The sequence below is a fragment of the Flagellimonas sp. ABD4_174 genome (assembly GCF_056160185.1).
The window spans coordinates 57,672-288,357 of record NZ_JBSWWP010000001.1 but is presented as its reverse complement, the minus strand read 5'-3'; the positions used below and the strand labels follow the sequence as shown (position 1 = coordinate 288,357).

Genomic DNA, 230,686 nt, shown 5'->3' with positions numbered 1-230,686 from the left:
GGGTCCTCGGCGGTGATCACTCCGATAACTTCGGTATCGGCAATGGTCTCCGCCACGGAGAACTCGTACTCCACCGCTCCGGTAGGGGCCATATCCTCGGTAACGTTGATGGAGACCTTGGCGGTGGCCGTGCCCCCCTTGCCGTCGCTCACCTGCACGGTGATAACATGCTGTGCCTGTTCCGCAAAGTCCAGGGTGGTGCCGGCCGTAAGGCTCAAAACACCTTCGGGGGTGATCTCAAAGCGGTCGTTGTCGTTCTCGGTGATGGAGAAGGTCAGCTCGTCCTGATCCTGGTCCGTGGCCGTTACGGTCCCTATTCCTTCCGTGTCGGCGATGCTCTCGACCACCTCAAAGGCCTGGTCAGCGATTACTGGGGGGGTGTTGGTAGGATCGGGCTCGGTCACGGTGAAGGTCTTGGTGCTGGTGTCGGTCTTCCCGCCCACGGTAACGCTGATCTTTCCTGATGTGGCGCCCTGTGGCACGGTGATGGTCAGTTTGGTTGCCGTGGGGGTTCCGCTTATGGTCGCCGTGGCGCTTCCCAGCTTCACGGTGTTGGCAGCGGCGGTGGTGGCGAAGTTGGTCCCGTTGACGGTGACCAGGGTGCCCACCGGGCCCTGTTCGGGGGTAAAGCTTGTTACGGTGGGGCCGGTCGGCGTGCTGGGCCCATCGTCCTTGGAGCAGGACCATAGGGCGGCCACTGCAAGGAGCGAAAGAGCTAATTTTTTAAGGTTCATAGTCTTTGTTTTTTAAGATGAAAGGTACAAGGTGCCGATTTTCGGGAAGAGTTCGGTGCACGATCTGACGGATGCCCCGTTTGATCTGACGGATGTTCTTTTTTGAAGAGGTCAGAGATCTGTTCTTGTCATTTCGAACCAAATGAAATGAACGTGATAAATCCAAATGACCCCCGAACATGTCATTTCGGGCTATCACACTAAGTATCGCGCAGTCGTAAAAGCAGTAAGATTTTTGTAAATAAAATAGGATGAAGTTGTTTTCTACAACGCAGTATTCATTGCTCATTGATTTGACAAGAATTATACCTATTATCATTATTGTCTTTAACAACTTTACGTACTCATTTCTAGAGTTTTATATCAAAAAACTAACATCTGATGACTGATTTCTGTATTGATAATACGTTAGAAAGTGACTTTTCTTATTTTTGCGGGTCTTAACACTAAACTCCATACTATGAAAAAACTGTTTTTTACAGCTATGTCCCTTTTTGTATTTGTGTCTGCTTCGGCACAGACAGCTGAGGAACTAAAATCAGAAATTGCCCCGAAAAAAGATTCCATTGCGGCTATTCAGGCAAGAGTGGATGCCCTACAAGCAAAACTGGATGCCCTTCCAGGATGGAAAATCGGTGCTTTTGGAACCATTGGCGGAAGCATTTCCGAATTTAATAATTGGTTTGCCCAGGGCATTCCAAATAACTCTGCCGGAAACATAGGTTTTACCGTTAATGCATTTGCCAACCTTCAAGAAGAAAAATTCTTTTGGCGTAATGCGGCCAACATAAATCTTGCTTGGGTAAAGTTGGATGATAAGGACGATCCTACGGACGACGATAGCTTCCGACAGGCTACAGATGTTTTTAATATATCATCGCTGTACGGTAGAAAACTGAGCGAAAAATTTGCGATTTCAGGCTTAATGGAATATCGTACTACAATATTAAGCAACTTTAACGATCCAGGTTACTTGGATTTAGGGGTTGGTGCTACTTGGACGCCCATACCCGATTTAATAGTTGTAATGCACCCTCTCAACTATAACTTTGTGTTCAGTGATGAGGACACCATTTTTGAATCTTCTATGGGTGCCAAGATTGTTGCCGATTACACCAAACAGATTGGAGCAGTTAGTTTTAAGAGCAACCTTTCCATGTTCCAAAGTTACAAGAGCGGTGATTACAGTAACTGGACCTGGACCAACTCTTTTAGCTATACATTATGGAAAATGATCGGGGTTGGTTTTGATTTTGGTTTGAGAAACAACAAGCAAGAAACCTTGAACTATGTCCTGAACAATGCCCCAACTCCGGATCCCACAGCAACTTTTGAAAGCATAGACAACGAACTGCAATCGTATTGGACTTTAGGATTGAGCTATAAATTTTAATGGCATTGGAATATACAAACAAAAAAAGCCCTCTTTATCGAGGGCTTTTTTGTGGGGTGAAAAAATATTTTTCCATGTTCTTAAGACCAAGGTCTAAGTAGGTTAAGATCCATAAGATCTGTGCATGACACTAAAATGACTTAAAAACATGGTGAAAGTATACCGCCGGTGGTCAGTTTCTAAATTTTTGTTGTGTAGGGCACTGAAATTGTGGTGAACCTGCCTCACTTATGTAGTTTATCGAAAAAACGGGCCGAACGTCCGTTTGCCTTAAAACTCATCCAAATGCTCCGGGTACAAAAAGTTGTTGTACGGAAAGCGGGTCACATGAATATCCCTTACGGCATGGTACACTCGTTTTCTGAATTCGTCCATGTTCTCCTTGTTAAGCGCAGAAATAAACAGAACTTTGTCGCCCAATTTGTTAAAATAAGTATTTTTCCATTCCTCAAGGGTGAAATGTGCAGTGGTGCGTTCGGTTACAAGGTCATCTTCTTCTATTGTTTCCGGGCTATATTGGTCTATTTTGTTAAAGACCATAATGGTAGGCTTGTCGGAACTTTCTATCTCGTCCAAAATCTGGGTTACCGAGCTGATATGATCTTCAAAATTAGGATGCGATATATCTACCACATGAAGCAAGAGATCGGCTTCGCGAACCTCGTCCAACGTACTCTTGAAACTCTCTACCAATTGGGTGGGTAATTTTCGTATAAACCCAACTGTATCACTCAGCAAAAAAGGAAGGTTGCCCAAGACCACTTTTCGAACGGTAGTATCCAAAGTGGCAAAAAGCTTGTTCTCCGCGAACACATCGCTCTTGCTGATCACGTTCATTAAAGTGGATTTCCCTACATTGGTGTACCCGACCAAAGCTACACGGACCAGAGAGCCTCGGTTACCGCGTTGGGTTTCCATTTGGCGGTCTATTTTGGCAAGTTTCTTTTTGAGCAAAGCAATTCGGTCGCGAACAATACGCCTATCCGTTTCAATTTCGGTTTCACCGGGGCCACGCATTCCTATACCCCCTCGCTGCCTTTCCAAGTGGGTCCAAAGACCTGTAAGCCTTGGCAACAAATATTCATATTGAGCCAATTCCACTTGGGTTCTGGCGTAGCTTGTTTTTGCCCTTTGGGCAAATATGTCCAGAATAAGGCTGGTTCTGTCCAGCACTTTGCAGCGCAACAGCTTTTCAATATTGTTCTGTTGTGCGGGCGAGAGTTCATCATCAAAAATAACAGAGCCGATTTCGTTCTCCTTGACAAAACGTTGAACCTCTTCCATTTTTCCACTTCCAATATATGTTTTGGGATTGGGCACATCGACTTTTTGTACGAATCGTTTTACGACCTCACCTCCTGCAGTGTAGGTCAAAAATTCGAGTTCGTCCAAATACTCTTTTACCTTTTCCTCGTTCTGGTGCTGGTTCATTACACCGATCAGCACCGCCTTTTCATATTCTATAGTCTTCTTTTCTAGCATTAAATGGGTTTAGATTGCAAATCTACATAATGTTTTGGAAGCTGTTTTTGTACATTCGCTTTTGAACAGTAACAAACAATAAAAATTGCTAAAAAAGAAGAATAGGTACACCATCGCTTTTTATAACCTTGAGAATTTTTTTGACACCAAGGACGATCCCTATTTGTTGGATGATGATTTTACACCAAAAGGTTTTCGAAAGTGGGATGAGCATAAATTTGGCAAAAAGGTAAAACGGATTGCGAAAGCCATTTCAAAAATTGGAAGAAAGGAGAGTGTCCACCCCCCGGTTTTAATCGGTATGGCCGAAGTAGAGAACAAGTTTGTGGTCGAAAAAATATTACATGCCCATAAATTAAAGAATACTGCCTATGATGTTATCCATTTTGATTCACCGGACGAACGGGGAATCGATACGGCTTTGGTTTACCACAAACAACATTTTAAGGTATTGGATGCTCAAACCATTCCTTTGATCGTAGATAACACTAACGGGGAAAGGGATTTTACGCGAGATATTTTATATGTTAAAGGGGTACTTCACCAGGAGGAAATCCATGTTTTCGTAAATCATTGGCCGTCCCGAAGGGAGGGCGCAGATGAAACCAACTTCAAAAGAGTCAAAGCCGCAAAAACAATTCTGGATAAATTGGAAATAACGCAAGGGGATTCCGATAACATTATCATAATGGGGGATTTTAACGATGATCCACGTTCGGAAAGTATACAAACCTTGATGGAAACGGGTCGATTTATAAACCCTATGAATAAATTACTGTCCCCCAAAACAGGCAGTGCTAACTATAGGGGAAATTGGAATCTTTTTGATCAAATATTGATTTCCCATAGTTTTTTGAATTTCCAAGCTGGCACACATAGTTTTGTTGAAGCTAAAATTTTCGCGCCGCGCTTTTTAAAGGAATGGCATGGGAAGTATAAGGGGAACCCGTTCAGGACATATGCAGGAGGTAGTTATTTGGGAGGGTATAGCGATCACTTTCCTGTTTATATTGTTTTAGAAGAAAATTAAAAAGTAAGAAATAAATTACACAACGTAAAAGTTAATTTTCACAACAAAAGGCGTAAAAAGCCGTGTATTTCGTCGAATAAAGTAGGAATTTTATCGAAGTACATCATCTTTCCTAATATATTCGTAGTCCAAATCTTACCTAAACTTAATTATGGACTACAGATTTCCTTTAGGGACCAAGAGAGCTATCTTCTCTTTATGTATCTCACTACTCAGCGTGAGTTCCCTAATTGCACAATCTAAAAACGGGAAGGACAAGATTCGTTTTTCCTACGATCAAGGAAAAATATCTTCCTTGATTTCCGATTTTGAATCGGAGCACCAAAATAAGCGTCAAAAAATAGAAGAATTAATAAAGACCAAAGGTCTTTTTGCGTCAAAAAATAAAGGTGATAGCACTCAAATAGCACTTGAGGATATCGGCTCCGACGGCACTCCTTTGTTTTATACAACATTGAACGACCCAGCATCCCAAACATCGAGAGCCCATACCTTGTACGATAATGGCCTGTTGAACCTTGGGCTTACAGGAAGCAATATGGAAGTGGGCGTATGGGATTCCGGCATTGCTCTAAGCTCGCATCAAGAGTTTGATACAAGGGCATACAAAAATGATAATTCCACCGAAGTAAGTCTGCATGCCACCTTGGTAACGGGCAACCTTATATCTGCAGGAGTAGAGCCCAATGCCAAAGGTGTGGCCTATAACGCCAAGGCTTTGAGCCACGATTGGAGCCGAGATAAGATCGAAGTGGCACAGGCTGCCGCAAATGGCCTGTTGTTGAGCAACCATTCCTATGGAATTTTGTCCGACAGAGTGCCAGATTGGTACTTTGGGGCTTACATAAAAGCTACCCAAGATTGGGACAGGGTCATGTACAATGCTCCTTATTATTTGATGGTGACCGCAGCAGGGAATGCCAGACAATCCAACGATAATGCTAGCCCAAACTTTGGTAAGACCAGCGATGGCTTTGATCTTTTATTGGGATTTACAACATCAAAAAACGGATTGACCATTGCCGGTGCAAATACAGAAATAGACAACAAAGGAAATTTAAAGAACGTATCGGTGGCCGGGTATAGCAGTTTTGGCCCTGTTGACGATGGCCGTGTTAAGCCGGACCTTGCAGGAGATGGAGGAAATATTCTATCTACCAGCTCATCAACCAACAGTAGTTATCAAGTGTCCGCCGGAACTTCCATGGCAGCACCCGGAGTAACAGGTTCTTTACTTTTGCTGCAACAATACCACGAAGAGCTTTTTGGCAAGTATATGAAAGCGGCAACCTTAAAAGGATTGGCTCTTCATACAGCAGATGATGTGGATGCCAAAGGACCCGATTACAAAATGGGTTGGGGGGTGATGAATGCCAAATCGGCGGCAGAGGTGCTTCAGAACAAAGACTACACCTCGTTGGTGAATGAAGAAAGTTTGATCAATGGTGAAACCTACTCCATAACGGTAACTGCACTTGAAAACCATCCTTTGATCGCTTCCATATCCTGGACCGACCCAGAATCGGAAAACATTAACCGTGGAGACTTGAACAGCACAACAGCCGCTTTGGTCAACGATTTGGATATTCGTATCACAAAAGATGGAAAGAACTATTTTCCTTGGAAACTTAATCCAGCCAGAGCCAACGACCCGGCAACACTAGGAGATAACAAGGTAGACCCGTTCGAACGAATTGAAATCGAAAATGCCAAGGGTACGTATACCATCACTGTAAGCCATAAAGGGCGATTAAAAAACGAAATCCAGGATTTTTCCTTGATCGTGTCCGGGGCTCAAATATCCAATTGCTCTATTGAGGTTCCTACGGGTTTTGAAATTAAAAACTCTACGGAAGCAGGCACTACACTTTCTTGGAGCAATGCCGATGAAACATTGTTCGAATTTCAATATAAAAGTATTGATTCCGATAACTGGAGCAATGAACTGATTTGGGAAAACAGCTTTAATCTTGATTTACTGGAAACCGGAAAGGTATACGAAGCACGGGTACGTTCCATTTGTACCGAGAATGCAGTATCCGAATTTTCGGAAACGATTGAATTTGAGTTTAATGGTATAGAAACAGTATTGATTCAGAATACACCTATGTACGTACCACAGCAGTTGAGCATTTCCGTTTATCCCAATCCTACCGTGGACTACCTAAATGTAAACGGTGAGTTGTCCAAAGATGCAGAATTCTCTATTGTGACGACTTCCGGAAATGTTATAAATAAAGGAAAGACCCAAGGCTCAATAAATGTATCTTCAATTTCTTCCGGCCTATATGTTTTGGTCATTCAGGATTATTCTGGGATAAAAAGTACCAAGTTTTATAAGAATTAGAGGTAAGGCCGGAGTGCCAATAACCTTTTGCCGCTCTGAAAAGGCCACCATCCATCGATATCGGGATTTACAGAACGGTCACTCTATTTTTGTAGGCTATTGAACGAAAGTTTGCCACAGGTAATCGTGGAAATGAAGTTTGTTGAACCCAAATCGAGATTTTACTAGACTTTTTGTAGTAAGAAGGTCTAAGGCTATCCAAAGAAATTATCGATTATATGTCATGCTGTTTATACTCTGGACAGCGATACCTTTTGAAGTGTACACACCAAAAGCCCATTAATGGGACACCATGTATGCAAAAGTAATATCGGAGGTAATTTCAACATGAGATGCAAAGCATCGATTGAGAAATCTCAAAATAAAAAGGTTTCTCCCTGCCCCCTCAACCCATTTCGACTTAGCTCAATGACCAGCGCTCGGGGTGGCAGTTCGAAATGACAAGAACAGATCTCTGACCTCTTCAAAAAAGAACATCCGTCAACCCAAACGGGGCATCCGTCAGATCGTGCACCGAACTCTTCCCGAAAATCGGCACCTTGTACCTTTCATCTTAAAAAACAAAGACTATGAACCTTAAAAAATTAGCCCTTTCGCTCCTTGCAGTGGCCGCCCTATGGTCCTGCTCCAAGGACGATGGGCCCAGCACGCCGACCGGCCCCACCGTAACAAGCTTTACCCCCGAACAGGGCCCGGTGGGCACCCTGGTCACCGTCAACGGGACCAACTTCGCCACCACCGCCGCTGCCAACACCGTGAAGCTGGGAAGCGCCACGGCGACCATAAGCGGTACGCCCACGGCAACCAAACTGACCATCACCGTGCCACAGGGTGCCACATCAGGAAAGATCAGCGTTACCGTGGGCGGAAAGACCGACACCAGCACCAAGACCTTCACCGTGACCGAGCCCGATCCTACCAATAATCCCCCGGTAATCGCTGACCAGGCCTTTGAGGTGGTCGAGAGCATCGCCGACACGGAAGGAATAGGGACCGTAACGGCCACGGACCAGGACCAGGACGAACTGACCTTCTCCATCACCGAGAACGACAACGACCGCTTTGAGATCACCCCCGAGGGTGTTTTGAGCCTTACCGCCGGCACCACCCTGGACTTTGCGGAACAGGCACAGCACACTATCACCGTGCAGGTGAGCGATGGCAAGGGCGGCATGGACACCGCCGAGGTCACCATCAACGTTACGGAGGACATGGCCCCTACCGGAGCGGTGGAGTACGAGTTCTCCGTGGCGGAGACCATTGCCGATACCGAAGTTATCGGAGTGATCACCGCCGAGGACCCCGAGGGGCAGGCCATTACCTACCAAGTGGACCAGAGCGACCTTTTCGAGATCAACAACGATGGGGAGCTCAGCCTTATCGAGGGCACCAACCTCGATCATGAGGCCAAGACCGTGCACAACATCACCGTGATCGCCAGCGATGGCCTTAACGAGCTCGAAATCTTTGTGACCGTGATTGTGGAGGACATCACCTCCGCCGAGGACCCCTCCACCTTTGTGACCAAGTGGGTTACCGAGCAGAACGGGGAAGCGGTAATCATCTATTTAAGCAACGATTATGCGTATAACTTTACCATTGATTGGGGTGATGGTACAGTGGAGAAACCCCAGTACAACATCAATGATGCTGTTTTTGTGTCCCATGCTTATGATATGGCCGGTGACCACTTGGTGTCCATACAAGGGGACTTCCCCGCCATTACCATGAAGGACAGCCCTTCTGCCGACAAATTGGTAGGCATACAACAGTGGGGCAATATCGAATGGAGGGATATGGAATCCGCTTTTTATGGGTGTACAAACCTCTCCGAATATACCGCCACCGATGTGCCCGACCTCTCCAATGTAGATTCCATGAAAAATATGTTTCGGGCTTGCACTCAATTTAATGGTGCCATCGGGGATTGGGATACCTCAGCTGTAACAATAATGCAAGAAATGTTCCGTAATGCATATGATTTCAACCAGAACATCGGGGGATGGGATACGTCGAAAGTGATTGACATGCAAGGCATGTTCGCAGCTGCCGATTCCTTTAACCAGGACATCGGGAATTGGGACACCTCAAATGTTACTGATATGACAGGGATGTTTTCCATGGTGGGTGTTTCCGGTTCCTTCAACCAGGACATCGGGAATTGGGACACCTCAAATGTTACTGATATGACAGGCATGTTCTTAAGTAATGACATCTTTAATCAGGACATCGGGAATTGGGACACCTCGAATGTAGAAAGTATGTTAAGCATGTTCGCAGGTGCTGACCTCTTCAACCAGGACATCGGGGGTTGGGACCTTTCCAGTTTGCAGGATGCATCAGGAATGTTGGATAATTCGGGAATGTCCCCTGCAAATTATGGGGCCACGCTGATTGGATGGGCCTCCCAAGGGAATGAGAACATTCCGAACAACATAACATTGGGTGCAATAGGATTGACCTATTGCTCAACGGTGGAAACCGAAACCGCCAGGGCAATTTTAGTGAATTCAAATTCTTGGGTCTTAGACGGTGATGCCCAGGCAGATCCCGGTGACTGTCAATAAACACGATTCACAAGAAATCAAATAAAAACACCGTCGACGGCCCAAGGGCTGTCGGCGGTTTTTGTTTTTGAGATGATGAGATTTGAGATGTCAGAGGACAGAAATCAAAGCTCAGACTTCTGATGTCCGATTACTGGATAAAAAGATTTCTCCCTGCCCCCTCGACTCATTTCGACTTTGCTCAATGACCAGCGCTCAGGCTGACAGTTCGAAATGACGATGACAGACTTTTTAGTAGATAAAAAAAGATACCTTACTGCGTTTGGAAAGACATATAATTAGCATGGTAAAGGGAACATTTGCCTATACCTTCTTAATTTCATCATCCGTTAAAAGTTCCTCGTTTCGCATGCGTAAAAACACCTGTGCAGTGGTCACAACATCCAATTCACAATAGGCAATGATTCTGTCAATATCATTCTCCTTGTAAAATACATCCTTTACCATACTACCATCCATATCTTCTTTTGGTGAAGGTATCCCAAGAATATGCGACAATAATTTGAGGGAGGTATAATGCTTGTAATCACCGAACTTCCATAGTTCCATGGTATCCAAATGGGGTACTTCCCATGGCTTTTTCCCGAAAAGATCCAGTTTATAGGGTAGATTGATTCCGTTTATTACCATTCTGCGGGCGATATAGGGAAAATCGAACTCCTTTCCGTTGTGGGCACACAAGAGATGTTTGGCATGATTAAAATGGTCTTGGAGCAGTTGTTTGAATTCTATTAAAATTTTGTTTTCACTACCATAAAAGGAAGTCACCCTAAAACTCCTTATGTCTCCTTTATGGGTAAAATAACCAACAGATATACATATGATCTTCCCAAATTCGGCCCAAATTCCGGCCCGGCCGTAAAATTCCTCAGCGGTGAATTCATCCTTACGTTGATATTGTGTTTTTTGTTCCCACAAGTGTTGGCCAGTTTCATCCAGATCGTTGAAATGTTGATGTTGGGGCACAGTCTCAATATCCAAAAAAAGGATATGTTCCAGGTTAAGTTTATAAAGCATGGCAACTAATTAAAAAAGAGTCGTCTGCTTTGCAGGACTCTCGTGTTCCAATAACCATTTTTTTCTATGCAGTCCACCTGCATATCCTGTGAGGTCTCCATTGGTTCCTATTACTCGATGACAAGGAACCACAATCCACAGTGGATTTTTGCCATTGGCCGAGGCTACTGCACGAATGGCCTTTACATCACCGAGTTGTTTGGAAAGTTCCAAATAAGAAATGGTTTTTCCAAAAGGAATTTCTAAAAGAGCATTCCATACTTTTTTCTGAAAATCGGTGCCCGATGGGTTTAGCTTGAGGTTAAATACCGTTCGGTTTCCATTAAAATACTGTTGAAATTGCTCTGCTGCTTCCTTAAGTTCCGTTGGTATTGTACCAATTGGTTTTTTGTTGTTTAAAACCGTAACCGATGCAAGTCCGTTCTTGTCTCCTTTTAACTCGGCTACACCTATAGGTGTTTGTATATAAGCAACTTCCATTATTCAACCTCATCTTCACCTTCAATAATACCCAACCGTTTGGCGCGGGCATGCCAATTCTTTCTGGCCAGCTTTTGTAGGTCCTCTACATTGTCGCTTTCGTCCATAATCTCGAACCCAAGAAGAGTTTCTATTACATCTTCCATGGTTACCAAGCCACTTACCGAACCATACTCATCCACAACCAAAGAAATGTGCTCGCGTTTCTGTACAAATGTTTTAAAAAGATCATTTATGGACTTTCCCCGGTTGGTAACAAGCAAATCCCTACGGATGGTGGCCAAGGTCTGATTTCCTTTTTTGTTGATGATGGCTTCCAATAGTTCGTCCTTTAAAAAGAAACCGGTAATGTTGTCCATACGGTCCTTGTACAACGGAATCCTGGAAAATCGCAGGGGACGGTTCTTTTCAAAAAACTCTTTGATCGGGGTATCTTCGGATGCTACTTTCATTACCGTTCTTGGCGTCATTACATCACGGGCCAGGATTTCATCAAAATAGAGTAAATTTTTGATCATTTTGGATTCTGATTCCTTGAACACACCTTCTTCTTCGGCAATTTCCGTCATTGCACTAAAATCTTCTCGACTCAGTATGCTTCCGTGCTCTCCCTTGGCTCCTACAAGTTTGGTGAAAAGTTGTAATAGCCATAACAAACCTGTCCATTTTAGGATAAACACCATAACGTTCAATGCCTTGCTCGTAAAATTGGCCAATTGCTTCCAAAAAGTGGCCCCAATGGTCTTGGGAATTATTTCCGAAGCTACCAGAATTAAAATCGTCATAATAGTAGAAACGATCCCAACCATAAGATCTTCGGTAAGTGTAAAACCAAGAATGCTACGTTCGGTACTTCCGTACATTTCTGCGTAGGCAACTTTGGCCTGCACGCCCACCAAAATAGCGCCCACGGTATGTGCGATGGTATTAAGGGTAAGAATGGCGATCAGCGGCTTGTCAACGTCCTTTTTAAGGCTTTCCAAAGTGGCTGCATATTCTTTTCCCTCTTGTTTTTTTACATTGATAAACGTAGGGGTGATGCTCAGTAGCACTGCCTCCAATATAGAGCACAAGAATGAAAAGAAAATTGAAATGAGGGCGTAAAAAATGAGTAGTCCCATAGAATGGCTAAATCTTTAGTACCAAGATAGGCAATCGGAATCAATTTAATGGCTTATACCCTGAGCTTTATAAAAAACATCCTGCAATGCTGTCCGGATGTTCAGATTGTACAGTTGACGATGGCTTCTGGAAGGGTATACCCGATTCGACAGAAAAATAAATGTAAGTTGGTTTTCTGGGTCCGCCCATACAAAGGTGCCGGTAAATCCGGAGTGCCCAAAACTTTTAGGCCCTACCCTAGGAGAGGGGTAAGCATCCTCCAGGGCAAGCTCGGCATTGTCCAACAATGGCTTGTCAAAACCTAAACCACGACGGTTCTCGTTTTCCGGGTACTGCACTTGGGTAAATTCTTTTACGGTCTCGGCCGAAATAAGTTGCTCACCGTCCATCATACCATAATTTTGATAAAAAAGCATGATCTTGGCAAGGTCGTCCGCCGTTCCGAACAATCCTGCATTGCCGGATACACCGCCCATAAGAGAGGCATTTTCATCGTGTACCCAACCTTTTACCAAGGATTTTCTAAAAAGAGTATCTATTTCCGTTGGCACTATTGCATTTATGTAATGGTTGTTTTTTGGCAGATATCCTAAGGTATGGCACCCTAATGGGCGGTAGAAATTTACATCCAGATAAGTCTCATAGTCGATTCCCGAGAGCTGCTCGATCAAACTAGGGAAAATAAGAAACGTGAGACCGGAATATCTATACTTCTTTTCATCTGAAACTTTGGAGCGGCCAATGAGTCGGTTCATTTTTCTTCCAAAACGGTCATTGATGTACAGACCATCATACACTTGTCCCTTAAATCTTTTGTTGGATGAATTGCGGACAAACCGTTTTTTGATCTTGCCATTTTTTCGGAGCACTTGTTGCAAAAACACAATATATGGCTCTAGACCAGCCTGATGCGCTAAAATTTCGCGGAGCGTAAGATTTTTTTTGTCTTTTATATTCTGCCAAGGTTTCCAGTAGGTACTGAAAGGTTTGTCCAGGTCAAGTTTGCCTTCGTCCACTAATTTCATAAGGGCTGGCAGTGGCCCAGTAATTTTGGTTACCGATGCCAAATCATAAATATCGTTCAGGGCAACAGGGCGCAGCTTATCATAAGTGTGAAAACCATAGGCTTTGTGAAAAATTACCGTATCGTTTTTGGCCACCAAAACTTGAGCCCCGGGAAATGCCAAACTGTCGATGCCCATCTCCATAATAGAATCCACTTTTTGATTGATGAAATCTTCGTTGAACCCTAATTTGGATGGATATGCGTGTATAAGTTCGCGTTGGGCAAAGGTTAGGTGCATCACTAAAGTGATGAGCAAGAGTGAAATGGATATTTTCTTCATTTGGTAAAGGTTTATCCCAAAGATCGTACAAAATCCTTGGCAAAATAGCTCGCAACAATGTCTGCACCGGCTCTTTTTATGGCGGTCAATTGCTCCAACATCACGGCATCGTGGTCCAACCACCCTTTTTCTGCAGCTGCTTTTACCATAGCATACTCTCCGGATACCTGGTATACGGCAACGGGGGTATCGACTTCATTTTTAATTTCGCGGACAATGTCCAAATAGCACAGACCGGGTTTTACCATTACAATATCGGCTCCTTCGTCAATGTCCATTTGGGTTTCCCTAATGGCTTCATACCGATTGGCATAATCCATTTGATAGGTTTTTTTATCCTTGGGCACGTCCGCAATATCCACAGGTGCGGAATCCAATGCATCGCGGAAAGGACCATAAAATGCACTAGCGTATTTTGCGGAGTAGGCCATTATGCCAGTGTTCAGGTAGCCTTGATCTTCCAAGGCTTCACGAATGGTAAGGATTCGTCCGTCCATCATGTCGCTTGGTGCTACAAAATCTGCGCCCGCTTGGGCATGGGACAAGCTCATTTCGGCCAACACTTCTGCAGTTTCGTCGTTCAAGATCTGTCCTTCTGCTACAATACCGTCGTGCCCGTATGCCGAAAAGGGATCTAAAGCGACATCCGTCATCACCAACATTTGTGGACAGGCATTTTTTACGGTTTTAATGGCACGTTGCATCAACCCGTTCGGATTAATGGCCTCGGTACCTTTGTTGTCTTTTAGTTTATCATCAACTTTTACAAAAAGTAGCACGGAACACAATCCCATCTTCCACAATTCTTTCACTTCTTTTTCAAGATTGTCCAGACTCAATCTAAAATAGTTGGGCATAGATGGAATTTCTTCTTTGATTCCTTTTCCTTCGGTTACAAAGAGCGGTACCAAAAAATCATCTGGTGTAACTTGGGTCTCTCGGACCAATCTTCTAATGGATTCGGATGCGCGCAGTCTTCGGTTTCGTATTAGTGGGTACATGGTTTTAGTTTTAAGATGTAAGCTTTAAGCTATATTATTTAAGTTCTTATTGATTTTTTTATCGTCTTGATCAAGGATGCAAGCATTTTCTTGATTTCGTCTATTTCTGAAATAATGTTTTTAGATGTTTCTGATTCTATATATCCTAAGTCAGAAGCCAGCAGCAAAAGATAATCCAATTCGTGAGCAGAACCTGAAGCGATGTATAAATATCTAATAAATTCTTTTTGAGTTTCCCTACCACAACCCTCTGCTATATTGGTAGGGATGGATACGGAGGCTCTATTCATTTGGGAAATTAAATTGTATTCTTCCGATTTTGGGAAGTTCTTGGTAAGTCCATATACGCTTAAAACGAGTCGATGTGACCTTTCCCATACTTTATAATTTTTATAGTTTACCATAGCTTAAACTTATAGCTTATGACTTAGCCCTAAATATCTATTTCTCCTTCCAGATAAGGTACTGCTTTGCCAGAAATTTTAACCCTATCCTCTAAATATTCGCAAACCAGGTCTCCACCTCTTTTGGATAGCTGCTTTGCCGTCATTTTGGTCCGGTCCAATTCTTTGGACCAATAGGGCGTTAAGGAGGTATGTGCCGAACCGGTAACCGGATCTTCGGGTATACCGCAGGAAGGGGCAAAAAACCGCGATACAAAATCCACTTCGGTGCCCGGTGCGGTAACAATAACTCCTCTGGCATCCACTTGATCTAAAAGGAAAAAGTTGGGCTCAATTTTTTCAATCTCTTTTTGAGAACTGTAGACAAGCATGTAATCGGTTTTACCCTTAAAGGTTTTGATGGGGGACTTACCCAAAGCTTGATCGATCTCGTCAATATTTTTGATCGCAACAAGAATATCTGCCGGAAAATCCATTGTTAACCAGCCATTATCAGCTTTGGCAACAGTAAGTCCTCCGCTACGATGCGAGAAAAACCGAACGGTATCCATATCTAAATTATAAAAATGAAACAATACGAAGGCCGTAGCCAAGGTGGCATGGCCACATAGGTCCACTTCCAGCTCTGGAGTAAACCAGCGTATTTCGTAGGTGTCATCTTTTTTAACGGCAAATGCGGTCTCGGCCAAATTATTTTCCCGAGCTATGTTTTGCATCAGTTCTGGACTCAACCAGGCATCCAATATGCAAACGGCGGCAGGGTTGCCGGCAAAAGTCTGGTTGGCAAATGCATCAATTTGATAAATTTTCTGTCTCATGGCTTGTTTTTACGACTACATATTACACCCATTCTTTTGGGTATTGGAGTACTTCTATCAATTTTGCTTCGGCACTGTTCTTTTCTGGATGGTGATCGTACCTCCATTGTACATGAGGTGGCAGACTCATCAAAATACTTTCTATTCTGCCATTGGTGCGCAACCCAAAGAGCGTGCCCTTATCGTGCACCAAATTGAACTCCACATAGCGTCCTCTCCGAATCTCCTGCCAATCGCGTTGTGCTTGGGAGTACGGCAATTCCTTTCTTTTTTCGACAATAGGAACATAGGCCCCCAAAAAGCTGTCCCCGACCTCGGTTACAAAATTGTACCAATCTTCCATACTGGTTTCTTTGGATGCTTTGCAATAATCGAAGAACAATCCACCAACCCCACGGGCTTCGTTCCGATGGGCATTCCAGAAGTAGTTGTCGCACTTCTTTTTATAGTCGGGATAGAAATCCGGATTATGGGCATCGCAGGCTTTTTTACAGACTGAATGAAAATGAATGGCATCTTCATCGAACAGGTAGTAGGGAGTAAGATCTTGTCCGCCTCCGAACCATTGATCCACAATGTTACCTTCCTTGTCGTACATTTCAAAATAGCGCCAGTTAGCATGCACCGTGGGCACCATTGGATTTTTTGGATGAATCACCAAACTCAGTCCGCAGGCGAAAAAATCCACATCTTCCACTCCAAAGTAGTTTTGCATACTCTTGGGCAACGGGCCATGTACTTTTGAAATATTTACGCCGCCTTTTTCGAACACTGCTCCGTTTTCGATTACCCGTGTTCTGCCGCCACCACCTTCTTCGCGCTCCCAAAAATCCTGTTGAAATGTAGCTGAACCATCCAACTCTTCCAATTTATGGGTGATGGTATCCTGTAGTTTTTGAATGTATTCGTAAAATTTATCCTTCATAATATAATTCGTAAAGTTCCATATCGAGAAAATCTTCGTTGGGCGGTCGATATGCTTTTTGGATTGTTTTTTTCCATTGAAAACCGCATTTTAGAGCAACCCCAATGCTTCCTCGATTAGTTTTATGCGCTATAATTTTAAGGCTTTTTAAATCTATTTTATCAAAAGCAAAATCTATTGCTTGTTTTATGCAAGAACTGGTGATGCCCTTACCATGGTAATCACTGTCCAAACAATAAGCAAGTTCTCCCTCTCCGATGTTGTGATCAATATTTTTTAGTATGACCAAGCCGAGTATGCTTTGGTCGTTATTCTTTCTTATGGCAAAGGTGAATTCCTCTTTCTTAGCAATTTCTTGGTCTTTTTTTTCAATGTAATTTCGAGAATCGAGCACTGAAAGGTTTTGTTGTAGGGTGTTTGGGAAGAAACGTTCAAATATCTCCCGGTTCGATCGCATTAAAAGAGATAAGCTTTCTGCATCGTCCGGTTTAAGATAATCTATTTGAAAAGCTGTATTCATCATAACTTATCAAAGAATATGTACCATTTGGTATTTATAATTGGAAAGTTTTGACGTTTCATTTATTTTGATGGACTCACCGGTCATTTCTTTCAACTTGGCTACAACCTCGGTCTCCACCTTATCGGCATTTTGCCTATAAATAAACCTACCTACCTCATTATTGTGCAAATCCATTTGTTTTGGCAATTTTTTGTTTGGAAACGAATCCTCGTGCCAATCGGTTACCCTTTTTGCCCATTGTGTTGCCGATTCTTCGTTTCTGCTCCAGGCAAAACATCTTTTGGCAATCAAATAATTCCATAGTGCATGCCTAAATGCGTTCGCCGGACCATGTTTATGGTGCAGTTTACCAAAGTACTTGCTCGAAATGGCCAAGCAATCCTTTGTTGCTCTTATAGTCGGGAGTATAAAGAGAGGCTTGCTCAAACCAATACCGATAACCTTTAGGAGATTCTTTACATCTAACCGTTTCAGTATCGCAAAAAGCTTCACCCTTTATACTCCTTAACCGCTTCTATAAAAGCTTGGGCATTCTCGATAGGAATGTTGGGCAAAATACCATGGCCCAGGTTTACAATGTATTTGTCCTTGCCAAAATCACGGATCATCTGTGTCACCATTTCCTTGATTTTTTCTGGGGGTGAAAGTAATCTTGCTGGATCAAAATTACCTTGAAGCGTGATGTTTCCTCCTGTTAAGTATCTGGCATTTTGCGCAGAACAGGTCCAATCGACCCCAACTGCGGACGCACCTGAATTGGCCATCTCTTTTAATGCAAACCAACAGCCTTTACCAAATACAATTACTGGGGCCTCATCTTTTAATGCATCCACTATTTGTTGGATATATTTCCATGAAAACTCTTGATAATCCACGGGCGAAAGCATTCCTCCCCAAGAATCGAAAACCTGTATGGCATTAACACCAGCTTTAACCTTTGCTTTAAGGTAAGCAATGGTGGTATCGGTTATTTTTTGAAGCAGTTCGTGGGCAGCCTTTGGCTGGGTAAAGCAGAAACCACGAGCCTTGTCGAAACTTTTGCTCCCTTGCCCTTCCACACAATAGCAAAGAATGGTCCAAGGAGAGCCTGCAAATCCGATCAAAGGAATTTCATCATTTAATTTCTCCTTTGTCATTTCAATTGCGTCCATTACATACCCAAGCGAGTCATGAACATCGGGAACAACCACATGGTCCAAATCCTTTTGCGAACGGATCGGATTGGGAAGATACGGTCCAAAGTTGGGCTTCATTTGCACCTCGATGTCCATAGCTTGGGGTATTACCAAGATGTCACTGAACAATATGGCGGCATCCATGCCATAGCGCCGAATGGGCTGTACGGTTATTTCAGAAGCCAGTTCCGGTGTTTGGCAACGGGTAAAGAAATCGTATTTTTTCTTAAGTTCCATGAATTCTGGCAAATAGCGTCCCGCTTGTCGCATCATCCATACGGGTGGACGCTCAACGGTTTCTCCTTTTAAAGCCTTTAGGAACAAGTCGTTTTTTATCATAAGTTCTTATAGTAGTTAATCGCCTGTACCAACACATTTTCAACAGTCGGTTTGTTGGCTAAAATTATATTCTCTGAATGTTTTTTAGCTTCGGCAGCGGTGGTGTTTCCAATGCAGAACAACATGCTGTTGCCCAATTTGTTTTCCAACAAGTAACTTTGAATACCACTGGGGCTGTAAAAAAGAATACCATCGAAATTTCTATTGAAGGCCTTAGGGTTCGAGTGAGTCCGGTACACCATCATTTCTTTATACCGAATGTTATTTTTTTTAAAGGCATTGGGCAAATCATCCCTTCTTTTGTTCCCACATAAAAACAAAAAGGATTCACAGCGATATTTTTGTGCAATAACTTTTCCCAATTCTGAAGCATACTGCGTGGATTCCACGACCAATACTCCATTATCTTCCAAAAGCGATCGCGTTTTATCGCCTACGCAGAATGCACGAAACCCGGCCCTGTCCAATCCTTCGGTTTGCTTTATAAAAACCTTGACTGTATTCTGGCTGGTAAAAACGTAATTTTTGTGTTCCAAAGGTATCTTGTCTTCGAGAAACTCGATCGATAGCGCATTGTATTCCACCAATCCCAAGCCGGAATTTAGAAAAAGTTCTTTTTGTGACGGGCTTAATATTTTAGTGGACAGCACTGTTTTCATTTCTGATTTCCTGCATCAATTTATCACCGCCGTTTTTTAGCACTTCTTCCGCACACGCCTTGCCAAGGTTCTTTGCTTCGGACAGTTTCACCTCTTTTTTAATTTCAATCTTTTTTTTGCCGTCCAAAGAGAACACTACGCCTTTAAAATGCACTTTTTTATCCTTTATTTGGGCCAATGCTCCTATTGGGGCAGTGCATCCTCCTTCCAAAGTGCGCAAAAATTCACGCTCTATGGTTGTTGCCACTTCGGTTTCCGAATGGTTAAGATGGGCCAATGCCTGTTGGGTAAAGTCATCTTCCTGTTTGGCGACCACCAACATGGCACCTTGTGCGGGAGCGGGAACCATCCAATCCAATTGAATGGCGTCTTTGGGCAATAGTTTAATACGCTCCAATCCTGCTTGTGCGAAAATGGCACCTTGCCAGTTGTTCTCGATAAGTTTTAACAAGCGAGTGTTTACGTTTCCCCTAAGGTCCACCACTTTGTGGTCGGGGTATTTGTTCAACCATTGGGCTTTTCTGCGCAAACTGCCCGTGGCAATGGTCGCAGGTTGGTCCTGTTCCAAAAAACCAGAACCTTTATGTACCAGAATATCGTGGGTAACGGCGCGCTCAAGTACGGCCACTTGTACTATGCCTTTAGGGAGTTGGGTGGGTACATCCTTCATGGAATGTACAGCAATATCTATATCGCCCTTTAACAAGGCTACATCCAGTGTTTTGGTAAAAATACCGGTAACCCCCAACTCGTACAGAGGTTTGTCCAACACTTGGTCTCCCATGGATTTTGTGGGCACCAAAATGGTATCGTACCCTAGTGTTTCCAATTTATTTTGAACGGTAGTGGCTTGCCACAGCGCCAATTCGCTATCGCGGGTTCCAATGCGGATTATCTTGCTCATTTGGAATGTAGTTCTAGCTGAAATACTTTCTGGATAAGTTCCAGACTGTCCTCCGTATCCACTTCGTTGCTCTTTAAGTGATTGGCAAACTGTTTGGTAATTTTTTGTATGATCCTATCGGAGATGATTTCTGCTTGAATTTGGTCGAAACCTTCTATTTTTTTGGTCTGAAAATCGATTTCTTCGGTTTTCATTGTGTTCAGTTTGTCCTTAAGGGCATTGATTACCGGAGCAAACTTTCGCGTTTCCAACCATTTAAGGAAATCTTTTCTCACTTTCTCAATAATCGCTTCTGCCTTTGGGATAAATTCCTTTCTTTTGGCCAAAGTCTCATCGGTAATTTGCGACAGCTGATCCAAATGCACCAAGGTAACGTTCTCCAGCTCTTTTACATCGTCGGATACGTTTTTGGGTACGGACAGATCCAAAATCAATAAGGGCTTTTTAGTGTATACCAAAGCTTTCGAAACGGTTGGTAATTGGGCCCCTGTGGCCACAACAAGTATGTCGGCCTTTCGTATTTCGGACTGCAGATCTCCATAATCTTTTACCGTTAATTGAAACTTGCCTGCAACATCCTCTGCTTTTTCCCTGGTTCTGTTGATCAAGGTAATGTGGGAATTGTTGGAGTGTTTTACTAAATTTTCGCAGGTGTTCCGTCCAATCTTGCCAGTCCCGAAAAGTAAAATGTTCTTATTGGAAATATCATCCACATTATCCAGAATATATTTTACCGATGCAAATGCAACCGAGGTGGCCCCAGAAGATAGTTCAGTCTCGTTTTTAATGCGTTTGCTGGCCTGGATCACCGAATTGCACAAACGTTCCAAGAATGGATTGGCCATTTCCTGCTTTTTGGCACGGTAAAAACCTTGTTTGATCTGGCTGATGATTTCAAAATCACCCAAAATCTGACTGTCTAGACCTGTTCCTACTTTGAACATATGGGAAATCGCGTCATGGTTTTTATATACATAGGCCACTTCCTGGAATTCCTCCACAGTGCCTTTGGTCTCCTCACATAACAGCTTTATAAGTTGATAGGGGTGCTGTGCAAATCCATACAGTTCGGTCCTGTTGCACGTAGAAATGGCCAAAAGTCCATCGATGCCCATTTCCTTCGCCTTGCCCAATATATGATCAATGGCAGGAACATCCAGACTGAACTTTCCTCTAACCTCTGCATCCGCCTTCTTGTAACTCAACCCAATGGCGTAGAAGGAATTATGTTTTGAAATATGGTAGTTCCTCATAAAGGATATAAATCGCAGAACAAAATTAACAGGCTTATGTATCAAAAAATAACGGTAGCGGAACCAGATAGGCCACTACTATTTATTTTGTATTTTATTTTTGATAAAATTTACGTCAAGTATTGATATTATTGATAAATTTGATATTGCAGAACACAATTTAGAGCCATTCTAAATTAACAAAACATCTAAACCAAATTGAAAAACAACTTAAAAAATATCGCTAGCGGTTCCTATGATGAAATTTTAGTAGAGGACGGAATTTACATCTTAAAGATTCAGAACGACTCCAAGGACCCTAGACTTATTGAGCGCGAAATAGACAGCACGTACATCCAATTCCATTTTTGTTTAAAGGGGAGGTCCAAATTCAATTTTAATGAAGGGAACTACTATTTGGAAGTAAATGAGGAAAACTCGTTGCTCTTGTACAACACCCAAAAAGACCTACCCTTGGATCTGGTGGTCTCGCCTGGCTCTTGGCTGCTTTCCGTAGTTATGACGATAAGGAAGTTCCATTCCCTGTTTTCCGACGAAGCGGATTATATTCCTTTCTTAAGCGACGAAAACAAGGAGAAGAAATACTATTCTCAAGAAATGCTATCTCCGGCCACGGCCGTTGTCCTTAGCCAATTAATGAACTATAATTTGCATCCATCCATAAAAAAACTGTATTTAAAAGGCAAAGTGTACGAGTTGATCTCCCTGTACTTTAATAAAACCGAAGATGCCGATCTTGAACAATGCCCCTACTTGGCAGACGAGGACAATGTTCGCCGAATTCGAATGGCCAAGGAAATTATGATTTCCCGTATGGCTGAACCGCCAACACTTGCAGAACTCTCGCAAGAGGTTGGGTTAAGCCTTAAAAAACTAAAGGAAGGCTTTAAACAAATTTATGGAGACTCTGTTTTTGGCTTTTTGTTCGATTACAAAATGGAATATGCCCGTAAAATGTTGGAAACAGGAAAGCACAATGTAAACGAGGTGGGATTAAAAGTAGGGTACAGTACCGCTAGTCATTTTATTGCTTCTTTTAAAAAGAAGTTCGGCACAACACCTAAAAAATATTTAACTTCAAATGCCTAATTAAACCCTTATGAAAAAATTTGCGCTGTATTTACTCAGCTTCTGTTTCGCCCTTCATGTTTCGGCACAAGATATACCCGCTGAAAAAGAGAATACGCAAAAAATGCCCGATTTGGTTCTTGTTTTTACCAAAACTCAAGGATTTCGGCATAAATCCATAGAAAAAGGGGTGCAGACCTTTAGGGAATTGGGCAGACAAAATGGTTTTATTGCCTTGCAATCCGAATCCGGAGATGATTTTAATACCTTAAATCTTGATAATTACAAGCTAGTGGTTTTTTTGAACACAACCATGGATGTGCTGAACCATACTCAACAGCTTGCATTTGAGCAGTTTATTAAAGGAGGTGGTGCTTTTCTGGGTGTACATGCCGCTGCCGATACCGAGTATGATTGGGGTTGGTACGGTAAATTGGTAGGGGGCTATTTTGATTCCCATCCAAATGACCCTAATGTGAGAAAAGCTAAAATTGATGTGGTAAACAATATACACCCGTCCACTGCCCACTTGAAGGAAACTTGGATCAGAACAGATGAATGGTACAATTATAAAAATCTAAGTCCCGATGTTACCGTATTGCTCAATTTGGACGAGACCAGTTATGAAGGGGGCACCAATGGACCCGATCATCCAATTGCCTGGTTCCAAGAGTTTGATGGTGGCAGGGCCTTTTATACAGGGGGAGGCCATACGGACGATTCGTACAATGAGCCTATGTTCCGCCAGCATCTTTTGGGCGCTATCGAATGGTGTTTAAAAAGAGACTAAAGCAGGTCTGGCAACAATGATTCCTATATTGCTTTTGATGTTTTTGAGGTAATCCGCCAACGGCAACTTGGAAATCTCTACTTCACCATTCTTACTGGAAGCATGTAATAGATGCAACCTACCATCGGGTCTGTGCAATGCAATTCCGGTATGTGTTACATCCAATCCTTTTATAGATGTGGCCAAAGCAATAATGTCCCCGGATTTTATCAGGTGTTCCTTGCTTTCTATTTGGCCCTTTGGCAAATAACAAATTTCTTCTGTGGCCAGTGCCTTTTCCACCTCTAACATTGCTTCAAAATTCTCATCGCTGGCCAAAAAAGGGTACAGGTTACGATGGGTCCCCATAAAATTAATGGACTTTTCCAGTTTCTCGCCCCCTAATTCCTCGGTGATGTCCTTTACCAACCCCTTACGCTCGTTATTCCGAATCCATTCTGTAAAATAGTGTAAACGAGAAGGATACCCGTTTAAACTGCCGTTTCTATACCGAACAGTCTCCAGATTGTCCGTAAAGCTTTCAAAATCCTTTTGCCGGTTTTGCAGCATCAGGCTAAATGCCAATACATTTTCCACAAATGTTGTACAATCCAATCCGCCGAAGTTCACCACCAAAGTTTCCGTATCACCAACTTCGAGGGTTTTTTCCACATACGGAGTTCCAAGGAACGATCGGCCCACCTGTGCTATGGTGTCGCCCAAGTTGGCGCCTTTGGTTTGCATTAGGTCCAAAAGCTTAACTTCAAAAAGCGATTTGTCCTCTGGGGAACAGGTAATCTGTTGTGCATTTAACCCATATCCCAAAGTCAACAAAAGAGCGAGTATAGTTTGTTTCATCAATTTTCTTCATTTTTATGTTCAACCGTCAATCTTGTGGTTCTAGCAATACTTTCCGGGTAATTTTCTTGGAGGTAAACAATCAGTCTTTCCCTTAAATATACCCTGAGATCCCAGGCCGTGGACGAGTCTTTGGCACTGACCAAACATCGAATTTCCAAATAATTTGGTTTGGTATCGGTAACTTGTACTACGTTTACCTTACCGTCCCAAAGATCGGTATTGTTCAGGATTTTTGTTTGTTCTTCTCGAATTTTATCAAACGGAACATTATAATCCACATATAGAAAAACGGTTCCCATTAAATCGGCAGATGTTTTGGTCCAATTTTGGAAGGGCTGATTGATAAAGTAAGGCGTAGGCACGATCAAACGCCTTTTGTCCCAAATACTCACCACAACATACGTTAAAGTAATCTCTTCGATACGGCCCCATTCCCCTTCCACAATAACCACATCATCAAGTTTAATGGGTTGGGCAATGGCAATTTGGATGCCAGCCAAAATAGTACCGATAAACTGTTGTGCCGAAAACCCGATAATGATACCCGCCACTCCTGCAGAAGCAAAAATACTGATGCCCACCTCACGGATTTCTTCAAAACTCATCAATGCAAAACCAGTTGCAAGCAAGACAATGATAAAAATAAAAATACGCTCCAGAATTGTAAACTGTGTATAAACTTTACGTGCCTTTAAGTTATCGGCAACACCAATGTCGTAGTTTTTAATGATTACCGCTTTTATAATCTTTAACATGGCGATCATTGCCCACGCCATGGCAAAAATAAAAAGGATGGTGCTGGCCTTTCTAAACCAATATCCTGCATCCTCGAGGTTAAGGAGGTCACGTAATGCCTTCATCCTAAGGAGTACGGCAATAAAAATCAAAACCAATGGCGTAGCCAATCGTTTAAAAGAACTTTTGGGCAAAAGATATTTCGGATTCTTGCCCAATCGTTTCATCAGCGCTGCTGTACCCCAAAACAGGAGAACGAGCACCAGAAGGGCAGCGCCCAAGTAAATAAGCGACTCTTTGGAAACTGTATCATAAAAGGACTCCATACTTCAAAAATAAGACAGAATAATTCAAGGCAATCCCAAAGTCTAAACAAAATCGATATTCATTATTTCATCATAAGAAAGTTTTGTAAGCTACAAAAGGCGAAGTCCTCTTGGTGTTGTATTTTAGCTGCTCAAAACAAATAAGTGTGAAGAAAGGAGTTTTATTGGTCAATCTTGGGTCGCCGGACAGCCCAACAGCCAAAGATGTTAAGCCGTATTTGGATGAGTTTTTGATGGACGAACGGGTAATCGATGTAAATCCTGTTTTAAGGAATATTATAGTTCGAGGAATCATTCTGAATACTCGCCCAAAAAAATCCGCCGAAGCATATTCTAAAATTTGGTGGGACGAAGGTTCTCCTTTGATCATTATTTCGGAAAGGTTTGCAGAAAAGGTCCGTAATCAAATCGAATTACCGGTGGCATTGGGCATGAGGTACGGTTCCATGTCCATTAAAGAAGGGTTACAAGAATTGAAGGAGAAAGGGGTCGATGAGGTGTTCTTGGTGCCGCTGTACCCACATTATGCCATGTCTTCCTATGAAACGGTTGTTGTAAAAGCGCTGGAGGTGCAACAACAGGATTTCCCTGATATGCAAGTGACCACTCTACCGGCCTTTTACAGTAATCCAGATTACATCAAAATATTATCCAAAAGTATAGCGGAAGGTTTAAAGGGTTTCGATTACGACCATATCCTATTTTCCTATCACGGAATTCCGGAGAGGCATATCAGAAAATCAGACCCGACCAAGTTCCATTGCCAGCTGAACGGGCAGTGTTGCAAGACCAATTCCGTAGCGCACCATACCTGTTACCGCCACCAATGCTACGATACTACCGAACTGGTAAAGAAAGAGCTGAATTTGCCAGATGAAAAGGTGAGCACATCATTCCAATCTAGATTGGGCAGTGACCCTTGGCTGCAACCATTTACCGACAAGGAGTTTGAACGATTAGGGGAAGAAGGTATAAAAAAATTGGCCGTGATCACTCCTGCATTTGTGAGCGATTGCCTAGAAACTCTTGAGGAAATTGCCATGGAAGGCAAGGAACAGTTCCAAGAAGCAGGCGGTGGAGACTACATCCACATTCCATGCTTGAACGACCGCGACGACTGGGCCCAACTTATGGCCAAATGGATCAAAGCATGGGAAGTTAACGGTGCTTTGCCCGAAACCCATATCCGATAAGTTCGAAACCAAAGAGAATATGAAAATTGAAAATCTGGGGAAAGAACTTGAACCCCTTCGCAATACACTCAAAAATCACCTACTTTATACCCAATTGGATTCATTGGATGACATTAAAACCTTTATGGAAAGCCATGTGTATGCCGTTTGGGATTTTATGTCGCTCCTAAAAGCACTTCAGCGCAGCTTAACTTGTGTAGATTTGCCCTGGCAGCCACGCCCCAATACCGAGGTGGCTCGTTTCATCAACGAAATTGTTTTGGAGGAAGAAACGGACCGCAACGAGTTGGGAGAGCCTAAAAGTCATTTTGAAATGTACCTCGACGCCATGAAAGAGGTTGGTGCAGATACGGAGAAAGTGCAAGCAACTATTTCTTCGTTCAATAATTTGGATAAAATCTCCGATCAAATTAAAAAAGCTCAACTCAACCAAGCAGAAAAGGATTTTCTTCAATTTACTTTTGATGTTATCAGCACCCGACAACCGCATATAATTGCAGCAGCATTTACCTTTGGCCGGGAGGATTTAATTCCTGATATGTTCTTGAGCATTATTGAACAATCTGGCTCAAATGGGCCGAGCAGGTACAAAAAATTGGAATATTATCTTAAAAGGCACATAGAGCTGGATGGCGATGAGCACGGCCCTTTGGCCCTACGTATGATCAAATCCCTATGCGGTGCAGATGAGCAAAAATGGGACGATGTTAAGGTTTATAGCACCAAGGCATTAAAGGTGAGAATTGCGCTTTGGAATAACATTGCACAAACATTGGAAAAGAAAAAGAGCAAGTTGGTGGGAACCCTGTAGTTAAGCAACCAACAAAATATGTAAAGCTTTAATCCGGCATGGCCAAAATAACCTCAAGCGAACTCGGCGAAGAACCCATCGGAAAATTACTGATCAAACAGGCCGTACCCGCATCGATTGGTATCTTGGTAATGTCCCTGAACGTATTGGTGGACTCCATTTTTGTAGGCAACTGGATAGGCTCCATTGCCATTGCCGCAATCAATGTAGTGTTACCCGTATCCTTCTTTATCGCTGCCTTGGGCATGGCGATTGGTATAGGGGGTTCCAGCATTATTTCGAGGGCACTTGGAGCAAATAACAAGGAAAAGGCCCTTAAAACGTTCGGAAACCAGATTACGTTGACCTTGTTGGTCACTATTTCCATGGTGGCGCTAGGGCTCTATTTTGTGGATAACCTGATTCCAGCTTTTGGCGGTAAAGGTTCCATTTTTGAACCCGCTAAGATTTATTACACTATCATTTTGTACGGAGTGCCCTTCCTTGCACTTTGCATGATGGGAAACACCGTGATACGTGCAGAAGGAAAACCTCGATTTGCCATGATCGCTATGATCATCCCGTCCGTTGGGAACCTCTTGATGGACTATATTTTTATTTATGTGTTCGATTGGGGTATGCATGGGGCCGCTTGGGCCACCACGGTTGGTTATTTACTATGTTTCTTTTACGTGTTTTATTTTTTCCTGTCCAAAAATTCGGAATTAAAAATAGATATTTCCCATTTAGGACTAGATCGACCCATTCTTCGGGAAATTGGCTCGTTGGGTTTTGTGACCTTGGCCAGACAGGCCGTTACCAGCATTACCTATTTGTTGATGAACAATATATTGTTCAACTTGGGAGGAGAGGCGATGGTAGCGGTGTATGCCATTATCGGCAGGATGTTGATGTTTGCCCTGTTCCCCGTTTTTGGCGTAACCCAAGGATTTCTTCCGATAGCTGGGTACAATTATGGCGCCCAAAAATTTGAAAGAGTAAAACAATCCATCTATACGGCAATTAAATATGCAGCCTTGGTAGCAACCCTTGTTTTTGTAGTTCTTATGGTTTTTCCCTCGGAAATCGCCTCATTGTTCCTAAGTAACCGGCCGGAGCTATCTGCCGAAGAACTGGCAACCAACAATTTTGTTTTGGAGCATACGCCTTTGGCCATGCGCTTGGTGTTTGCCGCGACTCCCATTATCGCCATACAGTTAATAGGTGCCGCATATTTTCAGGCAATTGGCAAAGCCATTCCCGCCTTATTGCTCACTTTGACCCGTCAGGGCTTCTTTTTTATCCCGTTGATTTTGGTGTTGCCCAAGTTTATGGGCGAGTTGGGTGTATGGCTCTCATTTTGTATTGCCGATCTGCTATCGACCATTGTAACCGGTATTTTTCTTCAAAAGGAAATCAAGAACGAACTCTCTTAAACCCCTTTATTTTGATTTAGAATGTTTAATTTGGGTGGCCTAACTAAACATCCATGAAAAAAATTATTCTAGCGGGCATAGTTGCTGTTTTAGCAATCGCTTGTGCGAAAAAACCTCAAGAAAAACCCATGTACACCCTGTTTGTTGGAACGTATACCGATGGCGATAGTAAAGGCATCTACACTTACACTTTTGATGCGGATACAGGAGAGCTGTCCAACCAAAAACTGGCGGCGAAGTTGACGAACCCATCCTATTTGGCCATTTCCGGGGACCGACAAAACCTGTATGCGGTCCAAGAAACTGCCAATTTTGATAGTTTGGGCGGGGGTGTTACCGCTTTTAAGTTGAAAGATGATATTTTGGAACTTCAGAACAGCATGGGAACCCAAGGGGCACATCCTTGTCATGTATCACTTTCGGGAGACGGACATTTGGCCGTTGCCAACTATACCGGTGGCAATGTTTCTATTTTTTCACTTAATGAAGATGGCTCCTTGGCCGAGAATCCACAAATCATCGATCATAAACCATTGGACTCCGTTAAAACATCGCATGCGCACATGGCACAGTTTAATACAGATGGACTAATGGTTACCGATTTGGGACTGGATGCGGTAAAACGATACAATCAAAAGGATGGAGAGTTCGTTCCTGCCGAACAGTATTCCTTGCCATTCGAAGATGGGGCTGGCCCTCGTCACTTTACCTTTGGTAAGAATGGTCAAATGTTATATGTCATCAATGAATTGAATAGCACTATTTCCGTTTTTGAAAAAGATGGCGAAGGAAATTATCAGGAAGTTCAGGTGGTATCGACCTTAGCTGCTGATTTTGATGGGGAAAGCTTTTGTGCCGACTTGCATTTGTCTCCGGACGGGAAATTTTTATATGGTTCCAACCGTGGGGAAAACACTATTGTGATTTTTGCTGTGGATAGCGATTCAGGTCAATTGGAATTGGTTGGAAGAGAACCCGTTCAAGGGGATTGGCCGAGAAACTTTTCCATGGACCCAACGGGAGAATTCTTGTTGGTCGCCAATAAGAAGACCAGCAATATTGCTATTTTCAAAAGAGATATGCAAAAAGGTACATTGACCTTTCTGAATGAGACCAAACACCCGAATCCTGTTTGTTTGGTGTTTTTGGATTAACATCAGTACCAATAATCATTGATATATAGGTAGTTATCCAAAAATCCTCACCATTCGTACAAGATTTAAAAGGATTAACTGTCATGATGTGTATTTTTAAAAAAATCACACTATCATGATAACAATCAACCTCAAAACAATGATCAAACCGATTTTGTTTGCCATTGCTCTATTCACCTTTCTACCTTCATTGGCCCAAGTAGACATTATTAGTATTTGTGTCAATAAGGAATATGCTGACAATCCTAGGACCACTTTACGAATCAAGGTGCCATTGGATACGAATAAACGTTTTTTTAAATTGGATATGGACAATTCTGAGATAACAATGATCAAAGATGATATGGGCCACGACTTGCTGAGTACCGGCCAAGGAGTCCTTAAAGAAAGCGCCTATGGTTATGTAAGTTCCGATGAAACCTTTTATGAGCTTAATTTGGAGATAGATGGTGCGCCCCAAAAGGGTGCCACCAGTTTTCAACTGGAAGGGACTTTTTTGATCACCTATGTAGGGGAACTATCGGACGAAAAAGTCTTGGAACTTCCATTCAAAGGTTATATCCAATCCCCGTTACAAACCGAGATGGGTGAAATTACAATCCTTAATGTAGGTAGTGCTACTTTGAACGATGGAACCGAGTTTCATTTATACACGCTTGACACCCAAATTCCTATCAAAGAACTCGAGGTGATGGGCGGTGACGACAGCGAGGAATACAAAAATATGGGGCTGGGTCTGGAAGCAAACAACATCGTCTTTAAAGAGGAGCCGGCAGATGTTAAGATAAAGGTAGAAACCAATTCCATTGAGCGTGAAAAGGTTCCAGTAAGTATTACCGTGAGTCTTGGGTTTTGAAATTATTTTTGGGCTAGGAAGATAATAATACCCACAATAAGTAGACCTAAGAGCACGGTAAAGAAGATTTTCCAAAAACTATACGGACGACTTCCAGAGATGCGGCCATTGTCCCCGTTAATGAAAAAGTTGTACTCTTTTCCATTATATCGGTAAGCACTCACATAGACTGGCAATAGGATATGTTTAAAGGTCTCCTCGGTCAATTTCATGTCCATGGAGGTTACGCGCTGAGTATCTCCGCCAATATCACGCCTGCACCAGGAATCTGCAATATCCCTTGCCACTTCTTTGGAATGCAGGTGGCCATCTTTTAAGGGTATGGTATATTTTTCTGTCACGAACCCAGACAGGAAACCACTATCAAAAGGTTGAAGTTTAGAAAGGTCCCAAGATGAAATTTTTGAGGGAATACGACCTGTTTTTTGGTGGGATGCCTTGATCAAGGTATCGTCCACAAATCCTGAAACTTGTCCAGAAGCAGGGTACCATCTAGTTTTCCGTACCCTTTGGGTCACCATTTTTCCTTTGGAATTGCGTACTCTCTTAGTCTCGTAATAATATTCGCCCCGTTGGCCGGTGTAGGTGGCGAACAGTTGCGCATCAAAGGTCCAGTAGGGCAAGTAGAGACCTTTGGTAAATTGGGGGTCGAGCGCTGCTTTTTTTAAGTTGTTTGGGGCAAACCATAAGCGCTTAACCCAATTTTTGAATATCCCAAAGGACTTTTTCTTATCTATTTGAAACGGGAGTACGGCACCAGGAAGAATCCATTCTTCTTTGTAGGTATCTTCAATAACCAAGGGTTGACCGCAATACACACAATGCAGGGATTTGTAGTTTTCCTCTACGTGCTGATCCGCGCCACAGTTTTTACAATGGAGCATAGAAATTTCCTCACTGTGCTTTTGTGCACCCATTTCTTCAAGAAAAGGATACAGCTCCAATTCCTCGAACCCGTTTTCATCCAAGGCAATGGTCTCCAAATGTCCGCAATATTCGCAGCTTATCTGGGTAGTACCGGGCTTGTATTTAAGCTCTGCGCCACAATTGACACAGGCTTTTTTGAGTTCGGTCTTTTGAATTGTTGGTTCTTCCATGCTTGCTTTTCCGCAGAGGCGGACATCTATATCAATTGAGATAAAATGTCATTTCGAAAGAAGTTGCAAAGTAACGATTGAGAAATCTCATTTTTAAAGTTGGATTTCTCCGTTGCTAGTCCCTTCGAAATGACATTGGATAATGTTATTCCGTTGGTAATGGTGGTGGTGTGTTGCCTCCTAAAAAGGATTTCAGTTCCTCTACTTCTTTCAATGCTGTCCAAGCGGACATACCCTGTTTCCATACCAAACTATCACGGTTAATGGTTCTTGAGGCAAAAAGGGATTGCATCTGTTCAAATGTAACCGGTCCGTGTTGTACTCCGTTGGTGGCATAATAGTACATGGTCTGCGTTGGCATTGGAGGCGGAACAGCTCCAGGAGTTTGCTGTGCAGCTTGTTGTGGGGCAGCTTGCATATTTCCGCCCATCATACCGCCCATTTGTTGGGCCAATACAAATCCCATGCCCATGCCCATTCCTGCTCCAGCGGTTCCGCCCTCGTTTTGGGCAGCGGCCTCGATAGCCTTGGCTGTCTTGAACTTGGTCAATTTGTCCAGGTCAAGTTTGTCGATACGGCTGTACTCGAAGATTTCCTTTTTAAGATCTTCGGGCATGGATACATTTTCAATGTAGAATTTCTCCAAGGAAATACCCACACTCTCAAACTCGGGAGACATCACCTCGCGGCAAGTATCAGAAAGTTCCGTAGTGTTGGCAGCATATAGTTCAATGGGCAAATTGGCTTGGCCAACGGTATTCGTGAACCGTGTAGCAATCAGACTTTTTAAGTGTTCGTTGATTTCGTAATTGGTAAAATTACTGTCGGTTCCTACAATGTCCTTGATAAATTTGCCTGCATCGGAAATTTTGAAGGCATAGGTCCCAAAAGCACGGATTTCCACCAATCCGAAGCGATCATCACTTAATGTAATTGGGCTTTTTGTACCCCATTTTTCATCGGTAAACAAGTGGGTGTTTACAAAGTAAACCTCTGCTTTAAATGGAGAATTGAACCCATATTTCCAACCTTTTAGGGTAGCTAAAATAGGTAGGTTCTGAGTTGTAAGGTCGTAAGTGCCCGGTTCAAAAACATCCGCCAGTTGGCCCTCGTTGATAAAAACTGCCGTTTGTCCTTCCCGGACAATAAGCTTTGCGCCATTCTTTATCTCGTTTTGATAGCGTTCAAATCGATATGCTATGGTGTCATCGGTATAATCGAGCCATTCAACAATATCAATAAACTCATTACTGAGTTTTTCTTTGATCTTTCCAAAAATATCCATGGTAGTGTTTTATTTAGATGATTAATTTATAAAAAAAGGAGAAAGTCTCCGTTAGATTAGTGTAAAATGATGTAAGAATGTTACAATCGGCAATAAATCACGCTTTTAGCGCACTAATCGTTACCAATAACTGTCCCACATGCCTTTGACTGTGCTCGGCCGAATGAAAGATTAAACCGATAATGGTGGTCGGCAATTTTTTTCGCCCCACAAACCTTTCATCTGTTAGTGTAGACTCGGGAATGGTTTTAAAGTAGTCCAGAGCTTCGTTGACCTTTTGCTCAAATTCGGTGATCAATTGTTGCGACGAAGGTGCTTTTTCCCCATTACCTTCGTTTTTTAAAAATTGGAATTGCTCATCCGTGAGTGTCTCCTGTTTTGCATAAGTGAGCAATCGGTCCAATACCCCGGTAAGATGACGGAGATGAAATCCTACAGAAGCCCTGCCGAAGGGTGTGTCCCAGAGTTTTTCTTCTGGAAAATCCAACAAATAGTTCTTTGTTTCCCTGACTGATTGCAACAAAGCGTGGGCAGCGGGCTGTAAAAGTGATGGTACATTTTCTATTGGGCCGCTGAGCCAATATTCCTGGGTGGATGACATATATATTTTTTATGATTAAAAATTCCGGTAATCCCCGGACAGATATTTGTTTGCTTTTTCTTCCTGAAACTGGGCGGTCTCGGCATTCCAATGCAAAGTTTCGCCAGGGAAACGACCTGCAATGGTTCCCAAAAGAATGGTCTCGGTCAATCGGGCAGCATAGTCAAAAGGAGCGGTTGTCTTGTCTTTGCCCAAACAAGCATCTACAAACTGATGATAATGCTTTGGGCCCTCAGTATTATAATTTCGGATGGGCTCACCTAAGTTGTGTTCTTTCGAAACTTTGGTAATTTCCCTTGAAATATCCACGTATTTCCCTTTTCTGAATTTTTTGGGCAATTGCATAAAATGGGGCAGCAATAACCGTCCTTTTTCACCTACAAACATGGCTCCTTGTTCTGGCAATTCATTTTCACCCGCCACTCCGGCATCCAAAGAAATTTTATCTTTTGCGCTTTTAGCAACGGATGCGGTATTCTTTTTCATTTCCATGCCGGGCAATAAAAGGTCTTCGTGCATTGTGGGAGCACCTGGACCATCGTACCATATCCATTTTAGGGATTTACCCGTGTATCTAGTGCCGGGAAATTCATAGGTAACGGTATTGTTTTCTGGAAACCCAAATCCATTGCTCGGACGGCATTCCGTTTTAATGGTTATGGGAACATCCAATTGGAGCGCGTTGTAAGGCGTATCAAAAATATGTACTCCCATATCTCCTAAGGTTCCACAACCATAATCCATTAATTTTCTCCAATTGCCGGGGTGGTACAGATTTTTTTTATAGGGTCGTTTGGTGGAAGTTCCCAACCATAGATTCCAGTCCAATTGATCCGGAATTGGGTCTTGGCCTTGGGGCAATGGTCCATCATACCCCCAATTTTTTGGCGACCATGCATGTACGGTATGCACTTTACCAATAATACCGGACTGAATCAAAAGTGTGGCGAGTTTGTAATCGTAAAAGGAATGCACCTGAATGCCCATTTGCGTGATCAAGCCTTTTTCTTCCGCTACTTTTTTCATCTCCCTGGATTCGGACACGTAGTGGGTCAATGGTTTTTGGCAATATACCGCCTTATCCATTTCCATGGCCAATAACGAAGCCGGTGCATGAGTATGGTCCGGGGTCGATACGATTACCGCATCGATTTCATCCCCCATTTCTTCCAACATCACACGATAATCAAAAAAGACACGTGCGTCGGGGTGCATTTTGTGCGCAGCCGATAGGTTGATGGCATCCACATCGCAAAGGGCAACTACTTCTACAGCGGCATGCGAAGAAATAGCTTTAAGGTCTTCCATACCCATATTACCCACACCAATATGTGCAGTTCTTAGCTTTTCTTTGGCAAACCCTTTTTCCAAAAAGGAAGGAGCCAGCATTATGCCCAAGGCCCCAACACTGCTCTTTTTAATAAACTCTCTTTTGTTCATGGTTGATTCTGGTTATTTTAACCCTTACGCATCCATTCATTTTTCGGTAAAAACAATTTCCCTTTAAAAAAAGTGAACGGAAACACTAAGAAATAAATATGGTTTTGTTTTTTGTAAGGATGGTTAAAGTACAAAATAAAGTGTAATTTTTTTGCGGGTTTTTCACTACATTTAAAGCAGACTAACTCAACACTTTAAAAATGAAGATTTGCTTTTTCAAAATTGGTTTGCTTTTGCTTACCGTATCATTATTTGTTACACCAGTGCATTCCCAGCGCAGAAATAAAAAACAAAGCGCACCGGAATACCCCGAAGAATTGTACTCAAGTTTAGATTACCGATTGATCGGCCCATTTAGAGGAGGTCGTTCCGCAACGGTAACCGGTGTGCCCGGAGAGCCCAACCTATTTTATTTTGGTGCTACCGGAGGAGGTGTATGGAGAACTACGGATGGGGGTCGCTCATGGGAAAATATTTCCGACGGGTATTTTGGCGGAAGTATCGGTGCCGTTTCCGTAGCACAAAGTGACCGAAACGTGATTTATGTTGGAGGTGGAGAAAAAACTGTACGGGGCAATGTTTCTTCAGGATACGGAATATGGAAAACCGAGGATGCAGGTAAAACATGGAAATCGTTGGGTTTGGATAAAAGTCGGCATGTTTCACGTATCAGGATTCACCCTACAGACCACAATATAGTCTACGCGGCCGTAATGGGCAATTTGTACAAACCAACCACCGAAAGAGGTGTTTACAAAAGTACAGATGGTGGTCAATCTTGGAAAAAAGTGCTCTACGCGAACGATATCGCAGGAGCCGTAGATCTTATAGTCGACCCAAACAATCCAAGAATACTTTATGCTTCTACTTGGCGGGTACAGCGTACCCCATATAGCTTGAGCAGCGGTGGAGAAGGGTCTGCTCTTTGGAAAAGTGCCGATAGTGGAGAAACTTGGACCGAAATTTCCAAAAACGAAGGATTTCCATCAGATACTTTGGGTATTATTGGTGTTACGGTTTCCCCTAAGAACAGTAATAGGGTATGGTCCATTGTTGAGAATAAAGATAAAGGAGGATTGTACCGTTCCGAAGATGGCGGAAAAACATGGGCGTTGGTTAACAGCAATAGAAGTTTAAGACAACGGGCATGGTATTACACTAGGGTATATGCAGATACCAACAACGAGGATGTAGTGTATGTATTGAATGTAAATTATCATAAAAGTACCGATGGTGGTAAAACATTTGAATCTTCGAATGCGCCCCACGGTGACCATCACGATCTTTGGATAGCCCCGGAGGATTCAAATAGAATGATTATTGCCGATGATGGTGGTGCCCAGATAAGTTATGATGGCGGTGAAACTTGGAGTACATACCACAACCAGCCAACAGCTCAATTTTATAGGGTTACCACAGATAACGCTTTCCCTTACCGTATTTATGTAGCACAGCAAGATAATTCCACCTTGAGGGTAAATTATAGAAGTGACGATGGGTCCATCGGCGAAGACGATTGGGAATCTACCGCAGGTGGCGAATCCGCTCATATTGCAGTGGATCCAAACAATAATGATATTGTTTATGGAGGGAGTTACGGAGGTTTTTTAACCCGAGTGAACCACGCCAATAAAACAGCAAGGGCGGTAAATGTGTGGCCAGATAACCCTATGGGCTATGGAGCGGAAGGGATGAAATATCGCTTTCAGTGGAACTTTCCAATAATGTTCAGCAAGCATGATCCAAAAAAACTATACACTTTCTCCAACCATGTGCATATGAGCACCAACGAAGGCCAAAGCTGGGAATTGTTGAGCGATGATCTTACCCGTAATGATCCCGATAAATTGGTTTCCAGTGGTGGGCCCATTACCCAGGACAATACAAGTGTAGAATATTATTGTACAATTTTTGCTGCTAACGAAAGCCCATTGACCGAGGGATTGATTTGGGTTGGTAGTGATGATGGACTGATCCACGTTACCAAAAATGGAGGACAGACTTGGGAAAATGTGACACCGCCCAATATGCCGGAGTGGAACATGATCAATAGCATAGAACCTTCTGCTTTTGATGAAGGTACGTGTTACGTTGCCGCCACTCGATACAAACTGGGCGACTTTACCCCCTATCTGTACAAGACCACCGACTATGGAAAAACCTGGACCAAGATTACCAATGGAATAGAAAATGAACACTTTACCCGTGTGGTAAGGGAAGACCCGAAAAGAAAAGGGTTGTTGTATGCCGGTACCGAAACCGGAATGTATATTTCCTTCAACGATGGTCAGAACTGGGAAAAGTTCCAATTGAACCTGCCCATAGTTCCCGTTACCGACCTTACGATCAAGGACGATAACCTGATCGTGGCCACCCAAGGTAGAAGTATTTGGGTGATAGACGACCTTACCGTTTTGCATCAATTGGACAATACTAAGAAGTCTGCAAGCTCCATTTTGTACAAACCAAGAAATAGTTATAGAATCAAGGGAAGAAAGGCCAGAAGACCATCAAAAACCGAAGGAGAAAACCTTGCCAATGGCGTAATTACCCATTTTTATCTGAAGGATTTCTCCGAAAAGGACAGCGTTTCGTTGACCTATACCAAAATGAACGGAGACACCTTGGCCACATACAGCACATTCTCCAAAGAAAGAGGTAAAAAACTAGAAGCTAAAAAAGGAGGGAATACCTTTGTGTGGAATACCCGGGGGAAAGGAGCCGAAAGATTAAAGGGCATGATTCTTTGGTGGGCCAACTTAAGCGGTCCCAAAGCTGTTCCCGGAACTTATAAAGTAAGTTTAAATGTGAACGGCAACGACCAAACGGAGGAATTTACCATTCTTCCAGACCCTAGGGCAGAAGTTTCGGTGGCCGATATGCAAAAGCAGTACGATTTTATCACAGAAGTAAACCAAACTGTGGATAGAGCACATCAATCCATTAAAAAAATAAGGGCCATCAACGAAAAGTTGGACGAGTTCATCAAAAAATATAAGGATGATGAGGCTACCAAAGCATTGGTGGAAAAAGCCAAAAAGATGAAGGAGGAATTTGGTGCCATTGAAAAAGAACTGTATCAGACCAAAAACAGAAGTAATCAAGATCCATTGAACTTCCCGATAAAGCTTACCAACAAACTGGCACATTTGAACAGTTTGGTTTCAATCGACGATTTCCCTCCAACAGATCAGGATATCGCTGTAAAAAATGAACTGTCTGCACAAATTACAAAGCAGTTGGAGGCTTTTGATAAACTTGTGGACCAAGAAATTGGAGCATTCAATAATGAATTCAATCAACTCAAATTGGATTATTTGAGCATTGAGGAATAATACACCAAAGCCCCTACGTAAAACATAGGGGCTTTTCTTTTTTTAGACTACCATACTTCTTAAACAAACCAGCATTTACCATGAAAAAAGGACTTCTTTTTCTGTTATGCAGCGTTTTTGGGACGCTAGCATTCGCCCAGACCGCCAACGATTATTTTGAACCCATGAAATTTAGGAACATCGGCCCATTTCGTGGTGGTCGGTCTGTTACCGCTAGCGGTGTAGTTGGAGACCCACTTACCTATTATATGGGAACCACTGGTGGAGGATTGTGGAAAACCAGTAATGCCGGCGGCAAATGGGAAAACATTTCCGATGGTTATTTTGAAATGGGCTCCGTGGGAGCAGTTTCGGTTTCCCGATCCAATCCCAATATTGTGTACTGTGGGATGGGAGAACACGCTCCAAGGGGGGTAATGACTTCTTATGGAGACGGTGTATATAGGTCCAACGATGCTGGAAAAACATGGGTAAAGCTCGGCCTGGAAAAAACTCAACATATTTCGCGGATAATAATTCATCCTACAAACCCTGAAATTGTATATGTTGCCGCACAAGGGGCATTATATGCCCCCAACCCGGAAAGAGGGGTTTACCGTTCTATGGATGGCGGAAAAACATGGGAGAAAATCCTTTATGTAAACGAAGGTACGGGAGCTGCCGAACTTTCAATGGACGCAAACAACCCAATGATTCTGTATGCGGCTATGTGGGAACACCAGCGTAAACCCAATATCGTAATCAGCGGTGGACCGGGCAGTGGTCTCTACAAAAGCACCGATGGAGGAAATACTTGGCAAGAGATGACCAAAGGCCTGCCAGAAGAAAAAGGCAAAATGGCCATTAGCGTAAGTCCTGTAAATTCTGAAAAGGTATATGCTTTGATCGAGAGCGATTCCAATCAAGATAAAGGCGGTTTGTTTGTATCGAACAATGCAGGGGAGAGCTGGCATATGGTGAGCGGTGATAACAGATTGGTGCAACGCGCCTGGTACTATATTGAGGTCTTTGCCGATCCCAACAACGAAAATACCGTATATGTGTTAAGTGCACCTATGCTACGTTCCGAAGATGGTGGGAAAACTTGGGAGACTATCTCTGTGCCCCATGGCGACACCCATGATCTGTGGTTCAACCCCGATAATTCCAAAAATATGGTGATGGCCAACGATGGAGGTGCGGCCATAACTTTTAACTACGGAAAGGATTGGTCCACATTGGACAATATGCCCACGGCTCAATTCTATCGAATCAATACGGACAACCTATTCCCCTACAACATTTATGGAGGACAACAGGACAATACCTCGGTAAAAATTGCAAGTCTTTCGTTGGGCAGATGGAGCATCAACCAAGAAGATTGGCATTATTCCGCAGGAGGCGAAAGTGCATTTTTGGCCTTTGATCCCGACGATCCGAGGTATGTGATGGGAGGAAGTTATTTAGGCACAATAGAGTTGTTGGACATGGAAACCAAAATGTCCAGCAAGGTTATGGCGGCCCCAATTCAATACTTGGGTAGGGATGCCCGCGACATGAAATACTTGTACAATTGGAATGCACCGATCATATGGTCCAAACACGAGCCGGGAACATTTTATCATGGAGCACAATTGGTACTGAGAACACGGGATAATGGCGTAACTTGGGAAGAAATTTCACCAGACCTTACCAGAGACCAAGATGCACTCCAAGGAAAAGGAGGAGGTCCATACACCAACGAAGCAGTAGGCGCTGAAAACTATGGAACCTTGGCCTATATTATTGAATCGCCACATGAAAAGGGCGTTTTACTTACAGGAAGTGATGACGGTTTTGTACATATTACCAAAAATGGCGGAGAGACTTGGCAAAATATAACCCCAAAGGGGTTAAAGGAATGTTTGGTCAACGCCATCGAAGTATCCCCACACAATCCTGGTACTATTTATATTGCCACGACCCGCTACAAGTTCAACGATTACACCCCCGCCCTGTACAAAAGCACCGATTACGGAAAAAACTGGACAAACATCAGCAATGGCATACCATATGGAGCATTTACCCGAGTGGTCCGTGAGGATTTGGAACAAAAAGGACTATTATATGCCGGCACCGAAAAAGGATTGTATGTTTCTTGGAACGATGGTAAAAAGTGGGAGCCCTTGCAATTGAATCTGCCCAAGACACCCATCACCGATTTAAAAGTGCACCGAGGGGACTTAATCGTGGCCACATCGGGCAGAAGCTTTTGGATCTTGGATAATATTACTACCCTGTCGCAATACAATGGCAGTCCACAAAGTCTGGGGCTTTACCAACCAGAAGAGGCCATTTTTGGCTCTTGGGGCAGTCCCATGAACAGTAATTCTAAAAGTTTGAGCGGTACCAACCCTTTTGAGGGGGTAAACCCAGCTAATGGAATGGTAATCTATTACCATCTCCCAAAACAAATGGATTCATCCGAAGTAACTATGGAAATTACGAACACACAAGGGAAAGTGGTACGGAGTTTTACATCAAAAAAAGACCCTGGTTATATTCCCCATAATGGTGGGGGTGCCCCGCCTGCTCCGGTTCTGGGGACCGATAAAGGCTTGAACCGTTTTGTGTGGGATTTAAAAACACCAATAGTTCCGAGTGTCCCGGGCGTTTATATCGAAGCCAATTTTACCGGCCATAAAGTGCCTCCGGGGGAGTACACCATCAAACTTAAGGCAGGAGATGAAGTGGTTACCGTGCAAGGAACGGTAATCCTAACACCAGGAACAAACATAAGCAAGGAACGTTTTGCGGAATACGATGCGATCATGAACGATTTTGAGGCCAATGTAACCGAGATGCACAATAGAGTGAACCAGCTAAAAAAAGTACAAGGTCAATTGGGAGCACTGATCAAGGATATGGACAATGAAGGGTTAAAACAAGAAGGGCAAGCCTTGTTGGACAAACTTAGGTCCTGGGACCAGGAAATGGTGCAACGTAAATCCCAAGCGTATGACGATGTGGAGAATTTTCCCAACAAGTTTACTGCAGAGTATCTTTTTGTGATGAACCAAAGCAACAGTGAACTGCCACAGATCAATCAACCATCAAAAGATAGAAAAGCAGAGTTGGATGCCCAATGGATCGGATTAAAACAACGGGCAGAAACTTTAATACAAACAGAAATCCCTAATTTTAACACCAAACTTTGGGAGAATGGCATTGGTGCCATTCAGCTGTAAAATTAAAACGTAGATCTTTTGCTGTATCCTTATATAAAATCGTTGCACCTCATATTTGTGGTAACTTGGTTTGCCGGGCTTTTTTATATTCCAAGGCTTTTTATTTATCATATTGAGGCTTGGCAAAAACCGTCACCGGATAAGGAAATTTTATCCGAACAGTTAAAATTAATGACCAAAAGGTTGTGGTACATCATCACATGGCCCTCTGCAATTATTTGCACGCTTACGGCCATTTGGCTCTTAATTTTAATGCCGGCATGGCTACAACAACCTTGGATGCATGTAAAACTTGCCTTTGTGGCCTTGCTTTTTGGGTATCATTTTAAGTGTCATCAAATATTTAAACAGTTGCAACACGATGAAGTAAAGTACACCTCAAAGTTTATGCGTATCTGGAACGAAGTGGCGACCCTTATTCTCTTTGCGGTCGTTTTTTTGGTAGTCTTAAAAAGCGCCTTCAATTGGATTTACGGTATTGTGGGCATGTTTTTATTGATGATATTGTTGATGTTGGGAATACGATGGTACAAGAAAGTGCGGGAAAGAAACCCCAATGCCTAAACGTAAAACTGCCGTGGATATATCTCGACTTGGCTCGATAATTGCGTAAATTTATCATTAAATCAAGCGAGCTTGTTTAGAAAACTATCCTTACGATCACGTATTTTCTTTGCCATGATCACCTTGGTAGTGGTTGCCTCTGTACTTATAGCCGGGGTTACGGTTTACCAATATAAGGAACAAGGGGACGATTACCATAACGAAAGATTGGAACGTAAGGAGGAGCAATTGATCAAAAGTATCAATTACACATTAAAAGAGACCACCTACCCGGTTACTACCGAAAATCTTCATCTTATTTTTAGTGAGGACATTTACAAGATAGCCAACATTCAAAACGTAAATTTCAATATATACGATCTGGAAGGCAATCTGGTCAAAAACTCAAGGCCCAGTTTTGATTCGAACACATTTGCAACGTGCTTGGATGCCGAGATACTTAATTTTTTAAGAGGAAGTGGAGAAACACGGTTTGTTGAGGAAAAAAGAGCTGCAGGGGATAACTATCAATCCACCTACACCTATATCCACGACCTAAAATTTAAGCCCATTGGTATTTTGCACTTACCTTATTTTGAGGATAACACCTTCAATAATATGGAATTGAAGGAATTTCTTTTCAGGTTGGGAATGGTATATGTGTTAATGTTGATTGCGGCCATAATTCTTGCCTATTTCATATCAAAATACATTACACGGTCCTTGCAGGCGATATCCGATAAAATGAACCGGACCAATCTTACCCAGGAAAATGAAAAAATCTATTTAGATCGTCCGGGCGAAGAAATAGAAAAATTGGTGGATTCGTACAACCGAATGATCGATGAGCTTGAGGAAAGTGCCGTAAAATTGGCTCGGAGCGAGCGGGAACAGGCATGGCGGGAAATGGCCAAACAGGTAGCGCACGAGATAAAAAACCCATTAACACCCTTGCGCCTTACCGTACAGAGTTTTGAACGCAAATTTGACCCCAACGACCCAGACATCCACGAAAAACTGAAAGAGTTTTCCAAAACGTTGATCCAGCAGATAGATACCATGAGCAATATCGCCACGGCATTCTCCAGTTTTGCAGATATGCCGGCCCAACAGAACGAAACCTTGAACGTGGTAAAAGTTGTGAAGCTGGCCTTGGAGATCTTTAACGAGGATTATATTCATTTTATAGCGGACGAAGAGGAAATCGTTGCCAAACTGGATAGAACACAGCTGATCAGGGTAATTACCAATTTGGTGAAAAATGCCATACAGGCAGTACCCGGGGTAGACTCCCCACGAATATTGGTGACCGTTGCAACTGATGGTCCCGAAGTAAAAATTTCGGTGGCGGACAACGGCATAGGCATATCGGAAGAATTTAAGCACAAGATCTATGAGCCAAAGTTCACTACAAAGTCAAGCGGAACAGGTTTGGGCCTGGGAATGGTAAAGAACATTGTGGAAAACTATGGCGGAACCATTACCTTTACTTCTCAAGTAGGCAAGGGGACAGTTTTTTGTGTAAGGTTCCCAAAAGAGCAAAGTACAGAACGGAAAAATTAATAGACCATTTCAAATTTATAGCAAACATGGACTTCGAGAACATTTACATTGAAGAAGAAAACAATTTGGCCACAATTACCATAAACAGGCCAAAAAAATTGAACGCGCTCAACAAAAGGACCATAGAGGAGTTACATGTAGCGTTCAAAGAATTGGAAGAAGACAAGGATATTAAGGCGATCATAATAACCGGAAGTGGGGAAAAGGCCTTTGTGGCCGGTGCCGATATTTCGGAGTTTGCCGAGTTTTCGGTGAAGGAAGGGCGTCAACTTGCCGCTACAGGCCAGCGTACGCTGTTCGATTTTGTGGAAAATCTATCCACTCCCGTAATAGCGGCCATAAACGGTTTTGCCCTTGGCGGTGGATTGGAATTGGCCATGGCATGTCATTTTAGAGTGGCCAGTAGCAATGCACGAATGGGTTTGCCCGAGGTTTCCTTAGGTTTGATCCCAGGCTACGGCGGAACGCAACGATTGCCGCAATTGATAGGAAAAGGGAGGGCCATGGAAATGATTATGACGGCCGGAATGATAGATTCGGACAAGGCCTTTGGTTACGGATTGGTGAACCATGTGGTTTCTTCGGAAGAACTGTTGCCCTTTTGTACAAAAATTGCAAGCAGGATATCGAATAATTCCTCAGTTGCCATAAAACACGCAATAAAAGCGGTAAATGCTGGTTTTAAGTATGACGCCGATGGCTATTCTGTGGAGATCGATGCTTTTGGCCATTGCTTTGGAACCGACGATTTTAAAGAAGGTACATCAGCATTTTTGGAAAAACGTAAAGCCGATTTCCCCGGATCATGACCATTGGCCTAACCAAGCCAGATCATGAGAAAAACTTTCTTACTACTTTTTTGTACAATTTTGGGCATGTTTGTAAATGCCCAAAAAATGCCCGTATCCTACGATTTTGGAGAAAAATATAAGGATCGCTACCGCTACTCCAATCTAGTCGCCATAGAAGAGGACGACTCGGGAGGATACATTTTGGTCCGATCCTATTACCAAGGGCTCATTCTTAAACCAAAGGGCTATTTGATCGAAAAGTATAATAGCGATCTACAATTGGTTTCCGAATATAACTACAAGCTCAAGGGGCTGGATTTTGTAAACGGCTTCCTTAAAAATGGGCAGTTGCATCTTCTATTTTTAAATTACAACCCGCTAAAGGGAGAGTATGAATATTGGGCGCATAGCAGTCCAACCATTGCTTTTAATTTTAAGGAAAAAAAGTTGCTGTCGATCGCATCGGCAGAAGTAAGCGACCCCGTGGGAAAAAATTATTACAATCGTGATTTTTCGCGCGGATTTACCACGGCCATTCTTTTTAACGAGGATAAAACCGGTTTTGTGATCAGTACACATCATAAAAAAGGAAAGAGCAATAAACATATGATCCATATGTTCGATACCGCGCTCAACAAAAAATTCGAATATGATTTTTCCGATGAGATAGAAGAAAAAAACTATGCCTTCGAGAACGTGGCTTTCTCTCCCGATCTACAAACAGCTTATATAGTGGGCAAGGCCTACTTTAAAAAGCGACGTTTTAGGGTTGACGAAAGAAAGTTTCAATACGAGTTGATCAAAGTATCTCAATATGGCAGCCAAACACAATCCTTTGTGGATCCGGGCAAGTATCCAGAAGCATTGTATCCCGTTCTTAATAAAGGAAAATTGATTTGCGTAGGCTTTTATTCGGATAGAAAGGATAATAGGTACAACGGTATAGCGTATTTCGATGTTGCCCCGAACAGTTTAACGATCCAATCGCAGATATACAACCCATTCTCCCAACAGTTTATGGACGATAAGTTTGGCCGTGAAGAAGATAAGGACATCAAGAACCTTGTTTTCAAGGGGGTTGAAGTAACGGACGAACAAGAGATCTTCTTTAATGCCGAAGAGTATTTTGTTACTTCCGGATTGGAAACCACCGGAGCCGGTCAGCGGATCAAGATAGAACGCTATCACCACAACGATATTGTGAGCGTAAAACTAGATGCGAACGGCAATATGGAGTGGGCACGGAACATCAACAAGACCGAAGTTACCCAAGGCGATGGAGCCTATGCCTCCTACAGTTCGTACTGCAAAAACGGGAATACCTACTTCTTTATCTGCACTGCTGCAGAAAACCCACAATTGATCAATAACGAACGCTTGATCTTTAAACAAGGGTTTAGTAGAAACCGGAATGTGTTCATGATCTCTTTGGATCAAAACGGGGTAATGGATTATGAAAAAATAATAGATCAACAAGAAGCAAGATTGCCCCTCATGGTCTCCAAACCACTAAAGGACGAGATGGATGATAAAATGCTTTTCTATGCCAAACGAGGAGGCAGGAAACAATTGGTAAAGGTAGATTTTAAATAAACACACCCTTTAATATAGATAAAACAATGGCCCCGTTTCGGGGCTTTTTTATTTTGCTGAAACAAAATAGAAAGAAAATACTTACAATACAAATATTACATCAATTGATAAGCATCATTCATCAAATGGTGGCCTGCCTAGGTAAATTAGGGTAAAATTCGATCGTTCGTGCATCATACTTTTGATGCATTGATAACCCTAATTTAAAAACAAAAAAATTATGAAATCTTTAAAATTAGTTGCAATGGCCATGCTTTGCGTGGCAGTAAGTTTAGTTTCCTGTTCGGGAGAGGATGGGGAACAAGGAATTCCTGGTGCTGATGGTGCGAACGGAATAAATGGAGTTGACGGTGCTGACGGTACAGATGGAATAAGCTGTTGGGATCTTAACGGCAACGGGACTGGGGATGCTGAGGAGGATATTAATAATGATGGCAACTTTGATGCCTTAGATTGCCAAGGGGCGGATGGACAAGACGGGCAAGATGGTCAAAATGGAGCCGATGGTAATGCGAATGTGGAGAAATTTGATTTCCTGATAACCGAATTTTCGGGAACTCAACTTACAGTTAACTTAGGGCTTTCTCCAGAGGAAATGAATTCATATGCGTTTTTATATTATATAGAGTATAACAATGGTTTTGATGATTTATGGTACCCTGTCCCTGGTCCACTTGGTACCAATGCCACTTATTCTAGGATATATACTAATGAAAATAATGCGGAAGTTAATGTGTTTTTCTATAACACTTCTGATGACACATCATGGGATGTCCCACAAGGAACATATACTTTATTTAGAGTAGTTGCCATAGATTTTGCCATTTTGGGAAACAAAGGCTCACAAGAAAATATTTTAAGTGAACTAAAAGCTGCAGGTGTCGATACATCCGATTACCATGCTGTGGCCGCATATTTTGGTTTGGAGTAGACCATAAAGAATTTTCCCCTTTGGGGCAATCTAACCATTAGCTAAAAAGCCGGGCGAAAGCCCGGTTTTTTTTATTTCCGTGATTGACACGAAATCGTTACAAATAATCATAAAGCTTACATTATTTTCCAAAAATAGGAGGTTCTTCAATATGTTCAGAATCACATTGAACCAGTTATCTTTTTCATAAACCTAGCCAATCAAACAATTTCTATTCATTTTTTAAAAACAATTCAAATATCAATAGAAGGGACAAAAAAAACATCTGGTCAATAATTTTAAGGTATCCGTCAATTCATACTTGGCATAGGTCAATTAGCAGCTAAAAATACGTCATAATCAAAGTATTTTTATCGCTTAATAATTTAACACCCAAATAATATGAAAAAAATTAACCTGCTTAAAATGAGTATAATAATTAGTGTAATTACCATGTTTTCCTGTTCAAAAGAAGAAGAGAACGTAACTGTAGATTTTTTACAAAAAGTTACTACCGATAATGTTATAGAATCCACATGTTGGGATTTGAACCATAATGGTGAAGCTGACAAGGAAGAGGACAAAAACAAGGATGGTAAGGTAGATTCAAACGACTGTAACCAAGAGTAAGTATACTTTTACGTACTACATTTATCAGAAAATTTCGATAGAAACGTTTTATTTACATATAAAAACGTATAAAATCCATAAATTTGGAATAAATCCAAATACTGTAAATGGGAAAGTTTCTGAAAGGGAGAGGGGCACAACAAAATACCGATAACAGGTTTTTACAACAGGTGTACGAAACACGGGAAGATTTTTTGGAATTCTGTAGGTTGGAAGGGGAGGTGGCCGACCATAATAAAACAACTTATGTGCCCATTTTTCCAAAGACCATCGTCAACAAAGTGGACAGCCCGGATGTTGGTATGCAATATTCCATGAATCCTTATCAAGGATGTGAGCATGGTTGTGTGTATTGCTATGCCCGAAATACACATGAATTTTGGGGCTATAGTGCTGGATTGGATTTTGAACGTAACATACTCATAAAAAAAGCAGCTCCGGAACTGTTGGAAGAAAAGATCAAGCGTAGAAAATGGAAGGCAAGCACTATTGTTATGTCAGGGAACACCGATTGCTACCAACCAGCAGAACAAGAATATGAGTTAACTCGGAAATGCCTTGAGGTGTTCTTAAAATATCGCCATCCGGTCGGGATCATTACAAAGAATGCATTGGTTTTGCGGGATTTGGACATTTTAAAGGAGTTGAACAGCTATAATTTGATCGGCGTAAATATCTCCGTAACCTCATTGTCGGAAAAAATAAGACGAACACTGGAACCCAGAACGGCATCTATACAAAAAAGACTCAAAACGATCGAAGCTTTATCGAAAAACAATATCCCGGTTAATGCGATGTTGGCACCAATTATTCCCGGAATAAATTCACATGAACTCTTGCCCTTGGCGAAGACTGTGGCGGAGCATGGTGCACTTTCTTTTGGTTTAACAGTGGTGCGGCTCAATGGAGCCATTGGACAAATATTTGAGGATTGGATCAGAAAGACCATGCCCGATCGAGCGGAAAAAGTGCTGCACCAGATAAAAGATTGCCATAGGGGATCGTTGAATGATAGCCGTTTTGGTTCTAGAATGAAAGGGGAAGGTAAAATTGCTCATCAAATCCACGAAATGGCACATTTGGCCAGACGGCGTTATTTTAATGGAAGAACTTTTCCAAAATTGAATATGGAACTTCATGAGCAGTATAAAGATGGGCAAATGAAATTGTTTTAGCTTCAATTGGAATATCACCGATTAGCAAGACATATTTGCCATTTTGATAAGAGGAACAACGTGAAGATTGAGAAACCCATTCTGCCTAAGATTTATCGCGCATTCTACGTTCGGCTCAAAATGAATAAGAATTTGAAAGATAGTATAGTGCATGAGCATGCAAGAACATGAAAAAAAGAAATGGCCCATTTAGGGCCATTTTCAATATAAATAAAGCTTATTTTAATTCCCAGCCTTCGCGGTACTCTCTGGTGACCCATTCGTTGGCTTTGTCATAGTTGGTGATTCTCATGTTTTCCCCGTCCCACTTTAATTTTCTTCTTCCTGGTGAATTGTAAGGGTTCCAGTCTCTCGGAGTTTTTCCTTCCTGCAGCTCTTTGTATTGATAGGCTTTAACGGCCAAGTTGCCCATTAAAACTGTTTCTGTCAACTTGCCGGCCTTATCAAAGTTGGATGAGGTGGGCGTACCATTTTGGCACCCATCTACAAAATTGGCAATATGTCCATCCATTCCACCTGGAACCCTAGGGTATTTAGGAGATGGGGCTTTGTATAGATCCATCATATCCGAAGGCAATAATCGGGCATTTCGTGAATATGTATCACATACCAAAATACCTTTTTCACCATACATTACGGTACCGCCTCCGCTATCTCCGATGGTTTCGCCATCTTTTAATTCGTCCGGTAGGTTTGGTTTAAGTCCGCCATCGTACCAGTTTAACGCGATATCACCATGCTCTTCGTGCTCAAACTTAAGATGTATTTTGGATGATGGAGGGCAAGAATGACTGTAATCCGCTTCCACAAAATCATCCACCCAAACAGTAGTGCAACTAGCTTCTGCTTCAATCGGGTAACCAAGGTCCAGAACACTGAAAGGGGTTTCCATAATATGGCAGCCCATATCGCCCAAAGCACCAGTTCCAAAATCCCAAAAACCTCTCCATTTAAATGGGAGGTAAGCATTGTTATAATCCCGCATAGCCGCTGGGCCTAACCAGAGGTCCCAATCCAATTCTTTGGGAATGCGGTCTTTCTTTGTGGGCATGGGCACCCCTTGCGGCCAAACAGGACGGTTGGTCCAACAATCAATAGTATGTACCTTTCCAATAATACCGGATTCTACCCATTCCCGGGCAATCCGGCTATCGTCGCTGGAAGCACCTTGGTTTCCCATTTGGGTAACAATGCCATTTTCCTTGGCAACTTGGGTCATTAATCTGGCTTCGTGAATATTGTGCGTTAAAGGTTTTTCTACATAGGCATGCTTTTTTTCGCGCATAAAGGGCAATGCAATGCTGGCATGTGTATGGTCGGGGGTAGCGACCATAATGGCATCGATGTCGTTAAGGTGCTTGTCAAAAACTTTGCGAAAATCTTTAAAGCGCTTTACATCCGGGAACTGTTCGTAGGTTTGCGAGGCACGGCGGTCGTCAACATCACAAAAAGCCACAAATTTTACACGGCCGGTATTGTGTAACCCGTTGATTACGCCATTACCCCTTCCTCCAACACCAAAACCGGCAACATACAGGGTGTCACTGGGAGCAACATGTGTTTTCCCCAATACATGGCTGGGTACTATGGAAAAAGCGGCCGAAGCAGCTGCAGCATTTTTTATGAACTTTCTTCTTTGCATTTTGTTTAGTTTGATTTTATGAAATTCCAAGATACAAAAAACTCGTGGAGCACAATCTCAAATTTCTTTTGGGTCGATGCTCCCTTTTGTTAGGATTAAGACACGATTACGTTAAAGTATTTTTAAATCCGATCTAAAAACACATTTGATTCGTAAATGATTAAAACACTGTATACAATTCAAATTTTATGAAGAACACTACCTCGAATCAACAGAAAAAAAGTTCCTTTTTAAAAACTACCTTGAATATCCTAAAACAGATCAACCTTTTCTCTAGCATACGTAAATTCTTCCATACTGCGGACGCATGGGGTGTTTTTGTAATGGGAAGCACTTTTGTGCTAATGCTCGGGTCGGCCTATCTCGTATATATTTTACAAGGTGACTTTGAACAGTTCAACATGGAGCGGATGGAGAATAGCTTAGGACTGACCTTTATGATCATTGCTGCGGCATTGTTTGTTTTCAAGACAAGTTTCTTTTTGTATACCGTTTATAGATATTTTAAGTATAAACCGATTTCCTCCGTTTCGGATGAGGAGCTGCCTACCTGTACCGTAATTGTGCCCGCTTACAACGAAGGCAAGCAGGTCTATCACACTTTGATAAGTCTTGCAGAAAGTGATTTCCCTATGGAGAAACTCGAGCTTTTGGCCATAGATGATGGTAGTCAGGACGATACATGGGAATGGATACAAGAAGCAAAAAAAGAGCTTGGGAACAGCGTGTCCATTTATAAACAGCCAAAAAACAAAGGAAAAAGGCATGCACTCTATCGTGGGTTTAATGAAGGTAAGGGAGAGATTTTTGTGACCGTGGACAGTGATTCGATTGTAAAATCGGATACGCTTCGAAATTTAGTGAGTCCATTCGTAACCAATCCCGAGTGTGGCGCTGTCGCAGGTAACATCCGAGTGCTGAACAACGAAAAAGCATTGTTGCCAAAAATGTTGGACGTAAGTTTTGTTTTGAGTTTTGAGTTTGTACGCTCAGCGGAGAGCAGCCTAAATTCGGTTTTGTGCACCCCTGGAGCGTTGGCCGCCTACAGAAGTTCAGCAGTATTTGCCTGTTTGCCCGATTGGATCAACCAAACCTTTATGGGGAAACCTTCCGATATTGGGGAAGATCGAGCTATGACAAACATGATCCTGAAACAAGGACACCATGTGTTGTTCCAAAGGAATGCATTCTGTTACACCAATGTTCCAGAACAATACAAAGGACTGTACAAAATGTTCATTAGGTGGGGAAGGAGCAATGTTAGGGAAAATATAGAAATGTCCAAGTACGTGTTCAAAAATTTCCGAAAAGGACCTAAAACAGGTACAAGGTTGTTGTTTACAAGTCAGTTTTTAAGGATCATAATGAGTTATCCGTTCTTGATCTTTATGTTATTCTTTATACTAACCCATCCGCTATTATTTATTAGTTCAACATTGGTAAGTATTATGGTATTGACCTCGTTTCCCGTATTTTTCTATGCCAAACGCTACGAGCTTTCCGAATCGTTCTGGGCTTATTCCTATAGCATACTATACACCTTTGGTCTATTTTGGATTACACCCTATGCCATCGCTACCGCTAACAAAAGGGGTTGGTTAACACGTGGTTTGCCGAAGAAGCAATAAACAGTCATTACTAACTCCGCAATAGGTAATCATAAGTAACGGATTAGATACAGTATTCAGGGCGATTCCCAAGGCCCTTGGGTTTCGTGCACAAAAAATGTGAGAGCGGTAATCTATGGAATCAAGTTTCTCTATTTCAAAAACTGATGAACAAGGTAATTAAAAGTAAAAAAATGAGTCACATAAAAAATAAGAAATTGGCAATCATTGGTCTTGGATATGTGGGTATTCCTTTGGCCGTAGAGTTTGTTAAAAAAGGTTTTATGGTTATAGGGTTCGATATAGACCAAAATAAAATTGCGAATCTAAAAAAAGGAGTCGAAACCACTGGGGAAGTGGCCAGCGAAGATCTCGATTGTATGCAAGGCATCCAATTTACAGATGACTGGCAAAACTTAAAAGATGCTGATATTTATATAATAACGGTACCTACACCTATTGATAGTTCCAAGCAACCCAATTTGGGGCCAATTCTCGAGGCTAGCAAAATGGTTGGTAAAAATTTAAGTAAGGGAAATATTGTTATATACGAATCAACGGTATATCCTGGCTGTACCGAAGAAGACTGTGTGCCGGTTTTGGAGCAATACAGTGGAATGGTCTTTAATGAAGATTTTTATTGTGGATATTCGCCAGAAAGGATTAATCCCGGTGACAAGGTCAAACGTGTCCATAACATCGTAAAAGTTACTTCTGGTAGTACGCCGGAAATTGCGGATATTGTTGATCAACTATACAATGAAATAGTTACTGTGGGGACACATAAAGTGTCCAGCATTAAAGTAGCGGAAGCTTCCAAAATTATTGAAAACACCCAAAGAGACCTTAATATTTCCTTGGTTAATGAGTTTGCGCTTATTTTTGATCGATTGAACATAGACACCCAAGAAACCTTGGAGGCAGCGGGTACAAAATGGAACTTTTTACCCTTTCGGCCAGGATTGGTAGGGGGGCATTGTATTAGTGTTGATCCCTACTACTTAACTCATAAGGCACAAAGTTTGGGGTATTATCCAGAAGTTATACTTTCCGGCAGAAGAATTAACGATAACATGGGGGTTTACATAGCCAATAGGGTAATTAAACTTATGGTGAAAAACAACCTTACTGTGACCAGAGCAAGAATTCTAGTTCTTGGGATCACATTTAAAGAGAACTGTCCGGATATTCGAAACTGCAGGGTAATAGATATGATTCGGGAATTTAAGAATTTTGGAGTGGAACTGGATGTATTCGACCCATGTGCAAACGTGGAAGAAGTATATGATGAATATGGATTAAGCCTGGCACCTAAAGTCGGTAAAAATTATGATGCTATAATTTTGGCCGTAGGACATGATCAATTTAGAACAATCGATCTTGGAGCGATCAAGTCAAGTGCTAAAACCGTAATTTTTGATATTAAAAGTTTTTTTCCAAAACAATTGGTTACAGAGCGCCTATAAGGCTTCCTTTGATTCCCATTCTCTATAAAATTGCTCAAGAAAACATTCCATAAATCGGTGTCTTTCTTGAGCTATTTTTTTGCCTGTTGTAGTATTCATTTTATCCTTTAGCAACAGTAATTTTTCGTAAAAATGGTTAATTGTCGGGGCATTGGATTTTTTGTACTCCTCTTTGCTCATTTGTAAATTGGGAGGAATCTCTGGATTGTAAAGTTCACGGTTTTTAAATCCACCATAATTAAAAGCCCTGGCAATACCTATGGCACCAATAGCGTCCAACCGGTCTGCATCTTGTACAATTTGGAGCTCTTTGGATGTAAACGAAGCCCCATTGTTATCTAAACTGTTCTTAAAGGACATATGCTTTATAATGTTGACCACATGCTCAATAATTTCTTTGTCAACAGATTGGGATTCCAAGAACTCTCTCGCCTTGGAGGGGCCTATATTTTCATTGCCGTTATGGAATTTTGGGTCGGCAATATCATGGAGTAGTGCGGCTAGTTGAACCACAAGCGAATTGGCACTTTCCTGTTTTAAAATCGATTTTGATGTATTGAAAACACGTTCAATATGGAACCAATCGTGACCTCCTTCTGCATTTTGAAGCTCTTTTTTTACAAAATCAATGGTGCTTTGAACTAGTTGGTCATTCTTCATCTAATGTGTATTTACTCCCGAAACAATTTGTTTTTCTATTTGGGCGATCAGTTCATCGGCATTCCCTTTGTTCTCCATTGGCGGGTGTACATCAAACGTAAGATGAGAGCCCAGTCCCATCGGAAATTTGCCGTATTGCAACAGTTTCCAGGAATTGTTTATGCTCACGGGCACGATCAATGCGGAAGGTGCGTTCTTCAACATTACCTTGAGCCCAGTGGTCCTAAAAGGTTTTGGCACCCCGTTTCTACTTCGGGTCCCTTCAGGAAAAATAACAGCACTTCGGTTATTTTCCTCGATATACTTGGCCAACTTTTGAAGTTCGGCAATGGACTGCTTAGGATCTTTTCTATCTATAAGTGCCGAACCACCGTGCCTTAAGTTATAGGATACACTGGGGATTCCTTTTCCCAATTCAATCTTGCTCACAAACTTGGGGTGGAATTTACGCATGTACCAGATAATAGGAGGAATATCGTACATGCTCTGATGATTGGTAACAATGATCAGGGGTCTGCTTTTAGGAAGATCTTGTTTGTTCCTAAAACTATAACGCGTGCCCAGAACATTTGTGCAACGCATTATAAACCAATTTAATATGGAAACGCTGCCCTTATGGGCATTATATCCGAAAATATTTAAACATACCCATTGTATGGGATGAAAAATAACAAGGACCAGACCAAAAAGGACAAAGAAAACAATGGTTAGGGGGTACGATAACAGTTTTAGCACGTTTGCACAGGTATTGGTTGATGTAAAAATAAGAAACCACCCTAAAAGGGTGGTCTTTCGATATCTTATTTACTTGATTTTAGCAAAATTCGTTATAGGCTTCCATCAAATTTTCGGCAATAAGTTCTGCAGGTCTTCCTTCAATATGGTGTCTTTCGATCATGTGTACCAATTCACCATCTTTGAAAAGGGCCATGCTGGGTGAAGAGGGAGGAAACGGGACCATATGGTTTCTTGCCGTAGCAACTGCCTCCATATCGACCCCGGCAAAAACAGTGACCAAATTATTCGGTGTTTTGCTGTTTTGAAGGCTCAACTTGGCCGCAGGTCTTGCGTTGGCCGCGGCACAACCACAAACCGAGTTTACCACCACCAAGGTGGTGCCATCCTTTTTTAGGGCATTCTCAACAGCTTCGCTGGTATGTAGTTCTTCGAACCCGGCTCCTGCCAAGTCTTCGCGCATAGGTTTTACCAATTCTTCTGGATACATAGACTTCTTTTTAATTACGGTACAAAGATACGGTATTGTCAGGTTTTTTTCATCACCCTTAACATTGCTTAAAGCTTTGTTTACTTATCAAACCCCTATCTTTGCGCTTTAATTTTTGAAGTATGATCAAGTGGATAGCCGCTTTTCTTGGTTATTTTTTATTCAGATTTCCCGGTGCGGTATTGGGGTTTATAGTAGGGAGCTTTTTGGACAACTTTGGTAGTTCTGGCAATAGAACACGCACAGTTTTTGAAAATGTGACCAGACAATCGGTTTCTCCTGCCGATTTTGAACTGAACCTATTATCTCTTTGTTCCATAATAATTAAAGCCGATGGACAGGTAAACCAGAGAGAATTGGATTACGTAAGGCAGTATTTTTTGAGCACGTACGGAAAAGAGAAAGCAAATGCTATCTTTAGAACGTTCAACCAAGTAATTAAAAAAAGGGAGATATCCGCTGAGCGCATTTGCAGCTTTATGGTGCAGCGTACCAGATATGAAGTGCGGTTGCAACTGCTGCATTTTTTGTTCGGTATAGCCCAATCCGATGGGCAGGTAAGTAAGGCAGAGGCACAAAAACTTAAAGAGATTGCAAGGTATTTGCGTGTCGGCCAACACGATTTTGAAAGTATAATGGCCATGTTCATTAAATCGGCCGATACCGCATACAAAATTTTGGAAATTGAAAAAACCGCCACCGATGATGAGGTAAAGAAAGCTTACCGGACCATGGCGAAAAAATATCATCCGGACCGGGTGGTCACAGAAAATGAGGCCATACGAAAAGGCGCCGAAGAGAAATTTAAAGAAGTACAAAAAGCCTACGAAACCATCCAAAAGGAAAGAGGACTATCTTAATCAATTATAAACATGGACGAATTTTTATTTTATACCAAATTAGGTCTTGAGCACGTCTTGGATTTTGGGGCATACGACCATATTTTGTTTCTATCGGCCCTAGCAGTGCCGTTCACATTCAAATATTGGAAACGGGTATTGATTTTGGCTACCATTTTTACCATTGCGCACTGTACATCTTTGGCTTTATCGGTGTATGAGGTTATGACCGTGGATGTGGGTCTTATCGAATTTTTGATTCCGGTTACGATTTTGCTAACAGCCCTCTTCAATTTTGCCTATGTGTATCGCGAAGCACTCGATGTAGGTATTTTTCTTCATGTTTTGGCAACGGCATTCTTTGGTTTGATCCATGGGTTCGGGTTTTCCAACTACTTTAAAATGCTAATGGCAGAGGAAGAGGACAAAATTACACCATTGTTGGGGTTTGCCACAGGTATAGAACTTTCGCAGGTAACCATAATTTTAGTGGTACTGGCCATTGCATATGCTGTTTTAAATCTCTTCAAAGTAAAAAGGCGCATATATATTGCCATTGCGTCAATTTTGATCATAGCCATCACAATACCTTTGTTGATTGCTACGTTCCCCATGTAGGGCCAAAGTTAAATTTAATCGAATAAGGTTGTAAAGGTCTTTTAAAGCAGGTATATTTAATTAATTATCAGCGTTTTTTGGATAAATGAAGGCGAGCAAGCAAGAAAAATACGATAAGGCCTATTTACGGATGGCCCAAGAATGGGGCAAATTGTCTTACTGTAAAAGAAGGCAGGTAGGTGCCATAATCGTTAAGGACAGGATGATCATTTCCGACGGTTACAACGGTACACCTACTGGATTTGAAAATTTTTGCGAAGACGATGAAGGGTACACAAAATGGTACGTGCTCCATGCCGAGGCCAACGCCATACTTAAAGTAGCCTCTTCTACACAGTCTTGCGAGGGCGCCACATTGTACATTACACTCTCACCTTGCAGGGAATGTAGTAAGCTTGTGCACCAGGCTGGCATAAAACGTGTGGTATACCAGAATGCCTACAAAGACGATTCTGGATTAAAATTTCTGGAAAGGGCAGGCGTAGAAATTGTTCATTTGCCCATCCTGGAAGAAATGGTTTAATACCATAATTGCTATATGAAAAAGATCAAAGGATATATTTGGCCTACCTTACTTGCCTTGGCAGTTGCCATTGGCATTTTTATAGGCGGCAAACTGCATTTTAACGACTCCCCGGAAAAACTATTTTCCACAAACTCCAAAAAAGACAAGCTCAATCGACTTATCGACTATATCGATTACGAATATGTGGACGATGTGGATACCGATAGTATTGTAGATGTAACCGTAAACAATATTTTGGGGAAATTGGACCCACATTCCGTTTACATTCCAAAGGACGAAATGAAAGACGTTGCCGAAAGCATGAAGGGAGACTTCGCGGGAATAGGAGTAAGCTTTTATATGTTTCGGGATACCATCACTGTGATCAGGACCATAAAAAATGGACCAAGTTATATAAGTGGCATAAAACCAGGTGACCGTATTTTAATGGCGGACATGGATACACTTTACGGTAGAAGAATTGCCAACGATGATGTGGTGTCCACCCTAAAGGGAAAAATAGGCACCAAAGTGAACTTAAAGGTCTTTCGAAAAACAGAAAATAAAATGTTGGAGGTACCGGTAGTTCGGGATCGTGTGCCTATACGAAGTGTAGATGCCTATTATATGCTCACCAAGGACATGGGTTATATTAAGATCAATCGTTTTGCAGAATCCACGTTCGATGAGTTTAAAGATGCCCTTAGAAAATTAAAACTACGAGGAGCCGAAAAGTTGACCTTGGACCTTAGGGACAATCCCGGAGGATATTTGGGGATAGCCGAAAAATTGGCCGATGAATTTCTGGGAGAGGATAAACTGATCCTGTTCACCAAGAACAAAAAAGGAAAGGTCAAGAAAGCGTATGCCACAAAAAAAGGAGAGTTTCAGGATAGACAAGTGTATGTGCTCATCAATGAGCGTTCGGCATCTGCCAGTGAAATTATTGCCGGTGCCCTACAGGATAACGACATAGGCACCATAGTGGGGCGGCGTTCGTTCGGAAAGGGGCTGGTGCAACGGGAAATGGATTTAGGTGATGGTTCGGCCGTTCGGTTAACTGTTTCTCGCTATTATACCCCCACGGGAAGATCTATTCAAAAATCATACAAAAAGGGCAATCACGACTACTATAAAACATTCATGGACCGCTACTCCAGTGGAGAACTCGTATCTGCGGATAGCATAAAAGTGGCCGATTCTTTAAAATTTGTTACCCCAAAGGGGAAAGTGGTCTATGGAGGAGGCGGTATAATCCCAGATGTTTTTGTTCCAATTGGGACCAACCAGGAAGAGGCCATAGAAAGTATGGACGATACCTATCAGTTTTTTGCCCGTTTTGTGTTCGAGCATTTGGAAGAGGATAGAACAATTTATGATGATTATACCCAAAATAGTTTCTTGGATGAATTTAAAGTAGATGATATCTTGTTCGACAAGTTTATCCAATTTGTACTCGATCGCAAGATCAAACTAGATTTTTACGCTTACGAGGATAAGATAAAATCGTATTTAAAGGCCAATATTGCCGAGCAATTGTACTCTCCCAATCTTTCCGCACAGATCAAGGGCGAACACGACGCAATGCTTCTAAAAGTAAGGGCTTTGGACGAAGCTACTTCAATAGGTCCATCGCAAATCGGAGCGGTAGGGGTTAAGCCCTGACTTATTTTTTTAGCTTGTTATCAATCTTTTTGGAGGTCATAAAGATCAACATTAGAATTATTGCGCACAAAGAAGCCACAATACCGATCAGGGCAACAGTGCTGTCACCCTTTAGTGGGTTCTCAAAATCTACCATGGTCACGTTGTAGGCAATAAGCCCCAACGCGATTATTATTATAACAATAGCAAAAGTCCTGTTCATATCAATATTTTACGCACTGTGGGTCATCAACTCGTTAATATTGGCAGCGAATAGCTTTACTGCAATGGCCATTAGAATAACACCGAACACCTTTCGGATAATATTAAGGCCATTTTTGCCCAATATGCGTTCTATTTTTGCACTCGATTTTAAAACGATGTACACAAAGATAACGTTTATAACAATGGCAATTATTATGTTCTCTACATGATATTCCGCCCGTAAGGATAATATGGAGGTCAATGTACCGGCCCCGGCAATTAAGGGGAACGCAATGGGTACAATGGAAGCTGTTTCCGGTTCATCATCTTTGTAAAGGGTAATTCCCAAGATCATTTCTATGGCAAGGAAAAATATAATAAATGCACCTGCCACGGCGAACGAGTTTACATCTATACCGATCAAGGAAAGTATACTCTCGCCAACAAATAAAAACGCGATCATAATACATGTTGCCACAATCGAAGCTTTTTCCGATTGTACATGGCCCACCTTGTTCCGCAAGGATAAAATAATGGGAATACTGCCCAATATATCGATTACGGCGAACAATACCATTCCTGCGGTCGCAATTTCCTTAAGGTCAAAATTCATGGCGTTAATTTTTTCGGACGGCAAATTTACGGTTAAAAATTACTTTTGGACTACATAAAAGTGTTTATAAATCATCAATTTTTTGTTTTGGATTACCTTTGCGATAAAAGTTGATTCTTTATGTTCCAAATTGGTAAAACCATTGTGTCCGAAGAGATTTTGCAGAACGATTTTGTTTGCAATCTCAATGCTTGTAAAGGGGCCTGTTGTGTAGGGGGTGAATATGGCGCTCCCTTGGAAGATTCCGAGACCGATAGGCTTGTGGACATTTATCAAGATGTAAAACCTTTTTTACGTCCGGAAGGAATTAGTGCCATAGAGGAACAAGGTGCCTTTGTGAAAGGGGAAGATGGTGAGTGGGAAACTCCGTTGGTAAACAATAATGAGTGTGCCTATGTTGTTTTTTCGGAAGACGGGGTTGCAAAATGTGGGTTGGAAGCTGCTTACGAAGCTGGGGTTACCAAATGGAAAAAGCCCATATCGTGCTATTTATATCCGGTAAGGACCAGGGAATACACTGAGTTTACCGCGGTAAACTACCATAAATGGGAAATCTGTGATCCCGCTTGCTCTTTGGGAGCAGATTTAAAGGTGCCCATTTATAAATTTGTAAAGGATGCCTTGATCCAAAAGTTTGGAGAGGATTGGTACCGGGAATTGGAGACTGTAGCCAAGGAAAGCGCTAAATAGTAGGGATATCCAACACTACCTTGGTTCCGTTCGGATTGCCATTTTCATCAAAAAGGTCCATAATTGCCACATCAAATTTATTTTGATAATCCTTGGCAAAATTGGCCAACCTTTCTTTGGTAATATGTATGCCCAATGACTTTCTTTTAAGAACCCTGTTTTCTTTGTTGAGCTCCGCCATAGTTCGACCTACTCCGTTGTCCACTATCTCGATGGTTACATGGCCCTTGTCCTTATGCTTCACATTGATCTGTATTTTTTTGTCCCCTTCTTTTGGGGATAGGCCGTGCCAAAGTGAGTTTTCCAAAAATGGCTGTAATGTAAGGGATGGGATTTTGATATTGTCCACATTGATATCTTTCTCCACCTGTATCTTAAAATCTATCTCATTGGAAAACCTGATATTTTCTATATTCATGTAAAGCTCCATGGTGCCCAATTCTTCCGATAAGGAAATTTCTTTTTGGGATGAGGCTTCAAGAATTTTGCGGACGAGTTTGGAAAATTTGTTCAGATAATGAACGGCATTTTTCTGCTCGTTGTTTATAATGTACAGTTTAATGGAATTCAATGAGTTGAACAAAAAGTGCGGGTTCATTTGGCTGCGCAACATTTTTTGTTCCAAGGTGAGAACTCTTTTCTCGTTCTTGCTTTGGTATTGCCTGTACAAAATGTAAAGAATGGAAGAAATAAGCCCCACGATCAAGGCGCTTACCAATAATGTGGTCTGGTTTTTTTTCAATCTTAACCTAACAATCTCATTTTCTTTGGCCAATACTGCAATTTGATTGTTTTTCTTATCGTTTTCGTATTTTACGATAACATCGTTCATGTACCGTAGGTTGGTGGCACTCGAAATCTGTTTATCGTACTCACCGGCTTTTTTGTAATACTCGAAGGCCTGTTTAAAATTTCCTCTGCCATTCTCCAGGTCGGACAATTTTTCGTAGGCATATAGGATGTTACTGGGGATATTCCTGGTTTGGGCCATTTCCAGGCCTTCGAAGATATAATTCTCCGCTTTATCGTAATTGGCCAATTTTGTGTGGGCCCATCCGGTATTGATATAAACCAAGGAGGTAATGGAAAAGTCCCCGATATTTTTGGATTCGTTCTGTAAAGGTTCCAATAGAACCAATGCCAGATAGGGCATGTTCTGTTTTAAATAGATCTGTGCCAAACTGTTCTTGCAGATCACACGGCCTATGTCGGAGTCTATTTCTTCGTTATAGGCCAAAGACTTTCTGTAGTTCTCGAGAGCTCCCTCCAAATCTCCTTTTTCCTCCAAACAGTGACCTATGTTTTGATGGTTGATCGCCAATCCGAGTTGATTGCCCATCTCTTCTTCTAGTTTTAGGGCTCGTTCAAACTGCAGAATGGCCAAATCGTACTGTTCCAACGTTTGGTAGAGGTTGCCAATACCATTTAAGGCTACATTGATACTTCTTTTAATGTGGTTGGATGGATTCTCTACCTGTTCTGCCAGTTCCAATGCCCTCTGGTTGTAGTCCAATGCTGTTTTTATGGCGTCTGTTCGGCGGTATACGACCCCTAACATATTTAAGCTGAGTACTCTAAAATCTATACTATTGGCCTCCTCCGAAATTTCAAGGGCCTGCTCGTGCAGTTTTACAGCTTTTTCATACTGGGAAATGTTCCTGTATTTCATTCCCAATAGGTTCAGGGCATATGCCCTGCCCTCAGAATATTCATTTTCCCTGCTCAAATTGTCAAAAAACCGAAGTAAGGTAGTGTCTCTTTTGTCCGGGTACAACTCTTTGTCCAATTCCTCGTAAGTCTTGGGCCGAAGCTGCACCAAGGTTTCCACTTTTTCTTTAAACTCTTCGGTAATTTCCTGTGCACTTGATAGGTTAAAAACAAAAAAGAGCGAAAGAAAAAGCACTGTGTTTCTTTTCACTCGATTCAGGTATTCGACTTGTGTAAAGTTTTCTATAGGCACGGGAACATTGCGGGATTAAAGCATATCCAAAAAGTCGGATTTTTTTTGTCGGGAAACAGGGATTTTATGGTTGGATTCCAAAACAACATAACCGTCCGTTTTAAGGAATTCCTTTATTTTGTTCAGGTTTATGATGTAGGAATTATGGATTCTAAAGAAGCTGTTTTGGGGCAACAGGGCATTGACTTCCTTGAGTTTTTTGGTAAGCAGGATTTTTTGCCCATCAGCTAAAAAAATGGTACTGTAATTTCCGTCCGATTCTGCATAAAGTATATCGTCACTGTTGAGGAAGACCAACTTGCCATCCGTATTGATGGTTATTTTTTTATTATGGGAGTCCGCATTGAAGTTGAGCAATATTTTCTCCAACTTTTCTACGGTCAGGTTTTTGGCGTTGAACTTTTTTATTTTGGTAATGGTTTCCTCAAGATCATCCGAATCGATGGGTTTTAGCAAATAATCGATGGCCTCGTTTTTTAAGGCTTGTAGTGCGTATTGATTGTATGCAGTGGTGATTACAACCGGGAAATCCTTGTTCTTTAGGTTTTTTATGAATTGAAAACCGTCCATTGCGGGCATTTCAATATCCAAGAACAAACAATCTGGAGTGTTTTGCTCCAGATAGGTCAAGGCTTCGCGGGCATCGGTAAAGGACGCAATAATATCCACTTCATCGCTCAAATTGGTAAGTTCCCAACTCAAACTTTGTAGGGCCTTAATCTCATCATCAACAATTACTGCTTCTAGCATAATATAATATAGGTATAATCAAATTTAGAATTATTCCTCAAATACTGCTAAAATTATGTGTTAATGGATATTTAGTGCGTATAACTGGTAAAAAAAACAAAACCAAAGGAAATCTGGTGATTTATAAGGACTTCCTTGTTCAATACTACGGATTTCGCCTACACACCTAAAATATACAACAGCCGATTATACACAAAAAGTTGCAATTTATACATAGAGCTCCTGAGCAAGGGGTTTTGTTATCTATATTCGGCATGTCAAAAAACAAAGGACAGACCAAATAGCCAGCAGATGAGAAAATGTGCAATATTGTTCCTGATTTTGATAATGGCTCTTATTTTTGCCGCAGTATCAGAAAAGAATAGTGCCGAATTAAATTCGGATTGGAATAGTGTGGTTGCCAAGAAATGATTTTGGCATCCCATTACAAGCTCTTTAAAATTTTGTATTACCAATAGAATGTACGGCCACAGCAACCAATCACATGATTGTAAAAACCGCTTGCAAGATTAAATCTTCAATTAGGCTGCGATCAAGATTTGATTTTAGGTTTCGGGGGAACTACCTAGAACAAATAAAGATTATACCGGCCATGATTGAAGAGGCCGTACTCTTGGTAATATTAAGCTATTAGTTCATCATAAAAGATAGGCCGGGCAAGTTTCTTGCTCGGCTTTTTGTTTATTAAGAGTTACTATTCTGTGCAAAATGTTGGAAGTGCCAGATGTCAACATTTTGTGTTAAAAACTTTACTTCATTTACAGCCGCTATTGCTTCTTTAATCCGCAGTATTTTTAAATATTTGCAACCATCCCAAATGTATTTTTACAAGTTTCCGCTATAGCTCTCCATAGGGCAATGGTGTATTTAATTGGGAAAAAGAAATACTGTAGTCTGGTTGATGTGTTTTACAAAATGTTGGATTACAGTTTTATTGTACTGTATTAAAGCGGTACGTGTGATAGTGTTTATTGATTTTAATACCTCGGATGAGTTCACCCCACATTAGAACGTTCCGAGGTATTTTTGTTTGTGCAGGAAACTAAAAAAGCCTCCTATTTAGGAGGCTTCTATTTTTATTGGAGGCTTCTAAAACTTAGAGTGACCATGCTTTACCATTGGTCAAAGTTGTAACATCCTCACAGGCAATATACTCTCCTGGTATTGGAAGATAAGCCAAAACTTCCTCTCCCACATATTCGGAATTTTTGTAGGCCCATGTCGCCAAATCCCTTAGTTCGTGGGCAAAGGATACTCTGGAAATCTCATCGTCCAAAGTTGCCTCGCCGCCTTCCATTATGGCTTGCATATAGCTCATAATGGCCTCGTTCTGCAAATCCTCTTCCTCGTCAGTTCGTTTTTTCAAATATGTTGCAAGGGCTGGTTCTATGTCCGCAGGTTCTATGTCCATTAAGGATTCCTTACCGGAATCTGCCAAAACCTTTTCGTAAAATTTGTTCATCTTCATCACAACAAAGTCTCTTTGTTCCAACGGCATTACCTCATCCAAGTAAGCATCGATAAACGCATGTACGTTCATCTCTGTTGCAGAAGGGGTATCTGTTTTTGGAAGAATCACATCCAGGGTCTGTGCCATGGCATAACCTTTGTCCTTATCAAGGAAATTTGGAGTCCATTCCGCATATGCCGGTTTGTTCTTGCAACTTTGCAGTAACGACAATAATGTTGGAGTGGCAACGGCATAACCAAAAGCCAACCCCATATTTTTGAGTGCTGATCTTCTTTCCATTATATATTTCCTTTTTTAAGTTCTTGAGCTGCATGGTTGGCCGCTCTTGCAGTAAATGCCATATACGTTAACGATGGATTCACACAGCTTGCCGAGGTCATAAACGCACCATCGGTTACATAAACATTCTTACATCCGTGTACCTGGTTGTTTCCGTTTACAACAGAAGTTTTTGGGTCACGGCCCATACGGGCGGTACCCATTTCATGGATTCCAAGTCCAAGGGCATAGGGCCGATCATATGGAGTAATGTCCTTGGCGCCGGCCTTTTCCAACATTTGAACCGCTTGGTCCTGCATGTCTTTACGCATGTTGATCTCGTTCTCGCGGATTTCGGCATCAAAAGTTACGGTTGGTAGTCCCCATTTATCCTTTTTGTCGTAATCCAAAGTCATTTTGTTATCGTGGTAAGGTAGTATCTCACCAAAGGCAAGCATATTCATGGTCCAACCACCTGGGGTCAACATGGCATCCTTGTAATCTTTTCCAAAAGAAGCTTCGGCAATCAATTCTTCATAGTTGCCTCTACCGGCACCACCTTGGTATCCGTAACCTCTGGTGAAATTTTTCATGTCGGAGTCGCCTCCTAGGTTTCTAAACCTTGGGATATAAATTCCATTTGGCTTTCTTCCTTTATAGTATTTGTCTTCGTATCCTTCAAACTTTCCGGATGCTCCTACCAAGAAGTGGTGGTCCATAATGTTGTGTCCCAATTCTCCAGAATCGTTTCCTAATCCATTGGGGAATCTATCGGATTTGGATTGCATCAAAATAGAAGTGGATGCAACAGCCGAAGCACAAAGGAATATAACCTTGGCCTTGAACTCGAACTCTTCTTTGGTCTCTCTGTCTATAACCTTAACGCCTGTTGCTTTTTGGGTATTTGGATCATATATGACCTCGTGGACTATGGAGTCGGGTCTTAAGGTCATGTTGCCTGTGCGTTCCGCTGCGGGCAAAGTAGAGGAAACACTACTAAAGTATGCTCCGAAAGGACATCCTCTGATACATCTGTTTCTAAACTGGCAACGTACACGTCCATCGCCATCAAATTTTTTATCACTGTTAATGTGAGCCACCCTACCGGCGGTAATAACCCGTCCGTTAAAATGCTCGGCAACCTTACCCCTAACATGGTCTTCCACACAGTTAAGTTCCATCATGGGTTCAAATTGGCCGTCCGGCAATTGTGGTAGACCCAGGTTTTCTCCGGAAACTCCTATATAACTTTCAACTTTATCGTACCAAGGGGCTATATCCTTGTATCTTACCGGCCAATCAACGGCGATACCTTCGTTCTTATTGGCGGCGAAATCAATATCGCTCCAACGATAGCTGTGTCTCCCCCACATAATGGAACGTCCGCCCACATGGTAGCCACGCATCCAATCAAAACGTTTGGTTTCGTTGTAAGGGTGATCTAAATCGTTTACAAACCAGTGCTTGGAGGCCGCCCCAGTGGTATAGCCTGTTCTGGATTGCTTTTCTTGTTGTTTGATATCTTCTCGGGTTGCGTTCCCGGCATGGGGGAAATCCCAAGGATCCATATTGGCTGTTGGGTAATCTTCACGGTGCTTTACCATGGGACCTCGTTCCAAGACCAAGGTCTTGAGGCCATTTTCGCACAATTCTTTGGCAGCCCAACCACCACTGATACCCGTTCCTACCACGATGGCATCATAGGATTCCTGCTCCTGATTGTAATAAAATTTACTCATTTATTCGGATTGTTTATTTGCTAAATGTATTAATTATTAAATTAATTTTCTACATTTAATCCCTATGTTTATTGAGAATTCAGCACTATAACGTTGTAGTTTTTGGATTCTGAAAGAAATTAACCAACATAAAAATATGAACAGACGTAGATTAACCCAAAAAAGTATCGTAACCCTAATTTTTGTTGTTTTTTTAGGATTTTCTTCCTGTAAGGAAAATCAAAAAAAAGAATTCGAAGCAGAAAAAGTAACAGAGCAAGAAGTTGCAGAGGAGTCCAAACCGGAAATTAAACTCTCATTGGCCCAATGGTCCATGCACAAAATGATTCTTGAAGAAGGAGTGGACCCATACTCTTTTGCAGAAAAGGCGAGCAACTGGGGCTTTGAAGGACTGGAGTATGTAAGCGGCCTATATTACAAAGAATTGGAGGCAGCCAATTTTTCGGAAGAAGCGATGAACAATTGGGTGGAAAAAAGCAAGGCAGAAAGTGAAAAATATGGGCTTCGGAACCTTTTGATCATGGTGGACGGCCAAGGGGATATTGCAGTGGAAGACGAAACCAAAAGAACAGAAGCTGTGGAAAACCATTACAAATGGGTAGATGCGGCCGCAGCATTGGGCTGTCATTCCATTCGTGTTAACCTAAATGGGAGCATGGAGCCCGAAGTTTGGATTCCGGCCTCTGTTGCAGGACTTAAGCAATTGGCAGGCTATGCCAAGGAAAAGAACATCAATATTATTGTGGAAAACCATGGCGGGCCATCTTCGAACGGTGCATTGTTGGCCGAGGTAATGGAGAAGGTGGGTATGGAAAACTGCGGCACACTGCCAGATTTTGGTAATTTTTGTATCAGAAGAGAGGCCGGCGACTACTATTCGTCCAAATGCTTGGAAGAATACGATCGTTATAAGGGAACCAAAGAACTCATGCCTTATGCAAAAGGTGTAAGCGCCAAATCCTATAGTTTTGATGAAGAAGGCAACGAGACCAGAGTGGATTATCCACGAATCATGGAGATTGTCCTGGAATCCGGATACGAAGGTTTTGTTGGAGTAGAATATGAAGGCTCAGAACTGAGCGAAGAAGAAGGGATTTTGGCAACCAAAAGGCTCTTGGAGAGAATAGTGCAGTAAAACGAACACAATAGCATCAAATGAAGGGGTTTTTACAGCAGCTCTTCGATTACAATTTTTATTGTAACAAAAAAATTATCGAGCAATGCAGTGGTCGGGAAAAAGTTTCTGGCGACTGCATTAGACTTTTTAGTCACATACTCAATGCGCACCATATTTGGAACCAGAGATTACTTGGTTCGGAAGTAAAGTTCGATGTTTGGGATCAACATGATATGGTACTATGGGAAGAAATCCATTACGAAAATCAAAAGACCTCTTTTGAAATTATTTCCAATACGGATACCTTTGAAAAACGTGTTGAATATGTGAACAGCCAACAAGTTCACTTTTCTAACGAGGTAAAGGATATTCTTTTTCATATTATCAATCATTCCACCCACCATCGCGGCCAAATTATGATGGAATGGAGAAAGGCTGGTATAGCTCCGGAACCTTTGGATTATATACACTACAAACGATAACAACTAACTAATTACACAACATGAATTTTAAGACCAAATTTCAACTGTCCTTTATGATGTTCCTCGAATTTTTTATTTGGGGCGGATGGTTTGTAACACTGGGAACTTTTTTGGGAACCAATTTAAAAGCTAGCGGCGGGGAGATCGCCCAGGCGTTTTCCACTCAATCTTGGGGCGCCATAATTGCTCCTTTTATTATTGGGTTGATCGCAGACCGATATTTTAATGCTGAACGGATTTTGGGCATTTTGCACCTAATAGGGGCATTTTTAATGTACCAAATGTATCAGACCACGGAATTCTCCGTGTTCTATCCATATGTTTTGGGCTATATGATCTTGTACATGCCGACTTTGGCATTGGTCAATTCCATTTCATTTAATCAAATGAAAGATCCTGCCAAGGAATTCTCGCCGATTAGGGTGTTTGGAACCATTGGCTGGATAGTTGCGGGATTGGTGATCAGTTATGTTTTTCTGTGGGATTCACCCGAGAGTTTGTCCGCAGGAATGCTGAAAAACACTTTTTTAATGGTAGCCATAGCATCGGCAATATTGGGGTTGTTCAGCTTTACCTTGCCCAAAACACCGCCAAGAGTGGACAAGACCGAAAAAGTCACCATAACCGATGTGTTGGGGCTCGATGCCTTGAAATTGTTGAAGGATAAAAACTTTTTGGTTTTCTTTATTGCCTCGGTATTGATTTGTATCCCATTGGCCTTTTACTATCAAAACGCCAATCCATTCCTCACCGAGATCGGATTGGACAATCCGACCGGAAAAATGACCATTGGGCAAGCTTCCGAAGTGCTTTTCATGCTATTATTGCCACTGTTCTTTACAAGATTTGGCTTTAAAAAGACCATATTGGTCGGAATGTTGGCCTGGACTGTACGTTATTTGCTCTTTGCATATGGCAATGCAGGCGATTTGGCATTTATGTTGATTTTGGGGATAGCACTACACGGAATTTGTTACGATTTTTTCTTCGTGTCCGGACAGATTTATACCGATACCAAAGCGGGGGAGAAATATAAAAGTGCAGCTCAAGGACTGATCACCTTGGCCACTTATGGAGTGGGGATGTTGATAGGGTTTTGGATAGCAGGAAAAATTACGGACTCCTATTTATTGGAAGACGGAAGCCATGTTTGGCAAAACATCTGGATTTACCCAGCAATATTTGCAGCCGTGGTATTTGTGCTGTTTGCGTTGGTATTTAAAAATGAAAAAGTAGAATATAAATCATAATAAAAAACATGCCTAAAAAAATAAGACTTGGAATTCTTGGTGGGGGCGGCGACTCCCTTATCGGAGTTTTGCACCGCGTAGCCTCTTTTATAAATGATAATTATGAAATTGTTGGGGCCGTATTTACCCCCGAACTGGAAGATAGTTTAGCGTTCGCAAAAGAGATAGATATTCCAACGAATCGAATTTATAAGGATTTCGACACCTTGGTGGAAGAGGAAATGAAACTGCCGGAAGACGAACGTATTCAGGTCTGTTCTATCCTCACTCCAAACTTTCTTCATTTTCCGATGGCAAAAAAACTGTTGGAAAATGGATTCAATGTCATTTGTGAAAAACCAATGACCACCAGCTATGAGGAGGCCAAAATATTGCAGGAAACCCTAAAAAAGGCAGGCACCGTATTTGCAGTCACCCATACCTATACAGGTTACCCAATGGTGCGTCAAATGCGGGAGATGATCAAGGGAGGGGTCATTGGAAAGATACATAAGGTCGATGCCCAATATTACCAAGGTTGGATGAACCCTATCATACATGACAAGGAAAAACGGGGCACTGTTTGGAGGCTCGACCCCAAAAAAGCAGGGATTAGTTCCTGTATGGGAGACATTGGAGTACATGCCTTTAATATGGTCGAGTACACCACCGGATTAAGGGTTAGATCTCTATTGTGCGATTTCAATTATTTGTACGACGATAACCAAATGGACATGGATGGAACCGCTTTGATACGAATGGATAAGAATGTAAAAGGCGTCATTAGGGCAAGTCAGGTGGCCACTGGGGAAGAAAATAACCTAACCATTGCCGTTTATGGTGAAAAAGGAGGTTTAAAATGGGGGCAGGAGAACCCTAACTACCTATATAAATTAAATGATCCAGAACCTTTGCAAGTATACAAGCCAGGACATGGGTATAATTCAGAACTCTCTTTGGGCGGCACAAAATTGCCACCAGGCCACCCAGAAGGAATTTTTGATGCCATGGCGAACATATATTTGGGCGTGGCCAAGGCAATTCGTGGAGAAGCCTATAACAACGGAGAATTTCCGACCATAATAGATGGTGTGCGTGGCCTAAATTTTATAGAAAACACCGTTGCTTCACACAAGAATGGAAATGTTTGGGTAGATATGGATTGATCCAGGACCCAAAATAATAGATATAATGGCTGTCCAATGGACGGCCATTATTTTTTATATAACATTTCAAATTGCTCGAACACAATGATCATGCTTTCCTTTGGAGTTGTGCCAAATTTGGCCAATTCGCGGGTGTAGTAGTCCCAATGGGTCTTTTTCCAATGTTCCAGACTTTTATCCCCTTCACCTTCCAAACGGGCGTGTTCTTCTCTAATACTAAAATAAGGGAGCAGTTTTACCCCAGTGGTGCGAATAATACATTTGGCATTCCCGTCCCAATCCGTAACCACATAAAAATCTCCGATTTTAGGTAAATTTTCGTTGCGGAGCTGTAAACCTTTTAAGGCATGTGAGGTGGCTCTTTTGGTTTCTTTGCAAACAAGATCTGCACAAGTATTGGCATCTTGTTCATTATCACAAAAATGTATCACTTTTGGAGCATCTTGGGAGGCAAACTCCAAATGGGCATCTAAAAAATCGCCCCATAAATTGCGGGCAGAAGCATTTTCCATATGTGGTTTTTATAAGCGGTAAGCTATTTTAATTGTATATGAATTCCTATATTTATGTTTTGCTACATGAGGTGTAAAAATAGCATAGTTTTTTTCTTAAATATAGAAGATAAATCCCAATTTGATTGGGATTTCCTAATTCCTTAAAATTAAATTCAATGAAGACAATCAAAGGACCAGCTGTGTTCTTGGCTCAATTTGTGGACAGTCAACCTCCTTTCAATACCTTGGATGGAATGTGCAAGTGGGCCTCCGACCTTGGTTACAAGGGCATTCAAATACCAACTTGGGAATCATTTCTTATAGATTTGGACCAAGCAGCAGAAAGTCAGGATTATTGCGATGAGCTCAAGGGAAAAATTAATTCCTACGGATTGGAGATCACCGAACTTTCCACCCACTTGCAGGGACAATTGGTGGCTGTTCATCCTGCATACGATATTATGTTCGATAATTTTGCTCCCAAGGAACTGCACGGAAAACCGAAAGAACGAACCAAATGGGCAGTTGAAACGGTTAAAAAAGCGGCAACAGCAAGCCGTAGGCTCGGACTTAACGTCCATGCCACTTTTTCGGGCTCATTGCTTTGGCATACCGCCCACCCGTGGCCACAGCGTCCTGCCGGATTGGTGGAAATGGGTTTTGAAGAGCTCGCCAATCGATGGAAGCCCATCCTCGATCATTTTGATGAAGAGGGCGTGGATGTCTGTTACGAGATTCATCCCGGAGAAGACCTTCACGATGGGGATACTTTTGAAAGATTTTTGGAAGCTACGGGAAACCATAAGCGCGTAAACATACTTTATGATCCAAGTCACTTTGTTTTGCAACAACTGGATTATATTGCGTATATCGATCATTATCATGAGTTCATCAAATCCTTTCACGTAAAGGATTCGGAATTTAACCCAACAGGTAAAAAGGGAGCATTTGGCGGTTTCAACGATTGGGGAGACAGAGCAGGGAGATACAGGTCCCTAGGGGATGGACAGATCGATTTTAAGACCATTTTCTCCAAACTTACCCAATATGGCTGCGATGTTTGGGCCGTTATGGAATGGGAATGCTGTATTAAAAGCCCGGAACAAGGAGCGCGCGAAGGCGCTAAATTTATTCAAGATCATATAATAGAGGCAACAACCAAAACCTTTGACGATTTTGCGGGAGCAGATGTGGATAAGGTAAAATTGAAAAAAATACTTGGACTATGAAAAGAGCATTGATGTTGGCATTACTGGCCATTGGCGTTGCCTGTAAAGAAAACCCAAAGGAAAATAAGGAAGAAAAAGAAGAAGTGATCGAGATTGTGAAAGAAGCCGAAGATGAGTGGGTTACGCTATTCGACGGAAGTTCATTCGAAGGCTGGCATTACTATAATGGCGGACCAGTTACCGAGCCATGGAAATTGGAAGATGGGGCCATGGTGTTCTACCCATCGGAAAACAGGGAAGAAGGAGCGTCTTTTAATCTGGTTAGTGATGCTGAGTTTACGGATTTTATTTTAACTATGGAATGGAAAATTGCCGAAGGAGGCAATAGTGGAATTTTTTGGGGTGTTTCAGAAGATGAAAAATACGCCCAGCCCTATTTAACAGGACCAGAAATACAAGTGTTGGACAATGAAAGACATCCTGATGCCCAAAATGGGGAAAATCGTATGGCAGGAGCTTTGTACGATATGGTTTCGCCTACCCAACATGTAACCAAGCCAGCCGGTGAATGGAATACGTTTGAATTAATGGTGAACCATAAGACCAATAAAGGACATGTAGTATTGAATGGAACAAAAATAGTGGAGTTTCCAGTGCATGGGCCGGATTGGGACAAAATGGTCGCATCCTCAAAATTTGCAGATTGGGAAGGTTTTGGCGCTTACAGGACTGGAAAAATCGGTTTACAAGATCATGGGGACAGGGTGTCCTATAAAAACATAAAGATCAAAGCATTATAATATGTATAAATTAAAAATTGTTCCATTGCTTTTGGCCATCTTGTTTAGTGGATGGACCTGGTCCCAGGACATAGAGCCAACCACTCCCGAGGAAACGGAGATATATGAACCAGTGCCGGCAAAGGTAATTCCGGGCAAAGCAGGAGCTCCTCCAAGTGATGCCATCGTACTTTTTGATGGGACATCTTTTAAAAATTGGATAAGTTCCAGGGATAGCACGGATGCCAAATGGCTCTTGAACGAAGATGGCAGCATGACCGTAAAGGACAAGACGGGAGATATTCAGACCAAACAAAATTTTGGGAGCATTCAGCTTCATATTGAGTGGAAATCCCCAGCAGAAGTGCAAATGGATGGACAAAACCGAGGTAATAGCGGTGTTTTCTTAAATGGAATCTATGAAGTTCAAGTATTGGACAACAATAACAACGACACCTATGTAAATGGTCAAGTGGGCTCCATTTATAAACAGCATGTACCCTTGGCCATGGCATCGGTCCCTTCTGGCGAATGGAACACCTACGATATAATTTATCATGCACCAGTGTTCGAAAAAGGACAAAAAATAAAATCAGGTACCATTACCGTTATCCACAATGGTGTGTTGATCCAGGACCATGTGGAGATCAAGGGCACAACGCCATATATTGGTTGGCCCAAGAATCCGCCACATGGCAAGGGACCTCTTAGGCTTCAGGACCATGGGGACAATAGCAGGGTGAGCTACCGTAATATTTGGGTCAGGGAACTGGAGTAGTTTCCAAGGGGCCAAAATTTAGAATCTTCAAAGGTCAAAATCTATTTTGGTTACCTTTGGCAAAATTTAATCATACGTATATGATTCAATCCATGACAGGCTTTGGGAAGCACGTAGTTCAGCTTCCTTCAAAAAAAATTACAATAGAGCTTAAATCGCTTAACAGCAAAAATCTGGATATTAATGCCAGGCTTCCACAATTTTATAGGGAAAAGGAGCTGGAATTACGTAAAATGATTGCCAGTGCCCTAAACAGGGGTAAAGTGGATTTTAACCTTTATGTGGAAATAACCGGTGAGGAGACTACGGCAGAAGTTAACAAGGGTGTGGTTAAAAAGTATATGGAGCAATTGGCCGCAATTGCCCAAGGAGATGACATTAAACTGTTGGAAATGGCGTTACGTATGCCCGATACCCTTAAAACCGATAAAGACGACATCGATGCCGAAGAGTACGAGGCCATTAAAAAAGCAATGGACGAGGCCCTATCCAAAATAGTGGAGTTCCGCAATGAGGAAGGCAAGGTTTTGGAGCAGGATTTTGTAGAGCGATTAAAAAAACTCAACGAACTTTTGGATGCTGTAAAAAGCATGGATCCAGATAGGTTGGCTACGATACGGGAACGTTTGGAGAAAGCTGTGGCCGACCTTAAGGTGGAATTGGATGCGAATAGATTTGAACAAGAACTCATCTATTATTTGGAAAAGTACGACATTACCGAAGAAAAGGTACGTTTGGCGAACCATTTAAAATATTTTGAAACCACCCTGAATTCCAAAGAATCCAATGGTAAAAAACTAGGGTTCATCTCACAAGAAATAGGAAGGGAAATCAATACCATAGGATCCAAGGCCAATTTTGCACCCATGCAACAATTGGTGGTCCAAATGAAGGACGAATTGGAAAAGATAAAAGAACAAATGCTCAATGTGCTATGACAGAAGGTGGTAAACTCATCATATTTTCGGCCCCATCGGGAAGTGGTAAAACTACCATTGTAAAACATTTGTTGAATCAGCCGGAACTCAACTTGGCCTTTTCCATTTCCGCAACCTCGCGCCCGCGCAGGGGCAAGGAAAAAAATGGGGTCAACTACTATTTTATGTCCGTTTCCCAATTTAAGCGACACATTAAGGATGGCGATTTTTTGGAATGGGAAGAAGTGTACCGCGACAATTTTTATGGGACTTTAAAAAGTGAAGTGGAACGTTTGTGGGCAGAAGGCAAAAATGTAATATTTGATATCGATGTTTCTGGCGGGCTAAGGATCAAAAAGAAATTTCCGGACAAGACCCTGGCTGTTTTTGTGAAGCCTCCCAGTGTAGATGAGCTAAAGATCAGACTTAAAAAGCGCAGCACGGAGAGTGACGATAAGATCAATATGAGAATTGCCAAAGCGTCGGTAGAATTGGCAACCGCCCCTCAGTTTGATAAGATTATTAAAAACTATGATCTGGATGTAGCTCTCGACGAAGCCCACAAATTGGTCGCCGATTTTGTTGGGGCCAAGAATCCCGATTCAAAATAAGATTGACGTATGAAACAGGTAGGGCTCTTTTTTGGAACCTTTAACCCGATACATATTGGTCATTTGATCATTGCCAACCATTTGGTGGAGTTTTCCGATTTGGATGAGGTTTGGTTTGTTATAACCCCGCAAAGTCCATTTAAGGTAAAGCAATCGCTTTTGGACAACAATCACCGGTTCCAAATGGTGTACGAAGCTGTACAGGATTATCCCAGGCTCAAACCCAGTACAATTGAGTTTGATTTGCCCCAGCCCAACTATACTTCCAATACCTTGGCCCATCTGGAAGACAAATATGGCCCGGATTATGCGTTTTCATTGATCATGGGCGAAGACAATCTAAAAAGTTTCCACAAATGGAAAAATTATGAAGCCATATTGGAGCAATACTCGATCCATGTTTACCCGCGCATTTCTACGGGCGAGATGGCCCATCAATTTGAGGATCACCCCAAAATCACCAAGGTCAGTGCGCCGATAATGGAAATATCGTCCACTTTTATTCGAAAGGCCCATAATCAAGGAAAAAATATTCGTCCAATGCTGCCCGAACCGGTGTGGAAATATATGGACGAGATGAACTTTTACAGATAAAAAAACACGAACTGTTTATTGTATTTTTTCCAGAGTGTCGGTTCCTAAATACTTATCGTCCTTGTTCATGTACCATGCCCTCGTTTTTGGCATTTTGATACTATTTACTTCCGCCAGGCCTTCTAAAAGAATGTACTCTCCGTCGTTTTTGGTTTCATCGTGAAAAAATTGATATACCTCCATGGCGTAAGTGGAAGGGTCAAAATAAAAGTACCAAGTGTCTTTGCCAACTTCGGCATCGTAAGTGGCCTTTAAAACAACATATTGTTTATTCTTGAAGGTTTTTTGTTGTACCACGGGATCTAGGTGGGTGCCTGGGTCGTTCAACTTCATGGGAAGGCCGTATAGGTAAGTGTAGTAATCCTTCATCATGGTTCCCCGTTCGCAGGTCAGGCGATACTTTTCGGCTTCTTCCTTGGTAAACTCTTTGCTCTCGTTAAATATGATTTCGCAGGACCCGTTTTTTAAAATATATGAGTAACGATCACCATCTTGGGTAACATCCAATACAAACTCCTGTTTGGGGAAATCCACGGAAATCACACTTGTGCGTTTAGGTCGCTCCGGAGTTTCCATAACTACTTTGAACGATGTTTTTAGGTTGGCCCAGTTACCATCTGGATCATGAAATGAAATGGCCTTTTCCAAAACTTCTTTTGCAGAAAGGGATTGTGAGTGCAATGGCGCAAGGCCCAATAGGCCAACTGCCATAAGAGAAAAGAAATATTTGATCATATCTTTACAATTTATAGATGTTGTAAGATACCGAATTTATTTCTTTGGTATAGTTGCTGGTTTTACGGAACTATCGTGCTCTGCATAATAGAGTTCCAGTAATTCCATCATAGAAGTGATCAGGTCCCTGCTTTCCAGCAACAAAGAAAAATATAGTGTGGTGTTCTTTGGGCTCGATTCTTCCGTCCTTGTTCGGGAAACCTGCCTATTTATCTTTTGCGAAACCATTTCATTGATCTCGTTTTTGGATTGAAGCACATCTCCAATTTGCTCAAAGGAGCGATCTACAAATGCTTTTTCCGTGCTGTTGAATATTTTTTCCAGATAATTATCTATCTCTTTGAGTTCCTTTATCTGGTTGTATTTTAATTTTTTGTGGTTGTTGTTAACGTGGTTGTAACTCACCTTGCCGATGTATTCGAGGGACTGTGACATATCCGTTAGAAGATCCATCACATTAATGTAAAAGTTACTCGCGCCCACATGCGCTTCATCCAGGTTTTTGATAAAGTAGAATGTATCGTTTCTAAGACCGTCTATTTCTGAAGAGAGTTTGTTACTTTGTTTTTTGTTCTTTTTCAAAAAGTCCAAATCATGTTTGGACAACCCTCGAATACAGTTCGAGTAAATACGGTTGCTGCGCTTTACAACGTTGGCAATATTGGTTGCACTTTCCTCTATAACTCCTTGGATGGAACTGCTTTCGGCACGTCTTAAACTATCTTCGGCCTTTATTTCTTTGGTCTTTTTGTTGTGCGAGATATAGTTGCGCAGTAAAATGACCGCTGCCAACATCAACATAATAACGAGCGAAACAAATTTTCCTATAAACAACAGGTAAGCGATTATCGCTGCGGCCGTAAATGCACTAAGGGCGGTAAAAAACCAACCACCGATAACGTTCAATACTCCGGCAACGCGATATACGGCACTTTCTGCACCCCATGCCCTATCAGCCAAGGATGTACCCATGGCCACCATAAAGGTAACATAGGTGGTGGACAAGGGCAATTTCATGGACGTGGCGATGGAAATAAGTACACTGGCCACCATTAGGTTGACCGAAGCCCTTACCAAATCGAATGCTGGCAGCTCCTGGGTTTTACTTTTTGGAACATAGGTTTGTGGCAATACAAACTGTTTGTCCAATTTAGATTGAAGAGATGGAGGAACAATTTTTGATACGTTTTCAAAAGCCACGATACTGAATTTCACTATTTGTCTAGACAGATAATTGGGCTGAAAACGTTCGTCGCCCTCATCTTGCCTGGCCAAGTCGACACTGGTTTTTACAACTCCTTTTGCTTTGGAGGAAAACCAGAGCGTAATTACCATTACAGCTCCGGATAACAACAATAGCATTGTTGGAGTCTGCACGGCAGAGGCTAGTCCGCGCATATTAAATTCCGTTGCAGTTATACCAGAAGCCTGCCAATCTTGGTACGATTGAAGTGCAGCAATAGGTACACCGATAAAATTTACCAAATCGTTGCCAGCAAAGGCCATTGCCAGGGCAAATGTTCCAAAACCTATTACGATGCGGTATATGTTCCATCTTAAAAAACTTGCCACGATGAACGATAAAATCGTCCAGAATGCAAAATTTCCGGCCAAGAAAGCAAGGGGCTGGGTTGCCACAAACTCAGAAATTGCTCCGTCAAAAAGGGCAGCGCTCTTCAGTCCTTTTACCAAAATAAAATATACAATGGCCGTAATCGCAAGGCCACCAAATATAGACTCTACCCACTTGGATTTGTTCTGAAATTTAAAAGAAATCAAGGCTCTCGATACAAACTGAACCAGGGCACCTATGGTAAATGCAATAAAAACGGAAAGGAGAATCCCAAAAATAATTTCCGCCGCCTTATCTGTGTTTATATATGTGGCCAGATCCGAAAACCCTCCTTGGGTATCGGCGATTTTTATCAAAGAGATGGCTACAGAGGCCCCCAAAAGCTCAAATACAATGGAAACGGTCGTAGATGTGGGCATTCCCAAGGTGTTGAAAAAATCCAATAGTAGAATGTCCGTAATCATTACGGCCATAAAAATGAACATGATTTCTTCGAAAACGAACTCACCGGGGTTAAATATCCCCTTTCGGGCCACTTCCATCATTCCACTGGAAGACATTGCGCCAAACGCTATACCAACACTGGCAACGATCATAATGGTCCTAAAAGATATCGCTTTGGACCCGATTGCCGAGTTCAAAAAGTTAACCGCATCGTTGCTTACGCCCACTACCAAATCGGTTATGGCCAATATGCCAAGGGCCACAACCATGAAAATGTAAATATTCTCTCCCATTCTTTAAGAAATATGGCAAAAATGCCATTATAATTCGGCAATGAGGTTAACAAAATGTTACCAAATACGCTCTTAAAAATATCAATATTTTTCCAGTGTAGGGCCTAGGTTCATCTTTTGATTTATCTTCGCTAACAAATAATGGACCAATGGATTGGGAGCAATTACTCTCTTTAAAACGATTCGGAGACAAAGGTAAAAGGCTTAGAAAGGAACAGAATGAGACCCGATTGGGGTTCGAGGTGGATTACGATCGGATTATTTTTTCGTCGGCTTTTAGAAGTTTACAGGATAAGACACAAGTGTTTCCGATGCCGATCGCCGTTGGTTCGCAAAAAAACTTTGTACATACCCGGCTTACACACAGTATGGAAGTTTCTGTTGTGGGAAGAAGTCTTGGCCGAAGTGCTGGACAGCAAATTTTGGCAAAGTATCCTTTTTTGACCGAAATCCACGGTTATCAATTTAATGATTTTGGTGCAATTGTTGCCGCAGCTGCCTTGGCCCACGATATAGGGAATCCGCCATTTGGGCATAGTGGGGAAAAAGCTATCGGCAATTATTTTAAACAGGGCAAAGGGAAGCAATTTCGAGATGTTCTTTCTGCAGAGGAGTACCAAGATCTTATCGATTTTGAGGGAAATGCCAATGGTTTTAAATTATTGACAGAGTCCAGGGACGGTGTGCCCGGGGGGCTTCGTTTGAGTTATGCGACTTTGGGTGCCTTTATTAAATACCCAAAAGGATCATTGCCCAAAAGACCGTCCAAGAACATCGTGGACAAAAAATTTGGATTTTTTCAATCGGAGAAAGCCTTTTTCCATGAACTTGTGCAAGAAATTGGCCTTTTGCCCAACCCTGACCACCCGGAGACAGGTTTTTTAAGGCACCCTTTGACTTATTTGGTAGAAGCGGCTGATGATATCTGCTATACCATAATCGATTTTGAAGATGGCATCAACTTAGGATTGATTCCGGAAGAGTATGCCCTGGAGTATCTTATCAATTTGGTGAAGGACAACATCAACACGAAGAAATATAATACAATGACCACCTCGAGCGACCGTTTGAGTTATTTAAGGGCTCTTGCGATAAGTACACTGATCGGGGACGCCGTGGATGTTTTTGTAAAAAATGAGGATAAAATATTGAACGGGGAGTTCAATGTATCATTGCTCGATAAAGGAAAATATACCGCTCAAGTTGCCGATATTATTAAATTGAGCGTCGAAAAAATCTATCAGTCCACAGAAGTGGTGGATAAAGAGTTGGCCGGGTATCGCATTATTTCCGATTTACTGGATACGTACACAACGGCTTTGATAAATGTTAAAGAGGGCCAGGATACGAATTATGACCGACTGCTCTTAACAAGTTTGCCCGAGAAATACCGCAATACGGATGCATCACTTTATAAAATCCTATTGGATACCAGCTGTTTTGTTGCAAGTTTGTCCGACAGTGCAGCGGTGCACATTCACGATAAGTTGACAGGCCGACATATTTAAAACGAATAGAGTAGGCCAACCCCAAGTAGTTGTTTAAACTGGATTCGGGGTATGCCCGGGTCTATTGTTGTGCCATCTTCGGCGATTTGTTCGTCGAATTTGATATCATCATCAAAAATAAGGTGGGTTCCAATGTTGGCATTGAGGTATTGGTTGACCTTAAGGTTAAAATTAAGTTCCCAGTCCACATCGATATTGCCAAAACTTCTTACATAATCCGTGTACAGGTTTAGGCGATGGTTCATTAAAACATTTTCCGCTATTTGTGTCTCCCATGTATTGGTGATCAAAAAACCAAGTTCCAAAAAAATGTGTTCTCCCTCTTCCACACCAAACGCCCCTTGGTTGGAAAGAGCTTCGTCCAGAACAAAAGTGGATTTCATGGTGGCGGGCGAAATATAAAGGTTGAATTTGTCCTGAGGCGGTATGTAGGATGTACCGACACCCACAAACAAGTAACCGGGGGACATAAATCTTGAAATAGGATTCTCTCGGTTCGGGTACTTATATCCGTTGGAGAATTGTGTTCTCATGTTTGCTTTTACCGAGTAGTACCAATTGGTTATGGTGTCCTTTCTAAAACTCAGGGTGGTGGACAAGCGGATTTGATCGTCTGTTTTTCGGAGTTTCCTGCCCTCTTGCGCATTGATGCCATAGCGCAGCTGGACCTCATTGTTCCAATCCAGATAACGGAACTTATAGTTCCGGGCAAAATCTGCACTTGCCAAGGCCGACACCGAGTTGTCCCCTCCGGCGTTCCAGTTCACAAAAGCAACTTCACTAATGTTAAGTCCAAATTTGTTCACTTTTTTCCAAAAAGAAGTTGGCTTGAACCGCTTGTACCAAATACTCAGAGGTTTTACCCGGTTCAGCACGGTTCTGGGGTCTGTTAGCTTAGCGTTTCTGGTCAGATATTTGAGCTTTACATCCTTTATGCGAACAACTTTAAAATTGGAGTCGGTACTGTCTGGCTCAAAGGCCTTTAAACGTGTGATCTGAGCATTGCAAGTAACAAAAACGGCAAGGAACAGGATTAAAAAACAATTTATTCGCATGGGTTTAAGGTTGATTGTATATAAGAATGTATGGCATCAAAATCTATACCAGCCAATTTATGGGTTTCGGGAATGGTTCCATGATCGATAAAAGAATCCGGAATGCCGAAAATCTTAATTGATCCTGTATACTTTTCTTCATTGGCAATTTCCAGCACAGCAGAACCAAAGCCGCCAATTTTGACACCATTTTCTAGGGTAATTATGTGTTCATGGTTTTCAAAAATATGTTGTAGCAATGGTTTGTCCAATGGTTTGATAAAGCGCATATCGTAATGTCCGATCTCTTCCGGTTTCCCTGATTTTTTGATTAGTTCGGAAACTTGGTTCCCAATATGGCCCACGCTAAGTATTGCCATTTTGGTGCCCTTCTTTAGTTGTTTGCCAGTACCGATTTTTATGGATTTCATTGGGTTTTTCCAATCGATGATGGCTCCTCGCCCCCTGGGGTACCTTATTGCAATGGGAAGCTCCAGCCCTTGTTGTGCAGTGTACATAATATCCCGTAGCTCGTGCTCGTTGAGCGGTGCAAAAATAACAAGGTTCGGGATGCAGCGTAAATATGCAATATCAAAAACACCATGATGGGTAGGTCCATCCTGGCCTACCAAGCCTGCTCGGTCCAGGCAAAAAACCACCGGAAGTTTTTGAAGGGCTACATCGTGGATCACTTGATCATAGGCCCGTTGTAAAAAAGTAGAGTAAATATTGCAGAACGGGATCAACCCTTGGGTTGCCATACCGGCCGCCAAGGTAACAGCATGTTGTTCGGCAATACCCACATCAAAAGCTCGGTCGGGTATTTGGTCCATCATAAACTTTAGGGAACTCCCACTGGGCATAGCAGGGGTAATTCCAACTATTTTGCTGTTCTTTTGGGCCAATTCCACAATAGTGTGACCAAACACATCTTGATATTTTGGAGGTTGAATTACCTCAGGTTTTTTGATGCGTTCCCCTGTTATTTTATTAAACTTGCCAGGGGCATGGTAGACCACCTGATCTTCTTCTGCCTTTTTTAGGCCTTTTCCTTTGGTTGTGATGATGTGGAGCAACTTTGGGCCATCTACATGCTTTAGTCTTTCCAGTTCTTCAACAAGTTTTTGCAAATCGTGTCCATCCACAGGGCCGGAATAGTTGAGGTTGAGGCACTCAAAAATGTTCTCGTCCTTTGCCTTTCCTGCCTTAACATTGGTAAGGTATTTTTTTAGGGCCCCAACACTGGGGTCTATGCCGATAGCATTGTCATTGAGAACGATCAATGCATTTACATCGGTCACCCCGAGATGGTTTAAACCTTCAAAAGCCATTCCGCTGGCTATGGATGCATCGCCGACCACCGCAATGTGCTGTTTCTTTGTATGTCCTTGTATTTTTGATGCCATGGCCATGCCTAAAATGGCAGATATGGCCGTGGAACTATGGCCTGTTCCAAAATCATCAAATTCACTTTCGCTCCGTTTTGGAAAACCGCTAATACCACCAAGTTGGCGGTTGGTATCGAATAACTTTTTTCTGCCCGTTAGGATTTTATGTCCGTATGCTTGGTGTCCAACGTCCCAGATCAGTTTATCCTGAGGGGTGTTGAACACATAGTGCAGTGCAATGGTAAGTTCCACTACACCCAAACTTGCCCCCAAATGCCCTTCCTTTGTAGATACAATGTCAATAATAAACTCCCTCAATTCCTGCGCGAGTTTAGGCAGCTCTTCCAAAGCTAACTTTTTGAGATCTGCAGAGGAATCGATATGTGATAGTAATGTTTCCAAAGAATAAAAAACAAAAGTATCGATTATCCCTAAAATTATTTTATGTGTAGCTTAGCAATCTATTGAAAATGACTTAAAATTTCGTGGAAAATCCGTTTGACGATACTTATTTTATGAAGAAAGCCATGCAAGAGGCCGAGATTGCCTTTGAAAATGGCGAAGTACCGGTAGGAGCAGTAGTGGTAATCGAGAATAGAATTATTGGAAGGGCGCACAACCTTACGGAACGCTTAAAGGATGTTACAGCGCATGCCGAGATGCAGGCCATAACCGCAGCTTCCAATTTTTTGGGCGGCAAGTATTTACATGGCTGCACGCTTTATGTTACTTTGGAACCATGCCAAATGTGCGCGGGAGCACTGTATTGGAGCCAAATATCCAAGGTTGTTTACGGAGCTCCGGATCTAGAGCGCGGATATAGTGTAATGGGCGGCAACCTGCATCCCAAAACTGCTGTGTCAGGGGGTGTGTTGGAGAAAGAGTCGGCAGAACTTCTAAAGCGTTTTTTTATACAGCGGAGAAATTTGAACTGATGAAAAAACCCGGCATCGCCGGGTTTTACATTCTAATCAAAATAAAATATTGTTATCCGATTACCTGCACTTGTGCTGCAACCACTCCTTTTCTTCCTTCTTCTTCGATGTATTCTACTTTGTCGCCTTCGTTCAGTTCCACTCCGTTCAATGCTGTAACATGAACAAAGATGTCTTTTCCTGTGTCGTCGTTTGTAATGAACCCATAACCTTTGGATTCATTGAAAAATTTTACTGTACCAGTCATTAAATAAAAATAAAATGTTAAAACACGAAAGTAACTTTTTTTATGAGTGAATGGGTAAAAAGAACTTTAAATGTTTAGAAAATTATTGATTTTCAGATGATTTGCGCTCTTTTTCTTGCATTTTCTTAATATTTTCTTTGGTGAGCATGTAATCTTGCATGTTTTTCCCCTTACTCTCTTTAAAAAGGAATAGGGGCATGGCCACCAAAAAGAGCCCAACGGTACCTCCACCTATATACTTTGCCGCTTGTGGATGTCCTTCTTCGAGGGAAAGACCGAAGGCAATTGAACCCAAAGAGGCCAACATGATCAAAAAAATAATGTGTTTTAACTTGATTTTCATTGTGAATAATTGATCAATTTTCTGCGATACGCCGTCAATAGTTTGGATTTTGAGATAAAACCTTCGTATCTACCATTTTTAATGACAGGAAGGTTCCATGCGCCACTTAGCTGAAATTTTTGCATAACCTGTTTCATACTGTCCGTTTCGTAAAAGATAACCTCTGGCGGGGCATGCATCAAATTTTTAACAAAAACGGTGTCGTACATCTCGGTGTCGAACATCATTGGACGGATATCGTCCAAGACTATGATTCCGATCAATTTTCTATCATCGTTCAATACTGGAAACAAGTTTCTTTTGGATTTGGACACCGATTGATACAACATTTCTCCCAACGACATTTCTGCATGTACGGGCCTAAAGTTTTTTTCGATCACATTGTCCATTTCCATAAGTCCGAGAACCATCTGATCTTTATTGTGTGACAACAGCGCTCCTATCTTGGCCAATTCTTTGGTGTAAATGGTGTAATCCAGTGCGTTTTTTGTGATCAAGTAAGATATGGCCGCCGTAATCATCAGGGGAACAAAGAGCTGGTATCCCCCGGTTATTTCGGCGATAAGGAAAATGGCGGTCAATGGAGCATGGATTACACCGGAAATAAGACCTGCCATTCCAATTAGGGTAAAATTGCTTTCCGATACAGAAAAGCCCAAACCTAAATTATTGATTACTTTGGCTACGGCATTGCCCAAAGCACTTCCCATTACCATTGTAGGAATAAAAACTCCTCCCGCACCCCCTGCTGCTATGGTAGTGGTCATGGCTATGGCCTTAAAAATGGTTATCCCAAAAAGCAGGGCTATTACGACCCAAATATTTTGGGTAAATCCATCAAAAGGAGTAGTGCCCAGGGCTTTTTGGTGATTGCCGTCCAACAGGTTGTTAATAAATCCAAAACCCTCGCCATAGAGCGGGGGGATGGCGTAAAGCATGACCCCAATAGCCACTCCACCGACCAAGAGCTTGTATTTTGGACTTTTCAATTTTTTAAAAAGGGATAGAATGGCAAAGTACATTTTGGTGAAATATATGGAGGCCACACCCGTGCCAACCCCTAAAAGAACATAAAATGCCGTATCGTTTAGTTCAAAACCTTCGGAAAGGGAGAAATTGAACAAGACTTCGTTACCTAAAAAGAAATAGGAGGTCAATACCCCAGAAATCGATGCTAATAGCAAAGGCAACATGGACATCATGGTCAAATCCAAAGTGAAGATTTCCACGGCAAAAATGATGGCGGCAATAGGTGATTGAAAAATTGAGGCAATGGCCCCTGCCGAAGCGCATGCTACCAAAAGTGTTCGGGTCTTGGCATCTATGTGAAACAATCGGCTCAAATTGGAACTTACCGCAGACCCAGATTTTACGGCCGGTCCCAACAAACCCACGGACCCACCAAAACCAACGGTAAGCGGTGCGGTGATCAAAGGAGTGTAAATGTCCTTGATCCCAAGTAGTCCCTTTTTCTTGGAAAGTGAAAAAATAATGGAGGAAACAGCATGCTGTAACGGCTCTTTATGTACAAACTTTACATAGAGGTAGACCAAGGTCAAGCCAATTATAGGAAGGATAAAATACAACTGATTTTCTGATGAGACAATCCCTTTTTCTAAGAGCGATTCTATAAAGTAGGTGGAGTTTTTTACGGTTACCGCTACCAGTCCGGCCAAAAAACCTACGATCAGGCTCATTATTTGAATGAAGGTCCTGTTGGAGATATTTCTATATCGCCATTTAAGAAATTTGGTATACAGTTTTTTGTTGCTGTAGGGCATTGAGGTATATAATACTATTAAAAGTATTAAAAAATCCCGCTCATGGAACGGGATTTTGATTTATCATAGGTCCAATTTTAAATGGAGTTCTTTTAATTGCTCGTCATCTATGTTTGCTGGCGCATCGATCATTACATCCCGTCCACTGTTGTTTTTGGGGAAAGCAATAAAATCGCGAATGGTTTCTTGGCCACCCAGAATAGCTACCAATCTGTCAAGGCCAAATGCGATACCTCCATGGGGTGGAGCTCCATATTGAAAGGCATCCATTAAGAACCCAAATTGTGCTTTGGCTTCTTCTTGGGTAAAGCCCAAGTGTTTGAACATGGTTGCCTGTATTTCTTTGTCATAGATCCGAATGGAACCACCACCTATTTCGTTTCCGTTCAGCACCAAATCATAAGCATTGGCTTTTACTTCGCCCGGATTTGTTTCCAATAGTTCCAATTGTCCGGGTTTTGGAGAGGTAAATGGGTGGTGCATGGCGTGGTAGTCCCCAGTTTCTTTATCCAATTCCAATAACGGAAAATCTATTACCCACAATGGAGCGAACTCATCTGGTTTTCTTAGTCCCAATCGTTCGGCGAGCTCCATTCGCAATGCGCTCAATTGAGCTCGGGTTTCGTTGGTGTTGCCAGATAGCACACAGATAAGGTCTCCTGGTTTTGCTCCGGTCGTTTGGGCCCAATTGGCAAGATCGTCTTGGTCATAGAACTTGTCCACGGATGATTTGTAGGTGCCATCATCATTACATTTAACGTAGACCATTCCTTTAGCGCCTACCTGTGGGCGCTTGACCCAATCAATTAGCCCGTCTATTTCTTTTCGGGTATAGGAAGCAGCTCCCGGAACGGCGATACCAACCACCAGTTCTGCGGAATTGAATACATTAAAATCCTTATGTTGTGCCACTTTGTTCAGTTCTCCGAACTGCATGCCAAATCGAATGTCGGGTTTGTCGTTACCATATAATCGCATGGCATCGTCATAGGAAATGCGAGGAAACTCATCTACTTCTACACCCTTGATCTCTTTTAAAAGATGTTTCGTTAGTCCTTCAAAAGTATTCAGGATATCTTCTTGTTCCACAAATGCCATTTCACAGTCTATTTGTGTGAACTCAGGCTGACGGTCGGCACGGAGATCTTCGTCCCTAAAACATTTTACAATCTGAAAATACTTGTCCATTCCCCCGACCATGAGCAACTGCTTAAATGTTTGTGGGGATTGAGGCAGGGCGTAGAATTGTCCTTCATTCATACGGCTGGGCACCAAAAAATCCCTGGCGCCTTCTGGGGTGGACTTGATCAAATATGGGGTTTCAATGTCGATAAAACCTTGGTCGGAAAGGTATTTTCGAACTTCCATGGAAACCTTATGCCTAAAAATAAGTTTGTTCTTTACCGGGTTTCTACGAATATCCAAGTATCGGTATTTCATTCGGATGTCCTCTCCGCCATCGGTCTCATCTTCAATGGTAAATGGAGGGAGTAGGGAATGGTTCAGCACGGTAAGTTCGGTGACAAGCACTTCAATTTCACCTGTGGGAATATTGGGGTTTTTTGAGGCACGTTCGATTACCTCGCCCTTTGCTTGGATTACGGTTTCACGACCCAGCTCGCGGGCTTGTTCCAAAAGTGTATTGGACGAACGTTCTTCATCAAAAACCAATTGGGTGATACCATATCTATCACGAAGATCTACCCAAGCAACAAAGCCTTTGTCGCGTACTTTGTGGACCCAACCGCTTAAAATTACTTCTGAACCTATATCCGATGCCCTTAATGCACCACAAGTATTACTTCTGTACATGTTACCTAGTATAAGAGCGCAAATTTAATAGTAATGTGCGTATTTTAAAGGGGATATGTGGATTTTCTGATGGAAGTATTTTTTTGGACCCAAATAGAGCTGACCAGATCAATTTTACGTAACATTAAATTAACATTAGAATAGATTCTTGAGTAATATTAAGGGGATTAAAGGTTAAAATGTTCGATAATCAGGGGTGTTACCCGTAATTGACGATATCGTAAAACACTGAAATACAGATAATAAAGACTTTAAAGTTAATTTAATGTAAACAAAAAGTTATGTAAAAGTGTATTTAAAGTAAAATTTAAGTAACTTTGTATCGTTATCATTAAGTACTAACAATATTAAAATCCCATAAAATATGAAAAAAGCAGTATTATTTTTGGCGGTGATGTTTGCGGTTAGCGTATCGGCTCAAGATACAAAGCCGACCTTTGAAAAAATGGGAAAAATGGTGAAAGCCACTTATTTTCATGACAATGGCGAAATTGCCCAGACCGGTTATATGTTGAACGGAAAGTTACATGGTGATTGGGTAATGTTCAATGTTCAAGGTAAAAAAATTGCCACCGGCCAATACGAAAACGGACAAAAGACCGGAAAATGGTTTTTTTGGCAGAACGATGTGTTAAGTGAGGTCGATTTTACGGACAATCGTATTGCCCAAGTAAAGAATTGGAGCCAAGGCGATGCCGTTACGGTCAACCAATAATTTAAAATCAGTGTTTAAAAAAAGCGGCGGCCAAATTTGGCCGCCGCTTTTTTATTGTATCTCTTTAAGTTTGCTCGGGAATTGGTGTTTGTTTACGATCTTGTTTTTTTAATCTGCCGTTTCGAATTTTGATCTTAAGTTTGTAGACCAAACTGAACAGGATAGGCACCACTACCAATGTTAAGAAGGTAGCTACCAACAGACCGTAAATTACCGTCCATGCCAAAGGTCCCCAGAATATTACATTGTCCCCACCAAAATATATGTTGGGATTGAACTCGCTCATTAAGGTAAAAAAGTTAATGTTGAATCCTGTGGCCAATGGTATTAGACCTAAAATTGTGGTGATGGCCGTAAGTAATACAGGTCTAAGCCTTGCTTTTCCGCCTTTGATCACCGCTTCCATTAAATCTTCGGACTCCAATAAATCTTCTTCTTCAAGTCCCAGCTTTACTTTTCTTCTGTCGATCAACAGTTGGGTGTAGTCCAACAGCACCACACCGTTATTCACTACAATACCCGCAAGGGAGATAATCCCCATCATGGTCATCATAATAACAAATGCGCTGCCTGTGGCAACAATTCCACCAAAAACCCCGATCAAGCTTAGGAATATCGCCAACATAATAATACCTGGCTTGCTTATGGAGTTGAACTGGAAAATCAGAATAAAAAAGATAAGTCCAAGACCGGTGAAAAATGCACCCATTAAAAAAGCCATCTGCTTGTTTTGTTCCTCGATCTGTCCGGTATAATCTATTTTGATATCACTTGGAAGATTCTCAAAATCGTTCATTTCCTCTTGTATTTTTCCAACAATCGCCCCCGCATCCGTATACCCCGATGCCAAAGCCGAGTACACGGTAACCACGCGTTTTACATCGCGGTGCTTAATGGCACTGAACCCGGTGCTATTGGTTTGTTTGGTGACCGCTGAAATAGGAACCTCCTTGATCTGCCCGCTGGAAGGGTCTCTAAAAGTTATTCGTTGGTTGAACAGGGCACTGGTGTTGTACCTGTCATCTTTGTTGAACCGCACATAAATATCATAATCCTCGCCCCCTTCTTTATAGATTCCTGCCTTGGAACCAAAAATGGAGCTTCGCAGTTGTTGGCCCACCTGCCCGGTGGCAACCCCTAACTCACCTGCTTTTTTGCGGTCCACTTGAACCAAAAGGGAAGGTTTGGATTTGTTAACGTCGATTTTTAATTCATCTATACCCGGAATATTTCGAGAGTTGATAAAGTTTCGCATGCGTTCCGCTGTGGTGATCAGCTCCGTATAATCCTCACCTTCCAATTCTATGTTGATGGGATAACCTACTGGAGGTCCTACCGCATCCTTTTCTACAGAAATGGCAACACCAGGATAAACATCTTTTAGCGCTGTCTGCACTTTTTTGAGCAACTCCTCACTATCTGCTCCTTCACGGTACTTAAATTCTCGGAATGTAGCGGTAATTTTACCCCTGTTAGGCATTTCGGCACTGGAACCACCATCGGTTTGTGGGTTACCGGCGCCTTCCCCTACTTGAGATACCGCACTTTCGGTCATAAAATTATAATCACCGTTCATGTAGGCTTCCGACTGGATTATATCGTACACCTTGCCCTCAATGTCTTTGGTGATCTTATTGGTTTTTTCGATATCTGTACCTTCCGGGTATTCGATATACACAATAATTTGATTGGGCTTGTTGTCGGGAAAGAATTCTACTTTGGTCCGTTGGCTTCCTACCGATGCGCCAAATCCTGCAAACGCTATCAAAAGCAATACAAAAGTGATGATCGAAATAAAGATAGGTTTTCTCCCAGATAAGGCATACCGTAAGGTTTTTTCGTACATTCTTTCCCAATTGGGCAGGATCTTATTCTGAAAAGTATTGGCCCAATTTCTAAGAAACAGGCGATAGATCCAGAGCATAATGGCGGTTACCACCATTAAAGTCCCCAATGATCGATATGCTCCTCCAAAAATAATGATGAGTATTCCGATCACCGAGATGATAGAAGTGATCCGAATGATCTGCTTTAATGGCATTTCCTTGTCTTCGGTGGTCATGTATCGGGATACCAATACCGAGTTGAAGAAGATGGCCACAAAAAGGGATGAACCTAAAACCACGGAAAGCGTTATGGGGAAATATTTCATAAACTGCCCCATGATCCCTGGCCATAGACCGAGCGGAACAAATGCCGCTACTGTGGTCAATGTGGATATAATAATGGGAAAAGCGATCTCGCCTATTCCTTTTTTCGCCGCTTCTATCCGAGGCATTTTTTCCTCATCCATGAGTCGGTAAATGTTCTCTACGACCACAATACCGTTGTCCACCAACATACCTAGTCCCATGATCAAACCAAAAAGGATCATGGTGTTCATGGTATACCCCATTACATCCAGGATCATTAGCGACATAAACATGGACATTGGGATGGCAAAACCTACGAACAGGGCATTTTTAAATCCTAAGAAGAACATCAATACCGTTACCACCAATATGATCCCGAAGATGATGTTGTTCACCAAATCATCCACCTGACCAATGGTCTTGGAGGACTGGTCGTTGGCGATGGTAACTTTAAGGTCTTGTGGAAATTCGTTTTCTATGGCATCCTCTACAATTACTTTGATCTGGTCAACCGCGGCCACCATGTTTTTTCCGGAACGTTTTTTTACATCTAGCATTACCACGGGTTCGCCAAATTCACGTGCGTAGGTTGTTTTATCCTCTTCTTTAAACGAAATTTTGGCAATGTCCTTTAGGTAAATGGGGTTTCCATTTTCCGATTTTACCACAAAGTCCCGTAGGTCCTGGGGTTTGTCTATTTCTCCTACAATTCTGATGGTTCGGCGTTGTCCACTGGCAATTAGGTTACCTGCGGATGTGGTTAGGTTTTCGTTGTTGATGCTATTGATCACATCGTTAAAGCTCACTTTTGCCGCCATCATTTTATAGATGTCCACGGCAACCTCCACCTCTTTTTCTTGGGCACCTCGAATATCTACTTGTTTGATTTCTTGGAGACCTTCTATCTCATCTTCCAGATATTCCCCATACTCCTTTAGTTTTTCAATGGGGTAATCTCCGGAGATGTTGATGTTAAGGATGGGCATTTCTTCGGAAAGACTAAGATCGAATACGTTTGGCTCGACCTTGGCACCGTTAAATGTGGGCCAATCTTCGCCAGCGGTCTTGGAATCTACTTCGTCTTTTACCTTTTGCAGGGCAGCTTCTACGGAGATGTTCTCATCAAACTCAACAATGATCATGGAATAATCCTCCTGCGATGTAGAGGTGATTTCCACTAGATTGCTTACGGTCTTGAGCTCGTCCTCCAAAGGATCCGTAATCAGTTTTTCGATATCCTCTGCGGTGTTGCCCGGGTAAATGGAACTAATGTAAATCTTGGTTTCCTTTACTTCGGGGAAACTTTCCCTGGGCATACTAAAGTATGCCATACCGCCCAGAATAAGGATAACCAAAATTAGCACATACATTGTGGTCTGGTTATCTATGGCCCATGACGACAGCCCAAATTCCTTGTCTACGCTTTTCTTTTGTTTGCTCATAGTCTGTACTTTGGCTGTCTAGCTATTTTTTATATTCACTTGTTGCCCTTCTTTTACGCTTCTGGCACCTTCGTCTATTATCGAATCACCTTCGTTGATGCCGGAGAGTACTTCTACGTAATCGCCTTGTGTTTTTCCTGTTTTTATGACCACTTTTTTGGCCACTGGATTATTCTCAACGGAATCCGCGGCTACCAACAACACATATTGTTCTCCATCCGCATTTTCGGATAATATACTTTGTGGGATCAAAATGGCATTTTCGCTGGTATAATCGTTGATCATTACACGTGCGGTAAGGTTCGGTTTTATTTTGCCATCGTGACTTGGCACGGGGATTTCTGCGGTAAACGAACGGTTGCTGGGGTTTATAAAATTACCGGTCTGTCTAATTTTTGTGTTAACGCTATCGCCCAGTACCGGGAAATATACTTTTACATCTTTTCCTGGGGTTACGTTTTGCAAATGGCTTTCCGGTACTTCAACTTCGATGTACATATTGGATAGATTTACTATGCGGAATACCTCGGAACCTGGACCTGGGCTTACCACTGTGCCCTGATCTTTGATCACGTCGTCTATAATTCCTGTAAAAGGGGCCCGTATACTGGATTTGCCGACCTGACTTTCCATTTGTTTTACGGCACTTTGTTGCGCTTCGTAATTGGTTTTTGCCTGTAGGTATTGTATTTCGGAACCAATGTTCTGTTCCCACAGTCTTTTTTGGCGTTCAAAAGTGGTTTTGCTCAATTCGGCCTGTGTTCTAAGTTGTGCCAATTGGCTGGATAAGCCTCCATCATCAATAGTGGCCAATAGCTGTCCCTTGGTTACTTTTTGTCCTTCCTTTACATACACTTTGTTCAGTGTTCCGGACATTTCTGGATAAATAAGTACATTTTGCTTGGTCATTACATCTCCTTGTAATTCCAGGTAATGATCAAACCTTTGAGGATGTACTTCTATGGTGGTCACCAATGGTAACTTGGCAGAACCATCCAACAGTGCAATGGCGGAATCCAAGGATTTTAATTGGCTCTCCAACGCTTTCTTTTCTATTGAAATTTCGGCATGCTTGGCACGGATTACCTCAACATCTTGGCTGCTAAGTGCTTTCTCCAAAGATTTGTTGCCATTGCCCCCGCATGAAGCCAAAACCGCTGCGGTTAGTGTTATATATATTGCTTTTTTCATGATGGAATGGTTTTCTTTATTATTTGTTTATGATGTTTTCCAATTCGGTCTTTTTGTTGATTACATCGACCATGGATTGCAAATACTCCTGTTGGCTGGAATATAATTGTGTCTGCGCCTGTCTCAGTTCAAAACTGGTGGCCAATCCTTCGGAATATTTTATTTGATTTTTTTTCTCGATACGCTCGGCCAGTTCCAGGTTGTCCTTGGAGGTGCCATATTGCTCTATGGCAAGGATATAATCACTTTTGGCACTTTCCAATTGTAGACGTATCTGTGCTTGAGCTTCTGTAAATTGTGTTTTGGCCTTGTCCAAGGCAATTTTGGCACGCTGTGTGCCCGCACTTCTTTTAAAAGAACTAAAAATGGGAATATTGAGGTCTATCCCTAAAATGGATGATCCGAACCATTGCTGCCCGCTATTTAAAAAATTAAAACTATCGCTAAAAGAGTTTCCGCCATAGTTTACAAAGGCGTTCAATGTGGGCAAGGCATAACTTTTAGCCAATTTTAGCTCCAACTCTCTTTGTTCGTTAAGGTTCTGTGCCATTTTGTAATCTACATTGTTTTCTATATCGAATGGGGTATCGATCAGGGCAAGGTCAATTTGTTTTTGGGTAAGGTCGTCCAAATTCTCGCTCAGTATGGTTGGGGTATCTATCGGGAGTCCCAATACAAGGTTGAGCATTTGGAGTGTTATCTTCTCCATTCGACGGGCATTTTTGAGTTGATTGTCCACGGTGGATAGTGTAATCTGCAATTGATCCACACTTTCTTCGTCACCAAGACCATTTTCATAAATACGTTTGGTTTCGTAGAGGTTTTCCTCCAATGTGGCTTTGTTCCTTTCGGAGATCAATACACTTTCTTGTGCCAATAGAACGTTGCCATAGGCCTCTACTACCGACTTCCTTACTTCCAGTTCGGTTTTCTCCTTGTTGTTCTGGCTATACTCCAAAAATGTTTTGGTGGCTTGTACTCCTACGATGTATGATCCGTCAAAAATTTGCTGTGTCAAGGTAGCTGTTGCCGACATGGATTGTGCCTGACCAAACACCACTTCTTGAAATGTGCCGGGTTCTCCACCAAAAAACTCGGCGGGAATCTGTGATACGGGTTGTTTTAACTGGTTCTGATAGCTAACGGCACCATTGATCTGGGGAAGTCCTGTAGCAATGGTTTCCCATTTTTGTTTTTGCGCATCCAGGACATCTCTTTCGGCATTCTGGGCACTGTAGTTATGCTCCAATGCATGTGCAATGGCCTGATCCAGGCTAAAGCTTGGCGGTGCATCTTGAGCAGATGCCAGCCAAGACATTATAAATAACAGGCTGAATAACGTTTTTCGCATTTATTCTTTGTTTGAATTGATGATTGAATTGAGTATTTTTCTTCCCTCGGGGGTTACAATGCCCCTTAAGTGATATTCTAAATAGAGATCTAGTATTTCGGCTTTACTAAATATTTCTGTGGGAAACATGCTGTTGTCCTTGATACTGGTAATGCCCATAAAGTAAATTCTGGAAACAAATTCCACGTTAAGGTTGTCTCTATAAATGCCCAGTTCCATGCCACGTTTCACATTGTCGGCTACACAGCGATGGGTGCTTTCGAATTGGATTTCTTTAAGGGCCGAGTGTATTTTTGGGTAATATTTTTGGAGCTGGTACAATGGTGATGATTTTTCATCTTTTAAATGGGTCATTACAAACCTCTTGATCTCATACAGCTCCTCAATAGGGTTCTTTTGTAAGCTCACGATATCGTCTATGCCACAGACAATAAAATCGGACATGGCCATTGCGGTTTGTTGTACCAGATCGGTTTTGTTTTTGTAATGGGAATAGATCGTTTTTTTGGAAATGCCCATTTCGTGCGCCAAATCGTCCATGGTAACGCTCTTAAACCCTAGGTTTAAGAACATTTCGGTCGCTTTCTGAATTATTTTTTCCCTCATAATCAGGGGCAAAGTTAAACACGGAAACTTTAAAAACAAAAAAAGTTTCCTTGGTTTTACAATTATTTAACGATGGATTGTCTATTTGTTATAATCGGGGTCCTTGCTGGCAATAACCAATGGGCTCAGTTGCGTATTCTTTTTGGAGCTGTCGCTAGAAACATGTCCCAGTCTCCAAAAAAAAGGGCTAAAACGTAACACGTATTTTTTCTTTTCCTTACTCTTCTTTTGTTGTACCATGATTTTCGTTTTTGATTTTTTCTACATAGGCTTTAAAAGCTTCTTCGCCTTCTTCTCTCCAGTATTGATCGTAATGCTTCCATTCATCAAAATCCCTTCTCCATGTTGCACATTTATGCGAAGACCTTAATTTCTTTTTATGGGAGGATTTGCCTTTGCCTTTGCTGCCTCCACCTCCAAAGCCGAACAGAAGTTTAGCCAACACAAAAATGCCCAACGCTTGCCAGTAGGTTACTGTTCCCGTGCCGAACAGGTCGGGCATAAGCCAGTTCCATAAAAGCATTAATACATAATTGGCCAAAAGGAAGAGGATTCCTCCAAGAACGATTATTGCCAAAATCTTCACTCCTTTTTTGACATATTTTTCCACCTTTTTTTCTACTTGTTTTTCAAACACTTGATTAGTTTCCATATTCAGGTTCTTTTATTTTTTCTAATTTTTTTGATAGCTCCGACATGGCCCTGTGCCTTCTGGACATTAAAGTGCCTGCCGGTATTCCGGTTCTTTCTGCAATCTGTTTATAATTGTATCCTTCAAAATCTATGGCGATCACAATGTCGCGGTACACGGGTTTAAGGTCTTCCACGGCCTTTTTTAGGGCCTGCTCCATTTCTGTGGAATAACTATTGTCCGCATCTCCGTAGAAAAACTCCGCAAATTCCCTCCATTGCCTGTCGATTTCTTCGCTGGGGAGTTTTTTCTCTTTTTTACCTCGCATAATATCAATGATCCTGTTCCGTATAGCATTGTAAACAAACCCGCCCACATTGGTTATGGGAATGGCATCCTCGGGCCGGGAAAATATCCGTAGGGCAACATCTTGTACAATATCTTCTGCGTCCTGTTCCGATGTATCCCTGATCTTGGATTTTACATAAGACCGCAACGAACCATACTCCTCGTTAAAAAAGGTGGTCAAATTGTTATGGTTGTCGTTTTTGGCTGCCATTCGGTCAAATCAGGTTGCGCTACATCTATAGAGACGATGAAAAAATTTTCTATTGCAGTATTTCTATATTTTTTTAAATCCTGTTTATGTCAAATGCGTTTACCCTAAACCGGATTTTGGGTTGGGCCTTTGGCCAAAATCAATTTTTTGAGCGTATTTTTGGCCCCATGTCAGATATCAATATCATTAGTAAGTATAGAGAGCAGTTTGTTACGCATCTCCAAGCCAGAACACAAATTACGGACCCACGGAATTTGTACGAACCGATCCAGTATATTCTGGGATTGGGCGGTAAACGATTACGCCCAATACTTGCCCTGATGACGGCCGAAGCATTTGGGGGCAAGGCCGAAAAAGCAATGGATGTTGCTTTGGCCATTGAGATGTTCCACAACTTCTCCTTGGTTCACGATGATATTATGGATGATGCCCCGTTACGACGGGGAAAGATTACGGTTCACGAAAAATGGGATATAAATACTGGAATTCTCTCTGGAGATGCTATGTTGATACTGTCCTATCAGTTTTTTGAGGGCTACCCGGTAAAAACCTATTTCGAGCTCACTAAATTATTCAGCAAAACCGCTTTGGAAGTATGCGAAGGCCAACAATACGATGTTGATTTTGAGACACGGGACGATGTGACCATCCCCGAATACTTAAAAATGATCGAGTATAAAACCTCCGTTTTGGTCGCTGCGGCCATGAAGATGGGGGCAATCGTTGCAGATGCGGACCCAAAAGACGCCGATGCCATTTACGAGTTCGGAAGAAACTTGGGGATCGCTTTTCAGTTACAGGACGATTTTTTGGATGCCTTTGGCAACCCGGAGACCTTTGGAAAACAGATAGGCGGGGATATTATAGAAAACAAGAAGACCTATTTATACCTAAAGGCACTCCAAGGCGCCACCAAAGATGATAAAGAAGGCTTGTTGCACCTATATTCCATTAAACCTGAGGATTCCTCGACAAAAGTAGAGGCAGTGAAAACCATATTTGAGGAAAGTGGAGCGGTCGAAGAAACCAGGAAGGCCATAAAAAAGTATACACAAATGGCATTCCGTGCATTGGACGAAACCAAACTGCCGGAACAAAGTAAGGTGCTGCTACAACAATTTGGGGAAAGTTTAATGGAAAGGACTGTTTAAAACAATCGTTTAAACAAAGCTCTTATAAAAGGTAATGGTCGAGGAGCCGTTACAATCTGCAGTTCTTCCCAAATATTGGTCTCATTTTCCAGAAATTTTAGTATTAAGGATGCCTTTCTTCTTTTGAACATGGATTCAAAAATCTCGTGTCCATAATGGTTGTGTTCAAATAAAATATCCAACAGAAGCATGTCGTAAAACAAAAACCTGTTTTTTTGATAGAAACCGGACAATGGCTCTCCCGATTTCAAATATTCGACCAACTTGGGCACCTGCTTTGCAGTGTTGTAAAAAGTATAGCCCGTACTGGGTTTTGCCCATCCACCAGCAATGCCGATATTAAAAACACGATCGGTGTTGTTTTTATGGAACGGGTAGCAGGTCATGGGAATGCTTCCATATTCCGTTTCTGTTACACGGTAGTCAATATCACCAAAATTATCTTTAATATATGCTTTTATGGCATCCTCATACTCATATTTTTCCAATAGATTGGCGGAGAAAAGTGTGTATTCCAATAAAGCCTCGTTTTTTGAAAAGGGAAGCACGTACATAAATCGGGTATTCCCTTTTTGGGGCACGGAAAAATCCATAAAAGTCGCCTCTTTACTATTAAATACCGACTGTTTGGTTTTAATTTGCCACCCTACAAAATGTTGCTGTAAAACTGGGTATTTCTGTTGTTGTAGTGGAATGGACGGATTATAAAGACTGGAAAATACCGTTTGTCCGCCAAATTTTTGAGAAGAAGTGGTCACTAAGACCTCATGCTCTTGCTCTTCAATCTGTTGCACTTCTTCCTGAATCCAAGTAATGTTGGGGTAGGCTTTTACCTTTGGTAAAAAGTAATTGTAGAAGTCAATACCGCGGAGCATTTTGTATGTGTACGGGGCAATTGAAGTTGATTTTTGAAGCTGCTGCCCGCCCACATGGATTGAATTCCATGTTTTATGGATGAGATGGTCGAATTCACCTTTGCCACGTTCCCAAAAGCACCAAGTACGATCGTTTGTTGTTTTGTCCTCCTTATCCAGCACCAAAATGGATTTGGAAGCAAAGAACGCATCTTTGCCCAGGGCATTTGCAAGCAAAAGGCCGGAGGCTCCTGCACCTATAATAATGTAGTCGAAGTGGGGCATGGGTTTAAAGATAACCAAACTTTCTTCACCCTAAAAAACAGTATACCTTAAACCAAAGAACCCACGGATGCCCTGGTTGGGACCGTAAACATAACTGGGATCAAAAGTAAGGGCATAAGGGTTGTTGGGAGTGGCCACAGCATTACCATTGCCATCAAAGGTGACTTCTTTATCGAATGGGTCGTTGGCCCGTGCAATAATAAACGGATTACCTCGGTTCGGGGTCCAATCCAAAAGATTTTTTATGCCTCCATAAAACTCGAAATTGGAAAGACCCTTGTAGGTAAATTGGATATTCTGAATGCTCCAAGTCGGGGAATATTCATTCCTGGGATCCAACTCCCCCAGTAACGGTAATCGCATAGGGCCATATAAATTCCCTGTATAGTCAACAGTTAAATTGAGCTGGCGAAAACTATAGGTAATGCCCCAAGTAGCGGTAATACTTTCGGTAAGGATCTGTTGTTGGCTAATGCCGTTTTCTGTGCTGCTGACATCTTGCCACGTTGCACCGGCCATAAGTTTAAGGCCACTTGGTAAAGCGATGTCCAAATTGGCACTGATTCCCTGCGAAACGGATTTGCCATCAAGGTTATCGTATATAATCTGGTTGGGATTGGTTTCATAGTCGGGTAGGATTACATTGGAAAACCTGGTGTAGAATGCAGAGGCATCGATCCCCACAAAAGTTCCGTTATTGCTATAAATTTTCTTTAAATAGTTGAGGTTCAGGTTAACCGATCTTTCGGGCTTTAGTTCTTCGGTTATTATAACCTCCCTTGATCCGGTAAGAGCAGCATGATCTTCGGTAAATAGGTTCACAACCCGAAAACCAGTGCCTGCGTTTACACGAAATATATCGTTATCGGAAATCTTCCATTTGTAAGCGGCCCTCGGCGTAAAAATATTTCCATGTCGCCTATCGTAATCATATCGTAATCCAGCCAAAAATGAATGTTTGGGAGCAAACGAGTATTCATCCTGGGCAAAAAGACTGGGAATCCAAATATTATCAGCTTTTATGGTAGCCGGAGTATTGTCATCGTAATAATTGTATCTAACGGCACTGCCGAACAATAGGTCGTGATTTCCGGCGGTTTTGTCCCAAGTCAACTGGGCAAAACCTATGCGTTGATCCGCTAAATACTCAGTGTCGCCATATACCGAGTTCTGGTTGTGGTCGTTGTAGGAAAACGATAAAAGAAATTTTTCCTCAACAGGCAATTGATATTTTCCCAAAACTTCCCACCTACGCGTGTAAATACTTTCCCCATAAATTTCGTCGCCGCCTCGGAACTCTGGTGTCCATTGCATTTCGCCGCCCCAGCGATCCTCATAGAAAAAACGTCCGGCTAAAGAAAACAATCGGTTGTTTGCGCGCTTAAAGTTCCATTTTTGAAAGATTGAAATACGATCTTGAAGGGTAACATCTGTAAAATTATCATTGTTGTTATCGATCGGGTTATCATAATTAAAGTAATTAACGCCCAAAAGCAGGTCTGTTTTTTTACCGATACCGATTCTGCTTCCAATGTCCAAGTTGTACTCGCCCCAGCCTGTGGCAAAGGCATCGGCAAAAAATTCGGGAGCGCTCAAGGCATTTTTTGTGATGATGTTGATCAATCCACCGACCGCTTCACTACCATAAAGTGAGGAAGCCGGACCTTTTACGATTTCAATTTGCTCAATAAGGGTGTTGGGAATACCTGTTAAACCGTACACAGTACCCAAGCCGCTCACAATGGGCATGCCATCGATAAGCACAAGGGTGTACGGCCCTTCCAATCCGTTTATGTGGATGTCGCCCGTGTTGCATACGTTACAATTGATCTGTGGGCGAACCCCGTTCACATTTTGAAGCGCATCGAACACACTGGCTGTTGGGTTCTTTTTTAAAAAAGTAGGGGAGTAAACCTCTACTGGAACAGGGCTTTCCAATCGACTAACGGGTTTTAGGGTGCCTGTTACCACAGTTTCTTCAAGATTCTGTGCCGATGCTTCGAGCCGTATGTTGATGGTTTTAGATTCGTTTTGACCCAAACTGATCGTGGTTTCGTAGGGCAAATACCCTAAAGAAGTAACCAGCAATATATAGTCTCCTGGCGGAATAGCTGTAATCTCATATAGGCCGTCAATATCGGTGGCCGTGCCCATTTTGGTCCCCTTGAGTATAATATTCGCCAAAGGTAAAGGTTCGCCGTTATCCGAAACAGTGCCACTTATGGATGCTGTTTGAGAGAATCCTAGCATTCCAAGTAATCCAATTATAAATAAAGTAACGTGTTTGCACATGTTTTTATGGTTGTATAAATATAAATTTAGACAAAACTAAAAATAGATTTTGTCAAATAAAAATGTATTTTTGAAAAAATATTTTTTTGATGACCCGATCGGAAGAGAATTATATAAAGACCATTTACCATTTGGGAGGGGGAGGATCAAAATCCATCAGCACCAATGCCATTGCCGAACAGATGGATACAAAACCCTCTTCGGTTACCGATATGGCAAAGAAATTGGCGGAAAAAGGTTTGGTGGATTATGTGAAGTATCAAGGAGTGTCCCTCTCCGATTTTGGCGTAAAAACGGCCTTGTCCATTATTCGAAAACATCGGTTATGGGAGGTTTTTTTAGTGGAGAAATTGGATTTTACATGGGACGAGGTACACGAAGTGGCCGAACAATTGGAGCATATTAAAAGCGAAAAGCTCATCGATAAAATAGATGAGCTCTTGGATTTTCCAAAGTATGACCCGCACGGAGACCCAATACCTACCAAAAATGGCGAATTTCAGGAAAGAGACAAGCAATTGTTGAGTGAGTTGCCTGTAGGGGGCCAAGGAGTTTGTGTAGGGGTGAAGGATTCATCCGTACCGTTTCTCAAGTTTTTGGACAAGAACAAAATAGCTTTGGGAAATACAATTCAAGTAGTGGACAAAGAAGATTTTGATAATTCCCTACGTATTCTAATGGATGGGAACGAAATGCGTATATCGCACCAAATAGCATCAAATTTATTTGTAAAAAAGAATAGTTAATGGAAGTTGTAATCGAATACTTTAAAAGCATTGACCCAATTTTGGCGGCCCTTTACGCCACATTGTTCACTTGGGGACTAACAGCTGCCGGAGCGGGTCTTGTTTTTTTGTTTAAAAGCCCAAACAGGGCTTTGATGGATGGAATGTTGGGTTTTACCGGTGGCGTAATGGTCGCAGCCAGTTTTTGGAGCCTTTTGGCACCGGGAATCGAAATGAGCCCTGGCGATGGTTTTATTAAAGTGATTCCCGCAGCTGTAGGCTTTTTAATGGGTGCGCTCTTTATTTTTGGATTGGACAAGGTATTGCCGCATATCCATATTAATTTTAAAATGGATGAAGCCGAAGGTGTGAAGACCCCTTGGCACCGCACCACGCTGTTGGTTTTGGCCATTACATTGCACAATATTCCCGAAGGATTGGCGGTCGGGGTTTTGTTCGGTGGTGTAGCTTCTGGTTTTGAGGGTGCTACCATTGGCGGGGCCGTCGCATTGGCACTGGGTATTGGATTGCAAAATTTCCCGGAAGGATTCGCCGTAGCCGTACCCATGCGCAGGCATGGACTTAGCCGAAGAAAAAGTTGGATGTACGGTCAGGCTTCTGCCATAGTGGAACCCATTGCTGGTGTATTGGGGGCATGGGCGGTATTGACCTTTGAGCCTATTTTGCCATATGCCCTTGCTTTTGCCGCTGGAGCAATGATCTTTGTGGTCGTGGAAGAAGTTATTCCCGAAACACAGCAGGACAAATACACCGATATTGCCACCATGGGCTTTATCGGTGGATTTATAATTATGATGACCTTGGATGTTGGGTTGAGCTGATCGTTACCCACCGATCAAATCAAAAACACCTTTGGTCAAAAACCGATCGGTTTCCGTTAGTCCGGAAGAGTTCAGTTCGGTGTAGCCATCGAATGTGTTGCCTTTTTCTATCGGGAGACGTTCAAAAACATAGTTCCCATCTTTTTGTTCGATTAAACGGAGTACATAAAAGGTGCCTTCCGACTCGATTACGGCTTCTTCGGGCAGCGATGTATTTTGTGTGGTATCTGTCAAAATCATGGCCTCTACGAACATCCCAGGTAGAAAGTTGGCATCTTCCTCGTGTTCTAAATGACCGTGCACTTGGATGGTCCGTGTATCATTATCTATGGATTTCCCGACCAGATATACCTTGGCATCGAATACATTTTCCGAAGCTTCTGGAATTCGGAAACGTATTTTTTGGTCCTTTTTTACTCTTAAAATGTCCTTTTCAAAAACGGTAAGTTCCAAGTGGATATGATCATTGTCCATAATCTCCAAGATTTCCGTAGCAGGGGAGACATAGCTTCCTTTGGCCACGTTCATTTGGGTAACACTGCCCGAAATTGGGGCGTAAATAGGAGTTACGGAGGTGATGTTGCCCTGTTCCACCTTACTGGGCGAAATGTTCAGCATTTGTAATTGCTCTTTTAGCCCTTGGTAACGGGCCTTCGCCGTTTCGTAATTGCTCTTGGCCAGAAGATAATTTTTTTGTGAAGCGATTTTCTCTTCAAAAAGGGTCTGGTTCCTTTCAAATTCTGATCTTAAAAAATCCAATTGATTAAAAACCTCCAGATACTCCTGTTGCATCTTCACAAATTCCTGATTTTCCAAGGTGACCACCAATTGCCCTTTTTTTACTTGGTCTCCGATCAGTAAAGAGGTGGTTTTTACAAAACCGCCCATAAATGCAGTGATACTGGCACGATTCTCCGGGGGAACATCTATTGTTCCGGAAGTCTCCACAATTTTTGGGAACGCTCTTTTTTCCAGTTTTCCCAATGTAAAACCATTGGATTGGAACTGCGCCTGTGTTACCACAATTCCGGATGTCCCCTCTTGTGTTTCGGATTCTGTTTCAGGTTTGTTATTGTTACCGCATCCCATCAAAAGGAGGAAAAGTACGGCGAGTGAAAATATATGTTTCATGGTTATAGTGTTATGGTCAAATAATTAATGGCTATTACAGTTTTATTGTACTCGTTGAGGACATCCAAATAGTTGAGTTGGATGTCGTATGCGTTTTCCAAGCTTTGGATGTATTGGAAAAAATCGATTTCCCCATTCTGAAAATTTCCAATGGCCGCTTTCAGAATTTGGTCGGAGAGCAGCCTGCCCTCTTCTTCGTAGTAGGAGAGTTCCTTGGTCTGCTGTTCCAATTGGGTCAATAAGGTTTTGTAACGTTGGTTCACGACAACGGTAATTTCCGTATTTTCCATCTCCGTTATTTTGGTGCGAATTTTAGAAGACTTTACCCTGCTGCTGTGTCCAAAAAAGAAAATAGGAATACGAACCCCAAATTGGATGCCGTAGAGCGATGTTCCCAGATTGTTGTTGGTGCCCTGAAAATATTCAAGGCTTAGATCAGGAAGCAACCTATTTTCCTCCAAGCTTTTTTCTGCATGGCTCATGGCCTGGCGGTTGTCCAAAAATGAAGCCTCGGTGGGCATCATTCCTTGTTGGTTGAGCACTTTGAGCTTTTCCGGTTTTTCGGTTAAGATCGATAGCGTATCCCCGGACTGCACCAAGCTCATAATTTGGACATGAGTGGTTAAAATTTCCTGTTTTAACTTGGCGTATGCATTGGCAATCTGTCGTTGTTTTGCTGTGGCAGTGACCTTTTCGAGATAATTGGTCTCGCCTAGTTCAAATCGTCGGTTGGCCGCATGGGCAAATTTTTTGTAGATACTGTCCAAAGTACCATACATTTTAGCTTTTTGCTGCAAGGTTTGATATTCGTAATACGTAGTACTCAGCGACTGGAAGAGCTGTTTTTTCTTGATTTCGAAAGAAGACTTTTGAAACTCATGGTTGGTTCTCTGCAATCTATTTTTTGCACCGTACACCGTGGGGAACTCGAACTGTTGCTGTGCCCCAAAAACCCGTAAAGGATTCCCGTTTATGGCAAGGTTGTTTTCGTCGTATTGATAATAAATATCCATTTTGTCGAATTCAAATGCAGTGCCCTTGAGTGCCTCCGCCTGCTCAACCATTAAAGCGCCCGCTTGGATTCCTTTGTTGTTTTCTAAGGAGAGAACCATTAAGTCTTCCAGATTTAACTTGGTTTGCGAAAAACCACTAAAGGAAGAAACAAGTAGGAGAATTGTTAATGCTTTTTTATTAGTGCTAAGGTTGTTTTTCATCACACCTAGTTTAGCGTTGTTCACGTAGGCATATAAAACGGGCAGCACTACCAAGGTAAGTAGTGTGGCCGATACCAATCCACCGATAACAACAGTGGCCAGGGGCCTTTGTACCTCGGCACCTGCATTGGTGGAAACTGCCATGGGCAAAAAGCCCAACGCTGCGGCAGATGCCGTAAGTAGAACGGCGCGGAGCCTATCCCTGGTGCCCTGTTTGATCAGCTCTTCCATGGTGTTGAATTTTTTGGATTTCAATTCTTTAAAATGTTCAATCAGTACAATTCCGTTCAGGACGGCAATCCCAAAAAGAGCAATAAACCCAACACCGGCAGAAATGCTAAAGGGCATGTCCCTAAGCCACAACAATAGTACGCCTCCAACGGCAGCAAGTGGAATGGCCGAGAAAATAAGCAAAGCCTCCTTTACCGATCCAAAAGCAAAATAGAGCATAATAAAAATGAGCAACAATGCAATGGGGACCGCAACCATTAAACGGTCTTTGGCATTTTGCAGGTTTTCGAACTGACCACCATAGGTGATGGTGTACCCAGGAGGTAGGGTGATATATTCATCCACTAACAATTGTATATCGTCCACAACGGATTGTAGGTCACGGTTCCGAACATTTATTCCTACAACGATCCTACGTTTGGTATCGTCCCTTGATATTTTGGCCGCTCCTTTTTGATAAGTGATTTCTGCCAGTTCGTTCAATGGAATTTTTCCGCCCTTGGGAATATCCACATATAGATTTTTTAGGTTGGAAATATCTTGTCGGTCAGCGGCATCCAAACGAACCGCCAGGTCGAATTGTCGTTCCCCTTCGAAAACACTGCCCACAATTTTACCTGCAAAGCCCATGGAAATCATTTCGTTGAGATCGGCAATGTTGAGCCCATGCCTTGCAATTTTGGCGCGATCAAAGGCAACGTTCATCTGTGGCAAGCCCTCTACTTTTTCCACTACAATATCCGATGCGCCTTCTACCTCTTTGATGAGGTCCTTTATCTCATTGGCCTTTCGGTTCAAGGTTTCAAGATTTTGCCCGAAAATTTTAATTGCAATGTCGGCACGTACCCCTGTGATCAGTTCATTGAAACGCATTTCAATAGGTTGGGTAAATTCAACCTCCATGCCGGGAACCACGGACAATGCCTCCTTGAATTTATCTGCCAGTTCGTCTTTGGATGTAGCCGACACCCACTCTTTTTTAGGCTTTAATGTGATAATTACATCACTTTCTTCCATGGACATGGGGTCCGTTGGCACTTCTGCGGCACCAATGCGGCTTACCACCTGCTTTACTTCTGGAAACCGATCTAATAATATTTGTTCAATTTTGGTGGTGGTTTCCACGGTTTTGGCCAAGGAGGTACCTGTTTTTAAAACAGGCTGAATTACAAAATCCCCCTCATCCAAGGTCGGTACAAATTCGCCGCCCATTGAGGAGAACAGTAAAATGGCCCCTATCAATAATGCGGCAGCAACGCCCAATACCAATTTTTTGCTTTTCATGGCCCAATCGATCAAAGGATCGTATATTTTATTAATGAACCGCATAAGTCGCTCGGAAATATTCTTGGGGCTTGCTTTTGAAGGTTTTAAAAACAAGGCGGATGCTACGGGGACATAGGTGAAACAGAGCAAAATGGCTCCCAAAAGGGCAAAGCTAAAAGTCATAGCCATGGGTTTGAACATTTTGCCTTCCACACCACTTAACGAAAGTATGGGGATAAAAACCAAAAGAATGATAAGTTGGCCAAATACAGCTGAGTTCATCATTTTAGAAGCCCCTTCCACTGTAATTTTATCTTTCATGGTCTGACTTTGATCTTTGTCCAATGAGGAAATTTCAGTTTGCTTTTGGGTAATCTGGAATGCAATAAACTCTACGATGATCACTGCGCCGTCTATTATGATTCCAAAATCGATGGCTCCCAGGCTCAATAAGTTGGCATCAACGCCAAAAAGGTTCATTAAGGTAAGAGCGAACAGTAAACAGAGTGGGATTACAGAGGCTACTACCAGACCGGAACGCCAATTGCCCAACAATAAAACCACGACGAAAATCACGATCAAACAGCCTAAAACTAAATTTTCGGTAACGGTGAAGGTTGTTCTTCCAATTAGTTCGCTGCGATCTACTACTGGATTAATGTAAACCCCTTCTGGCAAAGATTTGGAAATGGCCGCTACTCTTTCTTTTACGGCCTCGATAACGCGTTTCGAGTCTGCATCCTTGAGCATCATAATTTGACCAAGCACTTTTTCCCCCTCCCCATTTCCGGTAATCGCGCCAAATCGGGGTGCACTGCCAAATCCTACTTTGGCAATATCCTTAATGTAAATTGGGATACTGTTTCGAGTGGTTACCACTATATTTTCAATATCCGAAAGCGTATTTACCAGTCCTTCTCCGCGAACAAAATAGGCTTGGTTCACTTTTTCGATATAGCCACCGCCAGTAACGCTATTGTTCCTTTCCAAAGCGGCGAACACTTCTTTGGCACCAATATTATAAGCGTTGAGTTTTTGTGTTTGTATGGCCACTTCGTATTGTTTAAGGTGGCCTCCCCAAGTATTTACTTCCACTACACCCGGAATACCGGACAGTTGCCTTTTAACGATCCAATCCTGTATGGTTCTTAATTCGGTGGATGAGTATAGGTCCTTGAACTCGGGCTCCACATCCAAAATGTACTGGTAGATTTCTCCCAATCCCGTAGTGATCGGCCCCATTTCCGGGTTTCCGAAACCTTCGGGAATTCGATTTGATGCCGATTTTATTTTTTCAGCAATAAGCTGTCTGGGCAAAAAGGTTCCCATGTCGTCATCAAAAACGATGGTCACTACGGATAATCCGAATTTGGATACTGATCGGATTTCTTTTACACCAGGTAAATTGGCCATTTCCAGTTCCACCGGATAGGTTACAAACTGTTCCATATCCTGGGTGGACAAACTTCTGGAAGTTGTAATTACCTGAACTTGGTTATTAGTTACATCGGGAACCGCTCCAATAGGAATTTGTGATAGCGAATATAGACCTACTAGGGCCATGGTCGCCGTAAATAGAAGAACAATAAACTTGTTCCGAATACTAAAGTAAATGATTTTTGAAAACATGATTCATAGAAAAAAAAGCATTATTAAAATGGAATAAGGCTGGATAAAAAAGTGTTCAGCTATGCTGAAATACTATGAACTATGTGTGCCTTGGTGGCTGGAACGGTCCGTCTTCCCATACTAGGAAGTAGGATATTTGATAATGGAAATTGCCTTTTGTAACCAAAGGGATTTCCGAATCGGATGTTATGTAATTATCGGAGTCAACAACAAAAACGTGTTGGATCGAGCAATGGGACTGATGTTGAAAAGGCAGTTTTTCATGATCCTTTTGTTCTTCTTTGTGCTTTTCGTTGTGAGATGCCTTTAGTTCTCCGTAGTGTTTGGAAACAAAGACCATAAAACTGTCACCATATTCCTTGTTGTGGAATTGGTAGTGCTCTACCAAATCTCCAAGTTCAACCAAATCCTTTAGATGAATATTGGCTCCTTGGAGCAAGATAAGCAGGGAAACCCCTATGGAAATTAGTTTGTTCATCCGTACTACGTAAAATTACAAAGAATACGTAGTAGGATGAACATAACTTCTTAATTTAGAATAAGTCTCATTTTTAAAAACCATAAAGGACCCTACTTGTTCTCAATGGTTGATAGTTGGTTGTCTTTTAAAAATTGATTGATCTTTGGAAGCTCTTTTTGTAATAGACTGTTCAGCTTGGCCATATGCCCGTCCAATTCTTCAGAAAGTTCATTATACACCACGTAAGCGGCATCGGTAGGTTTGGCATCCCCATTTTCGATACTTCTTTGCAAGGCGTTGAACCGGTTGTTCAGTTTAATCGGGAAATTCAGAGGATCTTGCCCCGATTGGTTTTTGGTTTGGTACAGGTCTTCTTCGATTTTGGTCAAGGAAGCCATAAAATCTTCAGACAGTTTTTTAAATTTTTTACTGGGCACTCCTTTGCCCAAACTGTCCATTTGTTTGCGAATGCTTCTTATTTTGATAACTGCTTCGTTGGCAATGGTGGCTTTTGCAGTGATTTTGGATGCCAATTCAAATTGCTTTTCAAGGTCATCAGCTGTAACACCTTTTAAATTTGGGTCTATTTCAATTTTAAACGGATAGCTTTTGATAACTTCCTCACCTACTTTCATTTGCACGGTATAGTTGCCGAGAGGTGCCTTGGGGCCCACTTCTGCCGAAGCTCCCCAGATAATTATTCCATCAAAAGTGGTTGGTCCGGGATATCGCAAGTTCCAAGTAAAAGTATTAATACCTTTGGCCGTAGTAGGTTTGGTACTGCTAAAACGGCTCCACCAGGATGATCTCCCACTCTTTTCGTATTTAGGTTGGTTTCCGCCAAAGGTGTCGATTAGTTTGTTATCGGCATCAAAAATGGAGAAAGTCACCGTATCCACTTGTTCTTCCAAGTAATATTGAAAGTTGGCATTATAGATACCGCGTATGGCATTGGTGGGTTTGAACAATACATTTTTTTGATTCTTTAGATCTTCGGAATACTCTCGCAGGGGTTGAATGTCGTCCAAAATCCAGAAACCTCTTCCATGGGAGCCTAAAACAACATCGTTGTCCTTGATTACCAGATCGCGGATGGGGGTGTCCGGCAAGTTTAACTGGAGCGATTGCCATTCTGAGCCATCGTTTATGGAAAAATAAACGCCGTGTTCGGTAGCCAAGAACAAAAGTCCTTCTTTTTGATGGTCTTCTCGAATGGCCCTGGCAAAATGTCCGTCTTTAATGCCTGAAATTATTTTGGTCCAAGTTTTTCCATAATCATGTGTTTTAAAAACGTAAGGGGCACGGTCATCCACTTGGTAACGGTTGGCTGCTACATATAAAGTGCCCGGATTATGGATGGATTCCTCGATAATGCTCACTCTTGAGAATTTGGGCAATTCGGTAGGGGTTATATCTTCCCAGTTTTTGCCGCCGTCTCTCGTAATATGTATTTTACCATCATCGGAACCCGCCCAAATGGTATTTATGTCGTGATTGGATGGGGCCAACGCAAAAACTGTGGCATAAATCTCAGGGCCGTTCATGTCCATAGTGATCACACCGCCGGTTTTGCCCAAAGTTTCAGGGTCCGCATAAGTAAGATCTGGACTTATCTTTTCCCAGGTCTGTCCATCGTTGGTGGTTTTCCAAACGTGTTGAGAGCAGGTGTACATTACATTGGGGTCTTTGGGAGCGAACATAATAGGGAAGGTCCATTGCCAACGTTCGGGAAGTGCACTGGCAGGTTCTCCGGAGAAAAATCTTGGATAGACCTGAATATCTCTTATTTGACCATTGCTTCGATCATAGCGGGTCAAAAGAGCACCTTGGCTACCTGCATAAAAAACATCGGGATTTGTTGGGCTTTGTGTAATCCAACCACTTTCTCCGCCACCTACGGCATAATACCAATCTGGACTTGGGCCTCTGGCCTGCATAAAATCCCAACCATCGCTGGGTATGGCCAAGGTAGAGTTGTCCTGTTGTGCACCAACAACATGGTAGGGAACATCGCTTGTTGCCATAACGTGATAAAACTGCGAGGTAGGATAATCTTGGGCCGTCCATGTTTTTCCGCCGTTTATGCTCACAACACCACCGCCATCGTTAGCATTGATCATTCGGTTGGGATTATTGGGGTCTATCCATAGATCGTGATTGTCTCCATGGGGTGTGGTTATACGATCATCAAAGGTTACTCCTCCGTCGGTGGATTTAAAGAATCCAACATTCAATCCATATACAATATCCTTGTCCTTTGGATCGGCGACCAATCTGGAATAGTAAAAGGCGCGTTGCCTAAGTTTACGTTCGTTATTGGTCAATTTCCATGTTTTTCCTGCATCATCGGAACGGAAAACACCACCTTCATTGGCTTCTACAATGGCCCAAACCCTGTTGGAATCCACAGGAGAAACCGTAACGCCAATTTTGCCTATAGGCCCGGTCGGCATACCCGGATTTTTGGTAAGGTCCGTCCAAGTTTCGCCACCATCAATGGATTTCCATAATTTACAATCGGGACCACCGCCCCACATTTTCCATGCTTTTCGGTATACTTGCCATGTGCTTGCATACAATACATTGGGGGTATTGGGGTCAATAATTAAATCGGCGGCACCTGCCTTATCGCTTACATAAAGAACTTTTTTCCATGTTTTTCCGCCGTTAACAGATTTAAAAACACCACGTTCCTCATTATTTCCATAGGGGTGTCCAAGTGCTGCCACATAAACAATGTCCTCGTTGGTCGGGTCAACTCGTACCCTGGCAATGGCTTGGGTTTCTTCCAGTCCTAAATGTGTCCATGTTTTACCGCCGTCGGTAGTTTTGTAAACGCCATCCCCTTGAGTAATGCTTCCTCTTAGTTGGGTTTCGCCCATTCCTATATATACCACGTCCGGATTGGTTTCGGCCACGGCCACGGCTCCTACCGATGAACTGGTGACATAACCATCGGTAACACATTTCCACGTGTTTCCGCCATCGATGGTTTTCCAAAGTCCGCCTCCAGTGGCTCCAAAATAATATTCGTTGGGCCTGGCCGAGCTTCCAGAGGTGCCCAAGGAGCGTCCACCTCGGTCGGGACCTATATTTCTCCATTTAAAACCGCTATAAAAGCTAGTGTCAACGGCAGTGGGAGCTGGATTTTGTGAATAGGTGAAAATTGTTGAAAGAAAAAGACAGAGTAGCACCCAACTCTGTATTGGATTTTTTGGCATTCTCATGTTGTAGAGGTTGGTTTTGATTAGTTAGAATTAGGAACAATTTAATCAATAACAATGAGAAAATAAATCCAAAACAAGCGAATTTTCGAAATAAACAACTCTGGTGTAGCGCGTTATGATGCTTTTCGCCTTATTTAGACTTGCAACTCTTTTAGAATTGTCCCGAAATCGTATTGTAGGTCTTCATGGAGCCCTGGGATTTTTTTGTTTACGTATTCGAGTTGACGGTTATATAAATTTTTTAAAGTGGTGTTCCGTTGGATGGAGGGACGAAAAGACTTCAGTTTTTCACAGAAGTATAGCAAAAGTTCAACCTCGGTAACTTTGTCTCCGGAATATCGAATGTACTTTTTGATGGTCCGTAGGATCTTGCGAACACTTTTCTTAATGTAGAAATAACTATTGGTGTTGATTTCGGTAAACATTTGGTCCACCTCTTCTTTTACCGTTTCAATGTACCCTTCTTCACTATCCGATTCAAATAGTAGGTACGTCAGTAATTCCTTGTTCTCTTTTTTGAACCTGGCCAGACGCAAGCAAAGCTGTGTTATGTCCTCTTGTGATTTAAATTGGAGTTCTTTTTTTAGTTGGGCAATGGTAGCAGCTTTCATAATAAACTATCTTAGATATGATGCTCCGTTTACATCGATTATGGTTCCAGAGGAATAAGCCGCCTCGGCCGATGCCAAGAACAAGATCGCATGGGCTACTTCCTCCGGTTGCGCCATTCGTTTAAAGGGTGATTCTCGGAGCAAGTTTTCGCGTTCGGCAGCCGTTAAGGTTTCTTTGGCCATTTCGGTTTCGGTAAATCCTGGAGCTACAACCCCAACATAAATGTTGTGCGGCGCCAATTTTTTGGCCAAGGATTGGCTCATTGAATTCAATGCAGCTTTGCTGGCACCATAGGCCGGTTTTGTAGGCTCGCCACGAAAAGCACCTCTAGAGGATACGCTAACAATATGTCCGCCGCCTGACTTTATCATGGCCTTGGCTCCCCAGTAGCACAAGTTGGCCACGGCAAAAAGATTGGTCTCGAAGGTTTTTTCCCAGGCATGCGACCAGTGTTCAAAATCTACTTGGTCAATCTCGTGGAAGATGGAAATTCCGGCATTGTTGACCAATATGTCAAGTTGACCGTATTCATCTACAAAATCTTGTATCAGATTTTCGGTTTCGGATTTTCGTGAAATATCCCTCTTAAATAGTGAATGGCCGTCTCCTGCCAATTCTTGAAGTGTTTGTTGGGCGACAGCATCATTATTCCTATAATTGATGCCTACTTTGGCTCCTTTTTTGGCAAATGCCATAGCTGTGGCTTTTCCGATGCCTCGGGAGGACCCTGTGATCAATACGTGCTTACCTTTAAAATCCATATCGCTATATTGCTTTTTCAAAGATAACAGGAAAGTACGGTCTTGAATGCTAAACGGAATTACATTACTTTTAGAAAATCACAAAACCAGTACCATGCATAAATCACTTTTCTTGCTTTTTTTAGCGCTGTCATTTCAATTTTCATCCGCACAAAAAAAAGAATTTTCCTATCTCGATATTTTTGATCTTCAATATGCGAGCGACCCTCAAATATCTCCGAATGGTGAATGGGTGGTATACCGAAGAATGGGTTTTGATATTATGAAAGATGGCTCTCGCGGCAATCTTTGGTTGATCCGTTCGGATGGGAGTCAGAACCAAAAACTTACGGCATCGGAAAGTAATGAGAGCAGTCCTAGATGGTCGCCCAGTGGAGATCGGATCGCATTTACCAGCAGTACTGGAGAAGGTTCTGAAATATATATGTACTGGGTAGGTGCGGGCAAAGTAGCCAAGTTGACCCAATTGCCTTTTGGTCCAAGTTCGTTGACCTGGTCCCCGGATGGAAAACAATTGGCTTTTTCCATGAACGTTCCGCAAGCACCCCCGGTAATTGCTAAAATACCATCCAAGCCAAAAGGCGCAAAATGGCAAAAAGCTCCGAGAATTACCGATCGCTTGTACCACGAAGCGGATGGGCGAGGATATATCGCCCCTGGGTTCAACCATATTTTTACAATTCCTGCCAATGGCGGGGCGGCACGCCAAATAACTTCTGGTGATTGGCACCATAGAGGTACTTTGTCCTGGGCCAAAGATGGCTCCAAAATCTACTTTTCCGCCAATAGGGTAGAGGATTGGGAGTATCGATTCCGTAACAGCGAGATATATTCTGTTGATGTGGAAACAGGCAATATTGTTGCCCTTACCGATCGTAACGGACCGGATTCCAACCCGCAGGTTTCTCCCGATGGAAAACTTATCGCTTATGTGGGTTATGAGGATAAGGTGCAGGCCCATCAAACATACAAATTACATGTAATGAATATTGATGGGAGTGCACAACGTGTTATTTCGGAGGACTTGGACCGATCCGCGTCGAACATCCAATGGAACGAAAAAGGAGATGGAATATATGTATCCTATGATGACAAAGGAAATGGTAAAGTGGGATTGATATCCCTCAAAGGAAAAATTACAAAATTAGCCGACAATCTGGGCGGCACAAGTTTGGGAAGGCCATATTCCGGTGGTTCGTACAGTGTTTCCAACAAGGGCACCATAGTTTTTACACAGACCACACCAAATTACCCGGCAGATTTGGCCATTCTGGGACCAAAAGCAAAAAACGCTGAAAGAATAACCAACCTGAACAAAGCACTGCTCAGCTATAGAAATTTGGGCAAGGTGGAGGAGGTTTGGTACAAATCGTCCGTGGATGGGCGGGATATTCAAGGGTGGATTGTTTACCCACCCAATTACGACGCCAATAAAAAGTATCCTTTTATGGTGGAAAACCATGGAGGTCCCATTGCCAATTATGGTGATAGATTTTCCATTGAAATGCAATTGTATGCCGCTGCCGGATATGTGGTTTTCTATCCAAACCCGAGAGGTAGCACAAGTTATGGAGAGGAGTTTGCCAATTTGCTCTACAACAATTACCCCGGCGAGGATTATAATGATGTAATGGACGGAGTGGACCATTGCATTGAAAAAGGTGTGGCCCACGAAGATCAGTTGTTTGTGACCGGAGGTAGTGCGGGAGGAATAATGTCAGCTTGGATGATCGGCAAAAACAATCGTTTTGAGGCAGCCGTGGTGGCCAAACCGGTTATGAACTGGATCAGTAAAACTTTGACGGCCGACAATTATTTTTATTATGCCGAAAATAGATATCCAGGGCAACCTTGGGAAAATTTTGAAGGGTATTGGAAATTTTCACCTATTTCGCTCGTTGGTAATGTACAGACACCCACTATGGTGATGGTCGGGATGAACGATTTACGAACACCTCCGAGCGAGGCCAAGCAGTTGTACCATGCCCTTAAACTAAGAAAAATAGAGACTGTTTTGGTGGAGATTCCCGGAGCCAGCCATGGTATTGCCAACAAACCGAGCAATTTAATGACCAAAGTGGCCCATACCATTGCATGGTTTGATAAGTACAGAACAGAAATTAAAAATGAATAAGAAAAGAAGACATTGGCTTTGGAACCTGCTTATTGTTTTTACAGTGATTATCTGTTCAATCGCTTTTGTGGCCCATTACAAGAACTGGCACAAGGTCGAAGATGGAAACCTAAAGGTATTGTCAGGAATTTACTATCAAAAAATTGCCCTGTCCGAAATGGATAGTGTTTTGTTGGTAGATAAACTGCCCGAAATGGAACGTTCCAGCGGATTTTCTTGGAAAGAAAAGGAAAAAGGGGTTTTTACGGATACCTTAACCAGTTCCAAAGCCTATGTTTTTGTGGATGACCTCTATCAACAAAAAATAAAAGTGGTACATCACGATACTTTGAAATTATACATGAACTTGAGGGATAGCCTAAAAACCCAAGAATTATTTGCACTTTTGCGCACTGAACTAATCAATCAAAAGGAAACTGCGAAAGGACTTCAATGAGTATGAAAAGGTTTTTGTTTTTATTCTTATTGCCTGTTGTGGGCTTTTCCCAAAACACCTTGTCCGTTCAGGTGAACAATGTAAAATCCCATAAGGGAAAGGTCAATGTTGCGGTTTACGATTCCGACGAAGGTTTTTTGTCTTTTGATCAAGTACTAAAAACGAAAAGTGTGGTGGCCGACCAAGGTAGTGTTGTGCTTCATATTTCCGATCTGCCTTCTGGAGAGTATGCTTTGGCCGTTTTCCACGATGAGAACGATAACGGGAAGTTGGACACCAATTGGCTGGGCATCCCAAAAGAGAAAGTAGCCTTTTCCAATGCCAAGATGAAGACTTTTGGACCTCCAAAATATAAGGAGTGCGCTTTTAGAATGGATTCCGATCACCAAATCCACATTGATTTATAAGTAAATTTGAAACCACTATGGAAACAATTTTTATGGCTCAATTGATGGGTGCGCTATACGGGCTTTTAGCGGTAGTTTTTGGCGCCTTTGGAGCCCATGCGTTAAAAAAGAAATTGACCCCTGAACTGTTACATAGTTTTGAAACAGGGGTCAAATATCAGATGTACCATGCCATTATATTGTTGATCCTAGGCTTTAATCTAAATTTTGATAAGCCAATGGACTCTTGGATTATTAACTGCTTTATTTTTGGAACACTGTTGTTCTCGTTCAGCATTTATGCACTCTGCTTGGGAGCTGCAAAAGGCAATAAACCGCGTTTTTTGGGGCCTGTGACTCCAATTGGAGGTTTATTGTTGGTCGTGGGTTGGGCTTTGTTGCTCTACTCTTTTGTTTCCAATTTGGTTTAACCGCAACCACAGTTGTCACTTCCGCAGGAATTGGAATTGCTTTTTCTTTTACTAAAAAGGGATTTTGGCAGGAAGAATTTCCAAATAAGATAGCCTGCTGCTATTGCCAAGGTTCCGTATGCCAATATTTGTTGAATCATTCTACAGTTATATTAGGATTTGGTAGGCTATTAAAGCTACAATGTAGGCAAAAATGCTCATAAAGCCCAGCTGGATCATAGGCCACTTCCAAGAATTTGTTTCTCTTTTTACAATGGCGAGTGTGCTCATACATTGCATGGCAAAGGCATAAAATAACATCAACGAAATTCCCGATGCCAAGTTGAACAATGGTTTTCCGGAATCATCCAGTTCGGCGGCCATTCTGTTTTTAATGGTTTCCTCCTCATCGCTACCAACACTATATATTGTGGCCAATGTTCCAACGAATACTTCGCGGGCAGCAAACGATGTCAGTACCGCAATTCCAATTTTCCAATCGTAGCCCAGAGGTTTTACAATGGGCTCAAAGGCCTTGCCGATTTGACCAATGTACGAATGTTCCAATTTATGACTGGCGATTTCTTGAGCTATGGCCCTTTCGGAAAGTTCCGATGTTAACACCTGTACCGAATCCTGGATGGTCTTTGGCGCCATTCCTTCGTCCAAAGCCTTTTCGCGATAAGAAGCAATGTTGTTCTGGATATAATTTTTGCTGTAGGTGCTCAATCCTTCATTTTGGATTCTTTCGGTAACAATGTTTTCGGCGTTTTTAAAATCATCCGAATAGCCATTGGAGCCCAAAAACCATAAGACAATGGAAATGGCCAGAATGATTTTACCGGCACCCAGAACAAAGCTTTTGGTTTTTTCGATTACGGTGTAGCCCACATTTTTTATTAAAGGCAAGCGATATGTAGGCATTTCTATCATAAAAATAGATCTGCTTTTTATTTTAAGGATCTTGTTCAATACCATTGCAGATAAAAGCGCCATGCCAAATCCGATCAGGTACAACAACATCAAGGTCAATGCTTGATAACTAAGTCCTATAAAACTGCCTTCAGGAATTACCAAGGCAATTAGAATTAAGTACACGGGCAACCTAGCGGAGCAGGTGGTGAAAGGTGTGACCAAAATGGTGATAAGTCTTTCCTTCCAATTTTCTATGGTACGAGTGGCCATAATCGCCGGAATTGCACATGCATTTCCCGAAATTAATGGCACCACACTTTTTCCGCTCAGTCCAAAAGGTCTCATTAACCTGTCCATTAAAAAGACTACACGGCTCATGTATCCGGATTCTTCCAGAATGGAAATAAAAAGGAACAAGAACGCGATCTGGGGTATAAAAATTACGATTCCCCCGATTCCGGCCACTACTCCCTCTGCCAATAAATCCGTAAACAATCCGGCCGGCAAGGTGTTTTTGATCCATTCAGCTGCCGAGGCAAAGCTCTCATCTATAAAGTCCATCGGATACGAGCTCCATTCGAAAATAGCCTGGAAAATCAACAGTAGAATGGCGAAAAAGATAAGGTATCCGAATATTTTGTGGGTAAGGATCTTATCCAAGGTCGCACGAAGACCTTTTGCCGCCAAAAAATCGACTTTATAGGTCTTCTTTAAAATAGTGTTGATTAGCTGATATCGAAGAACGGTTTCCTTATGTTGTAGTTTTTTGAGCTCATCCTTTGATTTTGTGGAGAAATCCGTGGCATCTTGAATCCGTTTTTTTTCAATCGGCATAAAATTTACATCCTGGGTGATTACCAGCCAGAGCTTGTACAGATCTTCCTGCGGGAAGGCTTTTTGTAGTCGATCAAAATATTCTGGAGAAATCCGATTGGGATCGAGGAGGGGTTTGGACGAGATGTTTTTGTAATCGGCAATGAGTTCTTTTACTCGGTCGATGCCCGTATTTTTACGGGTGCTTACCAGCGCAATCTTGGTATCAAGTTTTTTCTCCATGGCCTCAATGTCCAACGAGATGCCCTTGCGGTCCATCCTGTCGGCCATGTTGATCACCAAAATGGTAGGGATCTTAAGGTCCTTGATTTGTGTAAAAAGGAGCAGGTTCCTCTTGAGGTTTTCCACATCACTGATCACCACGGCAACGTCTGGATAATCCTTATCGTTTTTGTTGAGCAGGAGTTCTACCACCAAGCTTTCGTCCAACGAAGTTGTATTGAGACTGTATGTGCCCGGTAAATCCAGAATGTGCGCCTTGACCCCTCTTGGAAGTTTGCAGACACCTTCTTTTTTTTCTACGGTGATTCCTGGATAGTTCCCTACTTTTTGCTTGAGTCCTGTAAGTTGATTAAAAACCGAGGTTTTCCCTGTGTTCGGGTTGCCGATCAAGGCTACATTAATGTTTTTGCTCATTTGGCCTGCGTTTCTTCAATAATATCCAGCTCGATGAGTTCTGCCAAAGACCTTCGTATTGCGAGATGACTTCCACTGAGGTTGATGTATATGGGGTCGTTCAAGGGAGCTATTTGCAACAGTTCCACACTGTTGCCGGGCAAGCAGCCCAATTCCATTAATTTAACAGGGAGCGAATGTTCGGTAAAATCCTTGATTATACCTTTTTGTCCATATTGTAAATCTGCAACGGTAGCCACTGTATTTATTTAGAATAAATTTAATTAAGAGCAAAAATAAGTAAAAAAGAGGAACTGGAAGTGCCGATCATGGATAATCGTTTGTCAATTATTCGGTATAACTGGCCTCAAGTATTTTAAGATCTTCCAAAAGGCGATCAATATCGTCTCGGTTGGTTCCATCGTAAAAGCCGCGGATTCGTTTTTCTTTGTCCACAAGGATAAAATTTTCGGTATGAATCATATCAAAAGGACCGCCGTCTCCGTCGTTTTTTACCGCGAGATACGACTTTCTGGCCAACTCATAGATCTGTTTTTTATTCCCTGTCACCAAATTCCATTTGTGGTCCAAGACCCCTTTTTCCATGGCATACCTTTTTAATTGCGCTACGGTATCGATTTGAGGTGTAACGGAGTGGGAGAGTAGCATAACGTTTGGTTTGTCCTTGATCACTTCTTGGATCTCGGCCATATTCTTGGTCATTATCGGGCAAATCGTAGGGCAAGTGGTAAAGAAAAAATCGGCTACATAGATCTTGTCCTTGTAATTGTTCTGTGTTATGGTGTCACCATTTTGGTTCACCAAGGAAAAATCCCCGATTTTGTGATACTTTTTGGTATAGTGCAATGTGCTGTCCACAAGCGATTTGTCTACCATTGATGGTTGGTAGACCGGCAACATTTTTTTTGGTTGCAGCGCATTGTAAAATAGATATATGATTACACCGGAAAGAGCCAACATTACGATGCCAAAGAACTTGTATTTTGCAAAGAAAGATCCCATAGGTGCAAAATTACGGCCCAATTGGTTATTCTTCAAGGAGAAAGACGGCTTTTGTTGCTAAATCTTTCTTAAATGGCAAGGGGATTAATTTAGATGTTTTTTTATAAATACCTAAAAGGTTACTTTTGTTCGTTTTAAGAAAATAATACGGATGACCCCTATACTAATAAAGACCATACAATTCTTTTTGAGTTTGTCGCTTCTGATCGTGCTTCACGAGTTGGGACACTTTATCCCTGCGAAACTTTTTAAGACCAGAGTGGAGAAGTTTTATCTGTTTTTTGATGTCAAATTTTCATTGTTCAAAAAGAAAATAGGAGAAACTGTTTACGGAATCGGTTGGTTGCCCTTGGGCGGATATGTAAAGATATCCGGTATGATCGATGAGAGCATGGACAAAGAGCAGATGAAGCAAGAACCAAAGCCATGGGAGTTTCGTAGCAAGCCGGCATGGCAACGTTTGATCATTATGCTGGGCGGTGTTACCGTAAATTTTGTTTTGGCGGTGGTGATTTTTATAGGGTTGGTATTTACTTATGGGGAAGAATATATTGCCAACGATAGCCTTAAAGATGGAATTTGGGTAACAGAGAAAAGTTTGGGCGATGAATTGGGAGTTAGAACTGGGGATAAAATTTTATCTGTGGATGGGAAAAAGATAGAAGCTTTACAGCAGATTCTTCCTGAAATGATTTATGGTGAAAAATATACCATTGAGAGGGATGGCCAGATTATAGAAAAAACAATTCCAGTTGATTTTATAGAAACCTTGTCCGAAGATAAGGAAAAGGTTCGTTTTATTTCTTACCGCTTGCCATTTGTGATTAACGAAGTCCCTAAAAAATCACCAAATGCCGATAGTGGTCTACAAAAAGGCGATGCTGTTGTTGAAATGGCGGGTATACCTGTGGAGTACAAAGACCAAGTTACTCCTATTTTGGAAGCAAATAAGGGCAAAGAAGTACCGATTAAAGTCATGAGAGAGGGGTCGCTTCAAGACCTTACGGTATCCATATCTGATGATGCTGCACTTGGTGTAGTTTTGGGAATGACACCCGAAGAGTTTAAAGAAGCGGGCTATTTGGAATTAAAAACTTTGAAGTATTCTTTTTGGGAATCCATTCCCGCTGGCTGGAACAAAGGCGTAAAAACGCTAACGGATTACATTAAGGGGATGAAAAAAATATTCAATCCCGATACTGGTGCATATAAAGAGGTGGGCGGTTTTGCCGCTATTGGAGGAATGTTCCCCGATACATGGAACTGGCCTGCATTTTGGGCCACTACGGCATTTATATCCATTATTTTGGCCTTTATGAACATTTTGCCCATTCCGGCATTGGATGGAGGTCACGTAGCCTTTTTGTTGTACGAAATGGTAACTGGGCGTAAACCGAGCGATAAGTTTTTGGAGTATGCCCAGATGATTGGTTTCTTTATATTGATCGCATTATTGTTGTTTGCCAATGGTAATGATTTATATAAATGGCTTTTTAAATAGAAAAGCAATTTTTTTGTTTGTGGTGTAAAAAAGAATCTATTATATTTGCACCCGCTTAAGGTAAAAATATTCCTCCTTAGCTCAGTTGGTTAGAGCATCTGACTGTTAATCAGAGGGTCCTTGGTTCGAGCCCAAGAGGGGGAGCAGATAAAGCAAAAGCCACCGAAAAACGGTGGCTTTTTTGTTGGGTAAAGTTTGTTGTTGAGTGTCATATAAGTGGCAATATTGATACATGCCATTTTTCTCCAATTTCATCAAAATATTTGAAATCCCAACAAGTTGATTGCCAAATCTGGCTTCACGATAAATCCCTTATTTCTTAATATGCATTTAACCAATTACTTAAGTGCGTTTTGTGGTCAAACTGTCGTTTACAGGGTAAATATGGTTGTTTATAAAGCAACTTTTCTTATACAATGCTTTTATCAATAGTTTTGTTCTAGCTAAAAAGAGCATTTTGATTTCTAGAAAAGAACTTCTTTTTCAAATAATACTGCACGTTTTGGTGCTATTGTTTTTCTCCTTTAGCCGAAACACTGGGGGAATTGTCTGGTATCGGGCCGTATTCCTGTTGTTTTATAGTATTTCGACCGTGTCCATAACGTATTACCTAATGCCACGGTTTCTGTATAAAAAAAAGTATTGGCAGTTCTTCTTTGGGGTGACCTTGGTAGTGGTATCCGTAATTTTGATAGAAGAATTGGTGTTGGAGCCTATAATGTTTCCCGATACCGAACGTGGAAGAAGCTTTCCTGGAATATATATATCATTGTTCAGTGTACTGCCCGTAATCTGTATTCTGTCCGGATTTAAATTCGGATGGGATGCCTTGCAGAAACAAGCGCAGATAGATGAATTGAAAAACGCTATAGAAGAAAGTGAACTTCAATTTCTCAGAAACCAGATAAACCCGCACTTTTTGTTCAACAATTTGAACAATTTATACTCCTATGCCCTGCAAGAATCGCCCAAAACCCCTGAGATTATTTTGGAGATGAGCGGTGTTCTGCGTTATATGCTGTACGAGTCCAAAGAGCAGATGGTCCCGCTCAATAAAGAGCTGGAGCAACTGGGGAACTTTATCAAGTTGTACAAATTACAGATAGAGGACAGGGGCGAGGTTCTTTTTGATGTGGATAAAATAGAGGGCGAGTACAGGATCGCGCCATTAATTTTGATCGTGTTTATCGAAAACGCCTTTAAACATAGCCAGTCGGGTCAATCTTCGGATATCAAGATCAATATTTCCGTTAAGGTAAATAATACCACCTTGGAATTCGTATGCAGCAATAACTACGTCTCTGGCTTTAGTTTGGATAGTGTGGCCAAGGGTATCGGGTTAAAAAATGTGAGGAAAAGATTAGAGCTGCTTTATCCTAAAAAACATATTTTGCAGATAGAGGAAACAGAGAACGATTACAAGGTATATCTAAAATTGGAACTGGAAAAAGTCTAAAAAGATGAGGTGTATTATAGTTGAGGATCAACCACCGGCGCAGCGAATCTTAAAAAAATATATACAAGATGTTCCCAACTTGGAACTTGTTGATATGTTTTCGGACGGTCTGAGCGCCATGGAATTCCTGAACCGGGAGTCGGTGGATATTATGTTCTTGGACATACACTTGCCAAAAATCAATGGTCTGGACTTTTTAAAGAGTATTCCGGACCCTCCTCAAGTTATTTTGACCACTGCTTTCTCCGAATACGCCTTGGAAGGCTATGATCTAAATGTAGTGGACTATTTGTTGAAGCCATTTTCGTTTCAGCGCTTTTTACAGGCCGTGAACAAGGCAAATGCCAAGTTGGATGTTCAAAGATCCGGCAGGGACAATGAACCACTGACCGAGATTTACGTAAAATCCAGCCACGAGCATATTAAAGTGCTGGTGGATGATATTTACACGATTACCTCGGATTCCGATTATACCGAAATCCACTTGGAGGACAAAAAAATCTTGTCCAACGAACCACTTAGACATTGGGTAAGTGTTTTGGGAGGCGATCAATTCTATCAAATCCACAAATCACATATCATAAACACCAAAAAAATCGATAGGATTTCAGGAAATCTGGTGATCCTGACCAATGGGGCCAAAGTACCCTTGGGCAGGGCATATAAGGATACTTTTTTAAAGAGCATATTAAAGTAAAAGCCCGGAATTTGTTTCCGGGCTTTTACTTTAAATCTTTATAAATTTTACTCTATTTCGCAAAGTACACATAAATGGCAATAACGATAAAGCAGATAAATGCACTGGCCGGTTTTACATACTTCCAGGGCTCAATGGAAACCTGTTTGGTGTACTCCAATTCGAAGGGTTCTTTTCTTGGATAAAACTTCCCGATGATCAACATAATTACAATATTGGAAACAAACAATATCGCCATTACGTGAAGATAGTGTGGATAGGCACCAGCTTCTACCAGATTTAGTTCCACAGGGTCGGTAATGCCATTTGCCTTGGCTTCGGCAAGTGCGTTGGCCACCATTCTGGGCCCCACAATAAACTGACTGATGATATAAAGAATGGATCCTGAAAGGATGCCTATTTTGGCTGCAATGGCAGGTACCCTTTTGGTGAGATATCCCACAACGATTATAGTGAAAATAGGGATGCTGTAAATACCGTTGATCTCTTGTAAATAGTTGAACAAGCTACCAGCGTTGGCAATCATTGGGGCAATGAACATGGCTGCTAGTGCCAAGCATACGCCGAACACCTTACCGTATTTTACCACGGTTATTTCCGAGGCATTTTTGTTGATGTGCTGTTTATAAATGTCTATCCCGAACAAGGTCACCGAACTATTGAGCACACTATTGAAAGAACTTAAAATAGCACCAAAAAGTACAGCGGCAAAGAAGCCCATTAATGGTTTAGGGAGCACGGCGCGTACCAGTTCGGGATATGCCAAGTCGCTACTGGCAAGTCCTCCCTCGAAATAATAGTAGGCGATCATCCCGGGCAACACCAAGATTATTGGCCCTAAAATCTTTAAAAATGCGGCCAATAATAGGCCTTTTTGGCCTTCCGCAAGGTTTTTTGCGCCCAATCCCCTTTGGATGATTTGTTGATTGGTGCCCCAATAGAAAAGCTGAACCAGCATCATTCCTGTAAAAATGGTGGAAAAGGGCACCTCTTGTCCAGGATTCCCAGTGGAATCAAAGCGCTCTGGGTTGGCATCCATTAATGTTTGCAAGCCGCCAAGAACACTTCCGTCCCCAATGGCCATCAATCCAAAAACGGGAATCAAAATACCACCTACAATTAGTCCAACCGCATTGATGCTGTCCGAAACGGCAACAGCTTTCAATCCTCCAAAAACCGCATAAATGGAACCAATGATACCGATACCCCAAATACAAACGACCAAAGCGGTGGAATCCGATACCCCTAGTAAGGTCGGAACATCGAACATACCACTTATGGCAACCGAACCAGAATATAAAATTACCGGCAACAGCACAACAACATAGCCCGTTAAGAAAAGTCCCGATGTAATCGTTTTTGTGGTAACATCGAACCGTTTGGCCAAAAACTGAGGGACCGTTGTAAGTCCTCCCTTTAAATAGCGCGGGAGCAAAAACAATGCGGTGACCACTATGGCAAGCGCTGCCAGGGTTTCCCAGGCCATGACCGATAATCCGTCCTTATATGCACTGCCGTTTAGGCCAACAATTTGTTCTGTAGAGAGGTTGGTGAGCAATAGTGACCCAGCTATTACGCCAGCGGTTAGGCTTCTTCCGCCCAAAAAATAACCGTCCGATGAGGTCTCGTCCGTTTTTCTAACGGACCACCAGGATATTATACCTACCATTAGAGTAAATCCCAAAAAGGAAATAAGTGCCATACTTTAAAGTTTGATGTTCCGGCCCGGGCCAAAACGGTTTGTTTAGTTGGTTGCAATTAATCGGGGAATACACGGAATCTGTTAGGGAAACCGGCACAGTCCAATATTAAAAGCGAATATAAAATTCTAATAAATGCTAATATAACTGGATTTTTCGGAAAAGTATATAGAATCTATAAACGCAACATTTTCATTCTAATTTGAAGGAATTTCAAAAGTTTATGGATGGCTGGCCTTCAAAAAGATAATCCACAGCTAACAATTATTTAAACTGTTTTGTGGCTTTTTTATGATAATAAATTGAGTAATTAGCAACTTAATTTTATTATTAGTAAACTTTGATTGATAATAGTTCTGTTGTTAAGCGACCGAGTTTGGTATTCGTGCTGCACGCATCGCTTGCTGCTTTTGGCACTTACTTTTGTATGTACGCTTTTAGGAAACCATTTTCTGTAGCAACTTTTGATGGAGTGGCTTTCTGGGGAGTGGATTACAAGATATTATTGGTGATTGCGCAGGTGTTGGGGTACGCACTATCCAAATTTGTCGGTATAAAAGTGATATCGGAACTAAAACCCGACCAAAGGTTACTTTACTTAATATCGCTTATAGGTATTGCAGAAATATCCCTGTTGCTTTTTGCCTGGGTCCCTGCACCGTACAATATATTGTTTATGTTCTTGAACGGTTTGCCCTTGGGAATGATCTGGGGCATTGTGTTTTCCTATATAGAAGGAAGAAAGTTTACCGATATTCTGGGAGTGGTCCTATCTGCAAGTTTTATTGTCTCCAGTGGCGTTGTAAAATCTGTAGGCCTCTTTGTTATGAATTCATGGGGTGTGAGCGAATTTTGGATGCCCTCCGTGACCGGGGCATTGTTTTTTGTTCCCCTTTTGATTTGCTCCCTTCTTTTACAACGGGTTCCACCACCAACAGCCCAAGATGTTTCCAGCAGGACCGAACGTATCCCAATGACTGCGGCAGACCGGAGAGACTTGGTCAAAAAGTATTTTTTTCCATTGGTGCTCATTGTGCTCTTCTATACATTTTTAACCGCATTTAGGGATTTTAGGGACAATTTTGCTCGAGAACTTTGGGATAGCATCGGGTATCAGGGCGATGTTTCCGTTTTTTCGACATCGGAAATCATAATTGCAATTATAGTCTTATTGATCATAGGTTCCATTTTTTATATAAAGAACAATTTTAAGGCGCTACTTACCTATCATGCCCTACTAATAATGGGCACCTTGGTGTTGGCCGTAGGTACACTTTTGTTTCAAACAGGAGTACTGGACCCATTTATTTGGATGGTTTGCACCGGCTTTGGGCTATATATCTGCTACGTGCCCTTCAATTGTCTTTTTTTCGACCGCTTCATAGCCACCTATCATGTAAAAGGGAATTCGGGTTTTCTTATATACATCGCCGATTCTTTTGGCTACGTGGGCAGTGTACTTGTTTTGCTCTATAAAAACTTTGGACAGGCCAATTTATCTTGGCTCAACTTTTTTATATATGGAACCTATGCCGTAGCATTTATAGGTATTGGCTGTACACTGGTGCTGTATTTTCATTTTACCGCCCTGAGCAAGGCGGAACAACTCAATAAACAACTCGATTATGGACAATAAGTTTGATGCTGTCATTGTAGGTGGCGGTGTTTTGGGAACTTTTCATGCCTATCATGCAATGGAAATGGGCCTAAAAGTTTGCTTGGTGGAAAAAGATGCTTACCCCAAAGGGGCTACCACCCAGAACTTTGGACAGGTTGTGCCTTCTGGCATGAATACCAAATGGCAAAAATTTGGCCGCGAAAGTCTTCGAATATATAAGGATATCCAATCGCAGTTCGATATCAGTATCCGTCAGAACGGTACAGTTTATTTAGCTTCCAACGAAGAAGAAGAGCGTTTGCTGGTGGAGCTTAGGGCAATAAACAGCGGCAACGATTACGAATCCAAAATGCTAACCAAGGAACAGTGCTTGGAAAAATATCCAGGATTAAGGAAAGACTATGTTCTGTCCGGATTGTATTTTCCGCAAGAAGTAACCGTAGAGCCCAGGGTAATGATCCATAAACTTCAAAAATATTTGATGGAGCAAAAAGGGTTGGATATCAAGTTCGATTTTCCGGTGGTTTCCTGCGAATCCGATGGTAGTTGGGTTAGGGTCAAAAACACCAAAAATGAAGAAGTGCAAGCCAAAAAAGTGATAATCTGCAATGGGGCCGATTTTAAAAATCTTTATCCCGAAACGTTTGCATCCAGTGATCTAGAAGTTTCCAAATTGCAGATGATGCAGACCAAACCCCAAGGGAATTACAATCTAAAAGGATCTATACTAACAGGTTGGTCCATTCGAAGGTACGAGGCGTTTCGCGAATGTCCTTCCTTCAAAACGATAAAGGCCAACGAGCCAAAGGACAGCCTTCAAAAGAAATGGGGGGTCCACATTTTGTTTAAACAAGCAACGGATGGTTCGGTAATCCTCGGGGATTCCCACCAATACGCCGATGCCGGTAACATGGAGGATCTGGGATACGATCTTGATATGGATATTGATGATTTTATGGTTCAGGAGGCCAAGAAAATTATTGACCTGCCCACCTATCAAATCCAAAAAAGATGGTACGGCATGTACTCACAATGTAAAAACAGTGATATTTATCAAAAAACAATAGACAACAATATTCATATTGTTACAGGAATCGGAGGTAAGGGAATGACAGGGAGTGCCGGATTTTCCAAAAAAAACATTGCAACAATTTTTAATGCACAGAAAATCAATTTATGAAAAAAATAGAACTGGCCGTTTTTGATATGGCGGGAACCACAGTGAACGAAGATAATGTGGTGTACAAAACCGTAAGGGCCGCTCTGGCGAAGCATGGCGTGGATGTTACTTTGGAAACTGTACTCGAATGCGGCGCCGGAAAGGAAAAGTTTAAGGCCATTTCCGATATTTTAGAGGAAAGCCAGAACAAAAGTGTGGATGCCAAAGCGGTGTTTCAGGATTTTAAGGGAATGTTGGAAGATGCTTATACCAATTTAAACGTTGGCACTTATGATGGCGTTGAAGAACTATTTAAAACCTTAAAGAAACAGGAAGTAAAAATAGTGTTGAATACTGGTTATGATCGTAAAACAGCGGAAACCCTTTTAAATAAATTGGGATGGATTCCCGGTGAACAGGTGGATGCTTTGATCACGGCGGACGATGTAGTCAATGGAAGACCGTCGTCCGAAATGATAGATAAGGCCATGGAATTATTTGGTGTTACCGATCCGCAAAAGGTATTAAAGGCCGGCGACTCCGTTATCGATATTGAAGAGGGTAAAAATGCCAATTGCGGCTGGACGGTAGGTGTCCTTACCGGAGCACAGAACCGTGAGCAATTGGAAACAGCACGGCCAACCCTTATCTTGGAATCCTTGTCCAGCTTGGCGGAGGAATTGTTTTCCTGATCAGATAAAAAAATATACAACCAACATTTTAGAAGGAACATTCCCTTTGTTTACAGGTACATGGGGGACTCTGCCATCAAAAAAAATAGAGTCCCCTTCTTTTAACAGCACTTCTTGGTCGCCTATTTCGTAATAGCACTCACCGGTTAAAATATATTTGAACTCAAAAGCATCGGTCACCACTTTTTCCCTTTTAGAGTTGGGCTGTACCTCCAAGAGCACACTTTCAAAGCCGACCGAGTTCAATTGCTTGCTAAAGATGTAATTGTAAGAAAAGCCGATAGCTTCGTCTTCCTTATCGATCACGGACTGTTCATCTTTGCGGGTCACTAAAAAATTCTGTCCATTTACATTGGGGATACCATCAAAAAAAACGGTCATTTCGGTGCCCAATGCTTCCACAATTTTCAAAAATACGGGCAACGATGGAATGGTACGGCCATTTTCTATCCTAGAAATTAAGCCGGCAGTGACCCCGGCACTTCCAGCAACATCGTTTATGGTTTTTTTATTGTCTTTGCGAATTTGTTTGATCCTCTTTCCAATGCCCACCAAATAATCTTCCATAATATGCGAACTCAAAAATTTTAGTATTTATAATATTCTAAGAAAGATCAAGAATAAGAAAAATATCTGTAACGGTAGGATATTGTTGGAGTTCTTAAAAAAGAACATGTCTCTAACCTTTGTTAAAAGTTAAATATTTGTAAATAATATAAATATAACATTGGGCTGTTTCTTTTAACCTTTCCGTATCATTTTTTTAATCTGGATGGATGCGTGTCTTAATTCTGGTGTTGGATATTTGTTGATAAATAATTAACCAAATTTTACAAATATTCAACAAATGAAAAAATCATTCGTAGCATTTTTACTTGCATTTACGGTAAGTATAATTGGCTATTCGCAAGTCACCTTTTCTGGAAAGGTAGTAGACGAGAACAACGTGCCTTTACCAGGTGCATCGGTTGTTGTAAAGGGCAGTGCCAATGGCGTTGCCACCGACTTTGATGGAAACTTTGAAATAGAGCTTCCTCAAGGTGGAGAAATACTCGAGGTATCCTATATAGGGTATATCTCTCAAGATGTTGAGACTGCTGGAAAAACATCCATTTCCATAATGCTACAGCCAGATTCCCAACAGTTGGATGAGGTAGTGGTTACTGCATTGGGGATTAAAAGGGAAACCAAGAAACTGGCATATGCGGTACAAAAGGTTTCCGGTGAAGAAATCGCAGAGGCTCGCGAAACCAACGTGGTGAACTCTCTCTCCGGTAAAATGGCGGGAGTTCAGGTAACAGGAGGTAATTCTGGGGTTGGTTCTACATCACAGATTATAATTCGTGGAGAAAGTTCATTAAACCCAAGCCCAAATGCCAACTCTCCATTGTTCGTTGTGGATGGGATTCCTATAAACAACAATGTTAGCAACAGAGGTTCCGAAGGTAACATGGAAGTGGATTACGGTAATGGGGCCATGGACATAAACCCGGACGATGTAGAAACAATGACCGTACTTAAAGGTCCGAACGCCACCGCATTGTACGGTTCCAGAGGTGCAAATGGTGTTGTACTTATAACAACAAAATCAGGTCAAGGTACCAAAGGAATCGGTGTTTCCATAACCCATAACACAACTTTCGAGGACTTATTGACCCTTCCAAAATACCAAAACCGATATGGACAGGGTTCTGGCGGTCAGTTTGCCTTTAACGATGGTGGTCAGAACCGTTCCCTTACCGGAGGCATAAACGATCATGTGGACGAAAGTTGGGGACCTGCCATGAACGGGCAATTGATCCCACAGCACGATAGTCCTACCTCTAGCGGTTTCCGCGCGGGCGATGTACATGTTAGACCAAGAAATCCCGACGGTACTTTTGCCGATGAGATCATCGCAACCCCATTTTCTCCCCAACCCGATAATATCGAAGATTTTTTTAGAACGGGTTTTACCATGAGCAATAACGTGGCTTTGACCGGTGCCAATAAAGATGGAAACTTTAGGGTTTCATTTACCGACCTACAGAGTGAGAGTGTAATCCCGCACTCCAATTTTAAAAGAAGGTCATATCAAGTAAACGGATCGTACAACCTTACCGATTGGTTAAAGGTTACTGGGTCTATGAATTACATCAACTCAAATTCACGTAACCGTCCCAACAATTCCTATGGAACGGAGAACATTATGTACCTGTGGATTTGGTTCGGCCGTCATATCAATATGAACGGGTTAAGGGACTACTGGCAGCCAGGATTGGAAGATGTTCAGCAGTACAACTACAATTATAACTATCACGACAACCCGTTCTTTACGGTTTTCGAAAATACAAACGCCTTTAACAAGGATCGTGTAATTACCAATCTTAGGGCAGATATGAATCTTGCCAATGGTTTAAGTTTGATGGTCCGTACAGGTTTCGATTATTCCAATGAGTTGGATAGACGTAAAAGGGCCTACTCTACACAACGTTTTCCAAATGGACAGTATAGAGAGGATTTTGTGTATGCCTACGAACAGAACACCGATTTCTTGCTGTCCTATAACAAAGAATTGAATCAAGACTTTGATTTTGGGATATCCTTGGGAGGTAACCACCGTTCTGCCAAAAACAGATACCAGCGGATCAGTGCTAATTCCTTGTCCATTCCTGGGATCTACAATTTTGGAAATGCCGCAGAACCTTTAACACAAAGCGATTACGATAGCAAGTTTACCGTAAACAGTTTGTATGCATTTTCCAACTTGGCCTATAAAGATTATGCATTTTTGGATGTAACGGCACGTAACGATTGGTCGTCCACACTACCCGATGGCAACAATAGCTATTTCTATCCATCCGTTGGTTTAAGTTTTATTCTTTCGGATATGTTTCAAATGCCGGAAGCGATCAGCTTTGCAAAAATTAGAGGGGGTTGGGCAAGTGTAGGTAATGATACCGACCCTTATAATTTGGCCGCGACCTATGGTTTTGGAAATACGTTTAACGGGTATTCACGAGTTTATTCACCGTCCGAACTAAAATTGGCCGACCTAAAACCGGAGCGTACCAACTCGTTCGAAGTAGGGGCCGATTTAAGATTCTTGGGTAACCGCTTGGGATTGGACGTTGCAGCATACAAATCCATCACCAAAAACCAGATTTTATCCTTGCCGGTATCCAATACTTCCGGGTATAGTTCTAGAATCATAAACGCAGGTGAAGTTGAGAACAAAGGTTTGGAAGTAACGTTATCGGCCACTCCGGTACAAACGGATAATTTTAGCTGGAACACCAACATCAACTTTACCACCAATCGTGGAGAGGTAAAAGAGTTGACGGAAGGCCTAGATCAATATTTGGTTAAATCGAACTATTTGCAAGTAGTGGCCGAAGTAGGCGAGCGTATGGGCGATTTGTACGGAACCGGATTTGAAAAAGTTACCGATAAGAACAGCCAATACTATGGACAATGGATCATAGATGGTGATTCAGGATTGCCCATTAGAAGCAACGAGTTAAGGAACCTAGGAAACTACAACCCTGATTTTATGGTTGGTTTTCAAAATAGTTTCAGGTATAAAAATCTTCGTTTCGGATTCTTGTTCGATTGGAGACAAGGAGGTGTGTATCACTCAAGAACAGTTGCCATTGGCGGAACAACCGGTATGCTGGACTTTACCGTTCCCGGTCGCGAAACAGGAATCGTGGCACAAGGTGTTGTGGACGATGGAAACGGAAATTATACACCAAACACCACAAACGTAGCTGCATCCAATTATTACTCCCACGTTTATAACAGAGGTAACGAGGAAAGTTCAATGTTCGATGCCACCTATGTAAAATTGAGAGAAGTAAAACTTGGATACACATTACCGAGCAAACTATTGGCAAAAACCCCGATAAAGTCCGCCACAATTTCACTGGTGGGCCGTAATCTGGCCCTTTGGACGGAAAACGATCATGTAGACCCCGAAACCATCTCATTCTCAGGAGGAACCATTGTTCCCGGCGTAGAAGATATGGCATTGCCAAGCACAAGAAGTTTTGGGCTTAACCTTAACGTAGAATTTTAAAAAAGAATTTAAGATAAAGAATGATGAAAACATCAAACTTCATAAAATCCATCTTATTTGCAGGAACCGTTTTGGTTTCGTGTACCAACAATTTTGAGGAAATCAATTCCAACCCAAATGCGCCCGAACAAGTTAGCGCCAACCTGCTTACCTCTACGGTAACCTCCGAAATTACACGGACATTGACACAAGAAGGGTATAGCGACGGGAACACAATTACCCAATTAATGGCCAAAAACAATTTCCCTGGGTTTAGCCAGTTCGATTGGGGAGATCAAGGCATGTGGAATTTTTTCTACAGCTATTTGCCCGAGATCAACGATATTTTGGAAATTTCAAGAGCAGAAGGCACTCAAAATTCAACTTACGAAGGGATTGCACTTACCCTAAGGGCACTATCTTTTGCCAACCTTACCGATTTGTACGGTCACGTTCCATATACCGAGGCAATGGCAGGTAAAACAGAAGGTATTTTCACCCCTGTTTACGATGATCAAGAAACGGTATACAACGGAGTACTTCAGGATTTGGCCGATGCCGATGCGGCACTTGCCAAAGGTCAGGCCATAGCAGGGTCTACCGGTGATGTAATTTATAACGGCGATGCATCCAAATGGAGAAAATTGGCAAACGCATTGCGCTTGCGCTACCTATTGCGAATTTCCAAGCAAAGAGATGTATCCTCCGAAATGCAGGCCATTGTAAGTGCAGGAAATTACATCAACGACAATGGCGACAACGCCGTTTTGGTCTACAGTGGAACATCCAATACCGATTCTTGGCCGGAAAGTACTGGCCGTATAGGTGGGTTCGATGAAAAGAGTCTTTGCACTACCTTGTTGGGCTATTTTGAAGAATTCAATGATCCCCGATTGGATATTTGGTTCGATCGCAACAGTGAAGGTGAATGGGTGGGGATCCCAATTGGTCTTAACCAAGATAACGCTCGTGCCTATGACGATGAATTTAGTCCTAGTCGATTGGATGTTGAGCTGTTCTATTTTTCCTCTACAGCCGCCGAAGCCTTTATTATGAAAAACTCCGAAGTACAGTTTATCCTTGCCGAAGCTGCAGAAAGAGGGTTTATTTCTGGAAGTGCAGAGGATTATTATAACAATGGAATCCGTGCAAGTTTGGATTACTGGGGTGTGCCCAGTGATGACATTGAAGCATATTTGGTACAGCCGGCCGTTCAATACAATGGTTCTTTGGAATTATTGTTGACCCAAAAAACAATTGCTCTTTGGAACGTGGATTACCAAGGATGGATGGACTATCGAAGAACAGGAATACCCGCCTTGGAGAATGGTCAAGACGACCTTAATGGCGGCCGTTATCCAGTTCGCTTCCTTTACCCCTCCTCTGAACAGACCTTGAACGGAGACAATTATAAAGCAGCGGTAGAGGCCATGGGTGGCGAAGGCGATAACATCAATACACCGGGATGGTGGGAAACAGGAACAAGATACTAAGCTTTCAAAATTTAAAATAATTGCAAGTGGTTGCCCTTTACCAAGGGCAGCCTTTGCATTTAATAACCAACAGTATGTCAAGATTAATTGTATGTGCCATTTTATCTGTATTCCTTCTGTTTTCATGTGATTCCAAAATCAAGAAAACCCCTACAGGAATCAAGCATGTAGTGGTTGTCGGAGTAGATGGTATGAGCCCGGATGGTATTCTTAAGGCAGAAACCCCAATGATGGACGAAATGGTTAAGAACGGCGCAGCCACCATGAACGGAAGGGCCGTATTACCATCCAGTTCCAGTCCAAACTGGGCCAGCATGATCATGGGAGCCGGTACGGAACAACATGGGGTTACATCTAACGGATGGGAAAAATTCGACCATCAATTGCCTCCGGTCGTAGCCACCAAAAACGGAACTTTTCCAACAATATTTACACTTTTTAAAGACCAACAACCGGAAGCCCATGTAGGAGCTATTTACGATTGGGATGGATTCGGACGCTTGTTCGAGAAATCGGATGTTGATTTTGATATTGATGGAGACCACGAAGAAAAAACTGCCCTTGCAGCAGTGGACTATATCAAAAAGAATAAACCAAAGTTCACCTTTGTCCACTTGGACCATGTGGACCACGCAGGCCATGCCAAGGGTCACGGCACTCCCGATTATTATAAGTCCGTGGAAAAAGCAGATGCCCTAATCGCCAAAATTGTGGATGCTACCAAAGAAGCCGGAATTTTTGAAAATACCATGTTCATAGTGGCCTCCGATCATGGTGGGTTGGGCTTTGGCCATGGAGGAGAAAGCTTGGCCGAAATGGAGATTCCTTTTATTTTGTACGGCGCAGGCATTAAAAAAGGATATCAAATAGAAGAAACCGTTTATCAATACGACAACGCACCAACTGTAGCCTATGCCATGGGGCTAATAACTCCGCAAGCATGGATCGGTCGTCCCGTTAAAGGTGCATTTATAGGGAATAAAGCCCCAAAACTTATCTACAAGCGAAAGGTTAAAATAACCCAACCAAAAATTCTTCCGGATGCTGGCTATTTTGAGCCAGCAGGAGGGATTTTTAAATCAGACTCGGTGGCGGTGGTTATGCAAAACCCGAACAATTTGGGCGAGATAAGGTACACACTTGGAGATATAGTTCCCACATTCGATAATAGCCAACGTTACCAAGATACCTTCTATCTGAAACAAACAGAAATCGTAAAAGCAGGAATATTTCAGGACAACCAATTGGTGAGTACGGTTACGGAGGCTAATTTTAGAATTGTTCCAAAATCAAAGCAAGACCCGGTTCAATTTCGACTGTATCAGGTGAGTGGAATAGAAAAACTGCCCGACTTTTCTGTTTTGGATCCAATCCACCAAGGCTTTGTCACTGAATTTTCCCATAAACAAACATTCTCGGAAGAGGTACCACAAGAGCAAGTTGCCGTTGCTTTTGAAAGTTATTTGAAAGTCCAAGAAGATGGCACGTACACCTTTTTCACCAATAGCGATGATGGTAGCAAATTATATGTAAATGGAACCGAAATTGTCGACAACGATGGCGACCATGGGGTAATGGAGCGTAGCGGTTCATTGGAATTGACCAAGGGTGGACATTTGGTGCGTGTGGAGTTTTTTAATGGCGGAGGAGGCTATCATTTGGATGTAAAGTATAAGGGGCCAAACATCCCAAAACAAATCATTCCAGCAAACCATTTGTATAGAAAAAAGTAGGCATGCATTTTAACCTCAAAAAACCTCAAATAGTTATCATCTTCTTTTTGATGATGCAAATTTCAAACGGGCAAAAACCACAATTGCCTGCTTGGGAACCAGGTTTTTTGGATATCCACCATATAAATACAGGTAGGGGGGATGCAACTTTTATGGTGTTTCCGGATGGTACCACCATGCTAGTGGATGCAGGCGATATGTCCGAGACCCATCCCAGAACAACGTCCAGTAGAAATGCAGCTTTGGTCCCGAACAGGTCAAGGACCGCACCGGAGTGGATTGTGGATTATATAGACCAATACTCGCCAAAAAAACAAGAACGAAAGTTGGATTATGCCCTGGTCACCCATTACCATGACGATCATTTCGGAGAGATAGATTCTTTGCGCAAGATTTCTGAAGGAGGATATCAACTTACGGGAATTATGGCGGTTGGCGATTTGATCCCCATCAAAAAATTGATTGACAGGGGATTCGATCATCCCATTGACCTGAAAGATGAAAAAGTACAGTCCCGAGAAGGGTTTGCCCGGGACAAGTACGGAATGATCCCGACCTTGAGGGAGTATTGGAAGTTCATCGAATATCAAGCAGCAAAAACAGGATTGGAAAATGAGGCTTTGCAGGTCGGAAGCCGCAATCAGATCATATTGCAACATCATCCAAAGGATTATCCGCAATTTTGGGTCCAGAACATCGCCTCCAACGGGAATATTTGGACAGGATATGACAATTCGTTTTATCCACTTTTTAAAGAAGGTGACTATCCCGGGGAAAACCCGTTGAGCAATTGCATCCGAATCGATTATGGAAAGTTCAATTACTTTACAGGTGGTGATATTTCCGGAATCAATGGTTTTGGTCAAACGAATTTAAATGATGTGGAGTCGCATGTGGCCCCGGTAATAGGCCCGGTAGATGTGGCCACCTTGAACCACCACGGTAACCGGGATTCCCAAAACCCGTTTTATGTGCGAACCGTGCGTCCACGGGTGTGGATCCAACAAAACTGGACAGCCGACCATCCCGGCGAAGAGGTGTTGCGAAGAATAACATCAAAAAAACTATACCCCGGCAACCGGGATATTTTTTCAACCATAATGTTGCAAGGCACAAAAGAAGTGATCGGTGACAGGTTGAACCAGTATAAAAGTCAAAAAGGGCATATTGTTGTTCGGGTGTATGACAATGGCGATACATACGATATTTATGTGTTGGAGGATACATCCAAAGAGCGTGAAATAATAAGTAAGCATGGACCATACAAAGCGCGATAGGCACAACGCAGAATCTGTTGTGGAAGGCGACATAAACCTAACTCCCGCTCGGAGCGAATGGTTGCAAAACGAAGTGAGCGAAGAAACCAGAGAACTTTTGGAAAAAGATGCTAAATATTTTATGCATCAATCCATGTCGACACCTTGTTTGGATGTGCTCCAAACGTGTGAAGGGTCGCACATAGAAAGTATATCCGGCAAAAAATATTTGGATTTTCACGGCAACAATGTGCACCAAATTGGATTTTCCCATCCAAAATTGGTCTCTCGTTTAACCGAGCAACTACAAAGCCTAACTTTTTCCACCCGAAGGTATGCCAACAAGACCGCAATTCGGTTTGCCGAGAAGTTAACTTCATATACGCCCAAAGGTCTTGACCGTGTCTTGCTTACGCCAAATGGAAGCTCTGCTATTGGTATTGCCCTGAAATTGGCGAGGGCCGTAACAGGAAAGCACAAAGTGGTCTCATTCTGGGATTCGTTCCATGGAGCCTCTTTGGATGCCATAAGCGTGGGCGGCGAGTCTGTTTTTCAGGAACATATGGGGCCTTTAATGCCGGGGGTGGAGCGCATTCCACCGCCAATAACCTATCGTGGTATTTTTGAAGGGGACGAAACCAAAGCCTTGGAATATTTGCGATATGTTTTGGAAAAAGACCATCAGATTGGGGCATTTTTGGCAGAAACCATCCGTAATACCGATGTGCAGATCCCATCAAAAAAATTCTGGAAAGGAGCAAGGGAGCTATGCACCAAACATAATGTACTTTTAATCTTGGACGAAATCCCGATTGCCTTTGGGCGCACGGGCAAAATGTTCGCCTATGAGCTTTTTGACATTGAACCGGACATTCTTTGTCTGGGAAAAGGACTCGGAGGTGGTATTTTTCCGCAGGCAGCCATTGTTACCAGAGAAGAATATAACAAGTTTGGTGATATATCGCTGGGCCACTATACCCACGAAAAAAGCCCATTGGGTTCTATAGCAGGATTAACCTTATTGGAAGTACTGAAAGATGAGCAGATTCTACAAAAAGTAAAGGAGGACCAAGAATTTATGCGTAAGAACCTTTACAAAATGTACCGTAAGTATTCCTTGATCGGAGACGTTCGTGGGGTAGGACTATTATGGGGCATTGAACTGGTGACCGATAGGAACACTAAAGAGGAAGCTACCAACGAAGCCGAGGAAATCATGTACGAATGTCTAAAACAAGGATTGAGTTTCAAGGTTTCCAAAGGGAACGTTCTGCAACTTTCGCCCGCTTTGACCATTTCCAGGGAAGAGCTGGAAACTGCATTTGAAATACTTAATTGTGCATTTTTAAAAACCAACACCATAGCCTAATGAAAAAAATCAACTGTTTTTGTATTGTTTTTTGTTTGGGATTGATGCAGCTTGCTGCCCAGACCAAACCCGAAATTCTTGTGCAACCTTATTTGCAAGATGCCGAACCCAATTCCATAGTGATCATGTGGGAAACCTCTAGCGGAGAGGAAAGCATTGTAGAGTGGGGAACTACCGAAAAACTCGGAAAAAAAGCCACCGGAAGGGCAGAGGACATCAATTTCTCCGAATCCAGAGTGCATACTGTAAAATTGGAAGGACTCAAGCGATTCACCGAATATTATTATCGTGTAAAAACGGGAAAGATAACATCGGATATCTTCCAATTTAAAACGCCGCCGTTTTCAAGTGACGAAGAGTCCTTTAATATTGTGGCCATGAGCGATATGCAATACGATAGCCAGCATCCCAATAAATTTTCGGAGATCGTGAATCAAGGAGTGCTTCAATATCTCGAAAAAGCGCATGGCGGCAAATTGCCCAACAACTTGGCCATGGTAATGATTCCTGGCGATTTAGTGACCACGGGAAGCAAATACTATCAATGGAAAGAGCATTTTTTTGATCCCGCCCAAAAGCTTTTTGCAGAAGTTCCTGTATATCCCGTTTTGGGAAATCATGAAAAAAATTCTGTATTCTACTTCAAGTACTTCAGTCTACCCGAAAATGGAACTCCCGCCTACGCAGAACATTGGTGGTACAAGGATTATGGGAATACGCGAATCATCGGATTAAATTCCAACGAAGGTTATCGTGACCTACGGGAACAGTACGAGTGGCTGGAGAAAGTATTGTTGGATACCGAAAAAAACGAGGATATTGATTTTGTTTTTGCACAACTTCACCATCCGCATAAATCAGAACTGTGGATTCCAGGGGAGGAAGAATCGACAGGAAAAGTGGTGAAAATGCTCGAAGAGTTTTCAACAAAAACAGGAAAGCCAAGTATTCATTTCTTTGGACATACCCACGGGTATTCCAGAGGACAGTCCCGAGACCATAAGCACTTGTGGATAAATGTGGCATCCGCTGGTGGCGCTATTGATAATTGGGGCGAGTTTGAAGGCAGGGATTATGATGAGTTTACCGTTACCCAGGACGAATACGGCTTTGTTATGGTCGAGGTAGATGGCAACAGGAACGACCCCAAGTTTACCATTAAAAGGATTAGTAGGGGGAATACGATCAAATCCAGAGAAAATGAACTACGGGATAGCATCACGATTTGGAGGCTGAGTAAAAAACCCGAAGCGCCCAAGGTGGTCTCCCCAATCAATGGTGCAATTGTAAAGGATGAGTTTGTCATGTTAAAAGCCGGAGAATTTTCCAGTGCACACCATGCCTCCTTCCATGCAGCATCCCATTGGCAGGTATCGGAATCCAAGGATTTTGAAAAATTGGCCTTGGATAGCTGGAAACAATTTGAAAACTGGTATTACAAAGAAAATCGTCAAGAGAACGATGATTTGACGGACGAAAAAACAAAACGATTAAAACCCAATACAAATTATTATTGGAGAGTCAGATATAGAGACCAAAACTTAAATTGGAGCGATTGGTCCCCAACGGTGTCATTTAAAACGGCAGAAATAAAAAGCAAGTAGAGACAAATTTTGTCCGAAGTGATGGATTCAGTTTTCACTGGTTACTACCTGTCCGGAAAAAGAAAATTCCTAAAACTATAAGTTTAAGTACGTTTAATTCAGTTTATTAGTTCATGTTTGTGCAAAGACCCGTATGATCAGTGCGGGTCTTTCTCTTTGTACCCTGAAGCTATGTGCTAGGTTTTGTTAAAATGGTTACCTTAGAGCAGTGTATTTTTGCCAAATGGAAGAAGAACTTTTAGGAACATTCAGCAACTATTTCGAACCTGCTCTTATCCAAGAGATCCTTAAAGAGGGCAAGTATAAGGAGATTCCAGCAGGAGAAACCATTATGGATATTGGCCAATATATAAGAAGTATGCCACTGTTGTTGTCCGGGGCCATAAAAGTTCTCAGGGAAGACGAAGAAGGCGATGAACTGCTTTTATATTACTTGGAGCAGGGCGAAACCTGTTCGGTGACCATGACCTGCTGTATGGGACATACCAAGAGCGAGATTAAGGCCATAACCGAAACCGATACCAAAATTGTGATGGTACCGGTGCAGAAAATGGAGGAATGGATGGCAAAATATAAAGGTTGGCGCAATTATGTTTTTGATAGTTACCAAAACCGTCTGAATGAGTTGTTGCTGACCGTGGACAGTATCGCCTTTAAAAATTTAGATCAACGTTTAATGGATTATCTGAAAAAGAAAGTCGAGGTAACCAATGACAACCGGATAAATAACACACATCAAGAGATTGCTTATGACTTGCACACCTCAAGGGTGGTAGTTTCCAGATTGTTGAAAAAACTGGAGAAAATGAAAAAGTTGGAGCTCCATAGAAACCACATTCTTGTAATAGACCTTTAAAATATGTGCCCTTTGTTACTGTTTGTAGTAATTGGCCATTCTATTTTTGCATAAAATCAATCGAATGCTCAAAAGGATTTTTCCTTTTTTAACCTGGATAGGCTCTTACAATCGCTCTTTGCTCTATGGCGATTTAGTTGCCGGTATTACCGTAGGGATTATGTTGATCCCGCAGGGGATGGCCTACGCTATGATTGCGGGCATGCCACCCATATATGGGCTGTACGCGGCATTGGTGCCACAATTGGTCTATGCATTAACAGGAACATCAAGGCAATTGGCCGTTGGCCCCGTAGCCATGGATTCACTTTTGGTGGCGGCCGGAATAGGCGCTATGCAATTGGGAAATACCGAAGACTATATTGCTGCAGTACTCTTTTTGACCTTGCTTATTGGCGTATTTCAATTATTGCTCGGCGTTTTAAAAATGGGTCTTTTTGTAAACTTCTTGTCCAAACCGGTAATTAGTGGATTTACATCCGCAGCGGCCATTTTAATTGGTCTGGGTCAATTAAAGCACATACTCGGTGTGGATTTGCCGCAGTCGGGCAAGATCTATGTGTTGCTAGGAAATATTTTTGGTAACCTTGGAGAAGTCCAACTGCTTACTTTGGGCATGGGAATTTTGGTGATCGCATTGATCATTGGGTTGAAAAAAATCAATAAAAAGCTACCGATTCCCTTACTTGTCGTGGTGTTGGGTATAATGTCCGTAGTTATATTGGGATTAGAATCAAAAGGAATCAAAGTGGTTGGCGAAATTCCAAAAGGATTGCCAAGTTTTCAATTGCCAAGTTTTCAATGGGATAAAATAGGGCAGTTTATACCAATAGCACTTACCGTTGCCCTTTTTGGTTTTATGGAATCCATTTCCATTGCCAAAACCGTAGAAGAGAGGCATCCTGAATACGACCTTGACCCCAATCAAGAACTCAGAGCTTTGGGTATCTCCAATATTTTAGGGTCGTTTTTTCAATCTTTTTCCGTTTCGGGAAGTTTTTCCAGAACAGCGATCAATGATCACTCGGGAGCGCGCACAGGAATGGCATTGGTATTTAGCGCCATGTTGGTAGCGGGAGTATTGTTGTTTTTGACCCCACTTTTCTATAACCTGCCCACAGTTGTACTCGGTGCCATTATAATTGTTTCGGTTTTCGGACTGATTGATTTGAAGTATCCCCTACAATTGTGGAAAAACCGAAAAGATGAATTCGTCCTTTTGTTGGCCACTTTTGTAATGACCATGTCAATTGGGCTCATAGAAGGTATTCTTTTGGGTGTTCTGCTTTCTTTGCTGCTGTTGGTCTATAGGATATCAAACCCACATATTGCGGTTTTGGGAAGAATCAAAGGAACCAACTATTTTAAAAACATAGATCGTTTTTCGGAAGATGTTGAGGTGTCCGGGGATAAGCTCATTCTACGATTCGATGCTCAACTCTATTTTGGGAACAAGGATTACTTCAAAAAACAATTGTACCAACAAATTGCAAAAAAAGGACCGAGCTTAAAATACATAATCTTAAATGCCGAGCCTATTAATTATATCGATAGCAGTGCGGCAGTTATGTTGGAACGAATTATTCGGGAACAACGGGAAAACGGTATCCAGTTTTTAATAGCCGGGGCAATTGGCCCAACACGTGATATATTGTACACCAGTGGAATTATAGATGTACTGGGAGAGGAAAATCTTTTTGCACAAACCTTTGATGCCGTGGAATGCTGCCGTAATCCAGAAACATTGAGTACCATACAGAAAAAAGTATCCCAACAATATAAGACCAAACGTTTGTAACTTTGGTCACAGAAAATTAGGGAGCACAATACTAATTTTGATAAAAACCATTATCACATGAAGATTGAACAAATTTACACAGGATGTTTGGCCCAAGGGGCATATTATATAGAGAGTGAAGGAGAAGCGGCCATTGTGGACCCTTTAAGAGAAGTAAAACCATATATTAAAAAAGCTGAGGAAGATGGGGCCAAGATCAAGTACATTTTTGAAACCCATTTCCATGCCGATTTTGTAAGTGGACACGTAACCCTTTCCAAAGAAACTGGGGCCGACATCGTGTATGGTCCAACGGCAAATCCATCCTTCGAAGCGTTGATTGCAGAGGACGGACAGGAGTTTAAACTAGGAAAAATTACCATTAAAGTACTACATACACCCGGACATACGATGGAGAGCTCCACCTTTCTGTTGATAGATGAAAACGGAAAGGACCACGCAATTTTTAGTGGCGATACACTGTTCCTTGGAGACGTAGGCCGCCCGGACCTGGCGCAAAAAGCTGCACACATGACACAGGAAGAATTGGCAGGAACCCTGTTCGATAGTCTTCGCAATAAGATCATGCCCTTGGCCGATGATGTAATCGTGTATCCGGCGCATGGAGCAGGTTCGGCCTGTGGAAAAAATATGATGAAGGAAACCGTGGATACCCTGGGCAATCAGAAAAAAATGAATTATGCGTTAAGGGCGGACATGACGCGTGACGAATTCATTGAAGAAGTTACCGATGGACTATTGCCACCGCCACAATACTTCCCTCTGAACGTAAAAATGAACAAAGAGGGATACGAGGATATCGACAAGGTATTAAAAAGGGGCACACAAGCACTCGATCCCAATGCATTTGAGGTGGCGGCCAATGAAACTGGAGCCATTGTTTTGGATGTACGCCATCAAGATGACTTCGCCAAAGCACATGTGCCACGATCAATTTTTATTGGTCTGGACGGCAGTTTTGCACCATGGGTGGGCGCCTTGATCGCCGATGTGGAACAACCCATATTGTTGATCACTCCGGAAGGAAGGGAAGAAGAAACCGTTACGCGATTGTCGAGAGTAGGTTTCGATAACACCTTGGGTTTCCTACAAGGCGGAGTTGAGGCCTGGAAACAATCCGGCAAGGAAATCGATACCGTGGATAGTGTAAATGCGGAAGAGTTCAAAAAAATGGTCGAAAAGAAAGTACCCGTTTTCGATGTGCGAAAAGAAAGCGAGTACCAGGCCGAACACGTTGTGGATGCAAACTTGACACCCTTGGACTACATTAATGACCACTTGGCCGAGTTTCCGGATAACGAAAAATTTTACATTCATTGTGCAGGGGGGTACAGGAGTATGATTGCTTCATCCATTTTAAAGAGTAGAGGAATACACAACCTAGTGGACGTTGCCGGTGGTTTTGCTGACATCAAGAAAGCTGGCATACCTGTTACCGACTATGTGTGCCCCACTACCTTGAAATAAGGGAGAAACTTCGGAAATAGTTTCAAAAAAGTTCAGGTTATGTAACCATCGTTACTGACGGGACAGGCTGTTTGAGATACTTTAGTGTCTCAAAATAAAGATACCATGTCAATATTTAGTTTCTTGTTCAAAGAACAAAACCTGCCGGATGCCATAGCCATTTTGGATAGGGAGGACTACAAAAGCGCGATTTCCAAAGGAAAGGTTCAACTCGTAGATGTCAGAACAAAAAGAGAGTTTATGTCGGGCCATATTAAAGGGGCCAAGAACATAGATTTTTTTCAAGGGTCGAGTTTTGAAAGTAATTTTTCAGAATTAAAGAAAGATCAGCCGGTCTATCTGTATTGCCAGTCTGGGAACAGGAGTCAAAAAGCAGCCAGAAAACTGGTAAAAATGGGGTTCGATAAGGTGTACGACCTCCGAGGAGGATACCGGACCTGGACCTACTAATTTGAAGACGATACAACATGAAAACAACAGTTCAAGTACAAAACCTTAAGTGTGGAGGTTGTGTAAAAACAATTTCCAATAAACTTTCGGAAATAAAAGAAATCAAAAATGTGATTGTGGAGAAGGATAGCTCATCGGTTAGCTTTGATCATCAGAGCGCCGATGATGCTTCCTTAGTTAAAGAGGCCCTCAAAAAGATGGGGTATCCCACAGTCGATGATGAAAATGGTTTTGTGGACAAGGCAAAATCCTTTATGAGCTGTGCCAGCGGCAGAATGTCCAAATAATGAAGAATCTTTTTGTTTTCATAACACTTATAATTGGAATCGCATCCTGCAAAAAGGGGCCAAAAACCACCGATGTAGATCCTGGGCCAGTAGCGCAAGCGGAAGTGTTCTCACCGGAGGACGCCCAAAAGTTGATGGAAACCAAATGCTATCTATGCCATAACCCATCCGTTCCAGAAAAGGGTTCTCGGATCGGGCCGCCAATGGTCGCCATCAAAGCTCATTATTTAGCAGCCAATAAAAATAAAGATGCCTTTATAAAAAGCATCATGCAGTTTGTAAATTCTCCAACCGAGGAAAATACCTTAATGCGTGGAGCGGTCCGTAGATTTGGAGTAATGCCGGCACAGCAATTTCCCGAAACAGAAGTCAAAAAAATAGCGAAGTACATGTTCGATTATCAAATTGAAGAGCCGGATTGGTTTAAAGAACATTGGTTGGCTAGGCATAACGACTCTTTGTACAATAAAGGCAAAAGGTTGGCGCCGATAAAGACAAAACCAACGCCGAAGGAGCTCGGGATGCAATATGCGTTGGGAACCAAAAAAGTGTTGGGCCAAAACCTTATGGGTACCATACAAAACAAAGGGGTAGAGGAGGCCGTTGTATTTTGCAACGAGCGGGCCTACCCACTCACCGATAGTATGTCCACCCACTTTAATGCCCGTATAAGAAGAGTATCGGATAAGCCCAGAAATCCGAACAACAGGGCAAATGCTATAGAATTGGAACATATTGATACGTTTAAAGGCAAAGTGGCCTCCGGGGATTCGGTTGAACCAATTTTAAGGGAGGAAAACGGCAAGGTGTATTTTTACTACCCCATAGTTACCAATACCATGTGCTTAAACTGCCATGGAACGCCGAACAAGGATATACTTCCAAAAGTATATCGGAATTTATTGGAGCTATATCCAAAGGATATGGCCGTTGGATACGGTCCCGATGAGGTCCGTGGCATCTGGAGTATTGTTTTTGATGCCCCAAAAAACACAGACTAAAAAATCCGTTTATTTTTTTGGCTTTTTAAAGCCATATACCAATTGTCCCCAAAATCCTTTTGGCAAGTTTTCATCACCAGGAAAACCAAGTTTTATTTTTCCGCCACTTTCGGGGATATAATGTGTCTTGAAGATGTAGTCCCAAATGCTTAGACTTATTCCGAAATTTACACCGTAGGAGTCTTTTGGAATGGTATAAGCATGATGGTACAGGTGCATTACCGGATTATTAAGAATATATTTTAAAGGGCCGTAGGTCAGTTTTATATTGGAGTGATTAAAATGTCCAATGGTAATTGCCGCAAAATGAACAATATAGGCTTGTTCAGGTTCAAACCCGCCCAAGACCATTACCCCCAATGTTTTTAAAGGTTTGTATAAAATATTTTCCATCCAATGAAACCTTAAGTGTGCGGCAAACCCCATTTCTTTTACACTATGGTGTACTTTATGGAACTGCCAAAGCACAGGGTATTTGTGCAAAAGCACATGGGTAAACCACTGGACAAAGTCCAATACCACAAAGAATACGAGCAGTTGGGCCCATTGGGACCAATGACCGATGTCGATTATGGTCAGCGAGGTACTACTGATTCCCACGTCCTTAAAAAGCACACCAAGGAATTTGTAAACTCCACTGATGACTATGGCAAAAATGAAAAAGTTGAAAAACATATAGAAAGCATCCAGCCAAAAGTCCTTCCTAAAAATGGATTGTTCTTTGCGCCAAGGGAAAAGGATTTCCAAAGCCCATACCAACAAAGAGATCAAGATAAGTCCCCAAAAATAATTGGTGTAGCAAGGAACATCAAAAAGGATGGACTTCCATGTCCAACGGACCGTACCCAAAAAACCATTGATCAAAGCTTCAAAATATTCCAACATAGGTGTATTTAGTCGTTTGCAAAGGGCAAAACTGATTCAAACTTAAAAATACTTTTAAAAAAATAACGGTTATGTAACCCATGTTACGCTAAAACATTTAAAGAGACCATATTTTTGAAATAGTGCCCTGTAAATCAAAAATACATGCTTCGGATATAAATCATTTTATTTTTTTGATGCATTGTAAGGAGCAAACCATAAACTAACGATTATGAAAAAAAACATGGGCGGAGCAGACCGCGCAATCCGAATTGTACTTGCACTTATAGTTGGTGCATTATATTACTTTAATATGATAACAGGAACATTGGCATATGTGTTGCTCGCTTTGGCTACCATATTTGTTTTAACAAGCTTAGTTAGTTTTTGTCCTTTGTATACCCTTTTTGGAATACGTACATGTAAGGTCAAAAATTAGGTTTTTTGGTTGGTTGATATAGGAAGGCCGTTCGATTTCGAACGGCTTTTTTATTTTGAGAATAAGGGTGTTTGAGGGAAGGATCATTGGGATTGGCCTAAAGAATATGACTATTTTATTTGTATCGGAATATATTGATGAAAGGTAAAAATGTATAATTGGAAACCTGTTGGAACCAGCATTTATGAGTAATATCATGTTTTGAACAGATCGGGGCAATTAAATTTGGCTTAAAATTAAAACCAATACATTGTGAAAGCACTTACAAATATTCCTCTGGTAGTTTGGGAAAACGGTATCTGGATGATAGGTCTGTTTGCCCTAGTGGTCGTTGTGTTGATAGTTGCAGTTTTGGCCATGATGAACAGTGGTAAAAAATAAATACTAACCACATACTTTGAAATGGATTTGGCATAGGTTAAATTACTTTTATGTTAAATCCATTTCGTTTGTAACATGGGTCACCTAAGAATACCACGGTCTAGTGTATTTTTGGACTATAAATAGTTGCCCATGGAAACCGAAATTCTCGCCCGGATTCAATTTGCCTTCACTGTTGCTTTTCATTACATCTATCCGCCCTTAAGTATTGGGATCGGTCTGCTGCTTGTAATTTTTGAAAGTTCCTACATAAGGACCAAAAAGGAAATTTACCATAAACTAGCGCGATTTTGGACCAAAATATTCGCCTTGACCTTTGGTATAGGTGTGGTTACAGGTATTGTTATGGAATTTGAATTCGGAACCAATTGGGCCGTATATTCCAGATTTGTTGGCGATGTTTTTGGAAGTGCGCTGGCAGCGGAGGGAATTTTTGCCTTTGCCTTGGAAAGTGGATTTTTGGGCATCTTGCTCTTCGGATGGAACAGGGTCAAGCCTTGGGTACATTTGGTTTCGACCATCGGCGTATTTTTGGGGTCCATGTTTTCCGCTATTTGGATCGTAGTTGCCAATAGCTGGCAGCAGACTCCTGCTGGATTTCATATAGTTGGTGAAGGGTTCGATGCTAGGGCAGAAATCACAGATTTTTGGGCCATGGTGTTCAATCCGTCCAGTGTAGACCGATTAACGCATGTTTGGCTTGGAGCCTTTTTGGCCGGAGCCTTTTTGGTCATGAGCGTTCATGCCTATTATCTTATCAAAGGGAAATATGTTGAAATTTCCAAAAAAGCCTTCAAAATAGCCCTGGTAGTTGCCACCGTATTTTCTCTGGGACAGTTGTTCACAGGGCACCGGTCAGCAGATGGTGTGGCAAAAAACCAGCCCGCTAAACTGGCCGCACTGGAAGGACATTTTGAAGCCTCCGCCCCTGCCGACATGTATATTTTGGGATGGGTGGATAAAGATAAGCAGGAAGTAACAGGGTTAAAGGTACCCGGAGGTTTATCCTTTTTATTGGAATATGATTTTGATGCTCCGGTAACCGGTCTCAATGCATTTCCCGAAGATGAGCGACCTTCCCAAGTGAATGCCGTTTTTCAGTTTTATCATATAATGGTGGCCATTGGTATGGTGTTGATATTTTTGACCCTCTATGCCACTTTTTTATGGTGGAGAGGTAAATTGTTCAATAAAAAATGGCTGTTGTGGATTTTTGTATTTGCAGTTTTTCTGCCTCAAATTGCCAATCAGGTCGGTTGGTTTGCTGCTGAAATGGGTAGACAACCCTGGGTGGTCTACGGTCTTTTAAGAACAGATCAGGCATTTTCGCAAGCAGTGTCCGACAATCAAATTTTGTTTTCCCTCATTCTGTTCTTCTTTGTATATAGCCTTTTGTTCGTGCTATTTATTTATTTGTTGCACAAAAAAATAAAACATGGGCCATACGATGAATCGGAAAACGATGATACACCTTTCGGGGGAACACTAACACATATGATGAAATAAGATTATGGAAACTTTTTTAGGATTGGATTATCCCACATGGTGGTTTTTGGTGGTAGGAGGTCTTTTTTCCGGCTATGCCATACTGGACGGCTTTGATTTTGGTGCCGGGGCATGGCATCTCTTTCTAAAGAAAGAGAACAGTCGCAGGATCGCCTTAAATGCCGTTGGACCGGTGTGGGATGGTAACGAAGTTTGGTTGGTGATTGGTGGTGGAGCTCTTTTTGCTGGGTTCCCTGTAATGTATGCCACCATGTTTTCGTCCCTTTACGTTCCTTTTATGCTGTTTTTGGTATTTATTATATTCCGGGCCATATCCATAGAGTTTAGGGGCAAAGAGCCGATGTTGTGGTGGCGAAATCTATGGGATGTTAGCTACAGTGTGTCCAGTATTATGCTGGCTTTTTTGTTGGGGGTTGTACTGGGCAATGTGCTACAAGGAATTGCAATAGGGGAGAATTACCAATACCAAGGGGGTGTGCTGTTCGAGTTTTTAAACCCATATGCTCTAATGACGGGATTTACCACGTTGTCACTTTTTATGGCACACGGCGCCATTTTTTTGCTCTTAAAGACCGAGGGCAGGTTGTTCGCCAAGTTAACACGCCTTTTAAAAAGAGGAATGATATTTTTTATGGTTAGTTTTGCGGTGACCACCCTTTATACCTTGATCTATATTCCCCATTTGTCGGACGATTTTAAAAGTAATCCTGCACTTTTTGTTATACCCCTGCTTACCTTTCTCAGTATTGCCAACGTACCCAGGTTGGCCGAAAAGCGCAGGTATAAATCCGCGTTTTTGTTTTCCTCGTTGACCATTGCCTTTTTATTGGTTTTGGTAGCAGTGGAACTATATCCGGTACTGTTGCGTTCTTCGATAGACCCACAATATAATATTGACATCTACAATGCGGCATCTTCAACAAAATCCTTACAGATTATGATGGTAATAGTGGCCATTGGAACTCCATTGGTGCTGTTCTATACCATTTTTGTGTACAAGACCTTTTGGGGAAAAGTAAAATTGGACGAGACCAGTTATTGATTTTGGATTTTTTGTTCCAATTAAAAAAAAGCATCAAGCACAGTGCTCTTTTTTGTGTGTGACTTAAGTCACTTTATATCTCCTTGGGTACCATTACATTTGGGTAAATCATAGAAAAAATGTCCAAAATAGTTGTTTTGGGAGCTGGTATTGCAGGCCATGTTGCTGCCTCCCATCTTAGAAGAAAGCTCTCCAAGGAGCATGAGGTTGTGGTAGTTTCACCAAACAGTAATTATCAATGGATCCCATCCAATATTTGGGTAGGGATAGGGAGAATGAAACCAAAGGAAATTCTGTTCCCATTAGCACCTCTTTACAAAAAAAAGCAAATTGATTATAAACAGGCCAAAGCGATAAGTTTTCATCCAGAAGGTGATAATAACGAACCAAGACCCTATGTTTTGGCGGAATATGTCGATGGTGATGAAAAAGGAACGACTGAAAAGGTTACCTACGATTACTTGATCAATGCCACAGGACCAAAACTCAACTTTGAAGGAACCGAAGGACTCTCACCGGGTAAGAACAAAGCACATTCCGTTTGTACCTACACCCATGCACAAGAAGCTTGGATTGCCTTGGAAGGCCTCATTAAACAAATGAAGGAAGGTAAAAAGATTAAAATATTGATCGGAACGGGCCATGCCAAATCAACCTGTCAAGGAGCTGCTTTTGAGTACATTTTAAATGTAGAACAAGAACTCAGAAGACATAAGGTCAGGGATATGGCCGAAATTACTTGGATTTCCAACGAATACCATCTTGGAGACTTTGGAATGGACGGCATGCTAATGAGCTATGGAAGCAACATTATGAAGTCGAATGAAATGGTGGAAATGATCTTTGAGGATCGTGGTATCAATTGGATTTTGGGAGCAGCCGTAAACAAGGTAGAGGACGGATTGGTCCATTACGAGAACTTGGACGGTGATCACAAACAAAAAACCTACGATTTCGCCATGCTCATACCTGCTTTTTCCGGTCACGGATTTAAAGCCTACAATAAAGAAGGGGAGGATGTTACGGATAAACTTTTTAGGGGATTTATGGTCGTTGATGCCGATTACACACCAAAACCGTACGAGGAATGGAGTGTTCAGGACTGGCCCGAAACCTATCAAAATCCGTCTTACCCCAATATTTTTGCGCCGGGAATTGCCTTTGCCCCGCCACACAGTATATCCAAACCAAGAAAGAGCAAAAACGGTACGGATATTACACCGGCGCCTCCCAGAACAGGTATGCCTTCGGGGATAACCGCAAAGTTGGTGGCCGATAACATTATAGGTATGATCAAACACTCGAGCAATAAAATGCAACACAAAGGATCTATGGGCAATATGGGTGCCGCTTGTATTGCATCCGCAGGTTTTGGCATGACCAAGGGTAGCGGTGTGAGCATTACTACCTTTCCGATTGTTCCCGATTACAACAAATATCCCGATACACAGGGCAGAAAATTGGGCAAAACTTTTGGTACCATTGGTTTGGCAGGCCACTGGTTGAAACTGGCATTGCACTATGCCTTTATTTATAAAGCAAAAATGAAACCTTTTTGGTGGTTAATTCCTGAATAGATTAGTTATGACACGCAGAATATCCAAATACAAACGATTTACAATGATGAACCCTATAATCCAATTCTTCAAGTTCATTTATTTGAGCATCAAAGTATTGGTCGTAGTGGCAGGAGGTCACGGTGGAACCCGAGACGCATAATAATAAATAGGTCTCAGAACTAAAATTGCCTCAATACAGGAGTACACTTCTTAACGGACCCAGTATTGAGGTTTTTTATGCGATATTCTCAGTAACTCATGTTACTGTGTAAGTCTGACTGCAAATCTAATTTTGCTTCAAATCAATTAGGTATATGAAGCGATTATTAGTATTAATGATATTCTTTTTTGCTCAGGGTCAATTTTTTGCCCAAGAGCATGTCGGAATCTCCTTGGAAGACGTCCTGATCAAGGTACAGGAATCCAATGCCAGTATCAAGGTATCCGAATATGAGGCCAAGATGGCCAAATATGATTATCGGTTTTCTAATTCCATTTTTTTGCCGCAGGTATCGGTATCACATACTGGATTGGCGACCACAAATCCTTTAATGGCATTTGGCTCCAAACTCAACCAAGAGATTTTGACCCAGGCCGATTTTAACCCTGATTTGTTGAACGACCCCGATCAGATTGAGAACTATGCCACAAAAATTTCAGTGGAACAACCCTTGATCAACCTGGATGGTTTCTATCAGCGTAAAGCGGCCAAGACCACCATGGAGGCCAAGGAGCTTCAAGCCATGCGGACCAGGGACTATCTCAATTTTGAAGCCCAAAAGGCCTATGGTCAATTACAACTGGCTCACCAAGCCGTAGCCGTGTTGCAGAAAGCTTTTGAAGCTGCAAATGCCAATTTGAACACGGCACAGAACAGTTATGACCAAGGTCTGCTTCAAAAAGCCGATTTGTTGGAGGTGAAAGTGAGGGTTACGGAAGTATCGGACCAATTGAAAACAGCCAAGAGCAACGTGCAAAATGCTTCGGATTACTTGGCATTTCTAATGAACGAACATGGGGGTGTTATTTATGAACCATCAGAAGAATTGGTGCCAGTCAGACCAGGAGGACCTTTAGAAGGCTCACTGGAAAATAGGGCCGATGTTAAGGCAATGGACCTAGTGTCCGAAGCTTACAAAGCCAATATGAAAGCCGATAAAATGACCTTTTTGCCAAGATTGAATGCTTTCGCCAGTTACGAAATGTACGATGACGAAATATTCCGGGCCGATGCGAACGGATATATTATAGGGGCAAGTTTAAGTTGGGATGTGTTTAAAGGGTCTCAACGCTTTTCCAAAGCAGGAAAGAGCAAAACCAATTATGAAAAAGCAAAACAAGAATACGAGCAGTACGTCGCCAAAAGTTCTATGGAGCTACAACGCACCAAGCGGATGGTCGAAAATGCCGAGAGCAGGCTCCAGACCTCAGAATTGGCTATGGAGCAATCCGAAGAATCATTAAGGATACGCACCAATAGATTCAAAGAAGGATTGGAAAAAACAACTGATTTATTAATGGCCGAAGCCACTTATGCCGAAAAGCAATTGGCTTATTATCAAAACATATTTGAATACAATCAAGCACAATCCTTATTAACATTTTTAACCAAAGAATAATTGCAAGATGAAAAACACTACGATATATAAAAGTTTTATGCTGACCGTCTCCTTGGGCTTTTTGCTTATAGGTTGTGGAAGTGATGAAAAACAGCCGGCTGACAACACGGAAGCAGTACCGGTAACCATCGGCGAAGTAACCATAGGCGATAGCTCCACCATATTGGCAGGAAGTGGTCAGATTAAAGCCGTGAATAGTGCCAATTTGAGCACCCGAATGATGGGCCATGTGGAATCCATCCCTGTGAAAATAGGTCAGAAGGTAAATAAAGGAGATTTGCTGATCTCTATCAACAACGTGGACCTACGCGCCAAAAAAGCACAAGTGGAGGCATCCATTACCGAAGCACAGGTGGCATTTAACAATGCCAAGAAAGATTATGAAAGGTTCCAAAACCTTTTCAATGAAAACAGTGCCTCACAAAAGGAGTTGGATGATATGACCGCCCGTTATGAAATGGCAAAAGCCAGATTGGAAGCTGCAAGCCAAATGAAGAACGAAGTGAACTCCCAGTTTGCTTATGCCAACATCAGGGCCCCATTCAATGGCGTGGTCACCAACACCTATATTGACGAAGGCGATATGGCCAACCCAGGGGTGCCGTTGGTTTCTGTGGAATCCCCAGCAACAGGGTTTGAAGTAGAGGCCAAAGTGGCGGAGAACAGCATTTCAGCCATCGAAGTTGGAACCAAAGCCCACATTTTGGTAAAAGCATTGAATACCACAATTGCGGGAAAAGTGTCCGAGTTGAGTGCCTCGGCACAAAATACAGGCGGACAATATGTAATGAAAGTAAGCTTAGACGATACGGATGCCAAGATTTTGTCAGGTATGTATGCCACTGTTAGGCTCGAGGCGGAAAAGGAGAGCGCCGGTAAAACTGTTGTTACCATTCCGTCCGAAGCCTTGGTGTACAAAGGCCAACTAACAGGTGTTTATACGCTAGGGCAGGACAATGTAGCGCTTTTACGCTGGTTGCGTTTGGGCGAGAACTTCGGAAATGAAGTCGAAGTATTATCTGGTTTGTCCCAAGGAGATCAATATATCGTGTCGGCCGAAGGAAAGTTATACAATGGAGCCAAAGTAAGCATTCAATAACCCAAAAAAGCTAACAATGAAAGACGGACTTGCAGGAAAAATAGCCAAAGGGTTTATCAGCTCCAAATTAACGGTGCTCCTAATGATCGTGTTCATGGTCATTGGGGTGTACAGTTCCTTCCTTATCCCAAGGGAAGAGGAGCCACAGATAGACGTGCCAATGGCGGACATATTTGTGGGATATCCCGGGGCTAGCCCTACAGAAGTGGAATCCAGGATTACCAAACCACTGGAGAAAATTATATCCAACATTAAAGGTGTAGAGTACGTGTACACAACATCTATGCAAGAGCAGGGGATGGCCATTGTACAGTTCTATGTTGGTGAGGATATCGAGAGGTCATTGGTGCGTTTGTACGACGAGATCAACAAGCACATGGACCAAATGCCCGCCGGAGTAACCATGCCATTGGTAAAAACCCGTGCGATCGATGATGTACCCATGCTCGCACTTACTCTGTGGAGCGATGAATATGATGATTTTCAGTTACGAGAGATTTCTGGGGAATTGGTCAATGAGGTTGAAAAAGTTAACGGGGTTTCCATCACCAAGAAGATAGGCGGACGTAGTCCCCAGCTTCGTGTGGTGGTGGATAAGGATAAAATGGCCGAATCGGGCATCGATATGTTGGCCGTGGCCCAAATGATTAAAGCCAATAACCAGCAAATGGATGCTGGGAATTTCCTTTCCAACGATACCGAGTTCCACATTAGCACGGGAAATTTTTTGGAAACAAAAGAAGATCTCAAAAACCTGATTGTGGGCACAAAACAAGGTCAGCCCATATATTTAAAGCAGGTAGCCACCGTTTTGGATGGTCCCGAGCTGCCCAAAAACTATGTTTCCCTTGGATTTGGGGCCGCTAGTGAAAAGTCAGAAGAATTTAAATCGGAATACCCAGCGGTAACCATTTCGATTGCCAAAAGAAAAGGTGCGGATGCCATGAAGATTGCCGACGTGGTGTTGGAGAAAGTGGAGCACCTAAAAACAACCCTGATTCCTGATGAAGTGAAAGTCGAAGTGACCCGTAATTATGGTCAAACCGCTTCGCAAAAGGTATCCGAATTGTTGATGCACTTGATCGGTGCCATTATCGCCGTGACCTTTGTGGTGATGTTGGCCATGGGTTGGCGAGGTGGATTGGTCGTGTTCCTTTCCGTGCCCATTACCTTCGCTTTGACTTTGTTGAGCTATTACATGCTCGATTATACGTTGAACCGAATTACTTTGTTTGCCTTGGTGTTCGTAACCGGTATCGTGGTGGACGACTCCATTATTATCGCGGAGAACATGCACCGTCACTTTAAAATGAAACGCTTGCCGTTCAAGGATGCCGCTCTGTATGCCATCAACGAGGTAGGTAACCCCACCATCTTGGCCACCTTTACGGTTATTGCATCTGTATTGCCAATGGCATTTGTTTCTGGTTTGATGGGCCCGTATATGTCACCCATGCCCATTGGAGCATCCATTGCAATGTTGCTATCATTGTTTGTGGCATTGACGATAACTCCATATTTGGGATACATCTTCCTAAGGGAAAAAGATAAAAAAAAGAAAAAGGAAAAAGAGCCTGTAGAAATCCAAGATACCTTCATCTATAAGGCGTATGCTCGATTTGAAAGGCCCTTGATCGAGAGTGGTAAAAAAAGATGGCTATTCTTGGGCATTACCTTTCTCTTGTTGATCGCCTCTGTGGCCATGTTCTTTACCAAATCGGTAGCGGTAAAAATGTTGCCTTTTGATAACAAGAACGAGTTCCAGGTGGTGATAGATCTTCCCGAAGGCACCACGTTGGAAAGAACGGCTGCCGTAACTAAGGAAATCGGAGCTTACTTATCCACCCGACCCGAAGTGGTGAACTATCAAACCTATGTGGGCACATCGGCACCGATAACCTTTAATGGTTTGGTACGGCACTATGATTTACGCGGTGGTAGTAATATGGCCGATATTCAAGTAAATCTGGTGGATAAGCACGACAGAAGTGAACAAAGCCATGATATTGCCAAATTGTTGCGCCCAAAAATCCAAGAGTTGGGCAAAAAATACCATGCCAATATCAAAATAGTTGAGGTGCCACCAGGACCTCCCGTACTTTCTACCATTGTAGCTGAGGTGTATGGTCCCGATTATGACAAACAGATTGCTTTGGCCGATAAGGTAAAGGGCATTTTGAACAATACTACTGACGTTGTTGATGTGGATTGGATGGTAGAGGATGATCAGGTAGAATATGATTTTGTGATTGATAAGGAAAAAGCCATGCTGTACGGGGTTACCCCTCAACAAATTGTTCAGGTGATGGCCATGGCTTTCCGTGAGCAGCCGGTATCCCATATGTATCGTGAAGATTCCTTTGATCAAATCGGAATTGTTTTGTCCGTAAGTGAAAAGGATAAGTCCAGTTTGGATAAAATCAAACAATTGAAAATAAAATCCCAACAGGGCAACATGGTGTCCGTGGGTGATTTGGTTTCCATTAAAGAGGGAACAAAGGCCAAGAGCATCTATCGGAAGAATCAAAAGAGAGTAGTATATGTTATGTCGGATATGGCAGGGGAATTGGAAAGCCCGGTCTATGCCATTTTAGGCATGACGGACAAATTGAATCAATTGGAGTTGCCCAAAGGATATTCCATCAACGAACTGTATATGGAACAACCGCAATTTGAGGATGATTATACTGTTAAATGGGATGGGGAATGGCAGATCACCTTGGAGGTATTCCGGGATTTGGGAATTGCGTTCCTCGGTGTAATTGTGATCATTTACATGTTGATCGTGGGATGGTTCCAAAATTTTAAAGCACCCATGGTGATGATGGTGGCCATTCCGCTTTCCTTGATCGGGATTGTGCTCGGACATTGGATGTTGGGCGCCTTTTTTACGGCAACCTCCTTCATCGGGATGATTGCCTTGGCTGGTATTATGGTACGGAACTCGGTATTGCTTATTGACTTCGTCAACTTAAGGCTCAAAGAAGATGTTCCATTAAAGCAGGCTGTTATAGAAGCAGGAGCCGTACGTACAACTCCTATTTTATTGACCGCAGGAACCGTGGTCATTGGAGCTTTTGTGATTTTGTTCGACCCTATTTTTCAGGGATTGGCCATATCACTTATGGGAGGAACCATAGTGTCTACCGTACTGACGCTCTTGGTGGTGCCATTGGTGTATTATATGATTGAACGTAAAAATTATAACTAAGATGAAACCGACATGACTAAAATAATCTTTAGACACGATGCAAAGATTATTTTAGTCGTCAAAGGTTCCATGTGACCATTGAAAAAACTATAAAAATAAGCACATGAAAATGATCATTGTTACCACGGTCGAAGAATATAAGAACGAAGTATTCAAATTATTTAAAAAGGCCGGAGTGGAAAGCTTTAGTGGATCGGATATCGATGGTTTTAAAAAAGCGGCACCCTTAATGTACACCAGTAGTTGGTTTCCTAGCGAAAGAGGCGGTGCAGCATCGAACATGTATTTTTCTTTTACCGAAGAGGAAAAAGTAACCGAATTGTTCAAAATGATCGAGCAATTCAATACCGAAAGTGAAACAACGAACCCGATCAGGGCTGTAGAAGTCCCAATTGAAAGAACCGTTTAAAACATCGAACATGAAAAATAGAATTGTAAGAGGAGTAGCAGGAAGCTTTATATTGATCAGTTTGCTTTTGGCCATTTACGTAAGTCAAAATTGGCTGTGGTTTACGGCTTTTGTAGGGGCCAATCTGTTACAGTCATCGTTGACCAAATGGTGTTTACTGGAAGATATCCTGAAGAAGTTCGGGGTCCCCGATTCCGATAAGGATTGTTGCTAGTCCATCTATATTTGATATCTAAAGCATTTTCGTGATCTTTGTTTAAAAACCTCACGAAAATGCTGTATCAACCTTGGCCATGGTATGTGGCCGGCCCACTTATTGCCATTATCATGGCACTGCTCATATTAATGGGCAAACGTTTTGGAATGTCCTCCAACCTCGAGACCCTATGTTCTATCGGAGGAGCGGGGAAATACTCGGATTATTTCAAAGTTGACATAAAATCAAAACGATGGAACCTCTTGGTGGTTCTGGGGTCTGTAATTGGCGGATTTGTTGGTGCAAACGTACTTTCACCGAATCCTGCCGTGGATATTTCGGACGATACGGTAGCCAAGCTCAACGAACTGGGTTTTGAAAGCGCAGGTAAAGCCTATTTGCCCACAGAACTGTTTGCACTAGAATCCTTGTCCGATCCTAAAGTTTGGGCGATACTTTTGGTGGCGGGCTTTTTGGTAGGCTTTGGAACTCGCTACGCTGGCGGCTGTACCTCTGGGCATGCCATTTCTGGTCTGAGTAATTTACAACGACCATCCCTGATTGCCGTAATCGGATTTTTTGTAGGGGGATTGATCATGGTTCATTTACTGTTCCCTTTAATTTTTGCGGTATGAAGCGTTTAGTGTATATCCTTTTAGGTTCGTTTTTAGGAGTGGTCTTGTATAAATCCGAAGCAGCATCATGGTTTAGGATCTATGAAATGTTCCAGTTCGATGCATTCCACATGTACGGTATCATCGGATCAGCTTTGGCTATTGGTGTTGTTTTGGTTTTTTGGATCAAGAAATCCAAGGTCAAATCATTTTCAGGGGAAATCATCCAAATACCGGATAAGGAAAAATCCTTTGCAAGATATATATGGGGAGGTACGCTTTTTGGATTGGGATGGGCCCTGGCAGGTTCGTGCCCGGGACCAATTTATATTTTGGTCGGAGCAGGATATTGGCCCATGGTCATTGTTTTGTTTGGTGCATTGCTGGGTGCCTTTGTATATGGGGTTTTAAGAGGGAAATTACCACATTAGTGTTGCCTTAACGGGATATTTGGGTCGATTAACGAATATGAATGGCAGCTTGGGGGCTGGCCTATAGCTTTGTTCGATGCAAACCTACTTAATAGTCCCGATTAATGAAGCTGACCACATTTATCATTGATGATGATCTGGTGTCGCAATTTGCGACAAGGTATTGTATACAACAATCTCAAAGAGAGTTTGATATCGTAACCTGTTCCAGTGGAGAAGAAGGTGTTCAAGCCTGTTTTAACTTTGTGGAAAAGAGCAATAGGTTGCCCGATATTATTTTTTTGGACCTTGTTATGGACGGGATGAGTGGATGGGATTTTCTGGAAAACATGAAAAATTTGTTCAAAGAACACAAACTGCCCAGTGTTTATGTGTTATCTGCCTTTACAAATGCCAAAGACCGAACCATAGCCAAAGACCATGGGTTGATTGCGGGCTATGTGGACAAACCCTTATCACGATCTTATCTGGAGAAAATTTTGAAAGAAGAGGAGAAAAGGAGAAGTTGATTCAAAAAAACGGGCGAACACCGAACATCTTAAAATTGACTCTCAACTAGTACAAAGTTTTTCTGAAAAAGCATATTTTTGCTATCCCTTTTCAAGGATGGCCCCGTAGTTCAATGGATAGAATAGAAGTTTCCTAAACTTTAGATGCAAGTTCGATTCTTGCCGGGGCTACTTTTTGACTTCTGAATGATTCAATAAATCATTAAATAAATGAAAATCAGACATTTAATATTTTTTGATTTTAATTGAATTCCTTTGATTTTGGCTTTTAGAGTTCACAAATCGTCAACATTTTTCAGGTTGCTGTTTTAAGATAAGTAATTAAAATTCAGTAATTTAGTTGATATACTCGATTTGATTTGACTTTCGTCTTCGTCAACATTTAACTAAAAGAAGACAATTATGAGGTCAAATTCCACTTTTTCCGTCCTGTTTTGGCCTTATTCCAGTAGGTCTAAAAATGGCAAAGCTCCCATTTATGCCAGGATTTCTGTAAATGGAAAAAAGCTCAACATCAGTTTAAAGCGAAGGATTCCAATCAATGAACAGGATTCAAAAAAGTAAAGTGTCAAAAGTTCATTTGCTCAAGCAACATCGATAAGCCTTATATCTTGATAAACAATTGATTTAATAGTTATATGATATTAAAATATGTCCGGTTTTATGAAAGATTATATGTCATAGAGTCCTAAACAAGAAAATGTCACAATTAAATCTAAATATCGTCTTTAAACAAAACTTACTATATGAGAAAAGTATTTTTTGTTATAACACTGGTAGCAATAGGATGTTCGCCACGAAAAGAGAAAAATGAATATCAAACATTAGTTGAATATGAAGGGCATTATGAGTATTTGGGAAAAACTACAATAGATCTTGTAGCATCAGAATTTGATACAGTCCTCTATGCTGTATTGGACAATTCAAAATATCCTTTGACCTATATTGAAAAAGATAGTTTCGTCAATATTAGAAATAACCCAGTTGTTTTTAAAAGGGATGAGAGCGGTAAAATATTTAGTTATAGATCAGGAGGTCAAGAGTTCAAACTTTTAAACAAGGAGTTCGAAAAAATGGAAATGTTTCCACGTAGAGAATTATTCGGTAACGCTGATAATTATTCTTATGGAATACCTGAAAATAAAAATGATGGTCTCGTTTCGGGTGATTTGTTTAAAGAATTTTCTAACCCTGAAACTATAATAAATATGGTCAAGGAAACAATCAAAGGAAATTTCCCCGAAGTACACGGCATACTTATTTTTAAAAATGACAAATTGGTACTGGAAGAATATTTTTATGGGTATGATGCCAATACACCACATCAATTAAGATCAGCAAACAAACCTTTAATTGGAGGAATACTGGGTATTGCAATTGACAAAGGATTTATAAGTAGCGAGAAAGAGAAGCTCTTACCTTTTTTTGCTGCAAAATATCCAAATATTGACAATTTGGATGACAGAAAAAAAGAAATCACTATTGAGAATTTTTTAACCTATCGCCATGGACTGGACTGTGAAAATAACAACGCGGATAGCAAGGGAAATGAAATGCTAATGATGCAAAGTGAAGATTGGGTAAAATACACCCTTGATTTGCCCATGGTAGCAATTCCAGGACAATATTCATCCTATTGTACGGGCTGTGCGCTTACACTGGGCAATTTGGTAGAAATTGCAACAAATGAAAAAATAGAAGACTTTGCTAAAAAATATTTCTATCAACCAATGGAAATTACTAATTATAAATGGGACTTTGAACCAAATCCTTCTAGTAAAAATACTTTCAGTCAAATGTATATTACACCAAGAGATTTAGTTCGTTTAGCAAAAATGTTTAAAGACGGGGGCGTATGGAATGGAAAACAAGTCATATCTAAAGATTGGATAATTAAAACATTCGATATGGAGGAAGGAGACTATGGTTACCTATGGGAACATAAATATTTCGTGATAGACGGTAAAAGATATAATTCTTATCTAGCTTCGGGAAATGGCGGGCAAAAAATTAATATTTGGCCAGAACTTGATATGATTACTGTATTTACAGGGGGTAATTACAACTCATACGAACTTTATGGTAAAAGTACGCCGCCAAATGAAATGATACCGAATTACATATTGAGAGCTCTAAAATAAAGGCAGCACTTAAAAAGAACTACTTTAATCAAGGGTTCACATATCGTCGATATTTTGAAATTAAAAAGCTAAAATCCCGATAATAAAGAGGTCTAGGAGACAAGTTCAATTCTTTCCGGGCTAGCTTTTCTTTCCTAAATACGTCAATTGCCCTATTGAGTCGACAGATACTGGCACTTAAGTTTGCGATAAACCATAAAACCAGTATATGAGACGTATTAATCTATCTATGTTATCTTTTCTATTGATTCTATTATGTGCATCTCCAGTTTTGATTGCACAAAATGTAAAAGACTTTAAGGTAAAAATGTTGGGGCCGGCCAATCTTAACTTTAGGAAAGTTCCAAAAAGAGTGGTAATCTCCGATTTTCAGGTCAACTTTCAAACCGCTCTGCAACTGGAAGATAAAAAGAAAGGCGGAAAAATGTGGAGAGGGGGTTTAAAAGGAGACGCAAAGGCATCTTTGACGTTGGTCTTGGACGGGCTCAATATAGAAGAACTTCAGCAACTCACCGATAAACTCTTTGAACAATACAAAGCCGAACTTGTCGCCAAAGGGTTTGAAATAGCATCCATCGAAGAATTATGGAACCATAACGCATACCAAAAAAATCGTGAGAAAAGATGGGACTTACGGTCTGGACAAGGAGGGGAAAAAGGAGATGAGTTCGGAACCATTGTAATGCGCCCAACCGGTCAGAAATTTATCGTGGCCAAAAAGAATATGGACAATAAAAAAACAGGCCCCCTAAAACTGGCCAATTACGAAGAACAAGTAGAACTAAAAGTTTCCAACCAAAAAAAGGAATTCATTTTTAATAAAGTGGTCCTTAATGTAATGGCTTTTGATAATGCCCTGAGCGAGACCACAAGAGCATTGAACAGGCATGCTGGATACGCACAGGTAAAGGCCGAGACCGATTTTAAGATTGGCGCCTCCAGTTTTAATAAGTTCAATATTGGACAAATGATCGTTAAAGGAGGTGTGGAAGTAGCGGGTATTTTGGAAAAGCAAAAGTTTGATGCCTCACAGGGAGCAGATGTGGACAAGAGAGGAACCGATGCCGGGGTTTTCCGTATATGGCGAGTGGAAGATAAAGAAGACATCAATGTTTCAGTGGTAAAATGCGACCCGGAAAAATATAATAAAGGGGCCGAAATGGCAATAACCGCCTTTTTGGGTGCAACTATCGAAAAATTGGCGGATAAGTCAAACTAACGCAAGTTGGGATTATCGACATTTTTCTAAAAAAAGAATATTTATATTCACTTTTGGTTTAGCTTTAAACACCAACCATTTTCTTTTACCATGACCTGTCCAAAAAAAATCCTTTCTCCCATTTTCTTCTTTTGCTCATTGATGTTTAGTATGCCTTTTTTTGCACAAGATATTCAACAACAGATCAGCGCACTAAAGGATAGCTTAAAGTTGAAAAAGGGAGAGGACAGGATTCTGGTCCTGAAGGATATCGGGATGAAGTTTAGATCTATAAATTATGATAGTGCATGGTATTACACAAAAATAGGTTACTCAGAAGCCATTGAACAACAAAATGAATACTTGGCTGCAAGGTTGACCATATCTTTTGGGATATTGGAAAACGGAAACGGTAATTCTTTGGAAGCCCTAAAATATTACAAAAGGGCCTTGCCCACAATTATAAATTCGGATGATCATTTTGCTAAAGGCGCCCTTTATACAAATATGTCCAACGCCTATGAGAAAATAGGAGAAGTGGACCATTCCGTTTCGTATCAACTAAAAGCATTGCAAGAATTCGAAATTTCAAAAGATTCCATATGGATTGCCGGTAGTTATAATAATTTAGGTAGTAGGTATCAAGCTATAGAGGAATATGATACTTCCGAAAACTATTTTAAAAAGGCTCGGGATTTGTATGGTCAATTGGGCTACGAATACTATGTGGCCTTGATAAACAATAACTTGGCCAGTATCTACCTATTGCGCAAGGATTACGTTAAAGCAATGGTATATGCAGATAAATCCCTTGAAGGCTTTGTGTCTTCGGGAGCCTATTTTGAAACGGCCACATCACTTTACAATTTGGGATATGCCCATCAAGGGTCGAAAGAATTTGATTTAGCCTTGGACTATTTTGAGAAGGCCTTAAAAATTCAGCAGGAAAAAGAAGATTGGTACGTTGCCATTCATCTTAAGAATGATATTGCAAAAACCTATATTTTACAAGGTAAACTTAATAAAGCCAAGGCAATAGCGGATCAAGCGTATGACGAGGCACTACAAAAAGGTATAGTTTTGGCACAATTGGAATTGTGCAATACACTGTCCGAAATTAACAATAGCCTTGGAAATTATGGTGAAGCCTATACCTTTCTACAACAGTCCGTAAAAATAAACGATAGCTTAAAAAGTGATGAAAGGGCCAAAGAAGTACTTAACCTAAAAGAAAAATACGAGTCCGAACAAAAGGAGAATGAAATCTTGCGCCAACAAAACCAGCTGGTAGAAAGCGAACTGTCCATAAAAAAGCGCAATAATATGCTGATGGGTAGCGGCGGTTTGGTGGCAATACTGTTGATTGTTGGATTTGTACTGTTCAGGGAACAGAAAATAAAGGCGAAGAACTTTGAAAGGGAGACCGTTCTGGAGAAAGCAATGGCCGAGGCCCGAGCACAAGAAAACCTTAAAGAGCAACGTTTACGGATTGCTCGGGATCTACACGATAATATTGGTTCTCAGCTTACATACCTTACTTCCCTAACCGATTCCGCAAAACGAGGAATAGACAAAGGAGAAGTGTTTTTAATGGAAAAACTCACCCAAATGAAACAGTTTTCGTTGGTTACTATCTCCGAGCTTCGGGATACCATTTGGGCCATGAACAAAGACGAGATCAGCTTGGAGGATATTAAGGAGCGTACCCAACAATTGGCTGCGACCGTGCATGAAGCAACAGATGATAAAACGCGAGTTAAAGTTAAAGGAACCCCTGCCAATAGTGTGCTCAACGCTTTTGTAGGAATGAACCTTTTCAGAATTATTCAAGAATCGGTCAACAATGCCGTGAAGCATTCGGGAAGCGAACTAATAGAAGTAATATTTAATGAAATTGATGGTGCAGTACAAATTGTGGTCCTAGACTTTGGAAGAGGGTTCGACACGTCAAAAGAGTCAACAGGGAACGGACTTCATATTATGCGAAACAGGGCCGAAAAAGCAGGTGTTGATTTTGAACAGGAAAGTAAACTGGGTAAAGGCACCAAGGTAACATTGAGGGTTAGGATATAATAGTATAGTAGAAAAAAGACGACCATGAGCAAGATTAAACTGGCCATAGTGGACGACAATACATTTTTGGCGAGGGCCGTCCGCGAAAAATTGGTCCATTTTGAAAATTTGGATATCAAGTACATGGCATTTAATGGTAGTGAACTGTTGGCCGCACTAGAAAAAAACCATAATCTGGATTTGGTGCTCTTGGATATTGAAATGCCTATATTGGACGGCATAGAAACCGTGCATATCGTAAAACGGAAATACCCGCACATTAAAGTTCTTATGCTAACGGTTTTTGATAATGATGAGAATATTTTCAACGCAATACAAGCAGGCGCCGATGGCTATTTGCTCAAGGAAATAGAAGGACAAAAACTGCACAATGCCATTGTGGAGACCATTGGGGGAGGCGCGGCAATGAGCCCTTCAATCGCCGTAAAGACACTTAAATTGTTACGGTATCCAGAGAAACAAAAAACCCTATCCACACAGGAAGAGGATATTTTACTAAGTTCCCGCGAAAAGGAGGTGTTGGAACAACTGGCCGAAGGGTTAAGCTATACCGTGATTGCTAAAAATCTCTTTCTCTCCCCAAGTACGGTAAGAAAGCATATCGAGAATATTTACAAAAAGCTTCAGGTCCACAACAAGTTGGAGGCCGTTCAAAAGGCAAGAAGACAAAGTCTAATTTAGTACATTAAAATCTTAATTTGTTTAAGTATATTTGATTTAACGACAGACAAATTAATCACAGAAGTTGACAAATTGTCAATATTCTGAAATCGAAAAGTAAAAACCCCGATAAAATAGAGGATCGGGGAAAGAAATTAGATTCTGCCTGGGCTACAAAATAGGGGTGAAAAAAGTGTGAAATAAGTCAAAAGCAGTGTTTTTTAATCGAAGTTTAAGCCTTGCGCCAAGTTCAATTTGTTTTAAAAAAGGATGTCGGATAATTTGCAATACGTTAAATCAATTGTGTTCTCTTGCCAGAGGATAATCCAACCTTGATTATTCAAAATGTTACTTTGTTAAAATAATGGGCGCTTAATGGTTAAATTCGAGTAAAGTATTATATTTAGCCAAGAAAATACTTATAAAAATTGACAATATTGGTTTTAAAGGGCGCGCGCACTCAATGGGCAAAAGTTAAGCCCTTTTTTTTATTCTACACATTTTTGATGCTTATTGGCGTAAGCAATGGTGCAAATGCTCAATCGGCTATCTCACCATCTTTGGTATATGATTCATTCGACTCCATTATTGGGGAGCAAAATATGGAGCTGTACAGTGGCCCATTGTTCCAGGAAGAAAATCGAAACATTAAAAATACCCATCCTTATTTTTTGGAGAGAGGATTTTTAAATGGCGATGTTGTGTTCGATGGACAGCCTTATTTTGACCAGAATTTGAAATACCACCAAGAATTGGATCAACTATTAATTACCTCAAAATATAGTCCAACAGGTTTAATTGTAAGGTTAATTGAGGATAAGGTACAAGAATTTACCATAAACGGACATCGGTTCGTAAGATTTCCATCGACTAAACAGAATGGCAAAATTAAGGGGTACCTAGAAGTTATTGAAACTGTTAATGGGTACATGTTGCTCAAAAAGTATAAAAAGAAAGCTGTGGAGTCCAGAAAAGAGAGTAAGGTCGTTACTGAATTTGAAGAGCATATCGATTATGTATTGTACATGCAAGACAAGCTACTTTTGGCAAATACAAAAAAGCATTGGAGCAACATCTTTAACAATAAAAAACAAGAGTTAAGGGATTTTTACAAACAAAACAGAATTACATACCGGTCAGATAAGGATACTTTTTTTAAACTATTGCTCAATACTCTGACAAACCACGCGGAATAATGAAAAACTATTTGATCTTGATTCTACTCATATTGGTTTGTATCGAATCTTATGCCCAAGTAAATGACGAACATACATTCTCTTTTCAAAATATTTCTCGTTTAAAAGCTTTACGGGAAATCGATTCGACAACAAATTATCAAGTATATTTTCAGGAAAACTGGTTTTCGGATAGTTTAGTTCAAAAAGAATACAGGAATAGGGATATAGAACATATTATATCCGATTTATTGGATGGGACAACGGTGAACTATTTTCTGCTGGCCCCAAATAAAATTATACTTACCAATAACAATAATATTTATTCCAGTCTACCGGAGGGCTTTTTTGGAAAGGACTCATCTGCCGTACAAACTGAAACGATACTTAAAAAGACCTCTCCCATATTTTATACGACAAATATCCAAAGAGCTTCGGCCAAAAGGGAAGTAGTTAGAGTAGGACGGGAATCAATGGGGCAGACCAAGGAAAGGTATACCTTGAGCGGAACGATCAGAAATTTTGAGTCGGGAGAGCCAATTCCTGATATGACAATTTCTACGGACGATAATCGTTTACTTGCAGTTACATCTTTTGAAGGATTTTACCGTATAGAATTGCCGGCAGGATCTAATGTTTTAAAATTTAGGGCATTGGGCATTGAAAGGGCAGAAAAAGAAATAGTCATTTTTAATGACGGTACATTGAACATGGAGTTTAATGAAAGTCTTGAACAGCTGGACGAGGTTGTGGTAGAAGGTGATATTTATAAAAATATTGAAGAAACAGTAAGTGGAACCGAAGAAATCAACAGTGAGGAAAGTAAAACCATTCCTTTGGTTCTAGGGGAAAGAGATGTTTTAAAGGTGGCCACGGCATTACCAGGGATTTCCTCTGCAGGAGAAGGTTCTGCCGGATTTAATGTGAGGGGAGGTAGAGCTGATCAAAACCTAGTCTTGTTCGATGGTGCCACCTTATATAATCCGCAACATTTTTTTGGTATTTTTTCTGCAATCAATCCATTTGCTATCGGTCAATTGGAGGTGTACAAAGGAAATATACCTGCAAGATTTGGAGGTAGATTGTCTTCCGTGTTCGACATAACGACCAAGGATGGAGATAACAGTGAGTTTAAAGGAGAGGCATCCATTGGTCCCGTTACTAGTAATATGGTTTTGGAGACCCCTGTTATTAAAGGAAAATCCTCTTTGCTTTTTGGAGCGAGAGGGGCCTATGCAAATTGGATTTTACGTTCCATGAAAGAACAATCTCTGAGCAAAAGCCGAGCAACTTTTTATGATGTGGTATCGAATTATACACATCAGTTTGATGCCAACAACAAGTTAAAAGCAACGGCATACTACAGCAAAGATAATTTTAGTATTTCGTCAGATTCCCTATATGTTTACGATAATAGATTGATTTCGTTGAGGTGGCAACATAAATTCAACGATAAGCATTTATCGGAGCTACAATTGGCCAATAGTAGCTATTCTTTTAATATTGAGTACGAAAGGGGGGCGAATAATGATTTTGATTTAGGCTATGAAATCAATGAGACTGAAGTAAGGTTGAACTTTGATTACTTATATAATACCAATCTAAAACTGAACTATGGTATCGAAGGAAAGTTTTACTTGGTTGAGCCAGGAAATCTGGAGCCTTTAAACTCGGAATCAACGGTAGAAAATATATCCTTGGATAAAGAAAAGGCTTTGGAATCTGCAGCATACATATCAGCAAATTACAGTTTCACCAAAAAGTTTGCCGTCGACTTAGGAGTAAGGCTTTCAATGTTCAACGCTTTAGGTGAGCGTACACAATTTGAATACGAGTCCGGGGCCCCCAGAAGTCAAAGTACGGTCAGGGATACAGTTCAATACGGAAACAATGAGGTTATCAACACATACGGAGGACCCGAAATACGTGCAGGCGCAAGATATTTGATTACTCCCAGCCTTTCGGTAAAAGCAGGATACAATAAATCTATACAGTATGTGCATATCCTTACAAATAATACTACCGTATCTCCAATTGATACATGGAAACTTTCCGACTTGAATATTGAACCACAGGAAGGGCATCAATATTCTTTAGGTTTATTTAAGAACCTGGATGCCGATGCCTATGAAATAAGTTTGGAAGGCTTTTATAAAACGAGTGACAATGTACTCGACTTTAAGACCGGTGCACAGTTGTTGATGAACGAGAACGTGGAAATGGAAGTTTTACAGGGAAAAGGCAAGGCCTATGGTTTGGAGTTTCTTCTTAGGAAGAATAGGGGAAAACTTAACGGATGGTTGGGATATACCTATTCACGATCTTTTTTAAAATTGGATAGCGACTTTGCCGAGGAACGAGTCAATAATGGTGATTTTTTTGCATCCAATTTTGATAAGCCCCATGATTTGAGCATGGTGGCCAATTATAAATTCACCAAGAGGTTTAGTTTGTCCGCCAATTTTGTATACCAAACAGGAAGGCCAGTTACTGTGCCGGTAGGGAATTTTTCTTTCAATGATGCGGAGTATGCAGTTTATAGTGATAGGAATAGTTACAGAATACCCGATTTCTATAGGTTAGATCTCGGGTTCAATATTGAAGGAAACCACAAATTGAACAAACCAGGCCATAGTTTTTGGACAATTTCGGTTTATAATGTTTTAGGAAGGAACAATCCTTACTCGGTATTTTATGTAACCGAAAATGGAAATGTGGAGGCCTATAAGAGTTCCATTTTTTCCATACCCGTTCCTTCGATTACTTATAATTTTAAATTTTAGACCCCAATATGTCTACAAAAAATACTTTTGGTTTTTACCTGATCATGGTTGTATTGATTTCGATTACTTCTTGTACGGAACCGTTCGAAGTGGAGACCACGGATTTTGAGGACATTCTCATTATTAACGCTAGTATCACATCAGAGACCAAACAACACGAGATTTATATAACAAGAAGCTACAAGGCGGAAGAAAAGGAGGTGAAGGTTTCTGGTGCAAAGGTCGAGATACTTGTAAACAATGGTGAATCCTTGACATTTGAGGAAACATCACCGGGTATTTATAGATCCACGACAGTTTTTGGAGCAGTCCCGGGGATGGATTATCAATTGAATGTTACTGATGAAAAAGGAGAAAGGTTTGTTTCACCACAGGTACAGATAACGGCTCCAACTAGTATTGATGAAATATCGGCAAAGAGAATCGTTAACGAAAATGGGATGGATGGGGTCGAGATTTATGTAGATGGGACTTCTATAGCTGAAAACGAAGGATATTTTAGATACGAATACGAGGAAACATATAGATGGGAATCTTTTTTTAAACCATTAAAAGGATTCAGAATTGTATCCGAGTCCCCACCTCTGTTGGAATTGGTTAATAAGGAAACTGAAGAGCGTTTTTGTTATGTGACCGAAAACTCAAATACCATACTTATTGCGGAAACCAACAACTTGGCGCAAGATAAGGTGGATGATTTCCCCGTTAGGTTTATCGAACGTAGGGATAGAAGAATAGCGTTCAGATACAGTATATTGGTAAAGCAATTTGCACAAACCAGTACTTCGTACGAATTTTATCAAACCCTAAAAAGCTTTTCTAGCAGCGACAATTTGTTTTCCCAACCTCAACCAGGTTTGATTGTGGGGAACATAAGGCATGAATCGGATGACAATGTAAAGGTAGTTGGCCTGTTCGAGGTGGTTTCTTTCACATCCAGTCGTTTCTTTTTTAGCTTCCAAGAAATATTTGGCAACGATATTCCATTTTTAGATGATTGCCCACGCGATAGCTATGGCTCACTCTCCGATCCAGAACTTTTTCAAAGATTTAAGAGTGGCCTAATCAAATTTGTTGCCGAAGATCCACCGTTTACCTATCAAGTAGCGCCTGCACGATGCGTGGATTGTACGCGATTCGGTACAAACGTGGTGCCCGATTTTTGGGAAGACTAATAATTCAATAGGACAATGCTTAAAAAGATTTTGAATAAAATAGTGGCCTTTTTCTTTGTAATCTCTGCAATGGGCCAGAATGTTCAAGACAGTTCCCAATATTCGGGGCTGGTTCAAGGAATAGGGGTGGAAGGCATTTATATCCATTATAATACAAATCTGCTTTTTACAGGGGAGTACTTGCATTTTAAGTTGTACGCCCTGAACAAAAAAAGTCAATCCCTTTCAATGGCCAGCAAGGTCGCATATGTTGAATTATTGAACGGGCAAGGAGAGAGGGAGTTGATTCAAAAGGTAAAATTGATTGATGGAATGGGACAAGGAGATGTTTTTATTCCTACAAGCTTGAATTCGGGATACTATACTCTGGTGGCTTACACAAATTACATGAAGAATTGGCCTAGCGATACCTTCTATGCCGATGATATTGTAGTTGTAAACCCCTATACCAATGATCAAAAAGTATTTTGGGGCACAACTGTTTCAGAAAAAGGTCAGTACATTGAACAAAAAAATAATTACAAGGAACAGATTCTAAATAGTGAACTAACTCTTGCTTTGGATAAGAAGGTATACGGTAAAAGGGATAAAGTATCATTAAAAATAGAAACCAAGCCAAATAATTATGGCATTTACTCGGTTTCCGTTCGTAGAATAGACCAGGAATTGTACTTTGACAGAAGGTATGACCCAAAGGATTACTTGAGAAATTTTACTTCGGTAGACTTTACCCCCTCTGAGTACAAATATTTGCCAGAACTTAGAGGTGAATTGGTAAGTGGGTCGGTTATGGGTGACAACGGGCTTGCCATGCCCAATACAAAGTTTGTATTTTCCTTGCCAGGTAGTCAGTACGAATTTAGGTTCGCTCGAACCGATTCATTCGGCAAATTCCGGTTTTCATTAAATTCAGAGAATTTAGATACTAAATCTATATTTCAAGTGTGGGGCGGACAACAAGGTAAGTATTCAGTTGAAGTCGCGCCAATTCCTGATTTGGAATTGAAACGAAAGGCGCCAAAACAATTTGTACTTGAAAAGAGCATGAAAAGTCTGATAGAGGAACGGAGTACATACAATCAAATTGAAAATGCATATTTTAATAGCAAACCGGATACAGTTCTTCTAAAAAACGATTTTGTTCCAATATATGGAAACGATTTTACCGAGTATAAGTTGGATGAGTACACCCGATTCCCGACTTTTAAGGAAACACTGGTGGAAATTGTGGACAATGCCTGGATAGCAACCAATATTGAAGGAGAAGAAAGTATTTTTGTTAGAGACTTTCAGGCAACCAACATGGATGCTGGCTACGCTCCCCTCGTAATCGTAGATGGAATCGTGCTGCAGGACCATACTGATTTGATCGGGTATGATATAAATATGGTAGAGAGCATTGTATTGGCAAGGAACCAGTTTGTTGTTGGAGGGCAAATTTTTCAAGGAATTTTTGATGTTAAAACGTTTGATGAAGACTTTGCAATGAGCTATCAACAAACCGATCTGAAGAATATTGAATTGATCAGGCCTCAAGCGCAAAAGAAATACTTTAGACAAGATTATAGTGTTCGGTCTTTTGAAACTATTCCGGATTTCCGACAACAACTATTATGGGAACCAAATATGGAGCTGTCCAAACCAGCCTCGACAATACATTTTTTCACCTCTGATTCAGTAGGTGAATTTGAGATTGTTATAGAAGGATTTACAAAAGGAATGCAACCTATTAAGGCTGTGCAATACTTTACTGTTGAATAGAAACCATTATTTGCAGTAATTAAGTCAAAATAGGGAAGTATTCTTTTATTACCCAACATTTAGATAATACCATCTTCAAGTTAAGGTCATTTTTGGTCGATTTTGTTATTCCAATTTTTGACTACCCAAGTTTTTTTTTATAATTTTTCCATACAATCACAATGGTTCGATCTATATCGAACAATAAATCAATCCCAAAACGATGAATAACCTCAAACGCGTAATAGTTGACTATAAAAAATTGACCTCTGAAGTACTGAAACTTTTGGTAGATAAATATCCCGATGGTTACGGGGACGATGATGTGATCAACTTTAAAAACCTGAAAGGTGAAACCATAGAAGCCGTAGAGGTATCCACAGAAGACACCAAGTATTTAGTAAAGATCAGCTCAAAATTAGAGCGTACCATGGCGGACTTCGATGAAGATGACGACGATGATTTTGACTCAGAGGATTATGAAAAAATTCCCGGTGACAGCGATGAGTTCTCCGATTCCGATGATAACGACGAGGTAGAGGACTAATTTGTCGTAGCATTTAGATTATCCAACATTTCCTTGGTCGTTTGGTCCAGGTCGAACCTAGGTGTCCATCCCCACTGTTGGCGAGCTTTGGTATCATCTATACTACTTGGCCAAGAATCAGCAATTTCCTGTCTAAAATCGGGAGCATAACTAATGGTGAACCCAGGTATATGCTTTTCAATGCTCTTAGAAATTTCTTTGGGGGTAAAGGTCATACCGGCCAGATTGTAGGACGATCGCACTTTTATTTTTTCAGACGGACTTTCCATTAAGCTAATGGTCGCCCTTATTGCATCATCCATGTACATCATGGGTAATTGGGTCTCACTGCTCAAAAAACACTCGTATTTACCTTGTTTTAGGGCTTCGTGGTAGATTTCTACAGCATAGTCAGTAGTGCCGCCACCTGGCATGGTTTTCCAACTTATTAGGCCAGGATACCTAACACTTCTAACGTCTACCCCATATTTTTTGTGATAATACTCGCACCAACGTTCCCCAGATTGCTTACTTATGCCATAAACCGTGCTGGGCTCCATAATGGTGTTCTGTGGGGTGTCTTCCTTGGGGGTATTTGGGCCGAAAACGGCGATACTAGAAGGCCAAAAGATCTTGGAGATCTTCTTTTCCTTAGCAAGGTTAAGAACATGGAACAAAGAGTTCATGTTTAGGTTCCATGCTCTCATCGGGAATTTTTCCGCAGTTGCACTGAGCATGGCAGCCATTAAATACACTTCTTCAATTTCGTAATGCATAACCACATCTTCGACAGCAGCATAGTCGGTGGCATCCAGCAATTCAAAGGGTCCCGACTGCATTAGGGCATCTCCTCCTTCTCTAATATCGCTTGCAATAACATTGTCCGCACCATATTTGTTGCGTAGCTCAAAGGTTAGTTCGGTTCCTATCTGACCGCAAGCGCCAATAATTAAAATGGGTTTGTGCATGTAAATCGAAGTTAATTTAGTTTGTTGCCAAAGATACCCTTTCTTAAAATTTGTACATTCGCTTATGCGAAAATTGTTAGGTATTTTACTGCTGTTCTCCGTACTGGGAGGATGTAAGAAGGTTGAGAAGGCCACGGCCGAGGTCGAATCCCCCGAGTTGGAGTTCGATTATCAAAAAATGCCGGATAAAATTGAGTTCAACCCGGAAGCAACCGCCATAGTTGAGGAGTGGCCAGAGTTCAAGGATTTGAATTCCAGTGTGGACGTACTGTACAGGGCAACCAACAACGAAGATTTGGCCCTGGCCATAGACGATCTTATCGAGAAAGAGAAAAAAATGGCCAACGGTAAGTATCCCGAACTTTTCGATACCTTTCAGGTAAAGAGTAGGCAAAGTGTGATGCGGACTTTCCTGTACAAGGCAAAAGCAAGCATCCTAGAGAACCAACCAACAACTGGTCCGATTGTGGAAGCCTTGGAAGCATATAACAACATGCGAAAACAACTAAACATAATAGTAAATAGCCAATTGGATAAAAAACTGATCTTGGATGAAACATAAAATTATAATTATCGCTGTACTGTTAATGGTAAATACCGTTTTGGCCCAGACCAGTGATGAGCAAAAAATAAATAAGGTGTTGGATAACTGGCACCTGGCAGCGGCCAATGCAGATTTTGAGGCCTATTTTGGCAATATGACCAAAGAAGGGGTGTTTTTGGGCACGGATGCCATGGAAAACTGGCAAAATACAGAGTTTAGGGAGTTTTCCAAACCATATTTTGATAAAGGAAAGGCATGGAACTTTACCACCGTCCAGCGGAATGTGTATCTGGATGATTCTGGGAATTTGGCCTGGTTCGATGAACTTTTGGATACCCAAATGAAAATATGTAGAGGTTCGGGTGTGCTCAAAAAAGAAAATGGGCAATGGAAAATTGCCCATTATGTACTTTCAATTGCCGTTCCCAACGAATATGTAGATGAACTTGTCCAAATCAAAGAAGAAAAAGACAATGCAATCTTAGAGGAGCTAAAAAAGAACAGATAATAGATTAGTTCCCGTCGCTCTGGGTTGCTTCTTTTTTTCTGGCTTCCAACGCCTGTTTGCTCAAACTCGCCAAGTTAAAGTTCGGTGCAATCTTTAGGGCTTCATCTATAGAAACTATAGCAGCATCAATATTTTCTTTGTTCAGATTGAAATCTGCCAATCCTTTTAAATGATAAAATGCAGCTTTTAAAGGAACCTCGTAGGGCTGCTGACGTTCGTAAAAAGCATACTTCATTTCGTCGGTGGCATTGGCAATACCGTACTCAATGTTCACTCTTGCATTGCTGGTTTCGCCGGTCTGTATCTTAAGGTCGGCCATTTCGTAGGCCAGGTAAGGAGATGGATTTCTCGAGAAAAGCTCCTCAAAATGCTCCAATGCCCTTTTGGGCTGGTTAAGCGCCTTTAACGAAAATGCTTTGATCTGCACGGCAAGATCGGAATCGGTGGCATCTTTATCCACACCTATGGTGTTTAGGGCCTGCATGTGTTGTCCGTTGTTCATATAAACAAAGGCCAAGGTGTCTTTTCTTTCTTTTGATGGCGCCAAAACGTTCAAATGGGTCAACGCTCCAATAACACCGTTTACATCTCCCTGCAAACGCATTTCTTTGTAATACGCTTCATAATGTTTTAAAAGTTCGTTGCCGGTTTGCGAAATACCGCTAATGCCCGTTAAAAGGAGCAATACGAGTATAGTCTTTTTCATTGATCTTCAGTTTAGTGCGCCAAATCTAACAAAATAATCCCAACCAAGCTGTTAAGAATACAATAAGTAATGGAAGGTTCTCAGGAAACAATAGAGGTAGTGAAGTTATGGGATTTGTTTAAAAAATTCTGGCTCAAAACGATTTTTCCCATTGCCTTGGATGATGTTTCTTTATACGATGGCGGGGAGATTCCTCTTTTCTGGGCCTCCTCAAAATAATACAACTGCTTTTTGGGATGATAAGGATAAACACCGTTGAAAATTTCGCCCCAATAACCTTCTTCCAATATGGTTTGGATCATGTGAATGCAATCGTAGAGGTGAATCAAGTTGATGGCATGGTTGCCGTTGCCAAGTTGCTTCCTGCCCGATAAGGTGGTCACAGGGTGCCTGTCCGGACCAATTAGCCCGCCAAATCGGATTATGGTGGTGTTAAGACCATCTTCTTTTTGGAACAAGTTTTCACATTGCACCAATTGTCTGCCCGATTCCGTATTGGGATATACCGGTGTTGCTTCGGTAACCTCTCCCTCCAAATCTCCGTATACCGCAGTACTGCTCACAAAAATAATATTGGAAATTTCGCTGTCTTTCAATTCAGATATCAGGAACTTTATTTTGTCAACAAAACTCTCTGGATGTTTACCCCGAAGTTTTGGAGGTACGTTAACAATCAAGGTTTCAATATGGGAAAGAAAACTTTGAACATTGCCCTCAATTCCTGTTTCGGTCAAACGAATTTCGAAGGGTTCAATACCTTCGTTTTGTAATTCCATTAATTTATCGGTGGAAGTGGTGGTCCCTTTAACGTGATATGCTTTTTTTATCAATGATTTGGCCAAGGGAAATCCCAGCCAACCACATCCCAGAATACCAATATGTTTATTCAAATCGCAAAGTTTTTATGGTCAATATAGCATCATTTAACACAAAAGGGGTGGGAATACTGTTTTTTGGTCTTTTCGGTATGCTAAAATCCGGATGTGTTAACAAATCGTTGGATGCTTCGTATAAAGTGAGTTCCAATACCGAATCCTTAGGGAATTCGAGTTGTAGTTCTGTAAAATCATTATTGGAAATATAATGAGTGACCAACCTGTTTTTCCTGTTTTCGAGGAAATAAGGGGATAATTCGATTTGGTTCACTTTTGCCTTCGATAAATTGATCGGACTGGTAAATACCTCAAGGCGGTTCACTGTTCTTTTCGGTGTGATGCAAAGTTCGATTACCCTGTTTTTCCCAACAATAGTGTCCATCACGGTATCAATATAGGATGCTTCCAGTTGTTTTTTTGGTGCATCTGCCACATAATTTAAGTTAGTGCGGTATTTGCTGGATATGGTCTCAGCTTTAGGTTTTCTTTTGTTTTCGTTAATAAATTGGCCGTTCCAATCAATTAGAACGTTATCGTATGTGGCCCATAGTGCTGAGTCGTCGTCCGTATTATAAACATATAGCAAACTGCTGGGTTTTGGTCTTTCTTCGTTGAAGTCGGATTGTATGTGACTCGTAATTCCGAATGCAAAAAAAAGAAGCAGGAATAAATAGGCCAGTCTCCTTTTACTTTTTAACTGACCTAAAAATGGGAGTGCCAGGAAAAACAACAACGTCGTAAAAAGGGTCGCGGCCACCATCATTTTTAAACCAAGGCCTACGGGAAACATTTTAATGAATGGGGAATAAATAAGAACCGCGGGCAATGCCAAGAACAGCATTAAAAATGGATTGGGCTTCTTTTGATTGATGGTTACGAGCAAGCCTGCCAGCAAGCCGAACAAGGGAACTATAAAAAAACTGGCGCCTTTTAAGTATTGTGCTACCAAGCCGCAAATTAGCAACCAAATAAAAATAGGGGCTACCAATAAACTTGGGGTAGGGGTTTTTCGGAATTTATGATAGGTGTAAAAGCAGATAAACAGCGAGAACATAACATACACGGCAATGTAAGTGTGGCCGTTGTAGGTAAACCCATGTAACATATCCTTATACCCGGGATACCACCAAGTAATTATGGCCCAACAAAAATAGCCGACCGCCCCGTTAACTACTAAGGTGATGAGGACGGGAACAAAGCCTTTTAAAACATCGTTTGTTTTTAAGACCTGTTTTTTAAACCCTGAAAAAAGTAATAGGACAAAAGCCAAAACTGCAATGCCAAATGCGGGCCAGATCCACTCAAAAGGATAGGAAACCAGATTAAAGATAGGGATATTGAAATACACATAATCATCCAAACTTTTTAAATTATCCAAATCGGCCTTACTAAAATGTGCGAGCAACGGCATTAAATAACTGCCTTGGTGAGCTAGGGTTTTTCGGTCCAAACGCTCATAATTGTCCAGCGCGGTGTGGTAATCAAAATGGTCATCTATAAAAGCAAAGTTAAATCCATCAATATCTGCATCTTCCCTAAAAACGGTTAGGTCGGTATCGTTGGGGAGCATTTTATAAATGCTATAGGCCAAAGAGTTCGCAACCGGGTATTTGGGATTTGCCTTTGTAAATTCCTTGATCAAAGTGCCATTGCCGCGATTGGTCTCTATAAGCATATAACTGGGCCCGCCGCTACCGCGAGCCTCAAAATTTAGGGCTAGCCCCACATTTTTTGCCCAGGGGTGTTTATTTACAAAAAGGTCGGCTCCATTAAGGCCAAGTTCCTCGGCATCGGTAATTAGTATAATGATATCGTTCTCTGGGGTTTCATTGTTGCTCAAAAATGCTCGGATTCCCTCCAAAATTGTGGCAACTCCACTGCCTGCATCACTTGCTCCAAAGGAGGAATGGGGGCTACTATCGTAATGCGAGAGCACCAGTAATGCTTTTCCGTTGCCACTGCCCTTAATTCTTGCCAAAATATTCGTGGCTTTGCTCAGATTGCCCCAGTCTCCAGCGGTGTAACCCTGTTGTGTGGTAGTTTCCAGACCCATTTTTTTGAGTTCGGAGATAATATAGGTCCTGGCTCTTTGGTGTCCTGGAAAACCAACGGCATGTGGTTCTTTGGATAATTCTTTTACATGGGAAAGCGCTCTATCTGTGGAGAAAGCTCCCAACGGGGCATCCTGATCGGTTTTGTACTGGGGCGTCAAGGATCTAAAACTCCAATACACGGCAAGAAAAAGTAGAATTAGGGCAAGGGTCCGGGAAAACTTCATGGCGTAGCGATATTCATAATTTAAAATGTGAATATATGAAAGGTTCTCATCTTTAAGCGCTTAAAATTAGGTTATTCGCTAAAAAAAACTATATTTAAGAATCAACTTTAAAATCTAACCTTATGGCAATCAAAAGTTTTCAAGGCATACGGAGCAAGGAGGAGAACAAGAAAAAGTACAATGCCCCAATTTTGGTGGAAGATTACATGACCAATAAATTGATCACATTTTCCCCTGAGCAGTCCATTTTGGAAGTAATGGAGACGTTTGCCAAACATCATATTTCCGGTGGACCAGTGGTAGATAATAATGGGTTTTTGGTAGGAATCATATCCGAGGCGGATTGTATGAAACAGATATCGGAGAGTAGGTATTTTAACCAACCCATTTTGGATAAAAGTGTTGAGCGGTTTATGACCAAAAATGTGGAGACCATACCCCACGACATGTCCATTTTCGATGCAGCGGGCGTATTTGATCGTCACAATAGGCGCAGATTGCCCGTTATGAAAAACGATATTCTCGTTGGGCAGATAAGCCGAAAGGATATTGTGATCGCAGCACTTAAATTAACGTCTCACAGTTGGAAATGATCACTCCCTTTTTACGATCATAAAATAGTCGTTGTCCAGCGGCAAATACCCTAGATCATACACAAAAAAATAGGTGCTGCCCTTTTTTGTGGTATATAGGTTTGTAATGTATTCAAAATCAAAACCTTTATCCAACAAACGCATTTTTGTGGTCTTTGTTTTCCCATCCCGGAGGGTAAAGCCATTCAGTATCCGGTAGTTTTTGCGTAATTTGTTGTTTATGTTGCGTACTAGGTTTTTACTGTCTCGGTTAAGTCGGTTGTTATAGGCGTTCCTACAATGGTCGGAACAGTACTTTTGATCTATGCGACCGAGTAGTTTTTCACCGCAGACCAAACAATTTCTTTCGGACATGTGATAAGATTTAGGTTACCACAATATCATACTTTTTTAATAAACCCATCAATCCCTCTTGGCTAAACCTGGTTTTCCTTAGTTGGTTGATGGTTGGATCTATATTAAAACCAAAGGCAGTACTCAAATCGGCTCCGCTTAGATCCGTATTCTCGAAAATAGCATTGTCAAAATCACAATTTGGAAATTTGGCCATAGTTAATTGGGTGTCTGTAAAATCGGTTTGATGCAGCCTGCAGTCCATAAATTGGATTTGGGGGAGGTTCATCCCAATAAATGATGCCACGGATAAATTACAGTCCAAAAAACGCAAAGTCAATAAAAGTTGATTACAGGTCTCAAATTGAACCCCCACCATTTTACAGCTTTTAAAGGTTGCACCATTAAAAATGGTATGGGCAATATTGGTATTGGTAAGGTCGCACCCATCAAAAGTGCAGTCCACAAAATTTTGGTTGTCCAAAAAACCTTTGGAGAACAGGCAGTCCACAAAACTACATTCTTCATAATCGCCTTTGGGCAATTTTGTTTGGGTAAAATCCTGTTTTACGAACTCCTGTTCCAGCCAAAAGTTATCCGCCATTACTCCTTGGTCAAGATTATGGCGGGCACATCCAATGCTTTGAACATTTGGTTATATGTTCCCATACCATCCACTACAATGGCGTTTTTTTCATCTTCGTAAGTCTTCCATTGGGCCAAAAGATCACGTAACCTTTCTTTGGCACCTTGGGTTACCTTTGGTTCGGCCACATCTACAAAGCCTTTCAAATGCATAAATTCGGCATTGAGTTGATTTTTAAAATTGATTACATCTTGGAAAGTCTTTTGGTTGGGCTGGATCAGCTTTTCTTCCCAATTGGTTATTCTCTCCAATAATTCATCACCGTTTTCCAACAATGCTTTGGCGTTTTCGTGGTCTTTAAGCAACTTTTTATAATGTTTTAACTGACTTTTGGCCTCGCGCATTTGGTTTACTGAATGGTGCATGCTGGCCACGGTTTCATCAATTTTATTGAGTACCGATTGCTGTTCTGCATAATCCATGGGAGTACCACTAACTTTTGGATCGGCAAGAACCGTTGCTTCTGTTTCTACGGAACGTCCCTCGGATGTTAAACGTAAAGTGTAAGTGCCAGGGGCCACACGAGCTCCTTTATAATTGCCATAAACAAAAACTTTGTCCACGGCAGGAACAGCCTCTTTGCTAAAATCCCATGTAAAACGGTTGTACCCTTTGGCCGACGGCAATACATCGGGTTTTGGAGGTCCACCGGGCCAGCTTTTAAAACTCTTATCGGGTTGATTGGTCACTGTTTTTATCACCTTGCCAGCGGAAAGTACCTCGAGTTTTAGTTCTATCGTGTCCAACTTTTTGGGCAGGTAGTAATCAAAAGTAACGCCCGATTTTGGGTTTTGACCCAACCCTGGAACAGTGGAATTGGTGCTTCCATTAAAGATGCGATAGGAAGGTTTTGGGGGCACAATTTGAAGCTCGGAAGTTGGTTCGATGCTATGTTGGATCGCTCCTAGATCATCCAGAATCCAAAAAGAACGACCGGCTGTTGCCGCTACAAGATCATTATCGTGGATCACCAAATCATTGATGGGTACCACAGGAAGGTTTAATTGCAGCGGTTGCCAGTTGGAACCATCATCCAGTGAAACAAAAAGACCTGTTTCGGTACCGGCATACAGTAACCCTTTTTGCTTTTTGTCCTCACGCACTACACGGGTAAAGTTGTGCTCGCCATTTATTCCGTTGGTTATTTTGGTCCAAGTTTGCCCGTAATCGGAGGTTTTAAAAATATAGGAGTTCAAGTCCATGAACTTATAGCGCATCAATGTAATATATGCTGTTCCTGGCTCGTGCGGGGATACTTCGATGCTGTTTATAATACCTTCTTTACTATTGGGAGGGGTAATATTTTCCCAGCTTTCACCTCCATTTTTGGTAATATGGACCAGTCCATCGTCCGAACCGGCATATAAAACTCCTTTTTCGTGAGGGGATTCCACCAAGTACATAAGGGTATTGTAGTTTTCTCCACCAGCTGCTTCGTTGGTGTATGGGCCGCCTCCCGGACCTTGCTGGTCGGGATTGTTCCGGGTAAGATCGGGGCTCACTACTTCCCAACTATTGCCCCCGTCCTGTGTTCTAAACACCACGTTCCCGGCATGATAAATGGTGTTTCTGTCGTGGGGGGAACTGATTATGGGTGCGTTCCAGTTGTAACGGAACTTAAAATCTTTGGGAACTTTGCTCAGTCCCAGTTCTGGGTATTCTTTTATGGGCTTGGATTCTCTTGAAGCCTTTACCCATTTTTCGATGATACCTTGGTAACAGCCACCATATACCACCTCCGGATTGTCGGGGTCAAAGGCCAAATAAGCGCTTTCGCAACCTGCCACGGAATACCAATCTTTCCAATCAATTCCATAGCCATGTGTTCTGCTTGCAATGGAAATGGCAGAATTGTCCTGCTGCCCACCATACACGTTGTACGGTACCAGATTATCGGTAATTACGCGATAAAACTGCGCCGTAGCTTGGTTTTGCTGTGTGCTCCAGCTTTTACCTCCGTTGTTGGACACATTAGCACCTCCATCGTTGGAATTGACCATGATCTGGTTGTTCTCGGGATGGATCCAAAGATCATGGTTGTCACCGTGCGGTGTGGATACCGTGGTAAAGGTTTTTCCGCCATCGATGGATTTGGTAACGGGAGCATTGAGAACATATACGATGTTTTCGTCTTGCGTATCGGCAAAAATTTCCATGTAGTACCAAGATCGTGCTATATTGATACGGTCCTTATTGGTCTGCCGCCATGTTTTGCCAGCATCGGTACTTTTATATACTCCACCTTTTTCACCTTCGGCTTCGATTACGGCATATACAACCTCGGCATTTGCCCTAGAAACCGAAATTCCGGATTTCCCAAACTCTTTTGGAAGTCCTTTTTCCATTTTTTTCCATGTAGTCCCACCATCTGTGGATTTATAAAGACCCGAAGAGGCGCCGCCAGATTCCATTGTCCAGGGATATCTGCGATGTTGCCACATGGATGCATAAAGAATCAAAGGGTTGTTCATGTCCATACTCAAGGAGGAAGCACCTGTATTTGAGTCTACAAAGAGTACTTTTTCCCAGGTATTGCCACCGTTGGTCGAACGGTAAATGCCTCTGTCCTCGGATGGGCCATATTGTGCGCCTTGGGCAGCGACAAAGATGATATTTGGATCTGTAGGATGGATTATAACATCCGAAATGTGGCGTGTGTAATCCAAACCTATATGTTCCCAAGTTTTACCGGCATCGGTAGATCTGTATACTCCATCTCCCATGGATGTCATAACCCCGCGAGCAGCGTGTTCGCCCATTCCTGCGATAACCAAATTAGGGTTGCTTTCTGCAACGGCAATATCGCCAACGGTTCCGGTTTTTAGAAATCCATCGGAGATGTTCTTCCAGGTAAGACCATCATCTGTGGTCTTCCAGATGCCACCCCCAGTGGTACCCATATAGTAGGTGTAGGGTTGCCCTACTACACCGGTGGATGTAACGCTTCGGCCGCCACGGAACGGACCAATGTTTCGCCATTTTAAACCGGGAAAAAGGGAGTCGTTGACTTCTGTGGAGGGTTGGTTGGATTTTTTGTTTCTTCGTTGTGCATCAACAGGGTGCAAGGCCAAAAGTATGGCACATAATAGTAAAGGTCTTATTTTCACGAGAGTGTTGGAATTAGTTAGTCCGTTAAAGATACTAATTCAACGTATTCCAATGAAACTAAATTACTTCACTTTCTTGTAAGCGAACAGGATTTCTTCTGTATTGTTGTTTTCTTCAATAAGTACATGGACATTCATATGGTCGTCATCAATTTTTTCCATGGTGAGCCCTTCAAAATACACCTTGTTTGGTTCTAGTTTTACTAGTTTAAAATCAATGGTTTTATCTTTTTCTTCCCAACCTTTCATATTGCCGTCAAAATGCTTGAGCTGGAGAATTATGGAATCGTCTGATTGTTGGATATGACCTGATTCGTAGAATGAAACTTTGCCATTGTTCACTAGTCGAAATACAAACATCATAGAATTGCCCATTGGTGCACTCCAGATTTCTTCGGCCGTTCCTCCGAAAGCTTCGCCAATCCAGTGGCCCTCGATCCATGAAACATCCTCCAGATTGGCTTTTGGTGATGATTGGCCTTTGTTCAATTGCAATGTATGTTGGGCGGAAACAAGTCCCGCCCACAACAAGAAAATAAGTGTGATATGTTTCATAATGGTTTTTTGGTCAGTGTTACATTACCATCGTTAATTGGATAAAGCAAATTTTACGTTTACAGTGGTCTCTACATTGATTTTCTCAAAATCGATGTCCAAGGGCTGGTCTTGTTTAGCGCTTGCGGATACCACAATCATTTCGTTCAATACCCTTTGGTTATAATTTGGATAGTAATTTGAATTGTCTGCAATATGGATGGCCATGCCTACTTTTTGGCCCAGAGGTCGGGTCAGGGCATCGGCTTTTTGTTTCGCTCTCTTTACTGCTCGGGATTTTAGTTCCAGCTCTAATTCGTCCATCATTGAATATTCGGTTTTTTCGATATGGGTATTGGCAATATCCAATTGTTCCAAAGCCATCATAACATCACCGAGTTCTTTTCCCGAATAGACCAAAAGCGAATATTGTTTGCTTTTTAGGACTTCCTTTTGGCGCAAAAAGTATTTTTTAAAATTGCTGCCCATGTCTTTTATCACAAGCTGTTCCGTGAGGTCGATGCCCATGGCTTTAAAGCGTTGTGCCATTTGGTTTTCTTGTTCCTCTACCGATACACGGCCTTTGGTATCCTTTTCTTGGATAACGATATTGAGGTATATTCTATCCGGGGTCACCAAAGTGTCCACTTTGGCCTGTGTTTCCAAATAGGGGGTGTCCAAAAAGTTTTTGGATTGGGCAAAAGTTACCGATGAGAACAGCGCTGCGGCCATTAAAAAGATCGTTTTTTTCATGATTAATTTTTATTAAAGGTATATACTTCACCTGTACATTCAAAACATGTGCCGTAGTCTAATTTGAAAGTTTAGATTCACATGAATGTATGGGTTAACTGAATTAACTTGAGTACATTGTAGGCATGAAAATTATTTTGGCACCAGATAAATATAAAGGCTCCCTAACTGGATGGGAATTTTGTGAAATAGTTGCCCGGGCCATCAAAAAAGTTTTTCCCAATGCAGAAACAGTGTATCGACCCCTTGCCGATGGTGGGGACGGTACCATTGATGTGGTTGCAGATTACCTAAAGGCATCTAAAGAGAAGATTGTTGTTACAGACCCGCTTTTTAGGAAGATTACCGCCTTTTACCTGCTTTCCGAGGATAGGCAAACGGCTTTTATTGAAATGTCCGAAGCTTCTGGATATAAATTATTGCAAAAATCCGAGATGAACTGTATGGATACCACAACCTTGGGAACAGGTGAAATGGTGGTGGATGCACTTGAAAAAGGAGCCAGAAACATTGTATTGGGCATTGGAGGAAGTGCAACCAACGATGGAGGTATGGGTATGGCCCAAGCCCTTGGTTACGTTTTTGTGGATGCGAATGGAAATCAGCTAAAGCCTATTGGGCGAAATCTGGGCAAGGTAAGGGAAATACGAACAAACAATCTACATCCAAAACTGATGGATACAAAAATTCAAGTGGCCTGCGATGTGACCAATCCATTTTATGGAGAGCTAGGGGCTGCTAAAATCTATGGGGCTCAAAAAGGAGCAACAGAAGAAGAGATTACCTTTTTGGACGAGGGTTTAAGGCATTTTGCGAATATTTTGCGATCAACTTTTAAGATTGATGTCCAAGAGATCCATGGCGCCGGTGCAGCCGGTGGAGCAGGAGGTGGAGCGGTAACTTTTTTGAATGCGGAATTGGCCTCTGGCGTAGATTTGGTGATGCAACTTGCCAATTTTGATAAAGTGCTGCAGGGTGCCGATTGGGTAATTACCGGGGAAGGAAAGCTGGATTCCCAAACCTTTTCCGGCAAAACCATTAACGGAGTGGTAAAATCGGCGAAAAAACAGAATGTACTCGTTGCCGCACTCTGTGGTTCGGTAGAAGTGACCATTGGACAAATACAAGAAATGGGCCTGGATTATGCAGTGTCGATTCTTAATGAAGTGGGCAATTTGGACGATGCCAAGGCAAATGTCGAGGAGAACTTGGAATTGGCGAGCTATAATTTCGCAAATATGCTGAAACTGGGCAAAAGCTAATTTATAGGTCTAATCCCCATCTTAAATTCCAAAGAAGTTTTTACGGTTTTCCATTCGCTGTTCAAAATGGAAAAAACAACGGTGTCCCTTAGGTTTCCGGAACCATCTATTCTATGGTTTCTTAAAATACCATCTTGTTTTGCACCTAGTCGAAGAATGGCATTCCTGGATGGATGGTTGTGAAAGTGCGTCCGAAATTCTACGGCAATGCAGCCTAAGTTTTCAAAAGCATATTTTAACAATAGGTATTTGGCCTCGGTATTGATGCCTGTGCGCTGCACTTTTTTGGCATACCAAGTTGAGCCGATCTCCAATCGTTTGTTTTTTGCATCCAAATTCATGTAACGTGTGCTGCCTACAATGGTGTTGTTCTTTTTATTGATTATGGCAAATGGCAATGCGGTTCCATTTTCCTGTTCGTTCAGGGCAACATCCAAATAGGCATCTATGGTCTTGGGGGAGGGGACCGAGGTGTACCACAGTTCCCAGAGCTTTCCATCCGATGCGGCGAAGGCCAAATCTACTTTATGGGATTTTTGCAAGGGTACCAGTTTTACCCATTCGCCTTCCAGTTGTGTGGGGCGTAACCAAGTTTCCATAGGTTGAATTTTAGGTCAAATATAGGCTTTATATGGGCATATAAAATTGAAAAAGCCGGAGATTATCTCCGGCCGTTCATCAATCAAAAAACGAAATTAAAACCTATTTCGATTCAAATTCCTCGATAATAAAGAAGTTTTTACTCTTCTTATCTACGAGATAATTGCTTTCCAGAACATTGTAGTGCATGGATTTGTCGTCTACATTGATATCAAATCCTTTGTCCGTCTGTACTACTTCAAAATCATTGTTTTCGGTACCCTTGTATTTTAATACCATATAATCATCGTAGTTGTTATCGGAATCACTATCAATGGCCACTAGTTTGGTAACATAGGCGGCTGACGTTTTTCTATCTTGGTTTACCATGCCCTTGTCCTTATGGTCCAGTTCCATTCCGTATTTTCTGCGCTCCATTACCTTAACACTGTACTGTAGCTCCTTGCCATTTTCAGAAACGGTAAAGGTTTTTAATTGTGTGGTCGCTTTCATAACGCCAGAAGTCTTGTTTTGCCCATATCCCGCAAATGCAGTCAAGGTGGCAATAGATAGTATGGTGAATAGCTTTTTCATAGAATTATTTTTTAAGGTTAATACTTTGTTTTTTCGAGAGTGCGGACTGGTTTCTACTTTAGGAAAGAAGTGAACATCCAGTGTCTCTTTTCCAATTCGGTCATAAATCCGGTAATCATGTTTTCGGTTACCACATCGCCGGTTTCCAGGGAGGCATTTACCGCATCTAGCATGCTATCGTGCAATATTTCATAGTCGTGGAGCACTTCCCTTACCATTTCCAAAGCGGAAATTTCTTTTTCTTGCTCTTTGATCTTGGAAAGTTCCAGTGTTTTCTTAAAGGTAAAATTGCTTTTTACCCCGAATACCCGGATTCTTTCTGCAACGACATCGATATTTTCCTTTACCGTATTGTACTCGTTCTCGAATTCTTCATGAAGTTCAAAAAAGTCGGGCCCTTCGATGTTCCAATGAAAATTTCTCAGTTTATTGTAAAAGACCTGATAATTGGCCAATAAGGTGTTTAAACTGACCACGATTTCGGCAGTTTCCAAATATGTGAATCCTAATTTTTTGAATGTTTTATTTTTTGCTTTAACAGCTTCCATAATACTAGATTTTTTATTTGTTCACTGTAAAAGTACAAGAGAGTGCCCGGGAGGATTGATTGTAACGATTTAATTCTTGATCCAATTGGTTTTTGGGCCGATATCGATAGGGTTTTAGGCCTTTTCCCACTGTGTTTTGAAGATTTTAGCAGTAATTATTTATACGGAAAGTTTTGTGTAAGTAGTATGAAATCAACCTTATATGAAAATTTAGTAACCGTTAGGACCTATTTTGGTTTGGAAGGTAGGCGCTCATCGGGAACAATGAAACCCTGTAGTAGAGAACTGTACAATTTCGGGGATATGTCCGTAAGATATTCTTTGGTTTCACTGAATATTTTTTGAGGATTTTCGTGTTCGGTATCTTTTTCCTGAATATATAGGATTTCATTGATGTCTAATAACGTTTTACTAATTCTGAACCGCTTAATGACCTTGTATCTATTAATATTTCTGATGTGCATAAAGTCGAATGAATAAATCTATTTGTTATGACACTAATTAGGGATGAGGGGTCACTTACAAACAGGTTTAATCATTTACATACGTTTACAAACGAAAACAAATAATTACATTCCGAATACAGTTTTTTAGTGGATATAAGTTTGCCCTATCGAATCAGCAGGATTCAAAAATTGAATTTTAAACTTAAATCTTACTATTATGAATTCACTAAGAAACAAAGTACAATTGATCGGCAACCTGGGGAACGACCCAGAGATCATTGTTCTGGAAAATGGGACAAAATTGGCCAAGTTTTCCATCGCGACCAACGAGACATACAAAAACAACAAGGGCGAAAAAGTAACGGATACCCAATGGCACAATATCGTGGCCTGGGGCAAATTGGCCGAAATATCAGAAGATTTCCTCAGTAAGGGCAAAGAGGTTATTGTCGCGGGCAAGCTCGTAAACCGTTCGTACGAAACCAATGAAGGTGATAAGCGGTACATAACGGAAATCAAATGCAACGAATTGTTGATGTTGGGCAAGTAAGTTTAGTTGTTCCAAGGCGACAAAATGAGGAGAATAACGATTTTTTTGGTTTTTACATTAGGGTAAATGTAAATTAAGTTGTTATAAAGGCAAACGCCAGAACTTTAGATAATGAACACAGTATTTAGAAGAACTCAGACAGATGAGATTAAAAGTTCACATCACGGTATTTTTAGCGTTAGGGCTGGCGGCCATTGGTTCGGCACAAGAGAATGACCTTTCCTTTTACGAAAACCAAGCAAAAAAAGACGCCTATAAAGAACAAACGGCCATTTTTTTAAATGTAGATGACGAAAAAGATTTTTGGCAAGATCAAGTCCGATACGAAAAGGAACTAAAAACCAAAAATCGTCTGGCTTATCAAGTATACATGACAAGCAAGCAGGAGGCATACTCCCAGCATGCCCATTCTTGCAACAATCAGTGTACGCATAGCGATTACTTCTACGAAAAGGCAAGTATATATTTTACATACAAGGCCAACGAAAATATATCCAAAGAGGCTGTGGGTTCAATTGTCCAGGTAGCTTCTCCAAGAATTTTTTGATTGCATATTTTTAGTTGGTTAATAAATGCGCCCCAATTGTTGGGGCGTTTTTTTATGGAAATCGTATTAACCAAGCCCCGAACATACCAAGGGTTCTAAGTTTTAATTAGGCAAGGGGTTATTTTTTTTTGAAGGTTTTAAAATCTCAGGAAGACAAACCTATCTAAGCAACTTTTTTCAGAAGATCAAAACACGGACATTTTTTACAGCGCTTGCTCTCGCTCTTCTTATATTTTTTACAGCACTTGGATTTTACCTTACCAGTTGGGGGCAACTCTCTAAGTTGTGCCTTTTTGAGCTTTTTCTTGTCCTTTTTCTTTCCCATTGATAGAAATGAAATACCGGAGCAAAAATAATTATTTTAAATAAATCTAAATAAAATTTAACATTATTGCATTTTGAGTCAACCTAAAAGTTAACGGAGACACCAACCCTATTGGGACCAAAAGATAGGTTCCAACTTACGTCTTTGGGTCTTTTGTTGTTATATTTTTCATCGTATTTGGAGTCGAGGTAACGATCAATGGACTCTACAATAAAAATACTTAGCACAGTACTAAATGCCACATCCGAAAACCAATGGAAATCATCCAACACACGGACTAGTCCAGGAATCATCCCAACAGTATAAAGGCCTCCTTTTACCCAAGGACTTTTAAATTGCTTTGCAATGGCATAAGCGTTGCTAAATGCAAGCATGGCGTGTCCGGAAGGGAAAGAATCATAATCGTACACCCGGTCCAAATGAAAAGGATCATAGGTTCCCGATCCAGCACCACTTTTAGGTCGTGCCCTACCAATGATCCGCTTACTTACTTGTTGAAGAAAACCCCCAGCAGTGGCCGAAGAAATTAAAAGAACCCCGGTTCGGCGAAGTTTTTCATTTTTGGTAAATAAGCCGGCAAGATATACGCCGCCCGTTAGCATATAATTGTTTTCGGGAGCACCATATTTGTTTCCATAGTCCATAATAAGGTCAGGAACATCCTGGTCAAAACCATTTTTCCAACGGTTAAGTTCATCATCAACTGTAAATAGTAGTAATGTACCGCCAGTTAAATAACCAAAATTGGCCCAGTCGTTACCTTTCCAATGGAATGGACGGGAGTAGGCATATCCAACACCACCAAACATATTGCCAACGTCGTAAGTGAAGTTGTTCCAAAGGTTTTTTTCTTTTTTAGGTTGTAGATCTTGTCCCGAAATCGTGGTCGTGAAAAGAACTAGAAAAAGGAGTTGTAGAGGTTTCATGATGATGGTTTATACTAGGTTGTCGCAAAAATAATTATAAAATATCTTGAGCAAGCCGAAAAGTGTTGGCATGCGCTTCGACAATGGTCTTAATATCTGGTGAATATCCGCCGCCCATACTGCATTGTACGGGAATGTTTTCATCGGAACATAGTTGAAGTACAAATCGGTCACGCTCCTTGCAACCTTCCAAGGTCATGGACAATGTGCCCAATTTATCCGAATCCAGTACGTCCACGCCACAGAGATAGAATATAAAATCCGGTTGCACTTGCTGCAATAATTCCGGCAATGTTTTTTTAAGCAGGGAAAGGTATTCTTGATCGGTGGTGCCTTTTGGAAGAGGTATGTCCAAGTCGGATATTTCCTTTTTAAAGGGGTAATTGCCCTTTCCGTGCATGGAAAAAGTAAAAACAGAATGGTCTGTCTTGAATATTTCAGCGGTTCCATTGCCTTGGTGCACATCCAGATCAACGATCAGTATCTTATTTGCGAGATCGTTCTTTAACAAATAACGGGCCCCAATAGCTTGGTCGTTCAACATACAAAATGCTTCCCCTCTATCGGAATATGCATGGTGGGTTCCACCTGCGATATTCATGGCAATACCATTTTCCAGTGCAAATTCACAACCTTTAATTGTGCCATCGGCAATAATACGTTCCCGTAGGACAAGCTCATCACTGAGAGGAAAACCGATTTTTCGAACGGCACTTTTGGAAAGCATTAACCCTTTAAGATCATTGTAGTAGGTTTTATCGTGCACCGATAAAATATGCCGGTCTTCCGGTAGCGCGGGCTCAAAAAAGTTCTCCTCGGTACAAGTGCCCTCATATAGCAGTTGTTGAGGTAAGAGCTCATACTTGATCATTGGGAATCGATGCTTCTCCGGCAGCGGATGTTTGTATATGGGATGATAGGCTATTTTTAGCATTTAAACATCCTTTTTGTGCAATGCCAGTTGAATTCGTTTTCTGGGAACATCCACATCCAAGACCTTGACCACAACTTGTTGATGAAGGCTCACATGCTCGTTAACATCTTTTACAAAAGTGTCGGCAAGATTGGAGATGTGGATCAAGCCACTTTCTTTAATGCCGATGTCCACAAAACAGCCAAAGTTGGTAATGTTGTTTACGATACCTGGTAATAATTGACCTTCACGTAAATCGTTGATTTCCCTAATGTTTTGGTTAAATGTGAACACTTTTGCTTTTTCGCGTAAATCTAAACCAGGCTTTTCCAATTCCTTCACAATGTCTTCCAAAGTGGGCATTCCAATTGTATCTGTACAATATGCTTTAAGGTCGATTTCCTTTAGAGCAGAGGTGTTTCCCACAATTTCTTTAAGGGAGATTCCCCGGTCTTTGGCCATTTTCGAGATCAAACTGTAACGTTCGGGGTGAACGGCAGAATCATCCAAAGGATTATCACCATTTTTGATACGCAAAAAACCTGCGCTTTGTTCAAAGGCCTTACCGCCCAAACGAGCTACCTTTTTAATGTCCTCCCTATTCTTAAAAGCACCGTTTTCGTTTCTGTGGGCCACTATGTTTTCGGCCAATTTGGGCCCTATTCCCGATACATAGCTCAATAATGGAATACTGGCCGTATTAATGTTTACTCCTACGGAGTTTACACAACTTTCCACAACAGTGTCCAAAGAAGTTTTTAATTGTGTTTGGTCCACATCGTGTTGGTATTGCCCCACCCCAATGGATTTAGCGTCTATTTTTACCAATTCTGCCAAAGGATCGGCCAATCGTCTACCAATCGAAACAGCTCCCCTTACCGTAACATCGTAGTTTGGGAATTCATCTCGTGCAATTTTGGATGCGGAATAAATGGAAGCACCTGCTTCACTTACCACAAAAACTTCGATAGGCCTTTTAAAAGCAATCCGTTTTACCAATTGTTCCGTTTCGCGCGATGCTGTTCCGTTACCAATGGCAATGGCCTCTATTTTATGGGCATCCACCAAAGAGCTTATTTTTTTAATGGCTCCAGAACTATCGCGTTGAGGAGGGTGCGGATAAATGGTTTCGTTATGTTTTAAATCGCCCTGTTCGTCCAAACAGACTATTTTACAGCCAGTCCTAAAACCAGGGTCAATGGCCAAAATGCGTTTTTCGCCAAGTGGAGCACCGAGCAACAACTGTTTCAGGTTTTTTGAGAAAACTTGTATCGCGGAAGCGTCGGCTTTTTCCTTGGCAATTTTTAAAAGTTCGTTGGACAGTGAAGGAAACAAAAGTCTTTTATAGGCATCGGCAATGGCTATCTCGATATGTTCTGTGCAGCTGTTGTTGGTTTTGATCAATCTACATTCCATATTTTGAAGCGCACGTTCATCATCAATTTCAACTTTCACACGGATAAAACCTTCTTTTTCGGCGCGCATAATGGCCAAAAAACGGTGAGATGGACATCGGTTCAAAGGTTCGCTCCAATCAAAATAATCTCGGAATTTTTGTGCCTGCTCATCATCCTTTTTTGTCTTTACCACTTTTGTGGTAATCAGGGCGTGGCGTTCCAATTGACCTCGGAGCTGATTTCTTATGTCGGTACGTTCATTGATCCACTCAGAAATAATGTGTCTGGCACCTTCCAGGGCCTCGTCCTCATTGATTATCTTTTTATTTAGGTATTTGGAAGCGATGAATTCGATGTCATCACTGCGTTGCGCCATTATAATTTTGGCCAAGGGCTCCAGTCCATGTTTACGGGCAGTCTCCGCTTTGGTCTTCTTACTTTTTTTAAAAGGTAAATACAAATCTTCCAGACTGGTAAGGTCCTCGCAGTTTAAAAACTTTGATTTTAGTTCTGGAGTAAGTGCGCCTTGCTCATCTACAGCTTTTAGAATAGCTGTTTTTCTTTTTTCCAATGCCTCGAACTGGTTCTTGAATTCCACTATGGAACCTATTTGGACTTCATCCAGATTGCCGGTAAGTTCCTTTCTGTACCGAGAGATAAATGGAATGGTACAATCTTGGTTCAAAAGGGCCACTGTGTTTTCCACACTCTTTTCCGGCAATTGGGTATGGCGGACAATATAGGGTACAGGCTGCATCATGTTTGTTTAGTATTTGTAACTTCGAGCGCAGTCGAGAAGTTTTACTATCCAAAATTTTTAAGAGGATCTCAATTGTGCTCCAAAGCACAGTTTCTCGGTAATGGATTAACTTATAACTTCACCATTTAAAACTCCATCGGTATTAGGATTTACAAAAACCAGTTTCCCCTCTTTGTTCTCCGTCATCAAGATCATTCCCTGACTTTCTACACCGCGTAATTTTCTAGGAGCCAAGTTTACCAATACAGTTACTTTTTTGCCCACAATATCCTCTGGCTTAAAACTTTTTGCAATACCCGAAACAATGGTTCGCGTATCCAGACCAGTATCTACCTTTAAAACCAAAAGTTTATCGGCTTTTGGCATTTTTTCGGCTTCGATAATGGTTCCAACGCGCATGTCGAGTTTGGAAAAATCATCGTAAGTAATGGTGTCTTTTTGTGGTACTATTTTGTTGTCCATGGTAGCTGCGCTATTGGTGGTCGAAGCATTTTCTTTTTTAGTGTCTTCCAATTTTTGTAGTTGATGTTCAATTTCAGCGTCCTCGATCTTACGGAAAAGCAATTCACTTTTATTGATGATGTGTCTGGCAGGGAGCAGGGTATCTTCAGAAGACACACTTTCCCAAGAAGTCTCGACCTTGCCAGACTGGATATTAAGTATGCCTTTCAGTTTTTTAGAAGTGAAGGGCAAAAATGGTTCGCTCAAAATAGCCAAACCTGCAGCAATTTGTAAGGCAACGTACATTATCGTCTTGACCCGTTCCTCGTCGGTTTTGATCAACTTCCATGGTTCTGCATCGGCCAAATATTTATTGCCTAAACGTGCCAGGTTCATCAATTCCTGACTGCCTTCACGGAAACGATATCGCTCCAATGAGTTGGAAAGTAGATCCGGATAGCTTTTTAAGGAACTCAAGGTTTCTTTATCGGTGTTTGTAAGTTCTCCGGGCGCTGGTATGGTGCCATCGTAATATTTATGTGTCAAAACAGCGACACGGTTTACAAAATTGCCAAAAATGGCAACGAGTTCGTTGTTGTTTCGGGCCTGAAAATCTTTCCAGGTAAAATCATTGTCCTTGGTCTCGGGTGCATTTGCGGTTAAGGTATATCGGAGTACATCTTGCATATCCGGGAATTCCTCCAAATATTCGTGCAACCAGACCGCCCAATTTTTAGAGGTGGACAGTTTGTTCCCCTCCAAGTTCAGGAATTCGTTTGCGGGCACATTTTCCGGTAGTATATAATCACCGTTGGCTTGTAACATGCTCGGGAAAATAATGCAATGGAACACAATATTGTCCTTGCCTATAAAGTGGACCAATTTGGTGCTTTGATCTTTCCAATAGGGTTCCCAATCCTTGCCTTCGCGTTCTGCCCACTCTTTGGTGGAGGAAATATATCCGATCGGGGCATCGAACCAGACATAAAGTACTTTGCCTTCGCCGCCATCCACTGGAACGGGTATTCCCCAGTCCAGATCACGGGTTACGGCCCTAGGTTTTAGGCCCTCGTCTATCCAAGATTTACATTGCCCATAAACATTGGGTTTCCAGTCGGACTTATGACCTTCTAAGATCCACTTTTTTAAGAACCCTTCGTAGCGGTCCAAGGGCAAAAACCAATGTTTTGTCTTTTTTAAGGTCGGTACCGTTCCCGTTATCGTCGATTTTGGGTCGATCAAATCCGTAGCGTTGAGAGATGACCCACAATTTTCGCACTGATCTCCATAAGCTTCGTGGTGCCCACATCTTGGGCAGGTTCCGATTACAAATCTGTCTGCCAAAAACTGGTTGGCCTCATCATCGTACAATTGCTCGGTTTCTTCTTCTATAAAATCACCTTGCTCGTACATTTTTCTGAAAAATTCCGAAGCAGTTTCATGGTGCACTTGCGCCGATGTCCTGGAATAGTTGTCAAAAGAAATACCAAAATCGGCAAAGGATTTTTTAATGATGCCGTGGTACTTGTCTATTATTTCTTTGGGGGTAACACCTTCCTTTTTGGCTTTCATGGAAATTGCCACGCCGTGCTCGTCGCTCCCGCAAACAAAGGCAACGTCGTTGCCCTTTAATCTTAAATAACGGGAATAAATATCTGCAGGGACATAAACTCCGGCCAAATGTCCAATATGAATGGGACCGTTGGTGTACGGAAGCGCTGCGGTAATGGTATACCTGGAAGGTGATGTATTCTGAGCCATGTAAAATTCTAATTAGGCCCCAAAAATACTGATTTTAACGGGATACACATAAAAAACGAAACCCTCGAAAGTGTGGCCCTATTTGGGGTGAGGGGTACACTATCGATGGGTCTCGAAAATTGGACTATTAAAATGTACGTGTTTTAAGTGATCATTACAGATTTGCTCATTTTCTTATCTCCTACAGATATTCTATAGATATATTTTCCAGTGGACAAGCTATCGCGCATTCGCTCACGTATATTGATGTCCACGGCACCTTCCATCATCATTTCATTGAACAGGGTGCCTACACGTTGTCCCAAAATATTAAAGAGTTCAATATCTACATGGGCTGAAACGGGCATTTCCAGATGGATATATGGGTCTCGAGGTGAGGTTGCCGGATATATGGCCGCGTGTTCAATGGTATCCAAAATATCGATATTGGGGTCCATTGGATCTTGACTTGGCGGGGTTTCGGGCAAGGTAGGCGGATCGTTGTCCATGGCAATGTCATCAAAAACTTCTCCGCTACAGTTAAACCCTAGGTCGATGGCTTGGTAAGGATGTCCCAATAAGTGCTGTTCAACAGATTCCCTGGGAACACAAAGCCATTCTGCCAATACGGTGCCATATAGATTTCTAAAATCCATGGTATACTCCAAATTTCCCCGATTATTGGGCTCATCTAAAGATGGGTGGTCGCCAACAAAAGCGCTTCCGTTCAATCCGGAGCCAAAAAATAAGGTGGGTGCTGCTTTTCCGTGGTCGGTTCCACTGGAACCGTTTTCAAAAATCCGTCTCCCAAATTCGGAAAAGGTCATGCTCAAAACCTTATCGTCTTGTTCGGTAAAAGCAAGGTCCTCATAAAAATTGTTGATGGCTACGGAAAGATTTGACATTAAGCGTTCGTGAACTTCGGGTTGGTTTCCGTGAGTATCAAAACCTCCCATGGAGATCATATATACTTTGGTTCCTAAATTTCCTTTGATCAAACGTGCCAAAAGCGCCAATTGACGGGCAAAACCATTGTCTTGGTATTCTACTTGGTTTTGTCCGGCCATGTATGCATCATGGATAGTACCTGCATATTCGTATGTGGTATTGGCCACTCCGCGCAGGAACCTGAGTTGGTCTCCGTACATACAATCGTCAAAAGGAGCATTTTCTATATCATAAAAGGTACCTGTTTCTGCAATTTGCTCCAATTGTTCCACATTGTTGGTCACAAAGGCATAGTTGGTTTCTTCTCCTTGAAAGACCAAGTTGGCCAGGTTGCCAATTTGTATGGCTGCCGGGGAAGGTGGCGGAGCAATCAGGTAGTCGGGATACAGCTCTTCAAAATGCCTGCCCATCCATCCTGTGTTTTCTCCTGAGAATCCTGTTGTGGTTAGATCGGTGTTGGCAAAAATATCCGATCCCGTAAAGTGGGAAAGGCTTTGGTTTTCGTAGCCTACGCCATGCACGGCCTTAAATTGTCCGTCTCCCCAAAGGGATTCTAGGGCGCTCATATAAGTGGGCACCCCAAAATCGTCGGTAAGTTTTAAGACCTTACTTTCGGGGATATAGATATTGGGTCTTGCATTGGCATAAGTATCATATTGTTGAATGGGAATTACAGTACTGAGACCATCATTCCCTCCGGATAATCGAATAAGGATCAAAATATTGTCGGTTTCGGCCGCAGCAACTGCTGCCGTAAGTGGGGATGGCGCTGATGCCGAAATCATATGGCTTCCTAAAAACATGGATCCAGAACCGGCTATACCAAGTGCCTGGATAAATGATCGTCTACTCCATTTTTTATGTTCCTGATCGTGGCCTTTGTGTTCAAGGCCTTTGTGTGGGGATGTATCGTGGGTGTGGTGATTATCGCACATGGTGTGGGGTTATTTGAGTTGAAATTCGGGCTCGCGGGATAAGTGACGCAATAGAAGATAAACTTGAGACGGTCCTGTTTCCCATCCAAGTAAAGTCCACGAAGGCGTTGTTCCGCCTTCGTAATAATTTATGTCCACATCGCTCCTAAACGCTATAAATGCTCTATCGTAGTCGGCATCGGTGAGTAAGCCTTTTGGTAAAAATTTATCGATAATGGGCCTGGCCACTTCGTCTGGGTTGTTGCTTGTGAGCCCGGCATTGCCAGAAAGCGAGAGACCCAAATCCCTGAATTGTTCGGGATTTTCTTGATAAAACCTTTGTAGGAACATCTCAACGGTCAACCACCGTCCAATTATAAAATTAGTGTTGATCCAGGTCCGATCACGTTGCCAGCCTTCCACTTCGGGCGGTTGAAAAAATTGCTGTCCGATCAACGAACAGGAATCGATCATGTTCAGTATGGTGCCATCGTCATACGTAAACCCAGTTTCTTTTAATAGGTTGAAATAAAGATCGGCCGGACTTTTTATGATTACACCTATTGCAGTTTCGTCAAAAAAGTGTTGGCTCTTAAAAAGTTGACGGAGTACAGGGGCAATTTCGAAGCCACTATTGATAAAAGTCTGTGCCAGACCGTCGATAATCTGTGGAGCAATCCCGCCATCATCGTTTGTAGAATCTGGATGGACAAAAAACTCATAAAGTTTTTTACAGATGAACCATCCGATTTCATCGGGCCTTTGGTTAAACAGTATGTCTATTACGTCATCATAGCCCCAATTGCCCGTTTGCCCGAAAATAGTCTTGTTGTCCGTATTGAATTCCGACGGGTCGAAAGTGACCTGGGTACACCCTTCTTCACCTCTTTCGGTATAACCGGACAATGCTTTGGAGGTTTCGATAATATCCTCTTCGGTGTAATTATTTCCTTCTCCCAAGGTAAACAGCTCGTATAGTTCTCGGGCATAGTTCTCGTTCGGGTTGTTCCCTCGATTTCTTACACCGTCCAAATAATAGAGCATGGCACTGGTAAGGCCGATTTCACTGGTAAAGGTCTTAAAGTTGCCAAGCGCATTTCGTTGTAAACAATTGAGATAATAAAAAAGGAACTGTGGACAGTCATAAGTTTCCAATTGGGTTACAAAGTGATTGCTCCAAAAGAAGCTCAATCTATCTAGCAGTTCGTTGTTTGCCAAGGCGTTTCCGTAGGCTGTGGTAAGCTCTTCGATGTGGGCTCTACGCATTTGCCGAGCCAAATCGTCATCGGCAGGGTAATCGGCATTGTTCCAGTCTGCCCAGGCTGGGGCCGGAATCGGGAGAGCTGCAAGCGCTTGGTCCACCAAGCTGTCCACGAGTGGGCCAGCTGTTTGTCCAACAGCAGCAGCAATGGTTTGCACCGGGGCACTAAAACCTAGCCTTCGGTACAAATGGGCGGCACGCAACTCGTCCAGTGGAGTAGTGTACGGTGCCAAAGTTGAGGAATTACAATTGATAAAGTACTCCATAGCAATGTCTGGCGTTTATTAAGTACATAGTTTTGGGGCAACTATATGTTTATGCTAATGTTGGTGTGGTTCAATTGAGCCAACAAATTACAATCTTAACGTTCTTAAGTCCACGAACTACCAAATTTTTCGACGAAATGCACAAAAAATTTACATTTTTACAAAATATATGGCTGAACACAACACATTTGGGATGCTCGGGGAGCAGAAGGCCGTTGCCCATTTAGAGGGGAAGGGATACAAAATATGTCATCGTAACTATCGGTATCTCAGTGCCGAGATCGATATTGTTGCCCAAAAGGACGATGTTTTGGCAATAGTGGAGGTAAAGTCGCGAAATACGGGTTTTTTGGAAGATATCTCAACGGTGATCACCACTAAAAAAATTAAACTTTTGACCATGGCGGCAAACCAGTATATCGAAAAAAATGATTTGGATGTGGAGGTTAGATTTGATGTGATTACCGTTGTAAAAAGAGGGCAGAAGTTTGAAATTGAACACATTGAAGGTGCTTTCTATCATTTTTAACCATTTGTTTGTTTTATAACAATGTGTTATTTTTGAATAAACTCTAACCAGAAATGAAAACAATATCTGCCGTAGTTGAGCACTACATCAAAAAAAAGCCGTTCTTACAAACGGCACTGGCACAAGGGATCATTAACTTAACTTCTTTATCCAGACAAATAAAACCGGAAATTGCAGAAGAACTTGGGAAAGATGTTAAAGATGGCGCTATTGTAATGGCTCTCAAACGGCTTTCGGACGATCTGGAGTTTAGGGCCACACACAAGATTGTAAAAGTGCTCAAGAATATTGGGGAAATTACCGTTAGATCCAATTTATCCGACTATACATTTTTGGCCTCCGATACTATTTTACAACAACAGGCACGACTCTTGGAAGAAGTCAATGCCAATCAAGATGTGTTTTATACTTCTTCGCGCGGTGTAAACGAAATCAATATTGTGATCAGCAATACAATGGACGGTATTGTGGAAAAGTACTTTAAAATGGAGCGCTGTACACAAAAGGCCGAAGGACTTTCGTCGATTACGGTTAAACTGCCGTCCGATAACGTATCGGTACCTGGAATTTATTACTTTATTTTTCAACGATTGGCATGGGAAGGCATTGTGCTCTACGAAGTAATATCCACTACAAACGAGTTTACCATTTTGGTGAACGATGAACAAGTGGATGTTGCCTTCAAGACCATTAAAGATCTAAAATCCTTATAATAAGGTCAACTTTTCGGTGTCTAAACTAAAATCAATTCTTTATCGTTTTAGAAAAAGACACTTTTTGGAAAAATGACCAAAAAACGGATTTTTTACGGTTTCTTAGGCCTAATTGTACTGTATTTGTGCTATCTGGCCTATGTTTTTGTGCTATCCCCCAAGACAAATCTTCAATCCATCTACCTTATCCCAAAGGATGCCGTTTTTATTGTTGAATCGGAAAAGCCCGTGGAAAGTTGGGAACAGATCAGTAAGTCAAGAGCCTGGCACCATCTTAAAAAGAACGATTACTTTTCAGACCTTACAGAAAATATCCAAAGGGTAGATACTGTTTTTAACGATAATCATAAACTGTTCGAGTTTTTTGATAATCGCTCCCTGTTCATATCCGTACACATGATATCCCCCAAAGACTACGGGATTTTTTATGTACTGGACTTAAAACGGATAGCCAAGTTACAATTGCTTAAAACATATTTGAACACACTGTTGGACGATGGCTATGTGCTTAGCAAACGTACCTATCACGAACACGAGATATTGGAAGTTCACGATCGCGATAGCAAGGAAACCATGCATTTGTCCTTCATCAAAAATCAATTGGTGGCCTCTTACACGCACACTTTGGTAGAAGCTTCAATAGATCAATATATGGAGCCAGTGTTGGGGCGGAACCTCAATTTTTTGGAAATCAATCAAAAAGTCGGGCACGAGGACCTGTTCCGGTTGTATGTCCAATACCATTTTTTTGACGATTACATTAAAATGTATTCCGACCGGCCCTCCGACTGGGTAAAGCGCGTAAGTGAAAACTTTTTGTTTTCTGGGTTCTATTTTGATTTGGACAATAACAGCACACTGACCGCCAACGGATATACCAACATAAGTTCGGTAAACGAATATTACCTTAAGGCACTTCAAAAATCGGGAAAGGCAAAACGTTCCATACCAGAAGTGGCCCCAAATAGCACAGCGCTTTATGTTAGCTATGGTTTTGATAGCTTTTCCGAGTTCTACAAAAATTTTGAGATGGTCCAGCAAAGCGACCCCGAACAGTTTGAAAGTTACCAAAAGGGCATAGCCAAAGTGGAAAAGTTCCTAAAAATCGATATCAAGGAAAATTTTGTGAGCTGGATAGGGGACGAGGTGGCCTTACTTCAGATACAATCTCACATTTCCAAAGGCAAAAATGATCTAGCGCTTGTCCTTAAAACCAATAATGCCGATAAGGCTAGGACCAACTTGGATTTTGTGGTGGAGCAGGTCCGCAAAAAAACACCGGTAAAGTTCAAAGCTGTAAATTACAAGGGGTACGAAATTAATTTTTTGTCCATCAAAGGATTTTTTAAAATGCTACTGGGCGGCAGATTTAATGAGTTCGATAAACCCTACTTTACCCAAATCGACGATTATGTGGTCTTTAGCGATAGCCCAAATACCCTAAAGGGCATAATAGAAAAGGTTACCGAAGGCGAAATTTTGGCAACTTCCAGTGAGTACATTGATTTTAATCAGAAATTCGATCCCGAATCTTCTGTTTTCATATATAGTAATGTGCCTTTGCTGTTTGATAATATGTATGCTTTGGCCGATGTGCCAACCAAACAGAAAATGCGCAAGAACAAGGATTTTATCATTTGTTTTCCGCAGATTGGATTACAATTATCGCCGAAAGATGATTTGTTCGAAAATAGATTGGTGCTAAAGTATGAGGATGTTGAGAAGGTGAAAAAACACCAGGTCTTGCCAATAACCGGTAACAATGTAACATCTAAAAGTAAAAATACTGCGACGGCCCAGACAACAGATGCGGTCTTTAACCTGAAACCCATATATCCGAACGATTTAAATGCGAAGACATTTATAAAAAAATACAACAACGGAAACGTTAGGTTCCAAGTGGAGCTCAAGGATGGTTTAAAACATGGCAAGTACGAAGAGTTCTACACCAACGGTACAAGAAAAATTCGCGGTCGTTTTCGTAAAGATGAACAGGTGGGCACATGGCGTTATTATGATGAAGACGGATTGCAAGTGCATAAAAAAAGGTTCTGATCCTTTAATAGCTTACCCACTACTTTGGTAATTTTTTGATGAGGTTTTCAAATTTTGAATATACAGTCGTCTGCAATGGCGTAAACATCATCGCTTTTTTTAGGTTTTAGGGCATGGGTTCCAGTAAATTGTCCAAAAGCGGGCAATATCATTTTGTTCTCGGATTTAAAAAAGCAAGGCAACTTAACGTAATCCCGCCCTGGCCCTTTTAGTTTTATGGAAGGATGGATATGCCCACAAAAATTAAAGAGCCCTATGCGATCTTCCGGATGGTGTGTAAAAAAAAACGAATCAATGGCAAGCTCCTGAAATTGGGAGACATTCACGTTTTGAAATTTTTCGGGGGCGATAATATCGTGGTTTCCTGTAATCAGTACAACTTCCGAAGGTGTTTTGCCCACCCAGTTTTCAAACAACTCCCACTCCTTGTTCAACGAAGAATGGAAGAGGTCTCCTAAAAAACAGATTTGAAAGGGTTGAAAATCGGCCACGATTTGATCTAAAAGGATAAAATTTTTATGGATTGCCTTTCGAGGAACGGCGGCGCCAAATTTCCGGAAATGGGATACTTTCCCCAAATGTACATCACTGATCAGCAATATGGATTTTTTAACCCAAAACAATCCACCCAAAGGGTGTAGATGAAATTCTTGGCCTTGTATTTGGATTTTTTCGATCATTCTAACGAAGCAACAAATTTAACCAATTGTAATTTTGAAACGAGAGGGGCAAGTGCGGAAACTATTTTAAAAATTATCGATCAGATGCGGTGTTTTGCCTCTTCGACTACGCTAAATGCCCGAACCAAGTGTGTGCGTTCGAACTTTATTTGGTCAATTTCTCCACCATTCGTTTAATGCGATCTGCCAATTTTTCATTGGACAGTTTCTCCCGCAACCGATCTGTGATGATCGGGAAAGATAGTGGTGTTGGTTGAGAACATTTTTTCCAGACTATTTTTTGCTGTGTGATCCGTTCCAGTGCCAAACGTAATCTTCCTTCCTCCAATTGATGCTCAAAAGTTTCGGTGAAAGCTTGTTGGTACAACAAATTATCGTCTTCAAAATCACGGAAAACATCAAAAAGTAATTCTGAACTACTTTGCAGGTGTTTCATTTTTATTCCTTTATCGGGGTAGCCCGTAAAGACCATGCCGCTGATTACGGCAATATCTCTAAATTTTCTACGCGCCATTTCGTTGGAATTTAAACTCTTTTGAAGATCGGACAACATATGTTCCGGCGTAAAAAGGTTATTGTCCAGAATCTCCTGAATATCGATTTTCCTGTCCGAAAGTAATTCAAAACCGTAGTCGTTAAAGGCCAGGGAGCAGGTAATCGGGCTCAATAAACTGATACGGTATGCCAACAGGCTGCTCATGCCTTCGTGGATGGCCCTGCCTTCGAACGGATAAAACATGTGATGATGACCATCTCGTGTCTCAAAGGTTTCTATCAAAAATTGATGCGGTTGGGGCACTAGACTTTCTTCCCTTTGTTTGGTGAACATTGACTGCAATGCCCGGATTTCCTCCGATTGTTTTGAAGACTCCAACTCGGCCGTGTAGAGTTCTTGCCGTAATAGTTCGGACATTTTTGCTGAAAAGCTCAGTCTTCCGCCCATCCAACTGGGTACTTTGTTGGTCTTTTTTTTGGAATTGCGCACGTGTGCCGACATCCCCTTTATTCGAATAAACTCCAAATTTCGACCAGCAAAGGTAAAAACATCCCCAGGACTCAATTTGGAGATAAAGTACTCTTCAATACTACCGATATACCCTCCCTTTTGATAGCGGACCGATATGGTTGCGTCCCCAACAATGGTTCCGATCTGGAAACGATGGCGCATGGCAACGGCCCTACTGTTTACTTTAAATTTACCATCTGTTTCAATTTCAACTTTTTTGTATTCGTCGTAGCTCTTTAGGCTTTGGCTGCCCATTACCAAAAAATTGAGTAGCCACTGCCACTGTTCTTCCGATAGACTCTGATAACAGAACGTTTGTTGTATCTCGGGATAGATTTCATCAGGATAAAACCCATCGGAAACGGCCAAGGTGGTCAAATATTGAAGTAGGACATCAAAACTGTTCAGGTAAGGGATGCGATCTTCCACAGCATTGTTGAGTACTGCTTTTTGCATGGCCGAAGCCTCCACCAGTTCAATAGCGTGCGTGGGCAAAAAATGGATAACACTTTCTTTTCCAGGTCGATGTCCGCTCCGCCCGGCACGTTGCAAAAAACGGGCAACCCCTTTTGGTCCTCCAATCTGGATCACCGTTTCCACAGGGGCAAAATCCACGCCAAGGTCCAAACTCGATGTACAGACAACGGCTTTGAGACTCTCGTTCCGAATGGCCTGCTCTACCCAGAGTCTGGTTTCTTTGTTTATACTGCCATGGTGCATGGCTATTTCCCCGGCGAATTCGGGATATTTTTCCAATATTTTCTGAAACCAGATTTCACATTGGCTTCGGGTGTTGGTAAAAAGTAACGTGGTCTTACTTTTTTTGATAATGGGTATCACATCATCCAATAAATGCAACCCTAAATGTCCGCGCCACGGAAAGGTTTCCATTTCTTTGGGAACAATACTTTTTACCGTAATTTTTTTGTTGAGGTCTGCCTTTACCAATATCGAATTGTCCAGTTCGGGTGTAGAAGGGCCCAACAATACTTCCCGTGCTTGTTCCAAATTACCTATGGTCGCCGATATGCCCCAAATACGCAATGCCTTGCATACGGTTTTCAATCGGGAAATGCCCAGTTCCATCTGCACCCCTCGTTTGGTGCCCAAAAGTTCGTGCCATTCGTCCACCACAATAGCAGAGCAGTTTTTAAAAGTTTTGGCGTACCCTTTGGATGAAAGTAAAAGTTGTAGGCTTTCGGGAGTGGTGATCAAAAGATCGGGCATGTTGGTCCTCATTTTTGCCCTATCCTTTGCCGAAGTGTCCCCGGTTCGGATACCGACGCTCATTTGTGTGCCCAGGTCCTGGGTTATCCGTTCTGCCGATTGTTTGATTTCTTGCGAGAGCGCTCGCAATGGAGTAATCCAGATAGCTTTTAGACCTTTCTTGTGCGTGGTTTTATACTCTGGGTTGTTTTTGATGTAATCGAGTACGATCGGAAACCAAAGGGCATAGGTTTTTCCGCTTCCGGTCGGGGCATTTAACAGACCGTGCTTGCCCTTCAAAAAGGCTTTCCATGTTTCTTTTTGAAAAGGGAACGGCTGCCATGTTTGTTCTTGGAACCATTTTTCGGCTATATGGAACAGATCGGATTCTTTCAGTGGTGAGATGCTTTGGATTGAAAAATACGAATTTCTTTACTGGGTTTGTGCCTTCAATTTTGCGATAAGATTTATATTTGTGCCACAAAATTTCAGATATGCCAATTTTAGATCTTTACGAGCACGGGGAAAAAAGAAAAAACCTGGCCCATTTTGCCACTTTGGCAAGTTTGGCTGCTGTTGATGGAGAAATCAATGAGAAGGAAATGGAAGTCCTTAAAAAGTTTGCCTTTAAGCTAAATATCAGCGATCAGGAATTTAAGGAGGTAATGAAGAAGGAAAATAAATATCCTATCGAAACTCCGCACAGTGGTGAAAAGAGGTACAAAAGGCTATTTGAATTTTTTCAAATTATTTTCTCCGATCACGATATTGATGATGAAGAGCGAAGAATAGTGGAAAAGTACGCGGTAGGCCTGGGCTTTTCTCCAAAGACCGCTGCTAACATCATCGATAAATCCATCAAGATTTTTACCGGAAAAATTCCGTTTGAGGATTATCACGAATTGGTGAAGAGAGATAGCTAGTAATTGGCCATAAATTCTTCTGCCTTTTCAACCATTTTTTTACTTCCACAGAAAAATGGTACCCGTTCGTGCAACTCCGTGGGCTGGATGTCCATGATTCTTCTAAAGCCATCACTTGCTTTGCCATTGGCTTGTTCGGCCAAGAACGCCATTGGATTGCACTCGTACAATAAACGTAGCTTTCCGTTATGCGCCTTGCTGCTTTTAGGGTACATATAAATTCCCCCTTTGATCATATTTCTGTGAAAATCGGAAACCAATGAGCCAATGTACCTTGAGGTGTATGGGCGGTCGCCTTCTTCCATTTGGCAATATTTTATGTAGTCTTTAACCCCTTGCGGAAAATGAATGTAGTTTCCCTCGTTCACAGAATAGATCTGTCCTGTTTCCGGGAATTGCATGTTGGGATGCGATAGGTAAAAAGTTCCAAGGGCAGGATTCAAGGTAAATCCATTAACTCCATGTCCGGTAGTGTACACGTACATGGTAGAGGTGCCATAAATTATGTAACCGGCAGCGATTTGGTTTTTACCGGGTTGCAGAAAATCTTCCAAAGTAACCGGAGTGCCCACAGGAGTTACCCTTCTATAAATTGAAAAAATGGTTCCGACCGATACATTTACATCAATATTGGAAGAACCGTCCAAAGGATCTATAAGAACCACATACTTGTTCTGGTGTTGTTTGTCAAAACTGTTTATGCTTATAAAGTCGTCCTCTTCCTCCGACGCTATACCACAAACTATTTCTCTATTCTTTAGTGTTTCTATAAATTTTTCGTTGGCCAGCACATCCAATTTTTGTTGATTTTCCCCTTGGATATTCGTTTCTCCCGCAGCACCGATAATGTCCACGAGACCGGCCTTGTTTACTTCGTGGTTAACTACTTTGGCGGCTAAACGAATACCGTTGAGCAGTCTTGATAATTCCCCAGAAGTGTATTGAAAAGATTCTTGATTGGCGATGATGAACTCACCCATGGTGAGCCGTTGTTTGTCAAACATAGGAAAGGATGTTTTATTTAAGGACAAATATCGGGCATTTTGTGAAACTACAACGTTTTCGAGAATCTTTAATTGTGTATTTTTATAACTTTGAGTTTTATTTGTAACAATTATGGGATATACAATAAGGAAGGCTCGCATCGAGGATATGGAACAGGTACTGAATTTGGTGCAGGAACTAGCTGATTTTGAGAAAGAACCGGATGCTGTAGAAGTGACCAAAGACGATTTGGTCAAGGATGGCTTTGGTGAACAAAAAATGTTTCAATGTTTTGTTGCAGAAACCGAAAAAGGAATTGTCGGCATAGCATTGGTGTACCCAAGGTATTCTACTTGGAAAGGTCCCGTAATCCATTTGGAGGACCTTATTGTTTCCGAGAATATGCGAGGAAGTGGACTGGGAACGGCATTATTAGATCAAGTGGTCAAGTATGGGGCTGAACTCGGTGTAAAACGAATCAGTTGGGAAGTGTTGGATTGGAACGAACCGGCCATCGATTTTTATGAGAAAAAAGGAGCCAATGTACTACGGGATTGGGATGTGGTGCATTTGGACGAAGAAGGAATCAAAAATTATTTGGAGCGTCTGGACTAGACCAGAAAACTAGAAGATAAAGTACATGAGGATATTTAAGTTTGGAGGAGCATCCGTAAAAGATGCCGATGCGGTAAAAAACTTGGTCAACGTATTGCAAGAGGTTGGCCATAAGGATACCTTGGTAGTGGTATCGGCCATGGGAAAAATGACCAATGCCATGGAAAAAGTGGTGGAATCCTATTTTAACGATAAAAGAAATGTAAAGGAAACCATTCAAGAAGTTATCGAGTATCATCATACCATTGTATCGGACTTGTTTAATAATCCAGAACATCCGGTATATGGGAAATTAAAAGTGTTGTTCGATGAGGTTACAGGTTTTTTAACTTGGAACAAATCACCCAAATATGCATTCGTGTACGATCAAGTTGTCTGCTATGGCGAATTATTGTCTACAACAATAGTGAGTGCCTATTTAAATGAGATAGGTATCTCCAATACATGGTTGGATGTTCGTACTTTGATAAAAACCGATACCAATTATAGGGATGCACAGGTAAACTGGGAGCGCACCCAAGAACAGGTGGATTCTTTGGTCAATCGCTCCAAATTGAACATAACCCAAGGGTTTTTAGGTAGCGACGACAATAACTTTACAACCACCTTGGGCAGGGAAGGTTCTGATTACTCTGCAGCAATTTTGGCATATTGCCTTAATGCCGAATCGGTGACTATTTGGAAAGATGTTCCCGGGGTTTTGAATGCCGACCCCCGGAATTTTGAGGAAACACATCTCTTGGAAAAAATTTCGTATCGCGAAGCTATTGAGCTTGCCTTTTACGGGGCCTCTGTAATTCATCCAAAAACCCTGCAACCGTTACAAAGAAAAGAAATACCCTTACAGGTTAAATCGTTTGTAAAGCCCAAGGATAACGGTACCATAGTTGGAAAAGGGAACGGTATAGAGCCAAAGATCCCATGCTTTATTGTAAAAAAGAACCAGGTTTTGTTAAAACTGTCGTCTCTCGACTTTTCTTTTATTGTTGAGGATAATATCAGTGAAATTTTTAAGCTCTTCCACGATCATCGACTTAAGGTAGATCTTATCCAGAATTCTGCCATTAGCTTCTCTGTCTGCTTGGACAACAAGTTCCGTGGGCTTCAGCCATTGTTGGAAGAATTAAAACGCAAGTTCAAAGTCGTGTGCCACGAAGATGTTTCCCTATACACCATACGTCATTTTAACAGTGATTCGGTCCAATCGTTGCAGAATGGGAAATCCGTATTGGTGGAGCAAAGAGGCAAGGAAACGGTTCAACTTGTTGTTAAATAAACCTTTGGGGATAATATTGGGTCGCTGAGGGCAATAGGCTTAATTTTCTATCTTTACCGTAGCTAAATATTATTTTTATGGGCTTGGTTACGGCTAAAGAGGTGGCAAAAGTTATCCATCTGGACAAATATGGCTTTTTGGGCACATTTGTAGGATGGCTATTAATGGTGGCCACCAGGATCAGCACCATCAATAGATTTTACGATAAAAACAAAAACCTTTCCGGCCCCGAATTTTTGGACACTATTCTGGAGCATTACGAGATCGATTTTGAGATTCCGGAAGAGGATATAAAACGGTTGCCCAAGTCCGGTCCCTATATCACTATCAGCAATCACCCTTTGGGAGGTGTGGATGGGGTACTTTTATTAAAACTACTTTTAAAGGAAAGGTCCGATTTTAAGATAATCGCAAACTTTTTGTTGCATCGAATCGAGCCCTTGAAACCCTATATAATGCCAGTGAACCCTTTTGAAAACCATAAAGAGGCCAAGAGCAGTATTATAGGTTTTAAGAACGCTTTGAAACATTTAAGGGATGGTCATCCATTGGGTATTTTTCCGGCAGGAGAAGTATCTACCTATCGAGATGGTCGTTTGGTGGTCGATAGACCTTGGGAAGAAGCGGCCATTAAACTGATAAGAAAGGCAGAGGTGCCCGTGGTCCCGATTTATTTTCATGCAAGGAACAGCCATTTGTTCTACCGGTTGTCCAAGATTGCCGATGTATTTCGCACCGCCAAATTGCCTTCGGAGCTAACATCGCAAAGTAGGCGGCCCATTAAAGTAAGGATAGGTCAGCCCATATCGGTAAATACGCAAAATGAAGAGAAAACTCTGGAGGATTTTACCGAGTTGTTGCGAAAAAAAACCTATTTGTTGGCCAACGTTTTCGAAAAAGAACGGTTTTTGGATAAGGTTCCTACCTCTTTAAAAATTCCAAAACCGCCAAAGAAAATTGCAACAGCTATCAATGCCAAAGTGTTGGAAGGTGAAATTGACAAACTACGGGAGAAGGATTGCCGTATGTTGGAGAGTAAAAACTATGAAGTGTTTTTGGCCCAGGCCAAGGATATGCCATTTTGTTTGAACGAAATAGGGCGCCAGCGCGAGGTTACCTTTAGGGAAGTAGGCGAAGGAACAAACAATGCCATTGATCTGGATAAGTTCGACTCGTACTATCACCATTTGTTTTTGTGGGACAACGATAACAAAGCAATTGTTGGCGCCTATAGAATGGGTTTGGGCTCGGATATTTTTAAAAACTACGGAATAGACGGTTTTTATTTGCAGGACCTTTTCCGATTTGAACCCGAACTGTACGGTATGATGGAGAAATCCATAGAAATGGGAAGGGCTTATATTGTGAAGGAATATCAACAAAAGCCCATGCCGTTGTTTTTACTTTGGAAAGGAATCGTGCATACGACCTTAAGGCATCCAGAACACAAGTATTTAATAGGAGGAGTGAGTATCAGCAACCAATTTTCCAATTTTTCCAAATCCCTGATGATCGAGTTCATGAAATCCAATTATTGGGATCCGTATGTGGCACAATATATTCGTCCAAAAAAGGAATTTAAGGTAAAGTTGAAAGATGCCGATAAGGAGTTTGTGTTCGATGAGACCCAGGCCGATCTTAACAAATTCGATAAATTGATCAGCGAAGTAGAGCCGGGGAGCCTACGGTTACCGGTATTGATAAAAAAGTACATTAAACAAAATGCCAAGGTAGTGGCTTTTAATGTGGATCCATTGTTCAACAATTCGGTGGATGGATTAATGTACATCCGAATTGCGGATTTACCGGAGAGCACGGTAAAGCCGGTTATGGAAGAGTTTCAAGCTGAGTTGGAGCGTAAAGTGGCCGAAGGTAACGGAACCGTTGAAGTGGATTAGTCCACACCTACGGAATCACTGCGTTTTTCGAACAATAAATTGTCTTTCCAAACACCATTGATCTTACCTATCCTTTCTCGTTTGCCAATGTAGCGAAAGCCAACTTTTTCATGAAGTTTTATGCTGGCCATATTCTCAGGAAAAATACCGGATTGTAGGGTCCAAAAGCCAGCTTTTTCACTATCGGTGATTAATTTTTGCATCAATAATTGGCCAATGCCCTTACCTCGGCTTGCATTGGCAATGTAAACGCTTACTTCACCAACACCACCATAAACACACCTGCTCGATACTGGCGAAAGTGCTGCCCAGCCCAGAATAGAACCATTTTCCTCAGCGATTAACCTACAGTCTTTTACATGTGCTTCGTCCCACTGGTCAAAAGAGGGCGGTTGTGTTTCAAAAGTGGCAAATCCTGTGGAAATCCCCTCCCTGTATATATCGGACACATTGCTCCAATCCGAGGGCTTCATATTTCGCACTTTCATAAAGTCGGCTTTTATTATTGTGATATTACGATTAATAAGGCAATAAAAAAAACCAGATATACTGGTTTTTTAAAAATTTAAAACCAAGGCTTTTTACCCACTTGATAAGTGTTAAAAAACTCTTCATCAGATTTAGTAAGATAGATGATACCCTCAATAAGTCCAACAATTGCTACACCTAAAACAATGAAGCTTCCAACAACAAAACAAGCGGTTATGTATCCGATAACAGTAGCTCCCAACATTATGAAACCTTCTTTTTGGTAGCCTAGGATAAATTTATGAACCCCTAATTGTCCAAGTACAATGGCTAATATTCCGGCTAAAAGTTTCTTGTTGTCACCGGAATTTAAAGCTTCTTTGGCATTTTCGGTGAATTCGTTCGTGGTTTTTTTTGCTTCTTCTTTAAATTCTTTGGCTGCTTCTTCCGCTTTGTCACCAAAGTCCTTTTTTTCTTCTGACATGTTTATTTAATGTGTTGGTTAATGAGGGTTAAAAGTAGCAAATAAATCAATACCTATAGAAAAGCTTTATCAACAGGTTCCCAAAGTTCCAACTTGTTACCTTCGGGGTCTAAAATCCATCCGAATTTTCCGTACTCGTATTCCTCTATTTCACCAACCACCGTAACCCCTTCTTCTTTTAGGGTTTTTAGAAGTTCTTCCAAATTTTCAACCCTAAAGTTCATCATAAACTGTTTTTCGCTAGGCTTAAAATATTCGGTTTTTTCGTCCATCGGACTCCATTGGGTGGAACAATCGTTGCCTTCCTTGTCCTTCCACCAAAAGGTACAGCCATATTGGTCGGTATTTAGTCCTAAATGGTTTTTGTACCAATCTTTGATTTTGTTTGGGTCTTTGCTCTTAAAAAAAAAGCCCCCCAATCCAGTTACCCTGTTTTTCATGATTTCTTAATGTTTTGTTCATACAAACCGATCCATTGTTGCGGGGTCATTTTTTGGCAAAGCTCTGCAACGAGATCATAAGGTATTTTGTTAATGTTCTTAAATCGGATGCAGCTTTTGCCCATATCCAATTTGGTGTCCACATGCTTAGGGTATTCGGTAACAAACCAATCATGTAAACTGTTGTCCGCATATATTCCGGAATGGTATAGTGCCACAAAGTTTTTTTGTGATGCTAGGTTGATAAAGGGCAAGGGTAACTTTGGATCCACATGATAACCGCCGGGAAACATGGAATGAGGCACTACATACCCTATCATTTTATAGCTGATACATTCTTCGAAACCAGCAGGGAGATTGTTCTTTATGACTTCTCTTAGTCGGGAAATGACTTGTTTTCGTTCTTCCGGGAGTTTTTCAATGTACTCTTCCGGTGTTTTGGCATCTATCGTCATAATTTATCAGTTTTAGGGATTGCCAGAGCCAAAAGTTGAATGGATAAGGCTTATAAAGTTAACAAAATCTCTCCTTGATTTTATCAACAATGGTCTGTGCCAATTTTTCTTTGCTCTCCACGGTCCACCCGGCAACATGGGGAGTCAATAACACATTGTTGGCCTTGCGGAGGTATTTAAAGGCCTTGGGTTTTTGAACAAACATGTTTTCGAAGGATTTTTTTTCGTATTCCAGCACATCGAGCCCGGCTCCTAGTACTTTGCCCGATTTTAGCCCGGCTACCAAATCCTTGGTAACAACACATTTTCCCCGAGCCGTGTTCAAAAGCCAAAACGGTTTGTGGAGCGCCTCGATAAATTCTGAATTTATCATGCCGGTGGTCGACTCGGTCTGCGGTACGTGTAAACTCACTACGTCCGAGCGTTGTTGAAATTCCATGATTCCGACCTGTCGCGCATTTTCATCCCCAACTCCTCCAATAATATCATAGCAGATCACCTCGACGTCGAATCCTTTTAGTTTTTTGGCAAAAGCCTTTCCCATATTGCCATAGCCGATAATGCCCACGGTTTTGCCCTCCAGTTCAAAGCCCCTGTTTTGCTCCCGTTTCCATTTGCCTTTTCGTACCTGTCGGTCGGCCTTGCACATTTGGTTCAATAAGGCGAGCAACATGCCCAGTGTGTGTTCACCTACCGCATTGCGGTTGCCTTCGGGGGCAGAAGCCATAAAAACACCCTTGAACTTGGCGTGTTCGGTATCAATATTTTCCAATCCGGCCCCGACCCTTCCAATAAATTTAAGGTTGGTGGCCTTATCCAAAAATTGTTGGTCTATGGTAAACCTACTTCGGATAATGATCCCATCGTATAAATGGATTTTTTTTTCGACTTCTTCCTTGGTCGATGTGTAATCTTCATCATTCTGGAAACCGAGCTCGGCAAATTGTTCAATTAGCAGCTCATGATTGGTATCGAGGTGGAGAACTTTCATGAATCAAATATACAATTCCTATATTTTTGGATAGTGGGTCTGTGTTTTTTCGTGCTGGACATTTCCTGTGTGGGCAGTGCTCAATTTTTCGAACAGGAGTACTTGTACCTCTTCGCCGTTTTTGGTCTTGGGGTTGTGTTCCACTCCTTTGGGCACCACAATAATTTCACCTTCGTTCACCACTTCGGTCCTATCTCGAAATTGCATGTAGAGGGTACCTTTGATTACTTGGAACAATTCATCCTCGTTCTCGTGGGCGTGCCATACAAATTCACCTTGTATTTTGGCCAAAAGCACCTGCATATCGTCCACAATGGCAATTTGATGCGGATGCCACTGTGCGGAGAATTCGGCATGTTTTTGTTTTAGGTTGATGGGTTTCATGGCAAGATTTTATATTCCCAAAATTAATTTGGCGATCCAAAAATAGATCAAGATTCCAAAAATATCGTTGCTCGTGGTAATGAACGGTCCGGTGGCAATTGCCGGGTCAATGTTTCTTTTATGAAGGAACAAGGGTATAAATGTACCGATCAGCCCTGCCACAACAATTACTACTATCAGCGATAGCGATATGGCCAAAGCGGTGGTAAAGGCATCTTTCCAGATCCAAGTGAACAATAAGAGCAGGATGGCTAGTATAAATCCATTGAGCAAGGCCAAAAGCATTTCCTTTAAAAGGTGGTTTCTCATGCTTCCTTTTAGGTCGTCGTTCGCGAGACCTTGCACTACTATGGCGCTGGACTGTACCCCAACGTTTCCGGCCATGGCAGCAATTAGGGGAGTAAAAAAGAATAAAACTGCGTGTTTGGAAATCATATCTTCAAAAGTTCCCATAATGGCCGCAGCACCAAGTCCACCAAAAAGACCTAAAATTAGCCAAGGCAGCCTGGCCCGTGTGAGTACCCAAATGCTATCGCTCACTTCAACGCCTTGGGAAATACCTGCCGCCATTTGGTAATCCTTATCGGCTTCTTCACGTATCACATCTACAATATCATCGATGGTAATGCGCCCGACCAAACGCCCGATTTCATCAACCACGGGTATGGCCTCCAAATCGTATTTGGACATAATTCTGGCCACTTCTTCTCCTTTTTCGTTCACGTTTACGGAATCTACCTTTGGGATATAGATATCTTTTATGTGACTTTTGGTTGGAGCGGTGAGCAAATCTTTTAGGGACAATCTTCCTTTTAATTTGCCTTCGTCGTCCACCACATAAATGGAATGTACGCGGGTAACATTCTCTGCCTGGGCGCGCATCTCCTTAACGCAAGAGGTCACGGTCCAGTTTTCGTAGACTTTTACCAATTCTTTGGCCATAAGTCCACCTGCGGAATCTTCCTCGTAGCGCAAAAGATCTACAATATCTTTGGCGTGTTCCCGATCTTCTATCTCGGAGATAACTTCTTGAATAATTTCCTTGGGAAGCTCGTTTATGATGTCCGCGGCATCATCCGTATCCAATTCCGAAAGTTCGCCGGCAATTTCTTTGGCTGTTAGATTTTTAAGTACGGCCTCCCGGATATCCTCGTGCATTTCGGCAAGGATGTCCGATGTTTTTTCACTGTCCAGCAGTTTTATCAGGTAGGTGGCCTCATCAACTTCGAGTTCGTCCGCAATTTCCGCAATATCGGCATAGTGGAACTCCTTCATCATGGTTTGGAGCTCACCATTGTTCTTGTTGGCGATCAGTTCCCTGATTTCTGCTAAAAGGTCGTCTGTGAGTTTAAACGGGGTCATTGGCTATCTTCTGTGTCAACGTTATAAAATCGGCCACACTAAGCTGTTCCGGGCGTTGGTCAAAGATAGTATTCTCTTTTAGATTATCGGAAAGGTTGAAGATTTTAAGACTGTTTCGGATTGTTTTTCGTCTTTGGTTAAAAGCTGTTTTTACCACTTTAAAGAAGAGGCGCTCGTCGCAAGGGAGGTTCAATTCTTTTTTTCTTGTGAGTCTCAATACTCCGGAATCCACCTTTGGCGGAGGATCAAAAACCCCGGGAGGAACGGTGAATAGATATTCGGCATCGTAATAAGCTTGTACCAATACGGATAGGATACCGTAGGTTTTACTGCCCGGTGCTTCACAGATTCTTTTGGCCACCTCTTTTTGGAACATACCGGAAAATTCGGGTATTTGCTGTCGCATTTCCAACATCTTAAAAACTATCTGACTGGAAATATTGTATGGGAAATTTCCGGTAATGGCAAATTGCTCTTCGCCATATAGTTGTTTTAGGTCGAACTTGAGGAAATCCGCCTCGATAATATTGAGGCGATCGTTGTTTTTTAAAATAGAGGCATGTTCCAATGGAAAACTGTGGTTCAGGTAAACAATGGACTCTTCATCAAGGTCCATGGCCACGAGGTCCAAATCCCTTTGAAGCAGATATTTGGTGAGAACACCCATGCCAGGGCCTATTTCCAGTACATTTTTATAGTCGTCCAACGACAGTGTCTCAGCAATTTTTTTTGCGACGGACTCATCTTTTAAAAAATGTTGCCCTAAGTGCTTTTTTGCTTTTACAGCACCATCTATTTGTTCATTTTTTTGGGGATGACGGTTTCCGTTATTGTATTTTTTCCTCTTTTTTTTGGGCACTGCGGGTTTTTTTGCAAGTTAGTTGGAATTTTTGATATAGATCCAAGCTTCATCTCCTGATTCCAATAGGAATTTTTCCCTTTTGTATGCATTTGTTTCGTAAATGTCCGCTTTTATTAGGTCGGTATCATTTACTTCATAAGCCATGCCTTTTACTTTGTGTTCGGGATCATTGGTGTTGATGACCAACGGATAACGGCCATATACAGCATTTTCGATTTTCTTGAAACCCAATGCGGTGTCGGGCTTTCCATTTAATATACGTCCAAAAATGTACTCTTGTACCTGGGTATCTTGTAAGGTTCCGTAGGAAAAAATAAACTCCAAATTTTTAAGGTATTTGTTGACTTACCACTTCCAGCTCTGTTCTAAAGGCAACAAATTTGTTGGGAAACATTTTTTGGGCGTCGGCACGCAGGCGGTCAGCGTCCTCCTTATAATAGGCTTCCAATGTGGACCTATTCTTTGTGGTATATTGTATGGAGTAGGTAATGCCACCCATATCTTCTTCTACCAGCACCTTTACCATTTTGGCATGTGTAAATTTGCCCGTTGCCAGCATATCCGGCACATGTTTGTCCTTCATCCACTCCAACCATTGTTCGTGCACGGTATCGTCTATGTTAATGGTAACGTTATATATGAGCATTTTACTTTTTTTAAATGATTAGTTTATGGCATCCCCGCGCAATCGTCTAAAATTCTTTCGGGCCTGTGGAAAATAATAACTGTCCTCATAATTATAAATAATTTTCTCGTAATGGGTTTTGGCCTTTTCTGGTTCGTTTAAAATATTATCGTAGAGTTCGCCAAGGGCAAAGTGTGCATCGTCTGCCAAAATTCCATCACTGTAAAACTCCACAATTTTTTGATAGTTGAACTTGGCAGCCTCGTAATTTTTTTGGTCCACCAATAACTTGGCTTGTTTCAGAAGGGCTTCATCTTCAATTTTTTCGCCCTTATGATTTTGTAAAATATCCTCAAGTACTTTTATGGCTTCCTTATTTTTATTTTGATAGGCCAATAGATCTGCCCTTGCATATTTTTTTAATGCGGTTTGGGTGGAATCTTCCAACGAATTGTCGGAAATAAGTAAGCTCAATTGCATGGCATCATTGGCAATGAGCTGTGAAGTAGAGCTTCGCAAAACTTTTAGTTGGGTGAGCGCCCAGTCAAAATCACCTTTGTAAAAGCTGGTCTGTGCGACTTTAAATCGGGCATTTTGTCCTAGTACATCATTTTTTACGCTCTTTTGTACTTGGGTAAATAGGATCAAGGCTTCGTTGAATCTTTGGTCGAACACCAATATATCGCCCAATGCCAGTTTCACGTATGCCATAATCATCCGGCCCATTGGAATTTCAAGGCTTTGTTTGAGCATGGCGATGGCTGGTTCGGGATCTTCCTTTTTAAAAGTTAGAAAGTTGGCGTAGGCGATCTGCAGTTGTAACGTGGTACTTTGATTACCGTATTCCTCTACTAGGCTTTGGAATTTCTTTTCTACGTTTTCCAATATTTTTTTTGTTGGATTTTCCAAAGCGATATCGATTAGGTTGAGTTCCGCATTTAACTTGGTCCTGGGATTTTCCGAGTTGTCCACGATGTACTGGTAAATAGAGGTGGCGGTTTCCAGATCTTTGTCTTCCATAGCAATATCGCCAAGGTTTTCCAATCGATTTATCGATTGCCCTTCGCTACGTTTATATATGGCCTTTTCTTGGCCAAAGGCACTATTGTATTGCTTTTGTTGAACAAAAAGCCAACTCAGGAGCTCGTTCCAAAGAATATCTGGCGTTTTTTGTGCATTTTGCAACAGTACTTTGCGCAATAGCACATTGTTCTCATTCGATGGGTCTTCCGAGATAAAATCATCGATGTTCCTTAATACATTGGAGCGACTGGTGCGTCCTTCCCAGATCAGGTTGAGGTAGGATTGGTACATTTTGGCTATGTTGCCCTGCTCCCCATAAATGCGGGCCAATTGAAAATCGTAATTCAAGTCCGGCTTTAGTTCCATGGCCTTGGTGTATGCTTGAATGGCATAGTCCAATAGGGCATATTTTTGAAAACGATAGCCTACACTATATCCAAAATTGGGATTGTCCTCTATTTTGTTGATTGCCTTGTCGTAATACGTGCTTGCCTTATCGGATTCGTTTTTGAGCGTAAAATTGTATCCCAGTTCAATATAAAAAGTGGGAAAGGCATAACTGTCTTCAATTTTTTTAAGTAAAAATGCCTGCGCTTCATCGTATCGCTCCAATTGTTGGTAGCAGGCTACGAGTCCTTCTGCATAATCGGTACGCCTCGGGTTGGTTTCTACTAATTTTTCGTAAAATACCACAGCTTTCTCATAATCGCCGTCCTGTAAATATTGTTTGGCCAAGAAATCTTCTTGGGACCATCCAATAACAGAGGATATCATCAAAAGGAGAAATAAAAGACGCTGCAATGACATGTTCATTAGTAATATTCAATAAGAATGTCCTGTTCTTTCGAAACTAGTGGAACCTCATTTCAATTTCAAGATCATGAGATTACTCGTTGCTTAGCTTTGTTGGAATGACAATCGTATTCAAAAATTTACACCTTGGATTTTAACCCAGTGTGGTTTATTTCAAATATAACGCAGAAATGTGGGGGATTCTGTTAAGCGAATCCAAATAATTAGTGCAAAGCCTTAATCGATAGTGTCAAATCCACAATACGGGACCAAAACCTCGGGGATTTTTATGCCCTCATCGGTCTGATAGTTTTCCAAAATACCGGCGAGTACCCTTGGCAATGCCAGGGAGCTTCCGTTCAAGGTGTGGGCCAATTGGCTTTTTCCATTTTCGTCCTTGTAGCGCAGTTTTAATCGATTGGCCTGGAAGGTTTCGAAATTGGATACGGAACTAATCTCCAACCAACGGTCTTGTGCTGTGGAAAATACTTCAAAATCGTAGGTTAAGGCAGAAGTAAAACCTAAATCACCACCGCACAAACGTAAAATGCGATAAGGGAGTTTAAGTTCTCGAAGAATATTTTTTATATGTTCCACCATCTCATCCAGCGCTTGGTACGAATTATCGGGGTGCTCCATGCGTACAATCTCCACTTTATCGAATTGGTGCAAACGGTTCAATCCACGGACATGGGCGCCATAACTTCCGGCTTCGCGACGGAAACAAGGGGTGTATCCGGTATATTTTATGGGGAAATCGCTCTCTGCCAAAATATCCCCCCGGTGCAAGTTGGTCACGGGGACTTCTGCCGTTGGAATGAGATATAGGTCGTCTGCCTGTACATGGTACATTTGGCCTTCCTTGTCGGGCAACTGTCCCGTTCCGTAACCGGAATCTTCGTTGACCATGAGCGGAACTTGCATTTCGGTATATCCTGCTTCGGTGTTTTTATCCAAGAAATAGGCAATCAAAGCGCGCTGTAATCGAGCACCCTTTCCCTTGTACACAGGAAAACCTGCTCCGGTTATCTTAACACCAAGCTCAAAATCTATAATGTCGTACTTTTTTGCCAGTTCCCAATGTGGAAGAGCTCCCTCGGACAGGGTCGGTACATTCCCTTCCTTGAAAACCTCTTCGTTATCCTCATCGGAATTCCCAGCAGGAACAGATTCGTGGGGTACGTTGGGAATCAAATACAGTTGCTGTTGAAGTTCTTCTGCAGCAGTGTTTAGATCGTCCCCTAATTTTTTCGATGCTTCTTTGAGTCCAGCGGTTTTTTCTTTTAGAACATTGGCTTCTTGTGCTTTTCCTGTTTTAAAAAGCATACCGATCTCTTTGGAAAGCTTATTGGATTCGGCCAAGGTCGCATCCAGTTCCGTTTGTATGGAACGCCTTTTTTCATCGAGTTCCAATACCTTCGATAGCATTGGTTCGGCATCGATGTTTCGCTTTTTTAATGCGGTAATAATACTTTCCTTGTTTTCCCGGATGTTCTGTATTTGAAGCATGGCCTTGTTTTGAGCGGCAAATTTAATTTAATCTGAAGAAGTGCCCAACTTTATTCCTTTGGAGATGGCAGAATCCAATCGTTATGGGCAAAATGTTTCCATGGAACGTTGGCCAAATCCACTTTTGGGTCTATAAATTGTTTATAGCTCCCTTGATTCACTCTAACCTTGTTGTCCACAAACACTTGTATGCTTTCTCCTTTTTTTGCGTATTCCTTTTTAAGGTGTTGGGCAAACTGCCAAATAAAATCGGGATAGCATGTAACCCTGCGACGTTGTTTTTTTGTAAGATACTTATCTAAATCGATTTTGATGGTGTCTTTGGTTTTGGGGTTTACCACTTTGTAGGTTATTCTCCCGCCTCGACTCCGCAACATCATGCGCCAGCTTAAGCGATGACCTTCTTCGGTCCAGAGGACATCATCTTTAAAAAAATGATGCCGAAGCGGCAACGCTATTTGAACTAGAAAATAAATGCCCAGAACCGACAAGATCATGTTTTTGGTTTTTGGTATGATGATTTTGGCTTCCGGGGCAAATGTTTTGGTTTTTAAAAAAATGTTTCGAATAGTCTGTGGTTCAAAAAAGAAGACGGTAAATGCTAAGGACAGGTATGGAAAAATCCCAATTTGAAACACGATGCTATTGAACAGATGAAAGAAAATGGAAAGCAGAAACGCAATTTTACGGGTTGGTTTCCAAAGGAGGGCGGGTACGATCAAGAGGTCAAAACTAATACCAAATATGGCAATGATCTTATGAACCCATTTTTGTTGAAGAAGTTCTCCGATGATGTAATAATCTTTTTTGGAGCTCATCAAAACGTCTATCATGCTAAAATCCAACCAATCCGCATATAATTTGGCTACAGATGCATAGGTGTAAACAATGAACAGTTGTAGGATTATGACCCATCGGACCCCGTTGTACATGGTCTGTGAACGTAAACCCAGATTCAACTTTGCATCTAAAGATGCATCTCGGTTTGCCGGTAAGAACGCCATAATATAGGCAAGGAGCATCAATAAATAATAATGGTTGTTGTACGATGATTTTTGCATTAGGTAAACGCCCGACCAGAGAATTGCGAAGGCCAGCGCACTGAACCGATACTTATAACCTAGGGCGATCAGTAGTCCTAAGGTTCCCATTACCGTAAAGTAAATGTACATGCCGTTACCGGGAAGGGGCTGTAACCATTCAAAACCGATAAAGGAGAAAGTAAACCGAGGTTCCACCAAAGTTCGTCTGACCCAGCCCGTTGCTATGGCGCCATAACATTCCGCACTGACCAACAATCCATAAAAAATCCTGAAAACCACAAGTTGCGCATTGTCAATCTTCTTGAAAAGAAATTGGTCGAACATTTACTTGGAGATTAGGTCCAACGAATGATTTTTGTCTTTTTTTAATTGCTCTTTAAGTTCTTCTATGGAGTTGAACTTATGCTCGTCCCTTATGCGGTGCAACAGTTGTACTTGGATTTTTGTATCGTAAAGATTTCCTTCGAACTCAAAAAAATTGACTTCAATACTTTTTTCGGAACCGTCTACGGTAGGGTTGAACCCAATGTTCATCATTCCAAAATACGTATTGCCACCAAGGTCGCTTTTTACTACATAGGCCCCATTTTTTGGGATAAGTTTATAGTCTTCCGCGATATGGAGGTTGGCCGTTGGAAAACCAAAATCCCTGCCCAATCCTTTACCTTTCTTTACGGTTCCTGTGAGCATGTAAGCATAGTTGAGGTAACTGTTCGCTGTTTCCACATCACCTTCCATAAGCGCCTTTCTTATTTTTGTGGAACTCACCGATACGTCATCTATCTCTTGTGCTGGTATTTCTTCCACTTCAAAATCGAAAGTACTGCCAAAGGCCATTAAATCTTGAATATTGGCATTCCGGTTGCGTCCAAACCTATGATCATAACCTATAATTATTCTTTTTGATTTAATGTTGTTTACAAGAATATCCCGAACAAAATCTATCGCAGAAAGCCGTGAAAATTGCTTGGTAAAAGGATGAATGATCAAATAATCCAGCCCAAGGGTCTCTAAAATCTGTTTTTTCTCCTCAAGGGTGTTCAATAGTTTAATGTCCACATCTTTTTGAAGAACCATACGTGGATGTGGAAAAAAAGTGAGCACTGTAGATTTTAAACCTGTGTTTTTGGCATTGTTTGTGAGGCGTTCCAGTATCTTTCGATGTCCCAAGTGTACTCCATCAAAAGTACCAATGGTGACCACCGTTTGATGTGGAACGTTCTTAAAATCAGAAATGTTATGGATTGTTTCCAACGCAATAAAGAAATAAAAAAGGCTTACATTTGAATTTATACTATGCCCTGACCGTGTATGAAAGCTAAATTACATCTTGTTTTCTCAATAACCATATTTTTTAGTTGCTTTTGCATATACGGGCAACAAAGTTATTGGAAAACAATTCCCAAAAAAGCAAGTTTTAAAAGTGTTTCACTGACCGATATTTCTGAAGCAAAACTGGTATTGACCCTTGATAGGGAGGGTTTTGCAAAGCAAGTGTCCCCTAGTTTGAACGCTAAAAGTGGCCAACAGGTGGTTCACCTTCCCAATAATGAAGGAAATGTAATGCCCTTTAAAATTAAGGAAACCTCTGTTCTGCATCCGGATTTAGCAAAAAAGTATCCGAATATCAAATCTTATACCGGCATAAGTCTAGATGGTAGATATAAAGTTAAACTGAGCAATTCGCACAAGGGTGTCCAGTCCATGGTCGTGGATTTGAAAAATAACAAAACTACCTTTGTGGAACCAGTTTCCGACCAAGAGGACACTTATGTCCTATACGATAAAAAAAACGGACTGTCCTCAAAAATTGGCTTTACCTGCGGAACGGAGAAAGGTATTTTTGGTATGGTCAATAAATCACTGGGACACACTGAAAAAACCATTGTTCCCTTGGTTGATGGTCAGGAGCTTAGAAAATATAGAATAGCGGTATCGGCATCTGGAGAATATACACAAGAAATGGGGGGTACGGTTGCGGATGCGTTGGCCGGAATAAATGCGACTTTGACCCGGGTAAACGAAGTTTTCGAAACGGATTTAGGGGTAACATTGGAACTTATTGCCGATAACGATCAAATAATTTTCACCAATCCCAATACGGATCCTTATGACGACTCCTTAAATTCTGAGGTACAGTCGACCATAACCTCTACAATCGGAGAAGAAAATTACGATGTGGGTCACCTTTTTCACCAGGTGGGTGTGGGCGAGGATAATGGTAATGCTGGTTTTATTGGTGCCGTATGCGTAGATAACCGAAAGGGTAGTGCCTTTTCGGCGGCCAACGTGCCTCAGGGCGATGTGTTCGATCTGGACTATGTCGCCCATGAGCTTGGACATCAATTTGGAGCAAACCATACATGGTCTTTTGAATCCGAAGGAACAGGTGTGCAGGCTGAACCTGGTAGCGGTACATCCATAATGGGGTATGCCGGTATAGTCGGCGTAAACAATGTTGCTGCAAATGGCGATGACTATTTTCATTACAACAGTATTCTTCAGATTTCCACCTATTTGGAGACTACCTCCTGTGCCCAGACCACAGCATTGGTAAATTCGCCTCCTGTACTTACCCCGGTGGGTGATTTTACCATTCCCAAGGGAACGGCATTTGTTTTGGAGGGCAAGGCTACAGATCCCGATCTGGGCGATGCTTTAACTTATACTTGGGAACAGATCAATGATGGTTTGGTTACCGTGAATTCGTTTGGGCCAACAAACCCCAATGGTGCCAATTTTAGATCAATGCCGCCAACTAGCGACCCCCGCAGATTTTTTCCAAGGCTGTCCGAAGTGGCGCAGGGCAATCTAACACAGACCAATCCTACTATTTCCGATACTTGGGAAACTGTATCCGAAATAGAGAAGACCCTTAGCTTTGCTTTTACTGTTCGCGACAATGCAATCGGGGGTGGACAGGTGGTATCCGATATTTTGGATGTTCACGTAATTAAAGCAGCAGGGCCGTTTGTAGTTACCTCTCAAGCAAGTCCGCAAACTTATACCGCCGGTTCCGTACAGGAAATTACTTGGGATGTAGCCAATACGGATTTAGCTCCCGTAAATGCACAGACCGTGGATGTTTTCCTTTCTTTGGACGGCGGGCTTACTTACCCGATCACACTTTTGGAAAACACGCTCAACGATGGATCCGAAGAAGTGCTTCTTCCAGGAAATGTCTCCACAATGGCACGAATAATGGTCAAGGCCAGTGACAATGTTTTCTTTGCGGTCAATTCATCCGATTTTACAATTGAGGAATCGGAAGTGGTGCTGAATTTTGAAAAGCTGGAATACGAAGTTTGTCAACCAAACGATATCATCATCCCATTTGTTTATGAGACCTATAATGGATTTAACGAGAATTCTACCTTTTCGGCAGATGTGCCGGGCGGTTTGCTAGCTGGTTTTTCCCCAGTAGCTGCAACAGTCGATGATACTGCCGTAGATCTGACCTTGTCCAATACCAATGGTGTTGCCCCGGGCGTGTACGATATTACGGTAACGTCTACTTCTGCTTCGGTAACAAAAAGTGTAGTCTTGTCTCTTAAAGTTCAAGATGGTACATTTTCAAATGTAACTTTGCTTGCACCGGCAAACGGTGAAGTTGGTGTTTCTTTGGACGCTGAACTTAGTTGGGAAGACAATCCTTTATATTCCAGTTATGATTTGGAAATTGCAACGGATGCTGGATTTTCTGATATTGTTGAATCTGCCACCGTACCGTTTACCAAATACAAAACAGTGACCAATTTAGAGGCCGAAACACAATACTTCTGGAGAGTTAGGCCAAGTAATGGATGCGCAAGCGGCACATTTGGAACAATATTCGGTTTTACGACCACCCAGGTCGATTGTAAAAACAGGGAGCCGGGTGATTTGCCCATTTCCATTTCTTCCGGTGCTGCAACCACCATTTCTACATCTGTCATATTTTTGGAAGATCTTCCAATATCCGATGTTAACGTAAATTTGGAATTAGATCATACCTATTTGGAGGACCTAATAATCAAACTTATTTCTCCACAAGGAACGGAAGTTACCTTGATCTCAAACACATGTGGGTCGCAAAACAACATCAACGCAGTTTTCGATGATGAAGGTGATCCCCTCGAATGTTCGGGAAGCCCGGCCATATCCGGTACAGTGTCCCCTTTGGGTTCTTTGGCTTCCTTAAAAGGGGAATCAATTCTTGGGGAATGGACATTGGAAATATCGGATACAGCTTCGGGTGATGGTGGTACATTAATAGGTTTTTCATTGGATGTGTGTATCGAGGGGGCTTATAGACCCGATGAGGATGAAGATGGTGTGTTTGATGATGGTGACGATCTTTGCTTGGGAACACCAAAGGGAGTAGAAGTAGACACCAATGGTTGTGCTATTTATAGATTTGCTGCAGATAACTTCGAAATAGAACTCCAAAGTGAAACATGTAGGGTAAATAATGATGGAACCATTACGGTGACTCCTTTTGATACATCTATCACCTATACGGCACAGTTGGAGGGTGGAGCAGGAGCTGTTTCTGTTGATTTTACCGATGGACAGACCTTCAATAATTTGTCAGCAGGAGAATATGCGCTGTGCATAACCGGTACCAACGGCTTGATAGACTACGAAGAAGTTTGCTACAATTTGGTGATTACCCAACCGGATGTTCTGGACATTGATGCGTTGGTTGATTCTGGTATGGTAACCGTGGAATTAAGAGGTTCGGAATTTTATAACGTAGAATTGAACGGCTTGGTCACCCAGACCGAGAATTCTAAAATTCAACTCCCCTTAAAAGATGGAAATAATGTGCTCAGGGTGAGTTCCGATCTACCATGTCAAGGAGTAGTGGAAAAAAATCTATTCTATTCTTCACGGTCCATACTCTCCCCTAATCCGGTAGATGCGGCCACCGAAGTTTATCTTGGCGGGTACGAAGGAGAACTAGGTATAAAAATATTTACCGCTAATGGAAGATTGGTCCATACCGAACGTAGAGCGGTTTTCGGCGAAAACCTAGTGTTGGATCTATCATATTTGGCCAAGGGGATCTATTATTTGGGACTGGAAAAAGAAGGAGAGAACGACATGTTTAAATTCATAAAAAGATGATTCGGAATATAATTGGACTTTTTGTTTTGGCTGTATTTGTTTCTTGTGGTGGAGATGATGGTCCGCCACCGGCCCCGCAAGGTGCAGCTCTGGTATTTCCCGAGGAAAATTCCGAATGTACAACAGGGACGGAGGTTAACCAGACATCTACGCAGGTAACTTTTAGGTGGATGGCATCCAGCAATACGGAGCGTTACACTTTAAATGTTGTGAATTTGAATACCAATGTACCTCAAAATTTATCCACCGTTTCTACCTCGGCCAGTCTCACTTTGGCCAAGGGAACACCATACTCTTGGTCGGTTACTTCACAAAACGCTTCGTCGGATCAAGTAGCGACCAGTGAAACGTGGTTGTTTTACAATGCAGGGTCACAGACCACATATGCTCCGTTTCCGGCTCAGTTGGTACATCCGCTTTCAGGTTCCACGGTAATCAAAGATGTTGCCAATGAAGTTCTATTGGAATGGACAGGTGCAGACGTGGACAACGATATAGAATCTTTCGAGGTGTTTTTGTCCACAACAAATCCGCCGACAACTTCTGTGGGCCTTACCAATGCAACAGATATGGAGCTTTCTGTAAGTGTTGAATCTGGAACCGTCTATTATTGGAAAGTGGTCACAACAGATCTTGAGGGGAATACCTCGGATTCCGGTGTGTTTGACTTTAAAGTCCTCTAGTTTTTTCTATTTACCGTTGAATTGGTTCATGGTGTTTTTGGTTCCTGCGAATACAAAGGAGCGTATTAAATCTATAGACTTTTTTAAACGTTCGGGCATAGCTTTTTGTTGTTCGTCGTTCCAACGCCCCAATACATAGTCTACTTGTTTACCTTTGCTGAAATCGGCGCCCACTCCAAACCTAAAACGATTATAACCGCTGGTTTGCAACACATTTTGGATATCTTTTAAGCCATTATGGCCCCCATCGCTGCCCTTGCTTTTTAGTCGCAATGATCCAAATGGAAGGTTTAGGTCGTCCGTAACGATCAATATATTTTCCATTGGTATGTTTTCCTTGTCCATCCAATATTTTACCGCCTTCCCGCTCAAGTTCATATAGGTAGAAGGTTTTAGGCAAACAACACTTTTCCCCTTGTGTTTAAAGGTGGCTACAGCTCCTAGTTTTGCATTCTCAAAAACAAAGTCCTCCTGCTCGGCCAGATAATCAAGAATTTTAAACCCGATATTATGGCGTGTTTCGTCGTAGTCCGGTCCTATATTTCCTAGACCGACAATCAAAAATTTTTTCATGGGGTCGTTAACTTGTAATAGTTTTTTGGGTGGGCCAAAAAGCTTATTGATGAAATTGAGCATCGCTCGTAATTGAATGGCTTAAAAATACAAAAGCATCCCATATTACTAAAGTAAACAGGGATGCTTATGCTAACTAGTGAAAGGGTTACTCTGCAGCTTCAGCTTGTGGAGCGTCTTCAGCAGGAGCTTCTCCTTCTGCACCTTCTTCGTCTTCATCTTCAGAATCATCAACAGATGTTCTAGAGGCTTTGACCTGTACGATAGCGGTACTGTCCGGGTGCAAGAATGTATAGTCATCGTTAAGAATGGTTTCTACTGCAATAGTTTGACCTATTCTTAATTTAGAAATGTCCACGGTGATAAAATCAGGAAGCAATGCGGGCAAAGCTCTGATCGAAAGTTTCCTTTTTCTGAATAGTAATCGTCCACCATTTTTCACACCTGGAGAGTTTCCTTCTAAACGTACGGGAATACTCATGGTAATTGGTTTGTCCTCGAACAATTGGTAGAAATCCACGTGAAGGATTTTATCCGTTACCGGGTGAAACTGAATATCCTGCAAAACTGCGTCAAATTTTTGACCGTCCTCCAATTCAATTACTGCGGTGTAGGCATTTGGGGTGTACACCAAGTCTTTGAATGCAAGCTCATCAGCTGAAAAATGCACTGGCTTATCCCCTCCGTACAGTACGCAAGGGACCTTTCCAGCATTACGTAAGGCTTTGGTAGAAACCTTGCCCACGCTTTCTCTTTGGGATCCTTTGATTGTAATTGACTTCATTGTTATATATTAAAATTGATTTATTTACATTAAAAATTTTGAAGATATCGAAGTGTTGTGGTGTACCCGGTGCATTACATCTGCAAACAGGTCGGCACAGGACAATATCTTTATTTTACTTTGGTTGCTATCTACCGGGATGGAATCTGTTACGATCAATTCCGTTAGTCTTGATTTTTCTATTCTTTCGTAGGCATTACCGGACAAAAGGCCATGGGTTGTAACGGCCCGCACGCTTGCAGCCCCTCTCTCCATCATCAAATCCGCAGCCTTGGTAAGGGTACCTGCGGTATCGACCATATCATCTGCAAGGACCACATTTTTTCCCTGAACGTCACCGATCAGCTCCATGTGGGATATTACATTGGCTTTGGCTCTTTGCTTATAGCAAATAACCACATCACATTCCAATGCTTTGGAATAGGCATAGGCTCTCTTGGAACCGCCCATGTCCGGAGATGCGATACAAAGGTTGTCAAGATTTAAGCCTTTTAGGTAAGGCAAAAATAGTGTTGAGGCGAACAAGTGGTCCACTGGTTTCTCGAAAAACCCTTGGATTTGGTCCGCGTGCAAATCCATGGTAATGATTCGGGTTGCACCTGCGGTCTCCAGCATTTTTGCAACCAATTTAGCGGCAATTGGAACCCTTGGTTTGTCCTTTCTATCTTGTCTTGCCCATCCAAAATAGGGCATAACGGCCGTAATGTGCCTGGCAGATGCTCTTTTGGCGGCATCTAACATCAACAACATTTCCATCAAGTTTTCCGAGCTTGGATTGGTTGAGCCAATAATAAAAATACGGGCTCCTCGGATGGATTCCTCGAACGATGGTTGAAATTCACCATCGCTATAGCGGGAGAATTGGACTTTTCCCAATTCGGCACCATAGGAAGCAGCGATTTTTTTACCGAGCTCTACACTTTGGGTACAAGCAAAAATTTTTGGTTCCGGAACTTGATAGGCCATTACAAACTCTTGTTAACTAGCGTTTTAAAGTACTTTTTTGTAAAGAGGTGCAAATTTAAGAATTAATTCGGGTTGATAAAGTATAAATGAAAGTATTTTTTGGTGATATATAAAAATATTTTTTTAGCTTTGCACTCGCATTTCAAAAATGTGATACCATTTGCCTTGGTGGCGGAACTGGTAGACGCGCTGGATTCAAAATCCAGT

At 41.8% G+C, this 230,686-nt stretch carries 203 protein-coding genes and 3 tRNA genes (2 of these 206 only partly in view); 107 read left to right on the top strand and 99 right to left on the bottom strand.

Annotated elements, in window-relative coordinates; genetic code table 11:
* Positions 1–734, bottom strand: the 5' end (the start) of a protein-coding gene (locus ACXAFK_RS01250) for a BspA family leucine-rich repeat surface protein (protein ID WP_474956541.1). The gene continues 1,393 nt to the left of window position 1, outside the view; the window shows 734 of its 2,127 coding nt (coding positions 1–734); it begins with the start codon at positions 732–734; its stop codon lies beyond the left edge, outside the window.
* Positions 735–1,194: 460 nt separating this feature from the next.
* Here ACXAFK_RS01250 and ACXAFK_RS01245 point away from each other — a divergent pair, with 460 nt between their 5' ends.
* Positions 1,195–2,127, top strand: a complete 933-nt coding sequence (locus ACXAFK_RS01245; RefSeq protein ID WP_474956540.1) for a DUF3078 domain-containing protein — start codon at positions 1,195–1,197, stop codon at positions 2,125–2,127.
* A gap of 270 nt (positions 2,128–2,397) precedes the next feature.
* Here the strand turns inward: ACXAFK_RS01245 and hflX are convergent, their stop codons facing one another.
* Positions 2,398–3,609, bottom strand: a complete 1,212-nt coding sequence (gene hflX, locus ACXAFK_RS01240) for a GTPase HflX (protein ID WP_474956539.1) — start codon at positions 3,607–3,609, stop codon at positions 2,398–2,400.
* 85 nt (positions 3,610–3,694) lie between these two features.
* Between hflX and ACXAFK_RS01235 the strand changes: the two genes are divergently transcribed.
* The 3 genes from ACXAFK_RS01235 (at position 3,695) to ACXAFK_RS01225 (ending at position 9,553) form a co-directional block, all read left to right on the top strand.
* Positions 3,695–4,639, top strand: a complete 945-nt coding sequence (locus ACXAFK_RS01235; protein WP_474956538.1) for an endonuclease/exonuclease/phosphatase family protein — start codon at positions 3,695–3,697, stop codon at positions 4,637–4,639.
* Positions 4,640–4,790: 151 nt separating this feature from the next.
* On the top strand, positions 4,791–6,986 hold the full coding sequence (locus ACXAFK_RS01230; RefSeq protein ID WP_474956537.1) for a S8 family serine peptidase: 2,196 nt from the start codon (positions 4,791–4,793) through the stop codon (positions 6,984–6,986).
* A 569-nt stretch (positions 6,987–7,555) separates the two neighbouring features.
* On the top strand, positions 7,556–9,553 hold the full coding sequence (locus ACXAFK_RS01225; protein WP_474956536.1) for a BspA family leucine-rich repeat surface protein: 1,998 nt from the start codon (positions 7,556–7,558) through the stop codon (positions 9,551–9,553).
* 303 nt (positions 9,554–9,856) lie between these two features.
* Here the strand turns inward: ACXAFK_RS01225 and ACXAFK_RS01220 are convergent, their stop codons facing one another.
* The 14 genes from ACXAFK_RS01220 to hemA are packed head-to-tail and all read right to left on the bottom strand — an operon-like array spanning position 9,857 to position 21,519.
* Positions 9,857–10,570, bottom strand: coding sequence for a 3'-5' exonuclease (locus ACXAFK_RS01220; protein ID WP_474956535.1), 714 nt, complete (start codon positions 10,568–10,570; stop codon positions 9,857–9,859).
* Between the two features lie 9 nt (positions 10,571–10,579).
* Positions 10,580–11,050: a methylated-DNA--[protein]-cysteine S-methyltransferase gene (locus ACXAFK_RS01215; protein WP_252081105.1), complete on the bottom strand. Its 471-nt coding sequence runs from the start codon at positions 11,048–11,050 to the stop codon at positions 10,580–10,582.
* Positions 11,050–12,171 (bottom strand): CNNM domain-containing protein, encoded by a 1,122-nt coding sequence (locus ACXAFK_RS01210; protein ID WP_474956534.1) that lies wholly within the window; start codon positions 12,169–12,171, stop codon positions 11,050–11,052. Before ACXAFK_RS01210 ends, ACXAFK_RS01215 begins: the two co-directional genes overlap by 1 nt.
* A gap of 45 nt (positions 12,172–12,216) precedes the next feature.
* Positions 12,217–13,518: a serine hydrolase domain-containing protein gene (locus ACXAFK_RS01205; RefSeq protein WP_474956533.1), complete on the bottom strand. Its 1,302-nt coding sequence runs from the start codon at positions 13,516–13,518 to the stop codon at positions 12,217–12,219.
* Positions 13,519–13,529: 11 nt separating this feature from the next.
* Positions 13,530–14,519, bottom strand: a complete 990-nt coding sequence (gene hemB / locus ACXAFK_RS01200) for a porphobilinogen synthase (RefSeq protein WP_474956532.1) — start codon at positions 14,517–14,519, stop codon at positions 13,530–13,532.
* 38 nt (positions 14,520–14,557) lie between these two features.
* Positions 14,558–14,923 carry a four helix bundle protein gene (locus ACXAFK_RS01195; protein WP_474956531.1) on the bottom strand — a complete coding sequence of 122 codons (366 nt, stop codon included), beginning with the start codon at positions 14,921–14,923 and terminating at the stop codon, positions 14,558–14,560.
* Positions 14,924–14,952: 29 nt separating this feature from the next.
* A complete protein-coding gene (locus ACXAFK_RS01190; protein WP_474956530.1) occupies positions 14,953–15,741 on the bottom strand; it encodes a PhzF family phenazine biosynthesis protein in 789 nt (262 codons plus the stop codon).
* Positions 15,742–15,763: 22 nt separating this feature from the next.
* Positions 15,764–16,666, bottom strand: coding sequence for an oxygen-dependent coproporphyrinogen oxidase (gene hemF / locus ACXAFK_RS01185; protein ID WP_474956529.1), 903 nt, complete (start codon positions 16,664–16,666; stop codon positions 15,764–15,766).
* Positions 16,656–17,189 carry a GNAT family N-acetyltransferase gene (locus ACXAFK_RS01180; RefSeq protein ID WP_474956528.1) on the bottom strand — a complete coding sequence of 178 codons (534 nt, stop codon included), beginning with the start codon at positions 17,187–17,189 and terminating at the stop codon, positions 16,656–16,658. The genes hemF and ACXAFK_RS01180 overlap by 11 nt, the downstream gene beginning before the upstream one ends.
* A gap of 6 nt (positions 17,190–17,195) precedes the next feature.
* Positions 17,196–17,681, bottom strand: coding sequence for a DUF6973 domain-containing protein (locus tag ACXAFK_RS01175; RefSeq protein WP_474956527.1), 486 nt, complete (start codon positions 17,679–17,681; stop codon positions 17,196–17,198).
* Positions 17,678–18,703, bottom strand: a complete 1,026-nt coding sequence (gene hemE / locus ACXAFK_RS01170; protein ID WP_474956526.1) for a uroporphyrinogen decarboxylase — start codon at positions 18,701–18,703, stop codon at positions 17,678–17,680. Before hemE ends, ACXAFK_RS01175 begins: the two co-directional genes overlap by 4 nt.
* Complete coding sequence (locus ACXAFK_RS01165) at positions 18,700–19,362, bottom strand: uroporphyrinogen-III synthase (RefSeq protein WP_252081095.1); 663 nt, start codon at positions 19,360–19,362, stop codon at positions 18,700–18,702. The genes hemE and ACXAFK_RS01165 overlap by 4 nt, the downstream gene beginning before the upstream one ends.
* Positions 19,340–20,266, bottom strand: a complete 927-nt coding sequence (gene hemC / locus ACXAFK_RS01160) for a hydroxymethylbilane synthase (protein ID WP_474956525.1) — start codon at positions 20,264–20,266, stop codon at positions 19,340–19,342. Before hemC ends, ACXAFK_RS01165 begins: the two co-directional genes overlap by 23 nt.
* The gene (hemA, locus tag ACXAFK_RS01155) at positions 20,263–21,519 is read right to left on the bottom strand and encodes a glutamyl-tRNA reductase (protein ID WP_474956524.1); all 1,257 of its coding nucleotides are present in this window, start codon (positions 21,517–21,519) and stop codon (positions 20,263–20,265) included. The genes hemC and hemA overlap by 4 nt, the downstream gene beginning before the upstream one ends.
* 198 nt (positions 21,520–21,717) lie before the next feature.
* On the opposite strand from hemA, the gene ACXAFK_RS01150 reads away from it, so the two are divergent.
* Both ACXAFK_RS01150 and ACXAFK_RS01145 read left to right on the top strand, forming a co-directional pair.
* A complete protein-coding gene (locus tag ACXAFK_RS01150) occupies positions 21,718–22,608 on the top strand; it encodes a helix-turn-helix domain-containing protein (protein ID WP_474956523.1) in 891 nt (296 codons plus the stop codon).
* 10 nt (positions 22,609–22,618) lie between these two features.
* Positions 22,619–23,377: a ThuA domain-containing protein gene (locus ACXAFK_RS01145; protein ID WP_474956522.1), complete on the top strand. Its 759-nt coding sequence runs from the start codon at positions 22,619–22,621 to the stop codon at positions 23,375–23,377.
* Here ACXAFK_RS01145 and ACXAFK_RS01140 read toward each other — a convergent pair.
* Together ACXAFK_RS01140 and ACXAFK_RS01135 are read right to left on the bottom strand one after the other, a co-directional pair.
* Entirely contained in the window at positions 23,363–24,214 is an 852-nt protein-coding gene (locus ACXAFK_RS01140) for an N-acetylmuramoyl-L-alanine amidase-like domain-containing protein (RefSeq protein ID WP_474956521.1), read from the bottom strand. The genes ACXAFK_RS01145 and ACXAFK_RS01140 overlap by 15 nt on opposite strands.
* The gene (locus tag ACXAFK_RS01135; RefSeq protein WP_252081090.1) at positions 24,214–25,278 is read right to left on the bottom strand and encodes a mechanosensitive ion channel family protein; all 1,065 of its coding nucleotides are present in this window, start codon (positions 25,276–25,278) and stop codon (positions 24,214–24,216) included. Before ACXAFK_RS01135 ends, ACXAFK_RS01140 begins: the two co-directional genes overlap by 1 nt.
* A gap of 146 nt (positions 25,279–25,424) precedes the next feature.
* On the opposite strand from ACXAFK_RS01135, the gene hemH reads away from it, so the two are divergent.
* The 5 genes from hemH (at position 25,425) to ACXAFK_RS01110 (ending at position 30,707) form a co-directional block, all read left to right on the top strand.
* Positions 25,425–26,471: a ferrochelatase gene (gene hemH, locus ACXAFK_RS01130; protein ID WP_474956520.1), complete on the top strand. Its 1,047-nt coding sequence runs from the start codon at positions 25,425–25,427 to the stop codon at positions 26,469–26,471.
* Between the two features lie 19 nt (positions 26,472–26,490).
* Positions 26,491–27,282 carry a DUF3050 domain-containing protein gene (locus ACXAFK_RS01125; protein ID WP_474956519.1) on the top strand — a complete coding sequence of 264 codons (792 nt, stop codon included), beginning with the start codon at positions 26,491–26,493 and terminating at the stop codon, positions 27,280–27,282.
* A 38-nt stretch (positions 27,283–27,320) separates the two neighbouring features.
* Entirely contained in the window at positions 27,321–28,697 is a 1,377-nt protein-coding gene (locus ACXAFK_RS01120) for an MATE family efflux transporter (RefSeq protein ID WP_474956518.1), read from the top strand.
* Between the two features lie 53 nt (positions 28,698–28,750).
* Positions 28,751–29,851, top strand: a complete 1,101-nt coding sequence (locus tag ACXAFK_RS01115; RefSeq protein WP_474956517.1) for a lactonase family protein — start codon at positions 28,751–28,753, stop codon at positions 29,849–29,851.
* 115 nt (positions 29,852–29,966) lie between these two features.
* Positions 29,967–30,707 carry a hypothetical protein gene (locus tag ACXAFK_RS01110; protein WP_474956516.1) on the top strand — a complete coding sequence of 247 codons (741 nt, stop codon included), beginning with the start codon at positions 29,967–29,969 and terminating at the stop codon, positions 30,705–30,707.
* 2 nt (positions 30,708–30,709) lie between these two features.
* Here the strand turns inward: ACXAFK_RS01110 and ACXAFK_RS01105 are convergent, their stop codons facing one another.
* The 4 genes from ACXAFK_RS01105 to ACXAFK_RS01090 form a co-directional block, all read right to left on the bottom strand.
* Positions 30,710–31,804 (bottom strand): TFIIB-type zinc ribbon-containing protein, encoded by a 1,095-nt coding sequence (locus ACXAFK_RS01105; RefSeq protein ID WP_474956515.1) that lies wholly within the window; start codon positions 31,802–31,804, stop codon positions 30,710–30,712.
* 145 nt (positions 31,805–31,949) lie between these two features.
* Positions 31,950–33,089, bottom strand: a complete 1,140-nt coding sequence (locus tag ACXAFK_RS01100; protein WP_474956514.1) for an SPFH domain-containing protein — start codon at positions 33,087–33,089, stop codon at positions 31,950–31,952.
* 97 nt (positions 33,090–33,186) lie between these two features.
* Positions 33,187–33,690 carry a DinB family protein gene (locus tag ACXAFK_RS01095; RefSeq protein ID WP_474956513.1) on the bottom strand — a complete coding sequence of 168 codons (504 nt, stop codon included), beginning with the start codon at positions 33,688–33,690 and terminating at the stop codon, positions 33,187–33,189.
* A 15-nt stretch (positions 33,691–33,705) separates the two neighbouring features.
* Complete coding sequence (locus tag ACXAFK_RS01090) at positions 33,706–35,130, bottom strand: Gfo/Idh/MocA family protein (RefSeq protein ID WP_474956512.1); 1,425 nt, start codon at positions 35,128–35,130, stop codon at positions 33,706–33,708.
* A 200-nt stretch (positions 35,131–35,330) separates the two neighbouring features.
* Between ACXAFK_RS01090 and ACXAFK_RS01085 the strand changes: the two genes are divergently transcribed.
* The 9 genes from ACXAFK_RS01085 to ACXAFK_RS01045 all read left to right on the top strand — a co-directional run bounded on the left by ACXAFK_RS01085 (position 35,331) and on the right by ACXAFK_RS01045 (position 48,876).
* On the top strand, positions 35,331–38,465 hold the full coding sequence (locus ACXAFK_RS01085) for a VPS10 domain-containing protein (protein WP_474956511.1): 3,135 nt from the start codon (positions 35,331–35,333) through the stop codon (positions 38,463–38,465).
* Between the two features lie 80 nt (positions 38,466–38,545).
* A complete protein-coding gene (locus ACXAFK_RS01080; RefSeq protein ID WP_474956510.1) occupies positions 38,546–41,671 on the top strand; it encodes a VPS10 domain-containing protein in 3,126 nt (1,041 codons plus the stop codon).
* A gap of 18 nt (positions 41,672–41,689) precedes the next feature.
* A complete protein-coding gene (locus ACXAFK_RS01075) occupies positions 41,690–42,235 on the top strand; it encodes a CopD family protein (protein ID WP_252081078.1) in 546 nt (181 codons plus the stop codon).
* Positions 42,236–42,349: 114 nt separating this feature from the next.
* A complete protein-coding gene (locus ACXAFK_RS01070) occupies positions 42,350–43,777 on the top strand; it encodes a sensor histidine kinase (protein ID WP_224836434.1) in 1,428 nt (475 codons plus the stop codon).
* A gap of 26 nt (positions 43,778–43,803) precedes the next feature.
* Positions 43,804–44,586, top strand: coding sequence for an enoyl-CoA hydratase/isomerase family protein (locus tag ACXAFK_RS01065; RefSeq protein ID WP_224835871.1), 783 nt, complete (start codon positions 43,804–43,806; stop codon positions 44,584–44,586).
* Positions 44,587–44,610: 24 nt separating this feature from the next.
* A complete protein-coding gene (locus ACXAFK_RS01060) occupies positions 44,611–46,161 on the top strand; it encodes a hypothetical protein (RefSeq protein WP_474956509.1) in 1,551 nt (516 codons plus the stop codon).
* Positions 46,162–46,381: 220 nt separating this feature from the next.
* Positions 46,382–47,092, top strand: coding sequence for a hypothetical protein (locus ACXAFK_RS01055; RefSeq protein WP_474956508.1), 711 nt, complete (start codon positions 46,382–46,384; stop codon positions 47,090–47,092).
* A 405-nt stretch (positions 47,093–47,497) separates the two neighbouring features.
* Positions 47,498–47,701 carry a hypothetical protein gene (locus ACXAFK_RS01050; protein ID WP_474956507.1) on the top strand — a complete coding sequence of 68 codons (204 nt, stop codon included), beginning with the start codon at positions 47,498–47,500 and terminating at the stop codon, positions 47,699–47,701.
* A 107-nt stretch (positions 47,702–47,808) separates the two neighbouring features.
* A complete protein-coding gene (locus tag ACXAFK_RS01045) occupies positions 47,809–48,876 on the top strand; it encodes a PA0069 family radical SAM protein (RefSeq protein WP_474956506.1) in 1,068 nt (355 codons plus the stop codon).
* A gap of 217 nt (positions 48,877–49,093) precedes the next feature.
* Here the strand turns inward: ACXAFK_RS01045 and ACXAFK_RS01040 are convergent, their stop codons facing one another.
* The gene (locus tag ACXAFK_RS01040) at positions 49,094–50,518 is read right to left on the bottom strand and encodes a Gfo/Idh/MocA family protein (protein WP_474956505.1); all 1,425 of its coding nucleotides are present in this window, start codon (positions 50,516–50,518) and stop codon (positions 49,094–49,096) included.
* A gap of 188 nt (positions 50,519–50,706) precedes the next feature.
* On the opposite strand from ACXAFK_RS01040, the gene ACXAFK_RS01035 reads away from it, so the two are divergent.
* Together ACXAFK_RS01035 and ACXAFK_RS01030 are read left to right on the top strand one after the other, a co-directional pair.
* A complete protein-coding gene (locus ACXAFK_RS01035) occupies positions 50,707–52,146 on the top strand; it encodes a glycosyltransferase family 2 protein (protein ID WP_474956504.1) in 1,440 nt (479 codons plus the stop codon).
* Between the two features lie 173 nt (positions 52,147–52,319).
* Positions 52,320–53,591 carry a nucleotide sugar dehydrogenase gene (locus ACXAFK_RS01030; RefSeq protein ID WP_293297651.1) on the top strand — a complete coding sequence of 424 codons (1,272 nt, stop codon included), beginning with the start codon at positions 52,320–52,322 and terminating at the stop codon, positions 53,589–53,591.
* On the opposite strand, the gene ACXAFK_RS01025 is transcribed toward ACXAFK_RS01030, so the two are convergent.
* The 3 genes from ACXAFK_RS01025 to ACXAFK_RS01015 form a co-directional block, all read right to left on the bottom strand.
* Positions 53,586–54,251 (bottom strand): HD domain-containing protein, encoded by a 666-nt coding sequence (locus tag ACXAFK_RS01025; protein WP_474956503.1) that lies wholly within the window; start codon positions 54,249–54,251, stop codon positions 53,586–53,588. The two genes, ACXAFK_RS01030 and ACXAFK_RS01025, sit on opposite strands and share 6 nt — an antisense overlap.
* Positions 54,252–54,986 (bottom strand): lysophospholipid acyltransferase family protein, encoded by a 735-nt coding sequence (locus ACXAFK_RS01020; RefSeq protein WP_474956502.1) that lies wholly within the window; start codon positions 54,984–54,986, stop codon positions 54,252–54,254.
* Between the two features lie 79 nt (positions 54,987–55,065).
* On the bottom strand, positions 55,066–55,476 hold the full coding sequence (locus ACXAFK_RS01015; RefSeq protein ID WP_224835830.1) for a BrxA/BrxB family bacilliredoxin: 411 nt from the start codon (positions 55,474–55,476) through the stop codon (positions 55,066–55,068).
* Between the two features lie 122 nt (positions 55,477–55,598).
* Between ACXAFK_RS01015 and ACXAFK_RS01010 the strand changes: the two genes are divergently transcribed.
* The 4 genes from ACXAFK_RS01010 (at position 55,599) to ACXAFK_RS00995 (ending at position 59,103) form a co-directional block, all read left to right on the top strand.
* The gene (locus ACXAFK_RS01010; RefSeq protein ID WP_474956501.1) at positions 55,599–56,336 is read left to right on the top strand and encodes a TerB family tellurite resistance protein; all 738 of its coding nucleotides are present in this window, start codon (positions 55,599–55,601) and stop codon (positions 56,334–56,336) included.
* 12 nt (positions 56,337–56,348) lie between these two features.
* Entirely contained in the window at positions 56,349–56,933 is a 585-nt protein-coding gene (locus ACXAFK_RS01005) for a HupE/UreJ family protein (protein WP_224835828.1), read from the top strand.
* Between the two features lie 85 nt (positions 56,934–57,018).
* Positions 57,019–57,456, top strand: a complete 438-nt coding sequence (locus ACXAFK_RS01000) for a deoxycytidylate deaminase (protein ID WP_224835827.1) — start codon at positions 57,019–57,021, stop codon at positions 57,454–57,456.
* Positions 57,457–57,471: 15 nt separating this feature from the next.
* The gene (locus ACXAFK_RS00995; protein ID WP_252081116.1) at positions 57,472–59,103 is read left to right on the top strand and encodes a S41 family peptidase; all 1,632 of its coding nucleotides are present in this window, start codon (positions 57,472–57,474) and stop codon (positions 59,101–59,103) included.
* A gap of 1 nt (position 59,104) precedes the next feature.
* Here ACXAFK_RS00995 and ACXAFK_RS00990 read toward each other — a convergent pair whose 3' ends face one another.
* On the bottom strand, positions 59,105–59,305 hold the full coding sequence (locus tag ACXAFK_RS00990; protein ID WP_224835825.1) for a hypothetical protein: 201 nt from the start codon (positions 59,303–59,305) through the stop codon (positions 59,105–59,107).
* A gap of 9 nt (positions 59,306–59,314) precedes the next feature.
* Positions 59,315–59,899: a MarC family protein gene (locus ACXAFK_RS00985; RefSeq protein ID WP_224835824.1), complete on the bottom strand. Its 585-nt coding sequence runs from the start codon at positions 59,897–59,899 to the stop codon at positions 59,315–59,317.
* A gap of 120 nt (positions 59,900–60,019) precedes the next feature.
* Here ACXAFK_RS00985 and ACXAFK_RS00980 point away from each other — a divergent pair, with 120 nt between their 5' ends.
* Complete coding sequence (locus ACXAFK_RS00980) at positions 60,020–60,589, top strand: DUF3109 family protein (RefSeq protein WP_293297628.1); 570 nt, start codon at positions 60,020–60,022, stop codon at positions 60,587–60,589.
* Here the strand turns inward: ACXAFK_RS00980 and ACXAFK_RS00975 are convergent.
* From ACXAFK_RS00975 to ACXAFK_RS00960, 4 genes are all read right to left on the bottom strand, one after another.
* Positions 60,582–62,507: a tetratricopeptide repeat protein gene (locus ACXAFK_RS00975; RefSeq protein ID WP_474956500.1), complete on the bottom strand. Its 1,926-nt coding sequence runs from the start codon at positions 62,505–62,507 to the stop codon at positions 60,582–60,584. The two genes, ACXAFK_RS00980 and ACXAFK_RS00975, sit on opposite strands and share 8 nt — an antisense overlap.
* 57 nt (positions 62,508–62,564) lie before the next feature.
* On the bottom strand, positions 62,565–63,299 hold the full coding sequence (locus ACXAFK_RS00970; RefSeq protein WP_224835821.1) for a LytR/AlgR family response regulator transcription factor: 735 nt from the start codon (positions 63,297–63,299) through the stop codon (positions 62,565–62,567).
* Between the two features lie 1,096 nt (positions 63,300–64,395).
* On the bottom strand, positions 64,396–65,049 hold the full coding sequence (locus ACXAFK_RS00965) for a gluconate 2-dehydrogenase subunit 3 family protein (protein WP_224835820.1): 654 nt from the start codon (positions 65,047–65,049) through the stop codon (positions 64,396–64,398).
* The gene (locus tag ACXAFK_RS00960) at positions 65,049–66,767 is read right to left on the bottom strand and encodes a GMC oxidoreductase (protein ID WP_224835819.1); all 1,719 of its coding nucleotides are present in this window, start codon (positions 66,765–66,767) and stop codon (positions 65,049–65,051) included. The genes ACXAFK_RS00965 and ACXAFK_RS00960 overlap by 1 nt, the downstream gene beginning before the upstream one ends.
* Before the next feature lie 136 nt (positions 66,768–66,903).
* Here ACXAFK_RS00960 and ACXAFK_RS00955 point away from each other — a divergent pair, with 136 nt between their 5' ends.
* From ACXAFK_RS00955 to ACXAFK_RS00940, 4 genes are read left to right on the top strand one after another with little or no spacing between them, the layout of a single operon-like run.
* Positions 66,904–67,902, top strand: coding sequence for a sugar phosphate isomerase/epimerase family protein (locus ACXAFK_RS00955; RefSeq protein WP_474956499.1), 999 nt, complete (start codon positions 66,904–66,906; stop codon positions 67,900–67,902).
* Between the two features lie 20 nt (positions 67,903–67,922).
* Positions 67,923–68,366, top strand: a complete 444-nt coding sequence (locus ACXAFK_RS00950) for a DinB family protein (protein WP_224835817.1) — start codon at positions 67,923–67,925, stop codon at positions 68,364–68,366.
* A gap of 20 nt (positions 68,367–68,386) precedes the next feature.
* Positions 68,387–69,616, top strand: a complete 1,230-nt coding sequence (locus ACXAFK_RS00945; RefSeq protein ID WP_224835816.1) for a nucleoside permease — start codon at positions 68,387–68,389, stop codon at positions 69,614–69,616.
* 8 nt (positions 69,617–69,624) lie between these two features.
* Positions 69,625–70,761 carry a Gfo/Idh/MocA family protein gene (locus ACXAFK_RS00940; protein ID WP_474956498.1) on the top strand — a complete coding sequence of 379 codons (1,137 nt, stop codon included), beginning with the start codon at positions 69,625–69,627 and terminating at the stop codon, positions 70,759–70,761.
* Between the two features lie 47 nt (positions 70,762–70,808).
* Here ACXAFK_RS00940 and ACXAFK_RS00935 read toward each other — a convergent pair whose 3' ends face one another.
* A complete protein-coding gene (locus ACXAFK_RS00935) occupies positions 70,809–71,273 on the bottom strand; it encodes an ASCH domain-containing protein (RefSeq protein ID WP_474956497.1) in 465 nt (154 codons plus the stop codon).
* A 158-nt stretch (positions 71,274–71,431) separates the two neighbouring features.
* Between ACXAFK_RS00935 and ACXAFK_RS00930 the strand changes: the two genes are divergently transcribed.
* From ACXAFK_RS00930 to nadD, 6 genes are all read left to right on the top strand, one after another.
* Positions 71,432–72,484: a sugar phosphate isomerase/epimerase family protein gene (locus ACXAFK_RS00930; protein WP_474956496.1), complete on the top strand. Its 1,053-nt coding sequence runs from the start codon at positions 71,432–71,434 to the stop codon at positions 72,482–72,484.
* Positions 72,481–73,224, top strand: a complete 744-nt coding sequence (locus tag ACXAFK_RS00925; protein WP_474956495.1) for a 3-keto-disaccharide hydrolase — start codon at positions 72,481–72,483, stop codon at positions 73,222–73,224. Before ACXAFK_RS00930 ends, ACXAFK_RS00925 begins: the two co-directional genes overlap by 4 nt.
* A 1-nt stretch (position 73,225) precedes the next feature.
* Positions 73,226–73,981: a 3-keto-disaccharide hydrolase gene (locus tag ACXAFK_RS00920; protein ID WP_474956494.1), complete on the top strand. Its 756-nt coding sequence runs from the start codon at positions 73,226–73,228 to the stop codon at positions 73,979–73,981.
* Between the two features lie 80 nt (positions 73,982–74,061).
* Positions 74,062–74,919, top strand: a complete 858-nt coding sequence (locus ACXAFK_RS00915) for a YicC/YloC family endoribonuclease (RefSeq protein ID WP_474956493.1) — start codon at positions 74,062–74,064, stop codon at positions 74,917–74,919.
* Entirely contained in the window at positions 74,916–75,509 is a 594-nt protein-coding gene (gene gmk / locus ACXAFK_RS00910; protein WP_224835809.1) for a guanylate kinase, read from the top strand. Before ACXAFK_RS00915 ends, gmk begins: the two co-directional genes overlap by 4 nt.
* 9 nt (positions 75,510–75,518) lie before the next feature.
* Positions 75,519–76,103, top strand: a complete 585-nt coding sequence (gene nadD, locus ACXAFK_RS00905; protein ID WP_474956492.1) for a nicotinate (nicotinamide) nucleotide adenylyltransferase — start codon at positions 75,519–75,521, stop codon at positions 76,101–76,103.
* 15 nt (positions 76,104–76,118) lie between these two features.
* On the opposite strand, the gene ACXAFK_RS00900 is transcribed toward nadD, so the two are convergent.
* Positions 76,119–76,838: a DUF6503 family protein gene (locus ACXAFK_RS00900; protein ID WP_474956491.1), complete on the bottom strand. Its 720-nt coding sequence runs from the start codon at positions 76,836–76,838 to the stop codon at positions 76,119–76,121.
* Positions 76,839–76,874: 36 nt separating this feature from the next.
* Positions 76,875–79,148 (bottom strand): inorganic phosphate transporter, encoded by a 2,274-nt coding sequence (locus ACXAFK_RS00895; protein ID WP_224835806.1) that lies wholly within the window; start codon positions 79,146–79,148, stop codon positions 76,875–76,877.
* 149 nt (positions 79,149–79,297) lie between these two features.
* Here ACXAFK_RS00895 and dgt point away from each other — a divergent pair, with 149 nt between their 5' ends.
* On the top strand, positions 79,298–80,656 hold the full coding sequence (gene dgt, locus ACXAFK_RS00890; protein WP_474956490.1) for a dGTP triphosphohydrolase: 1,359 nt from the start codon (positions 79,298–79,300) through the stop codon (positions 80,654–80,656).
* On the opposite strand, the gene ACXAFK_RS00885 is transcribed toward dgt, so the two are convergent.
* Together ACXAFK_RS00885 and ACXAFK_RS00880 are read right to left on the bottom strand one after the other, a co-directional pair.
* Complete coding sequence (locus ACXAFK_RS00885; protein WP_474956489.1) at positions 80,653–81,711, bottom strand: DUF3078 domain-containing protein; 1,059 nt, start codon at positions 81,709–81,711, stop codon at positions 80,653–80,655. The two genes, dgt and ACXAFK_RS00885, sit on opposite strands and share 4 nt — an antisense overlap.
* Positions 81,702–83,480 carry a 1-deoxy-D-xylulose-5-phosphate synthase gene (locus ACXAFK_RS00880; protein WP_474956488.1) on the bottom strand — a complete coding sequence of 593 codons (1,779 nt, stop codon included), beginning with the start codon at positions 83,478–83,480 and terminating at the stop codon, positions 81,702–81,704. The genes ACXAFK_RS00885 and ACXAFK_RS00880 overlap by 10 nt, the downstream gene beginning before the upstream one ends.
* A gap of 83 nt (positions 83,481–83,563) precedes the next feature.
* On the opposite strand from ACXAFK_RS00880, the gene ACXAFK_RS00875 reads away from it, so the two are divergent.
* The gene (locus ACXAFK_RS00875) at positions 83,564–84,013 is read left to right on the top strand and encodes a nucleoside deaminase (RefSeq protein ID WP_474956487.1); all 450 of its coding nucleotides are present in this window, start codon (positions 83,564–83,566) and stop codon (positions 84,011–84,013) included.
* A 52-nt stretch (positions 84,014–84,065) separates the two neighbouring features.
* On the opposite strand, the gene ACXAFK_RS00870 is transcribed toward ACXAFK_RS00875, so the two are convergent.
* From ACXAFK_RS00870 to aspS, 4 genes are all read right to left on the bottom strand, one after another.
* Positions 84,066–84,260, bottom strand: coding sequence for a cold-shock protein (locus ACXAFK_RS00870; RefSeq protein ID WP_163624136.1), 195 nt, complete (start codon positions 84,258–84,260; stop codon positions 84,066–84,068).
* 82 nt (positions 84,261–84,342) lie between these two features.
* Entirely contained in the window at positions 84,343–84,603 is a 261-nt protein-coding gene (locus ACXAFK_RS00865) for a hypothetical protein (protein ID WP_474956486.1), read from the bottom strand.
* Entirely contained in the window at positions 84,600–86,384 is a 1,785-nt protein-coding gene (locus tag ACXAFK_RS00860) for a chloride channel protein (RefSeq protein ID WP_474956485.1), read from the bottom strand. The genes ACXAFK_RS00865 and ACXAFK_RS00860 overlap by 4 nt, the downstream gene beginning before the upstream one ends.
* Positions 86,385–86,447: 63 nt before the next feature.
* On the bottom strand, positions 86,448–88,196 hold the full coding sequence (gene aspS / locus ACXAFK_RS00855; RefSeq protein WP_474956484.1) for an aspartate--tRNA ligase: 1,749 nt from the start codon (positions 88,194–88,196) through the stop codon (positions 86,448–86,450).
* A 364-nt stretch (positions 88,197–88,560) separates the two neighbouring features.
* On the opposite strand from aspS, the gene ACXAFK_RS00850 reads away from it, so the two are divergent.
* Positions 88,561–88,911, top strand: a complete 351-nt coding sequence (locus ACXAFK_RS00850; RefSeq protein ID WP_224835798.1) for a toxin-antitoxin system YwqK family antitoxin — start codon at positions 88,561–88,563, stop codon at positions 88,909–88,911.
* Between the two features lie 64 nt (positions 88,912–88,975).
* Here ACXAFK_RS00850 and ACXAFK_RS00845 read toward each other — a convergent pair whose 3' ends face one another.
* From ACXAFK_RS00845 to ACXAFK_RS00820, 6 genes are all read right to left on the bottom strand, one after another.
* Entirely contained in the window at positions 88,976–92,485 is a 3,510-nt protein-coding gene (locus tag ACXAFK_RS00845; RefSeq protein ID WP_474956483.1) for an efflux RND transporter permease subunit, read from the bottom strand.
* A gap of 18 nt (positions 92,486–92,503) precedes the next feature.
* The gene (locus ACXAFK_RS00840; protein WP_474956482.1) at positions 92,504–93,676 is read right to left on the bottom strand and encodes an efflux RND transporter periplasmic adaptor subunit; all 1,173 of its coding nucleotides are present in this window, start codon (positions 93,674–93,676) and stop codon (positions 92,504–92,506) included.
* A 19-nt stretch (positions 93,677–93,695) separates the two neighbouring features.
* Positions 93,696–95,027: a TolC family protein gene (locus tag ACXAFK_RS00835; RefSeq protein ID WP_224835795.1), complete on the bottom strand. Its 1,332-nt coding sequence runs from the start codon at positions 95,025–95,027 to the stop codon at positions 93,696–93,698.
* Positions 95,028–95,633: a TetR/AcrR family transcriptional regulator gene (locus tag ACXAFK_RS00830; protein ID WP_224835794.1), complete on the bottom strand. Its 606-nt coding sequence runs from the start codon at positions 95,631–95,633 to the stop codon at positions 95,028–95,030.
* A 217-nt stretch (positions 95,634–95,850) separates the two neighbouring features.
* Positions 95,851–96,285, bottom strand: coding sequence for a hypothetical protein (locus ACXAFK_RS00825; protein ID WP_474956481.1), 435 nt, complete (start codon positions 96,283–96,285; stop codon positions 95,851–95,853).
* Positions 96,275–96,823: an RNA polymerase sigma factor gene (locus ACXAFK_RS00820; protein ID WP_474956480.1), complete on the bottom strand. Its 549-nt coding sequence runs from the start codon at positions 96,821–96,823 to the stop codon at positions 96,275–96,277. Before ACXAFK_RS00820 ends, ACXAFK_RS00825 begins: the two co-directional genes overlap by 11 nt.
* A 176-nt stretch (positions 96,824–96,999) precedes the next feature.
* Here ACXAFK_RS00820 and ACXAFK_RS00815 point away from each other — a divergent pair, with 176 nt between their 5' ends.
* On the top strand, positions 97,000–97,974 hold the full coding sequence (locus ACXAFK_RS00815) for a polyprenyl synthetase family protein (RefSeq protein WP_474958144.1): 975 nt from the start codon (positions 97,000–97,002) through the stop codon (positions 97,972–97,974).
* Here the strand turns inward: ACXAFK_RS00815 and ACXAFK_RS00810 are convergent.
* Both ACXAFK_RS00810 and ACXAFK_RS00805 read right to left on the bottom strand, forming a co-directional pair.
* Positions 97,971–99,113 carry a lycopene cyclase family protein gene (locus tag ACXAFK_RS00810; protein ID WP_474956479.1) on the bottom strand — a complete coding sequence of 381 codons (1,143 nt, stop codon included), beginning with the start codon at positions 99,111–99,113 and terminating at the stop codon, positions 97,971–97,973. The two genes, ACXAFK_RS00815 and ACXAFK_RS00810, sit on opposite strands and share 4 nt — an antisense overlap.
* A 30-nt stretch (positions 99,114–99,143) precedes the next feature.
* Positions 99,144–101,405, bottom strand: a complete 2,262-nt coding sequence (locus ACXAFK_RS00805; protein WP_474956478.1) for a TonB-dependent receptor — start codon at positions 101,403–101,405, stop codon at positions 99,144–99,146.
* 89 nt (positions 101,406–101,494) lie between these two features.
* On the opposite strand from ACXAFK_RS00805, the gene ACXAFK_RS00800 reads away from it, so the two are divergent.
* Together ACXAFK_RS00800 and ACXAFK_RS00795 are read left to right on the top strand one after the other, a co-directional pair.
* A complete protein-coding gene (locus ACXAFK_RS00800; RefSeq protein ID WP_224835789.1) occupies positions 101,495–102,151 on the top strand; it encodes a metal-dependent transcriptional regulator in 657 nt (218 codons plus the stop codon).
* Entirely contained in the window at positions 102,151–102,972 is an 822-nt protein-coding gene (locus ACXAFK_RS00795) for a ZIP family metal transporter (protein ID WP_224835788.1), read from the top strand. Before ACXAFK_RS00800 ends, ACXAFK_RS00795 begins: the two co-directional genes overlap by 1 nt.
* Positions 102,973–102,975: 3 nt before the next feature.
* Here the strand turns inward: ACXAFK_RS00795 and ACXAFK_RS00790 are convergent, their stop codons facing one another.
* The 6 genes from ACXAFK_RS00790 to ACXAFK_RS00765 form a co-directional block, all read right to left on the bottom strand.
* Positions 102,976–104,103, bottom strand: a complete 1,128-nt coding sequence (locus ACXAFK_RS00790) for an efflux RND transporter periplasmic adaptor subunit (protein ID WP_474956477.1) — start codon at positions 104,101–104,103, stop codon at positions 102,976–102,978.
* Between the two features lie 2 nt (positions 104,104–104,105).
* Positions 104,106–108,443, bottom strand: coding sequence for a CusA/CzcA family heavy metal efflux RND transporter (locus tag ACXAFK_RS00785; protein ID WP_474956476.1), 4,338 nt, complete (start codon positions 108,441–108,443; stop codon positions 104,106–104,108).
* A 79-nt stretch (positions 108,444–108,522) separates the two neighbouring features.
* The gene (locus tag ACXAFK_RS00780; RefSeq protein WP_474956475.1) at positions 108,523–108,921 is read right to left on the bottom strand and encodes a hypothetical protein; all 399 of its coding nucleotides are present in this window, start codon (positions 108,919–108,921) and stop codon (positions 108,523–108,525) included.
* Between the two features lie 92 nt (positions 108,922–109,013).
* Positions 109,014–112,124, bottom strand: coding sequence for a WD40/YVTN/BNR-like repeat-containing protein (locus ACXAFK_RS00775; RefSeq protein WP_474956474.1), 3,111 nt, complete (start codon positions 112,122–112,124; stop codon positions 109,014–109,016).
* Between the two features lie 140 nt (positions 112,125–112,264).
* Positions 112,265–112,741 (bottom strand): hypothetical protein, encoded by a 477-nt coding sequence (locus ACXAFK_RS00770; protein WP_474956473.1) that lies wholly within the window; start codon positions 112,739–112,741, stop codon positions 112,265–112,267.
* 6 nt (positions 112,742–112,747) lie between these two features.
* Positions 112,748–113,503 (bottom strand): SDR family NAD(P)-dependent oxidoreductase, encoded by a 756-nt coding sequence (locus ACXAFK_RS00765; protein WP_474956472.1) that lies wholly within the window; start codon positions 113,501–113,503, stop codon positions 112,748–112,750.
* Positions 113,504–113,597: 94 nt separating this feature from the next.
* Between ACXAFK_RS00765 and ACXAFK_RS00760 the strand changes: the two genes are divergently transcribed.
* The 4 genes from ACXAFK_RS00760 to ACXAFK_RS00745 are packed head-to-tail and all read left to right on the top strand — an operon-like array spanning position 113,598 to position 116,890.
* On the top strand, positions 113,598–115,637 hold the full coding sequence (locus ACXAFK_RS00760; protein WP_474956471.1) for a S9 family peptidase: 2,040 nt from the start codon (positions 113,598–113,600) through the stop codon (positions 115,635–115,637).
* Positions 115,630–116,073: a hypothetical protein gene (locus tag ACXAFK_RS00755; RefSeq protein ID WP_474956470.1), complete on the top strand. Its 444-nt coding sequence runs from the start codon at positions 115,630–115,632 to the stop codon at positions 116,071–116,073. The genes ACXAFK_RS00760 and ACXAFK_RS00755 overlap by 8 nt, the downstream gene beginning before the upstream one ends.
* Positions 116,074–116,075: 2 nt before the next feature.
* A complete protein-coding gene (locus tag ACXAFK_RS00750; RefSeq protein ID WP_252081143.1) occupies positions 116,076–116,480 on the top strand; it encodes a DUF2141 domain-containing protein in 405 nt (134 codons plus the stop codon).
* A gap of 17 nt (positions 116,481–116,497) precedes the next feature.
* The gene (locus tag ACXAFK_RS00745) at positions 116,498–116,890 is read left to right on the top strand and encodes a DUF423 domain-containing protein (RefSeq protein ID WP_474956469.1); all 393 of its coding nucleotides are present in this window, start codon (positions 116,498–116,500) and stop codon (positions 116,888–116,890) included.
* A gap of 147 nt (positions 116,891–117,037) precedes the next feature.
* On the opposite strand, the gene feoB is transcribed toward ACXAFK_RS00745, so the two are convergent.
* From feoB to ACXAFK_RS00730, 3 genes are all read right to left on the bottom strand, one after another.
* A complete protein-coding gene (feoB, locus tag ACXAFK_RS00740) occupies positions 117,038–119,254 on the bottom strand; it encodes a ferrous iron transport protein B (protein WP_474956468.1) in 2,217 nt (738 codons plus the stop codon).
* Positions 119,251–119,493 carry a FeoA family protein gene (locus ACXAFK_RS00735; protein ID WP_224835771.1) on the bottom strand — a complete coding sequence of 81 codons (243 nt, stop codon included), beginning with the start codon at positions 119,491–119,493 and terminating at the stop codon, positions 119,251–119,253. Before ACXAFK_RS00735 ends, feoB begins: the two co-directional genes overlap by 4 nt.
* Before the next feature lie 88 nt (positions 119,494–119,581).
* The gene (locus ACXAFK_RS00730) at positions 119,582–120,256 is read right to left on the bottom strand and encodes an SCO family protein (RefSeq protein ID WP_474956467.1); all 675 of its coding nucleotides are present in this window, start codon (positions 120,254–120,256) and stop codon (positions 119,582–119,584) included.
* Between the two features lie 151 nt (positions 120,257–120,407).
* Between ACXAFK_RS00730 and rseP the strand changes: the two genes are divergently transcribed.
* The 4 genes from rseP (at position 120,408) to ACXAFK_RS00710 (ending at position 123,910) form a co-directional block, all read left to right on the top strand.
* Entirely contained in the window at positions 120,408–121,757 is a 1,350-nt protein-coding gene (gene rseP, locus ACXAFK_RS00725) for an RIP metalloprotease RseP (protein WP_224835770.1), read from the top strand.
* Between the two features lie 70 nt (positions 121,758–121,827).
* Positions 121,828–121,901 (top strand) — tRNA-Asn (locus tag ACXAFK_RS00720).
* Positions 121,902–122,214: 313 nt separating this feature from the next.
* A complete protein-coding gene (locus ACXAFK_RS00715) occupies positions 122,215–123,213 on the top strand; it encodes a sensor histidine kinase (RefSeq protein WP_474956466.1) in 999 nt (332 codons plus the stop codon).
* Between the two features lie 4 nt (positions 123,214–123,217).
* Entirely contained in the window at positions 123,218–123,910 is a 693-nt protein-coding gene (locus ACXAFK_RS00710) for a LytR/AlgR family response regulator transcription factor (protein ID WP_474956465.1), read from the top strand.
* Positions 123,911–123,962: 52 nt separating this feature from the next.
* Here the strand turns inward: ACXAFK_RS00710 and ACXAFK_RS00705 are convergent, their stop codons facing one another.
* A complete protein-coding gene (locus ACXAFK_RS00705) occupies positions 123,963–125,612 on the bottom strand; it encodes a solute:sodium symporter family transporter (RefSeq protein ID WP_369885388.1) in 1,650 nt (549 codons plus the stop codon).
* Between the two features lie 425 nt (positions 125,613–126,037).
* Between ACXAFK_RS00705 and ACXAFK_RS00700 the strand changes: the two genes are divergently transcribed.
* The 3 genes from ACXAFK_RS00700 to ACXAFK_RS00690 are packed head-to-tail and all read left to right on the top strand — an operon-like array spanning position 126,038 to position 129,079.
* On the top strand, positions 126,038–127,246 hold the full coding sequence (locus ACXAFK_RS00700; RefSeq protein ID WP_474958143.1) for a DUF5690 family protein: 1,209 nt from the start codon (positions 126,038–126,040) through the stop codon (positions 127,244–127,246).
* Positions 127,236–128,408, top strand: a complete 1,173-nt coding sequence (locus ACXAFK_RS00695) for a TIGR03364 family FAD-dependent oxidoreductase (RefSeq protein WP_474956464.1) — start codon at positions 127,236–127,238, stop codon at positions 128,406–128,408. The genes ACXAFK_RS00700 and ACXAFK_RS00695 overlap by 11 nt, the downstream gene beginning before the upstream one ends.
* A complete protein-coding gene (locus ACXAFK_RS00690) occupies positions 128,405–129,079 on the top strand; it encodes a phosphonatase-like hydrolase (RefSeq protein WP_474956463.1) in 675 nt (224 codons plus the stop codon). Before ACXAFK_RS00695 ends, ACXAFK_RS00690 begins: the two co-directional genes overlap by 4 nt.
* Here the strand turns inward: ACXAFK_RS00690 and ACXAFK_RS00685 are convergent, their stop codons facing one another.
* Entirely contained in the window at positions 129,080–129,646 is a 567-nt protein-coding gene (locus tag ACXAFK_RS00685; protein ID WP_224836430.1) for a helix-turn-helix domain-containing protein, read from the bottom strand.
* A gap of 280 nt (positions 129,647–129,926) precedes the next feature.
* Here ACXAFK_RS00685 and ACXAFK_RS00680 point away from each other — a divergent pair, with 280 nt between their 5' ends.
* The 12 genes from ACXAFK_RS00680 to ACXAFK_RS00625 all read left to right on the top strand — a co-directional run bounded on the left by ACXAFK_RS00680 (position 129,927) and on the right by ACXAFK_RS00625 (position 146,429).
* Positions 129,927–133,136, top strand: a complete 3,210-nt coding sequence (locus ACXAFK_RS00680) for a SusC/RagA family TonB-linked outer membrane protein (protein ID WP_224835764.1) — start codon at positions 129,927–129,929, stop codon at positions 133,134–133,136.
* Between the two features lie 20 nt (positions 133,137–133,156).
* Positions 133,157–134,608 (top strand): SusD/RagB family nutrient-binding outer membrane lipoprotein, encoded by a 1,452-nt coding sequence (locus ACXAFK_RS00675; protein ID WP_293297496.1) that lies wholly within the window; start codon positions 133,157–133,159, stop codon positions 134,606–134,608.
* 74 nt (positions 134,609–134,682) lie between these two features.
* Entirely contained in the window at positions 134,683–136,341 is a 1,659-nt protein-coding gene (locus ACXAFK_RS00670) for an alkaline phosphatase family protein (RefSeq protein WP_474956462.1), read from the top strand.
* 50 nt (positions 136,342–136,391) lie between these two features.
* The gene (locus ACXAFK_RS00665; protein ID WP_474956461.1) at positions 136,392–137,618 is read left to right on the top strand and encodes a ComEC/Rec2 family competence protein; all 1,227 of its coding nucleotides are present in this window, start codon (positions 136,392–136,394) and stop codon (positions 137,616–137,618) included.
* Positions 137,596–138,966, top strand: coding sequence for a (R)-1-hydroxy-2-aminoethylphosphonate ammonia-lyase (gene pbfA, locus ACXAFK_RS00660; RefSeq protein WP_474956460.1), 1,371 nt, complete (start codon positions 137,596–137,598; stop codon positions 138,964–138,966). The genes ACXAFK_RS00665 and pbfA overlap by 23 nt, the downstream gene beginning before the upstream one ends.
* Positions 138,966–140,570 carry a fibronectin type III domain-containing protein gene (locus ACXAFK_RS00655; protein WP_474956459.1) on the top strand — a complete coding sequence of 535 codons (1,605 nt, stop codon included), beginning with the start codon at positions 138,966–138,968 and terminating at the stop codon, positions 140,568–140,570. The genes pbfA and ACXAFK_RS00655 overlap by 1 nt, the downstream gene beginning before the upstream one ends.
* A 223-nt stretch (positions 140,571–140,793) precedes the next feature.
* Positions 140,794–141,426, top strand: a complete 633-nt coding sequence (locus ACXAFK_RS00650) for a Crp/Fnr family transcriptional regulator (protein WP_252081208.1) — start codon at positions 140,794–140,796, stop codon at positions 141,424–141,426.
* 64 nt (positions 141,427–141,490) lie between these two features.
* Positions 141,491–143,224 (top strand): SulP family inorganic anion transporter, encoded by a 1,734-nt coding sequence (locus ACXAFK_RS00645; RefSeq protein WP_474956458.1) that lies wholly within the window; start codon positions 141,491–141,493, stop codon positions 143,222–143,224.
* Positions 143,225–143,281: 57 nt separating this feature from the next.
* On the top strand, positions 143,282–144,691 hold the full coding sequence (locus ACXAFK_RS00640) for an MBL fold metallo-hydrolase (protein ID WP_224835757.1): 1,410 nt from the start codon (positions 143,282–143,284) through the stop codon (positions 144,689–144,691).
* A gap of 105 nt (positions 144,692–144,796) precedes the next feature.
* Positions 144,797–145,141 (top strand): rhodanese-like domain-containing protein, encoded by a 345-nt coding sequence (locus tag ACXAFK_RS00635; protein WP_252078761.1) that lies wholly within the window; start codon positions 144,797–144,799, stop codon positions 145,139–145,141.
* Between the two features lie 17 nt (positions 145,142–145,158).
* The gene (locus ACXAFK_RS00630) at positions 145,159–145,428 is read left to right on the top strand and encodes a heavy-metal-associated domain-containing protein (RefSeq protein WP_224835755.1); all 270 of its coding nucleotides are present in this window, start codon (positions 145,159–145,161) and stop codon (positions 145,426–145,428) included.
* Positions 145,428–146,429 (top strand): Tll0287-like domain-containing protein, encoded by a 1,002-nt coding sequence (locus ACXAFK_RS00625; RefSeq protein WP_474956457.1) that lies wholly within the window; start codon positions 145,428–145,430, stop codon positions 146,427–146,429. The genes ACXAFK_RS00630 and ACXAFK_RS00625 overlap by 1 nt, the downstream gene beginning before the upstream one ends.
* A 9-nt stretch (positions 146,430–146,438) precedes the next feature.
* On the opposite strand, the gene ACXAFK_RS00620 is transcribed toward ACXAFK_RS00625, so the two are convergent.
* Positions 146,439–147,314: a sterol desaturase family protein gene (locus tag ACXAFK_RS00620; RefSeq protein WP_474956456.1), complete on the bottom strand. Its 876-nt coding sequence runs from the start codon at positions 147,312–147,314 to the stop codon at positions 146,439–146,441.
* Positions 147,315–147,525: 211 nt separating this feature from the next.
* On the opposite strand from ACXAFK_RS00620, the gene ACXAFK_RS00615 reads away from it, so the two are divergent.
* The 25 genes from ACXAFK_RS00615 (at position 147,526) to ACXAFK_RS00495 (ending at position 173,800) form a co-directional block, all read left to right on the top strand.
* Positions 147,526–147,732, top strand: a complete 207-nt coding sequence (locus ACXAFK_RS00615) for a YgaP family membrane protein (RefSeq protein ID WP_224835752.1) — start codon at positions 147,526–147,528, stop codon at positions 147,730–147,732.
* Between the two features lie 252 nt (positions 147,733–147,984).
* Entirely contained in the window at positions 147,985–148,113 is a 129-nt protein-coding gene (locus ACXAFK_RS00610; protein WP_262902824.1) for a hypothetical protein, read from the top strand.
* A 132-nt stretch (positions 148,114–148,245) separates the two neighbouring features.
* Positions 148,246–149,619: a cytochrome ubiquinol oxidase subunit I gene (locus tag ACXAFK_RS00605; protein WP_224835751.1), complete on the top strand. Its 1,374-nt coding sequence runs from the start codon at positions 148,246–148,248 to the stop codon at positions 149,617–149,619.
* 4 nt (positions 149,620–149,623) lie between these two features.
* Positions 149,624–150,661 (top strand): cytochrome d ubiquinol oxidase subunit II, encoded by a 1,038-nt coding sequence (cydB, locus tag ACXAFK_RS00600; RefSeq protein WP_224835750.1) that lies wholly within the window; start codon positions 149,624–149,626, stop codon positions 150,659–150,661.
* A 119-nt stretch (positions 150,662–150,780) separates the two neighbouring features.
* Positions 150,781–152,238, top strand: coding sequence for an NAD(P)/FAD-dependent oxidoreductase (locus ACXAFK_RS00595; protein WP_474956455.1), 1,458 nt, complete (start codon positions 150,781–150,783; stop codon positions 152,236–152,238).
* 7 nt (positions 152,239–152,245) lie between these two features.
* Positions 152,246–152,380 carry a hypothetical protein gene (locus ACXAFK_RS00590; protein ID WP_262902823.1) on the top strand — a complete coding sequence of 45 codons (135 nt, stop codon included), beginning with the start codon at positions 152,246–152,248 and terminating at the stop codon, positions 152,378–152,380.
* Positions 152,381–152,534: 154 nt separating this feature from the next.
* The gene (locus ACXAFK_RS00585; RefSeq protein ID WP_474956454.1) at positions 152,535–153,839 is read left to right on the top strand and encodes a TolC family protein; all 1,305 of its coding nucleotides are present in this window, start codon (positions 152,535–152,537) and stop codon (positions 153,837–153,839) included.
* 7 nt (positions 153,840–153,846) lie between these two features.
* Entirely contained in the window at positions 153,847–154,938 is a 1,092-nt protein-coding gene (locus ACXAFK_RS00580; protein ID WP_474956453.1) for an efflux RND transporter periplasmic adaptor subunit, read from the top strand.
* 16 nt (positions 154,939–154,954) lie between these two features.
* Positions 154,955–158,149 carry an efflux RND transporter permease subunit gene (locus ACXAFK_RS00575; RefSeq protein ID WP_474956452.1) on the top strand — a complete coding sequence of 1,065 codons (3,195 nt, stop codon included), beginning with the start codon at positions 154,955–154,957 and terminating at the stop codon, positions 158,147–158,149.
* A gap of 103 nt (positions 158,150–158,252) precedes the next feature.
* Positions 158,253–158,558: a hypothetical protein gene (locus tag ACXAFK_RS00570; RefSeq protein WP_224835745.1), complete on the top strand. Its 306-nt coding sequence runs from the start codon at positions 158,253–158,255 to the stop codon at positions 158,556–158,558.
* Between the two features lie 10 nt (positions 158,559–158,568).
* A complete protein-coding gene (locus ACXAFK_RS00565) occupies positions 158,569–158,772 on the top strand; it encodes a YgaP family membrane protein (protein WP_252078768.1) in 204 nt (67 codons plus the stop codon).
* Positions 158,773–158,831: 59 nt separating this feature from the next.
* A complete protein-coding gene (locus ACXAFK_RS00560; RefSeq protein WP_252078769.1) occupies positions 158,832–159,389 on the top strand; it encodes a YeeE/YedE family protein in 558 nt (185 codons plus the stop codon).
* Positions 159,386–159,799: a DUF6691 family protein gene (locus ACXAFK_RS00555; protein WP_474956451.1), complete on the top strand. Its 414-nt coding sequence runs from the start codon at positions 159,386–159,388 to the stop codon at positions 159,797–159,799. The genes ACXAFK_RS00560 and ACXAFK_RS00555 overlap by 4 nt, the downstream gene beginning before the upstream one ends.
* A gap of 104 nt (positions 159,800–159,903) precedes the next feature.
* Positions 159,904–160,308: a response regulator gene (locus ACXAFK_RS00550; RefSeq protein WP_474956450.1), complete on the top strand. Its 405-nt coding sequence runs from the start codon at positions 159,904–159,906 to the stop codon at positions 160,306–160,308.
* Positions 160,309–160,407: 99 nt separating this feature from the next.
* Positions 160,408–160,479, top strand: a tRNA-Arg gene (locus ACXAFK_RS00545).
* 231 nt (positions 160,480–160,710) lie between these two features.
* Positions 160,711–160,872: an Arm DNA-binding domain-containing protein gene (locus ACXAFK_RS00540; RefSeq protein ID WP_474956449.1), complete on the top strand. Its 162-nt coding sequence runs from the start codon at positions 160,711–160,713 to the stop codon at positions 160,870–160,872.
* Positions 160,873–161,054: 182 nt separating this feature from the next.
* Complete coding sequence (locus ACXAFK_RS00535; RefSeq protein ID WP_474956448.1) at positions 161,055–162,449, top strand: serine hydrolase domain-containing protein; 1,395 nt, start codon at positions 161,055–161,057, stop codon at positions 162,447–162,449.
* A 208-nt stretch (positions 162,450–162,657) separates the two neighbouring features.
* A complete protein-coding gene (locus tag ACXAFK_RS00530; RefSeq protein WP_474956447.1) occupies positions 162,658–163,668 on the top strand; it encodes a hypothetical protein in 1,011 nt (336 codons plus the stop codon).
* A gap of 90 nt (positions 163,669–163,758) precedes the next feature.
* Entirely contained in the window at positions 163,759–165,720 is a 1,962-nt protein-coding gene (locus tag ACXAFK_RS00525) for a tetratricopeptide repeat-containing sensor histidine kinase (protein WP_474956446.1), read from the top strand.
* A gap of 24 nt (positions 165,721–165,744) precedes the next feature.
* A complete protein-coding gene (locus tag ACXAFK_RS00520) occupies positions 165,745–166,401 on the top strand; it encodes a response regulator (RefSeq protein WP_474956445.1) in 657 nt (218 codons plus the stop codon).
* A gap of 485 nt (positions 166,402–166,886) precedes the next feature.
* Entirely contained in the window at positions 166,887–167,576 is a 690-nt protein-coding gene (locus tag ACXAFK_RS00515; RefSeq protein WP_474956444.1) for a hypothetical protein, read from the top strand.
* Positions 167,576–170,338 (top strand): TonB-dependent receptor, encoded by a 2,763-nt coding sequence (locus ACXAFK_RS00510; RefSeq protein ID WP_474956443.1) that lies wholly within the window; start codon positions 167,576–167,578, stop codon positions 170,336–170,338. Before ACXAFK_RS00515 ends, ACXAFK_RS00510 begins: the two co-directional genes overlap by 1 nt.
* 8 nt (positions 170,339–170,346) lie before the next feature.
* Positions 170,347–171,513, top strand: coding sequence for a DUF4249 domain-containing protein (locus tag ACXAFK_RS00505; RefSeq protein WP_474956442.1), 1,167 nt, complete (start codon positions 170,347–170,349; stop codon positions 171,511–171,513).
* A gap of 15 nt (positions 171,514–171,528) precedes the next feature.
* Entirely contained in the window at positions 171,529–173,274 is a 1,746-nt protein-coding gene (locus ACXAFK_RS00500) for a hypothetical protein (RefSeq protein ID WP_474956441.1), read from the top strand.
* 202 nt (positions 173,275–173,476) lie between these two features.
* Positions 173,477–173,800 carry a hypothetical protein gene (locus tag ACXAFK_RS00495; protein ID WP_474956440.1) on the top strand — a complete coding sequence of 108 codons (324 nt, stop codon included), beginning with the start codon at positions 173,477–173,479 and terminating at the stop codon, positions 173,798–173,800.
* On the opposite strand, the gene ACXAFK_RS00490 is transcribed toward ACXAFK_RS00495, so the two are convergent.
* Positions 173,797–174,747: an NAD-dependent epimerase/dehydratase family protein gene (locus tag ACXAFK_RS00490; RefSeq protein WP_474956439.1), complete on the bottom strand. Its 951-nt coding sequence runs from the start codon at positions 174,745–174,747 to the stop codon at positions 173,797–173,799. The two genes, ACXAFK_RS00495 and ACXAFK_RS00490, sit on opposite strands and share 4 nt — an antisense overlap.
* A 64-nt stretch (positions 174,748–174,811) precedes the next feature.
* Between ACXAFK_RS00490 and ACXAFK_RS00485 the strand changes: the two genes are divergently transcribed.
* Both ACXAFK_RS00485 and ACXAFK_RS00480 read left to right on the top strand, forming a co-directional pair.
* Positions 174,812–175,309, top strand: a complete 498-nt coding sequence (locus ACXAFK_RS00485) for a hypothetical protein (protein WP_224835734.1) — start codon at positions 174,812–174,814, stop codon at positions 175,307–175,309.
* Complete coding sequence (locus ACXAFK_RS00480) at positions 175,299–175,799, top strand: nuclear transport factor 2 family protein (protein WP_224835733.1); 501 nt, start codon at positions 175,299–175,301, stop codon at positions 175,797–175,799. The genes ACXAFK_RS00485 and ACXAFK_RS00480 overlap by 11 nt, the downstream gene beginning before the upstream one ends.
* A gap of 4 nt (positions 175,800–175,803) precedes the next feature.
* Here the strand turns inward: ACXAFK_RS00480 and ACXAFK_RS00475 are convergent, their stop codons facing one another.
* The 3 genes from ACXAFK_RS00475 to ACXAFK_RS00465 form a co-directional block, all read right to left on the bottom strand.
* A complete protein-coding gene (locus ACXAFK_RS00475) occupies positions 175,804–176,505 on the bottom strand; it encodes a hypothetical protein (RefSeq protein WP_474956438.1) in 702 nt (233 codons plus the stop codon).
* A gap of 80 nt (positions 176,506–176,585) precedes the next feature.
* The gene (locus ACXAFK_RS00470; protein WP_474956437.1) at positions 176,586–177,395 is read right to left on the bottom strand and encodes an NAD-dependent epimerase/dehydratase family protein; all 810 of its coding nucleotides are present in this window, start codon (positions 177,393–177,395) and stop codon (positions 176,586–176,588) included.
* The gene (locus tag ACXAFK_RS00465) at positions 177,388–179,658 is read right to left on the bottom strand and encodes a M28 family peptidase (protein WP_474956436.1); all 2,271 of its coding nucleotides are present in this window, start codon (positions 179,656–179,658) and stop codon (positions 177,388–177,390) included. Before ACXAFK_RS00465 ends, ACXAFK_RS00470 begins: the two co-directional genes overlap by 8 nt.
* A gap of 122 nt (positions 179,659–179,780) precedes the next feature.
* Here ACXAFK_RS00465 and ACXAFK_RS00460 point away from each other — a divergent pair, with 122 nt between their 5' ends.
* Complete coding sequence (locus ACXAFK_RS00460) at positions 179,781–180,251, top strand: CBS domain-containing protein (RefSeq protein WP_224835729.1); 471 nt, start codon at positions 179,781–179,783, stop codon at positions 180,249–180,251.
* Here the strand turns inward: ACXAFK_RS00460 and ACXAFK_RS00455 are convergent, their stop codons facing one another.
* The 5 genes from ACXAFK_RS00455 to ACXAFK_RS00435 all read right to left on the bottom strand — a co-directional run bounded on the left by ACXAFK_RS00455 (position 180,252) and on the right by ACXAFK_RS00435 (position 185,624).
* On the bottom strand, positions 180,252–180,605 hold the full coding sequence (locus tag ACXAFK_RS00455; RefSeq protein WP_224835728.1) for a hypothetical protein: 354 nt from the start codon (positions 180,603–180,605) through the stop codon (positions 180,252–180,254).
* Between the two features lie 10 nt (positions 180,606–180,615).
* A complete protein-coding gene (locus ACXAFK_RS00450) occupies positions 180,616–181,188 on the bottom strand; it encodes a pentapeptide repeat-containing protein (RefSeq protein ID WP_474956435.1) in 573 nt (190 codons plus the stop codon).
* Positions 181,188–184,337, bottom strand: coding sequence for a VPS10 domain-containing protein (locus ACXAFK_RS00445; RefSeq protein WP_474956434.1), 3,150 nt, complete (start codon positions 184,335–184,337; stop codon positions 181,188–181,190). Before ACXAFK_RS00445 ends, ACXAFK_RS00450 begins: the two co-directional genes overlap by 1 nt.
* Before the next feature lie 63 nt (positions 184,338–184,400).
* The gene (locus ACXAFK_RS00440; RefSeq protein ID WP_474956433.1) at positions 184,401–184,892 is read right to left on the bottom strand and encodes a DUF6265 family protein; all 492 of its coding nucleotides are present in this window, start codon (positions 184,890–184,892) and stop codon (positions 184,401–184,403) included.
* A gap of 33 nt (positions 184,893–184,925) precedes the next feature.
* Entirely contained in the window at positions 184,926–185,624 is a 699-nt protein-coding gene (locus ACXAFK_RS00435) for an SIMPL domain-containing protein (RefSeq protein WP_474956432.1), read from the bottom strand.
* A 125-nt stretch (positions 185,625–185,749) separates the two neighbouring features.
* Between ACXAFK_RS00435 and ACXAFK_RS00430 the strand changes: the two genes are divergently transcribed.
* Complete coding sequence (locus tag ACXAFK_RS00430) at positions 185,750–186,886, top strand: glycerate kinase (RefSeq protein WP_474956431.1); 1,137 nt, start codon at positions 185,750–185,752, stop codon at positions 186,884–186,886.
* Here the strand turns inward: ACXAFK_RS00430 and ACXAFK_RS00425 are convergent.
* The 3 genes from ACXAFK_RS00425 to ACXAFK_RS00415 form a co-directional block, all read right to left on the bottom strand.
* Positions 186,883–187,485: a GNAT family N-acetyltransferase gene (locus ACXAFK_RS00425; protein ID WP_224835722.1), complete on the bottom strand. Its 603-nt coding sequence runs from the start codon at positions 187,483–187,485 to the stop codon at positions 186,883–186,885. The genes ACXAFK_RS00430 and ACXAFK_RS00425 overlap by 4 nt on opposite strands.
* Before the next feature lie 103 nt (positions 187,486–187,588).
* A complete protein-coding gene (locus tag ACXAFK_RS00420; protein WP_224835721.1) occupies positions 187,589–188,059 on the bottom strand; it encodes a hypothetical protein in 471 nt (156 codons plus the stop codon).
* A gap of 53 nt (positions 188,060–188,112) precedes the next feature.
* The gene (locus ACXAFK_RS00415; protein ID WP_224835720.1) at positions 188,113–188,607 is read right to left on the bottom strand and encodes a Dps family protein; all 495 of its coding nucleotides are present in this window, start codon (positions 188,605–188,607) and stop codon (positions 188,113–188,115) included.
* Between the two features lie 663 nt (positions 188,608–189,270).
* On the opposite strand from ACXAFK_RS00415, the gene ACXAFK_RS00410 reads away from it, so the two are divergent.
* Both ACXAFK_RS00410 and ACXAFK_RS00405 read left to right on the top strand, forming a co-directional pair.
* A complete protein-coding gene (locus ACXAFK_RS00410; protein WP_474956430.1) occupies positions 189,271–189,603 on the top strand; it encodes a single-stranded DNA-binding protein in 333 nt (110 codons plus the stop codon).
* 142 nt (positions 189,604–189,745) lie between these two features.
* Positions 189,746–190,150 carry a hypothetical protein gene (locus ACXAFK_RS00405; protein ID WP_474956429.1) on the top strand — a complete coding sequence of 135 codons (405 nt, stop codon included), beginning with the start codon at positions 189,746–189,748 and terminating at the stop codon, positions 190,148–190,150.
* Between the two features lie 408 nt (positions 190,151–190,558).
* Here the strand turns inward: ACXAFK_RS00405 and ACXAFK_RS00400 are convergent, their stop codons facing one another.
* From ACXAFK_RS00400 to ACXAFK_RS00375, 6 genes are all read right to left on the bottom strand, one after another.
* Entirely contained in the window at positions 190,559–191,401 is an 843-nt protein-coding gene (locus ACXAFK_RS00400; protein WP_474956428.1) for a phosphatase PAP2 family protein, read from the bottom strand.
* A gap of 34 nt (positions 191,402–191,435) precedes the next feature.
* Positions 191,436–192,335 (bottom strand): histone deacetylase family protein, encoded by a 900-nt coding sequence (locus tag ACXAFK_RS00395; RefSeq protein WP_474956427.1) that lies wholly within the window; start codon positions 192,333–192,335, stop codon positions 191,436–191,438.
* Positions 192,336–194,468, bottom strand: coding sequence for a Tex family protein (locus tag ACXAFK_RS00390; RefSeq protein WP_474958142.1), 2,133 nt, complete (start codon positions 194,466–194,468; stop codon positions 192,336–192,338).
* Between the two features lie 108 nt (positions 194,469–194,576).
* Positions 194,577–196,673, bottom strand: coding sequence for a methionine--tRNA ligase (gene metG, locus ACXAFK_RS00385; RefSeq protein ID WP_474956426.1), 2,097 nt, complete (start codon positions 196,671–196,673; stop codon positions 194,577–194,579).
* 143 nt (positions 196,674–196,816) lie between these two features.
* Positions 196,817–198,535, bottom strand: coding sequence for a DUF1501 domain-containing protein (locus ACXAFK_RS00380; protein WP_474956425.1), 1,719 nt, complete (start codon positions 198,533–198,535; stop codon positions 196,817–196,819).
* A 9-nt stretch (positions 198,536–198,544) separates the two neighbouring features.
* Positions 198,545–200,041 carry a DUF1800 domain-containing protein gene (locus ACXAFK_RS00375; protein ID WP_369885360.1) on the bottom strand — a complete coding sequence of 499 codons (1,497 nt, stop codon included), beginning with the start codon at positions 200,039–200,041 and terminating at the stop codon, positions 198,545–198,547.
* A gap of 169 nt (positions 200,042–200,210) precedes the next feature.
* On the opposite strand from ACXAFK_RS00375, the gene ACXAFK_RS00370 reads away from it, so the two are divergent.
* The 3 genes from ACXAFK_RS00370 (at position 200,211) to ACXAFK_RS00360 (ending at position 203,338) form a co-directional block, all read left to right on the top strand.
* Positions 200,211–200,570 (top strand): YraN family protein, encoded by a 360-nt coding sequence (locus ACXAFK_RS00370; RefSeq protein ID WP_252078792.1) that lies wholly within the window; start codon positions 200,211–200,213, stop codon positions 200,568–200,570.
* A gap of 53 nt (positions 200,571–200,623) precedes the next feature.
* Positions 200,624–201,283 (top strand): aspartate kinase, encoded by a 660-nt coding sequence (locus tag ACXAFK_RS00365; RefSeq protein WP_224835708.1) that lies wholly within the window; start codon positions 200,624–200,626, stop codon positions 201,281–201,283.
* 72 nt (positions 201,284–201,355) lie between these two features.
* A complete protein-coding gene (locus tag ACXAFK_RS00360) occupies positions 201,356–203,338 on the top strand; it encodes a toxin-antitoxin system YwqK family antitoxin (protein ID WP_474956424.1) in 1,983 nt (660 codons plus the stop codon).
* Positions 203,339–203,385: 47 nt separating this feature from the next.
* On the opposite strand, the gene pdeM is transcribed toward ACXAFK_RS00360, so the two are convergent.
* Both pdeM and ACXAFK_RS00350 read right to left on the bottom strand, forming a co-directional pair.
* Positions 203,386–204,018, bottom strand: a complete 633-nt coding sequence (pdeM, locus tag ACXAFK_RS00355) for a ligase-associated DNA damage response endonuclease PdeM (RefSeq protein ID WP_474956423.1) — start codon at positions 204,016–204,018, stop codon at positions 203,386–203,388.
* Positions 204,019–204,163: 145 nt separating this feature from the next.
* The gene (locus ACXAFK_RS00350) at positions 204,164–206,626 is read right to left on the bottom strand and encodes a ligase-associated DNA damage response DEXH box helicase (RefSeq protein WP_474958141.1); all 2,463 of its coding nucleotides are present in this window, start codon (positions 206,624–206,626) and stop codon (positions 204,164–204,166) included.
* A gap of 98 nt (positions 206,627–206,724) precedes the next feature.
* Here ACXAFK_RS00350 and ACXAFK_RS00345 point away from each other — a divergent pair, with 98 nt between their 5' ends.
* The gene (locus ACXAFK_RS00345) at positions 206,725–207,153 is read left to right on the top strand and encodes a tellurite resistance TerB family protein (RefSeq protein ID WP_224835705.1); all 429 of its coding nucleotides are present in this window, start codon (positions 206,725–206,727) and stop codon (positions 207,151–207,153) included.
* On the opposite strand, the gene fbp is transcribed toward ACXAFK_RS00345, so the two are convergent.
* The gene (fbp, locus tag ACXAFK_RS00340; protein ID WP_224835704.1) at positions 207,150–208,157 is read right to left on the bottom strand and encodes a class 1 fructose-bisphosphatase; all 1,008 of its coding nucleotides are present in this window, start codon (positions 208,155–208,157) and stop codon (positions 207,150–207,152) included. The two genes, ACXAFK_RS00345 and fbp, sit on opposite strands and share 4 nt — an antisense overlap.
* A gap of 112 nt (positions 208,158–208,269) precedes the next feature.
* On the opposite strand from fbp, the gene ACXAFK_RS00335 reads away from it, so the two are divergent.
* The 3 genes from ACXAFK_RS00335 (at position 208,270) to ACXAFK_RS00325 (ending at position 211,926) form a co-directional block, all read left to right on the top strand.
* Positions 208,270–208,752 (top strand): N-acetyltransferase family protein, encoded by a 483-nt coding sequence (locus ACXAFK_RS00335; RefSeq protein WP_474956422.1) that lies wholly within the window; start codon positions 208,270–208,272, stop codon positions 208,750–208,752.
* 25 nt (positions 208,753–208,777) lie between these two features.
* Positions 208,778–210,028 (top strand): aspartate kinase, encoded by a 1,251-nt coding sequence (locus ACXAFK_RS00330; RefSeq protein ID WP_474956421.1) that lies wholly within the window; start codon positions 208,778–208,780, stop codon positions 210,026–210,028.
* A 77-nt stretch (positions 210,029–210,105) separates the two neighbouring features.
* The gene (locus ACXAFK_RS00325) at positions 210,106–211,926 is read left to right on the top strand and encodes a GNAT family N-acyltransferase (RefSeq protein ID WP_224835701.1); all 1,821 of its coding nucleotides are present in this window, start codon (positions 210,106–210,108) and stop codon (positions 211,924–211,926) included.
* Here ACXAFK_RS00325 and ACXAFK_RS00320 read toward each other — a convergent pair.
* The 14 genes from ACXAFK_RS00320 to ACXAFK_RS00255 form a co-directional block, all read right to left on the bottom strand.
* On the bottom strand, positions 211,923–212,414 hold the full coding sequence (locus tag ACXAFK_RS00320; protein WP_474956420.1) for an N-acetyltransferase family protein: 492 nt from the start codon (positions 212,412–212,414) through the stop codon (positions 211,923–211,925). The genes ACXAFK_RS00325 and ACXAFK_RS00320 overlap by 4 nt on opposite strands.
* A gap of 77 nt (positions 212,415–212,491) precedes the next feature.
* Positions 212,492–212,878, bottom strand: a complete 387-nt coding sequence (locus ACXAFK_RS00315; protein ID WP_224835699.1) for a TM2 domain-containing protein — start codon at positions 212,876–212,878, stop codon at positions 212,492–212,494.
* Between the two features lie 53 nt (positions 212,879–212,931).
* Complete coding sequence (locus ACXAFK_RS00310; protein ID WP_252078797.1) at positions 212,932–213,318, bottom strand: VOC family protein; 387 nt, start codon at positions 213,316–213,318, stop codon at positions 212,932–212,934.
* On the bottom strand, positions 213,315–213,773 hold the full coding sequence (locus tag ACXAFK_RS00305; protein ID WP_224835697.1) for a DUF1801 domain-containing protein: 459 nt from the start codon (positions 213,771–213,773) through the stop codon (positions 213,315–213,317). The genes ACXAFK_RS00310 and ACXAFK_RS00305 overlap by 4 nt, the downstream gene beginning before the upstream one ends.
* A 58-nt stretch (positions 213,774–213,831) precedes the next feature.
* A complete protein-coding gene (locus ACXAFK_RS00300) occupies positions 213,832–214,764 on the bottom strand; it encodes a 2-hydroxyacid dehydrogenase (RefSeq protein WP_338197958.1) in 933 nt (310 codons plus the stop codon).
* An 18-nt stretch (positions 214,765–214,782) separates the two neighbouring features.
* Positions 214,783–215,148 carry a cupin domain-containing protein gene (locus ACXAFK_RS00295; RefSeq protein WP_224835695.1) on the bottom strand — a complete coding sequence of 122 codons (366 nt, stop codon included), beginning with the start codon at positions 215,146–215,148 and terminating at the stop codon, positions 214,783–214,785.
* 9 nt (positions 215,149–215,157) lie between these two features.
* Positions 215,158–216,510 carry a magnesium transporter gene (gene mgtE / locus ACXAFK_RS00290; protein ID WP_224835694.1) on the bottom strand — a complete coding sequence of 451 codons (1,353 nt, stop codon included), beginning with the start codon at positions 216,508–216,510 and terminating at the stop codon, positions 215,158–215,160.
* On the bottom strand, positions 216,497–217,369 hold the full coding sequence (rsmA, locus tag ACXAFK_RS00285) for a 16S rRNA (adenine(1518)-N(6)/adenine(1519)-N(6))-dimethyltransferase RsmA (protein WP_252078799.1): 873 nt from the start codon (positions 217,367–217,369) through the stop codon (positions 216,497–216,499). Before rsmA ends, mgtE begins: the two co-directional genes overlap by 14 nt.
* Positions 217,370–217,387: 18 nt before the next feature.
* Positions 217,388–217,696, bottom strand: a complete 309-nt coding sequence (locus ACXAFK_RS00280; protein ID WP_369885354.1) for a gamma-glutamylcyclotransferase family protein — start codon at positions 217,694–217,696, stop codon at positions 217,388–217,390.
* A gap of 4 nt (positions 217,697–217,700) precedes the next feature.
* Entirely contained in the window at positions 217,701–218,018 is a 318-nt protein-coding gene (locus ACXAFK_RS00275; RefSeq protein WP_224835691.1) for a DUF4286 family protein, read from the bottom strand.
* An 18-nt stretch (positions 218,019–218,036) separates the two neighbouring features.
* Positions 218,037–219,794: a tetratricopeptide repeat protein gene (locus ACXAFK_RS00270; protein ID WP_474956419.1), complete on the bottom strand. Its 1,758-nt coding sequence runs from the start codon at positions 219,792–219,794 to the stop codon at positions 218,037–218,039.
* Positions 219,795–220,049: 255 nt separating this feature from the next.
* Entirely contained in the window at positions 220,050–221,321 is a 1,272-nt protein-coding gene (gene serS / locus ACXAFK_RS00265; protein ID WP_474956418.1) for a serine--tRNA ligase, read from the bottom strand.
* Between the two features lie 50 nt (positions 221,322–221,371).
* A complete protein-coding gene (locus ACXAFK_RS00260; RefSeq protein ID WP_474956417.1) occupies positions 221,372–222,688 on the bottom strand; it encodes an HTTM domain-containing protein in 1,317 nt (438 codons plus the stop codon).
* Positions 222,689–223,618, bottom strand: a complete 930-nt coding sequence (locus tag ACXAFK_RS00255; protein WP_474956416.1) for a bifunctional riboflavin kinase/FAD synthetase — start codon at positions 223,616–223,618, stop codon at positions 222,689–222,691.
* A gap of 57 nt (positions 223,619–223,675) precedes the next feature.
* Between ACXAFK_RS00255 and ACXAFK_RS00250 the strand changes: the two genes are divergently transcribed.
* Together ACXAFK_RS00250 and ACXAFK_RS00245 are read left to right on the top strand one after the other, a co-directional pair.
* Positions 223,676–227,473, top strand: coding sequence for a reprolysin-like metallopeptidase (locus ACXAFK_RS00250; RefSeq protein ID WP_474956415.1), 3,798 nt, complete (start codon positions 223,676–223,678; stop codon positions 227,471–227,473).
* Positions 227,470–228,156 (top strand): hypothetical protein, encoded by a 687-nt coding sequence (locus ACXAFK_RS00245; RefSeq protein ID WP_474956414.1) that lies wholly within the window; start codon positions 227,470–227,472, stop codon positions 228,154–228,156. The genes ACXAFK_RS00250 and ACXAFK_RS00245 overlap by 4 nt, the downstream gene beginning before the upstream one ends.
* A gap of 6 nt (positions 228,157–228,162) precedes the next feature.
* On the opposite strand, the gene pth is transcribed toward ACXAFK_RS00245, so the two are convergent.
* From pth to ACXAFK_RS00230, 3 genes are all read right to left on the bottom strand, one after another.
* Positions 228,163–228,792, bottom strand: coding sequence for an aminoacyl-tRNA hydrolase (gene pth / locus ACXAFK_RS00240; protein ID WP_224835685.1), 630 nt, complete (start codon positions 228,790–228,792; stop codon positions 228,163–228,165).
* Positions 228,793–228,877: 85 nt separating this feature from the next.
* Positions 228,878–229,513, bottom strand: a complete 636-nt coding sequence (locus ACXAFK_RS00235; RefSeq protein ID WP_252078806.1) for a 50S ribosomal protein L25/general stress protein Ctc — start codon at positions 229,511–229,513, stop codon at positions 228,878–228,880.
* 24 nt (positions 229,514–229,537) lie between these two features.
* Complete coding sequence (locus tag ACXAFK_RS00230; protein ID WP_224835683.1) at positions 229,538–230,479, bottom strand: ribose-phosphate pyrophosphokinase; 942 nt, start codon at positions 230,477–230,479, stop codon at positions 229,538–229,540.
* Positions 230,480–230,641: 162 nt separating this feature from the next.
* On the opposite strand from ACXAFK_RS00230, the gene ACXAFK_RS00225 reads away from it, so the two are divergent.
* Positions 230,642–230,686 (top strand) — tRNA-Leu (locus ACXAFK_RS00225) (it continues 36 nt past the right edge of the window).

Excerpts from the sequence above, each read along its gene's own strand:
- ACXAFK_RS00520 (WP_474956445.1), top strand. The coding sequence starts at position 165,745 with ATGAGCAAGATTAAACTGGCCATAGTGGACGACAATACATTTTTGGCG.
- ACXAFK_RS00580 (WP_474956453.1), top strand. The coding sequence starts at position 153,847 with ATGAAAAACACTACGATATATAAAAGTTTTATGCTGACCGTCTCCTTG.
- ACXAFK_RS00585 (WP_474956454.1), top strand. The coding sequence starts at position 152,535 with ATGAAGCGATTATTAGTATTAATGATATTCTTTTTTGCTCAGGGTCAA.
- ACXAFK_RS00275 (WP_224835691.1), bottom strand. The coding sequence starts at position 218,018 with ATGCTCATATATAACGTTACCATTAACATAGACGATACCGTGCACGAA.
- ACXAFK_RS01145 (WP_474956522.1), top strand. The coding sequence starts at position 22,619 with ATGAAAAAATTTGCGCTGTATTTACTCAGCTTCTGTTTCGCCCTTCAT.
- ACXAFK_RS00665 (WP_474956461.1), top strand. The coding sequence starts at position 136,392 with ATGATGCAAATTTCAAACGGGCAAAAACCACAATTGCCTGCTTGGGAA.
- ACXAFK_RS01045 (WP_474956506.1), top strand. The coding sequence starts at position 47,809 with ATGGGAAAGTTTCTGAAAGGGAGAGGGGCACAACAAAATACCGATAAC.
- ACXAFK_RS00420 (WP_224835721.1), bottom strand. The coding sequence starts at position 188,059 with ATGAAAAAGCTATTCACCATACTATCTATTGCCACCTTGACTGCATTT.
- aspS (WP_474956484.1), bottom strand. The coding sequence starts at position 88,196 with ATGTACAGAAGTAATACTTGTGGTGCATTAAGGGCATCGGATATAGGT.
- ACXAFK_RS01090 (WP_474956512.1), bottom strand. The coding sequence starts at position 35,130 with ATGAACAAAAGAGAGTTTATTAAAAAGAGCAGTGTTGGGGCCTTGGGC.
- ACXAFK_RS00850 (WP_224835798.1), top strand. The coding sequence starts at position 88,561 with ATGAAAAAAGCAGTATTATTTTTGGCGGTGATGTTTGCGGTTAGCGTA.
- pth (WP_224835685.1), bottom strand. The coding sequence starts at position 228,792 with ATGCTCAATTTCATCAATAAGCTTTTTGGCCCACCCAAAAAACTATTA.
- ACXAFK_RS00525 (WP_474956446.1), top strand. The coding sequence starts at position 163,759 with ATGACCTGTCCAAAAAAAATCCTTTCTCCCATTTTCTTCTTTTGCTCA.
- ACXAFK_RS00985 (WP_224835824.1), bottom strand. The coding sequence starts at position 59,899 with ATGAATTTTGACCTTAAGGAAATTGCGACCGCAGGAATGGTATTGTTC.
- ACXAFK_RS01220 (WP_474956535.1), bottom strand. The coding sequence starts at position 10,570 with ATGCTTTATAAACTTAACCTGGAACATATCCTTTTTTTGGATATTGAG.
- ACXAFK_RS00415 (WP_224835720.1), bottom strand. The coding sequence starts at position 188,607 with ATGGAAGCTGTTAAAGCAAAAAATAAAACATTCAAAAAATTAGGATTC.
- ACXAFK_RS00965 (WP_224835820.1), bottom strand. The coding sequence starts at position 65,049 with ATGGAAAGAAGATCAGCACTCAAAAATATGGGGTTGGCTTTTGGTTAT.
- ACXAFK_RS01105 (WP_474956515.1), bottom strand. The coding sequence starts at position 31,804 with ATGGAAGAACCAACAATTCAAAAGACCGAACTCAAAAAAGCCTGTGTC.
- ACXAFK_RS00805 (WP_474956478.1), bottom strand. The coding sequence starts at position 101,405 with ATGTGCAAACACGTTACTTTATTTATAATTGGATTACTTGGAATGCTA.
- ACXAFK_RS00650 (WP_252081208.1), top strand. The coding sequence starts at position 140,794 with ATGGAAGAAGAACTTTTAGGAACATTCAGCAACTATTTCGAACCTGCT.
- ACXAFK_RS01165 (WP_252081095.1), bottom strand. The coding sequence starts at position 19,362 with ATGAAAACAGTGCTGTCCACTAAAATATTAAGCCCGTCACAAAAAGAA.
- ACXAFK_RS00920 (WP_474956494.1), top strand. The coding sequence starts at position 73,226 with ATGTATAAATTAAAAATTGTTCCATTGCTTTTGGCCATCTTGTTTAGT.
- cydB (WP_224835750.1), top strand. The coding sequence starts at position 149,624 with ATGGAAACTTTTTTAGGATTGGATTATCCCACATGGTGGTTTTTGGTG.
- ACXAFK_RS00675 (WP_293297496.1), top strand. The coding sequence starts at position 133,157 with ATGATGAAAACATCAAACTTCATAAAATCCATCTTATTTGCAGGAACC.
- ACXAFK_RS01010 (WP_474956501.1), top strand. The coding sequence starts at position 55,599 with ATGATCAAGTGGATAGCCGCTTTTCTTGGTTATTTTTTATTCAGATTT.
- ACXAFK_RS00300 (WP_338197958.1), bottom strand. The coding sequence starts at position 214,764 with ATGAAAGTTCTCCACCTCGATACCAATCATGAGCTGCTAATTGAACAA.
- ACXAFK_RS00870 (WP_163624136.1), bottom strand. The coding sequence starts at position 84,260 with ATGACTGGTACAGTAAAATTTTTCAATGAATCCAAAGGTTATGGGTTC.
- ACXAFK_RS00615 (WP_224835752.1), top strand. The coding sequence starts at position 147,526 with ATGAAAAAAAACATGGGCGGAGCAGACCGCGCAATCCGAATTGTACTT.
- rseP (WP_224835770.1), top strand. The coding sequence starts at position 120,408 with ATGACCCCTATACTAATAAAGACCATACAATTCTTTTTGAGTTTGTCG.
- hemB (WP_474956532.1), bottom strand. The coding sequence starts at position 14,519 with ATGTACCCACTAATACGAAACCGAAGACTGCGCGCATCCGAATCCATT.
- ACXAFK_RS00810 (WP_474956479.1), bottom strand. The coding sequence starts at position 99,113 with ATGCCCCACTTCGACTACATTATTATAGGTGCAGGAGCCTCCGGCCTT.
- ACXAFK_RS00330 (WP_474956421.1), top strand. The coding sequence starts at position 208,778 with ATGAGGATATTTAAGTTTGGAGGAGCATCCGTAAAAGATGCCGATGCG.
- ACXAFK_RS01000 (WP_224835827.1), top strand. The coding sequence starts at position 57,019 with ATGAAGGCGAGCAAGCAAGAAAAATACGATAAGGCCTATTTACGGATG.
- ACXAFK_RS00760 (WP_474956471.1), top strand. The coding sequence starts at position 113,598 with ATGCATAAATCACTTTTCTTGCTTTTTTTAGCGCTGTCATTTCAATTT.
- ACXAFK_RS00790 (WP_474956477.1), bottom strand. The coding sequence starts at position 104,103 with ATGAAACATATATTTTCACTCGCCGTACTTTTCCTCCTTTTGATGGGA.
- feoB (WP_474956468.1), bottom strand. The coding sequence starts at position 119,254 with ATGAGCAAAAACATTAATGTAGCCTTGATCGGCAACCCGAACACAGGG.
- ACXAFK_RS00230 (WP_224835683.1), bottom strand. The coding sequence starts at position 230,479 with ATGGCCTATCAAGTTCCGGAACCAAAAATTTTTGCTTGTACCCAAAGT.
- ACXAFK_RS01095 (WP_474956513.1), bottom strand. The coding sequence starts at position 33,690 with ATGTCATCCACCCAGGAATATTGGCTCAGCGGCCCAATAGAAAATGTA.
- ACXAFK_RS00860 (WP_474956485.1), bottom strand. The coding sequence starts at position 86,384 with ATGCCCTACAGCAACAAAAAACTGTATACCAAATTTCTTAAATGGCGA.
- ACXAFK_RS00980 (WP_293297628.1), top strand. The coding sequence starts at position 60,020 with ATGTTCCAAATTGGTAAAACCATTGTGTCCGAAGAGATTTTGCAGAAC.
- mgtE (WP_224835694.1), bottom strand. The coding sequence starts at position 216,510 with ATGACCCCGTTTAAACTCACAGACGACCTTTTAGCAGAAATCAGGGAA.
- ACXAFK_RS01140 (WP_474956521.1), bottom strand. The coding sequence starts at position 24,214 with ATGAAACAAACTATACTCGCTCTTTTGTTGACTTTGGGATATGGGTTA.
- ACXAFK_RS00705 (WP_369885388.1), bottom strand. The coding sequence starts at position 125,612 with ATGGCACTTATTTCCTTTTTGGGATTTACTCTAATGGTAGGTATAATA.
- ACXAFK_RS00405 (WP_474956429.1), top strand. The coding sequence starts at position 189,746 with ATGAGATTAAAAGTTCACATCACGGTATTTTTAGCGTTAGGGCTGGCG.
- ACXAFK_RS00590 (WP_262902823.1), top strand. The coding sequence starts at position 152,246 with ATGACACGCAGAATATCCAAATACAAACGATTTACAATGATGAACCCT.
- ACXAFK_RS00400 (WP_474956428.1), bottom strand. The coding sequence starts at position 191,401 with ATGAAACCTCTACAACTCCTTTTTCTAGTTCTTTTCACGACCACGATT.
- ACXAFK_RS00535 (WP_474956448.1), top strand. The coding sequence starts at position 161,055 with ATGAGAAAAGTATTTTTTGTTATAACACTGGTAGCAATAGGATGTTCG.
- serS (WP_474956418.1), bottom strand. The coding sequence starts at position 221,321 with ATGCTTCAAATACAGAACATCCGGGAAAACAAGGAAAGTATTATTACC.
- ACXAFK_RS00235 (WP_252078806.1), bottom strand. The coding sequence starts at position 229,513 with ATGAAGTCAATTACAATCAAAGGATCCCAAAGAGAAAGCGTGGGCAAG.
- hflX (WP_474956539.1), bottom strand. The coding sequence starts at position 3,609 with ATGCTAGAAAAGAAGACTATAGAATATGAAAAGGCGGTGCTGATCGGT.
- ACXAFK_RS00680 (WP_224835764.1), top strand. The coding sequence starts at position 129,927 with ATGAAAAAATCATTCGTAGCATTTTTACTTGCATTTACGGTAAGTATA.
- fbp (WP_224835704.1), bottom strand. The coding sequence starts at position 208,157 with ATGTTTGACAAACAACGGCTCACCATGGGTGAGTTCATCATCGCCAAT.
- ACXAFK_RS00320 (WP_474956420.1), bottom strand. The coding sequence starts at position 212,414 with ATGAAAGTGCGAAATATGAAGCCCTCGGATTGGAGCAATGTGTCCGAT.
- ACXAFK_RS00475 (WP_474956438.1), bottom strand. The coding sequence starts at position 176,505 with ATGAAAAAGACTATACTCGTATTGCTCCTTTTAACGGGCATTAGCGGT.
- ACXAFK_RS00370 (WP_252078792.1), top strand. The coding sequence starts at position 200,211 with ATGGCTGAACACAACACATTTGGGATGCTCGGGGAGCAGAAGGCCGTT.
- ACXAFK_RS00845 (WP_474956483.1), bottom strand. The coding sequence starts at position 92,485 with ATGAGCAAACAAAAGAAAAGCGTAGACAAGGAATTTGGGCTGTCGTCA.
- ACXAFK_RS01245 (WP_474956540.1), top strand. The coding sequence starts at position 1,195 with ATGAAAAAACTGTTTTTTACAGCTATGTCCCTTTTTGTATTTGTGTCT.
- ACXAFK_RS01135 (WP_252081090.1), bottom strand. The coding sequence starts at position 25,278 with ATGGAGTCCTTTTATGATACAGTTTCCAAAGAGTCGCTTATTTACTTG.
- ACXAFK_RS00555 (WP_474956451.1), top strand. The coding sequence starts at position 159,386 with ATGAAGCGTTTAGTGTATATCCTTTTAGGTTCGTTTTTAGGAGTGGTC.
- ACXAFK_RS00885 (WP_474956489.1), bottom strand. The coding sequence starts at position 81,711 with ATGCGAATAAATTGTTTTTTAATCCTGTTCCTTGCCGTTTTTGTTACT.
- ACXAFK_RS00490 (WP_474956439.1), bottom strand. The coding sequence starts at position 174,747 with ATGCACAAACCCATTTTAATTATTGGCGCTTGCGGTCAGATAGGAACC.
- gmk (WP_224835809.1), top strand. The coding sequence starts at position 74,916 with ATGACAGAAGGTGGTAAACTCATCATATTTTCGGCCCCATCGGGAAGT.
- ACXAFK_RS00465 (WP_474956436.1), bottom strand. The coding sequence starts at position 179,658 with ATGAAGTTTTCCCGGACCCTTGCCCTAATTCTACTTTTTCTTGCCGTG.
- ACXAFK_RS00655 (WP_474956459.1), top strand. The coding sequence starts at position 138,966 with ATGAAAAAAATCAACTGTTTTTGTATTGTTTTTTGTTTGGGATTGATG.
- ACXAFK_RS00435 (WP_474956432.1), bottom strand. The coding sequence starts at position 185,624 with ATGAAAAAAACGATCTTTTTAATGGCCGCAGCGCTGTTCTCATCGGTA.
- hemC (WP_474956525.1), bottom strand. The coding sequence starts at position 20,266 with ATGAGCAAGATAATCCGCATTGGAACCCGCGATAGCGAATTGGCGCTG.
- ACXAFK_RS00770 (WP_474956473.1), bottom strand. The coding sequence starts at position 112,741 with ATGAAAGCTGCTACCATTGCCCAACTAAAAAAAGAACTCCAATTTAAA.
- ACXAFK_RS01195 (WP_474956531.1), bottom strand. The coding sequence starts at position 14,923 with ATGGTAAACTATAAAAATTATAAAGTATGGGAAAGGTCACATCGACTC.
- ACXAFK_RS01065 (WP_224835871.1), top strand. The coding sequence starts at position 43,804 with ATGGACTTCGAGAACATTTACATTGAAGAAGAAAACAATTTGGCCACA.
- ACXAFK_RS00995 (WP_252081116.1), top strand. The coding sequence starts at position 57,472 with ATGAAAAAGATCAAAGGATATATTTGGCCTACCTTACTTGCCTTGGCA.
- pbfA (WP_474956460.1), top strand. The coding sequence starts at position 137,596 with ATGGACCATACAAAGCGCGATAGGCACAACGCAGAATCTGTTGTGGAA.
- nadD (WP_474956492.1), top strand. The coding sequence starts at position 75,519 with ATGAAACAGGTAGGGCTCTTTTTTGGAACCTTTAACCCGATACATATT.
- ACXAFK_RS01035 (WP_474956504.1), top strand. The coding sequence starts at position 50,707 with ATGAAGAACACTACCTCGAATCAACAGAAAAAAAGTTCCTTTTTAAAA.
- ACXAFK_RS00425 (WP_224835722.1), bottom strand. The coding sequence starts at position 187,485 with ATGGAAACTTGGTTACGCCCCACACAACTGGAAGGCGAATGGGTAAAA.
- ACXAFK_RS00375 (WP_369885360.1), bottom strand. The coding sequence starts at position 200,041 with ATGGAGTACTTTATCAATTGTAATTCCTCAACTTTGGCACCGTACACT.
- ACXAFK_RS00510 (WP_474956443.1), top strand. The coding sequence starts at position 167,576 with ATGAAAAACTATTTGATCTTGATTCTACTCATATTGGTTTGTATCGAA.
- ACXAFK_RS00765 (WP_474956472.1), bottom strand. The coding sequence starts at position 113,503 with ATGGATTTTAAAGGTAAGCACGTATTGATCACAGGGTCCTCCCGAGGC.
- ACXAFK_RS01005 (WP_224835828.1), top strand. The coding sequence starts at position 56,349 with ATGGACGAATTTTTATTTTATACCAAATTAGGTCTTGAGCACGTCTTG.
- ACXAFK_RS00800 (WP_224835789.1), top strand. The coding sequence starts at position 101,495 with ATGACCCGATCGGAAGAGAATTATATAAAGACCATTTACCATTTGGGA.
- ACXAFK_RS00450 (WP_474956435.1), bottom strand. The coding sequence starts at position 181,188 with ATGGCGGATAACTTTTGGCTGGAACAGGAGTTCGTAAAACAGGATTTT.
- ACXAFK_RS00250 (WP_474956415.1), top strand. The coding sequence starts at position 223,676 with ATGAAAGCTAAATTACATCTTGTTTTCTCAATAACCATATTTTTTAGT.
- ACXAFK_RS00595 (WP_474956455.1), top strand. The coding sequence starts at position 150,781 with ATGTCCAAAATAGTTGTTTTGGGAGCTGGTATTGCAGGCCATGTTGCT.
- ACXAFK_RS00410 (WP_474956430.1), top strand. The coding sequence starts at position 189,271 with ATGAATTCACTAAGAAACAAAGTACAATTGATCGGCAACCTGGGGAAC.
- ACXAFK_RS00915 (WP_474956493.1), top strand. The coding sequence starts at position 74,062 with ATGATTCAATCCATGACAGGCTTTGGGAAGCACGTAGTTCAGCTTCCT.
- ACXAFK_RS00895 (WP_224835806.1), bottom strand. The coding sequence starts at position 79,148 with ATGGGAGAGAATATTTACATTTTCATGGTTGTGGCCCTTGGCATATTG.
- ACXAFK_RS01055 (WP_474956508.1), top strand. The coding sequence starts at position 46,382 with ATGAAATCTTTAAAATTAGTTGCAATGGCCATGCTTTGCGTGGCAGTA.
- ACXAFK_RS00635 (WP_252078761.1), top strand. The coding sequence starts at position 144,797 with ATGTCAATATTTAGTTTCTTGTTCAAAGAACAAAACCTGCCGGATGCC.
- ACXAFK_RS00950 (WP_224835817.1), top strand. The coding sequence starts at position 67,923 with ATGAAGGGGTTTTTACAGCAGCTCTTCGATTACAATTTTTATTGTAAC.
- ACXAFK_RS00685 (WP_224836430.1), bottom strand. The coding sequence starts at position 129,646 with ATGGAAGATTATTTGGTGGGCATTGGAAAGAGGATCAAACAAATTCGC.
- ACXAFK_RS00990 (WP_224835825.1), bottom strand. The coding sequence starts at position 59,305 with ATGAACAGGACTTTTGCTATTGTTATAATAATAATCGCGTTGGGGCTT.
- ACXAFK_RS00830 (WP_224835794.1), bottom strand. The coding sequence starts at position 95,633 with ATGAGGGAAAAAATAATTCAGAAAGCGACCGAAATGTTCTTAAACCTA.
- ACXAFK_RS00935 (WP_474956497.1), bottom strand. The coding sequence starts at position 71,273 with ATGGAAAATGCTTCTGCCCGCAATTTATGGGGCGATTTTTTAGATGCC.
- hemE (WP_474956526.1), bottom strand. The coding sequence starts at position 18,703 with ATGATAAAAAACGACTTGTTCCTAAAGGCTTTAAAAGGAGAAACCGTT.
- ACXAFK_RS01205 (WP_474956533.1), bottom strand. The coding sequence starts at position 13,518 with ATGAAGAAAATATCCATTTCACTCTTGCTCATCACTTTAGTGATGCAC.
- ACXAFK_RS00730 (WP_474956467.1), bottom strand. The coding sequence starts at position 120,256 with ATGGGATCTTTCTTTGCAAAATACAAGTTCTTTGGCATCGTAATGTTG.
- ACXAFK_RS00700 (WP_474958143.1), top strand. The coding sequence starts at position 126,038 with ATGTACGCTTTTAGGAAACCATTTTCTGTAGCAACTTTTGATGGAGTG.
- hemF (WP_474956529.1), bottom strand. The coding sequence starts at position 16,666 with ATGAAGGATAAATTTTACGAATACATTCAAAAACTACAGGATACCATC.
- ACXAFK_RS01015 (WP_224835830.1), bottom strand. The coding sequence starts at position 55,476 with ATGTATCCAGAAGAATTGGTAAAACCTATGCGCGAAGACTTGGCAGGA.
- ACXAFK_RS00795 (WP_224835788.1), top strand. The coding sequence starts at position 102,151 with ATGGAAGTTGTAATCGAATACTTTAAAAGCATTGACCCAATTTTGGCG.
- ACXAFK_RS01120 (WP_474956518.1), top strand. The coding sequence starts at position 27,321 with ATGGCCAAAATAACCTCAAGCGAACTCGGCGAAGAACCCATCGGAAAA.
- ACXAFK_RS00495 (WP_474956440.1), top strand. The coding sequence starts at position 173,477 with ATGAATAACCTCAAACGCGTAATAGTTGACTATAAAAAATTGACCTCT.
- ACXAFK_RS00605 (WP_224835751.1), top strand. The coding sequence starts at position 148,246 with ATGGAAACCGAAATTCTCGCCCGGATTCAATTTGCCTTCACTGTTGCT.
- ACXAFK_RS00345 (WP_224835705.1), top strand. The coding sequence starts at position 206,725 with ATGCCAATTTTAGATCTTTACGAGCACGGGGAAAAAAGAAAAAACCTG.
- ACXAFK_RS00575 (WP_474956452.1), top strand. The coding sequence starts at position 154,955 with ATGAAAGACGGACTTGCAGGAAAAATAGCCAAAGGGTTTATCAGCTCC.
- ACXAFK_RS00640 (WP_224835757.1), top strand. The coding sequence starts at position 143,282 with ATGAAGATTGAACAAATTTACACAGGATGTTTGGCCCAAGGGGCATAT.
- ACXAFK_RS00560 (WP_252078769.1), top strand. The coding sequence starts at position 158,832 with ATGCTGTATCAACCTTGGCCATGGTATGTGGCCGGCCCACTTATTGCC.
- ACXAFK_RS00750 (WP_252081143.1), top strand. The coding sequence starts at position 116,076 with ATGAAAAGGTTTTTGTTTTTATTCTTATTGCCTGTTGTGGGCTTTTCC.
- ACXAFK_RS00540 (WP_474956449.1), top strand. The coding sequence starts at position 160,711 with ATGAGGTCAAATTCCACTTTTTCCGTCCTGTTTTGGCCTTATTCCAGT.
- ACXAFK_RS00305 (WP_224835697.1), bottom strand. The coding sequence starts at position 213,773 with ATGACGATAGATGCCAAAACACCGGAAGAGTACATTGAAAAACTCCCG.
- ACXAFK_RS00780 (WP_474956475.1), bottom strand. The coding sequence starts at position 108,921 with ATGAACAAACTAATTTCCATAGGGGTTTCCCTGCTTATCTTGCTCCAA.
- ACXAFK_RS00970 (WP_224835821.1), bottom strand. The coding sequence starts at position 63,299 with ATGCTAGAAGCAGTAATTGTTGATGATGAGATTAAGGCCCTACAAAGT.
- ACXAFK_RS01025 (WP_474956503.1), bottom strand. The coding sequence starts at position 54,251 with ATGAAGAATGACCAACTAGTTCAAAGCACCATTGATTTTGTAAAAAAA.
- ACXAFK_RS01215 (WP_252081105.1), bottom strand. The coding sequence starts at position 11,050 with ATGGAAGTTGCTTATATACAAACACCTATAGGTGTAGCCGAGTTAAAA.
- ACXAFK_RS01190 (WP_474956530.1), bottom strand. The coding sequence starts at position 15,741 with ATGAGACAGAAAATTTATCAAATTGATGCATTTGCCAACCAGACTTTT.
- ACXAFK_RS00570 (WP_224835745.1), top strand. The coding sequence starts at position 158,253 with ATGAAAATGATCATTGTTACCACGGTCGAAGAATATAAGAACGAAGTA.
- ACXAFK_RS01030 (WP_293297651.1), top strand. The coding sequence starts at position 52,320 with ATGAGTCACATAAAAAATAAGAAATTGGCAATCATTGGTCTTGGATAT.
- ACXAFK_RS00865 (WP_474956486.1), bottom strand. The coding sequence starts at position 84,603 with ATGAAAATCAAGTTAAAACACATTATTTTTTTGATCATGTTGGCCTCT.
- ACXAFK_RS00310 (WP_252078797.1), bottom strand. The coding sequence starts at position 213,318 with ATGAAAAACAGGGTAACTGGATTGGGGGGCTTTTTTTTTAAGAGCAAA.
- ACXAFK_RS00625 (WP_474956457.1), top strand. The coding sequence starts at position 145,428 with ATGAAGAATCTTTTTGTTTTCATAACACTTATAATTGGAATCGCATCC.
- ACXAFK_RS01210 (WP_474956534.1), bottom strand. The coding sequence starts at position 12,171 with ATGGGACTACTCATTTTTTACGCCCTCATTTCAATTTTCTTTTCATTC.
- ACXAFK_RS00325 (WP_224835701.1), top strand. The coding sequence starts at position 210,106 with ATGGGCTTGGTTACGGCTAAAGAGGTGGCAAAAGTTATCCATCTGGAC.
- ACXAFK_RS00505 (WP_474956442.1), top strand. The coding sequence starts at position 170,347 with ATGTCTACAAAAAATACTTTTGGTTTTTACCTGATCATGGTTGTATTG.
- ACXAFK_RS00960 (WP_224835819.1), bottom strand. The coding sequence starts at position 66,767 with ATGAGTAAATTTTATTACAATCAGGAGCAGGAATCCTATGATGCCATC.
- ACXAFK_RS00955 (WP_474956499.1), top strand. The coding sequence starts at position 66,904 with ATGAACAGACGTAGATTAACCCAAAAAAGTATCGTAACCCTAATTTTT.
- ACXAFK_RS01040 (WP_474956505.1), bottom strand. The coding sequence starts at position 50,518 with ATGCAAAGAAGAAAGTTCATAAAAAATGCTGCAGCTGCTTCGGCCGCT.
- ACXAFK_RS00460 (WP_224835729.1), top strand. The coding sequence starts at position 179,781 with ATGGCAATCAAAAGTTTTCAAGGCATACGGAGCAAGGAGGAGAACAAG.
- hemA (WP_474956524.1), bottom strand. The coding sequence starts at position 21,519 with ATGAGGAACTACCATATTTCAAAACATAATTCCTTCTACGCCATTGGG.
- ACXAFK_RS00245 (WP_474956414.1), top strand. The coding sequence starts at position 227,470 with ATGATTCGGAATATAATTGGACTTTTTGTTTTGGCTGTATTTGTTTCT.
- ACXAFK_RS01070 (WP_224836434.1), top strand. The coding sequence starts at position 42,350 with ATGATCACCTTGGTAGTGGTTGCCTCTGTACTTATAGCCGGGGTTACG.
- ACXAFK_RS01110 (WP_474956516.1), top strand. The coding sequence starts at position 29,967 with ATGATAACAATCAACCTCAAAACAATGATCAAACCGATTTTGTTTGCC.
- ACXAFK_RS00930 (WP_474956496.1), top strand. The coding sequence starts at position 71,432 with ATGAAGACAATCAAAGGACCAGCTGTGTTCTTGGCTCAATTTGTGGAC.
- ACXAFK_RS00755 (WP_474956470.1), top strand. The coding sequence starts at position 115,630 with ATGAATAAGAAAAGAAGACATTGGCTTTGGAACCTGCTTATTGTTTTT.
- ACXAFK_RS00395 (WP_474956427.1), bottom strand. The coding sequence starts at position 192,335 with ATGCTAAAAATAGCCTATCATCCCATATACAAACATCCGCTGCCGGAG.
- ACXAFK_RS00710 (WP_474956465.1), top strand. The coding sequence starts at position 123,218 with ATGAGGTGTATTATAGTTGAGGATCAACCACCGGCGCAGCGAATCTTA.
- ACXAFK_RS01060 (WP_474956509.1), top strand. The coding sequence starts at position 44,611 with ATGAGAAAAACTTTCTTACTACTTTTTTGTACAATTTTGGGCATGTTT.
- ACXAFK_RS01225 (WP_474956536.1), top strand. The coding sequence starts at position 7,556 with ATGAACCTTAAAAAATTAGCCCTTTCGCTCCTTGCAGTGGCCGCCCTA.
- ACXAFK_RS00270 (WP_474956419.1), bottom strand. The coding sequence starts at position 219,794 with ATGATATCCTCTGTTATTGGATGGTCCCAAGAAGATTTCTTGGCCAAA.
- pdeM (WP_474956423.1), bottom strand. The coding sequence starts at position 204,018 with ATGATCGAAAAAATCCAAATACAAGGCCAAGAATTTCATCTACACCCT.
- ACXAFK_RS00690 (WP_474956463.1), top strand. The coding sequence starts at position 128,405 with ATGAAAAAAATAGAACTGGCCGTTTTTGATATGGCGGGAACCACAGTG.
- ACXAFK_RS00645 (WP_474956458.1), top strand. The coding sequence starts at position 141,491 with ATGCTCAAAAGGATTTTTCCTTTTTTAACCTGGATAGGCTCTTACAAT.
- ACXAFK_RS00365 (WP_224835708.1), top strand. The coding sequence starts at position 200,624 with ATGAAAACAATATCTGCCGTAGTTGAGCACTACATCAAAAAAAAGCCG.
- ACXAFK_RS01080 (WP_474956510.1), top strand. The coding sequence starts at position 38,546 with ATGAAAAAAGGACTTCTTTTTCTGTTATGCAGCGTTTTTGGGACGCTA.
- ACXAFK_RS00900 (WP_474956491.1), bottom strand. The coding sequence starts at position 76,838 with ATGATCAAATATTTCTTTTCTCTTATGGCAGTTGGCCTATTGGGCCTT.
- ACXAFK_RS00500 (WP_474956441.1), top strand. The coding sequence starts at position 171,529 with ATGCTTAAAAAGATTTTGAATAAAATAGTGGCCTTTTTCTTTGTAATC.
- ACXAFK_RS00530 (WP_474956447.1), top strand. The coding sequence starts at position 162,658 with ATGAGACGTATTAATCTATCTATGTTATCTTTTCTATTGATTCTATTA.
- ACXAFK_RS00550 (WP_474956450.1), top strand. The coding sequence starts at position 159,904 with ATGAAGCTGACCACATTTATCATTGATGATGATCTGGTGTCGCAATTT.
- ACXAFK_RS00945 (WP_224835816.1), top strand. The coding sequence starts at position 68,387 with ATGAATTTTAAGACCAAATTTCAACTGTCCTTTATGATGTTCCTCGAA.
- ACXAFK_RS00925 (WP_474956495.1), top strand. The coding sequence starts at position 72,481 with ATGAAAAGAGCATTGATGTTGGCATTACTGGCCATTGGCGTTGCCTGT.
- ACXAFK_RS00380 (WP_474956425.1), bottom strand. The coding sequence starts at position 198,535 with ATGTGCGATAATCACCACACCCACGATACATCCCCACACAAAGGCCTT.
- ACXAFK_RS00515 (WP_474956444.1), top strand. The coding sequence starts at position 166,887 with ATGCTTATTGGCGTAAGCAATGGTGCAAATGCTCAATCGGCTATCTCA.
- ACXAFK_RS01050 (WP_474956507.1), top strand. The coding sequence starts at position 47,498 with ATGAGTATAATAATTAGTGTAATTACCATGTTTTCCTGTTCAAAAGAA.
- ACXAFK_RS00485 (WP_224835734.1), top strand. The coding sequence starts at position 174,812 with ATGCGAAAATTGTTAGGTATTTTACTGCTGTTCTCCGTACTGGGAGGA.
- ACXAFK_RS00670 (WP_474956462.1), top strand. The coding sequence starts at position 134,683 with ATGTCAAGATTAATTGTATGTGCCATTTTATCTGTATTCCTTCTGTTT.
- ACXAFK_RS00455 (WP_224835728.1), bottom strand. The coding sequence starts at position 180,605 with ATGTCCGAAAGAAATTGTTTGGTCTGCGGTGAAAAACTACTCGGTCGC.
- ACXAFK_RS00695 (WP_474956464.1), top strand. The coding sequence starts at position 127,236 with ATGGACAATAAGTTTGATGCTGTCATTGTAGGTGGCGGTGTTTTGGGA.
- ACXAFK_RS01115 (WP_474956517.1), top strand. The coding sequence starts at position 28,751 with ATGAAAAAAATTATTCTAGCGGGCATAGTTGCTGTTTTAGCAATCGCT.
- ACXAFK_RS00315 (WP_224835699.1), bottom strand. The coding sequence starts at position 212,878 with ATGTCAGAAGAAAAAAAGGACTTTGGTGACAAAGCGGAAGAAGCAGCC.
- ACXAFK_RS00775 (WP_474956474.1), bottom strand. The coding sequence starts at position 112,124 with ATGCCAAAAAATCCAATACAGAGTTGGGTGCTACTCTGTCTTTTTCTT.
- ACXAFK_RS00820 (WP_474956480.1), bottom strand. The coding sequence starts at position 96,823 with ATGGCAGCCAAAAACGACAACCATAACAATTTGACCACCTTTTTTAAC.
- ACXAFK_RS00745 (WP_474956469.1), top strand. The coding sequence starts at position 116,498 with ATGGAAACAATTTTTATGGCTCAATTGATGGGTGCGCTATACGGGCTT.
- ACXAFK_RS00430 (WP_474956431.1), top strand. The coding sequence starts at position 185,750 with ATGAAAATTATTTTGGCACCAGATAAATATAAAGGCTCCCTAACTGGA.
- ACXAFK_RS01125 (WP_474956519.1), top strand. The coding sequence starts at position 26,491 with ATGAAAATTGAAAATCTGGGGAAAGAACTTGAACCCCTTCGCAATACA.
- ACXAFK_RS00620 (WP_474956456.1), bottom strand. The coding sequence starts at position 147,314 with ATGTTGGAATATTTTGAAGCTTTGATCAATGGTTTTTTGGGTACGGTC.
- ACXAFK_RS01180 (WP_474956528.1), bottom strand. The coding sequence starts at position 17,189 with ATGATGAATACAGCTTTTCAAATAGATTATCTTAAACCGGACGATGCA.
- dgt (WP_474956490.1), top strand. The coding sequence starts at position 79,298 with ATGGATTGGGAGCAATTACTCTCTTTAAAACGATTCGGAGACAAAGGT.
- metG (WP_474956426.1), bottom strand. The coding sequence starts at position 196,673 with ATGGCTCAGAATACATCACCTTCCAGGTATACCATTACCGCAGCGCTT.
- ACXAFK_RS01230 (WP_474956537.1), top strand. The coding sequence starts at position 4,791 with ATGGACTACAGATTTCCTTTAGGGACCAAGAGAGCTATCTTCTCTTTA.
- ACXAFK_RS00785 (WP_474956476.1), bottom strand. The coding sequence starts at position 108,443 with ATGTTTTCAAAAATCATTTACTTTAGTATTCGGAACAAGTTTATTGTT.
- ACXAFK_RS00335 (WP_474956422.1), top strand. The coding sequence starts at position 208,270 with ATGGGATATACAATAAGGAAGGCTCGCATCGAGGATATGGAACAGGTA.
- ACXAFK_RS01100 (WP_474956514.1), bottom strand. The coding sequence starts at position 33,089 with ATGGATATTTTTGGAAAGATCAAAGAAAAACTCAGTAATGAGTTTATT.
- ACXAFK_RS00480 (WP_224835733.1), top strand. The coding sequence starts at position 175,299 with ATGAAACATAAAATTATAATTATCGCTGTACTGTTAATGGTAAATACC.
- ACXAFK_RS00940 (WP_474956498.1), top strand. The coding sequence starts at position 69,625 with ATGCCTAAAAAAATAAGACTTGGAATTCTTGGTGGGGGCGGCGACTCC.
- ACXAFK_RS00390 (WP_474958142.1), bottom strand. The coding sequence starts at position 194,468 with ATGCAGCCTGTACCCTATATTGTCCGCCATACCCAATTGCCGGAAAAG.
- ACXAFK_RS00565 (WP_252078768.1), top strand. The coding sequence starts at position 158,569 with ATGAAAAATAGAATTGTAAGAGGAGTAGCAGGAAGCTTTATATTGATC.
- ACXAFK_RS00440 (WP_474956433.1), bottom strand. The coding sequence starts at position 184,892 with ATGAAACATATCACACTTATTTTCTTGTTGTGGGCGGGACTTGTTTCC.
- ACXAFK_RS00835 (WP_224835795.1), bottom strand. The coding sequence starts at position 95,027 with ATGCGAAAAACGTTATTCAGCCTGTTATTTATAATGTCTTGGCTGGCA.
- ACXAFK_RS00630 (WP_224835755.1), top strand. The coding sequence starts at position 145,159 with ATGAAAACAACAGTTCAAGTACAAAACCTTAAGTGTGGAGGTTGTGTA.
- ACXAFK_RS00825 (WP_474956481.1), bottom strand. The coding sequence starts at position 96,285 with ATGGAAACTAATCAAGTGTTTGAAAAACAAGTAGAAAAAAAGGTGGAA.
- ACXAFK_RS01085 (WP_474956511.1), top strand. The coding sequence starts at position 35,331 with ATGAAGATTTGCTTTTTCAAAATTGGTTTGCTTTTGCTTACCGTATCA.
- ACXAFK_RS00840 (WP_474956482.1), bottom strand. The coding sequence starts at position 93,676 with ATGAAAAAAGCAATATATATAACACTAACCGCAGCGGTTTTGGCTTCA.
- ACXAFK_RS00360 (WP_474956424.1), top strand. The coding sequence starts at position 201,356 with ATGACCAAAAAACGGATTTTTTACGGTTTCTTAGGCCTAATTGTACTG.
- ACXAFK_RS00260 (WP_474956417.1), bottom strand. The coding sequence starts at position 222,688 with ATGTTCGACCAATTTCTTTTCAAGAAGATTGACAATGCGCAACTTGTG.
- ACXAFK_RS00295 (WP_224835695.1), bottom strand. The coding sequence starts at position 215,148 with ATGAAACCCATCAACCTAAAACAAAAACATGCCGAATTCTCCGCACAG.